This is a genomic window from Dyadobacter sp. (assembly GCF_039919315.1).
GTDB lineage: Bacteria > Bacteroidota > Bacteroidia > Cytophagales > Spirosomataceae > Dyadobacter.
On sequence record NZ_JBDSFX010000001.1, the window covers coordinates 115,344 to 304,438 of the forward strand.

161 protein-coding genes and 1 tRNA gene (1 of these 162 only partly in view) are annotated in these 189,095 nt (G+C 44.8%); 73 read left to right on the forward strand and 89 right to left on the reverse strand.

Annotated elements, in window-relative coordinates:
- A protein-coding gene (locus ABIO93_RS00560; RefSeq protein ID WP_348063490.1) for a rhomboid family intramembrane serine protease crosses the window boundary here: on the forward strand, positions 1-317 show its 3' portion. The gene continues 304 nt to the left of window position 1, outside the view; 317 of the gene's 621 nt are visible here — the last part of the coding sequence; its start codon lies beyond the left edge, outside the window; it ends in the stop codon at positions 315-317.
- Here ABIO93_RS00560 and ABIO93_RS00565 read toward each other — a convergent pair.
- Both ABIO93_RS00565 and secA read right to left on the reverse strand, forming a co-directional pair.
- Positions 309-968 (reverse strand): phosphatidylserine decarboxylase family protein, encoded by a 660-nt coding sequence (locus ABIO93_RS00565; RefSeq protein ID WP_348063491.1) that lies wholly within the window; start codon positions 966-968, stop codon positions 309-311. The genes ABIO93_RS00560 and ABIO93_RS00565 overlap by 9 nt on opposite strands.
- 204 nt (positions 969-1,172) lie before the next feature.
- The gene (gene secA, locus ABIO93_RS00570) at positions 1,173-4,517 is read right to left on the reverse strand and encodes a preprotein translocase subunit SecA (protein WP_348063492.1); all 3,345 of its coding nucleotides are present in this window, start codon (positions 4,515-4,517) and stop codon (positions 1,173-1,175) included.
- A gap of 297 nt (positions 4,518-4,814) precedes the next feature.
- Here secA and ABIO93_RS00575 point away from each other — a divergent pair, with 297 nt between their 5' ends.
- The 7 genes from ABIO93_RS00575 to bshC all read left to right on the forward strand — a co-directional run bounded on the left by ABIO93_RS00575 (position 4,815) and on the right by bshC (position 15,262).
- Positions 4,815-5,048, forward strand: coding sequence for a PspC domain-containing protein (locus ABIO93_RS00575; protein WP_348063493.1), 234 nt, complete (start codon positions 4,815-4,817; stop codon positions 5,046-5,048).
- Between the two features lie 163 nt (positions 5,049-5,211).
- Positions 5,212-6,390 carry an acetyl-CoA C-acyltransferase gene (locus ABIO93_RS00580; protein ID WP_348063647.1) on the forward strand — a complete coding sequence of 393 codons (1,179 nt, stop codon included), beginning with the start codon at positions 5,212-5,214 and terminating at the stop codon, positions 6,388-6,390.
- 106 nt (positions 6,391-6,496) lie between these two features.
- Entirely contained in the window at positions 6,497-7,504 is a 1,008-nt protein-coding gene (locus ABIO93_RS00585; RefSeq protein ID WP_348063494.1) for a glycosyltransferase family 2 protein, read from the forward strand.
- Positions 7,501-8,616, forward strand: a complete 1,116-nt coding sequence (locus ABIO93_RS00590) for a glycosyltransferase (protein WP_348063495.1) — start codon at positions 7,501-7,503, stop codon at positions 8,614-8,616. Before ABIO93_RS00585 ends, ABIO93_RS00590 begins: the two co-directional genes overlap by 4 nt.
- A 1-nt stretch (position 8,617) precedes the next feature.
- Positions 8,618-11,509: a putative Ig domain-containing protein gene (locus ABIO93_RS00595; RefSeq protein WP_348063496.1), complete on the forward strand. Its 2,892-nt coding sequence runs from the start codon at positions 8,618-8,620 to the stop codon at positions 11,507-11,509.
- A gap of 141 nt (positions 11,510-11,650) precedes the next feature.
- On the forward strand, positions 11,651-13,465 hold the full coding sequence (locus tag ABIO93_RS00600; protein WP_348063497.1) for an acyl-CoA dehydrogenase family protein: 1,815 nt from the start codon (positions 11,651-11,653) through the stop codon (positions 13,463-13,465).
- A gap of 246 nt (positions 13,466-13,711) precedes the next feature.
- A complete protein-coding gene (gene bshC, locus ABIO93_RS00605; protein ID WP_348063498.1) occupies positions 13,712-15,262 on the forward strand; it encodes a bacillithiol biosynthesis cysteine-adding enzyme BshC in 1,551 nt (516 codons plus the stop codon).
- 9 nt (positions 15,263-15,271) lie between these two features.
- On the opposite strand, the gene ABIO93_RS00610 is transcribed toward bshC, so the two are convergent.
- From ABIO93_RS00610 to ABIO93_RS00620, 3 genes are all read right to left on the reverse strand, one after another.
- A complete protein-coding gene (locus tag ABIO93_RS00610) occupies positions 15,272-16,330 on the reverse strand; it encodes a hypothetical protein (RefSeq protein WP_348063499.1) in 1,059 nt (352 codons plus the stop codon).
- Complete coding sequence (locus ABIO93_RS00615; RefSeq protein ID WP_348063500.1) at positions 16,290-16,898, reverse strand: hypothetical protein; 609 nt, start codon at positions 16,896-16,898, stop codon at positions 16,290-16,292. Before ABIO93_RS00615 ends, ABIO93_RS00610 begins: the two co-directional genes overlap by 41 nt.
- Positions 16,899-16,975: 77 nt before the next feature.
- A complete protein-coding gene (locus ABIO93_RS00620) occupies positions 16,976-17,539 on the reverse strand; it encodes a sigma-70 family RNA polymerase sigma factor (protein ID WP_348063501.1) in 564 nt (187 codons plus the stop codon).
- A 166-nt stretch (positions 17,540-17,705) separates the two neighbouring features.
- On the opposite strand from ABIO93_RS00620, the gene ABIO93_RS00625 reads away from it, so the two are divergent.
- Together ABIO93_RS00625 and ABIO93_RS00630 are read left to right on the forward strand one after the other, a co-directional pair.
- Positions 17,706-18,929 carry a 4-hydroxy-3-methylbut-2-enyl diphosphate reductase gene (locus ABIO93_RS00625; RefSeq protein ID WP_348063502.1) on the forward strand — a complete coding sequence of 408 codons (1,224 nt, stop codon included), beginning with the start codon at positions 17,706-17,708 and terminating at the stop codon, positions 18,927-18,929.
- Positions 18,930-19,131: 202 nt separating this feature from the next.
- Positions 19,132-24,588: an MG2 domain-containing protein gene (locus ABIO93_RS00630; RefSeq protein WP_348063503.1), complete on the forward strand. Its 5,457-nt coding sequence runs from the start codon at positions 19,132-19,134 to the stop codon at positions 24,586-24,588.
- 3 nt (positions 24,589-24,591) lie between these two features.
- Here ABIO93_RS00630 and ABIO93_RS00635 read toward each other — a convergent pair whose 3' ends face one another.
- Entirely contained in the window at positions 24,592-25,332 is a 741-nt protein-coding gene (locus ABIO93_RS00635; RefSeq protein WP_348063504.1) for an MIP/aquaporin family protein, read from the reverse strand.
- A 155-nt stretch (positions 25,333-25,487) separates the two neighbouring features.
- Here ABIO93_RS00635 and purB point away from each other — a divergent pair, with 155 nt between their 5' ends.
- Positions 25,488-26,843, forward strand: coding sequence for an adenylosuccinate lyase (gene purB / locus ABIO93_RS00640; protein ID WP_348063505.1), 1,356 nt, complete (start codon positions 25,488-25,490; stop codon positions 26,841-26,843).
- A 57-nt stretch (positions 26,844-26,900) separates the two neighbouring features.
- On the opposite strand, the gene ABIO93_RS00645 is transcribed toward purB, so the two are convergent.
- Complete coding sequence (locus ABIO93_RS00645; protein ID WP_348063506.1) at positions 26,901-27,122, reverse strand: helix-turn-helix transcriptional regulator; 222 nt, start codon at positions 27,120-27,122, stop codon at positions 26,901-26,903.
- Positions 27,123-27,396: 274 nt separating this feature from the next.
- On the opposite strand from ABIO93_RS00645, the gene ABIO93_RS00650 reads away from it, so the two are divergent.
- From ABIO93_RS00650 to ABIO93_RS00670, 5 genes are read left to right on the forward strand one after another with little or no spacing between them, the layout of a single operon-like run.
- A complete protein-coding gene (locus tag ABIO93_RS00650) occupies positions 27,397-27,840 on the forward strand; it encodes a carboxypeptidase-like regulatory domain-containing protein (protein ID WP_348063507.1) in 444 nt (147 codons plus the stop codon).
- Positions 27,841-27,843: 3 nt separating this feature from the next.
- Positions 27,844-28,281 carry a carboxypeptidase-like regulatory domain-containing protein gene (locus ABIO93_RS00655; protein ID WP_348063508.1) on the forward strand — a complete coding sequence of 146 codons (438 nt, stop codon included), beginning with the start codon at positions 27,844-27,846 and terminating at the stop codon, positions 28,279-28,281.
- Between the two features lie 3 nt (positions 28,282-28,284).
- Positions 28,285-28,728 (forward strand): carboxypeptidase-like regulatory domain-containing protein, encoded by a 444-nt coding sequence (locus ABIO93_RS00660; protein WP_348063509.1) that lies wholly within the window; start codon positions 28,285-28,287, stop codon positions 28,726-28,728.
- Positions 28,729-28,731: 3 nt separating this feature from the next.
- A complete protein-coding gene (locus tag ABIO93_RS00665; protein ID WP_348063510.1) occupies positions 28,732-29,175 on the forward strand; it encodes a hypothetical protein in 444 nt (147 codons plus the stop codon).
- Positions 29,176-29,230: 55 nt separating this feature from the next.
- A complete protein-coding gene (locus tag ABIO93_RS00670; RefSeq protein ID WP_348063511.1) occupies positions 29,231-32,368 on the forward strand; it encodes a T9SS type A sorting domain-containing protein in 3,138 nt (1,045 codons plus the stop codon).
- Between the two features lie 85 nt (positions 32,369-32,453).
- Here ABIO93_RS00670 and ABIO93_RS00675 read toward each other — a convergent pair whose 3' ends face one another.
- From ABIO93_RS00675 to ABIO93_RS00695, 5 genes are all read right to left on the reverse strand, one after another.
- Entirely contained in the window at positions 32,454-35,006 is a 2,553-nt protein-coding gene (locus ABIO93_RS00675) for an adenosylcobalamin-dependent ribonucleoside-diphosphate reductase (protein WP_348063512.1), read from the reverse strand.
- Positions 35,007-35,281: 275 nt separating this feature from the next.
- Positions 35,282-36,331, reverse strand: a complete 1,050-nt coding sequence (locus ABIO93_RS00680) for a ChuX/HutX family heme-like substrate-binding protein (protein ID WP_348063513.1) — start codon at positions 36,329-36,331, stop codon at positions 35,282-35,284.
- Between the two features lie 27 nt (positions 36,332-36,358).
- Positions 36,359-37,156 carry a heme ABC transporter ATP-binding protein gene (locus ABIO93_RS00685; RefSeq protein ID WP_348063514.1) on the reverse strand — a complete coding sequence of 266 codons (798 nt, stop codon included), beginning with the start codon at positions 37,154-37,156 and terminating at the stop codon, positions 36,359-36,361.
- Positions 37,153-38,265, reverse strand: coding sequence for an iron ABC transporter permease (locus tag ABIO93_RS00690; protein WP_348063515.1), 1,113 nt, complete (start codon positions 38,263-38,265; stop codon positions 37,153-37,155). The genes ABIO93_RS00685 and ABIO93_RS00690 overlap by 4 nt, the downstream gene beginning before the upstream one ends.
- Before the next feature lie 6 nt (positions 38,266-38,271).
- Entirely contained in the window at positions 38,272-39,111 is an 840-nt protein-coding gene (locus ABIO93_RS00695) for an ABC transporter substrate-binding protein (RefSeq protein WP_348063516.1), read from the reverse strand.
- A 208-nt stretch (positions 39,112-39,319) separates the two neighbouring features.
- Here ABIO93_RS00695 and dctA point away from each other — a divergent pair, with 208 nt between their 5' ends.
- The 8 genes from dctA to ABIO93_RS00735 all read left to right on the forward strand — a co-directional run bounded on the left by dctA (position 39,320) and on the right by ABIO93_RS00735 (position 47,284).
- Positions 39,320-40,591, forward strand: coding sequence for a C4-dicarboxylate transporter DctA (gene dctA, locus ABIO93_RS00700; protein WP_348063517.1), 1,272 nt, complete (start codon positions 39,320-39,322; stop codon positions 40,589-40,591).
- A 51-nt stretch (positions 40,592-40,642) separates the two neighbouring features.
- Complete coding sequence (locus tag ABIO93_RS00705; protein WP_348063518.1) at positions 40,643-40,873, forward strand: DUF433 domain-containing protein; 231 nt, start codon at positions 40,643-40,645, stop codon at positions 40,871-40,873.
- Positions 40,870-41,220 carry a DUF5615 family PIN-like protein gene (locus tag ABIO93_RS00710; protein WP_348063519.1) on the forward strand — a complete coding sequence of 117 codons (351 nt, stop codon included), beginning with the start codon at positions 40,870-40,872 and terminating at the stop codon, positions 41,218-41,220. The genes ABIO93_RS00705 and ABIO93_RS00710 overlap by 4 nt, the downstream gene beginning before the upstream one ends.
- Before the next feature lie 52 nt (positions 41,221-41,272).
- The gene (locus ABIO93_RS00715) at positions 41,273-43,006 is read left to right on the forward strand and encodes a M3 family oligoendopeptidase (protein WP_348063520.1); all 1,734 of its coding nucleotides are present in this window, start codon (positions 41,273-41,275) and stop codon (positions 43,004-43,006) included.
- Between the two features lie 77 nt (positions 43,007-43,083).
- Positions 43,084-43,335: a hypothetical protein gene (locus ABIO93_RS00720; protein ID WP_348063521.1), complete on the forward strand. Its 252-nt coding sequence runs from the start codon at positions 43,084-43,086 to the stop codon at positions 43,333-43,335.
- Between the two features lie 243 nt (positions 43,336-43,578).
- Positions 43,579-44,655: an NAD-dependent epimerase/dehydratase family protein gene (locus ABIO93_RS00725; RefSeq protein WP_348063522.1), complete on the forward strand. Its 1,077-nt coding sequence runs from the start codon at positions 43,579-43,581 to the stop codon at positions 44,653-44,655.
- Between the two features lie 58 nt (positions 44,656-44,713).
- Positions 44,714-45,661, forward strand: coding sequence for a glycosyltransferase (locus ABIO93_RS00730; RefSeq protein ID WP_348063523.1), 948 nt, complete (start codon positions 44,714-44,716; stop codon positions 45,659-45,661).
- A gap of 6 nt (positions 45,662-45,667) precedes the next feature.
- Positions 45,668-47,284 carry a hypothetical protein gene (locus ABIO93_RS00735; protein ID WP_348063524.1) on the forward strand — a complete coding sequence of 539 codons (1,617 nt, stop codon included), beginning with the start codon at positions 45,668-45,670 and terminating at the stop codon, positions 47,282-47,284.
- Here the strand turns inward: ABIO93_RS00735 and ABIO93_RS00740 are convergent.
- The 4 genes from ABIO93_RS00740 to ABIO93_RS00755 all read right to left on the reverse strand — a co-directional run bounded on the left by ABIO93_RS00740 (position 47,276) and on the right by ABIO93_RS00755 (position 52,214).
- Positions 47,276-47,719 carry an Rrf2 family transcriptional regulator gene (locus ABIO93_RS00740; RefSeq protein ID WP_348063525.1) on the reverse strand — a complete coding sequence of 148 codons (444 nt, stop codon included), beginning with the start codon at positions 47,717-47,719 and terminating at the stop codon, positions 47,276-47,278. The two genes, ABIO93_RS00735 and ABIO93_RS00740, sit on opposite strands and share 9 nt — an antisense overlap.
- A 165-nt stretch (positions 47,720-47,884) precedes the next feature.
- A complete protein-coding gene (locus tag ABIO93_RS00745; RefSeq protein ID WP_348063526.1) occupies positions 47,885-50,290 on the reverse strand; it encodes a 3-hydroxyacyl-CoA dehydrogenase/enoyl-CoA hydratase family protein in 2,406 nt (801 codons plus the stop codon).
- Between the two features lie 54 nt (positions 50,291-50,344).
- Complete coding sequence (locus ABIO93_RS00750; RefSeq protein ID WP_348063527.1) at positions 50,345-50,818, reverse strand: MarR family transcriptional regulator; 474 nt, start codon at positions 50,816-50,818, stop codon at positions 50,345-50,347.
- A gap of 136 nt (positions 50,819-50,954) precedes the next feature.
- A complete protein-coding gene (locus ABIO93_RS00755; protein WP_348063528.1) occupies positions 50,955-52,214 on the reverse strand; it encodes a TlpA disulfide reductase family protein in 1,260 nt (419 codons plus the stop codon).
- 140 nt (positions 52,215-52,354) lie between these two features.
- Between ABIO93_RS00755 and rsmH the strand changes: the two genes are divergently transcribed.
- From rsmH to mraY, 5 genes are all read left to right on the forward strand, one after another.
- The gene (rsmH, locus tag ABIO93_RS00760) at positions 52,355-53,290 is read left to right on the forward strand and encodes a 16S rRNA (cytosine(1402)-N(4))-methyltransferase RsmH (RefSeq protein ID WP_348063529.1); all 936 of its coding nucleotides are present in this window, start codon (positions 52,355-52,357) and stop codon (positions 53,288-53,290) included.
- 85 nt (positions 53,291-53,375) lie between these two features.
- Positions 53,376-53,690 carry an FtsL-like putative cell division protein gene (locus ABIO93_RS00765; protein ID WP_348063530.1) on the forward strand — a complete coding sequence of 105 codons (315 nt, stop codon included), beginning with the start codon at positions 53,376-53,378 and terminating at the stop codon, positions 53,688-53,690.
- A 66-nt stretch (positions 53,691-53,756) separates the two neighbouring features.
- Positions 53,757-55,901: a penicillin-binding protein gene (locus ABIO93_RS00770; protein WP_348063531.1), complete on the forward strand. Its 2,145-nt coding sequence runs from the start codon at positions 53,757-53,759 to the stop codon at positions 55,899-55,901.
- An 8-nt stretch (positions 55,902-55,909) separates the two neighbouring features.
- Positions 55,910-57,391 carry a UDP-N-acetylmuramoyl-L-alanyl-D-glutamate--2,6-diaminopimelate ligase gene (locus tag ABIO93_RS00775; RefSeq protein WP_348063532.1) on the forward strand — a complete coding sequence of 494 codons (1,482 nt, stop codon included), beginning with the start codon at positions 55,910-55,912 and terminating at the stop codon, positions 57,389-57,391.
- Positions 57,392-57,462: 71 nt separating this feature from the next.
- Positions 57,463-58,674 carry a phospho-N-acetylmuramoyl-pentapeptide-transferase gene (gene mraY / locus ABIO93_RS00780; RefSeq protein ID WP_348063533.1) on the forward strand — a complete coding sequence of 404 codons (1,212 nt, stop codon included), beginning with the start codon at positions 57,463-57,465 and terminating at the stop codon, positions 58,672-58,674.
- A 51-nt stretch (positions 58,675-58,725) separates the two neighbouring features.
- On the opposite strand, the gene ABIO93_RS00785 is transcribed toward mraY, so the two are convergent.
- Both ABIO93_RS00785 and aroB read right to left on the reverse strand, forming a co-directional pair.
- Positions 58,726-59,301 (reverse strand): DUF4136 domain-containing protein, encoded by a 576-nt coding sequence (locus ABIO93_RS00785; RefSeq protein ID WP_244822590.1) that lies wholly within the window; start codon positions 59,299-59,301, stop codon positions 58,726-58,728.
- 90 nt (positions 59,302-59,391) lie between these two features.
- Positions 59,392-60,426 (reverse strand): 3-dehydroquinate synthase, encoded by a 1,035-nt coding sequence (gene aroB / locus ABIO93_RS00790; protein ID WP_348063534.1) that lies wholly within the window; start codon positions 60,424-60,426, stop codon positions 59,392-59,394.
- A gap of 291 nt (positions 60,427-60,717) precedes the next feature.
- On the opposite strand from aroB, the gene ABIO93_RS00795 reads away from it, so the two are divergent.
- On the forward strand, positions 60,718-61,773 hold the full coding sequence (locus ABIO93_RS00795) for a VOC family protein (protein ID WP_348063535.1): 1,056 nt from the start codon (positions 60,718-60,720) through the stop codon (positions 61,771-61,773).
- A 44-nt stretch (positions 61,774-61,817) separates the two neighbouring features.
- On the opposite strand, the gene ABIO93_RS00800 is transcribed toward ABIO93_RS00795, so the two are convergent.
- Entirely contained in the window at positions 61,818-62,792 is a 975-nt protein-coding gene (locus tag ABIO93_RS00800) for a 1-acyl-sn-glycerol-3-phosphate acyltransferase (RefSeq protein ID WP_348063536.1), read from the reverse strand.
- Positions 62,793-62,952: 160 nt separating this feature from the next.
- Here ABIO93_RS00800 and ABIO93_RS00805 point away from each other — a divergent pair, with 160 nt between their 5' ends.
- Both ABIO93_RS00805 and ABIO93_RS00810 read left to right on the forward strand, forming a co-directional pair.
- Positions 62,953-63,993 carry a hypothetical protein gene (locus ABIO93_RS00805; RefSeq protein WP_348063537.1) on the forward strand — a complete coding sequence of 347 codons (1,041 nt, stop codon included), beginning with the start codon at positions 62,953-62,955 and terminating at the stop codon, positions 63,991-63,993.
- 45 nt (positions 63,994-64,038) lie between these two features.
- Complete coding sequence (locus ABIO93_RS00810) at positions 64,039-64,887, forward strand: TIGR01459 family HAD-type hydrolase (protein ID WP_348063538.1); 849 nt, start codon at positions 64,039-64,041, stop codon at positions 64,885-64,887.
- Between the two features lie 2 nt (positions 64,888-64,889).
- Here ABIO93_RS00810 and ABIO93_RS00815 read toward each other — a convergent pair whose 3' ends face one another.
- Positions 64,890-65,906, reverse strand: coding sequence for an N-acetylmuramoyl-L-alanine amidase (locus tag ABIO93_RS00815; RefSeq protein ID WP_348063539.1), 1,017 nt, complete (start codon positions 65,904-65,906; stop codon positions 64,890-64,892).
- A gap of 141 nt (positions 65,907-66,047) precedes the next feature.
- Here ABIO93_RS00815 and ABIO93_RS00820 point away from each other — a divergent pair, with 141 nt between their 5' ends.
- Positions 66,048-67,589, forward strand: coding sequence for a YifB family Mg chelatase-like AAA ATPase (locus tag ABIO93_RS00820; protein ID WP_348063540.1), 1,542 nt, complete (start codon positions 66,048-66,050; stop codon positions 67,587-67,589).
- Between the two features lie 20 nt (positions 67,590-67,609).
- Positions 67,610-68,002 (forward strand): hypothetical protein, encoded by a 393-nt coding sequence (locus tag ABIO93_RS00825; protein ID WP_348063541.1) that lies wholly within the window; start codon positions 67,610-67,612, stop codon positions 68,000-68,002.
- 110 nt (positions 68,003-68,112) lie between these two features.
- Here ABIO93_RS00825 and ABIO93_RS00830 read toward each other — a convergent pair whose 3' ends face one another.
- From ABIO93_RS00830 to ABIO93_RS00840, 3 genes are all read right to left on the reverse strand, one after another.
- Positions 68,113-68,925 (reverse strand): hypothetical protein, encoded by an 813-nt coding sequence (locus tag ABIO93_RS00830; protein ID WP_348063542.1) that lies wholly within the window; start codon positions 68,923-68,925, stop codon positions 68,113-68,115.
- 148 nt (positions 68,926-69,073) lie between these two features.
- The gene (locus ABIO93_RS00835; RefSeq protein WP_348063543.1) at positions 69,074-69,895 is read right to left on the reverse strand and encodes an SDR family oxidoreductase; all 822 of its coding nucleotides are present in this window, start codon (positions 69,893-69,895) and stop codon (positions 69,074-69,076) included.
- A gap of 116 nt (positions 69,896-70,011) precedes the next feature.
- Entirely contained in the window at positions 70,012-71,031 is a 1,020-nt protein-coding gene (locus ABIO93_RS00840) for an alpha/beta hydrolase (protein ID WP_348063544.1), read from the reverse strand.
- Between the two features lie 62 nt (positions 71,032-71,093).
- Between ABIO93_RS00840 and ABIO93_RS00845 the strand changes: the two genes are divergently transcribed.
- The 5 genes from ABIO93_RS00845 to ABIO93_RS00865 all read left to right on the forward strand — a co-directional run bounded on the left by ABIO93_RS00845 (position 71,094) and on the right by ABIO93_RS00865 (position 75,714).
- Positions 71,094-71,780, forward strand: coding sequence for a response regulator transcription factor (locus ABIO93_RS00845; RefSeq protein WP_348063545.1), 687 nt, complete (start codon positions 71,094-71,096; stop codon positions 71,778-71,780).
- A gap of 14 nt (positions 71,781-71,794) precedes the next feature.
- Entirely contained in the window at positions 71,795-72,775 is a 981-nt protein-coding gene (gene hemB / locus ABIO93_RS00850) for a porphobilinogen synthase (RefSeq protein WP_348063546.1), read from the forward strand.
- 159 nt (positions 72,776-72,934) lie between these two features.
- Positions 72,935-73,126: a hypothetical protein gene (locus tag ABIO93_RS00855; protein WP_348063547.1), complete on the forward strand. Its 192-nt coding sequence runs from the start codon at positions 72,935-72,937 to the stop codon at positions 73,124-73,126.
- A gap of 176 nt (positions 73,127-73,302) precedes the next feature.
- Entirely contained in the window at positions 73,303-74,154 is an 852-nt protein-coding gene (gene dinD / locus ABIO93_RS00860) for a DNA damage-inducible protein D (RefSeq protein ID WP_348063548.1), read from the forward strand.
- 39 nt (positions 74,155-74,193) lie between these two features.
- The gene (locus ABIO93_RS00865) at positions 74,194-75,714 is read left to right on the forward strand and encodes a M28 family peptidase (RefSeq protein WP_348063549.1); all 1,521 of its coding nucleotides are present in this window, start codon (positions 74,194-74,196) and stop codon (positions 75,712-75,714) included.
- Positions 75,715-75,764: 50 nt separating this feature from the next.
- Here ABIO93_RS00865 and ABIO93_RS00870 read toward each other — a convergent pair whose 3' ends face one another.
- The 5 genes from ABIO93_RS00870 to ABIO93_RS00890 all read right to left on the reverse strand — a co-directional run bounded on the left by ABIO93_RS00870 (position 75,765) and on the right by ABIO93_RS00890 (position 81,399).
- Positions 75,765-76,517 (reverse strand): hypothetical protein, encoded by a 753-nt coding sequence (locus ABIO93_RS00870; protein WP_348063550.1) that lies wholly within the window; start codon positions 76,515-76,517, stop codon positions 75,765-75,767.
- Between the two features lie 17 nt (positions 76,518-76,534).
- Positions 76,535-78,712: a DPP IV N-terminal domain-containing protein gene (locus ABIO93_RS00875; protein WP_348063551.1), complete on the reverse strand. Its 2,178-nt coding sequence runs from the start codon at positions 78,710-78,712 to the stop codon at positions 76,535-76,537.
- A 54-nt stretch (positions 78,713-78,766) separates the two neighbouring features.
- On the reverse strand, positions 78,767-78,949 hold the full coding sequence (locus tag ABIO93_RS00880) for an Arc family DNA-binding protein (RefSeq protein ID WP_348063552.1): 183 nt from the start codon (positions 78,947-78,949) through the stop codon (positions 78,767-78,769).
- A 1-nt stretch (position 78,950) separates the two neighbouring features.
- A complete protein-coding gene (locus ABIO93_RS00885) occupies positions 78,951-79,814 on the reverse strand; it encodes an SPFH domain-containing protein (RefSeq protein ID WP_348063553.1) in 864 nt (287 codons plus the stop codon).
- 136 nt (positions 79,815-79,950) lie between these two features.
- Positions 79,951-81,399, reverse strand: coding sequence for an energy transducer TonB (locus tag ABIO93_RS00890; RefSeq protein WP_348063554.1), 1,449 nt, complete (start codon positions 81,397-81,399; stop codon positions 79,951-79,953).
- A gap of 175 nt (positions 81,400-81,574) precedes the next feature.
- Between ABIO93_RS00890 and ABIO93_RS00895 the strand changes: the two genes are divergently transcribed.
- Entirely contained in the window at positions 81,575-82,444 is an 870-nt protein-coding gene (locus ABIO93_RS00895; protein ID WP_348063555.1) for a UDP-2,3-diacylglucosamine diphosphatase, read from the forward strand.
- A 1-nt stretch (position 82,445) separates the two neighbouring features.
- Positions 82,446-83,567, forward strand: a complete 1,122-nt coding sequence (locus tag ABIO93_RS00900; protein ID WP_348063556.1) for a glycosyltransferase family protein — start codon at positions 82,446-82,448, stop codon at positions 83,565-83,567.
- Between the two features lie 19 nt (positions 83,568-83,586).
- Here the strand turns inward: ABIO93_RS00900 and ABIO93_RS00905 are convergent, their stop codons facing one another.
- The 6 genes from ABIO93_RS00905 to ABIO93_RS00930 all read right to left on the reverse strand — a co-directional run bounded on the left by ABIO93_RS00905 (position 83,587) and on the right by ABIO93_RS00930 (position 89,669).
- Positions 83,587-84,054, reverse strand: coding sequence for a lipocalin family protein (locus ABIO93_RS00905; RefSeq protein WP_348063557.1), 468 nt, complete (start codon positions 84,052-84,054; stop codon positions 83,587-83,589).
- Between the two features lie 9 nt (positions 84,055-84,063).
- Entirely contained in the window at positions 84,064-84,648 is a 585-nt protein-coding gene (locus ABIO93_RS00910) for a hypothetical protein (RefSeq protein WP_348063558.1), read from the reverse strand.
- 1 nt (position 84,649) lies between these two features.
- Entirely contained in the window at positions 84,650-85,951 is a 1,302-nt protein-coding gene (locus tag ABIO93_RS00915) for a hypothetical protein (RefSeq protein WP_348063559.1), read from the reverse strand.
- A 244-nt stretch (positions 85,952-86,195) separates the two neighbouring features.
- Positions 86,196-87,434 (reverse strand): serpin family protein, encoded by a 1,239-nt coding sequence (locus tag ABIO93_RS00920; RefSeq protein WP_348063560.1) that lies wholly within the window; start codon positions 87,432-87,434, stop codon positions 86,196-86,198.
- Between the two features lie 122 nt (positions 87,435-87,556).
- The gene (locus ABIO93_RS00925; protein ID WP_348063561.1) at positions 87,557-89,131 is read right to left on the reverse strand and encodes a hypothetical protein; all 1,575 of its coding nucleotides are present in this window, start codon (positions 89,129-89,131) and stop codon (positions 87,557-87,559) included.
- Positions 89,100-89,669 carry an RNA polymerase sigma factor gene (locus ABIO93_RS00930; RefSeq protein WP_348063562.1) on the reverse strand — a complete coding sequence of 190 codons (570 nt, stop codon included), beginning with the start codon at positions 89,667-89,669 and terminating at the stop codon, positions 89,100-89,102. Before ABIO93_RS00930 ends, ABIO93_RS00925 begins: the two co-directional genes overlap by 32 nt.
- Before the next feature lie 278 nt (positions 89,670-89,947).
- On the opposite strand from ABIO93_RS00930, the gene ABIO93_RS00935 reads away from it, so the two are divergent.
- The gene (locus tag ABIO93_RS00935) at positions 89,948-90,244 is read left to right on the forward strand and encodes a muconolactone Delta-isomerase family protein (RefSeq protein WP_348063563.1); all 297 of its coding nucleotides are present in this window, start codon (positions 89,948-89,950) and stop codon (positions 90,242-90,244) included.
- 56 nt (positions 90,245-90,300) lie between these two features.
- On the opposite strand, the gene ABIO93_RS00940 is transcribed toward ABIO93_RS00935, so the two are convergent.
- Positions 90,301-90,786, reverse strand: a complete 486-nt coding sequence (locus ABIO93_RS00940; protein WP_348063564.1) for a GAF domain-containing protein — start codon at positions 90,784-90,786, stop codon at positions 90,301-90,303.
- Between the two features lie 168 nt (positions 90,787-90,954).
- Between ABIO93_RS00940 and purU the strand changes: the two genes are divergently transcribed.
- The gene (purU, locus tag ABIO93_RS00945) at positions 90,955-91,788 is read left to right on the forward strand and encodes a formyltetrahydrofolate deformylase (protein WP_348063565.1); all 834 of its coding nucleotides are present in this window, start codon (positions 90,955-90,957) and stop codon (positions 91,786-91,788) included.
- A 141-nt stretch (positions 91,789-91,929) separates the two neighbouring features.
- Here the strand turns inward: purU and ABIO93_RS00950 are convergent, their stop codons facing one another.
- The 15 genes from ABIO93_RS00950 to ABIO93_RS01020 all read right to left on the reverse strand — a co-directional run bounded on the left by ABIO93_RS00950 (position 91,930) and on the right by ABIO93_RS01020 (position 103,839).
- The gene (locus ABIO93_RS00950) at positions 91,930-93,084 is read right to left on the reverse strand and encodes a 2-isopropylmalate synthase (protein WP_348063566.1); all 1,155 of its coding nucleotides are present in this window, start codon (positions 93,082-93,084) and stop codon (positions 91,930-91,932) included.
- Positions 93,085-93,347: 263 nt separating this feature from the next.
- The gene (leuB, locus tag ABIO93_RS00955; protein WP_348063567.1) at positions 93,348-94,418 is read right to left on the reverse strand and encodes a 3-isopropylmalate dehydrogenase; all 1,071 of its coding nucleotides are present in this window, start codon (positions 94,416-94,418) and stop codon (positions 93,348-93,350) included.
- 212 nt (positions 94,419-94,630) lie between these two features.
- A complete protein-coding gene (locus ABIO93_RS00960) occupies positions 94,631-94,771 on the reverse strand; it encodes a hypothetical protein (RefSeq protein ID WP_348063568.1) in 141 nt (46 codons plus the stop codon).
- The gene (locus ABIO93_RS00965; protein WP_348063569.1) at positions 94,768-95,046 is read right to left on the reverse strand and encodes a nucleotidyltransferase domain-containing protein; all 279 of its coding nucleotides are present in this window, start codon (positions 95,044-95,046) and stop codon (positions 94,768-94,770) included. The genes ABIO93_RS00960 and ABIO93_RS00965 overlap by 4 nt, the downstream gene beginning before the upstream one ends.
- 31 nt (positions 95,047-95,077) lie before the next feature.
- The gene (locus ABIO93_RS00970; RefSeq protein ID WP_348063570.1) at positions 95,078-96,649 is read right to left on the reverse strand and encodes an alpha-isopropylmalate synthase regulatory domain-containing protein; all 1,572 of its coding nucleotides are present in this window, start codon (positions 96,647-96,649) and stop codon (positions 95,078-95,080) included.
- Between the two features lie 79 nt (positions 96,650-96,728).
- Entirely contained in the window at positions 96,729-97,325 is a 597-nt protein-coding gene (leuD, locus tag ABIO93_RS00975; protein WP_348063571.1) for a 3-isopropylmalate dehydratase small subunit, read from the reverse strand.
- A gap of 18 nt (positions 97,326-97,343) precedes the next feature.
- Complete coding sequence (gene leuC, locus ABIO93_RS00980; protein WP_348063572.1) at positions 97,344-98,747, reverse strand: 3-isopropylmalate dehydratase large subunit; 1,404 nt, start codon at positions 98,745-98,747, stop codon at positions 97,344-97,346.
- A gap of 626 nt (positions 98,748-99,373) precedes the next feature.
- The gene (locus ABIO93_RS00985; RefSeq protein ID WP_348063573.1) at positions 99,374-99,634 is read right to left on the reverse strand and encodes a hypothetical protein; all 261 of its coding nucleotides are present in this window, start codon (positions 99,632-99,634) and stop codon (positions 99,374-99,376) included.
- A 1-nt stretch (position 99,635) separates the two neighbouring features.
- Positions 99,636-99,893, reverse strand: a complete 258-nt coding sequence (locus tag ABIO93_RS00990) for a Txe/YoeB family addiction module toxin (protein ID WP_348063574.1) — start codon at positions 99,891-99,893, stop codon at positions 99,636-99,638.
- Positions 99,884-100,090: a DUF2683 family protein gene (locus ABIO93_RS00995; RefSeq protein WP_348063575.1), complete on the reverse strand. Its 207-nt coding sequence runs from the start codon at positions 100,088-100,090 to the stop codon at positions 99,884-99,886. Before ABIO93_RS00995 ends, ABIO93_RS00990 begins: the two co-directional genes overlap by 10 nt.
- A gap of 86 nt (positions 100,091-100,176) precedes the next feature.
- Complete coding sequence (locus tag ABIO93_RS01000) at positions 100,177-101,025, reverse strand: AraC family transcriptional regulator (protein WP_348063576.1); 849 nt, start codon at positions 101,023-101,025, stop codon at positions 100,177-100,179.
- Positions 101,026-101,030: 5 nt separating this feature from the next.
- Positions 101,031-101,384 carry a HepT-like ribonuclease domain-containing protein gene (locus ABIO93_RS01005; protein WP_348063577.1) on the reverse strand — a complete coding sequence of 118 codons (354 nt, stop codon included), beginning with the start codon at positions 101,382-101,384 and terminating at the stop codon, positions 101,031-101,033.
- Positions 101,365-101,760, reverse strand: a complete 396-nt coding sequence (locus tag ABIO93_RS01010) for a nucleotidyltransferase family protein (protein WP_348063578.1) — start codon at positions 101,758-101,760, stop codon at positions 101,365-101,367. The genes ABIO93_RS01005 and ABIO93_RS01010 overlap by 20 nt, the downstream gene beginning before the upstream one ends.
- Positions 101,726-102,985: a threonine ammonia-lyase gene (gene ilvA / locus ABIO93_RS01015; RefSeq protein WP_348063579.1), complete on the reverse strand. Its 1,260-nt coding sequence runs from the start codon at positions 102,983-102,985 to the stop codon at positions 101,726-101,728. The genes ABIO93_RS01010 and ilvA overlap by 35 nt, the downstream gene beginning before the upstream one ends.
- Entirely contained in the window at positions 102,982-103,839 is an 858-nt protein-coding gene (locus ABIO93_RS01020; RefSeq protein WP_348063580.1) for an AraC family transcriptional regulator, read from the reverse strand. Before ABIO93_RS01020 ends, ilvA begins: the two co-directional genes overlap by 4 nt.
- A gap of 83 nt (positions 103,840-103,922) precedes the next feature.
- On the opposite strand from ABIO93_RS01020, the gene ABIO93_RS01025 reads away from it, so the two are divergent.
- Together ABIO93_RS01025 and ABIO93_RS01030 are read left to right on the forward strand one after the other, a co-directional pair.
- Positions 103,923-104,483, forward strand: coding sequence for a short chain dehydrogenase (locus ABIO93_RS01025; RefSeq protein WP_348063581.1), 561 nt, complete (start codon positions 103,923-103,925; stop codon positions 104,481-104,483).
- 17 nt (positions 104,484-104,500) lie between these two features.
- Positions 104,501-105,013, forward strand: a complete 513-nt coding sequence (locus ABIO93_RS01030; protein ID WP_348063582.1) for a lipocalin-like domain-containing protein — start codon at positions 104,501-104,503, stop codon at positions 105,011-105,013.
- A 63-nt stretch (positions 105,014-105,076) separates the two neighbouring features.
- Here ABIO93_RS01030 and ilvC read toward each other — a convergent pair whose 3' ends face one another.
- From ilvC to ilvD, 4 genes are all read right to left on the reverse strand, one after another.
- Positions 105,077-106,123: a ketol-acid reductoisomerase gene (gene ilvC / locus ABIO93_RS01035; protein WP_244822637.1), complete on the reverse strand. Its 1,047-nt coding sequence runs from the start codon at positions 106,121-106,123 to the stop codon at positions 105,077-105,079.
- A gap of 65 nt (positions 106,124-106,188) precedes the next feature.
- Entirely contained in the window at positions 106,189-106,722 is a 534-nt protein-coding gene (gene ilvN / locus ABIO93_RS01040; protein ID WP_244822638.1) for an acetolactate synthase small subunit, read from the reverse strand.
- Between the two features lie 18 nt (positions 106,723-106,740).
- A complete protein-coding gene (gene ilvB / locus ABIO93_RS01045; protein WP_348063583.1) occupies positions 106,741-108,501 on the reverse strand; it encodes a biosynthetic-type acetolactate synthase large subunit in 1,761 nt (586 codons plus the stop codon).
- 697 nt (positions 108,502-109,198) lie between these two features.
- On the reverse strand, positions 109,199-110,884 hold the full coding sequence (gene ilvD / locus ABIO93_RS01050) for a dihydroxy-acid dehydratase (RefSeq protein WP_348063584.1): 1,686 nt from the start codon (positions 110,882-110,884) through the stop codon (positions 109,199-109,201).
- A 322-nt stretch (positions 110,885-111,206) separates the two neighbouring features.
- Between ilvD and murQ the strand changes: the two genes are divergently transcribed.
- A complete protein-coding gene (murQ, locus tag ABIO93_RS01055; protein ID WP_348063585.1) occupies positions 111,207-112,016 on the forward strand; it encodes an N-acetylmuramic acid 6-phosphate etherase in 810 nt (269 codons plus the stop codon).
- Here the strand turns inward: murQ and ABIO93_RS01060 are convergent.
- The 3 genes from ABIO93_RS01060 to ABIO93_RS01070 form a co-directional block, all read right to left on the reverse strand.
- Positions 112,013-113,023: a zinc-binding dehydrogenase gene (locus ABIO93_RS01060; protein ID WP_348063586.1), complete on the reverse strand. Its 1,011-nt coding sequence runs from the start codon at positions 113,021-113,023 to the stop codon at positions 112,013-112,015. The genes murQ and ABIO93_RS01060 overlap by 4 nt on opposite strands.
- Before the next feature lie 103 nt (positions 113,024-113,126).
- The gene (locus ABIO93_RS01065; RefSeq protein ID WP_348063587.1) at positions 113,127-113,918 is read right to left on the reverse strand and encodes an NIPSNAP family protein; all 792 of its coding nucleotides are present in this window, start codon (positions 113,916-113,918) and stop codon (positions 113,127-113,129) included.
- Positions 113,919-114,024: 106 nt separating this feature from the next.
- Complete coding sequence (locus ABIO93_RS01070) at positions 114,025-115,056, reverse strand: type IX secretion system membrane protein PorP/SprF (protein ID WP_348063588.1); 1,032 nt, start codon at positions 115,054-115,056, stop codon at positions 114,025-114,027.
- 277 nt (positions 115,057-115,333) lie between these two features.
- Between ABIO93_RS01070 and ABIO93_RS01075 the strand changes: the two genes are divergently transcribed.
- The 3 genes from ABIO93_RS01075 (at position 115,334) to ABIO93_RS01085 (ending at position 119,791) form a co-directional block, all read left to right on the forward strand.
- On the forward strand, positions 115,334-118,153 hold the full coding sequence (locus tag ABIO93_RS01075; protein ID WP_348063589.1) for a PKD domain-containing protein: 2,820 nt from the start codon (positions 115,334-115,336) through the stop codon (positions 118,151-118,153).
- A gap of 99 nt (positions 118,154-118,252) precedes the next feature.
- Positions 118,253-119,278: a Holliday junction branch migration DNA helicase RuvB gene (gene ruvB / locus ABIO93_RS01080; protein WP_348063590.1), complete on the forward strand. Its 1,026-nt coding sequence runs from the start codon at positions 118,253-118,255 to the stop codon at positions 119,276-119,278.
- A gap of 87 nt (positions 119,279-119,365) precedes the next feature.
- Positions 119,366-119,791 carry a (deoxy)nucleoside triphosphate pyrophosphohydrolase gene (locus tag ABIO93_RS01085; RefSeq protein WP_348063591.1) on the forward strand — a complete coding sequence of 142 codons (426 nt, stop codon included), beginning with the start codon at positions 119,366-119,368 and terminating at the stop codon, positions 119,789-119,791.
- Here ABIO93_RS01085 and ABIO93_RS01090 read toward each other — a convergent pair.
- The gene (locus tag ABIO93_RS01090) at positions 119,774-121,135 is read right to left on the reverse strand and encodes a dihydroorotase (protein WP_348063592.1); all 1,362 of its coding nucleotides are present in this window, start codon (positions 121,133-121,135) and stop codon (positions 119,774-119,776) included. The two genes, ABIO93_RS01085 and ABIO93_RS01090, sit on opposite strands and share 18 nt — an antisense overlap.
- A 72-nt stretch (positions 121,136-121,207) precedes the next feature.
- On the opposite strand from ABIO93_RS01090, the gene ABIO93_RS01095 reads away from it, so the two are divergent.
- Positions 121,208-121,900, forward strand: a complete 693-nt coding sequence (locus ABIO93_RS01095) for a ComF family protein (protein WP_348063593.1) — start codon at positions 121,208-121,210, stop codon at positions 121,898-121,900.
- Between the two features lie 50 nt (positions 121,901-121,950).
- Here ABIO93_RS01095 and ABIO93_RS01100 read toward each other — a convergent pair whose 3' ends face one another.
- Together ABIO93_RS01100 and mfd are read right to left on the reverse strand one after the other, a co-directional pair.
- The gene (locus ABIO93_RS01100) at positions 121,951-123,222 is read right to left on the reverse strand and encodes an SUMF1/EgtB/PvdO family nonheme iron enzyme (RefSeq protein WP_348063594.1); all 1,272 of its coding nucleotides are present in this window, start codon (positions 123,220-123,222) and stop codon (positions 121,951-121,953) included.
- Positions 123,223-123,340: 118 nt separating this feature from the next.
- Positions 123,341-126,694: a transcription-repair coupling factor gene (gene mfd / locus ABIO93_RS01105; protein ID WP_348063595.1), complete on the reverse strand. Its 3,354-nt coding sequence runs from the start codon at positions 126,692-126,694 to the stop codon at positions 123,341-123,343.
- Positions 126,695-126,904: 210 nt separating this feature from the next.
- On the opposite strand from mfd, the gene pnuC reads away from it, so the two are divergent.
- On the forward strand, positions 126,905-127,519 hold the full coding sequence (gene pnuC, locus ABIO93_RS01110; RefSeq protein ID WP_348063596.1) for a nicotinamide riboside transporter PnuC: 615 nt from the start codon (positions 126,905-126,907) through the stop codon (positions 127,517-127,519).
- Positions 127,520-127,623: 104 nt separating this feature from the next.
- Here the strand turns inward: pnuC and ABIO93_RS01115 are convergent, their stop codons facing one another.
- From ABIO93_RS01115 to ABIO93_RS01180, 14 genes are all read right to left on the reverse strand, one after another.
- Positions 127,624-128,070 (reverse strand): barstar family protein, encoded by a 447-nt coding sequence (locus tag ABIO93_RS01115; protein WP_348063597.1) that lies wholly within the window; start codon positions 128,068-128,070, stop codon positions 127,624-127,626.
- Positions 128,071-128,144: 74 nt separating this feature from the next.
- On the reverse strand, positions 128,145-129,068 hold the full coding sequence (locus tag ABIO93_RS01120; protein WP_348063598.1) for a sugar phosphate isomerase/epimerase: 924 nt from the start codon (positions 129,066-129,068) through the stop codon (positions 128,145-128,147).
- A gap of 42 nt (positions 129,069-129,110) precedes the next feature.
- Complete coding sequence (locus tag ABIO93_RS01125) at positions 129,111-130,613, reverse strand: c-type cytochrome domain-containing protein (protein ID WP_348063599.1); 1,503 nt, start codon at positions 130,611-130,613, stop codon at positions 129,111-129,113.
- A 47-nt stretch (positions 130,614-130,660) separates the two neighbouring features.
- Positions 130,661-130,981 carry an L-rhamnose mutarotase gene (gene rhaM / locus ABIO93_RS01130; protein ID WP_348063600.1) on the reverse strand — a complete coding sequence of 107 codons (321 nt, stop codon included), beginning with the start codon at positions 130,979-130,981 and terminating at the stop codon, positions 130,661-130,663.
- Between the two features lie 35 nt (positions 130,982-131,016).
- Positions 131,017-132,492 carry a DUF1501 domain-containing protein gene (locus tag ABIO93_RS01135; protein ID WP_348063601.1) on the reverse strand — a complete coding sequence of 492 codons (1,476 nt, stop codon included), beginning with the start codon at positions 132,490-132,492 and terminating at the stop codon, positions 131,017-131,019.
- A gap of 115 nt (positions 132,493-132,607) precedes the next feature.
- On the reverse strand, positions 132,608-135,358 hold the full coding sequence (locus ABIO93_RS01140; protein WP_348063602.1) for a DUF1553 domain-containing protein: 2,751 nt from the start codon (positions 135,356-135,358) through the stop codon (positions 132,608-132,610).
- 233 nt (positions 135,359-135,591) lie between these two features.
- On the reverse strand, positions 135,592-137,187 hold the full coding sequence (locus tag ABIO93_RS01145; protein ID WP_348063603.1) for a RagB/SusD family nutrient uptake outer membrane protein: 1,596 nt from the start codon (positions 137,185-137,187) through the stop codon (positions 135,592-135,594).
- A gap of 29 nt (positions 137,188-137,216) precedes the next feature.
- Positions 137,217-140,654 (reverse strand): TonB-dependent receptor, encoded by a 3,438-nt coding sequence (locus tag ABIO93_RS01150; RefSeq protein ID WP_348063604.1) that lies wholly within the window; start codon positions 140,652-140,654, stop codon positions 137,217-137,219.
- A 171-nt stretch (positions 140,655-140,825) separates the two neighbouring features.
- Positions 140,826-141,902, reverse strand: a complete 1,077-nt coding sequence (locus ABIO93_RS01155; protein ID WP_348063605.1) for a FecR family protein — start codon at positions 141,900-141,902, stop codon at positions 140,826-140,828.
- A gap of 195 nt (positions 141,903-142,097) precedes the next feature.
- A complete protein-coding gene (locus ABIO93_RS01160; RefSeq protein WP_348063606.1) occupies positions 142,098-142,682 on the reverse strand; it encodes a sigma-70 family RNA polymerase sigma factor in 585 nt (194 codons plus the stop codon).
- Positions 142,683-142,797: 115 nt separating this feature from the next.
- Positions 142,798-145,704 carry a PVC-type heme-binding CxxCH protein gene (locus ABIO93_RS01165; RefSeq protein WP_348063607.1) on the reverse strand — a complete coding sequence of 969 codons (2,907 nt, stop codon included), beginning with the start codon at positions 145,702-145,704 and terminating at the stop codon, positions 142,798-142,800.
- A gap of 60 nt (positions 145,705-145,764) precedes the next feature.
- Positions 145,765-146,634 (reverse strand): sugar phosphate isomerase/epimerase family protein, encoded by an 870-nt coding sequence (locus ABIO93_RS01170; protein ID WP_348063608.1) that lies wholly within the window; start codon positions 146,632-146,634, stop codon positions 145,765-145,767.
- A gap of 82 nt (positions 146,635-146,716) precedes the next feature.
- Positions 146,717-147,076: a YraN family protein gene (locus ABIO93_RS01175; RefSeq protein WP_348063609.1), complete on the reverse strand. Its 360-nt coding sequence runs from the start codon at positions 147,074-147,076 to the stop codon at positions 146,717-146,719.
- Between the two features lie 33 nt (positions 147,077-147,109).
- Positions 147,110-147,244: a hypothetical protein gene (locus tag ABIO93_RS01180; RefSeq protein ID WP_348063610.1), complete on the reverse strand. Its 135-nt coding sequence runs from the start codon at positions 147,242-147,244 to the stop codon at positions 147,110-147,112.
- Between the two features lie 197 nt (positions 147,245-147,441).
- Between ABIO93_RS01180 and lipB the strand changes: the two genes are divergently transcribed.
- From lipB to rnr, 4 genes are read left to right on the forward strand one after another with little or no spacing between them, the layout of a single operon-like run.
- Positions 147,442-148,155 (forward strand): lipoyl(octanoyl) transferase LipB, encoded by a 714-nt coding sequence (lipB, locus tag ABIO93_RS01185; protein WP_348063611.1) that lies wholly within the window; start codon positions 147,442-147,444, stop codon positions 148,153-148,155.
- 13 nt (positions 148,156-148,168) lie between these two features.
- Positions 148,169-148,582 carry a hypothetical protein gene (locus tag ABIO93_RS01190; RefSeq protein ID WP_348063612.1) on the forward strand — a complete coding sequence of 138 codons (414 nt, stop codon included), beginning with the start codon at positions 148,169-148,171 and terminating at the stop codon, positions 148,580-148,582.
- Between the two features lie 39 nt (positions 148,583-148,621).
- On the forward strand, positions 148,622-149,356 hold the full coding sequence (locus tag ABIO93_RS01195) for a 3'-5' exonuclease (RefSeq protein WP_348063613.1): 735 nt from the start codon (positions 148,622-148,624) through the stop codon (positions 149,354-149,356).
- Positions 149,357-149,414: 58 nt separating this feature from the next.
- Positions 149,415-151,784, forward strand: a complete 2,370-nt coding sequence (gene rnr, locus ABIO93_RS01200; protein WP_348063614.1) for a ribonuclease R — start codon at positions 149,415-149,417, stop codon at positions 151,782-151,784.
- Here rnr and ABIO93_RS01205 read toward each other — a convergent pair whose 3' ends face one another.
- Positions 151,785-152,009: a hypothetical protein gene (locus ABIO93_RS01205; RefSeq protein WP_348063615.1), complete on the reverse strand. Its 225-nt coding sequence runs from the start codon at positions 152,007-152,009 to the stop codon at positions 151,785-151,787.
- Positions 151,999-152,181, reverse strand: coding sequence for a hypothetical protein (locus ABIO93_RS01210; RefSeq protein ID WP_348063616.1), 183 nt, complete (start codon positions 152,179-152,181; stop codon positions 151,999-152,001). The genes ABIO93_RS01205 and ABIO93_RS01210 overlap by 11 nt, the downstream gene beginning before the upstream one ends.
- Positions 152,182-152,343: 162 nt before the next feature.
- On the opposite strand from ABIO93_RS01210, the gene ABIO93_RS01215 reads away from it, so the two are divergent.
- The 6 genes from ABIO93_RS01215 to ABIO93_RS01240 all read left to right on the forward strand — a co-directional run bounded on the left by ABIO93_RS01215 (position 152,344) and on the right by ABIO93_RS01240 (position 159,779).
- Positions 152,344-153,237 (forward strand): DUF1080 domain-containing protein, encoded by an 894-nt coding sequence (locus tag ABIO93_RS01215; RefSeq protein ID WP_348063617.1) that lies wholly within the window; start codon positions 152,344-152,346, stop codon positions 153,235-153,237.
- A 91-nt stretch (positions 153,238-153,328) separates the two neighbouring features.
- Positions 153,329-154,336, forward strand: coding sequence for a phytanoyl-CoA dioxygenase family protein (locus ABIO93_RS01220; protein WP_348063618.1), 1,008 nt, complete (start codon positions 153,329-153,331; stop codon positions 154,334-154,336).
- Between the two features lie 119 nt (positions 154,337-154,455).
- Entirely contained in the window at positions 154,456-156,111 is a 1,656-nt protein-coding gene (gene gldG / locus ABIO93_RS01225; protein ID WP_348063619.1) for a gliding motility-associated ABC transporter substrate-binding protein GldG, read from the forward strand.
- Between the two features lie 105 nt (positions 156,112-156,216).
- Complete coding sequence (gene dnaN / locus ABIO93_RS01230) at positions 156,217-157,341, forward strand: DNA polymerase III subunit beta (RefSeq protein ID WP_348063620.1); 1,125 nt, start codon at positions 156,217-156,219, stop codon at positions 157,339-157,341.
- Between the two features lie 189 nt (positions 157,342-157,530).
- Positions 157,531-157,905 carry a BlaI/MecI/CopY family transcriptional regulator gene (locus ABIO93_RS01235; protein WP_348063621.1) on the forward strand — a complete coding sequence of 125 codons (375 nt, stop codon included), beginning with the start codon at positions 157,531-157,533 and terminating at the stop codon, positions 157,903-157,905.
- Between the two features lie 2 nt (positions 157,906-157,907).
- The gene (locus ABIO93_RS01240) at positions 157,908-159,779 is read left to right on the forward strand and encodes a M56 family metallopeptidase (RefSeq protein WP_348063622.1); all 1,872 of its coding nucleotides are present in this window, start codon (positions 157,908-157,910) and stop codon (positions 159,777-159,779) included.
- Positions 159,780-159,830: 51 nt separating this feature from the next.
- Here ABIO93_RS01240 and ABIO93_RS01245 read toward each other — a convergent pair whose 3' ends face one another.
- The 4 genes from ABIO93_RS01245 to ABIO93_RS01260 form a co-directional block, all read right to left on the reverse strand.
- The gene (locus ABIO93_RS01245; RefSeq protein WP_348063623.1) at positions 159,831-160,895 is read right to left on the reverse strand and encodes a ferredoxin--NADP reductase; all 1,065 of its coding nucleotides are present in this window, start codon (positions 160,893-160,895) and stop codon (positions 159,831-159,833) included.
- A gap of 112 nt (positions 160,896-161,007) precedes the next feature.
- Positions 161,008-162,234, reverse strand: a complete 1,227-nt coding sequence (locus tag ABIO93_RS01250) for a pyridoxal phosphate-dependent aminotransferase (RefSeq protein ID WP_348063624.1) — start codon at positions 162,232-162,234, stop codon at positions 161,008-161,010.
- Positions 162,235-162,415: 181 nt separating this feature from the next.
- A complete protein-coding gene (locus ABIO93_RS01255; protein ID WP_348063625.1) occupies positions 162,416-163,669 on the reverse strand; it encodes a hypothetical protein in 1,254 nt (417 codons plus the stop codon).
- Between the two features lie 114 nt (positions 163,670-163,783).
- Positions 163,784-164,995, reverse strand: a complete 1,212-nt coding sequence (locus ABIO93_RS01260) for an NADP-dependent isocitrate dehydrogenase (protein WP_348063626.1) — start codon at positions 164,993-164,995, stop codon at positions 163,784-163,786.
- A 164-nt stretch (positions 164,996-165,159) separates the two neighbouring features.
- Here ABIO93_RS01260 and ABIO93_RS01265 point away from each other — a divergent pair, with 164 nt between their 5' ends.
- The 3 genes from ABIO93_RS01265 (at position 165,160) to ABIO93_RS01275 (ending at position 167,659) form a co-directional block, all read left to right on the forward strand.
- Positions 165,160-165,873, forward strand: a complete 714-nt coding sequence (locus ABIO93_RS01265) for a hypothetical protein (protein ID WP_348063627.1) — start codon at positions 165,160-165,162, stop codon at positions 165,871-165,873.
- A 2-nt stretch (positions 165,874-165,875) separates the two neighbouring features.
- The gene (locus ABIO93_RS01270) at positions 165,876-166,454 is read left to right on the forward strand and encodes a 5-formyltetrahydrofolate cyclo-ligase (protein ID WP_348063628.1); all 579 of its coding nucleotides are present in this window, start codon (positions 165,876-165,878) and stop codon (positions 166,452-166,454) included.
- Between the two features lie 194 nt (positions 166,455-166,648).
- Complete coding sequence (locus tag ABIO93_RS01275) at positions 166,649-167,659, forward strand: aspartate-semialdehyde dehydrogenase (RefSeq protein WP_348063629.1); 1,011 nt, start codon at positions 166,649-166,651, stop codon at positions 167,657-167,659.
- A 54-nt stretch (positions 167,660-167,713) separates the two neighbouring features.
- Here ABIO93_RS01275 and ABIO93_RS01280 read toward each other — a convergent pair whose 3' ends face one another.
- Positions 167,714-168,931, reverse strand: a complete 1,218-nt coding sequence (locus ABIO93_RS01280) for an NADH-quinone oxidoreductase subunit D (RefSeq protein WP_348063630.1) — start codon at positions 168,929-168,931, stop codon at positions 167,714-167,716.
- Positions 168,932-168,935: 4 nt separating this feature from the next.
- Positions 168,936-170,504 carry a family 10 glycosylhydrolase gene (locus ABIO93_RS01285; protein ID WP_348063631.1) on the reverse strand — a complete coding sequence of 523 codons (1,569 nt, stop codon included), beginning with the start codon at positions 170,502-170,504 and terminating at the stop codon, positions 168,936-168,938.
- Between the two features lie 329 nt (positions 170,505-170,833).
- Between ABIO93_RS01285 and ABIO93_RS01290 the strand changes: the two genes are divergently transcribed.
- Positions 170,834-172,648 carry a glycogen synthase gene (locus tag ABIO93_RS01290; protein ID WP_348063632.1) on the forward strand — a complete coding sequence of 605 codons (1,815 nt, stop codon included), beginning with the start codon at positions 170,834-170,836 and terminating at the stop codon, positions 172,646-172,648.
- Positions 172,649-172,769: 121 nt separating this feature from the next.
- On the opposite strand, the gene ABIO93_RS01295 is transcribed toward ABIO93_RS01290, so the two are convergent.
- Positions 172,770-172,967 (reverse strand): hypothetical protein, encoded by a 198-nt coding sequence (locus ABIO93_RS01295; RefSeq protein WP_348063633.1) that lies wholly within the window; start codon positions 172,965-172,967, stop codon positions 172,770-172,772.
- Positions 172,968-173,070: 103 nt separating this feature from the next.
- Complete coding sequence (locus ABIO93_RS01300; RefSeq protein WP_348063634.1) at positions 173,071-174,234, reverse strand: ATP-binding protein; 1,164 nt, start codon at positions 174,232-174,234, stop codon at positions 173,071-173,073.
- A gap of 207 nt (positions 174,235-174,441) precedes the next feature.
- Here ABIO93_RS01300 and prmA point away from each other — a divergent pair, with 207 nt between their 5' ends.
- From prmA to ABIO93_RS01320, 4 genes are all read left to right on the forward strand, one after another.
- Positions 174,442-175,275: a 50S ribosomal protein L11 methyltransferase gene (gene prmA / locus ABIO93_RS01305; RefSeq protein WP_348063635.1), complete on the forward strand. Its 834-nt coding sequence runs from the start codon at positions 174,442-174,444 to the stop codon at positions 175,273-175,275.
- Positions 175,276-175,306: 31 nt separating this feature from the next.
- The gene (locus tag ABIO93_RS01310; RefSeq protein ID WP_348063636.1) at positions 175,307-179,992 is read left to right on the forward strand and encodes a hypothetical protein; all 4,686 of its coding nucleotides are present in this window, start codon (positions 175,307-175,309) and stop codon (positions 179,990-179,992) included.
- A 154-nt stretch (positions 179,993-180,146) separates the two neighbouring features.
- Positions 180,147-180,806: a glycerol-3-phosphate 1-O-acyltransferase PlsY gene (gene plsY / locus ABIO93_RS01315; protein ID WP_348063637.1), complete on the forward strand. Its 660-nt coding sequence runs from the start codon at positions 180,147-180,149 to the stop codon at positions 180,804-180,806.
- Between the two features lie 106 nt (positions 180,807-180,912).
- Positions 180,913-182,274 (forward strand): dipeptidase, encoded by a 1,362-nt coding sequence (locus ABIO93_RS01320; protein ID WP_348063638.1) that lies wholly within the window; start codon positions 180,913-180,915, stop codon positions 182,272-182,274.
- 57 nt (positions 182,275-182,331) lie between these two features.
- On the opposite strand, the gene ABIO93_RS01325 is transcribed toward ABIO93_RS01320, so the two are convergent.
- Positions 182,332-183,558, reverse strand: coding sequence for a tetratricopeptide repeat protein (locus tag ABIO93_RS01325; RefSeq protein ID WP_348063639.1), 1,227 nt, complete (start codon positions 183,556-183,558; stop codon positions 182,332-182,334).
- 180 nt (positions 183,559-183,738) lie between these two features.
- On the opposite strand from ABIO93_RS01325, the gene hpt reads away from it, so the two are divergent.
- From hpt to ABIO93_RS01345, 4 genes are all read left to right on the forward strand, one after another.
- Positions 183,739-184,266 (forward strand): hypoxanthine phosphoribosyltransferase, encoded by a 528-nt coding sequence (gene hpt / locus ABIO93_RS01330; protein WP_348063640.1) that lies wholly within the window; start codon positions 183,739-183,741, stop codon positions 184,264-184,266.
- 27 nt (positions 184,267-184,293) lie between these two features.
- The gene (locus tag ABIO93_RS01335; RefSeq protein WP_348063641.1) at positions 184,294-185,694 is read left to right on the forward strand and encodes an MBL fold metallo-hydrolase; all 1,401 of its coding nucleotides are present in this window, start codon (positions 184,294-184,296) and stop codon (positions 185,692-185,694) included.
- Positions 185,695-185,789: 95 nt separating this feature from the next.
- Positions 185,790-185,873 (forward strand) — tRNA-Leu (locus ABIO93_RS01340).
- Between the two features lie 156 nt (positions 185,874-186,029).
- Entirely contained in the window at positions 186,030-186,422 is a 393-nt protein-coding gene (locus ABIO93_RS01345) for a hypothetical protein (RefSeq protein WP_348063642.1), read from the forward strand.
- Between the two features lie 233 nt (positions 186,423-186,655).
- Here ABIO93_RS01345 and ABIO93_RS01350 read toward each other — a convergent pair whose 3' ends face one another.
- The 4 genes from ABIO93_RS01350 to ABIO93_RS01365 all read right to left on the reverse strand — a co-directional run bounded on the left by ABIO93_RS01350 (position 186,656) and on the right by ABIO93_RS01365 (position 188,528).
- Positions 186,656-186,931: a hypothetical protein gene (locus ABIO93_RS01350; protein WP_348063643.1), complete on the reverse strand. Its 276-nt coding sequence runs from the start codon at positions 186,929-186,931 to the stop codon at positions 186,656-186,658.
- A gap of 484 nt (positions 186,932-187,415) precedes the next feature.
- A complete protein-coding gene (locus tag ABIO93_RS01355; RefSeq protein WP_348063644.1) occupies positions 187,416-187,703 on the reverse strand; it encodes a hypothetical protein in 288 nt (95 codons plus the stop codon).
- A 4-nt stretch (positions 187,704-187,707) separates the two neighbouring features.
- Positions 187,708-188,223: a phage virion morphogenesis protein gene (locus tag ABIO93_RS01360; protein WP_348063645.1), complete on the reverse strand. Its 516-nt coding sequence runs from the start codon at positions 188,221-188,223 to the stop codon at positions 187,708-187,710.
- 11 nt (positions 188,224-188,234) lie between these two features.
- Complete coding sequence (locus ABIO93_RS01365; RefSeq protein WP_348063646.1) at positions 188,235-188,528, reverse strand: hypothetical protein; 294 nt, start codon at positions 188,526-188,528, stop codon at positions 188,235-188,237.
- Positions 188,529-189,095: the final 567 nt, after the last annotated feature.

Below are 189,095 nucleotides of genomic sequence, written 5' to 3' on the forward strand. Positions count from 1 at the left end.
CCTTTTTAAAGCATCGCAATAACTCCAAATACAATTCTCTGGGTGCGTCGGGAGGAGTTTCTGCGGTGCTTTTCGCCGCGATACTTTATGCGCCATTGATGACCGTATCGCTCTACTTTTTCATTCAGATGCCCGGTTTCATTTTCGGTCTTCTTTTTCTGGGGTATTCGCTTTACGAAGCGAAACGCGGCACGAGCTATGTCAATCACAGCGCACACATGTACGGTGCATTGTTTGGAATGATCTTCATGGCCGTGGTGTACCCGCCCGCAGTGCCGGGCTTTTTTGAGCAGATCTTGTCCTGGCGGTTATTTTAATTCCGCCAGAACCGTTACGCTCCCTACCGTTTTGTCTTGCAAATTAACCTTGATCTCGGCATCAAGCGGGAGATAAATGTCCACCCGTGAACCGAATTTGATAAAACCCATTTCGGTGCTTTGCTCCACCTGATCTCCTTCTTTCACGTACCAGCGAATACGTCGTGCGGCTGCACCGGCAATTTGCCTGAATAAAACATCAATACCTTCTACCGTGCGGATCACAACAGTCGTGCGCTCATTGTCGGTACTGGATTTGGGATGCCAGGCAACCAGGTACAGGCCCGGGTGGTATTTAAAGTATTGAATAACGCCGCTGACCGGGTTCCAGTTGATATGTACATTGATAGGCGACATAAAAATACTGATCTGCCTGCGTGGGCCTTTAAAATATTCGCTTTCGACTACTTCTTCGATCACAACCACCTTTCCATCACAGGGCGCGACGATCTGACGGTCACTTTTATGTACCGTTCTGGTAGGAACGCGAAAAAATTGAACAATAAGCAGGAACACAATAACGCTGCCAATCAGTACCAGCCTGGGAATCCAGTATCCTTCCGGAAGGAGATAGTTTATACCTAAGTTTATCAGAATCAAGATGATGGCCGTTACAACCATGATGGTATATCCTTCTCTATGCAGCTTCATGCAGGTTAATGTTTCGTTAATGTTTGTCTCCGAAATACAAATATCGTATAAATACTGATTTCCTTTCAATGAAAAAGCCCCGCCGATCTGATTTAGAAAGGCAGGGCCCGGATATTTCTCTTCATGAATGGATAGTCATTCTTTGTCATGCGTGGTCACTTATTGTCATTGATTGTTATGACTAAACATGACGACAAATGACTTTTACTCAATGACCACACATTCCCCATTCTTCACTTCCTGCTCCACTTTTTTGAATTTCACATCCCGTAAAATCCGTCCGTCGCGGTATTGCACCGAAACTTTCTGATTTCTGTCAGCGATTTTAATGGTGCGGACAGGCTGGGTTTTAGTGGTTGATTCCATCTGGCGGGCATATTCATTAGGTCCGTCCAATTCGGTATCAAATTCTTCTTCGCGATTGGTGTGCAAAGCGGGCGCCGGTACAGGCTTGCGTACCGTCTGCTGAACGGCCGTTGCAGGCACCGCATCTTCCTGTGGAATATCTGCCTTCATCAGGAAGGATATCATATCAAAATTCACTTTGCTCAAAAAGCGTTTGAACAATTCCACGGATTCAAACTTATAGATCAGCAATGGATCTTTTTGTTCAAATACCGCATTCTGAACAGATTGTTTCAAATCATCCATTTCACGCAAATGTTCTTTCCATTCCTGGTCGATCAATGACAGTACAATGGCTTTCTCCATTTCGTGGGAGATTTCGCGTCCGTCATTATCCAGTGCCTTTTTAAGATTTACTACTACCCCAGCCTGACGGATACCATCGCTGAAAGGAATCATAATCTCAGAAATCGTCGCGCCGCGATCCGTATGAATGGAGCTCAGTACCGGAAGCGCTTTTTGCGAAATTGCGTTATTTTTATCCTGATATTGCTTTTCGGCAGCGTCATACAGTTTTTGAGAACGTTCTGCTATTTTCAGCGATCCATACTCGGCTTCGCTAAAAGGCAATTCCATTCCTAATGTCGTAATGGTTGCCAGTTCCAGCTCGGCGTAAGAACCTGCCGTAGTTACCATTTCATCGCTTACATCATATAATGTGTTGGCAATATCCACCGCCAGACGGTCTCCGAAGAGCGCGTTGCGGCGACGGGTATAAATGGCATCGCGCTGATAATTCATCACGTCATCGTATTCCAGAAGACGCTTACGCATGCCAAAGTTATTTTCCTCTACTTTTTTCTGAGCTCTTTCAATGGACTTGGTGATCATTCCGCTCTGGATCACTTCTCCCTCTTCCAGTCCCATTCTGTCCATCACCTTCGCCATACGGTCGGAACCGAACAAACGCATGAGGCTATCTTCCAATGAAACGAAGAACTGAGAAGAACCCGGATCACCCTGACGACCGGAACGTCCACGAAGCTGACGGTCAACCCGGCGGCTTTCATGTCTTTCAGTTCCTATAATCGCCAATCCGCCCGCTTTTTTCGACTCCGGCGTTAGCTTAATGTCGGTTCCCCGACCAGCCATGTTGGTGGCGATCGTTACGGTTCCCGGCTTACCGGCTTCGGCTACTACTTCTGCCTCACGCTGGTGTTGCTTGGCATTCAATACCTGGTGCTGGATTTTACGCAGGGTAAGCATCCGGCTGATAATTTCTGAGTTTTCAACCGAAGTAGTACCCACCAAAACTGGTCGACCTGCTTCTACCAACTCAACAATTTCATCAGTTACCGCATTGTATTTTTCACGTACCGAACGATACACTTTATCTTCCTGATCCTTACGGACGGCATTTACATTCGTTGGAATAGAAACTACGTCCAGTTTGTAGATTTCCCAGAACTCTCCTGCTTCTGTCTCAGCCGTACCGGTCATACCAGCCAGCTTGTGATACATACGGAAGTAATTCTGCAAAGTAACGGTCGCGTAAGTTTGTGTGGCGTCTTCTACACGCACATTTTCTTTTGCTTCAATGGCCTGGTGCAACCCGTCTGAATAACGACGGCCATCCATGATACGGCCTGTCTGCTCATCCACGATTTTCACTTTTCCGTCCATGATCACATATTCCACATCTTTTTCAAAAAGTGTGAATGCTTTCAAAAGCTGGTTAACAGTGTGGATACGGGCTGTTTTGATAGAATAGTCGCGGATTAACGCTTCCTTCTGAATAATCCTTTCCTGCTCATTTAACGAGGCGTCTTTTTCAATGACATCCAGGTCAACGGCGATATCAGGAAGAATGAAGAAATTGGTCTCGTCCGATTCCCCGGTCAGGAAGTCAATTCCTTTTTCAGTTAATTCAATGCTATTGTGACGCTCATCGATCGTAAAATACAATGGCGCGTCTGCCACCGGCATCAGCTTCTGGTTTTCAGCCAGGTATATCGATTCTGATTCCTGCATCAGCTGTTTAATCCCCGACTCACTCAGGTACTTGATCAACGGCTTGTATTTGGGCACACCGCGGTGCGCACGGAACAATGCAAGGGCCCCTTCTTTTTTATCACCGGCCGCAATTTTCTTTTTCGCGTCATTCAGAAAATCCATGGCCAGCTTTTTCTGCGCTTCTACGATCCTGGATACACGTGGCTTCAATTCGAGGTACTCCTGTTCGTCGCCGCGGGGAACCGGACCACTGATGATCAAAGGTGTACGAGCATCATCAATTAACACGGAGTCAACCTCATCCACCATCGCAAAATGATGTTTACGCTGCACCAGCTCTTCCGGCGTCCGTGACATATTGTCACGCAGGTAGTCAAAACCAAACTCGTTATTGGTACCGTACGTAAGATCAGCCTTGTATGCGTTTCTGCGGGCAATGGTATTCGGCTGGTGACGGTCGATACAATCGACACTCATACCGTGAAACTCAAAAAGCGGCGCGTTCCATTCGGCATCACGCTTGGCCAGATAGTCATTGACGGTTACAATGTGTACCCCCAATCCTGCGAGCGCATTCAGGAAAGCCGGAAGCGTTGCTACCAGCGTTTTACCTTCACCCGTTGCCATTTCAGAGATTTTTCCCTGGTGCAAAACAACCCCACCGATCAGCTGTACATCATAATGTAGCATGTTCCATTTGATAGGCTGCCCGATCACATCCCAGGTCGTGTTCCAATGCGCTTTATCGCCCTCAATGACTACATGTGACTTTCTGGATGCTACTTCTCGGTCAAAAAACGATGCAGTAACCTCTATTTTCTCGTTGTCTTTAAAACGGCGGGCCGTATCTTTTACAATGGCGAATGCTTTTGGCAGAATATCCAGGAGTACTTTTTCAAGTTCCTTATTGCGGTCCAGGTCCAGCGCATCTATTCTCTTGAAGATTGCCTCTTTGCTATCCACATTAGGCTCATCATTTGCCTGCTGCCGCAAAGACGCGATCTGATCGTCGATGGATTGAAGCTGATCTTTGATATGTTGTTTCAGGCCTTCGGACTGAGCGCGAAGTTCATCATTGGATAGGGAAGCCAATAGCACATATTCGGCATTGACTTTATCAACGTACGGGGTTAATTCTTTTAAATCCCGCTCTGATTTTGTGCCAAATAGCTTAGAAAATATTTTAAACATGATTTAATGTATGTTTTTTAACCGATCATTTAGTTCAAAAAATATTGAGCCTGCTTCCAAACGGATGTCAGATTGTCAGCAAAGCTATCATTTTCAATCTCAAAGGTAATTCATTGCCAATAGTAATACGCAACAACTTACATAATCCTAATACAGTTCTAATCTTTTTTTCTTTACCCCAGGGCACTGAATTTAACCCGTTCTCACGCAAAATAACCGTCTATAAAGATTTCAGACAACTACTGTGTAATGCATAGTACCTTTAACACATCAAAGGAAAACAAAACAGATATAGCCATGAACCACAATAGATTATTTCGCAATACAAGTAACAAAATGATTGGTGGCGTAGCCTCCGGCCTCGCAGACTACTTTCAAATTGATGTATCGATCATCCGGGTGATTTTGGTACTGGCAGTCTTCATTCCTGTCACTTTCCCCGTAACATTATTATACGTCATATTTTGGGTCGTGATGCCAGACGGCGCAAAACGCTCCAACTCCATGGAAGAAAGCCACTTTTCTTCCTAGATTTTAAAAACTCCATCAGCAAAGACTTAGTAATTGCAAACCGCCGGGAAACAGATTCCGGCGGTTTGTTGTTTTATGATTAATTGCTATTTTTACCAATGGTATGCAGGCATACTATCCTCGTGGCCTGCTTCTTTTTATTGAACACATTACGATTCGAAATATGAATGCATACATTGTAGTCGGCTACCGCACTGCTGTCGGAAAAGCTACCAGAGGTGGTTTCCGGTTTACCCGCCCGGATGATCTCGGCGCTACCGTTATCAAACATTTACTGGAAAAACTGCCCGGTCTCGACCCAACCCGCGTAGACGACGTGATCGTAGGGAATGCAGTACCCGAGGCAGAACAAGGCATGCAAATGGGCCGTTACGTGGCATTACTGGCGCTTCCTAAGAATGTATCGGGTATTACGATCAACCGATATTGCGGCTCGGGAGTGGAGGCGATCGCTATGGCTTCGGCGAAAATACATGCCGGAATGGCTGAATGTATCATTGCAGGAGGAACCGAATCTATGTCGATGGTACCGACAATGGGCTGGAAAACGGCTTTGAATTACGAAATCGCCCATACCAATCCCGATTACTACCTGAGCATGGGCCTCACAGCCGAGCAGGTAGCGAAGGACTTTAATATCAGCCGTGAAAAGCAAGATGAGTTTTCGTTTCAATCTCACCAAAAAGCGTTGCGTGCGCAAAAAGAAGGCTGGTTTTCCGATGGAATTGTGCCGGTAACAGTGAAAGAAACATACTTTGATGCTGCATCGGGCAAGAAAAAGACCCGCGAAATCGTGGTTAGTCAAGACGAAGGGCCAAGGGCTGACACAACAGTCGAAGCATTAAACAAATTGAAACCCGTGTTTGCAGCAGGCGGCTCGGTAACAGCAGGAAATTCATCCCAGACGTCCGACGGCGCTGCATTTGTGGTAGTCATGTCAGAAAAGCTGGTCAATGAGTTGAATCTTAAACCCATAGCCAAAATGCTATCCTACGCGACAGTCGGCGTGGATCCGCGAATCATGGGTATCGGCCCTGTTGCCGCCATTCCGATCGCCTTGAAACAGGCCGGATTGAACCTCAATGACATTGAACAAATAGAATTGAATGAAGCTTTCGCGGCGCAATCCTTGGCTGTTATTCAGGAACTGGGCATTAACCCGGAAATTGTGAATCCAAATGGTGGCGCTATTGCATTGGGGCATGCATTGGGATCCACAGGTGCGAGACTTTCGGTGCAGCTTTTTAACGAAATGAAACGTCGAAATCAAAAATATGGCATGGTGACAGCCTGTGTAGGAGGCGGGCAGGGCGTGGCCGGAATCTTCGAAAGGCTGAATTGACGCCGTAGGATAACAAAATCACTTATTTCAGAGTCTCCGTAGAAGAGTTGCATATCTTCCACGGAGATTCTTTATTTTTGCCCATCCAACATGCACGCCTTTTTTCATGGATGTATCCATCGTCATCATTAATTACAGAACTCCTCAGCTCATTATCAATTGCTTAAATTCAATCTATAAGTATACTTCAGGAGTAACTATTGAAGTCATAGTTGTTGACAACGATCCCAAAAATGGCGGTTCCGCCCAGGTAAGGGAGGCTTATCCGGATGTGCAATGGATCGACATGGAATTTAATGCCGGCTTTGGTATCGCCAATAACCGGGGAATGTCAGTAGCAAAAGGCAAGTATTTCCTACTCCTCAATGCCGATACCTTAGTCACAGACAATGTAATAGGAAGATGTTTCGAACGAATGAACGAGCGACAGGACATTATGGCTTGCGGTGCTTTGCAATATTACGCCGACGGTACGCCGATGCCATTTTATAAAAGCTTCAACGAGTTCCGTAAAACTTTTTTCATACTTCCCCCCAGTGGCCTGGTAGATAAGGCTATAAGCAAACTTTATCCTGAACCAAACTATGCTGATCCGGACCAGTACGACTGGCTTGTCGGTGCTTTTATTTTTGTAAGAAAGGAAGGATTTGAACAAACCGGAGGGTTCAGCAGCGACTTTTTCATGTATGGAGAAGATGTTGAATGGTCCGGGCGCCTTGGAAAGCTGGGTAAGCTCTGCTATTTTCAGGATTGCACATTTGTACATCTGGAAAACGATAATCCTTTCCGCCGTACCAATATTTCGTGGATCAACCGGTTTAGTACACAAATGCAGGTTTCCAATTTTCTATGGATACGGAAACAGTACGGCATCTTCCAGTATCTGTTACTAATACTGCATTACTTAGTGATGACACCGGTTGTATTTGTGTGGAAAATGTTTCTTAATCTTAAAAAAGACGGAAACCCATTGTCGGAGCTACGCACACAATATATATATGTACGTAAGACACGCGTGCTTTTAAAATATTTCTGGAAAACCCTATTCCTGAAAAAAGGTCTTTTTAAAATCAGACCAGATGAGAACATTGACCTGCTAACCGCCTCTGCATGAACAACGCGAAGAAAAGGATTCTTTTTTTTACCCCTTATGCCACACGGACAGGATCGGAGATGATGCTCCTGTACATTTTGAAACAAATTGACCGCTCCCGTTTTGATATAGGCATTGTAAGTTTTGCCAACGGCGAATTATTAAAGGAATTTCCCGAAGATATTCCGGTCTACATTGCTCCGCGGAAATTCAATATTTTACAAAAGATCTCTTTCCACATCGGGATCAACCCTACATTAAAATACCTCCGAAAGCTCGCGAAGGATTTTAAGGCGGATTTCTGGTATGTCAATACCACCATGATCCCCGAAACGATCGTGGTAGCGAAGGAATTTTCGATCAAAGTCATTACTCATTTTCATGAAATGCCTTTGACCTATGCTTACCTCAGCGCTCCGGATTTCAAAAGCATTGTTGATTATTCTGACTTATTGATCGGTTGTTCGCAAACTACCTGCGATGCATTGAAACATTCGGGCGGGAAGAACGTTGGCCTTTTGTATTCCTTTATCGATGGTTCAAAAGTCCAGAAAAATGATGTGCGGACCCATGAACTGAAAGAGAAGCTGGGCATACCCGACAATGCTTATGTATGGGTACTTTCGGGTATGACTTCGGAGAGAAAGGGCTTTGACATGTTACCTGAAATCGCCGAGGAACTGAATGATCCAAACGTACATCTCATTTGGGTCGGCGCGACAATCGACGATGGATTAGTGTATTATACTGAGCAACGCTGCCTGCATTCGACCTCCGCGACCAAAATTCACCTGGTTGGAAAGCAGAAAGAAGATTATTATAATTATCTTAACATGGGAAATGGATTTCTGCTCACCTCGCGTCAGGATCCCTTCCCGTTGGTGATGATTGAAGCCGCGTTGCTGGGTAAACCTATTATCTCTTTTCCGTCAGGAGGCGTTTCTGAATTCGTACAGCAGGGAATGGGATTGGTAACACAGGACCAAAGTGTAAAACAGATGGTCAATGCAATGCGAGCACTTATGAAGGGAGAGATCACCACGGACAGTTCGAAAAGCATTGAGATAGCAAGTCAATTCAATGTGGAAAATGGCTATAACGAGTGGATCAAATTAATTGACAAAAACTATTAGCATGCAAAACTCTACGTTCGCTTTTAATCTCTTAACCCGAATCCCGTTTTTAATTTTATGCTGGATATTGGTTGCTCAGCCGCTTTCAGCACAAACAGATCAAAAAACTACCGAGACTGATGCGCAAAGATATCTAGCGCTCATGTTGCTCAACCTCACCGATCCGGACAATATTGGGCCGGAACCTAGCCTGATCCGAACGGCCAATCAATACGGGCTCAATGCAGTTTACATTACCATTCCCTGGGACAAAGTCTATTACAGCTCTCCCACGGAAACTCCGAAATGGGCAAAATATGACGAGCAGATCAAAATAGCGACCGATCTGGGCATGAAAGTCGCGCTGAGGATTCACCTCGGGCGCCATAGTACGCGGATCAAAGGCTTCTGGGAGGTTTCCGACAGCCAGTTCAGTAGTACCAATAAACCATTACTGAGCGGATACCAGGATACATTCTTCGGATTTGACAACCAACCCATTGTTAATAAAGGAATTGCTTTTGTAAAAGAGACGGTCAACCGCTACAAGCATTTACAAACCAGCAATAAACTGTTATATGTATCCGTCACCAACACATCCACCCAGGAAGGCGAATACCCCGGCGGACTCATTGCCGGAGGAAATGAAAGCTCGGCGGTATACGATTATTCCAAATCCATGGAAGTCGGTTTCCGTGCATTTCTAAAAGCACATTATACCAAGATAGAACGCCTGAATTTTCTTTGGGGCACAACCTATAAAACCTTTGAAGAGCCGGGCCCGCCTTCTACTCCATGGGATCCCATCGAATCGTTCAGGCAACGATACGGTAAGGATTGGTACATTTACCGCCATCTGATGTTCAAGAAATACATGGAGCAGATGATCGATGCGGTCAAATCCATTGATCCGGCCATTAAATTCGTATCAGATTATGGCTCAGTGTTCGACAGCCAGTCCGTGAGCCGCGGAACGCTCGCTTATAAAGATCTTAATAAAAAATCCGACGGCATCAAGGTCAACGACAATCTGGCTACTCACGATCACCGTTGGTCTGTAGACATTATCAAAAGTGATGCGCCAGCCAGCTTCATCACAGCTAATGAATTGTTTGTCAGCTCCTTTTTCGACAACACAGCGCATGCAAAGCAGATTAATGAAAACTTTGAGCATGGGGCTAATGTCGTCGCTTGCGTCATTTCTGCCACCGACCAGATGTCGCGTGCTGAACCGTTTTTACGTCAGGCAGCTACCCAGTGGCTTAATCAGCCCATGAAACCGATCGTCTATTCCGATTCCGTTGGCTACCGGCTATCGGCAGCGGTTGAGAAAAAAGGAGCACTTAATGTTGCATACGATGAGTGGGCCAAAAGGGCCTATGCCGATCCCAACCATCCAAAACCTATCCGGGTGCGCTTGATAGAAGATCTGCTCACGCCGGATTACTGGAAGGACGCGTCCAACTATATGCCGTATGTTTTCAGGCCGGTACCGATGCAGATCATTCCAATCAATAAGGATTTTGCTTATAAACTTCCAATCGATACATTTTCTGACGTCGATGGTACGGTTGTCAGAATTGATGTGGGAGTACTTCCCTCGTGGCTCAGGTATGAGGGTGGCCAGCTGCGTGGAAGACCGACCGTACTCGGAGATTACCGCATTCAACTAAAAGGAATTGATGACGAAGGTGGCTCTACCGAAGCATTCTTTACGGTTCGTGTGGATACGCGCGAGAACGCAAATAAGCCGCCTACTGTTGACAGTAATTTCTCTAATCAGACGGTCGCGATCGATAAGCCTTTTTCCTATACTTTGCCAAAAGGTGCTTTTGAAGACATTGACGGTCAAATCACCAAAATAGAAGCGAGCGAACTGCCTTCCTGGCTGAAATTCACCAATGGTGTACTGAGTGGTACACCTGTCAAACTCGGCGAATACAGGATCAGCCTGAAAGCGTACGATGATCTCAATGCATTTGTAGAAACCTATTTCACAATCAAAGTCGTAGAGCCGCAATTCCTGAATGCGCCGCCTTACGCAAGCAGCACATTGCCGGTGAAATATGCGCAGATCAACATGCCGTTTAATTATATTCTGCCCGCCAACATTTTTGGTGATCCGGACGGATATATTTCGTCTATTTCAATTCAAAACCGCCCTTCCTGGCTCAATTTCGCGCTGAATGTTTTCTCGGGAACGCCAACTGAGGAAGGTAGTTACCGGCTGATCGTCAGGGCTTATGACAATGCCGGAGCATATGTGGAAGTTCCGCTGGTCCTTATTGTCGAGATTCCCAAGCTTCGTTTTGAATTGGTTAAAGGTGGTAGTAAAGTTGACCAAAGCGTAATCCGCAAGCTGGATGGCGACGATGTGATACCCTATGATTCATTGCCACCCATGTTGAACATTTACGCTTATGGAAACTTTGAATACGACCGGGTGACATTTGATTTGAATGGACCATATAGGAAGCAATCTTCGACCGCCATATTTCCGTATGCGTTGTATGAGAACGAAAAGGGTTTTGCGCCATACATTGGCCGCTATACCTTAACAGTGACCGCCGCAAAGGAGGATTCGGCGATTGTGACCAACTCCATTCAGTTCAGTATTTCGTACGGAGATATGGTCAACATTACCAAAAATATGGCTGACTGGGCTTTTTATCCAAACCCTGTCGAGAGTGTTCTCAACATCAGACTTCCGGAACAAGAGCAGGGTGATAGCCTGCAATATACGTTGATCACAGCCTCGGGGATACGTATGCCCATTCCAGAAAGTGTGATTACTACTTCCGACAATCTGTCCAATATCGATCTTTTCAAACTTGGAGTGTCGTCGGGGATTTATTTCATACGGGTAGAGAACAACGGATCTTTTCTGCAACAGTTTAGGATTTTCAAAAAATAACCCCTCTCTTTTGATACTTTTTAGAGATTTTTTTAGCCAATAGTATGCTTTCATAATACTATTTATCCTATATATTTGCGTTATAAGAATTAGTATGCGCGCATACCTTTTTAATTAATCCTGACCGTAAAAATGTCCACTATGGCCGTTGAAGAAGCTAATAAAACGTCTATTAAAGGAGGGGAATTTTTGATCAAAGAGACTCCGGCCTCCCAAATTTTCATTCCCGAAGAGTTTACGGAAGAGCAGCGTATGATTGCAGATACCTGCCGTGATTTTCTTGCGAAAGAAATATGGCCTCGCCTGGATGAAATCGACCACGCCAAAGGCCCGGAACTCATATCCCAGCTGATGGACAAAGCCGGCGAACTCGGCTTGCTCGGAACCGTGGTTCCGGAGGAGTATGGTGGTTTTGGAATGAATTTTAATACCTCTATGCTCGTCGCAGAAACTACCGGTGCCGGAAATTCCTTTTCTGTCGCATTGTCTGCACATACCGGGATCGGTACATTGCCTATTCTTTACTATGGCAACGAAGACCAAAAATCACAATACCTACCCAACTTGGCCTCCGGCGAATGGAAAGCTGCATATTGCCTGACTGAGCCAGATTCCGGCTCCGATGCAAACTCTGGCAAGACCAAAGCAAAGCTCACCGAAGACGGCAAACATTATGTCGTTAACGGTCAGAAAATGTGGATCACCAATGGAGGTTTTGCGGATATATTTATTGTTTTTGCCAAAATCGAAGAAAACGGGCAGACCGACAAAAACCTCAGCGCATTCGTCATTGAAAAGTCTTTCGGTGGCATTACGATGAATGAGCCGGAACACAAAATGGGCATCAAAGGCTCCGATACACGTCAGATTTTCTTCAATGATTGCCTGGTACCCGTCGAAAATCTGTTGTCCGAAAGAGGCAATGGGTTCAAGATCGCAGTGAACATTCTGAACATTGGCAGGATCAAACTGGCAGCAGCTGCACTGGGCGGCGCAAAAATGGTTGCCAAACAAGCCATTAACTATTCTAACGAACGCAAGCAATTCGGTACAGCCATTTCCAATTTTGGCGCGATCAAGTACAAGCTGGCCGAAATGGCAGTAGGAATGTTCGCATCGGAATCTGCGGCGTATAGGGTTGGGCAAAATATTGACGATCTCATTGCCGCCCATCAGGCAAAAGGAATGTCGGACGCCGACTCCAAATTGAAAGCATTGGAAGAGCTGGCCATAGAATGTGCCATTATGAAGGTACATAGCTCCGAGGTACTGGATTACGTGGTCGACGAAGGCGTTCAGGTTTATGGCGGAATGGGTTTTTCAGCCGATGCGCCCATGGACCGGGCATACCGCGACAGCCGGATCAACCGGATTTTTGAAGGTACCAACGAGATCAACCGTATGCTGGTGGTTGATATGCTTTTGAAGCGGGCGCTGAAAGGTCAGCTGGATCTCATGGGACCAGCTACGGCGGTCGGCAAAGAGATCCTGTCAATTCCCGATTTTAATGCTGAAGAAGATGACGTTGTGTTTGCTGCCGAGAAAAAGGTGATCAAAAACCTCAAAAAAGCAGCATTGATGATAGCCGGAGCCGCTGTTCAGAAATTTATGATGACGCTTTCCGATGAGCAGGAGATCATTATGAACATCGCCGACATGGTCATTGAAATTTACGTTGCAGAATCCGTCATTCTCCGTGTGGAAAAACGCATTGCGCTGCTGGGTGAAGAAGACAACAGTTTACAAAAAGACTTGGCGGTGGTTTATCTGAACCGGGCCGTGGAGAGGGTAAATAATGCCGGCAGGGCAGCCATTACCAGTTTTGCCGAAAGCGACGAGCTTCGGGTCATGCTGATGGGCCTCAAAAGATTCACGAAAATTGAACCCGTGAACCTAAGAGATGCGCGTCGCCGCATTGCAGATGAGCTCATTGCAAAAAATGATTATGTATTCTGATCATTGAAGATATTTCAGGCGGATAAGCAACGCAACTGAAAACCAAATAGCAATTAACGAAAGCCGGATCTATCACAAGTCCGGCTTTTTTGTGCCCTGTACAACAGGTTTTTTATTCTACTTCAAATTGCGCAATTTTGGGAAACCAAAATCGACAGATTTCACGTTAGGTAAGAAGTTGCATTTGAATTAAAATCGAAAAAAATTACGTTGGATTCTCTACTAGCTACTGAAAAACCACCTTTCATGACTCTGCATTCCGTAGATCTGCGTACCACAGGACAATTTCCTGCCCTATTGCTTGATTATCTCGATCAAAAACCTGCACTGAAAGAGTTTTACAGTACCTATCCGACACTCGAAAATGCCAGAGAGGTTATTCTGAATAAAAAGGATTTTGACCCGGAAAAGCGCAAAACGTTAGTAGATGTCCTGAACCAACAATACCGTGGGCTTCCATACCTGCCCGATTTTTCGATTTTACTGGAAGACAACACATTTACAGTAACAACCGGCCACCAGCTGAATATTTTCACGGGCCCGTTGTATATCATTTACAAGATCGTCACCACGATCAAGCTTGCCCGGGCATTGAAAGATGCTTACCCGGAATACAATTTTGTTCCGGTGTACTGGATGGCTTCAGAAGATCACGATTTTGAAGAAATAGCAACCTTCCATCTGTTTGGACAAACACACAAATGGACCGGCGAACACAAAGGCGCTGTGGGCAGGCTGAATCCAAAAGAACTTGAAAGTATTCTGAAACAGCTTCCCGACAAACCGCTTTTGTTTGCCAAAGCCTATCTGGAAAATGAGACGCTGGCCGATGCTGTTCGATGTTATATGCACGAATTGTTCGGGCAGGAAGGCCTGATTACTATCGATGCTGATCATGCGGATCTCAAACGCCACCTCCTACCGGTTATCAAGCAGGAATTGACCGGATCAGTTTCCGAAAAATTGGTTACTGAAACCACTTCCCGGCTCAATGCCCTCGGCTACCATACGCCGCTCCATGCGAGAGAAATCAACTTGTTTTACCTTGATCATAACCTCAGAGAGCGGATTGTCAAAGAAAACGATTCGTATCAGGTATTGAACACTGAACTATCTTTTTCAGAAAGCGAAATCCTTGATCTGGCAGAAAAACGGCCTGAATTATTCAGTCCGAATGTGATCCTCAGGCCGGTATATGAGGAAATTATATTGCCAAATCTTGCGTATATAGGCGGTCCGTCAGAGGTACCGTACTGGATGCAGCTGAAAGGTGTGTTTGATCATTTTGAAGTACCGTTCCCGATGCTGATGCCAAGGAATTTCGCGTTATATACCAATGGCCATCAATGTAAAAAGGCACAAAAGCTGAAAATTAATTTCCAGGACCTGTTCCTGGATGAAGTAGCCCTGCGCAAAACTTTTATTGAGCGAAATACAGAACATGTACTGGATCTGGCTGACCAAAAAGATGCATTCAATGGTATTTTTGAAGAAATCCTGAAAAAAGCTACGGCTGTCGATCAAACCATGCTGGGCGCTGTGAAAGCGGAGCATACCCGTTTGTTCAATTCATTGAAACATTTGGAAAAACGAATCGTCAGAGCCGAAGAGCGCAACCATGAGTCGGAAATAGACCAGTTGCTGGGGCTTAAAAACAAACTGTTCCCGAACGGAATCGCCCAGGAACGGTATGATAATCTGCTGAATTTCTATACGAATGATCCTGCTTTCATTCAAAAGCTTTTCAACGCATTTGATCCGCTGGATTTCAAATATAATGTCTTGTTGGAGGATTAAAAACCAGATTTAATCTTTCAATCTAACATCACCAAACTTGGAGTTGACCGTTATTTTAGTACCCGAGCCAGCGCCCACTTTGCCTTGGTACTGCTTCATTTTGTAGGATTTGTCATCTTTCCCAGGCTGCATTGAGAAGTTCACATTGCTGGACGGATAACTGAAATTACCATAGCTGACGGTAACATTGAACTGATTAGCATCCGCGGGAAGAATCACGGACGAGTATGCGGCTTGTATATCTACGTTCTCTGCTGAATTCGTCAATTCGTCAATTTTAAAATTGCCCGAGTAGTTTAGCTTAATTTTCCCCGAGCCGCGGATAATGCCAATTTTAGCGCCCGAATAATCGATATCAGCATCCAGATTAATGACATCGCCGATATTCAATTCACCAAATTTGTTACTTAATAGGATCTTCTTGGCCCAATCTAGTTTCAGGTTTGAGTACTGAAATTCCAGCTTGCCACCATCCATCTTACCAATTTTGGCACTCCCGTAACGGACGTCAATGGTGTTATCTGCATTTTCCAGGTTATTGGCCACAAAGCTGCCGTATTTGGAGTCAACGGTAAGCGGCGCGTGGAAGGAAGGAATATCGGTATTACCAAACTTATTATGGACAATGAGGGCATTCTCCTTCGGCATATAAACCGTGTAATCGATCTGAATGAAGTTCTTGTCGCCCTTTTTATTGTTCCAGCCATTATTCCCAAACCGGCCCCGGTCAATGTGCGTGATCAGGGTAATCTGGTTTTTTACACGTTTTTCTTCAATATTAACCGCTCCGAGGTATTCAGAAGCTCTATCATCTGAGGGCGCATTGGCAGTAATGATGATCTCAACCTTAATTTCTTCTTTGCTCCAAAGGTTAATTTTCACCTGGCCAAACTGATTATCGACCATCAGCAGATCATTGTTCTTGACATCAAAGACTTTGACAATATTTCTGCGCTTTTCAACAAGTCCGTTTTGTTCGGGTTCGGGATCTATAGCACTTACTACCTGGGGCAGCACGGCAAGCATGCTAAATAATAGGTGTGCTGTTATTTTCTTTATCGTTATCATTTTTCACTTTGTTAATGCGTTGCAAAATATCCAGTTGTTGGTTGAGCAGATCAACCTGCCATTGTAAATTCTGGACCATGGCTTCCAGCAATGCTTCCTGGTTAGGAGCATTGGACAAGTTGGACCGTAGGTTGCGATAACTTACTTCCAAGCTTTCCAGATCAGCAGAGAAATCTTTGTACAATTCCGGATTGTTCCGGGCTAGTTTGATGATTTCCTCTCTTTTCTGGTCAATTGCAACATTGTACTGGTTGAATTCACGGGCATAGGTAGGAACTTTAAGTGCCACGCGCGGATCACGGGTGATGCCGTATTCATTATTGAGGTAAACTAAAAACCCAATTCCAAGGGCCAGAAATACGACAGCGGCAATCCGCCAGTCAAAATAGGGACTACTCAGCCGCCTGATCTTTTTTCTGGATTTCTCCGGTACTATTGGAATCTCCTTATGCAGCTCACTCTCAATTTGGCTCCACAAAGAATCCTGCGGTAAGAAAGCATCAAGTCCATCCCTATTATCACGCACAAACCGCTCCAGACGATCTTTTTTATCAGAAGAATTTTTCATAGATTCATTAACTTGTCATGTGTAAATAATCTTTCCAAATCAGTAATTATTTAAGTAAAACATTCAAAATCAATTATTTACCTCGTAAGCATCTCCGTCAACTTCCTTTTCGCTCTCATATACTGTGTCCGGGAGGTAGTTTCGCTGATACCCAGTACTTCACCGATTTCCTCATGATCATATCCTTCAAATAAATAAAGGCTTAGAACCACGCGGTAACCATCAGGCAATTTCTGTACCGTGTTACGTACTCTCTCTACTTCAAGCGTTGTGTCGCTCTCATCTAGCCCGAAAGAATCCTCATTCCGGTCGCTATGTTCCAGCGATTCCTGAAACTCATCAATCTCCACCCATTTCACCTTCCTGCTCCTCATATGGTTGATCGCCTTGTTGACCACGATCTGTTTCAGCCAGGCACCAAACGTCGATTGCTGCCTGAACTGGTGCAAATTCGTGAACGCGTCCACAAAGGCCTCCTGCAAAGCGTCCTCTGCCTCACCCAGATGGTTCAATATCCGCATGCAAATGTTGAACATGGCTTTGGAATAATGCTTGTACAACTCGTATTGAGCTTTTCGCTCGCCGAGTTTACAACGCTCCACCAGTTCGACGTGCCGGTCGGGGTAAAATTGTGTTTTCAAGCAGAAGGTTTATATTTTGAACGTTCTGAATTAAAGACAACGGTTCATGCACCATGTTGCATCATTTGAAAAGAATTTTTTCAAAATTTGCAACCTGAACAAAGCCATACCATAGATTGTTCTTAAAAAAACCTATTTTGTCATCTGCAATCTACCGATTAAGTAAATGAAAACGTTTAACATTCCCGATTTTTACAGGAGCCGTATCATTACGCCTATCAAGGAGTTCCGTCGTAAAAATGACAAGCTGAAACGTGATTATGCGCCTACTTTGCTTGACTTCGGACCGGTTCAGTTTTTGATTGCCCGCCACTTTGGTTTCTGTTACGGAGTCGAGAATGCGATCGACATTGCTTATAAGGCCATTTCAGAAAATCCCGACAAACGGATATTTCTGCTCAGCGAAATGATCCACAATCCGGATGTAAACCGCGACCTAGTCGACCGGGGCGTGCGCTTCATTATGGATACAAAAGGAAATCAGCTGATTGCCTGGGAAGAGCTGACCACCGAAGATATTGTCATTGTTCCCGCATTCGGTACTACTGTTGAAAACCAGAATAAGCTGTCTGAACTAGGGATCAACTCCTATGTATACGACACAACCTGCCCTTTTGTGGAGAAAGTATGGAACCGGGCCGCGCAGATCGGCGAAAAGAAATACTCCATTATCGTTCACGGCAAGCCCAATCATGAGGAAACCAGGGCCACATTCTCGCATAGCAAAGAAAATGCCCCGACCATTGTCATTGAAAATATGAAACAGGCCGAAATCCTGGCGGGCTATATGACCGGTTCATTACCGGCCAATCAGTTTTTTCAGGATTTTGAAGGTCAATATTCAGACGGTTTTAACCCTGCGGAAGATTTGCAGCGAATCGGTGTGGTGAACCAGACGACCATGCTGGCTTCTGACACACAAGGCATTTCCGATTTTTTAAAAAATGTCATGATCAGACATTACAAGCTTCGCCCTGAGCAGGTGGAGGATCATTTTGCCAATACCCGCGACACACTTTGCTATGCTACCAATGATAATCAGGATGCTACCTATGCCTTACTGACCCACGAGGCTGATCTGGTGATCGTGGCAGGCGGGTATAACAGTTCCAATACTTCACATTTGGTGGAGCTTTGCGAACAGAAATTCCCTACCTACTTCATTGAATCCGTTAATAAAATTCTGGACAAGCAACTGATCAGGCATTTTAACCTGCATACTAAGGAAGAAACGGTCACAGAAGGCTACATTCCGGATAAAAAACCCGTTCGGATCATGCTTACCTGTGGTGCCTCTTGCCCCGACGCGGTCGTGGAGGGAATCCTGCTTCGGCTGCTATCGTTTTTTGATGAAGCCAAGCCAATTGAAGAAATTATGCTCGCCTTTTAAAAAGCTTCCGGGAAAGTCTGATTTTGCACCGCAGAATCATTATAGCCCTAATATTTGAAGCGATTTGATTTATAAAACTTAAATTAGTCGGATGGTTTTTTATCATAAAAAATCATCCGTTTTTTATATATCAATCTCGAAAATTTTAGCGTTAGCGTGCAAATAAAATCCGGTAAAATTTCCGGTTTTCTTCTCTCTCCCTATGAAAAAGACTTCTGCCGCCTGCATTTTAATTATCTCCTTGTTCTGTCTGTTGCTCAATGCGTGCTCCTCTCTCAATGAGGTCAGGATTGCGGGCACCAATTTCAACAGCGAGATTAGCCAGTCGCAAAACCTGGTATTTACATTTAACAAAGATCTCGTTTCCCAGGGCGACCTTAACAACTGGGATTCAACACAATATGTACAGTTTGAACCAGCTGTGCGAGGCAAATTCAAATGGACAGCTCCCAATGAACTAATCTTTTCACCCATCGCAGGTTTCAGCGCCGCCACTGCGTACAAAGCCAAACTGACTGGATTATTGACCGAAAAAGTTGAAAAGGATAAAAAATATAATGTCTCCGCAGATCCGGTTGATTTCCACACACCTTACCTGCAATTGGTTGAAACCGAAAGCTGGTGGACACTTTCCCAGGAAAGCGGACGGCAGGAAGCCCGGTTAAGATTGATTTTCAACTATCCGGTGAATGGGCAGAATCTGGCAGAAAAGCTGAAAGTTACCTTAGCAGATCAGTCATTGGATTACAAAATATTGCCCTCCGATAATGATCACGCTGTAACTGTTTCATTGACTAACACAGGCAAAGCCGATAACAACCCTATTCCTGTCAACATTACGGTAGATAAGGGTGTGAAAGTACCTAATACTGCTTATACCAGTCAGGAAGTGCTTTCTAAAACCACAAGTCTGCCTTCTCCATTACATCTGGAAATCGTTGATATCAAAACAGGATTCGAAAACAATGCGGGATATGCACGGATCATTACCACTCAGGAACTAAGCAAGGAAAGTGTTGCAAATGGATTTGCCCTTAATCCACTAGCCGACATTCAAACCGAACCGACAGAAAATGGCTTCATTCTTCGAGGTGAATTCAATGAAACCGAAACCTATAATCTACTACTTAATAAAACATTGAAAGGAGTACTCGGACCGGTACTGGAAGAGGAGACTTCACGAGATCTGTTTTTTGGTAAAATGCCTGCGGCGATTTCATTTGCGAACAAAAAAGCACTTTATATGTCCACCAAAAGCGCTAAGAACATTGGCGTGCAAATCGTGAATGTGCCAAAGGTTCAGGTCCGCATTTCTAAATTATATGCCAATAACATCCTGAACTATATCAGAAATAACCGCTGGGGGGATTATGCCTACGTCGGAGATGACTGGCAGGCCACGGGTGCTTTTCAATACAGTGATGATGCAGAAAGCAGTTTCAGCGACGTACTGGTTGACAAAACCGTGGAAACTGAAAATTTGCCCAAAAGCAAAGGAATTTCTGCCCTGAACATTGCATTACCCGACGACAACCAGCGCCGCGGCGTATATCTGGTCACCGTTAATTCAAATGACGAGGGTTACCTCTCCGCCACCAAGCTGGTTTCAATTTCTGACATTGGCCTGATTGCCAAGCAGGGCAAGGATGAAATCTGGATTTTTGCTAATTCAATCAAAACGAATGAACCCGTTTCAGACCTGGAAATAACGCTGGTTAGTTCCAACAATCAGACTGTACACACACTTACGACAGACGGACAAGGCGTGGCACATGTAGAAAAATTGGGCGAAAAAGCGCCCGGATTCAAGATCGCCATGATCACGGCCACCAGTAAGGAGGATTTCAACTATCTGGTTTTGGCGGATACCCAGGTTGAAACCTCCCGTTTTGAAGTTGACGGTCTGCGGGATAACACTTCCGGTTTCCAGGCATTCATTTATGGCCAGCGCGACATTTATCGCCCAGGTGAAACCATGCATTTCAACACGGTCATCAGAACCCAGAACTGGCAAAAGGCAAACGACATTCCCTTGAAGATCAGGGTAGTGACACCCAATGGCAGAGAATACCGGACGTGGCGGAAGACTACCAATGAACAGGGCGCGGTGGCAACAGAAATACCATTGGATGCAGCGGTACTGACGGGTACCTATATGCTGGAAGTGTATAATGCGAATGAAATCCTGCTCGCTTCCCGCGCCGTTAGCGTGGAAGAATTTATGCCCGATCGCATTAAGGTGGATCTGAGTGGGGCTGCTGCCGACTATGTCTCGGGCGGGACCGTGTCCCTCACTGCCACAGCATTGAATTTGTTCGGGCCGCCTGCTACCAACCGTACTTACGAAATGGAGTCGCAACTGAAAAGAAAAGGTTTTACCGCTCCTACATTTCCCGACTTTTCATTCGACATTCCTGCAGAAACTACATTTGAACGCGAAACCCGGCAGGGAGTTACCAACGAACAAGGACAGGCGACGGAGAAATTTGTACTCGCAGCCGGTCTCAAAGACATTGGTTTGCTGGAAGGGAAGATTTATGTGACCGTATTTGATGAAAACGGGCGCCCCGTCAACAGACTGCAACGATTTGATGTTTACACACAACCCACATTTTATGGCATACGCCTCCCGGATTTTTACGTAGGGACTAATGCTCCGCTTCCTGTTGAAATCGTGGGCGTTAATCGCAAGGGAGTTTTGCAAAGTGGTTCTTCTGCGCAGGTGGAAGTGATCAGAATTGAGTACCAGACTGTCGTTGAAAAAAAATACGAGCAACTGAGATATACTTCCAGAAAGAATGAAAAGATAGTGTATTCCAATGCGCTAAACTTGCCCGGAGGAAAAGGTACGTTTCAATACGTTCCAACGGTGTCGGGTGAGTATGAGGTACGGGTGCGACGTCCTGGCGCTGAGCACTATACGCTCTCGCGATTTTACGCTTATGGCTATGGTTACACACAATATTCTTCTTTCGAAGTAAGCAATGAAGGGCGGGTGTTGATGGAAACTGACAAGGATAAATATAAGATCGGAGAAACAGCGAAAATTTTATTCAAAACACCATTTGACGGCAGGCTACTCGTTACGGTCGAAAGGAACAATGTACTGGAACAGCACATTCTGACGACGGAGAAGAAAGCGGCAGAACTGAAACTGAGTATTAAAGAAGAACATTTACCCAATGTATTCGTCACGGCCACATTGATACGGACATTAGACGCCTCGGATATGCCATTGACGGTAGCACACGGATTTACGCCGTTAATGGTAGAAGATCCCGAACGCAAACTAGCCGTAACGATCACCGCAGTTGAGAAATCACGATCGAAAACGAAACAAACGATCAGGATTAAAACCCAGCCCAATGCGCAGATAACATTGGCGGTAGTTGACGAAGGTATTTTACAAATTAAGAATACAAAGACACCGGACATTCACGGTCATTTTTACCAAAAAAGAGCATTGGAAGTGACCAGTCACGATTTATATGCACAATTGTTCCCCGAGCTGAGCATCAGCGGAACATCCAGCTTTGGTGGTGACGGCTACGATCTGGAACGCAGAATTAATCCGCTAAGCAATGGTCGTACCGAGCTAGTTTCGTTTTGGAGCGGCATATTGACTGCGAATGGAAGCGGTGAAGCCTCTTTTGATGTGAACATTCCACAATTCAGCGGCGATCTGAGATTAATGGCCGTGGCTTATAAAGACAATGCATTTGGCTCAGCTACAAAAAATATGAAGGTGGCCGATCCTGTCGTGATCAGCGCGGGATTACCTCGCTTCCTAAGCCCGGGCGATGAACTGGTACTTCCGGTCAACATCAGTAACACCGAAAAAAGACCCGCTAATGCCACCGTTTCCTTACAACTTAGCGGCCCGTTGGCAGCAGGAACGGCGCTAACTCAAAAGATAAACATTGCAGCCGGAAAGGAAACCAGAGCAGTATTTTCGATCCGGGCATTGCAAGCCATTGGGATAGGGAAGATCATTGTGAAGGTCAATGCATTTAATGAAACATTTGTAAACCAGACAGAACTGACCATCCGCCCAGCTTCGCCGTTGTTAAAAACCAGTACCTCAGGCATGATAGCGGGAGAAAAGCAAGGCCTGATCGATCTGACCTCATCATTTATCCCCGCAACAAGCCGCAGTCAGGTAGTACTGAGCAGGTCGCCACTGGTTCAGGGAGGCGGAAAAGCACTTTCGACATTGCTGGGTTATCCTTTTGGCTGTCTGGAACAAACGGTTTCCAAAGCATTTCCTCAAATTTACTTCGCTGAGCTGGCCAAGGCTATGGCTGCGCCGGTGTACATCGTAAAAAATGGTGAAAGTGACTTCAACCCGATGACCAATGTGCAGCAGGCGATCCGCAAAGTCGAATCGCAACAAATTTTTAATGGTGGTATGGGCATGTGGCCTGGCGCGACGCAGGAGGACTGGTGGGCGACTGCCTATGCCGTTCATTTTCTGGAAGAAGCACGCAGGGCAGGATTTGAGACGAATGCAAAAACGATCAGCCGCGCATTGGATTACCTCACTACTCAAACAGGTACCACTGCAACCCGGGAGGTTGTTACCGCGAGCACAAACCCAGCGCCAGGTTTCGATGGCCAGGCTGCCGGAACGCAAATCCGTAAAACAGTTGCCCGTCGCGAGGCGATTTACTCGCTTTATGTGCTCGCTCTCAACGGCCATCCCAACCGGTCTTCCATGAATTATTACAAGCAAAACCCACATTTGCTTACCATTGATTCTAAATATTTGCTGGCAGGAGCATTTCAATTAGCTGGTGACGCCAGAAGTTTTGCTGCATTGCTACCAAAAAAATACACACTTGAAACGGGTCCGCAGTTCTACGACAACAGCTATTCGTCTCCACTGCGCAACCTTTCATTGGTACTCAATACATTATTGGAAACCGACCCCGCTAACTTACAGGTACCGGTTATGGCACGCCAACTGTCCAAAGGCATTCAATCAGCATCTTATCTGAACACCCAGGAAGCATCATTCGCTGTACTTGCTTTGGGAAAACTGGCCAAGAAAACATCCGGATCTACGGTTACGGCCACAGCGACGGTCAATGGAAAATCATTGGCCACATTCACGGGAAAGGAAGTCAAAATTTCGAAAGGAATTGTCAATCAAAAGATAGCTGTCAAAACGCAGGGTAAGGGAGATCTTTACTGGTTTGCTCAGTCGGAAGGGATGTCCGCTACCGGTACTTATGCCGAAGAAGATCAGGGTTTGAGCATCCGCAGACAGTACCTGAACCGCGATGGGACGCCAGTACAGGCATTTCATCAGAATGATTTGGTCGTGGTGAAGCTTACATTGGCTAGTACCAATGGTTTACCCATCGAAAATATTGTGGTAACAGATCTCCTCCCCTCAGGTTTTGAAATAGAAAACCCGCGCGTCACCGAGCCCCGTGACATGCCGTGGATAACCAATGCCGCAATCCCCGAATATTATGCTATCCGTGACGATCGCATTCATTTCTTCACGACAGCCGATAAACAGGAAAAATCATTCTATTACCAGGTACGGATCATTTCCAAAGGAACATTCACAGCCGGCCCAGCCGCTGCGGACGCCATGTACCAGGGCGAATACAGAAGTTACTCGGGAGGTGGAAAAATTACAGTAGAATAAAAATCAGAAGTAGAAAAAGCGCAGGATCAATCCGGCAACAATGGCTCCTGCAATGGGAGCCACCACCGGAATCCAGCCATAACCCCAGTCAGAGCTACCCTTGTTGGGTATAGGTAGGATAGCGTGGGCGATTCTCGGGCCCAGGTCGCGCACCGGATTAATGGCGTAACCAGTGGTTCCGCCCAATGATAAACCAATGCTCCAGACCAGCATGCCTACCAGGTAGGGTGCTACTCCCGAGGGAATTCCGCCTCTTTCGGGATCGGATGTACCCGCATAACCGATTGCTACTACACCGATAATCAGTAAGACGGTAGCGATAAATTCACTGATAAAATTAGGACCAGTTGTTCTCACCGCGGGATCAGTTGCGAAACATGCCAGCTTAGCACCCGGATCTTCCGTTGCCTTCCAATGTGGTAGATATTGCAGCCAGACCAATATTGCACCCAAAAAAGCCCCGATCAACTGAGCGGGAACGTAGCTGGCGATCAGGCTGTAATCCTTACGAAGCACCGCCAGACCAACTGTCACGGCAGGATTAAGATGCGCAGCGGCACTTCCAAATGCATTGGCCACAAATATTCCGATCATGACCGCAAAACCCCAGCCTGCCGTGATGACTATCCAACCGGCACTTTCGCCTTTTGTCTTTTTGAGTACTACATTGGCAACAACGCCATTGCCTAACAAAATAAGGACCATTGTTCCGACTAGTTCGCCGATAAAGGGTGAAGGCTGCATGAGTTTTGTAAAAGTCTGATTGAATGAACGAATATGCGAATAGTTTTATAAAATCTACCCCTAATCCCAAAAAGAATATTTGATGACATTTTTACCATTTTTGGACGCTGAATTCTACTAACTTTGTCTGATAATCAATTTGTGTATTGAAAATCATGTCATTAAATCAACTTACGGCTATCTCTCCCGTTGATGGTCGTTATTACAAACAAGTCTCTGAACTTTCGGCGTATTTCTCTGAATATGCGCTTATCTACTACAGAGTGTACGTTGAAATCGAATATTTCATCGCACTTTGCGAAATTCCACTGCCACAATTATCAGAGTTTGATAAGAAAAAATATGCATCACTGCGCAAGATCTATGAAGATTTCAGCGAGCAGGATGCCCTGCATATAAAGGATATTGAAAAAGTAACCAACCACGATGTTAAGGCGGTTGAATATTTTATCAAAGAACAATTCGAAAAACTGGAAATTGAGAGCTACCAGGAGTTCATTCACTTCGGGCTTACTTCTCAGGACATTAATAATACTGCCATTCCGCTTTCTCTCAAAGATGCGCTGGAACGGCAGATCAAACCATTGTTCCGTCAGGTTCTTTTTGTGTTGAAAAGAATGTCTATCGAATGGAAAAATGTGCCTATGCTGGCTTTCACGCACGGACAGCCGGCTTCACCCACACGCGTAGGAAAGGAATTTCTGGTTTTTGTAGAGCGTTTGGAACGGCAACTGGAAATGCTGGACAAAATCCCGCATTCCGCTAAATTCGGTGGAGCGACCGGTAACTTCAATGCACACCATGTTGCCTACCCGAAACAGGATTGGATGGCTTTCGGGCACCATTTTGTAGAAGGTTTGGGATTAAAAAGAAGTCGTCATACCACGCAAATCGAGCATTACGACAACCTAGCCGCGACTTTTGACTGTTTGAAAAGACTGAACACGATCCTGACCGATCTGAACCGGGATATGTGGACTTACATTTCCATGGGTTATTTCAAACAAAAGATCAAAGCGGGTGAAGTAGGTTCTTCTGCCATGCCGCATAAAGTTAATCCGATCGATTTTGAAAACTCGGAAGGAAACCTGGGGCTGGCTTCTGCATTGTTTGAACATTTTGCTGCAAAACTTCCTATTTCCCGTCTCCAACGCGACCTGACCGATTCCACTGTACTCAGAAACATCGGAGTACCATTGGCGCATTTGGCGATCGCATTGAACTCGCTTTTGAAAGGCCTTGGCAAAGTGGAGCTCAATGGAGAGATCCTGAAAGCTGAATTGGAAGAAAACTGGGCTGTGGTATCGGAAGCGATCCAGACTATCCTGCGCCGCGAAAGCTATCCAAAACCTTATGAGGCGCTGAAAGAATTGACCCGTACTAATGATAAAATAACCCACGATTCCATTTCACGTTTCATTGAAACCCTCGATGTTTCAGAAAAAATACGTGAAGAATTGCGTGAACTTTCTCCCTTTAATTATTTGGGGGTAGTAGAGGAAAATCATTGATATAAGAAAATGAGACTTTCCAGGTTTTGGAGACGGGGTCGCCTATACCTGGAAAGTTTATTCCGAATTTATCTTCTTCTGCCAGTTCTCCGGCAGCATATCGTGCAATTTTACATTACAGACTACCGAGATACTGAAATATCTATCAATCGGTATTTTGGTGAGTTCACTTTCCCATTTGTGATAGGCAGCCTGTGAGATGCCAAGCAAATTGGCCATCTGTTGTTGTGTCAAATTATTTTCAAGGCGATATCGGCGCAATAATTCTCCTGCGGACATATTTCCGGTTTGAAAGCGTACATGTATTTCATCATTTAGAGGCTTCAAACGTTGACTTCGGACAAACATAAGATTAAGATTTTGTAACTCCAAACACCCTATCTGGACAGCAAGTATCCCATGTACTAATCGCTTTACTGGTACGGTAAAGCTGCGTTTAAAATTTATAATTCAAGTAATAAAATTTCTGCTGACTTTGTAAAAGTTTATGGATAGCTCGTGTTATGCAGCGACTAGCGAAATTAAAAAAACAGGTTCTGCACTCTAATATGCAATGAAACAAAAGCCTATAATATCACATCCAAAGCCATTCAGCCCACTTTACGCTACTATCCTATTCGGCGGCCTGGCATTGCTGCTCAGTGATTGCTTCCTCAAACAGGACGGGACGACGACGATTTATGGAACGGTCACCGATCAGAATGGGCTGCCGGTGGATAGTATTTTGGTTACGTTCTCTGGGGTCCAGGACTTTAAGTACGAACAGTTAAAAGAGACCTTTTCAGATAAAAACGGTAACTATGAAATGGTTGTTGAAGTTCCTAAAAGGTATTCATCTGCATTAGGAAATATCCCCTATTCTTCCAAAAATAATCCCAAATACAAGCGAGGCTACCGAGATTTTTACAGCAAAAAAAACGGAATTAGCACTGGTAGTTGCTGCTTTGCCTCTATTGGAGAAAAAACAAAATACGATTTTCAATTAATCCCCAAATAAGCCATGAAACAATCCATAACACACTCATTTTCAAAACTTTTTAGCATTCTTTCCTCTACTATCCTTTTCGGCGGCCTGGCATTGCTGCTCAGTGATTGCTTCCTCAAACAGCACAGGACGACGATGATTTATGGAACGGTTACAGATCCGAATGGGCAGCCGGTAGATAGTATTCTGGTTATAGTACAAGGTGTCAAAGACTTCAAGTATGTAATTCAAAAAGAAACATTTAGTGACAAAAACGGTGATTATGAACTTGTCGTAGAAATGCCAAAAGAATTTTCATCCGCCGGTCTGGCTATTCCATTTGTTGGTAATCCAAAATTTACAACCAAGTATCTAGGATTCAACTTATCTAAGAATGGTATAAAAACAAGCAGCTGCTGCTCCGCCATAATCGGAGAAAAAACAAAATACGATTTTCAACTAATCCCTAAATAAGCCATGAAACAAAATCCAATGCACTCATTTTCAAAACTTTTTAGCATTCTTTCCTCTACTATCCTTTTCGGCGGCCTGGCATTGCTGCTCAGTGATTGCTTCCTGAAACAGGACAGGACGACTATTATTTATGGAACGGTCACGGATCAAAATGGGCAGCCGGTTGATAGTATTTTGGTTATAGCCGATGGTGTTCAAGGATTCAAATACGAGACACTTAAAAAAACGTATTCCGATGACGAAGGAAAATATGAAATTGTTATTGAGCCTGCTAAGAGGTATTCTGCGGTTGATACTGGAATTCCGTTCAATACTTCCGAGAATTCTAAATTCATGCGAAGTTATCTTGATTATTATTCCAAAGAGAACGGTGTCCGGACAGGTACCTGTTGTCCGGCAACTATTGGTAAGAAGACCAAATATGATTTTCAACTAATCCCCAAATAAGCCATGAAACAAAATCCAATGCACTCATTTTCAAAACTCCTTAGCATTCTTTCCTCTACTATCCTATTCGGCGGCTTGGCATTGCTGCTCAGTGATTGCTTTCTGAAACAGGATAGGACGACGACGATTTATGGAACAATTACGGATCAGAATGGGCAGCCGGTGGATAGTATCTTATTACGAGTTAGAGGGGTTACTGGCCTAAAGTATGACAAGCTAAAGGAGTTTTACTCCAATCAAAACGGGGGATATGAAATAATGCTGGATGTGCCGAAAGAGTATTCATCACTTTCAATTGCAATCCCATTTTCCAACTCCCTGAATCCAAAATTCACGAACCAATACTTAGGTCACTACGTCTTTCGAAACGATGTAAAAACCAACGACTGCTGTTATGCTGAACTAGGAGAAAAGACCAAATATGATTTTCAACTAATCCCAAAATGAGCGCCTATGAACAAAACGGCCAATCTTTTTATCACACATTAATCATCAATCTCAAATGAAACACACTTACAATTTCCGCATTACCCTCCTAACAGTTAGTATCGCCATTCTTTTTAGCCTTCCTTCATCCCTTGCCCAAACTGCTGACAATTATGAGAAACAAAAACAAGAGCAACTTTCGCGGCTGGACCTCACTGGTTTGGGAAAAATGTTACTGCTTAACAATGGCGTAATCAGTTCGCATGAAGTAGAGTCATTCCAATCGCTTTCCAAACCTGGTCATATTCCTTCACCCGAAACGGTAACAGCGGAAGAATGGCAAAATCTGTACGAACGGCTCATCGATACGGATCTTCGTCCCGCAAGCAACCGCCTGCCGGATCTTAATAAGCTCACGGAAACAGATCCGAACAAGGCAACCAAAAACAATGTGGTCCCCATCGGCATCCTGGATCTGGAAAGTATATACCTCACCGGTGAGCAGATTGCGGACAATGAGCAAAAAAAGAAAAATGGGAAAGCGGTCGATTTTCTAGCCTACGATCCCGTCAGGATCATGATGGCGTCCGTTTTACAGGAAGATGTATTTCAGGCCGATGTTTTATTCAGATTAGATCCAGGTCTTTATATCTCAAATCATGACCACCCCATTCAAAACCTGGAAATCGACTTTCATGACGGGAAAGGGTATGCTGTTTACCCGCTTTCGACACAGTTAATCCCTCATCAGTTTGCCAATATCGGCAAACACAAAATTGATCTTCGTCTAAAATCAGGGCATAACGTTTTTGTTTTTCAAACCTTAGTAAATGTATTGCAGCTGGAACGTGTCAAACCTTTTATGGAATTTGAGGTGACCGCTCCCCGTATCTGGACAGACACTTCATTAGCAAATACCGCGAATAGAGCTGCAAGAACAGCGCTGGTAGGGGGTAACATCCGGATTGTCCTGGGTTGTGACAACATTCTTAACAAACCCATCATTATTGCCGAAGGATTTGATATGGGGCAAAATGTGAATCTGGACTATCTGGAAGCGAAATACCGCGATGCGTTTGAAGATTACCTTCCGGAGGGATATGACCTGGTCCTTCTGGATTACACAGATGCTCGCGATGCGATTCAAAACAATGCACAAGTTTTAAAAGCCTTGATTCAGCAAGTAAACCAAATGAAAACCGGTAACAATCCCTCTATTGTGGTGGGCGAAAGCATGAGCGGGTTAGTAGCCCGTTGGGCGCTTCGGGAAATGGAAAATCAGGGAATTGCGCATCAGGTAAATCTAATGATCTGCTATGATACGCCTCATCAGGGAGCCAATGTGCCAGTTGGGATGACGCAACTTTACTGGGAAACTAATATTACTGTCCTAACGCAGGTCATTTTTAAGTTTCTCGCCAAAGGATGGCGGAATTACTACGAAGCATTAAATACACCGGCAGCCCAGCAAATGCTTTTGCACTGGGGAGGAAGCATCAACACCGGTGTGGGAAACAAAAGCCCGCTCTTCGATTCTTTTCGGACACAGCTTCTGGCACTTGGCAACGGCGGATACCCGCAGAGTTGCCGAAATATAGCGGTAATACACGGCAGCATGGATGCGACTGACCTCAGTGTGTTTAACCAGTATAATTATGGCAGCAGGATTTTGCTCGGCTTCACCCCCGGGTTACAGAACTTGCAGAATGCAAATATCGATGTACACACCAATCAGTTAAGTCAGAATGAATCGGTGCTTCGGTTTGCAACCTGGGGACTACTTGCATCTGCGTTGGGAGTGAATAAGAAATATAATAGTTCACTAAATGATGATTTCCTGCCGGGCGGAAGGATATTTGAGGAGGGAATTCCAAATAAACTTTTTGGAAAGAATAAAACCTATTTTCGGTTTTGCTTTGTACCTACATTTAGCTCTATTGACTATCAAGGACCGAGAAATACGCAAAATGAGCGTATGCAGCTTAATGTTTGGAATGTAAATGCAGCAATTGTGAATCGACAAACTCCTTTTGCAGCTATATACGGTCGAGCAGACGGCCTTAATTCTTCCCATGTCAATCCTGATTTTGCTACATTTGGCAATATGGGCCAAGCCGAAGACCTCCTGACAAATATCGCCGCATGCCCGGCACTTCCCATTCCTCCAGTTCCAGCCATTGCGCCGCCGTTCACGATCTGTTTTCCGTTTTATGCCAAAAGAAGCACAGAAGACAATACGGCGAACATTACCGTGTCGCTGGCTACTCCTTCCAATGGAATGTATGTGCACAATTGGACGGTATTGCCTTCCAATCAGTATTTTACGACAACCGGCGACCAGATCACCTTTCAGGCGGAAAGAGCGGACCACTATGATGTGACATGTACCCGGACCTACCCCAATCGCAAGGATATTAGCAGCACTTATACCGTTAGTGTGGAGGTTAAGGATTGCAGTCCCCAAAGTATAATTGCAGAAACCATTGTGAATGATAACTGGGAGGGTGATTTTGTGCTAACTCTTGCCAATAACGACAATGTATTTGCCCATTACTCGATTTCAGATATCTTGTATGCCGCGACGGAAAACGGTACTTTTGTACCTGCCTCTGCGCTGATTGCCCGCGGCATGTTTCAGGAGTTTGCCTCATTCTTTGCGGAAATTGATCCGCGCATTGCATTACCCGTGCATCTCGTCAGTTTTGATATTACAGCGGAAGGAAGTAAGGCCATATTGGAATGGCAAACGTCCCGGGAAATAGGCAGCGATCATTTTGAAATAGAAAAGAGTTCCGATAGCCGGGCGTGGCGAAGTATTGGGAAAGTACCCGCACACGAATACACCTCTGATCATGTCTATTATTCGTTTACAGACCCGGAACCCGTTATCGGAATGATGTACTACCGTTTGAAAATGGTTGACACGGACAGTACCTATGCTTTCAGCAAGATCCGGAATTTACAGTGGGACGATGAGGGTAATTGGGCTGTTTTTCCCAATCCGCTTACTACAGGAGAGTCCCTGAACGTCTTATCAGGAAAACGAGACGAGGTTAATACGATCAGCATTTATGACCTTAATGGAAATCTTCTGCGGGAATCCAGCGAAATTTCGAAAGGATTGATTGAAAAGGACCTGCTTCCTGGAAAATATATCGTGAAAATCAGGTTGCAGGACGGTACCGAAAAGAGCATGTCTTTTTTGAAGAAATAATTTTCGGTTTGAAAGACGGGGTCACCTAGACTTGCCAAGTTTTAAAGACGGGGTCGCCTAGACTTGGCAAGTCTTTTTCCATTCCTCACCCACACTTCGAAGAACCGCAATCTTTACAAGTCAGGCACCCTTCCTGGTACAGCAGGTTCGTAGAATTACAATTCTGACATTTCTGTTTTGCAGCCTCGGTACCATCCGGAATGTATCGTTTCAATGCACGGGCCACCCCATTTTTCCAGGTATTAATGGATTCGTCGAGTTGCAGGCTGCTGATGAGGTCAACTACTTTTTCAATCGGCATACCATGTCTTAATGTGCTGGAAATCAGCTTTGCATAGTTCCAGTATTCCGGATTGAATTTGTAGGATAACCCTTCAATAGTCGTTTTATAACCTCTCGTATTTTTATATTGAAAATCGTAACGGGAACTGCCGTCCGCTTCCCGGTTTTTAATGATCAGTCCTTCATTCACCCATCTCGGGATCAGGATACCATCCTCATCGTCGGCAAACCCAGTGAAAATTTCATAAGGTCTGCCATCGATCGTGCCAATGAAAGCGATCCATTTGTCTTTTTTATTCTGAAAACGAACGACATCAGCTTCGAGCGTTTGCGGTCTTTCTGTCGGGAAAGGTGTAGGCGCGTCAGGGTCATTCTCCTCCTTTTTCTCTGTATTGGCGATGAGTACTCCTGAGCGTGAGCCGTCCCGATATACTGTAACGCCTTTGCAACCCGCCTTCCAGGCTTCCAAATAGCATTCACCCACCAATTCCTCGGTCACATCATTCGGCATGTTGATCGTTACACTGATCGAATGGTCCACCCATTTCTGAATAGCGCCCTGCATTTTTACCTTTTTCAGGTAGTCCACATCATTAGACGTCGCTTTGTAATACGGCGATTTTTTGACGATATCATCCAGCTCCTTTTGCGAGTAATTTTTAGTCAAATCATGACCATTGATCTCCATCCATTCCTTGAAACGATGATGGAAAACAATGTATTCTTCCCAAGAATCGCCTACCTCATCCACGAAGTCCACCCGAACGTCCTTATCATTCGGATTTACTTTTCTTCTTCTTTTATAAACTGGCAGGAAAACGGGTTCAATCCCGGACGTCGTTTGTGACATCAGGCTGGTAGTACCGGTTGGCGCAATGGTCAGCAATGCGATATTTCTTCTTCCGTATTCCAGCATTTCATAATAAAGCTGGGCGTCAGCCTCCTTCAGTCTGATAATGAATGGATTTTCCTTCTCTCTTTCCGAGCTGAAAATCGCGAATGCGCCTCTTTCTTTGGCAGTGTGAACCGAACCTCTATATGCTTCCAGCGCCACAGTCTTATGAATTTCTACGGCAAATTCAGTTCCCTCATCACTTCCGTAACGCAAGCCCAGTGCCGCCAGCATATCACCTTCTGCGGTAATGCCGATACCCGTCCTTCTGCCTTCTTTTGCCTTAGTTTGAATGTTGAGCCAAAGATTACGTTCCACACGTTTAACCTCGTCATCTTCCGGATCCGCATCTATCTTATGAATGATCGCATCAATTTTTTCAAGTTCCAGATCAATGATGTCGTCCATCATGCGCTGAGCGGCTGCAATGTGTTTCTTGAACAATGTCCAGTTGAATGCTGCCTTTGCCGTAAATGGTTTGTCAACATACGAAAACAAATTAATCGCCAGCAAACGGCAAGAATCGTACGGACAAAGCGGAATCTCGCCGCAAGGGTTCGTAGAAACCGTTTGGTATCCCAGGTCAGCGTAGCAATCGGGTACAGATTCACGGATAATCGTATCCCAGAACAAGATTCCGGGCTCGGCCGACTGCCATGCATTGTGTACGATCTTTTTCCAAAGTGCCGTAGCGTCAATTTCCTTGATATGCGAAGGCGAAGTGCTGTTGATTGGGTACTGTTGTCTGTAAATGCCACCAGCATCCACAGCCCTCATAAATTCGTCGTCAATACGGACGGAAACATTGGCGCCGGTAACCTTGCCCTGCTCCATTTTGGCATCGATAAAATCCTCAGAGTCAGGGTGCCTGATCGCCACAGAAAGCATTAATGCTCCACGGCGACCGTCCTGCGCTACTTCCCGGGTCGAATTGGAAAAACGCTCCATAAAAGGCACGATACCAGTCGAAGTCAATGCTGAATTTTTGACTGGGGAACCTTTCGGACGGATGTGGGATAGGTCGTGCCCTACGCCTCCCCGTCTTTTCATAAGTTGTACCTGCTCCTGGTCAACTTTCATAATGCCTCCGTATGAATCGGAAGCGCCATTATTGCCAATTACGAAGCAGTTGGACAGAGATGCAATCTGATATGGATTACCAATCCCAGTCATCGGGCTTCCCTGCGGAATTATATATTTGAAATCCCTGATGAGGTCAAAAATTTCGTTTTCGCTGAGCGGGTTAGGGTACAATGCTTCAATGCGCGCAATTTCCTTGGCTATCCTTCTGTGCATATCATCCGGCGTGGCTTCGTAAATCGCTCCAAATGAATCTTTCAATGCATACTTATTCACCCAAACCCGGGCAGCAAGGTCATCGCCTTTAAAATATTGAAGCGAGGCCTGATACGCTTCGTCTGTGGTGTAGGTACGTTCTGATTGTGAAGATTTTATGGATTCCATTGCCTGGTGTATGTGAAGTTTTTGTTAAGGAACGAGTTTGTAAATGTAGAGATTTTATAGATTTATTGAGATTAAAATTAAAAAAGTTTACCAAAAAATATTTGTAACATACTATAAATCAAATTTTTAAATACTTTTAGATTTCAAAAAGTGTACAAATTTTTATTTTTCGGAGTATTAACGCGGAGAAACCTAAACCAAAAAAAACCGGTTCTAGTTGAAACCGGTAATTTTTAATTACTATGGCGAAATTTATCTTTAATGTGTTAAAACGCTTAGTCTGCTTTGACAACAGCACGTTCAATGAGCTGTGCCCATTCGGTTAGTTCCGGAATCCCTGGCTTGCGCTTTCCGAAAAACTGGTTGAACATTACCCCGTCTTTGTCAATCAGTTCAATACCTGTTACAATCCCGTCTGCGGTTGGTTTCCTTACTACCCAAGCCTCGTCGATGGCGTCCTCCCGTAAATGCAGGTTAAACTCGGGATCCATAATGTTAAGCCACGGGCCCATGACGAAAATCTTGCTTACCGGGCCAGTATGGATCTGAATACAATTGGGATTAGAAACAAAAACCATGATAGGCAACTGACTGGCCGCAACCGCATCGAAAACCGGTTTCATACTTTCAGGCTTGATCTGATAGGCATACCCGGCAGGCGCATGACGTAGCGCCTGTTTCCGGGACAACTTATATTTGCGAAGAAGTGTAAAAAAATCATGGGTATCCTTCAAAGCCAACCATTCAGCCTGAAAAGCAGCTACATCCAGGTCAGGAGCGGTTTCTCCCTCGGCCGCCTTTTCCGGTTTGGGGGATATGAACAAATTTAAGTTCTGGTCGGCTGCTGAATATTTTGCGACCAATGTATCGTAAGCCTCCTTATTGCTTTTTTCGGTTAAATAAATTTTATGAGCGGCTTCTCCGTAGCTGTTAAAGAATTGAAGGCTATGCCGATCACTTTCGGAAACTGCAAAACCAAATTTCCAGTCGCCCAGAAATAATCTGAGGTCAATATCTTCCCCTAGCACCAATCCAACGTGGTTATTAAAGGAAATTTTCTCATATACGCCTTTGCGTTCATGCACGACATGATCATTGCGTGTCAGCGCCATTACGTAGCCCAATGTGCCTACTTCCTTAATCAGCTCACGAAAATCTCCTTCGAGCAAGATCACGTTTTCACCTATTCCGGTGGCCAGTAATTCCGCTTCCGTCGTGTTCAGTTCTCTGGCCGCGTCACGGATCCTTGTTTTAGGATTAATGACCTTAAATTCTGCCCAGCGCTCTTTCAATTCAGTTCTATCCGGTGAAAGGGTTGATTTCATTTTATAGTTATTTTTTGAGAATGATATTTATATTTCGCTTAATGTGGCTGCTGCAACTTGCGGCACAATGATCGGGTAACTGGTGCTTTCGGGTTGAATAATCTGTACAGTTAATCCAAAAACTGCCTTAATGTGCTCTTCTGTCAGAACATCTTCTGGTCGGCCGGACGCAAATGTCTGCCCATCCTTCAACATCAGTACCCGGTCCGCATATTGCAGGGCCTGGTTCAGATCATGCACCACCGCCACCACGCCGAATCCGCGGCAAGTCATTTCCTTGGCCAGCTGAAAAGTCTCAAACTGATGCAGCAAGTCCATGCCGGTTGTTGGTTCATCGAGTAACAGGAGGCCATTTTCGGTTTCCCAGATCTGCGCCAATGTTCTTGCCAACTGTACCCGTTGCTGCTCTCCGCCGGAAAGTGTAGGGTAAAGCCTGTCTTTTAGATTTGCTATCCCTACTTTTTTCAAACATAAATCTACAACGGCCAGATCTCGCTGCTCAGGTTCGGTGTCGTAAAACGGGTACCTCCCCATCAGCACAATTTCCTGTGTTGAAAATGACAGTGAAATTGTATTTTTCTGAGCCAGTACCGCTCTTTTCTTAGCCAGTTCTTTCAGTTTATACTTTTTCAAATCCTTCCCCTGAAAAAAAACAGAGCCGGAAGCAGGTGCATGCTCAGACGAAAGCAACTTGATCAGAGTTGATTTACCCGCACCATTTGCTCCTACAATAGCCCAGAACTCGCCGGGCTGCACATCAAAACTGACTTCATGTAAAAGCCTTCTGTTTCTGACCTCAAATCCTACATTACGAACCGCTATCATATCCCCTTTCTTTTTTGCTCCCAGAGAATATAAATGAAGAAAGGAGTGCCCAGCAATGATGTCAGAATGCCTATGGGAAGCTCGGATGGAGCAGCTATCGTCCTTGAAAGCATATCTGCCAATGTGAGTACGATAGCCCCGCCCAATGCCGATCCAGCCAGCAATGTGCGGTGGCTGGGGCCGAATGCGGTCCGGATGATATGCGGCACCACCAGCCCTACGAAGCCGATCGTACCCGCTACTGCGACGGAGGCCCCAACGCCCATTGTGGCCAGGATAATGACTTTTCGTTTAAGTAACTTCATATTCACCCCCAGGCTGGCTGCCTGACTTTCGCCCAGCACCAGCAGGTTCAAGGCCTTGGCCAGGTAAGGCATAAACACTACGGAAACCGCTACAAATGGCGCCACCGCCATAACAGATGTCCAGTTGGCGCCACCCAGGCTGCCCAGGTTCCAGAATGTAATCGAACGAAGTTGTTCGTCGTCCGCGATGTAGGTCATCAGGCCGGTCATGGCCCCTACGAATGCATTAATGGCGATGCCGCAAAGCAACAAGGTCGTCACACCACCCCCATCGCCTGTGAATTTCGATAATTGATATACCAAAAAAGTAGTGACAGCTGCACCCAGAAAAGCGACAAATGATATGCCGTATACGCCTGCTACTTCATTCAAAATTCCAAAGTATTTTACATTGAGCATGATCACGAATACCGCAAACAATGATGCGCCTGAGGTTACCCCGATCAATGTCGAATCGGCAATGGGATTACGGAAAAGCCCCTGCAAAGATGCACCTGCAATACTCAGGCCTGCACCTATGAGCACACCCAAGCATACACGAGGCAGACGGATGACCCAGAATACAATGGATTTTTGCTCTTCCACCCTGGTACTCGTTATTAGCCCGACCTTGTAGGCAATGATCTCTCCCAATTCCATTACCGAAATGTGAACAGCTCCGTTGCCCGCTGAAAAAACAACGCACACCGCCAGCAGCACGCCCAATATCCAGATCATTTTACTTTTGGATGAAGGCAACTGATGCTTTTCGGAAACCTGGTTTCCCTTGCTATAATCCGGCTTGCTTGTGATTTCAGCTATCATGAAATGTTATTTTGCTTTTTGCGAAAGTTCAAGCGCTGCTTTTCCCAGCCGCGGACCAAACCCCGTCAGCAGCTGTCCGTCCATGGAAATGACTTTTTTATTCTTACCCGCATTCGTATTCGCCACACCAGGTACTTTCAGCAATCCGTCGATACCTTCCAGACTTTCCAATCCGCTTGAAAAAAGCACCAGCACGTCAGGATTGGCAGTAATGAGTGATTCTGCGGTTAGTGGTTTGAAATCACTGAAGCCCTGCGCAGCGTTTTTAAAACCGGAGAGCAGGAACATTTTGTCAGGCGAAGTGTCCGTACCTGCTACCATCAATGTGCCGGTCCCTCTTGCATAAATGAACAGCAATTTTTTCGGGCTGGCGGTAGTTGGAATTTTGGCAAGATCGGCTTGCAGGCTTTTTACCATTTTTTCTGCCTGTGCTTTGACATTGAAATAACTTCCAACTTCACGGATAAGCTTAATTGCCCCCTCCTTGGTATACTCATGTTTAAACTCAACCACCTTTTTGCCGCTACTATTCAACTGCGTGATCACAGCGGGTGACAACATGCTGTGATCCGTATAAATCACCACGTCGGGATTCAGGGCCAAAATTCCTTCGGCGGCAATGCTGCGGTTGTGTCCGATTTTCGGGATTTTGTCCAGGCTTGCGGGATATGTACTGGTTACGTCTACACCTACGAGTTGTTTTTCAAGGCCTAGCCCGACCAGGATTTCGCTTAGTGTCCCATTCGCTGAGACAATTTTCAAAGCAGCACCTGCCAATGCATGGCTACCCAAAATATGGATAGCAAAAAGGGCAACAAATACTTTAATGAACCGAAGGGTTTGCATGGATTTTTCTTTTGTAGGAAAATAACATCGGCAAATATATATTATTAATTTAGACCAAGTATAAATAGATAATAAAAATTTACATTTAGGAAGCTCAAATCCACGTTGAGGCTTTTATTATTGTAAATTCAAAAGTTGCACCACTGCTTCAAAACGACATTTTCAGAACACTCGGGTCGCATTCCTTAACCTTTACATCAGGCATACATTGAAAAAGCTACTGACCAACCTAACCTTCTGGGTGCTGACTGCTATTACTTGCGGAGCTCTTTTGGGCCATTATTTTCCTGAAAAAGGCGTGCAAATGGAAGTTCTGGGGAAGAGCTTTATTCAGGTTGTCAAGATCTTCATCAATCCGATCATTTTCCTGACCATAACGCTCGGAATCGTTGGGATGGGGGATTTGAAGAAAGTCGGGAAAGTAGGCGCAAAGGCGCTTTTGTATTTTGAGATTGTTACTACACTGGCATTGATAATCGGTGTAATCGTCGCCAACATTCTTCGACCCGGCGACGGCGTGGTGACTGGCAATCTTCAAAAAGGAGACATCTCGGTTTATGCCAATAAAGTCCACGATTTCAGCTGGTTGCAATTTTTCCTGGATAATGTCACTTTGCAGGTTTTGTTGTTCTCGCTGGTACTGGGGACGGTTCTAAGTAAATATTCGGGTAAGGATAAGGTTATTCACTGGCTGAATTTTATCTCCAAATACGTTTTCCGCGCCTTGCATCTGGTCATGATCTTCGCGCCGATCGGGGCATTCGGCGGAATGGCTTATACCATTGGTAAGTATGGTATTGATACATTGCTGCCACTCGCCAAGCTAATGGGAACGGTTTATGCGACGATGGCTATCTTCATTTTTGGTGTGCTCGGCTTCATTCTCAGGACTTACAAAATCAGTTTATGGTCGTACCTGAAATACATTCGCGAGGAATTGCTGATCGTATTGGGTACCTCCTCTTCCGAAGCTGCGCTGCCTTCCTTAATGGTCAAACTGGAACGAATGGGCTGCTCCAAACCCGTTGTAGGGCTGGTAGTACCGGCTGGCTATTCATTTAACCTGGACGGGACCACGATCTACCTTTCCATGGCGACGATTTTCCTCGCGCAGGTTTTTAATGTACACCTTACGATTGGTCAGATACTTTCATTGATCGGTATTTTAATGGTTACTTCCAAAGGCGCTGCGGGCGTTACAGGCAGTGGTTTTGTAGTACTAGCTTCTACATTGACGGCCATTAAAGTGATCCCGGTTGAAGGTCTGGCGCTGCTGCTGGGAGTCGACAGGTTCATGTCTGAGGCGCGGGCCATTACCAATTTCATCGGAAACGGAGTAGCGACCATTTGGCTCGCCAACAACGAAAAAGAATTCGATCGCGACAAAATGCACTATGCCTTCGAGAATGTGAAGGAAACAGAAAATGTGATCACGGATAATTTAACGGACCGGACACAACAAGAGCAAACCAAGTTGTAGCTCTGATAATTTTCATTATTTTTATCCAGTTTTTATCAACAACTTTCTTCAATGAAATATCAGGATTTCATCATTTCAGACCATCGCGTAATGCTGGGAAAACCGGTTATCAAAGGCACGCGTCTGACTGTGGAGATGATTCTTCGTAAACTTGGCGAAGGAGCAGAAATCGACGACTTGCTGGCTATGTACCCTCATTTAAGTAAAGAGGCGGTACAAGCGGTACTTCAATATGCTGCTGAAACCATAGCAAATGAAGAAACTCTCGAATCGGCTGCATGATTTTAGCCGATGAAAATATTGATCGCCGATTGATTAATGGCATCCGCCTCGCGGGTTTTGAAGTTCACTCCATCTACGAATCTAGTCGCGGTTCTTCTGACGAATCCATTATCGATATATCCAGAAATCCACCGCGTATTATTCTTACCGAAGACAAAGATTTTGGCGAATGGGTTTATGCACACCACATAACCGATATTAGCGTACTGTTTTTACGTTATCATTTTAAGGATACTGATGCCATCCTCAAAATCTTGTTAAAACTTCTTTCTGAACGCAAAAATGACCTATTTGGTCACTTTACGACAGTTACCATTCACAAAATTCGTCCACGACCGTTTGTATAAGTGATATACTTCTATCATTTTTAAATCGTATTTCTAATAGCATTTAATCATTATGACAACGCAGGAAACAGTACATATACCAACCCGTTCGAAAAGGGTTTTTATTGGAGAAGAATTTGATTTGAAGAAATGGGAAGACCTGGAACCGCTCTTTGAAAATCTGAAAACCCGTAAAATCAATTCTGCTGAGGACTTAAAGCAATGGTTTTCAGACCGTAGTGAAATAGAGTCTTACCTATCCGAGAACTTTGCATGGCGATACATTCGCCAGACCTGCGATACTGCGAACACGAGCCTGATCAGCGCATTGCAGTTTTTTATAGCCGAAATCCAACCGAAACTGGCCGAGTACGGAAATGCTCTTGACAAAAAAGTGGTCGATAGCCCATACCTGGACCAGCTAACAGCACCGGGGTTTGCGATCACACTTCGGAGCATGAAAAAGGCCATTGAAATTTTCCGGGATGAAAACATTCCCCTGATTACCGAAATGCAAACCGAAGAACGTCACTACGGCGCCATTGCAGGGGCGATGACGGTGACACTGGATGGCGAGGAAATGACTTTGCAAAAAGCAGCGGATCGCCTGCAATCCACGGATCGCACGATCCGGGAGGAAGCCTGGCGGGCGATAAGCGGACGGCGTTATGAAGACCATGGCAAGCTGGATGATCTATTGAACAAATTGGTCACATTGAGAAACCAGGTAGGCAAAAACGCTGGTTTCGACAATTATCGTGACTATATGTTCGCCGCAATGGGCCGCTTTGACTACACCCCCGAGGATTGCTTCAACTTTCACGGATCAGTTAAAAAAGCGGTTGTTCCGCTGCTAAATGACATGGCTTCGGGACGAAAAGATGCATTAAAAGTGGAGCAGCTTCGTCCATGGGATACCAAAGTTGATCCAAAAGGTCTGCCTCCCTTGAAACCGTTCTCGACAGGCGAAGAGCTGCTTGATAAGACGATACGCTGCTTTTCAAGGCTGGACCCATTCCTGGGCGACTGCCTGAGGATCATGAAAACCATGAAGCACCTTGACCTGGAATCGAGGAAAGGGAAGGCTCCGGGAGGGTATAACTACCCGCTGGACGAAATTGGCGTTCCTTTTATTTTCATGAATGCGACTTCTAATCTCCGCGATATGGTCACGCTCCTGCATGAGGGCGGTCACGCGGTACATTCGCTGGTAACCCGCGACCTGGCATTGAATGCATTCAAACATACGCCTTCGGAAGTGGCTGAACTGGCTTCCATGTCGATGGAACTGATCACGATGGATTTCTGGGATGAGTTTTTCGAAAATGAAAATGACCTGAAACGCGCCAAGATCCAGCACCTGGAATCGATCATTGAAACACTTCCATGGGTAGCTACCGTTGACAAATTCCAACATTGGATGTACGAAAACCCGCAGCATACACCGGAACAACGTACCGATGCATGGGTACGGATCTATGAAGAATTTACAGATACGATGATGGACTGGTCAGGCATTGAAAACTTCAAAAAGTACCTGTGGCAGCGTCAGCTTCATATCTACGAAGTACCATTCTATTACATTGAATATGGAATTGCACAGCTAGGGGCGATTGGAGTTTGGAAAAATTACCGTCAGGATCCTGCAAAGGGCCTGAAAGGCTACCTTGATGCATTGAAACTCGGCTATACAGCTACGATCGGGGATATATACCAGGCAGCCAACATCCCTTTCGATTTTTCGGAGCAGCATATCTCAGATTTAATGCAGTTTGTCCGTAATGAACTGGAAGAGTTAAAAAAATAGCATTTCATTTCACCGTAATTTGGTGGTTATGAAAATGGCGGTTATTTTTGCTGATAATACTATGAACGATCAAAGAAATGAAATTCAATAAAATAGTTGCGTTTGTTGCTTGTCTGGCTTTACTTTCTTCATGTGATTACCAAAAATACAATCACATCGAGCAGAAGGATTTGAATGTTGGAAATGAAACCGTGTACGGCGTAAGCCCCGATTCATTACCTCGCCAAATGTCTTACAAATACGAGGCAAAACCTGAATTGGATGCCCGCGTAAACGACATCAGAGCGAAATTATACGGCGGAGCGACCAGCGCGGTAGTAAAGGAATAAAGTATTTTTTGATATAGATATTGAAGATATCCCCAATCACCCGGGGATATCTTTTTTTTGAAACCATATTTATAAAGGATTGAACAATTTCAATATCGACTTATACGTATAATCCTTTTGGCTCGTACCCATTGAATAAGTGAAGTTGTGACAATTGAACATTTTTAATTTACTTTACGTATTCGAGGCATATTGAAATCATATTTTTGAGAATAACATAAGCAATTAAAAGTATACACAAACATGAATATAGCTTTGGTAACCGGCTCAGCCGGACTAATAGGAAGTGAATCGGTTGCTTTTTTGGCTGATAAATTTGATCTGGTCATTGGAGTTGATAACAACCTTCGGGAATACTTTTTCGGGGCAGATGGAAACACAGCCTGGAACAAGAGCCGGATTGAAAGTGCATATAGCAATTACAAGCATTACTCAGCCGATATTCGTGAAGTAAGCCAGCTGGAACCGATTTTCAAAGAATACGGAACCGACATCAAGCTGATCATCCATGCCGCTGCACAACCCAGCCACGACTGGGCGGCCCGTGAGCCTTTTACTGATTTCGGGGTCAATGCAGTGGGTACATTAAATATGCTTGAAATGACCCGCCTTCATACACCTGAAGCCGTGTTCATTTTCACTTCTACCAACAAAGTTTACGGCGATAATCCTAATTACCTTCCCTTGGTAGAACTAGAAACTCGCTGGGAAATTGATGAAAGCCATCCATACTTCATAAACGGGATCGACGAAAGCCATAGCATTGACCATACCAAACATTCCATCTTCGGAGCTTCCAAAGTTGCTGCGGATATTATGGTACAAGAGTATGGACGCTATTTCGGCATGAAAACGGCTGTTTTCCGCGGCGGCTGTTTGACAGGCCCAAACCACTCCGGTGCTCAGTTGCACGGATTTTTGGCTTACCTGATGAAATGTGCGATCACAGGTAATCATTATACTATTTTCGGATATAAAGGAAAGCAGGTTCGTGACAACATTCACAGCCATGACCTTGTCAATATGTTCTGGCATTTCTACCAGAACCCTCGTCCAGGTGAAGTTTACAATGCAGGCGGCGGTCGTTTTGCGAACTGCTCTATGTTGGAGGCCATCGCACTATGCGAGCAAATCACAGGAAACAAACTTTCTTATTCTTACTCGGACACAAACAGGGTGGGTGACCATATCTGGTATGTGAGCGATCTTACAAAATTCAAATCCCACTACCCTGGCTGGAACTGGGAATATGGGTTGGTAGAAACTTTAACGCAGATCCACGACGGTATCTCTTCCCGGTTAGGCGTTAAAACGGTATAAATCATTTCAGAAACCTCCGGAGTAAAGTTCACTCCGGAGGTTTTCAATCTCCTCCCCCATGCCAGAAAATTTCGTCATTATCATTCCTCAATTCAATGACTGGGAGGCACTTAACCTGCTGATACAAAAGATTAATGCGGATTTAAACACGCCGATATTAAAAAACACTACATTACTCGTTGTCGACGACTGCTCTTCCAAGCTTAGGACACAGCCATTTGCACCATTTGAAGGGAAAGAGATCAAAGTTCTGCGACTCTACCGGAACCTGGGCCATCAAAAAGCCATTGCCATCGGGCTTTCTTACGTTGCCGAACACCTTCCTACCGATAAAGTGATCGTCATGGATGCCGACGGTGAAGACGCGCCTGCCGATATCAACAAACTGGCCGCCAGATCACTGGAAGAACCTGATAAAATTATTTTTGCCGAAAGAAACAAACGTACGGAAAGCCTGTTATTCCGCTCGTTTTATGTGATCTATAAATTACTTTTCAAATTGCTTACGGGAAAAGTGATCACATTCGGTAATTTCAGTCTGATACCACAAAGTCGTTTGCAAAACCTGGTACGAGTTTCCGAAATCTGGAATAATTACCCTGGTGGCATCATCAAATCCCGCATTCCTTACGACTCAGTACTTACTAACCGCGCAACGAGGCTCGCCGGCGAGAGTAAAATGAATTTTGTATCGCTGGTACTGCACGGTTTGAGCGCCATTTCAGTCATGGTGGATACCACGGCGGTGCGGATTCTGATATTTTCAATCTTCATGTCCGGAGTAGCGATCGCATTCATATTTTTTATCGTTTTCCTGAAACTGATCGGCAATGCAACGCCAGGCTGGGCCTCGACCTTAGGCAGCACATTAATGATCCTGATGCTGCAATCCTTTCTGATTTCTCTTTTCCTAGTGTTTATGGTACTTCAATACCGTTCCCAGCAACATTTTATTCCGGCGGTGCATTACCGTGATTTTGTGGAAAAAGTAGACACCTTCAACTAAGTTGTCATGATCACGTTCGACAGTTCTCCTCCGGTATATTGGCTTCTTGGCTATTTACTGGCTGCCATTGTCGTTCTTTCCGCGAATTATAAGGCTGTTCCTACCAAAGCGTATCTTGCTCTGAGTATGCTCTTGCTGCTGGTGATGCGGCTGCCGGTTATTGTTTACAATAGGGAGCTCAATCCGGATGAGAGCCAGATGCTCAGCCACGCCATTACATTGTTTCACGACCCTGTTTACTGGCGGTCGGTGGACGGGACCACCATTGGGCCCCTTGACAACTACCTGCTCGTCATTCCCAAATTATTAGGCTTCCAGATCGACTATACCTCCGGCAGGCTTATGGGTTTCTTTTGCGCCGCCGGCTCACTCATTTTTCTGTTTTTTACATTAAAAAACTGGTTTGGAACATCGCGAGCTAAGAAAATATTTCCTGTTCCGGTGATCTTTTTGGCATTTACGCAAGAAGTTGATTTTGTACATTATTCGAGTGAGCAGCTTCCTATTTTTCTGCTGTCATTGTGTCTCTGGCTGCTTTCGTGTCTTAGTCAGCATGAAAAATCAAAATCAGCCAATGCTTATTTCGTCGGTTTCGTAGCCGGTGCCATTCCTTTTGCCAAGTTGCAGGCTGTGCCTCAGGCGATGGTACTGGTGCTGGCGGCCTGCTGGTTTTGTTACCTGGTATACCGCGATCGAAAAAACTATCGCCCATTTCTGGCGCTTATGTCCGGTGGGCTGACATTTCCAGCCATTGTTCTTCTTTGGGCCCTCGCATTTCACGTCTTCACCGACCTAATCGATTTCTATCTGCTCGGCAATGCGATTTATGCAGGCGGAAAAGGGTTTTTCTCCATTCCTACCCAGTTTGCCGCCATCTTCCGCCTGACACCTGATTTTCAGTTTTATACATGGGCGTTAATTCCTCCAATACTATTGGGCCTGATTAAGATTTTTAGCCCTTTGAGAATTAAAAGTCAAGACAACGCCATTCCATTGATCATTCTGTTTTTGGTTCTTTCCAGCATTTATGCGGTGACGAAGTCAGGTAACGATTTTATTCATTACCTCAATTTTTGCGTCGTTCCGTGGACATTGCTGGCCGCGTATGGATGGTCGAAACTGGAAAAATGGTCGTTGGTTTTCCCTGCCATTTTGCTCATCTGGTTTGCAGGATATGATGCATATTATTTTGTAAAAGAGCGAAAACTAAACGACTTCCCCTCGGTAGGCGCAAGGGACCTTTGGCAAAGTCCCGTCGTTACAGAACTCAAAAAATACAGCAAACCAACTGATTACATGGTTGTATGGGGCTGGCAATGTGTATATTATGTAGAAGCGCAGCTGAAACAGGGTACCGCCGAAAATCATTCTGAACGTTCTATTTTCGATCATGCGATGCGGAAAACCTATCGTCATCGATACCTTAAAGATATTGAAAGAACCAAGCCTGCCATTGTTCTGGATGCGGTAGGAAAGAATAGCTCCTGGGTCCAAAACAAAAAAACCCAGGGTATTGAGAGTTACCCTGAGTTATATCAATATATTCTAAAAAATTACAAGTTACTTGGCAGTTTTGACGATACTAGGCTATACGTTAGGAAAGACCGGTTACAGTTAAGATAATATGTCAGTAGCTCCCGCATTTTCAACCTGGAGAAGGTCATTCAATGTGGTTTTATCCAGTACCGCAAGGTTAGCGTCTCTCCATCTTTCCAAAACTGTGCGCAGGCTGCATGTTTCTTCGTCTTTGCAATCATCGCATCTTCCATAAAAGAACATCGAAACGCAAAGTGCTGGCGCGATAGGCCCATCGATAATCCGAAGTACTTTAGAAAAATTAACTTCCCCCGGCGGCACTCTTAATAAATATCCACCACCCTTACCTTTCTGGCTCTGCAACACGCCATTATTACGAAGATCAAGTAGAATGGCTTCCAGAAATTTTTTCGGAATTTTCTCTTTTTCCGCAATGTAAGATATCAATACGGGACCTTTTCCGTATTGTTCTGCCAAAACTTTCAAGGCCTTAAGGGCGTATTTTGCTTTTTTCGAAATCATTGTTGATCAAAAAGTACTTTTTAGGGGAATTAGTATGCGTAAAGATGAACTCGTTCCAGTAAATATTTCAGTTGATTAATTCTAAATATCGAACATTTCAACGAATATCCTATTAACTCCAGAACATAAATTGGCTAAGCAATAATTCCCTCTCTGCGGATAAGGCTAGTTACGGGGCGGTTTACCTCCATTCAATAGACCTTGCATCCTTTCCAATGTTTTCTTTTCGCCGCACAACGATAAAAATGCCTCCCGTTCCAGATCCAGCAAATATTGTTCTGTCACCGGCTGCGCATAACTCAAATCACCACCATTGATCACATAAGCTAGTTTGTTAGCAATTTTGGCATCATGGTCGGTTATATAATTCGCCAGTCGCATTTGCGCGATACCAGCCATGAGCAACGCAATACCCGTTTTACCCTGCACTTTAATATCTGCTCTTTGCTTCGGTTGCGTATATCCATTGTCCGCCAGATCAATCGCTGCCTGTTTTGCCTCGGCAATCAATCTCGACCGGCTGAGTACAATCTGATCTTTTTCCTGCAAATAATTCATTTCACGCGCGTCTTTGGCCGAAGTGGAGACTTTGGCTTGCGCAATGTTCATGAAAGCAGTCGAAAGAATGTTCAATTCCGTGTCTCCTGCCTGGTACATATCTGAGCAGCGCAAAGCCATTTCCTTGGTACCGCCGCCAGCCGGAATAATCCCCACGCCAAATTCAACCAAGCCCATATATGTTTCCGCGTGCGCCACGATCTTATCCGCATGCAGATTCAGCTCGCAGCCGCCGCCCAGCGCAAGCGTATGCGGGGCTGTGACAACAGGTATGGAAGAATATCGTGCGCGCATCATCGTTTGCTGAAACTGCGCGATCACCATATTGATCTCGTCAAACTCCTGCTCTATGGCGAACATAAACAACATCGCCAGATTAGCGCCCGCTGAAAATGCCTCAACAGATTCATTTCCAATGACTAACCCACGAAAATCCTTCTCCGCAATGCTGATCCCCTTCTGAATTCCTTCGATTACCTCAGAACCCATCGTATTCATTTTCGACTTGAATTCCAGGTTCAGGATACCGTCACCCATGTCATACAGGCTAGCTCCCGCATTTTTCCAGACAATGTTGTCGGACAAATTGCTCAGCAGGATAAAACTTTCCTGCCCAGGTACCTTTTTGTAAGATTTGGAAGGAATGTCATAGTAATGCCTTTTTCCGCCTTCCACTTTATAAAAACTAGTATTACCACCGGCAATCATATCATATACCCACGCCGCAGGTTTCAGTTCCAGGCTTTCCATTATGGTTAGCATTTCTTTCACGCCAATCGCATCCCAGGTTTCAAAAAGGCCGTATTGCCAGCCAAAGCCTGCGGTAATTGCCTGATCGATCTGGAAAATTTCGTCGGAGATTTCCGGGATACGCAATGTGGCATATCGGAATACGTCTGCGAATGTCTTTCTATAAAATTCCCCGGCTTTGTCCTTCCCCGCTACCAACACCGCAAAGCGTTTCGACACATCACTAATGGCCTTGGTTCCTTCCAATGTGGCAAATTTCACCTTTTCAGACGGCTTGTATTCCAACGTGGTAAAATCCAGCGCTAATATCACCGACTTACCCTTTTCGTCCTTGATCTTTTTGTAAAAACCCTGTCCCGTTTTGTCTCCCAGCCATTTGTTATCAAAAAGTTTTTGCATCGCGCCCGGAATAACGAATGCATCGCGCGACTCATCATTTCCCTCTCCCGCTGCATATAAGTTGTTGGCTACGTGCACAGTAGTATCCAGTCCTACTACATCAGACAGGCGATAAGTACCGGATTTAGGACGTCCTGCAACCGGCCCGGTCAGCTTATCCACCTCATCCACGCTGAGCCCCATTTCTTCCGCTACCCGAATGGTTTGGATCAATGCATATATACCCAGCCGATTGGCAATGAAGCCCGGTGTATCCTTGCAGAGAACGGTCGTTTTTCCTAAAAAAAGATCTCCGTAATGCATCAGAAAATCGATCACGGCCTGATCGGTATCGGGGGTAGGAATGATCTCCAGCAGACGCAGGTATCTTGGGGGATTAAAAAAGTGTGTCCCGCAGAAGTTCTTTTTGAAATCCTCGCTTCTCCCCTCTGCCATCAAATGGATCGGGATTCCGGAAGTATTGGAGGTTATTAATGTCCCAGGCTTTCTAAGCGCGTCTACTTTTTCGTAAATGCTTTTTTTAATGTCCAGCCGCTCTACCACGACTTCGATGATCCAGTCGTAGTTTTTAATGTCGGCCAGGTTATCGTCAAAATTGCCCAGTTTGATCCGTGAGGCAAACGAAGGGCTGTATAGCGAAGCTGGCGTGGCTTTTAATGTTTGTTGAAAAGAATCGTTCACAAGCCTGTTCCGAAAAGCTGGATGCTCAGTCGTAAGTCCTTTTGCTTTTTCAAGCTCTGAAAGCTCCCTCGGGACAATGTCGAGCAACAACACTTCCACACCAATATTGGCAAAATGGCACGCGATCCGCGATCCCATAATACCTGAACCCAGAACAGCTACTTTACGAATTGAACGATTCATTAGTTACAAAGTTTTTTGTGTGGCCGTCGGCTTTCGGCAGTCGGCTTTTAATCTTTAGAATTCCCCGTCTACCTCTCCGGGGTCTCCGGCTTTTAATTTTTGATTTTCTTCTTCTACGAGCTTGTTGATGTCTTTGATCACCTCAAAAAATGTAACCAGCTTATCCAGAGGTATTTTATCGCGGATCATGGTATTGAACGAGATCACTCCTTCACGGGCCAGCTCCCTCTTTTCTTTTCCCAGGTCGGTCAATACAATCCTGACGAAGCGCTTATCATTTTTGCTTACTTCTCTCTGAATGAGCCCCCGTTCTTCCAGCGTTTTCAGCATTCTCACCAAGCTCCTGGGTTCCATGCCCAGTAGCGGGGCTATTTTGGTGGCAGGAGTACCGTTTTCGATGTCGATATTGAGCAATACATAGCCTACGGCCATGGTGGTATCAAACCGTGCGGCATAGGCATTGTACATTCTTGAAATAGAATGCCAGGCCCATTTTATCTGGAAATCAACTGTTTTTTCCTTGCGCATGGTCTGAAAAAGCGATTTAGTGTCAGGCGTACCCCTTGTCACAAATGTAAGAAATCCCGTTAGTATTATGCAAGCATACTAATTTTACTTCAAGAAAAAACGCGCCGGTTTTTGATGCCGGCGCGTTCTCAGTTTCTTACTTTTCGTTGATCAGCTTGTCCATCAATCCATTGAAGTCGGAGACAAAATCATCGTAATATTTGCCTGTCCCCGGGCCGGAGAAGCCAGTATGGATCTCCCGCACTTTTCCTTTTTTATCAATGAAAATGGTTGTAGGATAGGACATTACCTTATTGAGCATTGGCAATGCTTTGCCGGTTGCTTCGTCAGTATTGGTTCCCGCCAAAACGATAGGATAGTCAATCCCAAATCTGGTGATCATGCGTTTGATCTTTGGGTTTGCGATTTCGGGTTTATCGGAGCGTTCAAATGCCAACCCGATCACTTCCACACCGCGACTTTTGTTTTTCTTATACCAAGGCGCTACATAGTTGGTTTCGTCCATACAGTTCGGGCACCATGAACCCATAATCTGGATGATGACAGCCTTACCCTTAAATCTCGGATTCTTCAATGACCATTGCTTGCCATTCACGTCGGGAAATGTGAAGTCAATGCTTTCAAAGCCTGGTTTCAGGAAAGTCAGTTTGGTAGCGTCCGGCAATTTTGCGGCCGGATCCAGTACTGCATTCCAGGTTTTGTAACCTTTCAGCCCGGTCCACATAGCCCCTTTCAGTCTGCCGTCGGCAACGATCGCTGCTTTGAACAACATGGCGTTGGAGCCATCGAAGGTGGATAAAAACAGGCTGTCGCCATTCACGCTGCCTGTCAGAAACCGGTAGTCGCCCGTAGGTGTCAGAAACGAGCCGGTAACATCTGTACCCTGCTGTGCAAAATTGGCAACTGCGCGTGTCGTATCGCCTGTAATTTCATTTTTGAATAATGTCGCCCATTTGCCGGCCACATTTTTACTGCTTTTAGCTTCGCCCTTTTTATAAAATTTATAATTTTCGCCGAATTTCGCTTCAAACGGTATGGAGCCCGCAACAACGCCGTTGGCAAGACGATAGTATCTTCCTTTTAGGTGGTCGCCATCCTGTTTTGCCACGATTTTGGCATCAAAAAGCTGCATCGGGATCACCAGCGAATCGTCTTGAATGTATGTAGAATCCATTTTCAACCGTTCAGTCCCATTCACGACAAAGACGCTGAACGTTTTGTTATCCGGATTTTTGGAAATATCCAGAAGCAATGGAAGCCGGTGCGTATCTCTGGCTAATGTGGCTCGCCAGATGCCGTTTTTTAATGTTGATCCGGAAGTTGTTTCAAATGAAGATGTGTAGCTGGGTAATACAATCAAAAACAACGAAGCAACAATCCAATTTATATATCTCATATCCAATTCGTTATTCTAAAAACCTCCTTGTGGTGTTAAAATTAAATCACTCCTCAACCGTGAGTCCTACGCTTGAAAATTGCTAAGTTTGTAACTGCCTCACGGCAAGAAATAGTTCCTCAGTACGTTGCTTTTAACAAATGGATCCACAAAGTACCTATCATGAACCTGTGATGTTATCCGAATGCCTGGATGGGCTTAACATTCAGCCGGGAGGCACTTACGTGGACGTCACCTTTGGCGGCGGCGGACATTCGAGGGCCATTCTCGAAAAACTGACGACAGGCAGGTTACTGGTTTTCGATCAGGATCCGGACGCGGTGGCCAATGCAGCGGAATTTAAAGACGATAAACGATTTACATTCATTGCAGCCAATTTCAGGCATATTAAAAGGTACCTGAAACTGCACAAGGCTGAAAAAGTAGATGGAGTACTGGCTGACCTTGGCGTTTCATCCCATCAGATCAACACGCCGGAAAGAGGTTTTTCAACCCGCTTTGAGGCTGATCTCGATATGCGGATGAACCCGAATGGAGAGAAAACCGCACGGGAAGTTTTGAATGTAAGGTCTACAACTGAGTTGCAGAGGATACTTGGCATGTATGGCGAGGTTACCAATGCGAAAACCGCCGCTGAAGCGATTTTTGCAGCCAGACATAATTCGCCCATTGAAACGGTGAATGACTTAAAAGGCGTTTTGATGCGCTATGCCCCCAAGCATCGTGAAAACAAGTATTTTGCGCAGGTTTTCCAGGCATTAAGAATTGAAGTAAATGATGAATTGAGCGTGTTGGAAGAATTTCTGACACAGATACCTGAGATCCTGAACCCTGGTGGACGACTGGTCGTGATGTCGTATCATTCTTTGGAAGACAGGCTGGTCAAGAATTTTATCCAAAAAGGAAAATTTGACGGCGAGGTAGAAAAGGATTTTTACGGAAATGCGATAAGGCCACTGGCCAGCGTTACAAGGAAACCTGTGGAAGCAACGCCAGAAGAAGTGGCGAGAAACCCACGGGCCAGAAGTGCAAAATTGAGGATCGCAGAAAAACCTGAGGAAGATGCCGGAAAATAAACGAAGGCCCAAACCGATTACACCAAAACCGCCCAAACGTAGGCGGGAATACCATTTATTCAATTGGCTCAATCGTTTTTTGCCTTTGGATAAAGTATTTGGTGAAAAACTTCCGGGTAAGGAGGAACGGCTTCCGGTCAAATATTTCTATTATTTTGGCTGGGTGGTGATCCTGCTCGTCGCTTACGAGCGGATCGGTTTTCAGTCTGAACAATATGTTCGTAATAGTATCAAACTTAAAAAGGAGGTCGACGATCTCCGGGCCGAGTACACGTCCATTCATGCGGAATACATGAAAAGTGGCCTGCAATCGGTCATCATTGAAAAAGTGAAACCCGACGGTTTGGAAGAAAACCTGACCCCTCCCAAAAAGATCATCATTAAGGAAGAAGAAGAATAACAGTTTCTGCTTTTATCCAAAAACGGTCAAATCATTCAATCAAGATAATTTTCTTCTAAACAGGCTATGAAGAACGATATTGAAAGCGGTCAGAATAATAAGAAAGCGCTGATCAGCCGGGCTAGAACAGTGGGCTGGCTTTTGCTTTTGCTGGGAATTATGGTGTTTACCAAATTGATACGTGTTCAATATTATGATACTTTCAAAGGAAAAACCTGGGCGGAGTATTCTGTCAAGAACGATCTGAAACTGGATACCATTCCTGCGATGCGGGGAAATATTTATTCGGCCGACAACAGGCTTCTGGCGACCTCCCTACCTTATTATTTTGTTGGTTTTGATACCAAAGTGGCTGATTCCGCTTACTTCTACAACAACATTGATCAGCTATCTTCTTTATTGGCCAAAAACTTTGGTGAAAACACTGCGTCCGGCTACCGCGCCAAGATCATGCGCTACCGGGTCAGTAAAAGCAAAAGATATCTGCGACTTAAATCCAAGCAGATCAGCCATTTGGACAGAGAAAAAATCAAACTATGGCCATTCTTTGCTAAAGACAAAAAAGGAGGCGGCGGAAAGTTTGAAACGATTTACAGACGGTACAAACCATTCAGTCCGATGGCCGACCGTACCATTGGCGGCATTGATCCCAAAAGTGGAAGAGGTTACATTGGCATTGAGGCAAGTTTTGATAAAAAACTGGAAGGAAAATCGGGTATTGGCTGGGTAGAAAAAGTGGAAGGTGGCGTTAAAATTCCGGTAGGTGACGCCCTGAACATACAACCAGAAGCCGGAAGGGACATTTACACCACGTTGGATATGAATTTCCAGGAACGGGCTGAAATGGCGCTGCGCAGAAAACTGATGGAAATGCAGGCGGATTTTGGCTCAGTAGTCGTGATGGAAATTGCAACGGGAGAAATTAAGGCGATGGCCAATCTCACGAAACGCGGCGATCAGAAATACGAAGAAGTTTTCAACTATGCCCTGGCAGGAAGCAATGACCCGGGGTCTACTTTCAAACTGGCGACCATGATGGCGCTGCTCGAAGAAACACATATGAATCCCGATCAAGTGATGGTCAATACCGGCACAGGTGCGCTCAGGTTCCGCAACCACATGATCAGGGACGCACATAGGGGAGGTTTTGGGAACATTACTGCTGCTCAGGTACTTGAAAAATCATCCAACATTGGTATCGTTCTGCTGATGCAAAAGTATTTTGCTTCAAAACCAGACAAGTACCTGCAATATCTCAAACAATTTCACTTGACTGTCCCCACCGGAATTCCAATGAAGGGTGAGAAGCCGCCATTGATCCGTGACCGGACTTCCAAGCACTGGAGTAATTATTCGCTTTATTTTATGGCGCATGGTTATGAAATGCAAATGACACCGCTGCAAACGCTGGCGCTGTACAATGCTGTTGCAAATGATGGTTACTGGGTGCGACCGATGATCGTGAAAGAAATCAGGAATGCAGAGGGTGTCGAGGATAAAATGATACCCTATGTCGAAGAAAAGCCGATTTGCTCGCCCGAAACGATCCGGAAAGTGAAGAAAATGCTTGAAGGAGTCGTAGAAAACGGTTTGGCAAAACATATTAAATCAGATCTTTATAAAATCGCGGGCAAAACCGGTACAGCACGTAAGCTGATCAACGGCGTTTACACGGAGGGCAAGAATTACACGTCTTTTGTGGGCTATTTCCCTGCTGATAAGCCCAAGTATAGCTGCATTGTCATCATTGATAATCCGAAGAGCTCAGGAGCGGATTACACGCGTTACGCCGGAAGTGTGGCGGCACCCGTGTTCAAGGAAGTAGCAGACAGGATTTATGCCTACGACGCCAGCATTCAAAAACCCGTGAAGGATTCGGTACCCGAAACTTCGCAGGACGTTAAATGGGCCGGAAGATCGTCAGAACTGAACATTATCAGCCGTGAATTAAAACTTACGCCAGCTCCGCAAGAAACCGAGTACGCTTCAGCGTCATTGTTCAAAAAAGGGAAAACGAAATGGAAATCCCAAAGCATTGGCTCCAAAGACATCCCCGATTTGCAGGGAATGGCGATGCGCGACGCATTATACATTCTGGAAAATAAGGGCTTCAAGGTTACTTTTAAAGGATCAGGCAAAGTGGTGGAACAATCGTTGCCGCCCGGATCCAATAAAGACGGTATTAAAACGATCCTATTAACATTACAGTAATTCCATTCATGGAAACCAATCAGGAGAAACATTTAAGCAGCATACTTGTCGATTTGAAGGACGCCACCATTCATGGTTCCGGTGATGTCGTGATTAAAAATATCATTTTAGATTCAAGAAAAGTGTTGCCAGGCAGCTTGTTCGTTGCATTAAGGGGAACACAAACTGATGGGCATCAATACATTACTACTGCTACCGGGCTGGGTGCTTCGGCGATTCTTTGCGAAGAACTGCCAGAAAATCCGGTAGGCGAAGTCACTTACATTCAAGTTGAAGATTCCGCAGCGGCTATGGGGCTGATTTCGGCGGCATTCTACGGGTACCCTTCCGGTAAACTGACTTTGGTGGGTGTGACGGGTACAAATGGTAAGACTTCTGTTGCTACATTTCTTTTCCAACTTTTCCGCGCATTGGGATACCGGTGTGGTTTGCTATCCACCGTCCAAAACCAGATCGAAGACGAGATCATTCCTTCTACCCACACGACCCCCGACTCGGTTGCATTGAACCAGCTGCTTTCAAAAATGCTGGCCAGCAATTGCAGCCACGTTTTTATGGAGGTAAGCTCACACTCCGTGGCCCAGCACCGCATTACCGGCTTACAATTTGCAGGAGGGATTTTCACCAACATTACCCACGACCACCTCGATTTTCACAAGACTTTTGATAATTACATCAAAGCCAAAAAAGGTTTCTTTGATCAGTTGCCGAAAACTGCTTTTGCACTTGTGAATGTCGACGACCGCCGCGGTTCAGTAATGGTTCAGAATACAAAAGCCAAAATAGAGACTTACTCGCTGCAGACGCTGGCGACATTTAAGGGCAAGATCATTTCCGACACCCTGGCCGGGATGCATATGGAGGTCAATCAGCAGGAGGTGTGGTTCAGGGTAATCGGACGCTTTAATGCTTATAACCTGCTATCTGTGTACGGAGCGGCGGTTTTACTAGGCGAAAAACCCGAAGAAGTACTGACTGAGCTGTCTAATCTCAAAAGTCCTCCGGGCAGGTTTGAACAATTCCATTCTAAGGATCACATTGTGGGCATCGTGGATTATGCGCACACGCCGGATGCATTGGAAAATGTACTGGAAACGATCACGCATTTGCGAAACGGAAATGAAAAAGTCATCACCATCGTAGGATGCGGGGGAAACAGGGACGCGGAAAAACGTCCAAAAATGGCTGCTATTGCTTGTAGATATAGTAATCAGGTGATCCTCACTTCGGATAATCCGAGATTTGAAGATCCGTTGGACATTCTGGAACAAATGAGAAAAGGTGTTCCTCCCCTGGATTACAAAAAAACCACAGTGATCGAAGACAGACGCGAAGCGATTTTCAAAGCCGGACTGGAAGCAAATCCTGAGGACATTATTCTGATTGCAGGAAAGGGTCACGAAAATTATCAGGACATACAGGGTGTAAAGCATCATTTTGACGACAAAGAAGTGCTTTTAGAAGTATTTGAAAAGCGGTATTCCAATTAAAAACCTGCCGGTCTTTTGCACAGTCTTTGAAAAGAAGCAACTTTGCAGCCGTCATCCCAATATGCCTTTACATGCTCTATTACTTATTTGATTATTTAGACAAGAATTTCAATATACCCGGTGCCGGTGTATTCCAATATATTTCATTCAGGGCGCTTGGAGCCACTGTTTTGTCATTATTTATTGCAGCCACCTACGGCAAATCCATCATTAATCTGCTAAGAAAAAAGCAAATGGGCGAGTCCATTCGTGACCTCGGCCTGGCCGGGCAGATGGAAAAAGCGGGTACTCCTACCATGGGAGGCTTTATCATTCTGGCGTCACTCCTGATACCGGTAGTACTTTTCGCCAAATTGAGCAATGTCTACATTGTTTTGCTGATCATTACAGCGCTTTGGACGGGGTTGATCGGGTTTATTGATGACTATTTGAAGAAATTCAAAAACAACAAGGACGGACTTCACGGCAGGTTCAAGATCGTGGGCCAGGTAGGATTAGGGCTTATTGTGGGATTGACGTTATCATTCAATGACAATGTCCGGATCAGGATTTACGACAAACCTTTACTGAGTTCTAATCTGGGTGAAATACAGCGGTACCGCGACATTATCCATCCTACCGTAACGACCATTCCTTTCACCAAAAACAACGAATTTGACTATAAGACTTTACTTTTCGGTCTACCAGAAGAATATACCTGGATTATCTACACCATTGTAGCCATTTTCATCATTACTGCCATTTCCAACGGAGCGAACATTACCGATGGAATCGACGGCCTCGCGGCGGGCGTGTCAGGGATCATTGCGCTTACGCTGGGCGTTTTGGCATACTTGTCGGGTAACACCAAGTTTTCGCAATACCTGAACCTGATGTACATTCCGAATTCGGGAGAGCTGGTAATTTTTTGTGCCGCATTTATCGGGGCCTGCGTCGGGTTTCTCTGGTATAATGCCTATCCTGCCCAGGTTTTTATGGGTGACACCGGAAGTTTAATGTTGGGAGGAGTTATTGCCGTAGTAGCGCTGGCGATCCGCAAAGAATGGCTAATACCCATCATGTGCGGTATTTTCATTGCTGAAAACCTATCTGTGATCGTACAAGTCAGCTATTTTAAATATACCAGACGGAGATTTGGAGAAGGCAGGCGTGTCTTATTGATGTCGCCGCTGCATCACCATTATCAAAAGAAAGGAATTCACGAATCGAAGATTGTGACCCGGTTCTGGATTGTGGGGATTATTCTTGCAATTCTTACGCTTGCTACATTAAAACTGAGGTAGTTAAATTTAGAAAGACTTGGTAGGTTTTGAAAACCTGCCAAGTCTCGCTAATTATCTTCCAACCGCTTCGCTATATCTCCTCGGATCGTAGCCTTTCGCAAAAAGTGGGTACTGGTCAAAAATACGTCTTACCACGCTTCGATAGTGGTTATTAGAACTTTCGACACCTTTGAAGATACCTGAGGCGTATCCTCTCCACACCACTTGATCACTTTCAGCGTCGATTAAAGAAACAATGAGCGTTCCTTTGTCCAGGGCATATTTGATGGGCTCATATCTGAAACCTTCATTCTCCGTATCTACCCAGTTTTTGATTACCGGCTGCATATAGCCCTGGTATCTGAGGTTATCATAGAAAATACCGTAATTAACCAGCAGCGTAGGTTTTTCAGCGGTAAGCTTGTAACCCCTTACCTGCATCTGGCGACGGATCGCTTCGTAAATCTCTGTACAAAGATTATTGGTATCTCTCTCACATTCCAGAAACGTATAGGAAGAGTAATCTTTAAAGTTAGTTTCGTAACTATAATCGTGCTCCACAAACACTTTTCGACCACTAGAGCACCCCGCAATTACAATTACCAGTAGTAAAACGGAATAAGTTAAAATAGACCTCAGCATAAGCATTTAATTTGTCAGGTTGTGAAAATATATATCGAGAATGTATTGAATACTCATTGACTCAACCAATAGCTTATGCCCAGATGTCCACTAAAACTATCCCAAATAGTAGGCTATTGATTTACGCATTTCAGAAGCAGAAATTACTACGTCATAAGCACATTGCCCTGCTCCTGTCAGCAATGAAAACCGCACTTCTTTTCCCTTATTTTTCTTGTCCTGGCGAGTCAGCGCGATGATTTGCTCTACATCCTCAGGTTTTATATTCACTTTGCCATAAGTGGCGAACAAAAATTCTTCAATGCTGGTCAGCGTCTCCTGGTCGATCATCTTTCGTTCAAAAGACAGATAACTTTCCATGATCATACCCACTGCAATGGCTTCTCCGTGGTACAATCGTTGATTCGCTGCTTTGTTCAAAAAAAAGGTTTCCACTGCATGTCCGAGCGTATGCCCGAAGTTGAGGATCTTTCTCAAACCTTTTTCCGTCGGGTCCTGATCTACAACTTGCTGTTTGATCTTCACCGAATGGGCAATCAGATCCTGCCAGTTTTGTCTTTCAAAATCCTTCTGCCTGATCTCATCCCACTTTACCGCGTCTGCTATCAGACAATGCTTGATAATTTCTGCAAAACCTGAGCGAATTTCTCTTTCGGGTAATGTCTTCAAAAATACCGGATCAATTAAAACACTTTTCGGAATATTGAAAACACCTAAATGATTCTTAAACCCTTGAAAATCAATTCCTAGTTTACCTCCTACACTTGCATCCACCTGCGAAAGCAATGTCGTCGGCACCTGTATAAAATCTACGCCACGCTTGTAAACTGCTGCACAAAACCCGCCCATATCACCAATCACGCCTCCACCAATGTTGATAACCAACGCATGCCGGTCCAATTCGTCATTTGTCATAGCTTCCCAGATTTTTTCGCAGGTCGCTAATGTCTTATGCGCCTCACCACCGGGAACGGTAACTATGCTATGCTTTGGCAAAAATGTCTTCAAAATGGGATAACAGTGCCTTTTTGTATTGTTATCCGCTATCACAATTACTTTCGAATACTGCGACGAACTTAGAAATTCCGGTACGCTTTCGCTTATCGGTGCAATAACTACTGACTGATTCATTCTTACTTTAATTGAGACAGGCTCATCACATGTACGATGAGTGCATCCAAATGGATGCGTTGAATTTCAGCTTTTTAAAATAATATTCTGGAAATCCCATTTAAAGATAGGAATTATTATGTTTATCAAATAATCAATTAGGTTTTGTATCCCAAGAAATTTTCGCAAACAGTACATTTTTCTTGAATCCTACCAACAGATGTCTGGTTTGCATTTTATTTCGTAAAATTGCCGACTATTTAAAATCTGGTTTACAGATATCCGTCCTTCATTTAATTATAATCTCAACGAATGAGTACTCCGCTGATTTCAGGAATTCAACAAGTAGGAATTGGTGTTCAAAATGTACCCGACGCGTGGAAATGGTACCGTCAGGTGCTGGGTTTTGATGTACCGGTATTTGATGAAAAAGCGGAAGCTCCGCTGATGACGCCTTATACCGGCGGCAAAGTTCAGCAAAGACACGCCGTTCTGGCGCTCAATATGGCTGGTGGCGGGGGTCTGGAAATATGGTCATTTACAAGCCGTACTTCGCAACCTGCTAATTTCAAGACGGAGCCGGGTGACCTCGGTATCAATGCAATCCGTTTTAAAGCGCCTGATGTTCAAAAGGCACACGCCTGGATCAAAAGCAAATCCAAAGAAGCGGTTGGACCTTTGGTAGCATTACCGGAAGGGGAAGGCTTTTGGGGAAATGATCCTTACGGAAATACATTTCAGATCACGAGCGACAACTCCTGGTTTCAGAAAACCGGCAGCGCAGTTGGTGGGGTAGCGGGCGTCATGGTAGGCGTTTCTGACATTGATAAATCGGTCGTTTTTTATAAAAATCTTTTGCAGCCGCTGGAAGTGGTTTACGACAAAACCGGCGTTTTTGAGGATCTGCCGGCATCTATCCCAGGTCAGCGTTTCAGAAGATTGCTACTGCGCAAGAGTTTCACACCCGACGGTGCATTCAGCCGCTTGCTGGGGGACATTCAGATCGAGCTGATCCAGGCATTGGACAGAACGCCTAAAAAAATATTTGAAAATCGTTTCTGGGGAGATTGCGGCTACATCCATTTGTGTTTCGACACACTGGATATGGTTGCATTAAAAACCAAATTGCAAGCTCAGGGCTACCCATTCACCATTGACAGCGAAAGTTCATTCGGTATGGAGTCTGCGGCAGGACGATTTGCCTATCTGGAAGATCCTGACGGCACATTAATAGAATTAGTGGAAACGCATAAGCTTCCCATTTTGAAAAAGATCGGCTGGTTCCTCGATATTCAGAAAAGAAAACATCAGCGACCTCTACCTGACTGGATGCTGAAACTAATGGGATTGAGTAGAGTAAAAGATTGAAAGAGAGCGAGACTTGCCAAGTCTGTGAGACTTGGTAAGTCTTGTTATCTATACTGCGCCCCCACCCAGGCCAGCAAAGGCAAAGCGAAGAATAACCCTAATCCTGCTTGCCAACCCGCAAACACACCTAAGATAACCGCAAGCAATATTACTACTACCGGGTACAGATATATTAGCAATCCAAATAGTACCGAATCATAAAAAACTGTCCTACCCGTCAGTTTAGCAGCTTTCTTAACAAAAAATGAATACACCGGCTGGTGGATCAAGCGGCCGATCGAACCGATCGTTTTTAGAACCGGATTACTTCTCTCCGGAACACCTCCAAGGAAAGCATTCAATCGCTCTTTTTTTTCCGTTTGAGGTAAATCCTCCGGTATCGTCAGAATTTCATTGTTCATTCTCGTATCTAGGATCTCATTGAATTCCCGAAGCCATTTTTCGTATTCTAATGGACTTGTCTGAATGTCTTCGGGGCCAATTTCAGTTCCAAAACGCAACGAAACGCGTTTTCCCGGACCGCGAAAATGTTCATAGTTGACGCCGGTAGGAACAACTCTCATGCTTTTCAGCGGGTCGTCGCCGTGCCAGATTTTGTAAGCCATACGCGCAGTACCTTTCCCCAGCGGCCTCAATCGCCATTCATTCACACAAATCCCCTCTGAAAATACGACTACGACATCCCCTTTTTTCAATGCATCGTGGCTTTGCTGAGCAGTAACATCATGATTTTTAACATACTGCCGCCCTTCCGATCCCCTGAATACCGGGATGAGGTTAATCAGCCGAAGCCAGAAAGCAACCGCGGGCTTTTTAAAAACATCGCCACGCGTTAAAGTATGAATGGGTCGCTGCATGACAGAACCAATGATCAATGCATCGAAAAATGAATCAGGGTGATTGGAGGCCAGCATGAGCGGCGCGCCCTTAGGAAGTTTGTTGAAATTGCTAACACTAAGCTTTTTTAGGTAAATAGGCAGTGCGAGACGGATCAGAAAACGTGAGAAGTAGTAAAACAAAATCTGAAAGGTAAGTTTTTACAAAATTATGCGATTATTTTTTTATTCCGGCAGTCGTGGTACGGTATTACGCTACTCCGAAGTTGCTACCTTTGACATTCTGTGAATTTCCTCAGGGAGCTTAACATCAACTTGCTGCAAGGCCTAATGCACATCAGTAATGCGCTTAAAAGATTATCCGGAAATTATCCGCCAAGCCTGGGCAGGTTTTGATAATTCCATCGGAGTGAAATTTGTGGAGGATATCAGTGCCAAAGTGTCTACCAATCACGTATTTAGGGTCACGCTGGACAATGATGATAAGGTCGTTGCCAAGCTTTCCTATTTCGGCAAGTATGAACATTTCAAAGAGGACCACCGGATCATACAAACGCTGTCCAACAACATGTTGTACCCGTTTGAAAATGTGCTCGCCAAGTCTCTTGTAAAAAATAATCAGGTCTATACTTACCGTTACCAGGAAGATTTTGTGGATACCTGGGTGGTATTCTACAATCCGATCAGGGCCATGAACCGCCTTCCTAAACGGCTTAATGAGGATCAGATCAGGCAACTTGGTAAAGAAGCAGCCAAATTTCACCAGGCTTGCTTCCGAGCAGGAAAATCTATCCCGAAGTCTTCCAAAAATCTTCGCACGGACATTCAGCACTTGCTGGATATTCTGGAAACTGATACTGGCCAGTACGAGCATCGCGGTTTCATTAACATCCTGAAAAGGCAATGCGATATCTTCATGAAAAATATCCAGCGGCTTAATGTCAGCTCCTTTGACCTCATGCCTGTGTTTGTGGACTGGAATATTGGTAATTTTTCTATGACCGACGACATGAAATTGTTTTCAAGATGGGATTACGACTGGTTTCGGGTTTCTTCCAGGGTGATGGATTTCTATTTTTTTAGTCGGGTTTGTTCCAATGTCGGTGATCGTACCGTGTTCAGCTACCTCATGGGCCCGCTGATGGAGGATCGTTTTATGATTTTTCTTCAGGAGTACCACAAGGTATATCCATTGACGGAAAGAGAAGTCCGGTTTATGAAAGAGGCATACCGCTTCTTCATTTTGAACTATGTGATCAAATACGGTAAATATTTCTTCCACCGATCTTACTGCACAAAACTGCAAAAAGAGGCATACGAGCTTTATTTCCCTTCTATTGACGGTTTTGACGAAGAAAAAATCCTGAGAATACTGAACATTTAGGGAATTACCTTTCAGTTCCTTTTTTTACTCCATGACACCATTACTATGATCCTCGACAATTTTAAATCTGTAATATCTAAATACGATGTGATTTTCTTTGATGCCTTTGGCGTTCTGAAAACCTATAATGGCCTCATACCCGGAATAGAGAACACATTTGCATATCTGAGAGAAACACAAAAGGATTTTTATGTCGTGACCAATGACGCTTCCAGAAGTCCCGAGCAACTGGCTGAAAGTTATGAAAAGTTAGGTATTTACGACGTCACGCCCGACCGTATCATTTCGTCGGGCATGCTGGCCAGGGAATATCTGGATTTGAAAGTGAGAAAAGGGATCGTCGCATATCTTGGGACAGATAATTCGGCACATTACATTGAAACATCGGACATTAAGACATTGTCAATCAAAGAATTGAACCTGAATGATGTAAGTGAGGTGAATGCGCTGGTATTTCTCGACGACGAGGGTTTTGACTGGAATACGGATTTGACCAAAACCCTTAACCTCCTTCGTAAGCGCAATATTCCGGTGATCGTCGCTAATACCGACAAGACCTACCCAGCTTCCAAGAGCCGTTTGTCCATTGCGGTAGGTGCATTGGCCAAAATGATCGAAGATACTATCGGCAGGCAGTTTATCCGCTTCGGGAAGCCTGATCCTCAAATGTTTATATTTGCTTACCAGCACATTAAAAACTATCCAAATGTCGATAAAAGGGACATTCTGATGGTTGGTGACACATTACATACTGATATCCTGGGCGGGAACAAATTCGGCCTGGATACTGCATTGGTTTTAACTGGAAATACCCAGGCGGAAGATGCAGAAGTGCGGATCCGGGCAACCGGGATTATCCCTACCTACATTTGCGTTTCGGCAGTTGTGGAGTAGGCTTAAAGAGACTTACCAAGTCTTGAAGACTTGGTAAGTCTAGTATTATAGTACTCTCTCACCCGCTGTGCTTCCTGCTCTGCTTCTTTCGACTTCCCGCGAACTTTGAGGATCCTGGCACGATTCGCGTGACATTTGGCTGCAACATAGGAATCTGGAAATGAGCGGGCCGAACTCGTGAAAAGGTCATACGCCTGCGACAACGAAGTCGTATCCTTCATTGACAACAATGTCTGTGCCTGCTCAAAGTCTTGCTTCCAACGTTTGGCTATCGGTGTCATACGTTCAGCCTCCTGAAATACTTTGAAAGGAGGAATTACGGGAACTACACTATTTTTAGCAGCAATTTTTGCAACCGCTTTTGAGAAAAACGCTTCGATTGCTTCGGTATAAGCCAGCGCCTCTTTACCGTTATGCTCTTCATTTTTCAATTTTTGCTCTTCTGTCGCATTTGTAAAAAACGATGCTTCTGCCAGCACGCCCGGAATTCCGTAGGTATTACGCAAAACCGAAGCACCTGCATCGGCAAAAATGGTAAAATCGGACACTAGTGAGACCGGCGCATTGCGCTGGTGCAGATGCTTTAACAAACCAGTTGCCAGTTTCTTTCCAAAATCCACGCTGGCGACATTCTCCGAGGCATTACCATGAAAATAAATGATCGGAAAATTAACTGATGAATCCGCAGTCGCATTGTGATGGATCGAAACAAACAGGTCTGCTTTGTTTTCAACAGCCAGTTTGGCCCTGTCAGGAAGAGATACTACCTTATCCTCCGTCCTGGTGATCAGCACTTTGGCACCTTTTTCTTCCAGCATTTTTTGAAGCATCAGCCCTACCCGCAGATTAATCCATTCCTCCCGCTCACCCGAAGGCCCTACCCTGTAACTATCCGTCAGCGCTGTACCTCCGTGCCCGGGATCTATACAAATGGTTTTTCCACTTAAAGTGCTCCCCGTTTTTTGGGCATAACTTTGCAGGGTTAGCAAGAAAAAAAGAAGCGAAAACAGATTTTTCATAGGTTGACATTGTCAATTTGATGATAAAATAGGGATCATTCCGCGGATCGGCAAGCAATCTTATTTTAATAACTTGTTTCTCCGATTTCCTGCTATTTTTGCCAGATCTTACTAGTACTTATTACTCATAACACACACAAAATGTTAGCTAAAACTTACGGAAGTGCCGTCTTCGGCGTGGATGCCACTGTGATTACCGTTGAAGTAAATGTCGGACAGGGACTTGGTTTTTTCATGGTTGGTCTTGCCGACAGTGCGGTAAAAGAAAGCCAGCAACGCGTAGAAGCCTCCCTCAAATACTTCGGCTACAAAATGCCCCGGCAAAAGCTGGTCGTCAACCTGGCGCCTGCCGACATTCGCAAAGAAGGCTCGGCCTACGACTTACCCATTGCGCTGTGCACGCTTCTTTCCTCCGAACAAATTACCCCTGAACGTAACCTCGAAGATTACATTATCATGGGAGAACTATCGCTGGATGGTATTCTCAGGCCTATCAAAGGTGTGCTGCCCATTGCGATTGAAGCGCGTAAGCAGGGGTTCAAAGGTTTTGTACTGCCTGCTGAAAACGCACATGAAGCTGCGATTGTCAACAATATTGATGTGATACCGGTAGAAACGCTTACCGACGCCATTGCTTTTTTTGAAGGCAAGCTGGCCATTGAACCTCTGACGATCGATACCCGTGATATATTCTTCACTTCCCAAAATGAGTACGACGCTGATTTTGAGCATGTGCAGGGGCAGGAAAATATAAAGCGTGCGCTGGAAATAACCGCCGCCGGCGGGCATAATGCTATCATGATCGGCCCGCCTGGTTCAGGAAAAACGATGTTGGCTAAACGCATTCCCAGCATACTTCCACCACTGAGCTTGCCCGAAGCATTGGAGACAACCAAGATCCATTCGGTAGCTGGGAAATTAGGCAAAAAGGCCACTCTCGTTTCCAGAAGACCGTTTCGCTCTCCACACCATTCCATTAGCGATGTTGCTTTGGTAGGTGGTGGCAGTTATCCACAACCCGGAGAAATTTCGCTGGCACATAATGGGGTACTTTTTTTGGATGAGCTTCCCGAGTTCAAAAGATCTGTATTAGAAGTGATGCGTCAACCATTGGAAGAACGAAAAGTGACCATTTCGAGGGCAAAAATGGCCGTAGAATTTCCATCCAATTTCATGCTGATTGCCAGTATGAACCCGTGCCCGTGCGGCTACTACAATCATCCCGAGAAAAACTGCGTTTGCGGACCGGGCGTCGTGCAAAAGTACCTCAACAAAATCAGCGGCCCCCTACTAGATCGCATTGACCTTCACGTCGAAGTAACGCCCGTTTCCTTTGACCAGATCGCCTCGACCCGAAAATCTGAAAGCAGCGAACAGATCCGGGAGCGGGTTATTCAGGCCAGAAAACGCCAAACGGAGCGGTTCAAAGACAAAAAGGAAATCTATTCCAATGCCATGATGCCGCCGGAAATGGTGAAAGAGATTTGCGTGATCGAAGAAGTGGGAAAAGCTTTGTTGCGTAAAGCAATGGAGCGACTAGGCCTCTCAGCGCGTGCCTATGACCGCATTTTGAAAGTTTCCAGAACAATAGCAGACCTGGCCGGAAGTGATGATATTAAAGTTGAACATTTGGCAGAAGCGATCCAATATCGCAGCCTCGATAGAGAAAATTGGGCTGGGTAAGATACCATACAACTAAAAAAATGACACATACTTACAAACAATTAAGAGATGGTGCAATTGCTAGCCTTCTCGAACAACCAGACATTCATTTAATTATTGATCGCATTAATAATGTTTTGCGAGAGGAACGGCTTATGCTTCCTAACTTTTACATTAATAATTTAAAAAGAGAAAAGAGTGAGTTCATCAATGGCTCTTTTGAGCCCCTTCTATCATTCCCCTTAGAGGACGAAGTCTGCTTATTACTGGGAAAATTACTGAATGAGTTCGTAAACGAAAATCCGGTGGGTTTCCTTGTATTTAATTCAACGATTATCAGGCCCATAAAATTGAAGAATACTGGATCATTGATCCTGAAAAGCAAACTTTGGAACAATATCATCTCCAAAACAGTGAGTATGTTCTGGTTTTAAATGCGGCTTATGGAGATGTTCAGAGTTTCGTTTTGGACGGCTTTCAAATTCCAATTGCGGCTATTTTTAACGAAGCCGATAATTTAAAAACAATCCAAAACTTCTGATCCCTAAAGTTCTTCTATACTAACACCTCCCAGTTCCTGAAATAACGTCTGCCAGTAATGGGTGATATGCGGGTTGTTTTCTTTGGTGGAGGCTGTGGGTTCGAATGGAGAAACAATCGTAACCTGTGGCGATCCAATCGTATATTTATCCAGCTTTTTAATATCTGCTTTGGCCTCTTGTTCCGCCTGAGAATCGTCTTTGGGCGGGTTAATGTGAAAATCTCTCCTGTCTGAACCTTTTACACTTTCGATCATATCACTGAAATAGTAAACCTTCACCTGCGAACCAGTCTCGCCTGCTTTGGCAATAACCGGCAAACTGGCCCAGATGTCGGTTGAGAGATTAGAAGCTCCCGTATTTTGCTGATTTAACTTGGCTAAAAGCTGCCGCAAATAAATGCTCTTTTCCTTTTGCAATGACAACTGGAATGCAGTTTCGATACCCTCCATATCCGTTGCATTAGCACCGGCAACATTATCTTTTTCACTTCTGACAGCTAGCGACAATGCTCTGGCCTTGGAGGTGTTTTCATGGATAAAATATACTTCCAGTTTATCTCCCTTATTTTTCATGTTATTTTCAACAATGTCAGTCAGTGCTTGGCGGTACTTTTCATTGACATAGTTTTTATCCACGTGCACGCTTTGCGTTTTATCCATAAAAACCAAGGTAAAAACCGGCGCTTCGGCAACGCTCTTTGTCGTTTCTTTCTCGTCTCCGCACGACGCGAGCGCGAGTAACATTCCGGATAGCAGCACCAATTTTCGATGCAGCAAACTTTTTCTGAAAAGGGGGTGATTTCTCTGAGGATTCATAGATTGAAATTATTTAGCGAAACTAATTGGTTCACAAATATCACACAACGCCAAACGGACGTACGGTAGAAATATTTTAATAAAAAAAGAAAATCCCTTCAAAACACATGCCTTGAAGGGATTTTTGTCTTAATATTTATTTCCGAACCTATTTGTTTTGCTGTTGGATCATTTCAACCAATTCCTCCGAAATACCTGTTGAAGAATAGCCGCCGTCGTGATACAGGTTTTGCATTGTCACGAAACGGGTGAGGTCCGAGAACAATGTGATCGCATAATTCGCGCAGTCGTCCGCCGTAGCGTTGCCCAGCGGGCTCATTTTTTGAGCAAATTCGTAAAATGCATCAAATCCTTCTATCCCTGATCCTGCTTTCGTTTTGGTTGGCGACTGGGAAATGGTGTTAACCCTTACATTTTTCGCTTTTCCATAACGATAGCCATAGCTGCGGGCAATGCTTTCCAGCAATGCTTTTGCCTCAGCCATATCGCTATAAAAAGAGTAGGTACGCTGAGCAGCAATGTAGGATAATGCCACAACCGATCCCCAATCATTGATAGCATCCAGCTTCTCCCCTACCTGCAAAAATTTGTGCAATGATAGCGCGGAAATATCAAGTCCTTTCTGAAACCATTCGTAGTTAAGGTCGCCATAAGCCTTGCCTTTACGCACATTGACAGACATACCGATGGAGTGCAGGACGAAGTCGATCTTACCACCCAAAATCTCCACTGACTGGGTATACAGATTTTCAATATCTTCAACAGAAGTAGCGTCGGCAGGAATGATCTGAGCGTCGCACTGTTTAGCCAATTCATGGATTGCACCCATTCTCATGGCGATAGGGGCGTTAGTCAATGTGAATATAGCACCTTCTTCTTTTGCCTTTAACGCTACTTTCCAGGCGATCGAGTTTTCGTCCAATGCCCCTGAGATAATTCCTCTTTTTCCTTTTAATAAACCGTAAGCCATGTTTTCCTTTTTATTGTAGATTAATTAGGATCTGTCCGTTTAGGGCGGCAAAGTAAAGCATTTTTAGCGGGTTAAACCAGATTCCCAGCCCGATCCGAAATTTGCCGACTACCTTTTCAAGGTTGCAAAACGAGTTTTTCTACTGGTTTCAAATGAAGCTTTTCCTGAAAAAACTGGTCTGTTGCGTCATAAACACCTTTTACATCTTTGGAGCGCAACCTGGACCCGATCACATGATCGCCACTTTCAGGAAACGCTTTTTCAACTTTTAACTCGTCCGGCGTTCCCAGCAATGGAAACATATCCTGAATGGCTTTCACCGAAACGACTTTATCTTGCTCCTTTTCATTTTTATAATAATATCCAACAAAAATCGGTTGCTTGATCTGTGCAAAAACCTCCGGACGTGAGATCGCATCCATCATTTGTTGCAATGTCACCAATCCATTGGTATGGTAACCTTGCAGCCAGAAATTTGCACGTTCCGGTATAGAATCTTTTGACACATTATGGTCTCCGATCACATTATGCAGGATTTGCTTCCCCCACGGGCCGGTGATCAATTTCAGTGTCGAATTAGCCACTTTGATGCACGGTGAATAAAGCACTACTCCCTTAATCTCCGGATGCGTCGCTGCGAGGTAAACCGTAAGAAGACCTCCCGCAGAAGTTCCGATGACAATTACACTATCCCCGATCGCTTTTCCAATGGCCAAAGCTCTTTTTGCTCCTGCCATAAAGTTAGCCGGGGTAAGATCATCCAAAGCATTGGTGTCGGCGATACCGGCATCGTGCATACGCGACAGGTATAAATTAGCTCCGTACCTTTTTGCAAGATCCTTATGTATCGGATCACCCTCCGCCCAGCTGGCCCCGAATCCGTGAATGTAGACAATGCTGTAAGGCGTCTTTTGCTTTTTGGAGCTGTCGGCCCAAACAATGCGTGCCTCATTATCTGGTTTGAGATAGGGGGTGGCGTTTTCAAGTTTGTTGACCTCCTCTTCCAGTTTCGGCAAGTCAGACGTGATCGTTGGTAAAACTGGCGTAAGCTTTGCTTCCGGAACTTTTGGTCCGACAAAGTATACAATGCCCAGTATTACGAATAACGCAACGATCCATACAATGAATTTTAACATTTTTTATGAGTTAAGAAGGTTTATCAATACTATCTTGCAAACATATTTAATTATCCGTTCCAATGCCCAATCTTTTACTAGTAGAGGATGATGCCAATCTTGGATCTTTACTTCAGGAATATCTGATAGATAAAGGCTTCCCTACCGACCTTGCTACTGATGGGCAGAAAGGATGGCAGTCTTTTGTTGATAAAACTTACGATCTCTGCATATTCGATGTGATGATGCCGAAGAAAGATGGTTTTTCACTAGCCAAAGAAGTCAGAATGAGTGGACGCGATGTGCCCATTATTTTTCTGACTGCCAAATCAATGAAGGAAGACACTATGCAGGGTTTCAGGGTAGGTGCCGACGATTACGTAACCAAGCCTTTTGACCGCGAAGAGTTGCTGCTCCGCATTGAAGCCATCCTCCGAAGATACAAAAAACAACCAGACGCTCCCGAAGAAGCTAAGGTTTTTCAGGTAGGTCAATTTATTTTCGATTACAGTCACCAGCAATTGACGACCAATGATAAATCCGCCAGGCTTACCAGCAAGGAATCCGAGCTGCTCCGACTTTTCTGCCAAAATCTTAATCAGCCTATTAGCCGTAGCTTTGCGCTCAAAACCATCTGGGGCGACGATTCGTATTTCAATGCAAGAAGTATGGACGTTTACATTACCAAATTGCGAAAATATTTAAGAGAAGACCCATCCATTCAGATCATGAACCTACACGGAGAAGGTTTTAAGTTGATGGTTGGGTAAAATAGGAAATCAAAATGATCAATTTATCCCGTCGTCCGCGACGCAATAGAAAGTCCTCTGCCATAAGAGATCTTGTACAGGAAACTACACTGCAGGTCTCCGATTTGATATACCCCATGTTCGTTGTGGATGGCACAGGCCAAAAAAGTGAGGTGAAATCCATGCCAGGCATATACCGCTATTCGCTGGATAACCTGCTGGAAGAACTGAAAGAAGTGTCCGATCTGGGCATTCGCGCGATCGATCTTTTTCCAAATTATTCGGAAAGCAAAAAAGATAAGTTTGCCTCGGAAAGCTATCACGAAAACACTTTCTATCTCAGGGCCATTACCGCCATTAAGGAGCAGTTTCCTGAGCTTGTGATCATGACTGACGTCGCTATGGACCCTTACAGTTCCGACGGCCATGACGGATTGGTGGAACACGGCAAGATATTAAACGATGCCACGCTGGAAATTCTCGGTAATATGTCGCTGGCACAAGCAAAAGCAGGCGCTGACATACTCGGACCGAGCGATATGATGGATGGCCGTGTGGGCTACATCCGCAAGCACCTTGACGCTCACGGCTTCACTGATGTGAGCATTATGTCCTATTCTGCCAAATACGCCAGCGCTTTTTACGGTCCGTTCCGTGATGCATTGGAATCGGCACCAAAATTTGGTGACAAAAAGACTTACCAGATGAATCCCGCGAACAAACGTGAGGCTTTACTCGAAGCACAGCTGGATTTTGAAGAAGGCGCTGACATGCTGATGGTAAAGCCTGCGCTATCCTACCTTGACATTATCCGCCTTTTAGACGAAAATTTCGACATACCCATCGCCGCCTATAATGTTTCCGGTGAATACGCTATGATCAAAGCCGCTGCGCAAAACGGCTGGCTGGATGGTGATCGTGCTATGATGGAGGTACTCACGAGCATTAGAAGAGCTGGCGCAAAATGTATTTTGACATACTTTGCGAAAGAGGCTGCTGTGATTTTGAATGGGTAATGAATTCAAATTCTCTTCAATTTGATATGGCAGGGTTTTCGGATTCTGCCTTATTTTTTGCTTTTTAGGTATATTATAGAAGGAATCGTTTCTTTGCCAGAAGAATAAAATTGGATTCACCATATGACCGTTTCCGAACTCATAAAACATCTAACCGTTATGCCTCAAGACGCTATCGTAGTGACGGAAGGTTACGAAGATGGCTTTGATATCATCAGAAAGGTTTCGTTGATGAAAGTCGAAGAAAATCCAGAAAAGCGATGGTGGGTGGGGAAATATATTGATAGCGAAAAAGCAGAAGCTGTGGAAGTAGTGTTTCTGAATGCAGAAACCAAAGCAGAAAAGATATGAGCTACAAACTCAAAAACGTTAGTTGTATTTGATACTAACTCGCTGCGAAGGGTAGATTCCGAAGAAGTAATGCTAATTGAATTTACATCAAAAATAAGGTTGAGAACCAAACGATAACCCCAAATACGAAACACACTATTGCCGAAACTTATGCCAGGTAAAATCCAGATAGAAGCATGAAAACAGAACAGATACAAAACCTCCTCCTACAATTCGAAAATGCTTGTTACAATTTTCACGGAGTTGAATGCTGGAGTGCGCGTGAACTTCAGGAAATATTGGGTTATACGAAATGGGATAATTTTGTTAAGGTTATCAGCAAAGCCAAGGTAGCTTGCGAAACCAGCGAAGTAAAGGTGTCCGATCATTTTGCCGATACCGGCAAAATGATCGGGCTCGCTAAAGGAGCCCAGCGGGAGATTGAAGATGTGGCACTTACACGTTACGCCTGTTATCTTATTGCTCAAAACGGCGATGCCTCCAAACCTGCTATTGCCTTTGCCCAGACCTATTTCGCTGTCCAAACCCGTAAGCATGAAATTATAGAGCAACGCTTGCTGGACGTTGCCCGGGTTACAGCGAGGGAGAAGCTATCCAAATCTGAGAAAAAGCTATCAGGCATTATTTACGAAAGAGGCGTGGATGATAAAAGTTTTGCCATCATTCGTTCTCGGGGCGATAAGGCGTTATTTGGTGGGTTTTCTACTCAGGATATGAAACGAAAATTGCTTGTTCCGGATGGAAAACCATTAGCCGACTTTTTGCCTACACTTACAATCAAAGCGAAGGATTTTGCAACAGAACTCACCAGCCACAATGTTGTGGAAAAAGATTTAAAGGGGGAATTATTGATATCCAAAGAGCATGTGGACAATAATTTGGCAATAAGAAAAATGCTCCGTGAAAGAGGCGTAAAGCCGGAAGCGCTTCCGGCAGCCGAGGATGTCACAAAACTCAGACGCAAACTGGAAAGTGATGAAAAAAAGGTAGTAAAAGAGGCTCAAAAACCGTCACTCAATAAAAAATGAACATCATCACTTAAAATGAGAACTATAAAACCTTTCACTATGAAAAAAATATCTCTTCTATTCCTTTCTTGTGGGTTATTGCTGGCCGCGCCCACATTCTCCCAAAAGAAAACCACAACCCTCCCCGAATTCCAGATCAAAAAGTCGGAGACGGAGGCCCATATGCGGTTTTTGGCTGCGGATGAATTGCTTGGGCGGCGTACTGGTGAGCAAGGCAACTTTGTTGCGGCCAGGTATATCGCTGAGCAATTCCGAAAATTGGGCGTGGTACCCGTTCCCGGCGCTGCTGCTGGTACATCTTCGTATTTTCAGAATGTGCCTTTTGAAAAAATGGGTTACAATGGTGCCGGACAAATTACTGCCGATGCTGAAATCATGAAAAGCGGAGAAGCTTGGATTTTGATGAACGGGGACGCCGTTGACTTGAAAGCGCCGATTGTTTACGCTAGTTTCGGTCTTGAAAATGCTTCCAAAAATTGGGACGACTACAAAGGTCTCGACGTGAAAGACAAAATTGTACTCGTAGAAAGCGGTACACCTGACACGCAGACACCGTCAGAAATCATTGCTACCTCGATCGAGAAACGAAAAATAGCAATGAACAAAGGAGCAATAGCCGTCATAGAGCTGTTCAATGCGCCTATCCCCTGGAATATCGTGAGCCGGAACTTTGCAGGAGAGAAAATCTCACTCGCAGAGAGCAACAAAACTAAATCCATTCCGCACGCCTGGGTAAATGGAAAGGAAGCGAAATATGCACGTGCTTTGCGTGCTGTGAAAGAAGTGGAATTTAAAACGGCCGGACGGAAATCACAGCTGGTCAACAGCTATAATGTGGCCGGGTACATTCAGGGAACCGATCCGAAGCTGAAAGAGGAGTATGTTTTGCTGACGGCACATTACGATCATGTGGGTGTGGGCAAGCAGGGTGGTCAGGCATTCACGCCTGAGGACAGTATTTTTAATGGCGCGCGGGACAATGCATTTGGCACCGTTGCCTTATTGACCGCGGCAGAGGCTCTATCTAAAAATCCTCCAAAACGTTCGATCTTGATCGTTGCGCTGACAGGCGAAGAAGTTGGACTGTTGGGAAGTAAATACTATGCTGCTCATCCACTACTGCCTTTGAACAAATGTATTTTTAATATAAATTCCGATGGTGCCGGTTATAATGACACGACCATTGTGTCGGTAATGGGCCTGGAAAGAACAGGAGCAAGGGTTGAAATTGAAGCAGCTAGCAAGGCTTTCGGCCTGGGCGTATTTGCGGATCCTTCTCCGGAACAAGGCTTGTTCGACAGGTCGGATAATGTAAGTTTTGCAAAGGAAGGAATTCCCGCTCCTACATTCACGCCGGGTTTTAAGGAATTCACTGGCGATATCATGAAATATTACCACCAGGTGTCAGATAATCCGGAAACGATTGACTTTAATTACCTGCTGAAATTCAGCCAGGCTTATACTTATGCTACCAGGTTGATCGCTGATCGTAAAGTGGCGCCGCAATGGTCTGCGGGAGACAAATACGAGCCCGCCGCTAAGAAACTGTACGGTAAATAAAAGCCTTTTAGTAAAGAGCGCTAGTTGATTAACTCAGCCAGCGCTCTTTTTTATTTCAAACCATTGTAAAACTTGAATAACCTCACGACGTCATCCTCGTTTTTGAAGTTTACATTCTTCTCTTTCAAATAAGCCTCCACATCCTTTTGCTTTTCATTCATGAAAGCCAGCATGCTTTTCTTACTTAAAGTCGCTTTCTCCGCGGTTCCCTTAGAGACTACATAATAATCGCTTCCCTGACGAACGACGGTGTTTTTCTCGCCGGTAGCAAATCCGGGATTGTAGTTCGGCTTTGTAATTTTTGGATAAAAATATTCAATCAGCGACAAATCCCCCTGTACCAGCACTTTTGCAAAGCCTCTCAGTGGCTTTTCAGATTTAAATGTTGCGACATTGACATACATTTTTGGATTAGTACCCAGGTTTGTCGTAAAATTTTTCAACTGACCGCCTTTGATCACACGAATGTCATTTTTGCTTTTGTCCGCCAGCACTTCCAGCTCATCATTCAATGTGTTGTACCGAATTTGAATGCCGGTCAGGCTATCCGAATTCCAGCCACCCAGTTGTGGCACAATCGAAGTAAATTTCACTTTCCCTTCCTGCCACACCGAATCAATGTAAAACTCTCCGATAACATTCGGCATATCGGTAGGCGAAGTCCAGAATACGTCCGATTTCAAGGCATTAAGGCCTCTTCCGCTATTAATTCCAACTTTGGTACCCTCAGAAACCTGCGCAAATGCAGCCGAAGAGTTGATGATGAAGGTTAGTAAATAGCCTATGGTGTGCTTCCTTTTCATGTTGATTACTTACCAAATCACTTTCCTCCCGGAGGGCAATTCTTTTTCAAATAGTCCGTAAATAATGTCTTTAAATGCAGCGAAGTGCCTTCTCCTTCATAAATCCCGTGAGAGCGGTTTGGATAAGGCATAAACTGGAACGTCTTATTATTCTTGATCAGCTCGTTAACAAGCATCTCGGCATTCTGATAATGCACATTGTCATCGCCGGTACCGTGAATGTAAAGTAAATTTCCGCGCAGGTTTTTAGCATGCGTGATCGGAGATCCTTTTATAAAATCTTCCCGATTTTCCTGCGGAATGCCCATGTAGCGCTCCTGATAAACATTGTCGTAAGTCAAAAGGTTGGTCACAGCTGCCACTGCTATCCCGGTTTTGAAATGCTCGGGATATTGAAACAGCAAATTCAATGTAGAAGAACCACCGCCACTCCATCCGTGCACCGCCACGCGACTGGTATCAATGAATGGATATTGCTTAAACATAGCCGTTGCAGCACCATCCATGTCCTTGATATTGATGGTCCCGATTTTCTTATAAATCGCTTTTCGCCAAGCACTTCCTTTCGGTGAAGGTGTACCCCTGTTATCCATAGACGCATATATATACCCGTCGTCAGCCATACTTCCGGCGTACAAACGGTTGCGTCCGGTTCCATACACATCTTTCACGGTAGTATTCGCAGCTTCGCCATATACGGTAAAGACAATTGGATATTTCTTAGCCGGGTCAAAGTTAGTTGGCTTCACCATCCATGCGTCTACCTCAACACCTTCGGCTGTTTTCATTTTAAAAAATTCAATATTGGTCCTGGACGAATTAATTTTAGCAGCCGAATTTGCGATTGAATTTCCAGGATCCAATGCGGTGTGTTTCGGTAAAGCTATCCATTCTCCCAATGGAGCAGTTCTGGCATTGGAAAAGCTGTGCTGTGCAAACTTTGCTGCTGGTGAAATCTCATAGGCGTGCGTACCTGCCTGATCTGCCGGAGTCAGCCGCTCTGCTTTTCCTTTACCATCTAATGACACTTTATACAAATAACTCTGAGTTGCATTATCCGGTGAAGCCATGAAATAGTAAGCATTGTTCTTTTCATCGATTCTTACCGGATTAATCATATCGAAATTACCAATGGTAATAAGCGTCTCTTTTTTGCCGTCACGACTCACACGATAAGTATGTCGCCAACCGTCCTTTTCGCTTACCCACAAAAATTCCTTCCCATTGTTGATCCAGTCCCAGCCCATTGGATCATCTTCCCAACGGCTTTTAATATCGATCCAGGCTGCGTCTTTTTCGGTATAAAATGGTTTGGCGCTACCGTCTTTGGTGTTGATATATAATAAAGTGCTTTCGTTTTGCTTGCGGTTCAGTTGCTGAACGACCAGTTCATCAGGCATTCCCGACCATTCCATTCTTGGCAAATACGTGTTCTGCGGATCCCCCGGAATGTTCATCCATTTGGTTTGGGCTGTCGACACATCCACCACCCCTATTTTATAGGGGGAAGGTGTTTCGCCTACTTTGGGATATTCCACCGGCACATTGAATGAATAAATTGAATCCGTAGTATTGATCATCAGGAAGTTACGAATCTTTCTAGCATCCAGCTGCCAGTATGCTACGGACTTGCTGTCGTCGCTCCACCGGAAACCATCCCGGCAGTCAAACTCTTCTTCGTAAACCCAGTCGAATGTACCATTGATAACCCGATCGGTACCATCGTTGGTCAATTGCTTGATCTCTCCGCTTTGCAAATCCTCGGCATATACATTGTGCTGACTCACATATCCGACTTTTTTACCGTCAGGGGAAAGCTTTGCGAACATCAGGGACGAAGCCGGAAGCCCTTTCCCTAACTTCTTCAATGTTTTTGAAGCCATATCAAATACCCAATAGTCGCCACGCGTCTCGTAGCGCCAAACCCTTTTCGTATTGGTATATATCAGCACTTTGTCACCTTCATTACTGATCGTATAGCTTCTCACGGCCAACGGTGTATCGCCATTTTTGAGCTGTGCATTTGAAACAAGGACTTTTTCCTGCATGGATGGCAGCGATATTTCTACAATACCATCATCTCCCAAGTCGCGATAACCGCTTCCGTCGGGTAACCATTGAAATGTATTGGGGATTTGGGCAAAAAGTTGAACTGAAAAAAATGTGAGGAACAATGTCCTTATTATGTGCTTCATCGGAGCTCTAAAAATTAGTACGACAACTATAATAACACAATTTTAACATATAAATTATTCTTTTACATCTTCCGGACCAGTTCCTTTCACTTTTGAACGTTTTTGTTTCTTCAAAGCCTCACTAAGCAAAAATTCTATCTGACCGTTCAAACTACGAAAATCCTGCTGTGCCCAGGCTTCTAACGCTTTGAGCACATCAGGATTGATTCTTAAAACAAATGGTTTCTTCTCTGCCATATCAGGGATACAAAGTTCCGGCGTTTAAAACTGGCGTGACAGACTTCTCTCCGCACAATACTACCAACAGATTACACACCATGGCCGCTTTACGTTCCTCGTCCAGATTTACAATTCCCTTATCCGACAGCATTGCCAAGGCCATATCCACCATACCAACTGCTCCATTCACAATCTGGCGACGTGCCGCCACAACCGCCGAGGCTTGCTGCCGCTGCAACATTGCCCCTGCAATTTCCGGCGCATAGGCCAGGTGACTAATACGCGATTCCAGCACATCTACTCCGGCGCGGCTAAGTCGTTCCGTCAATTCTGCTTCCAGCATTTCGTTGATCTTACCGCTTCCATCGCGCAATGTCACCTCATGAATTTCCAGTTCCTCAGCCTCCATCGTATCATAAGCATATATTCCAGCAAGGTGCCTTACTGCCGCTTCCGACTGAATTTCCACATATTTGATGTAATCATCCACCTCGAAAGAAGCTTTGGCAGTATCTCCTACACGCCATACCACCACCGCAGCGATCTCGATAGGGTTACCCAGCTTGTCATTCACTTTCAGTTTCTGACCATTCAGGTTACGGGCCCGAAGACTCATTTTTTTCCTGCGAAACAATGGGTTCACCCAGCGAAGACCGCTTTGCTTCATAGTACCCATATAATCTCCGAAAAACGTAGTTACTACTGCTTCATTCGGGTTAATGACAGTGAGTCCGATCAAAATAATGAAGCCTGTGACGGAAATAATAATTCCGGTAATAGGGCTGCCGGTTGTCACTACATAAATGACTCCGCTAAACAGCAAGATCAGGCCTATTGCGAAAAGGAAATACCCTGACATCGAACGTAATTCTTTCTCATTCATAGCTTTAATTGTGATAGTAAAATGATATCACAATATTATCAAATCAAAATCATATTCCGGTTAAAATTATGGATAAAAAAATCCCGGAGCTTTTGATCGGCTCCGGGATTGGATAAATGGTGTATGCAGTTGAAATTCAGTTGAGCTGGAAGTTAATCGGGACCGTATATCTCACACTAAATGTCTTTCCACGAATGGAACCCGGTTCCCACAAGCCGTTCATTTTCTTAACAACACGGAGCGCCTCGTCGTCAATGCCAAATCCTACTCCGCTCTCCACCTTGTATTCGCCCATGGTTCCGTCTTCGCGCACGACAAAAGAAAGTTTCACCCTCCCTGTTACCCCGCGCCTGGCAGCATCCTCGGGATACCGGATATTGGTACCCAGGAACTTATAGAATTCCTTGATACCTCCTTTGAACTGCGGATTAATGTGCGCCTGTGTGTAGTTTCGTTTCTCTCCGTCGTAATACGATACTCCTTCCTTCAAAACACCCATGTTGTAAGTTTCCTGATAGAGCAATGTACTGTCTGACCATTTTCCCTCCCATTTGCCATTTTTGGCCCCTGCCGCAATTCGGCCCTGCTCGATTACTAATCTACGACCAAAAGTTTCTTCCGTCGACCACCAATAGCCGTCGCCGTCTTTGACACGTTGAACTCCGTTACGATCCCAGGCATTGACATAAATGGGTTCTACAAATTCATTCTGCTTGCTGACGGGTGTTTCAATCACGCTTTTGATCTGCCCGTTTTCAAACCATGTCAGTTCCGAACGCAGGGAATCCGAAAACAGCCGCAGTACGCGTACCATGCCATTGAGATCGTATTCCTTATTTAATGATGCCTTGTTATTCAGCTCATATTCGGTATAGGAAAGCAGCGTGCCATTCATTTGAAAAATAGCTTCGGAGGAGTGGCTCGCCAGGTTTCTGTCCCGCGCCGAAATCCAGTAAGCTTTCACGGAATCGGCCACGCTTCCTACATAGCCCGTCTTGTGCCATATTTCTTTCTTTTCAAAATTAGCCTTCCCAATTTCCTTCCATTTCCCACCCTTCATCTGCTCATAAACCACATCGGCTCTAATGTAACCATGATCGTCAACCGGCAAAATACTGCGGTACTCGTATTTTTTGGGGTCAGCAACGGGATTGTATTTTTGGTCGAAATAATCCACCAATGCTGATCTGGAACTGTCATAGGATGTTTTCGCCTTGGTCCGGAATGTCATAGGATAATGTACATACTGTCGCACCTTTTCACCTTTGATGGTAGCTGGCTTCCATGCTTTAAACAAACTCATCACGCGAACCGCTTCCTCGTTGCATAATGTATCAATCCCTTTGGTGACCTCTATCTGACTCATACTTCCATCCGTTTCCACCAAGCCTTTGAGATAAACACGTCCATTGAGTCCTTTGATCGCACTCTTGAATGGTATTTGAAGATTCGAAGAAATAAACTGGTTCAGGTGGATTAAACCTCCTGCGGGCTCAGCCTGCTTTTCAACTTCGTGCGGGAGATAAGTATTTTGGCCAAAAACAGTAGTACAGCAGAGAATAAGCAATAGGAAAAATCCTTTCATGAGTGGTAAGTTGATTTAAACAAATATAAAAAATGTATCCATTCTTCTTTATTAACTCATAGTTACTATTTATTAACTACCATGCTTTTTTGTAGAACTAGTTTTTAGTTAAAACTTAACCTACTGATAACCTGCCAGTAACATCCAGGTAATATAAAATGAGAAAATTTGTAACATGGGAGATACAACTCACTTTCGGACAATCATTATTTCTGATTTGCACCTCGGCGCGGGTGGATCAAAGGCAGAAGAAGTCACCAATTTTTTGAAAAGCTATTCCTGCAAAAAGCTTATTCTGAATGGCGACATCATCGACGCCTGGCAACTCAAAAAATATGGGGTCTGGAAACGTAAACACACTATGTTTTTCAAAAGGGTGTTAAAGATGATCGAGGAGAATAAAACCAAGGTCATTTACATTCGGGGAAATCACGATGATTTCCTGGACCAGATCATTCCGTTGCGGCTAGGTAAACACTTCCAGATCCGTAAAGATTATATCCTCAATTCAGGTTCACAGCGTTTTTACGTGACTCACGGCGACGTATTCGACTCCATTACCACACATTTGAAATGGCTGGCGTACCTCGGTGATATGGGTTATACATTTTTACTTTGGGTCAATAAATTTTACAACAAATACCGCGAATGGAGAGGATTATCCTACTATTCACTATCCCAGCGCATCAAGCAGTCAGTAAAGATGGCGGTGAACTACATGACTGATTTCGAAGAAAAACTGACCGAACTCGCACGCTCACGCAATTGTGACGGTGTCATTTGCGGACACATTCACCATCCCGCTATCCGGGAAATTGATGGCATTATGTATATGAATTCTGGTGATTGGGTGGAAACGCTCAGCGCATTGGTGGAAGATTTCGACGGTAACTGGAGTCTGTTGTACTACGATCAGCAAAACATTGTCCCTATGCCGGAAACCAAAGTGGCTGTCGACAAACCTGTTGTTGAAAAATTCCCAACTGTCGAAAAACAAGTGGCTTTCACTGGATTTTCGACTGGGCGAAACCAACGCTACCTATAATATGAAGATCCTTTTTTTGGTACAGGGAGAAGGCCGCGGCCATTTGACCCAGGCTATTTCAATGGGTCAGATCCTGCGTTCGCGCGGGCATGAGATTGTGGCCGCTATGGTCGGTACTTCACCGGGCCGCCAGGTTCCCGCATTTTTTGATGAACAGATCTTAGCTCCGGTACTGCATTTTGACGCTCCGAATATCGTTTACAATGCGCAGGGCGGCGGAATGAACCTGAAACGAACGCTTTACACGCATCTTTCCAACTTACCGAAATATTTAAAAAGCCTCGGTAAGATCCATCAATCCATTCAGGATATCAGGCCCGACTTGATCATCAGCTTCTACGACACTTTTGGTGGCTTATACAACCTCGTTTACAGGTCGAGCATACCTATGGTTTGCATAGCGCACCAGTACCTGCTCATGCATCCCAAATTTGTATTTCCAAAAAACAGCCTGATCAACCGGCTATTGCTCAATCTCAATTCCAAATCAACATCCTGGTTTGCAGCCAAGCGGCTGGCGCTCTCATTTCGTGAAATTCCGTCCAGACCAGATCTTAAAATCACGGTAGTTCCGCCGCTTCTACGGAAAGAAATTGTACAGCTCTTACCCACCCGCGGGAATTTCTTTTTGGTGTACATGACCCACCACAGCCTCAGCCGCCAGGTCATTGACTGGCATATGGCTCATCCGGAAGTGGTACTTCATTGCTTTTGGGATAATGTTGATGTTTCTGATGAATTTGCATTTGACGAAACGCTGACTTTCCATCGGATCAACAGCCGGAAATATCTGGATATGCTGGCAACTTGTGGCGCACTGGTCACTACGGCTGGTTTTGAGTCAGTTTGTGAGGCTATGTACCTTGGAAAGCCAGTTATGATGGTTCCGGTGCCCAATCATTTTGAGCAGGAATGCAATGCGATCGATGGTGTGATTTCAGGAGCCGGCGTTACTTCCAAATCCTTCGATCTTTCCATTTTGCTTGATTATCTTCCCAAGCACATTGATCAATCGCAGAAATTCAGAAATTGGTATCTCTCGGGTGAGGACACGTTTGTCAAAGAAATTCAGGCGTTTGACAAACAGGCTTCCGTTAACCCAAAGGTAAAATCGGAAGCCTGATCATTTCAGTTGCTATATGCTACTTTTGCGTCTTTTTAAATACTAACCTCTCAGTAGCATTCGGGAAGGTAAGTATGAACCGGTTTTCCGAAACTTGGAAATTAGCGGTCGCATTCGAATTGAGCCACGCTTTACTGCTCCACCCCGGCTCTCCTACTTTTGTCCCTCCAAATCCCGTGATCTTCACTGAGCATCCGCCTGCCAAAGTATAGTTACCGCTAATGTCATTGACGAACGTATGACCGGCTATGGTCCCCTCTTTTCCGTCATCCTTAAAGGTAAATACCACCCCTTTTCCATCAGGTTCAGGATCTTTATCCTCCGCGCCAGTGGAAATGTTTTGATAACTTTCCAGCCGCCAGGTTCCGGTTAAGCTGGATTTTTCGCTACATGGAGGCATTACACAGCAATCTTCCTGGTCACCACATTCAAAGGCTGTCAGGCCGAAAAAGGCGATGATTGCGATATACGAGGCTAATTTTTTCATGGCTAATAATTAAAAACTTATTCCTAATCTGATCGCTAAACGATTGTAAACTCTCTCTTCCGAACGCTCAGTTTGGTCCCAAAGCGGTGGCTTGTCGATGTCCGCTTCTTGTCTTTTGTAAGTAAATGCCAGGGTTACCGCAGTAGCTCCGGGCTTGCCAATCCGCATACCAATTCCCGGGTTGACCATTAAACCTCCTTTGGTATTAAATCCTTCTGCGTCGTCATGAAACCAGGCAAAAGCGTAACCTATGTCAGCTGTACCGTATATTTTGACATTACCCTTTTTCGTCAGGTCGTAACGTAATCCGGCAGCAACCGGGTTGAGAAGGGCCGCTTTGTACCAATCCATTCCAATGGTTACTCCCGTCGACAAACGTCTGGTTAGCTGAACCCCATTGAATGTCTGTATGGTCATGCTGAGCCTGTTATCTACTTGCTCCTGGTTTCCGTTATAAAGGTTAGGGTACTTTACACGCCCAAACAACCCGCCAAATTCGGTATGATTGACATAATGCTTTACAAACGGATCCTGCGCTCTGAGTACATTTGTCATCAACAACATGCCACAGAGAAAGTATAATGATTTTCTCATGCTATATGGTGGTTTTGCCTACAGGTATCTTGCTCAGTAATTTCAGGTCGAGCGGGTTCGACGAATCGTATTGATAGAAACCATCTTTACCGATTAGTAACAATGTTTTCCCAAGCGAAATCACGTCATAAGCATCCATATTTTTAAAATGCGCCAGTAAGTGCTGATCTATCGCAAATTTGTCTTTTACATCAAACACTTTAAGACCATTTTCGCCTTCGCATAGATATAATGTAGGGAAATCAATGCTTAATCCATGCGGATTCTGCATTTGGTAGCTTTTGATCAGTTGCGGCGCTGCCGGGTTACTCACATCCACCAGATCCAATTGATTTTGTGTTCCTGCGCACGCGGTACCTGTACGCAACGTTACGTAGGCAATGTCGCCCTGCACGACTACAGGATCGCAGGCACGGCCGTGCTGGAATGTTGAAAGTTGCTTAGGGGCGGCTGGATTACTGTTGTCATAAATGAACATTCCGGTTGAAGAACCAATGAAAAGCTTGTTCTCGTAAGGGAATATAGTTTCAATCCCCCAACCTACATTAACGGTTGCAAAATCGACGGGTTTGGAAGGAGTTGCAATGTTGAACAAATGAAGATCATTCTGTCCAACGGTATATAGAAAGTTATGATGCAATGCGAAACGGGCCATAGAACCTGCCTGGCCGCTGCTTCCGCCGGATGATTGTGGCGACGCAGAAGACGCTGAACTGCTCAAAAATGCGCGGTCGGCCAAAGCCCAGGCACCACCCCACCAAAAATTCGGAGAGATATTTTCTTCGCAGTTAACGGTGACGGTTTCTGTCACATACTCCACATTCTGATCATTAATGGCACCCACGGATTCATTCAAAGACCAGCTGCCACCATCAAACAAACCAAATTTGAAGACATTTTTGATCCTTTCCACTTCTTTCGGCTTGGTAGGATCGGCTATATCCAATGCTACCAGATCAGAGAAACTATCGGCATAGAGTATATTATCGCGAACGGCAATGTCACCATTACCGGGGATTTTTATAAAAGAGACAAATTTCGGGCTGGAAGGATTGCTATTATCGATGACATGAATCCCCTCCTTTATTTCATTGACAAAAAGGTAACTACCCTTGATGTACATTTTCCCAGGTCGTTCGAGGGCGCGCGGAGCTTCCGATTTGACCTGCGTGCGAAGTTCCATGAGAGAGCGGGTAACATTGCTGAAACGTCGGGTAACCCTGGTTTCTTTACATTGGTCATTGCACGACCAGAAGGCAGTAGTCGCAAAAAGAAGAAGTAAATGTAAAAGTTTGGTTTTCATAGCATTAAGAGGTTAGAGACTTGTTATTATTACATTCCGACTTGGCATATTTATGACACCGTTTAATAATAATTGGTTGGAACATAAAACAAAATCGTCCGAAAGCAAAGCCTCCGGACGATAACGCACCCCGAAAATGCCGTAACTAACGGCATTTTTTATTTTTGATTTCTTAATGGCTAATAGATAAACTGACGCGGTCAGCTTGACGCGGTCAGCCTGACGCGGTCAGCTATTCTGGTATTTACTTGCTGTCCGGGTTTTTGATTCTTCCCATAAACAAAATCGTGTTGGACGTGTTTTCACTGATCATCAGTGCAAACGGTCTGTCGCAGATGTACCTGGGCTCCTCCGCGCCTACCGAAGTAAGACCAATCCCGATGGTCGTTACGGCTGCGGCCTCAGTGCCCTGCTCGTCGATACCCAGGTATGCATCCTGTTTTACAAAATCGACGAATAAATCTGCTGTTTTATTGATTTTACCAAGCTGGGCGGCATTTGTAAACACTTTCTCTATGCCCATTTTTGCCAAAGTCTTGTTCAGTTTTCCGGAATAGTCGAGCTTAAAGCGTGGGAGACCTACCGTTACCACTGCTTGCTTCAGGCCGGTCGATTGCAACTCATTCCATTGTGATGCCGTCAGTTCTTTCAATACCTGGTCTATTGTATTTTGTCCTTTGGGTATTAACAGTGTCATATTAAACTGACCATTTGCATAGGGTAACCTCACTGCACTATACTTGGCCGCGTTGGAGACGTTGAAGTCAGACTTCGCGTACATCATTTTAACCGTTTTATCAGCGCCGCTTTCCAGCTTGAATGATGCATCCAGCGTCTTTTTGCTATCAAACTGCGTTTTCCAGTCGCCTTTGAAGTACAGCGCGTTCAGCAGGAACATCACCTGCTCGGCGCTGATCTCGTCAATTACCTTGGTGATTTTCCCTTTGGTTTTATCACTGGCCCATTGGTTGATCTTATCCTTGGCCGCATTATCAAAAGGAAGCCCGGTAATTTCTGCATCGAAATCATTTTTCAACACACTTTGAAAATCCGATTCAACCTGAAAACCGCTCTTGTACCAAACTGAATTGGCTAGCCCCAGGCTTACTTTCGAATCGGCAACCGGCAAGTCATTGATCAGCGTCTTGTAAGCATTATTCAGATCTGAAATCGAGATGCCTTCCATCTTCAACGTTTTCAGGATCTCCTGAGCGGTTTCATCTTCAGCCCCGTTTAACAACATTCCCAAAGCCATGTGTAAGCTTAGCGGCGACACAAACAGGTTATCGCCCGTAGGTTGGGTTTCCTGCAAAGTGTGAAGAAAATCAAAAGCAAAGGCAGTGGTCCCTTCTGAAACACCTGTTGGAATGCTGACCGGATTAACCTCAACATCTGGCTCAACGTTACTATCATTGGTACAGCCGAAAAACAGGCCCGCCGACAGAATAGGTACAATGAAGGATTGTTTAAGAATTTTATTCATGGCTAATAAATGTTAGAGCATTCTTTCGGGACAAGATTGTAAAGACTACTTGTTCCCTCAAATAAATCTACATTAGTTAGATTCAAAAAGCCGTCCGATGGTTGGAAGCCTTTTATATTATTTCAAAAAGAATATCGCACGCCCCACGCGACTCCATATAGGTAAGGATGAGATTCGAGACTTTGATTTGACCTGAAACCGGAAGTAACGGCTTTTTGATATGAGCCAGTCAAGCTTGCCTTCCATTTTGATGAAAGTCTGTAATTAAATCTCAACCCGGTAGTAGCAGACCAGTTGGTAGTCCTGTAAATTTCATCATCGGCCGTCGTGGTAATGATCTCTCCCGATGCAGATTCCAGTTCATTGGTCAAAAAGAAATTAGCCGACATCCCGCCCAGAACTGAATAACTGAGCTTTTTATCCGGATTGATCGTAAATCCTGCCTGAACCGGCAATTGCAAATATTGATAGTTGTTACTTACTTTCTTGGCCACATCAATGTAAAGTGCTCCATTATTGACAAAATCCGCACTTTTATCTCCAAAATTAGAACCAGGACTTGCTGCCAAACCTGCCAACGCATCCTCCAACACATTAGAAGACTTGCTGTTATAGGCGCTCAGCACATAACCACCACCGATATAATCAGAATTTCCTTTCAAATAACTCACTCCCAGTTCGACGGACCAATGCTTAGAAAGCCGCATTCCGCCTTGTGTTTGCACAGCGTAAGAAACGCCCGATTCACTTGATCCCGAAACGGATTTTTTATTCGATACCGTTTGATTGGCGAATGCGAGCGGAGCTTCTTTTAATTTCAGATCCGGGTTAAATGATGCTGGCATCAGATTCAACCCTGCCCAATATTCTTTCTGTTTGGACAGTTTAACCGGCTCTTCCGATTTAACGTCGGGGCGGAAGAATACGTAACGCTTTTGAACGTGTACCGCCAAATCACTGTAAGGCAGCGCCGTCAGAGATTCAGCAGAGATACTTGTCTCTTGCGCCACTTTGGCTGGCACATTCTCATTGGATGCAATTTGCGCCTGATTTTCAACAACTTGAATTGCCGCAGGAGTTAATGCTTTTTGTTCTACGAATGGTTTATCAGAAACTTTAACATTACCCCTTGCTGACTTGGTCACAGCAAAATTTTCCTCCGCAGTTACCGCAAGAGGTGCATTTACAACATGCCCTTTTGACTTAGCAGCTCTGCTATTTGCGTTCTCAGACTTGCCTTGATGTGCGATTTCTACTTTTGACTTCGTTATCTTATTTTCCTCAGTCTCATTTCCAGTAGAATTCTTTGCAAGTCCGGTAGAGTTCTCAGCAAGTTGGGAATCCTCCGAAATTACTTCCGGGGCTTCGATTTCAGTTTTTGGCAAAACCTGCTTTTCGGTCGCAGGCTTTTTAGCTTCATGAGTAGTCGCAATACCTGTATTGATCGGATCATTTTTAACGTCCGAACTATTATACCAGATTCCTCCACCGACCATTAAAATTGCCGCAATAGAGGCTGCTGCGTACCAAATTTTGCCAGACTGCCACCAAAGTGGAAGTACCAACCCTTTTTTGTTACCTTCATCAAGGCGCGCCTCTATTCCCTCCCAAACGGATTGAGGAGGTGCCTCAGAGGCTTCCTGCAAAGCCTTTCGCCACTGATCTTCAAAATTGTTTATTTCGGACGGATCCATCATCAAATCTTTTTTCCTTGTTCAATTTTTGTTGAAGTATACTCCTTGCACGCGAATATTGCGACTTCGAAGTTCCTTCGGAAATGCCCAACTTTTGAGCGATTTCATTGTGCTGAAAACCTTCAATTGCATACAAATTGAAGATCGTCTGACAGCCCGGTGGCAATTCCTGGATCAGTTCCAGCAACTGCTGCATCTGAAAATTGCCGAGCGTAATCTCTTTGTCGGCAATTCCATTATGATGGATATCAATATCATCCAGGTCTTTCCAATATTTTTGTTGCCTCAAATGATTCAACGCTGTATTTACTACAACAGAACGCAACCAATACTCTAATGGGCTATCGTTCCTGAAAGAATCTATATTTTCATATATTTTGATAAACGCATCTTGTAAAACATCTTCGGCATCTGTACGGTTTTTCGTGTATCTGAGGCATATAGCGAACAACTTACCCCCAAAAACATCATAAAGTTGCTTTTGGGCGATGCGGTTGCGCTGCTTACAGCCTTTCACCAATTCCTGTTCGTTAAAGGTCATCCGAAGTTTAGGGGTGCTTCGTTCGGTTTAGTATTAAATTTCAGCACCGCTATCCCAAAGATAAGTGAATACTGCCTGGCCAAGCACCGGACCGGAATCCTGGGCGCTATAATTCGTATTAAGTACGACACGTTCATGATCGCAATGGTTGGAAAATGTCTAAAGGTTTTATTAAATATTTAGTACATTACTTGCAGGAACTAATCAGTGGTACATATCCTTTTATTACAAGTAATGTAAAATGTAAGGTATTTTTGAACACCTAACTTCTATCGCCCATGAGCCAATATATGGTTGAAATACAGCTTCCGGCTGTCATGTCGGAAGATTTCACAGCGAAAATACCTGCTCAGAGAAAAAAGATTAACGAATTAATGGAACAGGGCCGACTGATGTCTTATGCCTTGTCCGATGATTACGCAAAGCTCTGGTGCGTGGTTAGAGCTGAAAGTGAATTTGAAGTAATGTCACTTGTCTCGGAGTTTCCTTTAATTGATTACATGGATCCCAAGATTTCAAAGCTGATGTTTAATAACGTTGTTGCCCTGAGGTTACCAATGTTTTCACTGAACTGATAAATAACCCTATTTTTGAACCTCACTAATATGTGTTAGTGGGGTTTTTTATTGGTCTATAATTTCCTTTCAATCAGTTTTAGGATCTTTTTGAGACCAATCGCATCGGCCTCGCCAAAATCATCCAGGCGATCGCTATCCACGTCCAATACCATCGCAACTGTGCCATTTCTGTTAAAAACAGGCAGTACAATTTCTGATTTGGATGCCGAACTACATGCAATGTGGCCTGGGAACTGCTCTACATCCGGTACTATAATGGTTTCCCGCCGGGTATAACTCGCTCCGCAAACTCCTTTATGAAACGGAATTCTGGTACAGGCGATCGGTCCTTGAAAAGGCCCAAGTACCAGCTGGCCTTCCTTTACAATATAAAATCCTACCCAAAAAAATCCGAAAGCTTCTTTGAGTGCGGCGGCCACATTCGCAAGATTGGCTGTCAGGTCACTTTCTGTTTCAACTAATGATTGAATTTGTGGAAACAGCACCTCGTACAATGTACCTCGATCTGTATCGGCTGGTATTAATAGTTCTTCTGCCATTTTAATCTTTCTATATTGACATTTGAAACACCAATGCCCTCGGAATAGTTACATATTAGTCTAAAAACAATATAGACTTTAAATACTATCCGTAAAATGCTCCGACTGAGTATATTTGGTGTCTGGTAACATTCGATTTTCAATTGTCATTTCCAAGATTGCTTTTTAATGATCCAAAGACATATTTTACTCATGGACGGCCCCGATCATAAGGGTCTGATTTACCTGGTTACCAAGATAATTTTCGCTCATAATCAAAATATTATCAGTAATGACGAATATGTAAGCCCGTCCAAATACTTCTTCATGCGGACGGAATTTGAAGGTGAGGCGGATATTACGGAATTATTGCAATCACTCCAAGCTGAGCTCCCTGCCGGACTTAACCTTAGAATTAATCCTAAAAAAGGTAAGGATATCGTTTTACTGGTCACTAAAGAGCATCATTGCCTCGGCGAGTTGCTGATTCGATATGCATTTAATGAATTAGATGCGACTATATTGGCCGTTATCAGCAATTACAACACTTTACAGCCATTGGTGGGAAAATTCGGGATACCTTTTCACTTCATTTCACATGAAAACAAAACCCGTGAAGAACATGAAGAGACGATTTTGAGAACATTGGATGTGTACCAGCCGGAATATCTGGTACTAGCCAAATATATGCGCATCATCACACCGGAATTTGTCGACCATTTCCCAAACAAGATCATTAATATACATCATTCATTTCTTCCTGCATTTATCGGGGCAAACCCTTACCGGCAAGCTTACGAAAGAGGGGTGAAAATCATTGGTGCCACGGCTCATTTTGTAAATAATGACCTAGACGAAGGTCCTATCATTGCGCAGGATGTAAAATCAGTGGATCACAAACAGACTGCATCTGATATGGCAACGCTGGGAAAGGATACGGAAAAAGCAGTTTTGTCGAAGGCCTTGAAGCTCGTTTTTAACGATCGCGTGTTCATTCACAACAACAGGACGATTATTCTTTAGGCAAGAAAAAAACCCTTAGTCAGAATCACCGAGGGCTTTTTGCAATCTGATGGATGTTATTGAATATGTAATGTTACAAAAAAATCTTTAAAACATCAAATTCAGATTCAGGGGGTTAACTAATTCTAATGATATTCTAATTCAGACCGGAATCGCCGTCCTGGCAAGGTCAACAAGATCCGCATCGTTCACTTCTTTCTTCAAATCCGCAACTTCCAGGAACCTCGTGTAAAGTTCATCCAAAGCTGGTTTATCAAAGCTGAATCCTAAAAGTTCCAGGCGGTGTTTCAGTGCATGACGTCCACTTCTGGCCGTCAAAACGATGTCTGATTTATCGACACCCACATCATGCGGGTTCATAATCTCGTAATTCAACGTATTTTTCAGGAAGCCATCCTGATGTATTCCTGATGAATGTGCGAATGCATTACGACCCACAATGGCTTTGTTAGCCTGAACCGGCATACGCATCATTTTAGAAACAAGCTGGCTGGTGGGGTATATAAACTGAGTATTGACGCCTGTTTCCAGACCCAGCTCTTTGTGAACCTGAAGTGCCATTACCACTTCTTCCAACGAAGTATTTCCTGCGCGCTCTCCAATGCCATTTATCGTCACTTCTACCTGACGTGCCCCCTGGTTGATACCCGCAATTGAGTTAGCAGTTGCCAAACCAAGGTCGTTATGGCAGTGAATAGAAATGACGGCTTTATGTATATTGGAAACGTTCTCAAATATATACTTGATCTTTCCGCCATATTCGTCGGGCAAGCAATAACCCGTAGTATCCGGAATGTTCACCACCGTTGCACCTGCACCAATAACGGCTTCAACTAATTGGGCAAGAAATACAAGATCGGCACGACCTGCATCTTCGCAATAAAACTCAACGTCTTCAACCTTGGACTTGGCATATTTAGTAGCCGAAATAGCCCTTTCAATGATCTTTTCGCGGGTCGTATTGAACTTGTGCTGAATATGAATATCCGAAGATCCGATACCTGTGTGAATGCGTCCTCTCTGGGCATATTGTAGGGCATTTGCTGCTGCATCTATATCCCCCTGAACGGCACGTGACAATGCACAAATAATAGGCTCGCGCACTGCTTTTGAAATCTCAACCACTGACCGGAAGTCACCAGGACTTGACACTGGAAAACCGGCCTCAATGATATCTACCCCTAGTTTTTCGAGTTGCTTGGCTACAACAATCTTTTCTTCCGTGGTCAATTGGCTTCCAGGGACCTGCTCGCCGTCTCGTAAAGTTGTGTCGAAGATTTGAACTCGATTACTCATTGGTGGGTATTAAAATTTTTAATGGACACGAATTTAATAATTTTCAAACAATATAAAACCCTTTCCGGATTAGAGAAAGGGTTTGGAACGAATCAAAACATAACCTTTCCCGTAGTTACGGAATTAATAGAATATGAAGATTTAGGTTTCTATCGAGTGCGTTCATTGTATGTTTGCGAAAATTCGCTGGCCGCGAGTTTCTTCTGCAAAGAAAACATAAGTTTTGCTTTCAACAAATATAATTTGGCAAAACTTGCTGTAAATTATATTCTTTTTAAAAGTTCAATACCAGCAGCTTGCGTGTTCAGGATCAGTTCAGCAGGAGTGGTCGCATCGGCAATATCCCTGGTTCTGAAACCATCTTTCAACAATTTGTCAACTGCCGAAATAATCGCATCCGATTCTTCTTTCAGACCAAATGATATATCGAGGAGCAACGCAGCTGAAAGTACTGATGCTAACGGGTTTGCAATTCCTTTTCCGGTGATGTCGTGTGCTGATCCGTGGATCGGTTCGTACACGCCGGTACTGTCTCCAACTGACGCCGAAGCAAGCATACCCATTGAACCCGCTATCTGACTTGCCTCATCCGTCAGAATATCTCCAAACAAATTGGCAGTTACAACCACATCAAAGCGGCGTGGATCCTTGATCAGCATCATTGCTGCAGAATCCACAAACTGGTGTTCAACTTCGATATCAGGATATTCAGGAGCAAGCGCCTGGATCACTTCCCGCCACAGACGGCTGGTTTCCAAAACATTAGCCTTGTCCACAGAACATAGTTTTTTACTACGGGTACGCGCTGCTTCAAAAGCCCGGCGGCCGATGCGCTCCACTTCGTACCTGCTGTATTCGGCAATGTCGTAAGCTGTATTATTATCATTTTTCCGCCCTTTCTCTCCAAAGTAGATGTCACCCGTCAACTCGCGGAAGAAAAGGATATCGGAACCTTTCAGAATCTCAGGTTTGATAGAGGATGCTCCTAGCAATTCGTCAAACAACTTGATAGGACGCAAATTGGCATACAATCCCAGCTCTTTACGCATTTTGAGCAACCCTTGTTCCGGGCGTACTTTCGCAGTCGGATCATTATCGTATTTTGGATGACCCACTGCTCCGAAAAGGATTGCATCCGATGCTCGCATCTTAGCAAGTGTTTCATCAGGAAGAGGGTTACCAGTTGCTTCAATCGCAACGTGGCCCATTAATGCTTCGTCGTAGCTAAATTCGTGGCCGAATTTCTCAGCAATTTTAATCAACACATTCTTTCCAACCTCAGTTACTTCTTGTCCGATTCCGTCTCCCGGAACGATTAGGATATTTTTCTTCATTAAGTGGTTTTGATTGATAATCAGTAATTAATTTTTTTGATTTTCGCTAGCAGAAGAGGCAAGTCTTCAAGTATAGTAGAGAAAACGGCATTGGGGGATATTCCAAAATATTCGTGAATCAATTTTGTTACGCATTAGTTTCATTAATCTCCATTCAATTTCAGGATGTGCTAGCTTAAAGTCCTCAGAAATTTTCGTTGAAGCCTCACCGATTATTTCAAATCTTCGATAGACAGCGTCTTGCAACAAGAGACTTCCTCAAAATCCTTTTCTGACTTTCCGTTTACATAATCAGTAATAATTTCAATAGAATCGATAATGTCCTGAATGTAAACCCGATCGTCCCGCTTCATATTAACTCAACAAGATTTTCAAAAACATGTTTACTAATCGATGATTTGATAGCCCTAAATTCTACCAAGTCAATTTTTCGTTGACATATCGCCTGCAATTCATCTTCAATTCGGAGAATGTCAAACATAGTCAGACCATTTGCATCAATTAACAGATCTATATCGCTTTGGTCATTTTCCTCATTTCTTGCAAATGATCCAAAAACAGCCGCTCTTGTGACGTTCTTTTGCAGAAGATAGCTTCTAAGGCTTTGATACAATTGTGGCTTATCCATTTGACAAGAGTTTATCCCAAATTAATTACTACTACAAAGCATTAACCAATGGAAGTTCAGGTCTGAGCTCAACACTGTCTGGAATGCCAATCAGGTTGAGCATTTTTTGAGTCGCCATTATAGCGGAAACTGTCTGATCGGAGTCCAGGCCACGGGTTTTCACGTCCTTGCCATTGATCTCCCAGGTAATAATAGTTTCGCAAAGAGCATCCGTTTTTCCACCAGGCGGAATCCGGACAGCATAATCCGTAAGCATTGGTACGCTGATCCCTTTCAGACAATATATCTTTTTGAGCGCATTCATAAAGGCATCGTATTGACCATCGCCCTGCGCACTTTCTTCAATCACCTCGTCCCCAAACTTGATCTGCAAAGTCGCCGACGGTTTCAGGTTCTTGGAATGAGTCAGTACATAGTTCACGATCACTACCTTTTCCTCAATGGCATTGCTCGCCAAAACATCCGAAATGATGTAAGGAAGGTCTTCCGGCGTCACCGCCTCTTTTCTGTCGCCCAGCTCAATGATCCGCTGCGTAACCTTTTTGAGGTCTGAATCAGTGAGCGTTATTCCCAGATCCCGCAGATTGTTCTCAATATTGGCTTTTCCTGATGTTTTCCCCAAAGCATACAGACGTTGCCTCCCAAACCTTTCGGGCATTAACTTGCTGAAATAGAGATTATTCTTCTTATCGCCATCTGCATGAATCCCAGCCGTTTGTGTAAAGACACTCTCGCCAACGATAGGCTTGTTGGAAGGAATTCGGATCCCTGAAAATGTCTCTACCAACTTACTAACCGAATAAAGAGACCTTTCATTGACAGAGGTTTTAAACTCCGGCATGAGATCATTCAAAACAGCGATTGTACTCGCCAGAGGTGCATTTCCGGTCCTTTCTCCCATCCCGTTTACGGTAAGGTGTAGCCCGTGAGCACCTGCGCGTAAGGCTTCCATCACATTCGCTACACTCAGATCGTAATCATTGTGTGCATGAAATTCGAAGTGATGATTCGGATACCTGTCAACTATGGCTTTCACAAATGTGTACGATTCCGAGGGCGTCAGTATACCCAATGTATCAGGAAGAAGAATTCTCTTCACTGGCTGAGTAACCAGAAAATCCAGGGACGCGAAAACGTATTCCGGAGAATTCCGCATTCCATTGCTCCAGTCTTCCAGGTAAACATTACAATCGATCCCGTGAGACTCGGCCAGTTCGATAACAGTCCGAATATCCTCAAAATGCTCTTTGGGGGATTTCTTTAATTGGTGTGTCAAGTGATTTAAAGAACCTTTTGTCAAAAGATTCATCACTTTCGCTCCAGATTCCAGCATCCAGTTGATAGACGAGTCTCCATCGACAAACGTGAGAACTTCAATTTTGTCTAAAAATCCATGCAATTTCGCCCAATCCGTAATTTTTTTAACCGCCTGAAATTCCCCCTCCGACACTCTGGCTGAAGCGATTTCAATGCGATCAACTTTTACTTCCTGAAGAAGGATCTGGGCAATTGTCAATTTTTCTGACGCAGAAAACGACACTCCGCTGGTTTGTTCACCATCCCGAAGCGTCGTATCCATGATTTCAATGTAGCGACTAGTCATATGCGCGGCTGTCGGCTTTCAGCAATCGGCTGTCGGCTATCATCCACTGATAGCCGACAGCCGATTGCCGATTACCTAATTAGTAAATTCTCTCGACTTCAAACTCTTTAATCTCACCCTTCATGGCCTGCAGATAGTCGATATCATCGAATCCATTGATCATGTTATGCTTTTTGTAACCATTGATATCGAATGACTCCGATTCGCCTGAGCCGAGGATACTAATGGTCTGCGTTTCAAGATTTACCTCAAACTCTGCATTAGGATCTGCCTCGATAGCAAGGAAAATTTTGTCCAGGAACTCAGGACTTACCTGAACTGGCAAAATGCCGATATTCAATGAGTTACCTTTGAAAATATCCGCAAAGAAGCTGGAAACTACGCAACGGAAACCATAATCGTATATCGCCCATGCAGCGTGTTCACGGCTTGAACCGCTTCCAAAGTTGCGACCGCCAACCAGGATTTTCCCTGAATAAATCGGATTGTTCAGTACGAAATCCTGCTTCGGAGTATCATCTCCATTATAACGCCAGTCGCGAAAAAGGTTATCTCCAAAACCTTCCCGCTTAGTCGCTTTAAGAAAACGCGCCGGGATAATCTGGTCTGTATCAACGTTTTCAATCGGCAAAGGAACTGCCGTACTTTTCAAAACTGTGAATTTATCGTAAGCCATTTTATTGTCGAATTAAGATTAAAGAAGTTCTCTCGGGTCCGTCACCACTCCTGTCACCGCTGCAGCAGCTGCTACCAGCGGACTAGCCAGAAGCGTACGGGCACCAGGGCCCTGACGACCCTCGAAATTGCGGTTTGAGGTACTTACAGCATATTTTCCCGCCGGAATCTTATCATCATTCATGGCAAGACATGCTGAGCAGCCCGGTTGGCGAAGCTCAAATCCAGCCTCAATCAAGATATCCAGAATGCCTTCTTCTTTAATCTGTGCTTCAACAATATGTGAACCCGGAACAACCCAGGCCGTCACGTTATCCGCTTTTTTGCGACCTTTTACGATCGACGCGAATGCACGGAAGTCTTCAATGCGCCCGTTTGTGCAGCTACCAATAAAAACGTAATCGATTTTCTTGCCTAACATGGATTCATTCTCATGAAAACCCATGTAGTTCAGCGATTTATCATAAGTTGATTTACCGCCCTCAACCTGATCCGAAGTAGGGATCGATTTTGAGATTCCCTGGCCCATTCCCGGGTTGGTACCGTAGGTGATCATCGGTTCAATGTCGGCAGCATCAAAATGGTACTCTTTATCAAACGTAGCTCCTTCGTCGGTTTTAAGCGTTTTCCAATAAGCCAGCGCCTGATCCCATTTCTCTCCTTTTGGAGCCTGCTCACGGCCGTTGATATATGCAAATGTAGTTTCGTCCGGCGCAATCATACCACCACGCGCACCCATTTCGATACTCATATTACAAACCGTCATACGGCCTTCCATACTCATTTTTTCAAAAACGTCCCCGGCGTATTCTACAAAATACCCTGTGGCACCAGCCGTGGTCAGTTTTGAAATAATATATAAGGTAACATCCTTTGGCGTAACGGCTTTGCCCAATTTGCCCGTCACATTTACACGCATTTTCTTAGGCTTAGGCTGCATAATGCATTGCGAAGAAAGCACCATTTCAACCTCAGAAGTACCAATTCCAAATGCGATCGCACCAAAAGCACCGTGTGTAGAAGTATGTGAATCACCACAAACGATGGTCATTCCAGGAAGCGTAATACCGTTTTCAGGTCCTACTACGTGCACAATTCCGTTTCTGGCATGACCCAGGCCCCAATGCGAAATTCCGTATTTCAATGAGTTGGTTTCCAGCGCTTTCAGCTGATTCGCAGAAAGAGGATCGGCAACGGGAAGGTGTTGATTAATAGTAGGAGTGTTATGATCCGCTGTGGCGAATGTGCGCTCAGGATACATGACACCAATGTTTCTGCTCTCGAGTCCGAGAAAAGCGACCGGGCTGGTTACTTCGTGTATAAAATGCCGGTCAATAAAGAACACATCGGGACCATCAGCGATCTTACGGACAACGTGTGCGTCCCACACTTTGTCGAAAAGGGTACTAGCTTGATTACTCATTTTTTATATATTAAAATTTCGCCTCTTCAATACTGGCCTTAAAGAATCATTCAGATTACTAACTGCTTCTTTAAAGGAGCATTGAGAATACAAATTACCACAAATTCAAGCGAATAAGTATAACGGAAAAGGCTCAAAAAATAGTGATTTTGGTTTGGAGGCAACGGTTGGGCGAAAATTGGTATTTGCGGGGTTGGTGCTAGTTAAATTCTTTTCAAAGAATTTTTCAATTCATTGTCTAACAGACCATACTCTTCTGAGGTCAAATGATTACAATTTTCAGCCTTTAGTCTCTGATCTTCTCCGCTAATCTCATGGGAAAAGTCTATATTAACGAAGGATTTCAATTCTTGTAACAAGACAAGGGATTGTTTAAGGTTATCCAGTTTGAAGCTTATAATTTGTTGAAAACCTTCACCAATATTAAAGCTTTGCTTTCCCTTCTGAATAAATTGAAATTGATTGCAAAAAGCAATAAGGTTTCTTATCTCGGATTCTCTTTCTAAGTATCCTATTGAAATTCTGGCCCCAACCCCCGGATTAGGCAAATCGGTGACATGGTTATATCCATAGACATCTAACCACAGTTTTTTGATAATACCAAGAATTTGTAGCTTTTGAGAATCTTATTCTAAGATAAGTTGATTAAGAGCCTGAAAATTAATGCTTTTTTCTTGCAGGTCGTGAGATGCCTGTTGTTTTTGGTAAGCTCTGTAAACAAAATAGATAGTTATTGCTCCAATGTATGGGGCGAGGACACCAGCGATGATGTCTCCAAACGACGCAGCATCCTCTATAGGAATTTTGACCGCTTTTAGAACGAAGTGAATAATTAAAATCCCGGAAAAGTAAATTAAGGTGATTACGGCCAATTTTTCTTTTCTCATCTCAATAATGCCCTTTCAAAGAATGAATAAAAATCTTTCCTTCTTTCACCTCATAAACTAAACGATGCTCCTGATCCATCCTTCTTGACCATAGGCCAGAAAGTTCATGTTTAAGCATCTCTGGCTTACCAATGCCGTCGAAAGGTGTTTGTTGTACAGATTGGATTAATAGAAGTATCTTTTTGAGAATAGATTTATTACCTGATTTAACCCAAAAATCCAGATGTTCTTTGGCCTTAGGCGTGTAAATTATTTGCATAGACCTTCCAGTTCCTCGAGAGTCATTGGAATCCCCTTTCCATCTTTTAAATCTTGTTTCCCCTTTGCAATCATTGCAACGAACTCAGGGTCATAGGGTTTTTCTTGTGTTTCAAAAGACATTTTCAATGCCTTAGCAACAGCTTTTAGGGCATCTAACTTTTCCTGACTGTCAGAACGAAATATCAGCGTTTCCATGAATTTCCGATTTTTTGAATGTATAAAGTTAAGATTTTCTTCTTATTTCTTTACATCAACGCGTTGCAATCAACCTGAATGTTTCCTCACCCTTGCCTCTTAGGCGTCAGGCCGAACTTCTCTTTATACGTCTTAATAAAATGGGAAACGCTTTCGTAACCGATCTCTGTACTGATTTCTGAGACATTTTTAGTACTGTTCCGCAATAGAAAGTCAGCGTAGTCCAGCCGCTTGTTTTTCAGCCATGATGCGGGAGAAGTGTTGAATTCATCCTGGAAATCTCTTTTGAATGCGGAAAGGCTACGTCCAGAAAGCCGGGCCAGCTCATTCATTGTCAATGGTTTGAGATAGTAGCTGTTCATTAAAAATGATAAATCTACTTTTTCGCCTTTATACAGACTATATAAAATCGCCCTAAGCTGCCGCGAATTGTCCAGTTCCAGCAAATGCAGAAGCAGTTCCTGAAATTTCAACCGGAGAAAATGGTTTTTTAATTCTGTCCTGGACCGGAAGTAGGGAAATACAGACTGTATGAATTTCTCAAAGTTATCATCCGATTTCAGTATCAGGATCGGATTTTCAAGAATGGTGGTGCCTTCCTGCGGATCAAAAAGTTCGGGATGTAGACCCACGAATTCTTTTAACAGCTTCTCGTCAAAAAAGAAGACAAGACTTTTGTAAGACTCATTAATGGACTCTGACATTAAATAAAACCCCCTCTGAATGAAGAGAATGTCCCCTTTTTCAACATGTACTTCTTGTGTCGGGCTGGTAAATTTCTTTTCCCCCTCCAAAACAACAATCACTGCATGTTCCTCGAAAAATACATCATATTTCGACGGATACACTTCGTTGCGGTAAGCAACAAAAGTCATATCCTGAATCTTTAAAGACTCAAATTCCTGGGAACTGATATCGGAAGGGACGCGTAACAAATGAATTACAACAAGTTAGTTTCTTCCTGTTCAACAATCTGATCGATCCAATTATTGGCAAGGGGAACAATGTTTTGAATAACATCCCAAACAACTTGATAGTCAACCTGAAAATACTGATGGATCAGAACGTCTCGTAAACCCGTCATTCCGCGCCAATCTACCTCATTATATTTGTAGCGAATTTCGTCTGGAACTTTCTTATCAGCCTCGCCAATTATTTCCAGACTCCTTATATACGCGCGGTTGATTAAATCATCATCCAGAAATTTCTCAAAAGTAACGTCTTTTGAGTGATTCACGAGAAAATGAAGTTCTTGCTGGATATGCTTTAAAAAATCAATCTGTGAAGGTGACATATTCGATATCCTTTTTTGCTTCGCGCTGGACAAAAGAAGCCATCCCTTCCCAAGTCAACAAGTCGACCTTTTTTTGTAATAATTCTTCTAACAAATCTGCCAGATTCAACAAATTACGATATGTTTTCATACCGGATTTAAATTCCACAACAAGATCAATATCACTTGTTTCTCTCTGTTCACCGCGTGCAAAGGAGCCAAACAGCCCAAGCCTCTCCGCTCCCAATTGTTGAATCGCAGCCTTTTGAGTCTGAATCAAATCAAGTACTTGTTGCTTGTTCCTAACCATGGCAATGGAAAAAGGATAAAAAATTGTTTTTACAAGATAAGAATTATCGAAATCAAACCATAAATTGAAACAAATCCGGCTGATCATTCAGGTATTCATAGACTATCCGGTTATCATTCATACGTTCAATGAGCGGGGCAAAATCTTCGCGGTTCTTTAATTCGATCCCTACTAATGCAGGCCCTTGTTCGCGGTTGGTCTTTTTAACATACTCAAACCTTGCGATGTCATCATTCGGGCCGAGTACATTCAAAAACTCCCGGAAAGCCCCGGACCTTTGCGGAAAACGAATGATGAAATAATGCTTCAATCCTTCATAAAGCAACGACCGCTCCTTGATCTCCTCAGTTCGGGTAATGTCATTATTACCTCCGCTGATCAGCGCGACCACATTCTTTCCTTTTATTTCCTCTTTGATCAAATCCAATGCTGCCACGGTAAGCGCGCCAGCTGGTTCTGCTACGATCGCTTCTTCGTTGTACAATTGCAAAATAGACGAACAAACTTTCCCTTCCGGAACAAGCAGAATTTTGTCCAGGCTCTTACTGCAAATTTCAAATGTAATGTCTCCGGCACGCCGCACTGCTGCTCCATCCACAAACTTATCAATGTGATCCAGCGTAACAACATGCCCTTCCGCGATCGATTTTTGCATGGTCGGCGACCCTTCCGGCTCTACTCCGATCAAATTTGTTTTGGGTGAAAGTTGCTTGAAAACCGTAGAAATCCCCGACGCTAATCCACCGCCCCCGATCGCCATTAAGAGGTAATCAATCTTAAAGTCAGCGTCCTTGAAAATTTCCAACCCAACCGTTCCCTGACCTTCAATTACCTGCAAATCATCAAAAGGATGTACAAAAATAGCATGGGTACTATCACGATATTCCATGGAAGCGTGGTAGGCATCGTCATAAGTATCGCCCACCAAATGAATTTCTATCCATTCCTGCCCAAAAAGCCTTACTTGCTTTACTTTCTGTGCTGGCGTGGTCGTTGGCATAAAAATCGCACCTTTTACTTCCATTTTCCTGCATGCATAGGCGACTCCCTGCGCATGGTTACCCGCACTTGCGCACACCACTCCCACCGCGAGATCCTCTGCGCTCAGGCTAGCCATTTTGTTGTACGCACCGCGGATTTTATAGGAGCGAACAGTTTGTAAATCCTCTCTTTTCAAATAGATATTAGCCTGATACTGCTCGGATAAATGTGCATTGTAAAAAATAGGGGTATGATTTATAATGCCCCTCAGACGCTCGGCAGCCAGGAAAATATTGTCGAGTGTAGGAGCGGTTTGCGGTAATGCCGTCATGATTTAGTAATGTTTTGGAGCTGTATCTTTCTGAATTCGGACGGGTTAATGCCTTTGTATTTTCTGAATAGTCGGTTCAAATGGCTCTCATCCGTGAAATTAAGTTCATACACAATTTCATTGATTCGCATATCACTATGCAAAAGTCTGGTTTCGACCATTCTTAGTTTATAATTGATAATATATTGCTTCAAAGTTTCGCCTGTCTGTTTCTTGAAATATTTCCCAAGATAGGCGTGCGAAATGCCCAAATGCGCTCCAATTACATCAATTTTTAAATTTTCAGGATTAAAAATATTCTCCTGAATGTAATGCAGAATGTCGAGTACCGGCTCTCCTGTTGTTTCTTTGATATTTTTCGGCAGCTTCAATGCAATGTTTCGCGCCACAACCAGGATAATCGTATTCACGATCTGTTCTGTTATTTTGGAATGGTATAGTTGCCGGTTATTATCCTCCTGCATAATACTTTCTACCAGCGACGCGATCAACGGTTTGTCGATCCGGTTCTTCAATATGCACCCCGGCCTGTGGCTCGCATTGTGCAAAATAAAATCCATTTGCTGGCCCCAATCCGTTTCCCGCCTCTCTTTAATGTATGAACTGTTGAAACTCAGAAAAAAGAATTGGGAAGCATTACTAATGTCGAACGAATAGGTATCCTGAGGCGTGATCAAAAACAAATTCCCCTTCCTGTAATTGAACCGGTGATTGTTGAGATATTGTATCCCCGTACCCTCCACAATGTAGATCAACAGGAAATAATTGTGCTGATAAGTACGCTTTGGAAAAATGGACAACTGTCTGAATTCAAATTCAAAAGGCTGGTGTAAAACATTTTTGGCCTGTGACATGAAAGTACAGAATTAGTGATTTTTTGTACAAAAGTAACGATTCAGTATTTGTATAATTTTGCCTTGATCAAAAATCTTTACGCATGAAAATCTTAGTCATAGGAGCCAGCGGCATGATTGGCCGCATTTTACTACCCGCATTGCAAAAAAAGCATGAAGTCATCACAGCCGGACGGCATAGCGGCGATATCAGGGTTGACATTTCCTCTTTTGCCTCCATCGAAAATCTCTTTAAAGAAGTGAAAGAGCTGGATGCAGTAGTTTGCGTAGCCGGAACTACATTTTCGGGACCTATTCAAAACGTCACCGGAGAATATCTGATCTCAGGCGTTCAAAATAAGGTACTCGGCCAAGCAGGCCTGGCTATTGTCGGACAGCATTACCTGAATAACGGCGGCTCATTTACGCTCACTTCGGGCAAATTGGGAGAACAACCTGCTCCTCAAAATACGGTGAAAGCCCTGGCCAATGGTGCACTCAACAGTTTCGTCGTAGCCGCAGCAATGGATCTGGATAGAGGCATCAGGATCAACGCCGTGAGTCCGGGACTAGTTTCAACCATTCCTCCGCAGGAAGTGCTGAATGCCTATCTCCACAGCATTGAAGGTCCCGCTTCCGGGGAAATTATTAAACTTGGCTACTAAACATCTCAATGATATCAATGATGAAAACACTTGCGTTTCTTTTCTTGTTAATCACAACTATTTACCAAAGCAATGGACAAACCCCATCCGGCAAATCACACACAACCAACCCATTAGAAGGCATTTGGTCGTTGGTAGCCGTAGAAAATACCAATCCTGATGGTACCAAGACATTTCCTTATGGGCAAAGTCCCGTCGGTATGCTGGTACTGGATGATCACGATTACGCTATTCAGATTTTAAAAGCTGTTCGTCCGAAAGTCGCTGCCAATGATAAAAACAAAGCGACGCCCGAGGAAAACGCTGCGCTTGTACAGGGGAACAACTCCCATTTTGGAACTTACTCCCTCAACGAATCAAAGCAGTTGATTACTTTTCACGTTGATCACGCCTTTTATCCAAATTGGGAAGGTACAATTCAGGAAAGAACGTATACGCTTTCAGACAACCGACTTTCTTATGTCGTCACGAACACGACCAATGGAGGAGCAGTCACGGCAGTTGTGATTTGGGAAAAGAAAAAACCTTAGCCTACCAAACGAAAAATCCCGGAAGCACAAACCTCCGGGATCTTGAAATAGCAATTATACTGATTAGCTACGTTCTGGACGAAGGCCACGAACCGTAGAACCTGCCTGCCACATTTCTGAGTCACGCAATTCAGCCAATTCAACTTCGAGTTTCACACGGTAGTCAGGTTGTGAATTACGTGTAATAGAGATTGTAGCTTGCTCGCCGCTTTTTACAGAGTTGTAAAGTTGTTCGAAGACAGGCTTTGTAGCATCACGGAAAGGTTTCCACCAGTCAAGCGCACCACGCTGAGCAGTCGTTGAGCAGTTAGCATACATCCAGTCCATTCCATTTTCAGCTACTAATGGCATCAATGATTGGGTCAATTCTTCAACTGTTTCGTTGAATGCTTCTGATGGAGTGTGTCCGTTTGAACGAAGCACCTCATACTGAGCAGCAAAAATTCCCTGGATAGCACCCATCAAAGTTCCGCGCTCGCCAGTAAGGTCAGACGTTACTTCACGGTAGAAATCGGTTTCGAACAAATATCCTGAACCAACACCGATACCCATAGCAATACACTTCTCACGTGCTTTGCCAGTTGCATCCTGGAACACCGCGAAAGAAGAGTTCAAGCCTTTTCCTTCAACGAACAAGCGGCGAAGTGATGTTCCTGAACCTTTTGGAGCAACCAGGTACACATCCACATCCGCAGGAGGAATGATACCAGTCTGATCTTTATAAGTTACACCGAAACCATGTGAGAAATACAATGATTTTCCGGGAGTAAGGTTCGCTTTTACAGTCGGCCACAATTCAATCTGAGCAGCATCCGAAAGCAGGTAGCAAATGATCGTTCCTTTTGCCAATGCTTCTTCCAGTTCGAAAAGTGTTTCGCCTGGTACCCAACCGTCAGCAACGGCTTTGTCCCATGACTTACCACCTTTACGTTGACCAACGATTACATTAAAACCGTTGTCGCGCATGTTCAAGCTTTGGCCTGGGCCTTGTACGCCGTAACCAATTACAGCTATGGTTTCATTAGAAAGTACTTCACGTGCCTTTTCAAGAGGAAATTCTTCACGGGTTACTACTTCTTCTTCGACCCCGCCGAAATTTAATTTTGCCATTGATTATTGATTGGATTATTGATTTACTACGAATTAAAAAACAATACTACTTAAAAGTTGATTGACTATTGATAATACTCCCATTCCGCTTCCGGAAGATAATCTACCAGCGTTTGAGGCGATTTGCTTACCGCTACCCTTCCTGATCTCACAAATTCCAGGATTTCATGCGGTTTGATGTAGTCAAAGAATTCAAAAATCTCTTCTTCCGTACCTGTCTTCTGAATGATCACATAAGTAAGGTGCCAGTAAACGACCCACGCCTTGTACACTTTGTTAATCGTTTCAATGTCGAGCGGTTTGGCGCCTATCGGCGTCGAAATTTTGAACATTGCAATTTCGTTGTACACGATATCGTCATTGAGATATCCAAAAACAGCCAGTACCTCGATCACTTTACGGATCTGGCGCACCAGTTTCTCCACAGCCTCACGGGATTCATGATGAATGACGATCGTAAAGCGTGATATACCCTTACGTTCTGTCTCAGAAACTGTTAAGCTGTCAATGTTGATCCGTCTGCGGGTAAAAATCGTTGTGATCTTATTCAGAATACCAATGGTATTTTCAGTAAAGACACAGATGGTGTATGATGTCATAATTTTATGAGTGTCTGATTATTCAAGTCTGATATCCGCCACACAAGCTCCGGTTGGAACCATCGGGAAAACGTTTTCTTCTTTTTCCACCAATACTTCCAGCAAATACGGCTTGTCGGAAGCGAGCATTGTGTCCAATGAATCGTTCAGGTTTTCACGTGCCGAGCAAGTGTGTCCGTCGATACCAAAGCCCTTGGCAATCGTGATAAAATCAGGATTTTGAAGCTCTACAAACGAATAGCGTTTCTGATGGAACAGCTGCTGCCACTGACGCACCATTCCGAGGAAGTTGTTATTCAGGATAATGATCTTAACTGGCAACCCGCTTTGTGCAATGGTTCCTAGCTCCTGAATGGTCATCTGAAAACAACCGTCACCGATGATAGCCACTACTTCACGGTCTGGCGCTCCTACTTTGGCCCCGAATGAAGCCGGTAAAGCATAACCCATGGTACCTAACCCGCCGGAAGTGATGAAAGAATTCGCCTTTTTGAACTGATAGTACCGTGCCGTCATCATCTGGTGCTGACCTACATCGGCAACTATGATGGCTTCACCTTTTGTTTTATTCGAAAGCGTACGGATCACCTCCGCCATTTTGATTTTCTCGGTAGTAGGTGCCAGTTCAGGTTGCGTGATCTTCTCATCCTCAATCACATCAAACTTTTTGAACTCCGCTCTCCACGCTTCGTGATTGTTTTCCTTCACCAATGGAAGCAACATTTCCAAAGCTATTTTCGCATCTCCCACCACCGGTGCCTCTGCTTTTACGATTTTATCAATTTCAGCCGGGTCAATTTCAATGTGTACAACCCTCGCTTGCTTCGCATAGCGGCTCAAATCTCCCGTCACACGATCATCAAAACGCATTCCAACTGCAATAATGACATCACATTGGTTGGTCAGCACATTGGTACCATAGTTCCCGTGCATTCCCAGCCAGCCCACATAATTTGGGTGATCGACGGAAACGGACGAAAGTCCCAACAATGTAGAAGCAGCAGGAATATCTGTTTTTTCAATGAATTTGATCAGTTCCGCCTCAGCCTGAGCAATCTGAACTCCGTGACCGAAAAACAGGAACGGGCGTTTCGCCTGGTTGATCAATTTGGCAGCAGCAGCTACCTGATCTTCCTTTGGGGCCAGACGTGGGTGATAGCTAATCAGTTTTTCACATTTCTTGTGAACAAATGGCTTAGTCATCAACTTCTGTTGCGCATCCTTGGTAATATCGATCAGTACCGGTCCCGGACGGCCTGATTTGGCTATATAAAATGCCTTGGCAATAATTTCAGGAACTTCGTCAGCATTCGTGATCTGGTAATTCCATTTAGTAATAGGAATGGTAATGCCCATCACATCAGTTTCCTGGAATGCATCCGTTCCCAGCAAATGCGAAGCTACCTGCCCAACGATACAAACCATTGGTGTAGAGTCGATAATAGCGTCTGCGATGCCTGTCACCAGGTTGGTCGCGCCCGGTCCTGATGTTACCAGACATACTCCTGGCTCGCCGGTGATGCGCGCAAAACCCTCCGCAGCGTGTGCAGCACCTTGCTCATGACGCACCAGAATGTGATTGACCTGATCCTGATAATCATAAATGGCATCGTAAACCGGCATGATCGCGCCGCCCGGATAACCAAAAATAGTTTCAACACCTTCTGCGATCAGTGACTGGATCAGCGCATGAGAACCATTGATCAGTTCCGGCTTTGCTACTGCAACCGTCGGCTCAACAGCCTGCATTATTTGTGTTTGATTTTCATTAAATTCCATGACTCCTTATTTTATTTAGTCGGATGAATTTTCAAGATTTTCAATGTCATTTATGTCTCTTGGTCTTCCCGCAGCCTTTTTTGCGGTTATCAAATCATTATAATGTATCAATCTGATTTTTAAACCCTCGACAACTTGATCGGATGCATTTTGGTCGGCATATTCAAATTCCAAACCTTTTAGTTTCGTGATAATGTCAATGGACACCGGCACTCTTCCAAATTAGACATCGAAGTTAGGGCTTGACAAAAAATTAGCTTCCGTCATATCAAAAATCGGCATGCCAAATCTTTTAAAGGCCCTTGCGATTTTTGAATAGTTTTCCTTCGTTTTTCTAACCCAGATGTCCATGTCGCCAGTGGTCCTGGATTAGCCGTGAAGGATAACCGAATAGCCCCCAACTAGTATATATTCAACTTCACATTCGTTTAACGATTTTAAAAAATCCTGAAAATCGTCGTTAAAAATATTTGCCATTACAAAGCATGTTTCCTCATCGCAAAAGCCGTCCTATCCATTTTTAGCGGATTATTTACATCAAACTGAAAAGCCACACTATTCAAATAATTAGCCGCCAACAATCTCTCTTTCGCTGTTTTAGGCTGATTTCGAGAATAGTACCTTTCGGTTTCCTGATGCGTACCTGCGTGGAAAGCAGTCCTGTCAAGTTTAAACTCACTTTTCATAGTTTAACTAGTTACGCCTCGTCAGTCACACAACCTTCGCTGGCTGACTTCACGGTGCGGATATATCTTCCTAACATTCCTTTTGTGAAAAGTGGCTCTGGCTGAACCCATTGGGCCTTACGTGCTGCCATTTCTTCGTCAGAAATATGCAATGTCAGCTGGCGTGTATTCGCATCGATTGTAATGCGGTCGCCGTCTTTCACCAAAGCGATTGGTCCGCCGTCAAATGATTCCGGTGTAATGTGCCCCACTACGAAACCATGAGTTCCTCCTGAAAAACGACCATCCGTGATCAATGCGATTTTGTCTCCCAATCCCGCACCCATTACCGCAGAAGTAGGTTTCAGCATTTCCGACATTCCCGGCCCGCCTTTTGGTCCTGAATTGCGGATTACCACCACATGTCCCGCCTTGATCTCTCCCTTGGAAAGCATGGTAATAATTTCCGACTCGTGCTCACAAACCTTCGCCTCTCCATCAAAAGTCATCCCTTCCTTACCCGTGATTTTCGCCACAGCACCGTTTGGCGTCAGGTTACCATACATAATCTGGATGTGCCCGCTCGATTTGATCGGTGTTTCCAGAGGCAGAACCATCTTTTGGTTTTCAAAATTGAGATCCGGTGCTTCAGCAAGGTCTTCTGCCAAAGTGCGGCCGGTTACCGTCACACATTCACCATGAATCAAGCCTTTGGAATACAGGTACTTCATCACAGCCGGAACACCGCCGATACCCAGCAGATCTTCCATATAATACTTTCCGCTTGGTTTCAGATCCGCAATGAAAGGGACACGGTCAGAAACTTCCTGAATGTCATCCAATGTCAGTGAAAGGCCCGCCGAACGTGCGATCGCCAGGAAATGCAATGCCGCGTTGGTAGAGCCTCCTAATGCCATAACTACCGTCAAAGCATTTTCAAGAGACTTTTTAGTAATGATGTCTTTTGGGGTAATGTTCAGTTCCAGCAATTTTTTCATTGCCGCGCCGATCTTCTTGCATTCCTCCTGCTTGCCTTCGTGCGTAGCAGGGTAAGAGCTGCTGAAAGGCAGGCTCAATCCCATTGCCTCGATAGAAGCCGCCATGGTGTTGGCAGTGTACATACCGCCGCAAGCTCCCTGACCAGGAATTGAATTTTGTATAACTCCTTTGAAATCTTCGTCTGAAATGTTGTTAGCAAACTTTTTACCAAGCGCTTCAAATGCAGACACGATATCCAGTTTTTGTCCTTTATAATGTCCCGAACGGATCGTGCCACCATAAACCATGATAGCCGGACGGTCCAGACGAGCCATTGCCATCACAGCGCCAGGCATATTTTTATCACAACCTACTACTGCGATTACACCGTCATACCACTGAGCAGAAACAACCGTTTCAATGGAATCAGCGATGATATCGCGGCTTGGCAACGAATAACGCATTCCATCGTTTCCGTTGGTCATACCATCAGAAACGCCGATAGTGTTAAATATCAAACCAATCATGTCATTAGCAGTAACTCCCTGTTTCACATATACAGAAAGACCATTTAAATGCATGTTACAAGGATTTCCCTCATAACCTGTGCTGGCAATACCGATCTGCGGCTTTGCCATGTCTTCTTCCTTTAATCCGATACCGTAAAGCATAGCTTGTGCGGCCGGATTAGTAACTTCCTGGGTAAGGGTTTTTGAAAATCTGTTCAGTTCTGTTGCCATTGGTGAATATGTTGTAAATAAAAACACCTCATTCAGTGCGGTGAGTGAGGTGCCAGGTATATGCTATCATCCCACTCACGCAGAAGGCGTGACAAGAATCAGGGTCGGGGCAATGAGATGTGAATACATTTAGCGTAACAATTACATTTAGCGAAATTTCGCTCATTTCGTATTGATGTTACAAATTAGCAGGCTATCTTTTTATTTTCCAAACATTAACAGCTTTTTTTGACAATATTCTACGATTAATGCCAAATTTAACATTGGTTGAGTACCATATACGGAAAACAATTACTTTTGAATTTCAAAAATCACCATTCAAATGCTTACCACCGAATCGTCTTCCAACTATCATGATCTTGAAAAAATGAGTGTTCAGGACATTTTGACTTCTATCAACAATGAAGATCAGACCATTCCGAGTGCTGTTCAAAGATCCATTCCGCAAATAGAAGCCCTCGTTGAACAGATTGTCCCGCGTATGAAAAAGGGAGGCCGTCTTTTCTATATCGGCGCCGGTACCAGCGGAAGATTAGGAGTAGTAGACGCATCAGAATGCCCGCCAACATTCGGCGTACCTTTTGATCTAGTAGTAGGTATTATTGCAGGAGGAGATACTGCCATCAGAAAAGCAGTTGAAAATGCGGAAGACGACTGGAACCAGGCATGGATCGATTTGAAGCCCTACCAACCGACCGAAAATGATACATTGATCGGCATCGCTGCATCAGGCAGAACACCTTATGTGATCGGTGGGTTAAATGAAGCCCAAAATGCTGGGTTGTTAACAGGCTGTGTAGTTTGCAACGACGGCTCACCAGTAGCCAAAGCAGCTGCATTTCCGGTAGAAGTAGTGGTAGGCCCTGAATTCCTGACTGGTAGCACGAGAATGAAGTCCGGTACTGCTCAAAAACTGGTATTGAACATGATCTCCACCGCAGTCATGATCCGGCTGGGTAAAGTGAAAGGCAATAAAATGGTAGATATGCAGCTTACCAATGAAAAACTGGTTGACCGTGCATTGCGAATGATCATCGACGAGCTTAATATCTCTCCTGACGAAGCTGAGTCGCTCCTGGAAGAGCACGGCAGCGTTCGCGGAGCCATTGAAGCAGCCAGAAAGCAGGGCTAGATTTTTAAGACAATTTTACCAAACTGCTGTCCCGAATCCATGTAACGCAATGCATCCTCGGCCTGATCGAGCGGGTACACTTTGTCGATTATGGGGACAATCTTTTTTTCGTCAACGAATTGAACCATAGCATTGAACTCCGACTCGGTTCCCATGGTACTGCCATAGATATTCAGTTGCTTGAAAAACACTTTGGCCGGCACAATGTCTGTAATGTTGCCGGTACCGCCGCCATAGAAGCAGATTCTTGCCCCGGGAGCCGCAATGTCCATTAATCTGGCAAAACCTGAACCACCGGCACTATCTATAATGACATTGAAATAACCAATTTTCGGGCCACGCGCCTTCACGAGCAGGTCGCGGTACCACGTCGGGATCTTGTAATTGATCCCGCCTTTGGCACCCATTTCAATCGCCTTTTGTATTTTCTGATCCGAACCGGACGTTACCCACACCTCCGCGCCTGCTGCAATCGCAAACTGGATCACAAACAATGCAACTCCTCCACCCGCGCCGGTTACCAGCACTTTATCTTTCGCCGTGAACCTGCATCGCGTCATTAAGGATCTCCACCCCGTCAATGCGCCTAGTGGTAGTGTTGCAGCCTGCTCGAATGACAAATGCTTAGGTTTTTCGGCCAGGTACCTTGCTTCTGTTTTTACAAATTCCGCAAATGTACCATTGTCGGGAAGTCCGAGAATTTTATGATCGTCGCCGTAAAAATCCGGGTTATCGCCCCAATTTTGAGATGGATTAATAATCACCTCTTTGCCAATCCACTGCACGTCAACACCCTCACCGACTTCCGTTACTATCCCTGCACCATCCGACCCCGGAATAATAGGCGTCGTGATCTTTGGATAAAGGCCTTTTTGAATCCAAACGTCACGGTGATTCAGCGAAGCCGCTTTAAGTTGTACTAATACTTCTCCGGCCGCCACTTTTGGCTTTTCGGACTCTTCTATTACCAATGGTTCATGGAGATTTTTTAGTACAGCGGCTTTCATAGGATGTTGGTTTTAAAATAAAAAATGGTGGAACCGGCATTGTCCCTTCGAACTTCAACCGAACTTTCCACCATTTGAAATTCACTAATTCCTTCTGTGATACTTAAATATCAGAATACTCGGTTGGGAAAAGGAAGAAGCTGGTATTTTTTGAAACATTGTTCTGATACTCAGGATTCACCTTCAATTTATTCCATTCTGCATCATCACTAAAAGATTTCCAATGTGCGTCGCGGGAAGCTTTATCCGCGAATGTGGTCATGTACATCAGGTTAGGCATGTGGCTACCCACGATCACTTCCCCATAAAACACGGCATTGAATCCAAGGCGTACAAATAATGGTACCTCTCCGCCTACATTGAACATTTTCACCTTATTCTGGTAAATCTTTTCCGTATGTCCTTCATAGCTACGCAATTCATAAACGCGCTGATTTTTAGGACCGTCCAGTTTTGGTTTTTCATGTACCGGCATTTCGGTGAAAGCCTGCAAAACGATCGATTCAAACCTTGCGTAAGGCGGAGTTTTGTAGTTGGCATCGATATAATCCGTCCCGGCAGACTTGAATGCAGCATCCTTATCCAGCGTCTTCGGCAACGTCAACAACTGATCGAGTGATTTGATTGGCGTGAAAACATAGATCAGTTTTCCGGCTGCCGCAGTGTCGGTAGCAACAGGCTTGAAAACACCCACATTCTTGATCCCTGCGCGGTGAGCGGCAGGGATATAGGCATCTTTCAGAAAATTTTCGACTCTGGTTTCCTGTTCCGCATTTTTCAGGTGGTATATCTTAATTTCATAAAACTCCCTTTTTGGAGGAGCAGCGACAGCACTCAAAGTAATCATAGATAGCATCAATGCAACGAGTACATTGAGTTTGGAATGTTTGGTCATGGTGATTGGCAAATATTAAATTTGGATTGTTAGTTAAAAAAAGACGATCGTTGATCTTGTTTACCCTAATACCCATTCAATATTTAATGCTGCTGCCGGCGAAGTCCTAGAACTTAGGACAAGAAAGCTGTTTTTTGCTGCTCTTGCTACGCTTTGGCTTGGGTTCCAAAGGTGCAAAAATGTAGGAAAGAGAAATCTCATGCGCGCCGCCGCTACCCACTCCTAATGTGGAGATAGTGAGGTCATAGCTGTAACCAATGGAGAATTTATCCTGGCGAAAACCTGCGAGAAAGACCAGGGATTCGTGGTTATTAATGTTCTGCGCATATTTCTTGAAAGGAATACCGCGGTACCAGGCCCCTAAAACAAGTGGTTCAATGGTTGCGTACAATCCTGCGTCAAACTGATCGTATTTTCCCTGTTTTCTGTACATAATCGCAGGAGAAATCGTTTTTTCTTTATCAATTTCATCTCCAAGAAAAGTGTATCCGGCAAATGGAATGCGCAAACCTGCCTGCAAACTGGCTTTTACCGGAAGCCGCGCTTCCGACAATGAAGAGAATGCCTGGTTGGGGCGGTTCAAATGGTGAGCCGAAACTCCGGCCCAGTACCAGTCGGAATAAAGCATCGCTCCCGCGCCGAAATCTGCATAAAACACGTTGGGCCCTCCTTTTGCAAAAGGATCCTCCGAAGGCACTCCCGTAAGCCCGCCATTATTATACTGGTCGCCGAATGTAAGTCCGAAATAATCCAGTGTCCGTGAAGCGAAACCACCCTGAATACCTAACCTCAGCGACGTAACCTCGTTCATCTGAATCTGATAAGAGTATTGCAATGCAAAATCTGTTGATTTCAGATTCCCCAGGCCCTGGCTATCCATGGTTACCAGCACGCCCAGACCGCTATTGAAATTGGACAAAAATAAATCAGCCCCAATAGAAGTTGTCACAAAATTAGCCGACAGTGATGGCCACTGGTTGCGATAATTGATGGTTGCCCGCGGTGCCAATGCTCCTCCTGCCAGTGCAGGATTAAGGTACAGGGGATTCGCATAGAACTGGGAAAACTGAGGATCCTGGCTCCAACCTTTAAGGCAGGACAGTGTCAATATAAAAAGGAGAAGTAGACGCTTGATCATATATTTAACTTGTTGCTGCTCTTTAAATAGCAGCGCGATTTCAGGCTGAAAAAAATAACAGGATTAATTTCACAAAATATCTTCAAATTGCGTATTAATATTCAAAATAGACTGCTTTTACCGACATTACCTCACAAAATTTTAACATTTTATTTTCGTTAGTATTGTCGGGTGATCTGATATTAATTGTGGTGGCCGGGGGTGTTTGAACAAGTAACGAAACATGGGGCGATTTTATAATAAGTACCAACAAATATTTTATACATTTTTCTTTCTTATGCTGTTGTCAACAGCGTATGTAAAGGCACAAGGCTTCGTGGTAGATGGACAATGTATGCAAAATCCAGATTGCGAAGCTGACTCTACTACATTCAGAGATACGCTGAGCACTGCAATTGCGTGGCAATGGAGTTTCGGCGAAGGTGGAGCAACAGATACGCGGCGAATTGCGCAGCATTCGTACATGGCGCCAGGTGCATACAATGTTACATTGGTACGGACGATCCGAGGAGGCGCGCAGCAGACCGTTTCTCAGGTTGTTCAAATCGGCGAATTACCTCCCGCATTTCAGGAATGGAAGACCGATACAACCATTTGCCCGGGCGATACACTCATTCTCGATCCATATCCACAAGGCGCTCCTGAAGGGGCAAGGTATGTGTGGTATCCGAAAGGAGATACGACCCAGACATTGAATGTAGATAGTTCAGGTTGCTACTCGGTAGAGGTAATATTGCCCAATGGCTGTAAAATTCAGGACCGGATCAATGTCAAGATCTGTATGGAGCCTTCCAATCAGGAGGGTGCCAAATGGTTTTTCGGTGGCAATGCAGGACTTGATTTTTCAAACAGTCCGCCCACTCCCATCACAGACGGCAAGCTGAATACCCCGGAAGGGACGTCATCCATTGCCAATTCGAAGGGACAGCTGCTTTTTTACTCCGACGGTATAACGGTATGGAACAAGAATGGGGACGTCATGCCCTGTTTCGCGCCGGGGAATTGCGCCCCGTTGAAAGGAAGCCCGAATTCCACGCAATCCGTCCTCATTGTGCCCCAACCAACCTGTAAAGGCTGCGAATACCTGTTCAATGTATTTACAACTTCGGATATCAATGGTGAAAAACTGTTAACCGTCAGTGTCGTTGACATGCGGAGAAACAATGGATTGGGGGCGATTGTTGAACAAAACACAACATTGCAGCAGCCTACCACCGAGCGTATAGTGTCCGCACGTAATGATCGTGACAGCACATACTGGGTTATTTCACACGATTACGGAACCAATAAATTCCGCATTTTCCATGCTACCACCGGCGGATTAGTCGAATCCAGTGCTCCCGAAATCGGATTGGCGCATGATAGCCTCGGAAAAGCGGAAGGCTATATGAAATTTTCTTCGCCGGACACCACTACCGGACAGCGAAGGCTGGCCGTAATCGTACCCGGACCTCCTCGAAACTACGTCGATCTTTTCTTTTTCAATGATTCAACGGGCACACTGACTCATGACAAAACTGTTGATCTTGGCCCAGCGCCTCCTGTTGCCTATGGGATTGAATTTTCGCCCAGCGGGGAGAAAATGTACATTTCCTTCACCGGTGAAAATGGCACCAATTCCTATCTGAAACAATACGACCTGACATTACCCGATAGTCTACTGACGGAAACCGCCATTATCATCGACAGTTCGGCCACCAGAAAGTTCGGGGCATTACAATTTGCGCCCGATGGCAAGATTTACATGGCTATTGAAGGTAGTGATTACCTGGCCGTCATTGGAGAACCAGAGGGAAATTCCCTTACTGGTGTTGATTATGAGCGAGATGGCGTGAATCTGGGCGGCAAAAAGAGCCAGCTGGGGCTTCCTAACATGGTTCAGGATTTCACTCAGGAATCGTCTGGTCCAGGGTTTGAGGCGGATGGATTTTGTACCAACGAACCTACCAATTTTACGGCCAGCCCCATTTGCGACCCCATTGAAGATAGTTACCAGTGGGATTTTCTCGGTGACGGCAGCTTTACCGCGCCTTCCAAAGAAACAAAAGCTACCTACACGTATACGAAACCAGGCACCTATATGGTACGCATGCGTGCGACCAACAAATGCAAGGACACGACCGTTATTCAGGAGGTAACCATTTACGAAACACCTCCCCAAATCAGCCTGGGTGCCGACAAAGATACCTGCGGTGCATACGTTCCGCTGGATATGAAGGTAGAGGCAGAAGTGTACGCCTGGATTCACCGCGGAAGAGTAGTAGGTCGTCAGAAAACCTACCGCGCTGTGGCTACCGGCCGTTACATAGCCGTGGCTTTCAACGGTCCTCAGGGAGAATGTTTTTCTGCCGATACGATCGAGATCACATTACGAAGACCACCTGCATTCACCATAGGGCCTGATACTACCCTCTGCCGCGATAGTTCTATCGTACTAAGAGTGCAAAGCGACAGGTGGATCGAGTACAACTGGAGTACGGGCGAAAAAACAAGAGAAGTGACCATTGGACAGCCTGGCACCTACATTATCACTGTAAAAGACAGAAACGACTGCTTCAATGCGGATACTATTCAGGTTGGAGAGCTGCCTTCACCGATACTCAATCTTGCGCCTGAAAATGTAATATGCCTTCCAGATGGCCAGTCAGTGATATTGGACGCGAATGGGCAGGGGCCGCTTTCCTATCTGTGGCCGGCGTCCGGTGATACTACCCGTACCATTACCGTAGATAAAGAAGGCCAGTATATAGTCCGGGCAACCAACAAGGAAGGCTGCGTGACGGAGCAGGTAACCGAAGTCATAGACAAATGTGAACCGCGGTTCTTCATTCCCGATGCATTTACACCCGACGGGGAAGGTCATAATGAGATTTTGGAAATTTTTGGGGCCTATTATACCAATTTCTCAATCCGCATTTACAATCGCTGGGGAGAGGTTATTTACGCTACAACTAACCTCGAAGCACGCTGGGATGGCACCTATAAAGGATTAAAAGTACAGCCAGGCGCTTATCCATATGTCCTTTCCTTCGAGAGTCTCTACTATCCCGAACGTGCCCCGATTGTGAAGCGCGGCTCCGTGATGGTGATCAGATAATCCTTCTTTTTGCAGATTAAAACGATTATTTTTGATTAAATAAAATTTTCAGTCGCTGCTGACCGGCAGCGGCTGTTATAACTGCCTATCCAATCCACTATGCGCCAGGATTATCTGTCCGGAGATAAAGAAAACCAATCCAATACTGAAAAAGAGATCGAACGCGCATTGCGTCCGCTGACCTTTGATGACTTCACCGGACAGGATAAAATACTCGAAAACCTCAAAATTTTCGTTCAGGCAGCGCGCCAGCGGGGTGATGCGCTGGATCACGTCCTGCTACACGGCCCTCCGGGTTTGGGAAAAACCACATTATCGAATATCGTTGCCAATGAACTCGGTGCTGGCATTAAAATCACATCCGGGCCAGTGCTGGATAAGCCCAGTGATCTGGCAGGGTTACTTACTAATTTGCAGGAACACGACGTCCTTTTTATTGACGAGATCCATCGTCTCAATCCCATCGTGGAAGAGTACCTGTATTCCGCCATGGAGGATTACAAAATTGACATCATGCTCGACAGCGGCCCCAATGCCAGAAGCATTCAGATCGGTCTTAATCCGTTCACGCTCATTGGCGCGACGACCCGGGCGGGAATGCTTACGTCACCCTTGCGCGCAAGGTTTGGGATCAACGCGAGGCTGGAATATTATGACGCCCAGCTACTTACTTCTATTTTAAAACGTTCGGCGGCCATTCTCGGCACGCCGCTGGAAGATGACGCTGCCTATGAGATTGCGCGGCGCAGCCGCGGAACACCCCGAATCGCCAACAACCTGCTCCGCCGCACCCGTGATTTTGCACAGGTAAAAGGCACTGGTAAAGTAACTGTAGCCATTGCTGAAATGGCCCTGAAAGCATTGGACGTGGATCAGAACGGGCTGGATGAAATGGATAATCGCATTCTCAGTACCATTATCAATAAATTCAAAGGCGGCCCGGTCGGCTTGTCGACCATCGCAACGGCCTGTGGCGAGGAGGCTGAAACGATCGAGGAAGTCTACGAGCCGTTTTTGATTCAGGAAGGCTATATGAAAAGGACATCTCGCGGTCGCGAGGTGACCGAAAAAGCATTCAAACATCTTGGCGTGATACCCCGCCGCCGATCAGACGAGCTGTTTTGACATTTGTATTTTTAAGAAGTTTTAACAATTAAATGCAAATACAAGATAGAAATAGTAACTTTGCGGTAAATTACCGTAACCGCCTCTATGATTGAAGTTCTGGTTTCCGAAAAGTTGGTAGTGAGAGTGCCTTGTGCTGTGATCGAACATAATGGAAAAGTACTGGCAGGACAACGTAGTGCAGCATTATCCTTCCCTTTGCAATGGGAATTTCCCGGTGGAAAACTGGAAAAAGGAGAGACTGATGAGCAAGCGCTTTTCCGCGAGATCATGGAAGAGCTCAATGTCGAAATCGAAATTATCCACAAGCTTCCTGTAACAAGCAAAGACCAGGGCTGGCGGGAAATTATTCTGGTACCATTCATCTGCCGGCTAACTACCCTCGACATTACCCTCACCGAGCACGAGCAGATCCTTTGGCTCGATCCCGAAGAACTTCCTACCCTTGACTGGACCGAAGCAGATCTGAATGTGATCCAGAACTACTACGATTACCTATCGGTTAAAAAGTAGCCGTTTTCCTTTGACCTCTTCATTGAATTTCCCGTTTTCATACACCAGGTTTCCAGACACGAAAGTATGCGTAATTTGGGAATGAAAATCCGTCTCTTCGAAAGGCGACCAACCGCATTTGGAATAAAGGCCCGATGATTGAACATGTGTAACCGCGTTCACATCCACCAGGATCAGATCCGCCCAATAACCTTCACGAATATATCCCCTGTCGCTGATCTGAAAACAGTCAGCCACCGCGTGGCTCATCTTTTCAACAACCCTCTCCAGCGAAATCTTGCCCTCTCGGCTCAGTTCCAGCATGACATTCAGCGTATGTTGTACCAGCGGCAATCCTGACGGAGCTTGCCAGTATGGCTGGGCTTTCTCTTCAATGGTATGCGGCGCATGATCCGTAGCAATCACGTCAATTCGGTTATCCAGTACTGCCTGTAAAATCGCCTCCTTGTGATGTGGCGCTTTAATCGCAGGATTACATTTGATTTTGTTACCCAATGTATGGTAATCCTCCGCATCGAACCACAAATGATGCACGCATGCCTCGGCCGTCACCAGCTTGGGTTTCCCATCAGCAAGTAAAATTTGCCCGTTACTACGGTTTCCTACTTCAAACAAATGAACTTCATCACCGGTTGAAATGTGCAAAATATGTAGTCTGGTGCCGTGCTTATGCGCCAGAGAGCTTGCGAATGACGAAGAAGTAAGGCAAGCTTCTTCATTTCGGATCAATGCATGAATGTTATAAGGCACATTCTCTCCGTATTTCTCTTTGAAAAAAGCCATACGCTGCTTCACAGTCGGCTCGTCTTCGCAATGTGTCGCGATAATGCAGGGTGCATTGGCAAATATTTTTTCCAAAACCTCCGGCGCATCCACCAGCATATTGCCTGTTGATGAACCCATAAAAATCTTGATTCCGCAAACCTCCGCGGGGTTGGTACGCATTACTTCCTCATAATTATCATTGGAAGCACCCATGAAAAATGAGTAGTTGGCCAACGAAGTATCCGAGCCTATCTGGTATTTATCGGCCAGTAATTCCTGGGTCAGTGCATTGGGAACAGTATTCGGCATTTCCATAAAAGAAGTTACCCCGCCTGCTACCGCTGCTTTGGATTCTGTATAAATATTGGCCTTGTAAGTTAGCCCCGGTTCGCGGAAATGTACCTGATCATCAATCACTCCCGGCATCAGGTATTGTCCTTTGGCATCAATTATCCTATCCGCCTGCTCATGCTGTAAATCTTTTCCGATTCTTTTAATGTGACCATTTTCAATTAATACGTCCAATTCCTGAACCTTATTTTCATTTACTAAGAGTGCATTAACGATCAGCGTTGCCATGTCCGGATAAGTAATTTATGTCGTGCAAAGGTATTCAGTCGCTTGGAAATTCACTCATTGAACACTGTAAAAATGAACCTGAAAAGTATCTTAAAGGATTTTATTGATCTGATATTCCCTCGATGCTGCGAAGGCTGCGATATGTCGTTGGCAGGAAACGAAGAAACATTGTGCACCACCTGTCGCATTACGTTACCCAGAATCGGCGTCAACAGCCTCAGCAGCGAGGTGATGCAATACAAATTCATCAACGTGCAGCAAGTCGTTTCCACGCATTCATTTTTACTTTTTACCAAAAAAGGAAAAGTGCAGAAGCTCCTGCACGCGTTGAAATACAAAGGTTGCAAAGAGGTAGGCATCCTGCTGGGCGTTATGTTTGGACAGGAAATGCTTGCTAGCGGCAGTCTTCCCGACGCAGCCCTGATCATTAGTGTTCCGCTACATCGTAAAAAGAAGAAAATCCGTGGCTACAATCAAAGCGATCTGCTCGCAGAAGGATTTTCCAAAGCGACCGGTATTCCATGGACAGGAACTGTACTTGAAAGGGTTAGATACACCGACACGCAAACCGGGAAAAGCAAACACGAGCGAAGGGAAAATGTGAAGGGCGTATTCGTCATCAAAGAGCCCGTTCAACAACAAAGCATCATCATCATCGACGACGTACTCACTACCGGCGCCACGTTGGAAGAATGTGCGGAGACATTATTAAATGCAGGTTGCAAGCAAATTTACATTCTCACCATTGCACTGGCGAGGCATTAAAACAAAAGAACCGCTACCCGGAAGAGCAGCGGTTCTTTAAAAAAGTAATGTTATTCTTTGTGGCTACCGGTAGCGATCATGGCGCAACGGAAACCTACCATTGCAGTCGCTGAATCTTGATCCATGTAGCGACGCGTTCCTGGGGATAGCCAGTAAGCAACATCTGACCATGAACCGCCTTTATAAACTCTCAGTTTATCATCCACCAAAGAGTTACTGTTTTTAGTATCGTAGTTTTTGGATTCATCCTGGTATCCATCGCGACGGAATGAGTTAAGGTCGTTCACATCACTGTTGGATAGCGGACGGTACACGTCATATACCCATTCGCTCACGTTTCCAGCCATGTCATACAGACCATTATCGTTGGCAGGATATGAGCGGATTTCCTGCGTAATAATCGCTCCGTCATTGGATTTACCTGCTATACCTGCGTAGTCACCAGGACCACGTTTGAAGTTTGCCAGCATAGTTCCCTGCTTCTTGCCACGTGGCTGACGCATTGTTGAACCATCCCATGGATAAATTCTCGAATTAGCTTGGTTTTCGTCCGAATACTGTGTTCCAATCATCGCCATAGCAGCATATTCAAATTCCGCTTCTGTTGGCAGACGGTAAGGAGGCATTACGTAGCCGCTTTCAATTCTAAGTTGCGGTGCAGGACCAGCTGCTTCTGCTGTTGCCACTGCTGCTTCGTTGGCTGCTTTTTTCTTCTTGCCGAATGAAAATCCTTTTTTCTTCTTGCCACCTGCTGCTGCGGCTCCGGCTGTATTGTTAGCCTGGCTTACGGCGGCAGTACGCCATGCACAGTAGTCATTCGCCTGAACCCACGACACACCCACAACTGGGTACAGACGGAAACCAGGGTGACGCAAATACATCGTCACGTAAGAATCATTGAATGATAATTCGTTGAACCAAACGTTGGTATCAGGTAAAGCTTTGGCGTAAAATTCCTCAGATGAATCTCTTTGAACTGCGTTTAAGTATTCAAGATAGTGAACGTTGGCCACCTCAGTCTGATCCATATAGAATGACTGAATGGAAACTGTTCGCTTTGGATTATCCCTTCTGCTCATGACATCTTCTTCCAAAGATCCCATCGTAAAACGCCCTCCTTCAATATAAACAAGGTCTGGACCAGCAGGAAGTGCTTTATATTGTTTCACTTCAAAACCATCTTTGCCGTTGTAGGCCAAGCCCGTTTTAGAACTTGTTTTACCTGGTTTTAAGCTGGTAGGCCTCTTGTTTTTACTACATGAAGTAGCCGCTAATAACACAATCAAAATCAACGCGATCGACCGGGTACCCATCTTTTGCATGCAAATCATTGCTTTAAAGTGACTTAAGTGTTTGGTATTTTATAGTATGCGAAACCGCAAATGTATGAAATCAATCGAAATTAATTACAAAATCAATGATCTGATCTTTTTAACCGGGTTACTTCCCCCCGGACATCTCAACTAAAAGGTTTCGCGCCTGGTCAATGTTTTTGACATCTTCGCAGATCAGCATCAATTTACCCTTTTGATCTTTTAAAGCAATTTGCTTCGGGTGTTTTTTAATGTAGTCAATCACCAGCCCGAACTTTGCCGACTGAAAGAATTCATCGTTCTGCGAAGTAACGAAGTAGCCTTTCATTGTATTGCTTTTCAAAGTTAATTTTTCAAAGTGCAAAAGCTCTGCCTGCCAGCGTAAACGCACCGTTTTCAATAAATCCTGAACCTCTGGCGGCACTGGGCCGAAACGGTCGAGTATCTCCTGCTCAAACTTCGCAAGCTCATCTTCCGTCCCGATATTGTCAAGGCGGGTATATAACGACAATCTTTCTGAAATATTTTTGACATAATCGTCCGGGATCAAAGTAGCATAATCCGTTTCGATCTGACAGTCGGGAACCAGGTTCTTCGGAAGGCCTAAGGCGCCGGCAAACAAGTCTTTAAACTCATTATTTTTCAATTCCTGTACCGCCTCATCCAGCATTTTGTGATACAGTTCATAACCTAAATCATTCACAAAACCACTCTGCTCAGCCCCTAGTAAATTCCCTGCGCCACGAATGTCCAGGTCACGCATAGCGACCTTGAAACCATCACCCAGTTCTGAAAACTCTTCCAATGTCTGCAAGCGCTTACGGGAATCACTCGCCAGCGTAGAAACTGACGGCGTAAGCAGGTAGCAAAATGCTTTCCTGTTCGACCGCCCTACCCGGCCGCGCATCTGGTGCAAATCGGACAACCCAAACATGTGGGCCGAATTAATAATGATCGTATTCGCATTCGCAATGTCGATACCCGATTCAATGATGTTCGTCGAGACCAGTACGTCATACTCGCCTTCAATGAACGCAACCATCACTTTTTCGAGCTTATCGCCATCCATTTGCCCATGCGCCACACCGATCCTTATGTCCGGAACCAACCTTAATATAATGTTAGCAATGGATTCAATGTCATTAACCCGGTTATGGACGAAGAAAACCTGTCCGCCGCGCTGTACCTCAAAACTGACCGCATCACGGATAAATTCTTCACTGAATGTCCGCACTTCCGTCGTGACCGGCTGGCGGTTAGGCGGCGGAGTCGCAATTACTGAGAGATCCCTTGCACCCATTAATGAAAAATGTAACGTTCTCGGGATCGGTGTCGCGGTTAATGTCAGTACGTCCACATTCACACGCATTTCTTTCAAACGGTCTTTTGCTTTTACTCCAAATTTCTGCTCTTCATCCACAATCAGCAGTCCCAGGTCTTTGAATTTTACATCTTTATTCAAAATACGGTGGGTACCGATCAGGATATCAATTTTGCCTTCCTCGGCTTGTCTGAGTGTATCCTTAATTTCTTTCGTTGATTTAAACCGGTTGATATATCCCACTTTCGCCGGAAAATCACCCAGTCGGTCGCTGAATGTTTTGAAATGCTGCATAGCCAAAATCGTGGTAGGAACCAGGACAGCCACCTGTTTGCTGTCACAAACTGCCTTGAACGCAGCCCGAATCGCAATCTCAGTTTTTCCAAAGCCCACATCCCCACACACCAGACGGTCCATTGGATGCGCTTTTTCCATATCCTCCTTCACACTGGCCGTAGCAGTAGCCTGGTCAGGCGTGTCTTCATATAAAAAGGACGATTCCAGCTCGGCCTGCATATAATTGTCCGGTGAAAATGGAAATCCATGCGCCTGCCGGCGTTGCGCGTAAAGTGCGATTAGCTCATGCGCAATGTCTTTCAGCTGCTTCTTAACCTTGGACTTCTTGTTTTCCCATTCGCTCGAACCCAGCTTGCTCATAGCAGGCGGCGTACCTTCCTTACCCGTATATTTTGCGATTTTGTGCAGATTATGCACACTCACATATAAAAGGTCATTGTCGCGGTAAATCAGCCGGATCGCTTCCTGCTCCTTGCCATTCACATCCTTCCGCTCCATTCCTGCAAATCGCCCGATACCGTAATCCACGTGGGTCACGAAGTCGCCTGGCTGTAAAGATTTGAGTTCTTTCAGCGTAATCGCCTTCGATTTACTGAATTTCTCCTTCAAACGATATTTATGAAACCGGGCGAAGATCTGGTGATCAGTGTAGCAGGCAATCTTCATGTTATCATCCACAAATCCTTCCCGCAGCGAAATGTGCATGGGCCTGAACTTGACGAATGGATCCAGGTCTTCAAAGATCCTTTCCAGCCTGTCGAGCTGCTTGGGTTGCTCGGCTACAATGATATTGACATAACCTTTCGACTGATTTTCCGACAAATCGTCGAGTAACCTTTTAAAATCCTTATTGAATGATGGCTGTGGCTTTGAAGAGTACGGAAGCTTGCTTTCCGTTTTGAAATAGGTTTTTTTACCAAATTCAACGGTCTTGAATTTCTTAACCTGCGTCAAAAACCCTCTGCGCGTTTCAAAAAGATCCTGCGGATTTGAAACGATCTGAATCCCGCCGCCTGTCACTTCTTCTAATGCTTTTTCGGCTTTTTCAAAACAATTTTCAATCACTTCCAGCGTCAGTTCTACATCTTTAAACCACAATGTAGTTTCGGGAGAAAAGAAATTCAGAAATGACTCACGGGTTTCGTGTGAAAGTTTTTGCTGAATGTCCGGCACAATGTTGATCTGCTTGGCCGTTTCAATCGATAATTGTGTATCAGGATCAAAGGACCGGATACTTTCTACTTCATCTCCAAAGAGTTCTATACGAAAAGGATGCTCGCTGGCGAATGAAAAAACGTCTAGAATGCCGCCCCGTACCGAAAATTGCCCCGCTTCAAATACAAAATCCGTGATCTCAAATCCATAGCTATTGAGAAATTCCGTCAGAAACGACGGATCGAGTTTTTCACCCACCTTCACCGAAAATGTGTTGGCTTTCAGCGACCGTTTGTTGATCACTTTTTCAAACATTGCCTCGGGATAGGTGACAATTTGAATCGGCGTAGCTCGTCCTGCACTGAGCTTATTGAGGATTTCGCCGCGCATCAGCACATTGGCATTATCAACCTCCTCGTAATGGTAGGGCCTTTTATAGGATGTCGGATAAAAAAGCACTTCCGTTTTACCGATCAGGTTTTGCAGGTCATTTTGAAAATAGGCTGCTTCCTCCCGGTCACTCAGCACGTACACAGCCGGACCTTTTTTCCGCTGCTGAATTGCCGCACTGACCACCGCATCAAGGCTTCCTACCAATCCTTTGATCTGAACGTGCGCCGCTTCCGGTTCATTGGAGGCTATTTGGTTCACCAGGACATCCAGGTAACTATCGCCTCCGTACAGTGTTAATAAGTCTTTAACTTCCAATTAATATCGATGATGATGCGGCCAAGTCCGCAGTGAATGTAAACGCAAAAAGCCGTTGCGGGAAATTACCCCGACCGGCAAAAAAGATAACAACAGTTTTTATGATTTCGTTGCTGTCATTGTTCTACTGCAAAAATAGCCCTAAATGAACGAGTGCGCAAAAATCCGGTTTATCATTTTACTTTTACCTGTATTAAGATTTTGTTACTGATGATCGACTGGCTCAATCAATCCATTTCCCTCGCTGGGCTGCTAACTACTCCTCTTGAAATCCTGGGCTTCCTGACCGGGGCGATATGTGTGTATCTCAACACGCGTCAGAATGTGTTGGGCTGGTTTTTCGGGATCATCAATGCAGTATTGTATGCTGCGGTTTTCTGGCAGGTGAGGCTTTACGCCGATATGGGTTTGCAGGGATATTATTTTCTGACCAGCATTTACGGCTGGTGGTTGTGGAAATTCGGTGGCCAAACGCACGACGGCGTCAAAGTAACATTCACACCCGCTAAACTATATCCGGTATTTGCGCTGATTTTTGTCGTAGTAACCATTTCCTGGGGCTTTTTGCTCGGCCGCTTTACCAATGCAAGCCTTACCTATGCAGATTCCGCATTAACCATTGCAAGCCTGATCGGCCAGTGGATGATGGCTAGAAAATACCTCGAAAACTGGATTATCTGGATCGTAGCAGATGCCTGCTATGTAGTCATGTATTTTTACAAAGACCTGCATCTCACCGCCATTTTATATGCAGTGTTCCTCGTGTTGGCAGGAATTGGGTATGTGCAGTGGCGTAGGGATGTTGTCAGGAGTAGTCGTTTGTAGTCAGGTATGGTCATTTGTCGTCATGAACGGTGTACTAAAAAAAATGACAATACTTGACAGTCTGACCATCAATGACTATTCCTGACTCCTAGTATTGACGATTCTCAATCCAGCGTATCAAACGGAATTTCCTGATCTTCCAGTAAAGAACGGATGCGCTCCGAATCCTGAAATACGATCTGCAATTCCTTTTTTGCTATGCCTTCCTCTTCCTCGTCCAGCCACTTCCAGTCCTCGGCAGTAGCGTCGAAGATATCGATCACCGAAAGGATTTTTTCTTCTGATTTTTCTTTCGACAACCATTCCGACGATTGATCAATGTAGATGATCACTTTTTGTTCTTCGATCCATTCCAGATCGTTCAACATTTCGTCCAATGCGTCCAGGTTTTTGCCCGAATAGTCAGGGAAGTTCATGGCGGTAGCAATCTGCTCGTGAAAGTCCTTGATCGACGTCGATTTTTTGCCGTCGACAAATGCGATAAATGCGCCCAGAAAAGTTTTGCGGACGTTGGATTCCGCTTTGGCGAGCAGGAAGTGTGTGTTTTTCATACGTTCGTTTGGTTTTAAACAACGCTGCAAGTTATGAAAAAATACAGGTTCAAACCCACCCTAGCCTCCCCGATTTACTTCAAATATCTCTTTCTTAACAATTGCATCATATGTACATTAATCGCCCATTGGTCAGCGAGCGGCTGATGTGTGAAGGGAACTGTGGGCAAATAATTAGGCGGCCCAAACTCCGTCAGTACAGTAAGCGTCTCACCGCTTTTAACTTTTTGCTCGACTACCACGTCCCACCAGGCCAGATGTGCTTTCACGGCCGCCTCCCATTCCGGGGCGCGAGGATCATTTACCTGCGGGCCTTCTTCGTGGCCTATGCGAGAGTGAATGTGGCCTACGCGTGACAATGCCAGTTTTACCGTTTCCTCCTGATCCTGCAGCAAGCTTTCATGTACATTACACCAATGCGAAATGTCCAGTGTTAACCTCAGCTCAGGATTTCTTTCAATAAAATTTCTGGCAATATGTGCAGCGAAAAGCATTCGACCGCGATGTGTTTCATGGTAAATGGGTATGCCGGTTTTAACAGATGCCTCGGTAGTATGGTCAATGAATGCTTTGTTTTGTTCGTAGGTGAAAAAATCCTTCCCGCTATGGCAATTGATATACAAAGGCTTTTGTACGAACTCCGTCGTAGCTGCATTGATCTGCTTTTTAAATGCCTCTAAATGAGTCTTGTAATCCCTTTCGCCCGAGCCGCACAGAATTCCGACCTGCAAATCATATTTTTTCAACGCGTCAAAAAGCTCCTTCTGTTTTTCCTTTGATCCAGGCCACCACATTTCAGTACCATCATATCCCTCCTTCTTAATGGCCGCGCAAAAAACATCGGTCGTACCAGGGAAACCCCAGTTGGTACCCAATACTTTCAATGACAATTTATTTTCAAACTGAAACGGAGCCTCTGCTGAACTTGCGGCAGCGTCCAGGCCAGCAACAACTCCTGCGGTCGTAATAGCAGTATTTATAAAATTCCGACGGTTCATTGATTTGATATTCTGAAATTGAAAATTATAAAAAGGAGCAGGCTAGGGCTTTTTGACAGGTACGTTCGCAGCAGTAGCGGTAGTATCCCCCGCTTTTAAAAACTGAGCGACTTCTGCCTCACTAAATCCATTTACCACCAAAAGTCCGGGATACTGTTTGGTCACCTGGCTCACCGCAGTATCGGTAACGGCCGACTCCCACACATACACCGAACGAAGTTCTTTCATACCGGCAATGCTTTTCAGTCCGGCGTCCCCCACTTTGGTATCCACTACATTCAAATAACCGAGGTAGGGAAGATTTTTAAGCTCTGCAATGCCTTTATCCGTCACTATGGTGTGTTCCAGGTGCAGTTTATTGAGGTTTTTAAATTTGGCAATGTCCTTCAAAGCCGCATCCGTCACCTTCGTACCACCTAATTTCAGCCAGGTAATCTGTTCCGAAACCGGTGCCAGTAGCGCCATTTCTTTGTCTCCGAAAGCAGGCGCATTCACCGCACTCACTTCCAGTAAATTCTGGTCCTGGGATAATGCATTGACGATCAGGCCTGCTTTCCGCAATGCCTGAATGTTCTTTTCATCCGCTGGTGGCACTTTCAAACTGAATACCGCCGACTCAGGTTTCTTGGATGAACCCGAAGCCCCGCCCTTACCTAGTGACGCCAATGCAGGTTTCACTTCCTCTGACACTTTCAGATCCGCTACTTTTTTATCTGACGGAGCACCCTGATCGATCCACCAGGCTAATAATGTGATTTGATCTGTCGTCAGCTGCGGTTTACCTTTCGGCGGCATATGGTCGTCATCGCGCTCTTCGAGCAGGCAACGTTTGATCATATCACTTTCTGCGCTTTTGCCCGATACAAAAGCAGGCCCTCCTTCGCCGCCTTTAACCAGCAAGGCCAATTCGTCCATCCGGAGATCGCCCTTCTTTTTGCTCGCATTGTGACATTGCACGCAACGTGCTTCCAGTATCGGCTGCACAACGTCTTTGTATACCAGTGCCTGCTCTACATTGGCAATAGGTTTAATTTCGGTGGTTTTTTCTTCCAGAGGAGACATTCCAGCGAGGCTGCGGAAGGGTTCGGGCGTGTACTGCGTGAGGTAACCTGCGCCGTGCGTGAGTGAGCCGCCATCGTGGCCAGCGCTCATCGTAAGCAACACAGCAATACCAAATGCGGGTAGATAGGCGACTTTGCCAAAAGGAATAAGCTTCCCTACCCTGTCCGACTTTACCAGCCATGCTACCCAGGCAAATGCGGCCACACCAATGCCCTTCCACATATGGTCGCCCAGCAATTCCTCGTCATACCCGCCCCCGAGCGAGAGCAAGTAGCCCGCTATACATGCGAATGTTGCACTGATAGCCGACCAGAAAAGTATAAATACAACGGTCGTTTCATTAACATTGATCTTACCGCTTCTCCTGCCAATTTCGAGCAATGCAGCGATCAGCAAAAATCCAATGGGAAAATGGACCAATGCAGGATGGAATCTTCCGATGAAAAGTGCCCACGATGAAGCCTGTAAAAGTGGGTAGAGCATGAAGGGTCAGGGTTTAGGATATTATAAATTGAATGTGGTAATCGTGTTTATAATCTGAAAACTTCCGGGCATTGTAACGCAACGGGCGAGTTATCTGCATTCACGTCCATAATGTCGGCCATGTGGTCCCACCATTTTTTCATGATCGGCAATCCCGCGAGACTGGCTGTCTGCTCATTACCTGCGAGTTTTTGAAAAGCAAACAAGGCCAATGTTTTTTCGTCAAGAAAAATATAATATTCTTTAATGCCCGCATCGATCAAAAGCTGCGATAACTCCGGCCAGATCTCATCGTGCCGTTTTTTGTATTCTGCTTCAAATCCCGGTTTAAGCTGCATCCGGAATGCTTTTACTAAGTCCTGGTCCATTGTTTGGTATAATTCGACAAAAAATAAATGTTTGATCAGGCAATGACATCTTTAACAACCTTGCCCTCTGTATCGGTTAACCGGAAGTTCCTGCCCTGGAACGGGTAGGTGAATTTCTCATGATCAAAACCCATCAGGTTCAGGATCGTCGCTTGCAAATCATGCACGTGAACCCTATCTTTCACGCCATAGTAACCCAATTCGTCGGTTTCACCATGACTATGTCCTCTTTTCACGCCGCCACCCGCCATCCACATCGTGAAAGCATCCAAATGGTGATCCCGGCCCATAAATGGCATGACCAGCCCATTCCTGTTTTCCTGCATCGGCGTCCTGCCGAATTCTGCGCCCCAAATGATCAGCGTTTCTTCCAAGAGCCCACGCATTTTCAAATCTTTGATCAATGCAGCAATCGGCTGATCCGACTCACGGCATTTCTGGCGCAGACCGCCTTCCACATTATGGTCTTTCGAAGTACCGTGTCCATCCCAGCCCCAGTCAAAAAGCTGTACAAAACGCACATCATTTTCAACTAGTTTTCTTGCTAAAAGGCAGTTCATAGCGAATGTTCCCTCACCCGGCTTCACGCCGTACATATCCAATATAAACTGAGGCTCTTTGGAGACATCCATTACTTCGGGCACCGACATCTGCATTCGAAAAGCCATTTCATACTGGCTGATGCGCGTTAATATTTCCGGGTCCTTTACGTCCTCGTAAGTCTGGCGATTTATCTCATTAATGGCCTCAATGGTCTGTTTACGCATATCGCGGTTCATCCCGCTCGGGTCGCTCACATACAGAACCGGATCCCCGCCCGTACGGCATTGCACCCCCTGGTATACCGAAGGCAAAAAGCCGCTTCCATAAACACTTTTCCCCGCATCAGGCTGCTGCCCTCCCGATGCCAATACAATAAACCCAGGCAAATTCTGGTTTTCAGAACCCAGCCCATACACCGACCAAGCTCCCAGACTAGGCCGACCCAGCCGCGCACTTCCCGTATGCATCAGCAGCTGCGCAGGTGCGTGGTTGAACTGGTCGGTATGCATGGCTTTCATGAACGTGATCTCGTCCGCAACAGTTTGCAAATAAGGCACATAGTCCGACATCCACGCGCCTGACTGGCCATATTGGGCGAATTTCCCCTGCGGCCCCAGCATTTTAGGTACGCCCTGAATAAATGCGAATTTTTTCCCTTCCAAAAACTCCGCCGGGCAATCCTGACCGTGGTACTTCACCAGCTCCGGCTTGTAATCGAACAACTCCAGCTGCGATGGCGCGCCAGCCATGTGAATGTAGATCACGCGCTTGGCTTTGGGGGCAAACTGCGGGATCTTGGCGGCCGCGGCATGATCAGCAATACTGGTCCCTGCACTGGAACTGCCGCAAGAGCCCAGTAAGGAACCTAGTCCCAAGGCTCCCAACCCAAATCCTGCCGATTGCAGAAAGTGCCTCCGGGTTTGCCGGTGCAAATCTGCATATTGAAGTTCCTTTTGTAGCTTTTCCATTTGTCTTTTTCTAGGTCTGCTGCATCTATAGCCCCAGGCTTAAGCCTGGGGTTTGGGGATTCGATTCGGGATCCGGCCCCCTTGCCTCGCTGCCCCCAAAGGCTAAAGCCTTGGGTTACTCCTTGGTTACGACGTTGTCGAGGTTTAGCATGATGTTGGCGGAGATCGTTAGGGCGGCTAGCTCTGGCGATCTTTCTTTGCCGTAAGCGAGGATGCTGTCTGCGTCTACTGGTTTTTTCCGGTAGGCGTTCAGTGCATCGTTATATACTTTTACCAGCACATTCAGGTTCTTTTTTTCGATGGGCTGGAATGTCAGCATCCGATATCCTTCGGTTAATTGTTGCTCAGGGGTTTTTCCTCGTTTTTGCATTTTCGTTGCCAGTTTTTCCGCCGCTTCCAGGTACACAGGGTCATTCAATGTAACCAATGCCTGCAAAGGTGTATTGGTCAGTATTCTCCTGGATTGACAAAACTCGCGGCTAGGTGCATCGAATGTGACCATTGATGGATACGGTGCCGTGCGTTTCCAGTAGGTGTAAACGCCTCGTCGGTACCGATCTTCTCCCTCGCTCAGTACCCATTTTTCACCGCTGTACGGCGATTGCCATATCTTGTCAGGCTGGGGCGGCATGACGCCCGGGCCGTACATTTTGTTGGAAATCAATCCACTACACGCGAGCGCCTGGTCCCTTACCTGCTCAGCGCTCAGCCTTACCCGCGGACCACGAGAGATGTAGACATTGTAGGGGTCTTTTTCGAGTTTGTCATGATCGGTTTTGGAACTCTGCCGGTAGGTAGCCGACATGACTATGGTTTTGAGTAGCTTTTTGACGCTCCAATGATCGGTCTCGATAAAATCCGCTGCCAGCCAGTCCAGTAGTTCAGGGTGGCTTGGTTCTGCGCCCTGCGAGCCGAAATCCTCTACCGTTTCTACAATTCCTTTCCCAAAAAGCTGCTCCCAGAAACGGTTTACCACCACTCTCCCGGTCAATGCATTATCGCGGCTGACGATCCATTTGGCCAGGCCGAGGCGATCACGGGAATATCCTTTGGGCATCGGCGCCAGCAGTTTAGGGACATCTGCTTTCACCTCGGCCCCTTTTACCATCCAGTTTCCTCTCACAAAAACATTAGTCTTTCTCGCAAAATCACCTTTTCCCTCCCAGATCACCGGCATACTTTCCGTTGGTCGCGTTAGTACCGTGGCATAATCAGCGACAATTTGTTCATAACCTGGCTGGCCTGCGCCCGGTATTCCTTTTTGGAAAGAAGCCCAGGTAATCCGCAGCCATTCGGTAGGCGTTTTCGGGCTGTTCAATGATAAATAAATGTCGTGCTTCCCTGTGGTCTGGCTAACCGGCGCAATAACGACGGTATCGCGCATCGGAAGCTTAATCGTGGACAGTACAGGCCCGTCCAGTTTGTCCAGATGCAATGTCAATATCGCATTCTCGGCTTTGGTAGATACATTCATCAACACATTATCCACACCTGTGAGGTTAACTTGCGGAATGCGTGCATTGCCCTTGTCTTTGACACCATAGTAAGAAATCAGCAGCACGGTAGATTCGTCGCCTTTCACAAAATTATGTGCATTGATCTTCGGTTCGATCACCTTCATGAACTTCGTCTTGGCTTCAAGCTCAGCTGGATTGTACTTTTTAATCCAACCTTTGACCCGCTCCACCCGCGCCGAATCCTCCCCTTTATAGAATCTCAATTTCGGCCATTCGTCCCACACATCCTCGTCACGGGAGTTGTTAAAAAACGCCGCATACTTGTAATAATCTTCGTGCGGGATCGGATCATACGGATGGCTGTGGCATTGAACGCAACCGAATGTAGTGCCCTGCCAAACTTCCCAAGTTGTGTTCACGCGATCGATCAAAGCAGCGGTACGAAACTCTTCGTCGTCAGTTCCGCCTTCATTGTTTGTCATCGTATTGCGGTGAAAACCAGTGGCTATCATGTTTTCTTCCTTCGGAAAACCATCCTGTGCCGCTGGCAGCAAATCTCCCGCCAACTGTTCGATCGTAAACTGGTCGAAAGGCTTATCATCATTGAATGATTTCACTACATAATCGCGGTACCGCCACATGGTGCGGCCGCCATCGCTTTCGTAACCTTTGGTATCAACATAGCGGGCAAGGTCCATCCACATCGACGTCCATCTTTCACCATAGGAAGGGGATTTGAGAAGCCGATCCACTACTTTTTCGTAGGCGTCCTCAGATTGATCTTGCTCAAAGTCGCTTACCTGCTTTTCGGTCGGAGGCAATCCTGTCAGGTCGAGGCTCACCCGGCGAATCAATGTAGCCCTGTCTGCTTCGGGCGAAACAGACATTCCTTTATTTTTTAATTTGGCCAATATGAAATGATCCACTTCATTCCTGGCCCATTTTTTATCTCCAATGTTGAGCAGGCCAAACAGGTTACTAATGTTGCTTAGAGAAGGTACTTCCGGTCTTTCTATTTGCTTGTAAGACCAATGCTTTTCCCACTCGGCACCTTCATTGATCCATTTTTTTAATGTACTGATATCGTTTTCACTCAGCGGCGTGCCGTTCTTTGGCATACGCTCTTCCGGGTCATCGCTCAATATCCTCTTGATCATCTCGCTTGCATCCGCATCACCGCGCACAACAGGAATCTTGCCGGATTTGCCCGGTTCGAGCATCTCATGTTCGAACAAGAAGCTTACGTCGCCTGCTTTTTTCACTCCCCCGTGACAGCCCATGCAGTGCTTGTTCAGGATCGGTTTTACTTCTGTGTTGTAATCTGTTTTCGAATCAAAAAAACCCGAAAGGAAAAAAGAAAACAGCAGCACGGTTAACCCGATAACACCCAGTACTATACCTTTTACCATTGCCTGGTGAAGAATTAATATTTTTAAAACAAGTACCTGTTAAATAATGTAAAAGACGCTCCCCCGAAAAAATTACCCTTTGCAATTTTACTTCATAACCTTCGGAATATGTATGGACAAAAGAACTTTTTTGATGAACAAAAACGAGAAAACCCCGGGAATTTATCTCCCCGGGGTTTTTTCGTTCATTTACTCAGATCCCTGATCCAGTCAGGTGATGTCAATGTTGAATACTAATTCCAACCATTTGCAATATCCTTCGCTACATTCGGATTATAGTTTTTCTCTACGTCCGGAATAGGTAGCAAGACGTTTTTATCCAGGAAAGGCTGCTTGCCGTCACCAGGTTCAGCTGCACGCTGACTGTTAATTGTCTGCTTGGCAATTCCCCACCTGATCAGGTCAAAATAGCGGCTTTGTTCTCCGCAAAGCTCAATTTGTCTTTCACGAATAAGCAGGTTCGTAGCAGCAGCCTGAGCGCCGAGGGTGGTATAAGCCACCGCGCCTGACCTTTTTCTCACCTGGTTGATCAGCGCCAAAGGTTCCTCACCCGTTTTGCCTTGTTGAATGTACGATTCCGCCAGCATTAACAATATATCGGCATACCTGATAACCTGTCCATTGATCGAGCTTTGAGGTCCGCCGTATGACGCCACTTCATTATAGTACTGGTATTTTTTCCATACAAAATAACCCTGCGGATCGTCTGCTTTGAATGGAAAAGCGATTTTCCCGCCTTCACATTTCTGGCAATACTCGGTATCTCCGCCACTTTCTTTGTTTCCGTAAAAAGTAAACTTCGCCCGCGGATCCACATAAGCTGCACCAGTGGAGGGATTCGGGTATTGAAATGCTTTTACAGTCGTAGTCGGCACATACACATTGAACCAATCTTTGAAACCATATTCCTGCGCACGGTCCGAGTGACTGGCTTTTCCACCCCAGGTTTCCTGTCCGCCGAATACATAGTACTGGTTACCAATGCCCCAGTCGGTCCATTTCGCATTCATGATCTGAAAAATGTTTTCCGGACTGCTCTGGTTAGTCGAGCTGAACAGGTTCTCGTACGAAGGATCGAGCGAGTAGGTATATGGCGCAGCCGTAAGTTGGGCCAATGTAGTCTGAGCCTGTGCCCATTTCTTTTGGTATAAATACGTTTTTCCCAGCAATGCAATCGCTGCACCTTTGGTCGCGCGGCCAAGGCCAGTTGCAGCATCGTAGGTTACCGGAAGATCGGCAGCGGCTAGGGTAAGGTCATTTTCAATAAAGCTCCATAATGCTTCCGCAGAAGAGCGGGTAGGATAGTTGTTAGCCACCGTACTGTCATAGGCTGTGATCAATGGTGCCTTTCCCCACAGATTTACAATGTTGAAATAGGCATACGAACGCAAAAATCTGGCTTCTGCAATGAACTGTTTCGCTTTTTGCTGATCGGCAGCGACAGTAGGCTGCCACACACTCGCCCTGTCAATAACCACATTGGAGCGTAGTACCATCCTGTATAAGCTATTCCAAAGCTGCCCGATCTGTGCCTGGCTGGTACCGAACGAGTAGTCGGCGAGCTGGGCCATATCTCCCTGTAAGTTTGTGGTCTTTTTGGCCTCATGACCCAACAGGTCGAAAATAAAGTAGTACTCTCTCGACCACAGCCCATTGTGCAGTAAGGTGGCATACGTCGCGATCACAGCCTGGTTCAAACCGTCGCTCGAAGTAAAATAGGTAGAAAAATCGTAGGCGCTCTGGCTTTTCAGGTCCAGTTTCGATTCGTCGCAGGCGATGATATTGATCGCTGCGATTAATGCGGCAAAATATATTATTATCCTTTTCATATTTCTTTCTGATAAGTTTATTCCAATGATTAAAACCCTAATTGTAAGCCTGCAATCAATGTTCTCGGCTGCGGCAATTGCTGTCTGTCGTCAATACCGCGAGAGAAAATGTAGCTTCCGCCATTTTGCGTGCTTACTTCTGGATCATATCCTTTGTATTTGGTAACTGTCAGCAGGTTTTGTGCTGCTACATAAATCCGGATACCACTGAATACTTTGCCGCCTCCAATGCTGCTGACAATGCTCTGGGGCAGTTTGTAACCCAGGGTAATGTTCCTTAACCTCAAATAGCTACCGTTTTCCAGCCACCAGTCGGATGGGCGCAGGTTACCGTCGCCGGTAGCGCTCTGGCCTGCTCTTGGAAGAGAAGCCACATCGCCCGGTTTTCTCCATCTATTCAGGATTTCGGTCGAAGCATTGTGGCCAGTAGATTCATTGTCGGTCACGAATTTGAATGCATTGAGCAATTTCAACCCTGAGACGCCGGATACCACCACATTCAGATCAAAGTTTTGGAAGGTAACACCTCCATTGAACCCGTAAACGATTTTAGGGATCGGGTTACCAAGGATTTTCTGGTCCGTGGCAGTGACTTTACCATCACCATCGATGTCTTTGAAAATAAAATCCCCAGGTAGTAGCCCTGACTGATATTTGGTCGTCGCGTCACCACTTTGTTCCGCTGCTTTCGCATTCAATGCATCTACTTCCGCCTGATCTTTCGCTACATGATCCAGGGTATAGCCATAAAATGACCCAATCGCCGAACCTGCTGCCGTGTAAGTGAATGTCGGCAAGTTACTGAACGAACCCGCCTGTATCGGTGCTGCGAACTCGCTTCCCAATGAGTTCACTACGTTCTTATTATAGGCCAGATTGGCACTGATATGATAGCCCAGTCCGCCGCTCGTCGCATCGCGATAGCCAACAGAGAACTCCACTCCTTTGTTTTGTGCGCTGGCCGCATTCGCGTATTTGCTCGGCTGCCCACCGCTACCCGAAGCTCCCGTGCTTCCCGAAACGGGCACACTTACGAGCAAACCGCTACTTTTTCTGTTGTACCAGTCTATTGTTAAGGTTAGTTTATTTCTTAGGAAAGCAAGATCAATACCAATGTCAGTCTGATCGGTTGACTCCCATTTAATGTTCGGGTTAGCCAATGTATTGATGGTAGTTCCGGGATTGAATCCTTCGTTTGTTCCCAGCGAGTACACCAGGTTTCCGTTCGGGCTACCACTGTAAGTGAGTACCGATGTTACACCCGTGGTGGGAATGGTGTTGTTTCCGGTCCTTCCCAGGCCGATCCGCAGTTTTCCATCGGTTACGAATGGCAGGTTACTTTTGATAAACTCCTCATCCACAAACCGCCAGGCAAGACCCAGTCCGTAAAAGTTACCAAACCTGTTGTTGGCGCCAAAGTTGGACGCACCGTCGCGGCGAAAGCTTCCTGATAAAATGTATTTGTTATCGAATGTATAACCCAACCTCGCGAAATAAGAGATCACCGACGAACGGGCATAGCCATAAGAACTTCCCGTTACCGCCTGAGACTGTGCTACGCTGATATTCTGAATGTTGTTGTTCGGAATGTTGGTACCCGTCGCATTCAGGCCGGAAGAATTGCCCGGATCGAGATAACTGTTACCAACTGTGGCTGAAACGCTGTGGTTTCCAAACACGTGGTTGTATGAAAAGTAATTCTCAAGTGTATAAAACGAGTAATTGTTGTATCCCAATGTGGCTTGCTGCGGATTGGTGAGGTTGTTTCCTGCGGTATAGGCATATTGGTAGCTATTGGTTTTCCCTCCCCCAATTTCTGCTGAAAGTTGCGTTCTGAACCGCAGGCCGGCAATAATATCTACCTCTGCAAATACCTGCGGGAAAAACACGAAACCTTTGTTAACAGGGTGGTTCAGGTTGATCGCCGCCAGCGGGTTGTTACCATTACTAAAATCGTCAACATTGGTCGTATTGGAATAACCTCCCGGAACATTCGCATCGAAAATCGGCTTGTAAGGTGCGAAATATACCGCATCCGAAATGCTGGCCACCTGGCCGTCGTCTTTCGTATGACGGATGTTCAGGCTTTGTCCCAAATGGAACCTACCCAATGTTTCGTCCAGACTGAACCGCGCATTGATCCGGCTATTCGTAAAGTTTTTGACAATGGCCTGCTGTTTGATGTAGCCTAATGAAAAATTATAAGCCACTTTCTCGCTTCCTCCGCTGATATTCACATCATTTTGAGAAACCAATGCTGAGCGGAAAATCTCATTCTGCCAGTTGGTACGGTCCTGCGTCACATCCGGCGTATTGAATTTCGCGGGGAGTACTGAATTGGTAGTCGAAGCGAAATCCCTTAACAGGTCAATGTATTGCGAAGCATTCAGCAGATCCAGCTTTTTCCAGGCATTGGCCACGCCCCATTGCGTATTGAAATTGATTTTCGGGGCACCTGCTTTCCCTCTGCGGGTAGTAATGATCACCACCCCATTGGCAGCTGCCGAACCGTAGATCGCCGTGGATGAGGCATCTTTCAGGATGGTAATGTTTTCAATGTCCTGCGTCGCCAATGTGTTGAACATCGTTTTGCTTCCCTGGATACCGTCGATCACGTACAATGGATCGACACCGGTAAATGAACCCGTTCCGCGGATCAGGATCTGAGCGTCGGAACCCGGGGTACCATTGGACTGCAACACCTGAACACCCGCCGACTTACCGATCAGCAACTGTGAAGGGTTAGTAGCGGTCGTAGAACCTGCATCTTTGGCAGAAACAATGTCTACCGAGCCTACCACGTCCTTTTTACGCGAAGTACCGTAACCGATTACAACCACTTCATTCAATGATTTATCGTCCGGCACCAAACTGACGACCAGATTAGTCCTGTCGCCAACTGCCAATTCCTGAGATTTATATCCTACAAAACTGAAAACCAGCACCGCTGCTTTGTCAGTTACTTCCAATTCGAAAGCCCCGTCGGCGTTGGTCAGCGTGCCTTGCTGAGTGCCTTTTAAGCGAACACTGACACCCGGAAGTCCCTCCCCCTTTTCGTCATTTACCTTACCGTCCACACGGATAGCCGCGTAGCTTTTATCCTCCCAAAGTACGTCAGACTGCTCTCTTGGCACATTCGCTTTTTTTGAAGTAAGCAATATTCTGCCCGATGGCGTTACCTGATAGGAAATTTCCAATGGGGTCAGCAATGAATTCAATGTTGCTGAAAGTTTCTGGTTCGAGGCATGAATGACCACCGCACGGCTCGCCCGGATCGCTTTATGGCTGTACGCAAATTTCACGTCTGCTTTTGCTTCAATTTGGCTAAGAACTGCCCTGAGCTCGGTGTTATCAGCATGCAACGTAACATTACGTTCCAAAATCTCCTGTGCTTTCCCGTCGTGAGCCGCATACGTGAAGCCTCCGAAAGCGATAGAAAAGACAATTTGGGTTAATGAAATTCTCATGAGCAGATAGAGTGAGGCTCGATTTTTTTGGTATCGATTTTTTTTCATAGTTTAGAACGGTTTTTTTATAAAAAACTAAATTGATTTTCTCCCTCTCATATCTTGGAGGATCGTGAGCAGAAAGGAGATTCTTAATGGCCGGCAGTGTTCCACCACTGCCGGTTTTTGCATTTATTTCGTGTCACATCCTTCTCCGTCGATCAGGATGCGGGTGCCTTTTACTTCATAAGTAGCCATGTTTGATTTACATATCAGGTCCAGCTTGTCGTACAGCGACATGTCTGACACGTCCCCGGTGAATGAACATTTTTCGAGGTGATCGCTGGATAGTACAATTTCAATACCGTATTCATTTTGCAGCTGTACCATGATGTCAGGCAGTGACTCATTGTTATATACCACTTTCGGCGCTACCGTTGCCGCTGCAATGGCGACGGGCTTTTCTACCAGGCTGGTCATGAGGTGGCCGCTTTCTGTAAAGTAGGTAACACGCTGATTTGGAGTCAGTACCACACCGTTGTTAGGCTTGTGCGACTTACCGGAAGGTTCCTTGGTCACAGTCGTGTGAATGTTTTCAAAAACAGATACTTTCCCTGTAACCACTTCTACTTCTACTGCATTATCGCCAGCCTTGGTAATGATCCGGAAACTGGTACCTAATACTTTGGTCACGAGATTACCGCTGAAAACCGAGAACGGCCGGTGTGGGTCCTTAGTTACTTTGAAAAAAGCATTACCTGTCAGCTGTACCTCCCTTTTGTCTCCGGGAAATTTATCCGGGTAAATGATGCGGCTGCCAGGGCATAGTTCAATGACACTATGATCGTCCAGGGTGATAATTTTAGCCTCTTTGGTCTTGTTTTCAGTTGTGATCAATCGACCGGTACTAATCTTCACCAGGATCGGCTCTGTATTCGCTAATGGCCGTATAGCGTCTTTTTTGTTAAAAAACAGCAAAAAAGACAGGGTCAAGATCACCGCCGCAGCCACACCTGAGTAGAACACCGATGAAAACCGCCACGAAGAATCAAGCGGAACCGGTTCTTCCACAAACCGTGGCTCCATGACTTCCTCCCGGATATTGTTCAGCAACTTATTTTCCAATGCGAGCCGATCATCGTCAGTAAGAGCGATCGAAGAATCCGCATTCAGGCTTTCATACCATTTGTGAATTTTTTCAATTTCTTCCTCTGTACAGTTGCCCTGTCGGTATCGTAAGAGTAATGTTTGTAAATCTTTTGTATTCATCAATGAAAGGGCTAGGGTGATAGGATAGGCGACAGAATCAAAGACGTCGTTCTGAATGATAAGCCGATTATTTCAATCAATGCCCTAAATCATTTTAAATTTTCTTCGAAAGATTATATGAATGCTGCGAAAAAGCACCCATGTTCTTTGAATAATAATAGGGAAGTTACAGAGGCAAAAAAGGCAGGCCGGAGGTCAGGAATGGAAAAAAGTAAGCAGAGCCAGCAGTGAAATCAGCGATTCTTTGAGGTAAGAACGCATCGATTTGGTGGCTTTGGTCAGATGGTACTCAACCGCCTTTTCGGATAAATGCATGTGTCCGGCAATTTGGGATACCGTCCAGTTTTCCATGCGGCTCAGCCTGAAAACCTCTTTGGATTTTTCGGGCAGCGTGTCCAGGCCTTTGTCTATGTTTTCAACCAGCTCGTTGAAAGCAATGGTATTTTCGGTATTGGTTTCTTCAAACTTGGTGAAGGCCTGGTAGTAACTCAGGTAGGCATTCTGCGGACCGTAAGCCCGGATGTAGTCAATAACTTCGTAGCGGACGGCCGAAAATAAGTAGTAGTCGAGCGAAATGATCTTCACGCTTTCCCGCTCTTTCCATAGTCTGGTGAAAATATCCTGAATGAGTTCCTCAGCGACTTCGCGGTGCTGAAGTTTCCGGTACGCTACCACAAACATGCGGTACCAGTATTCTTTGTAGATCGTGGTAAAGGCTTGCTCATCGCCACTGCGCAGGGCTTCTATCAGATTTCGATCGGATAATCGCTTGCTTTCCAACTTCTTCTATGCCTGAAAAGGTGTCAAATTAACATTTGTTCAAAGTTATATTAATTAATGCAATACTTCTATTTCAAACCTTTTATTTAATTGGAATTTAACCACCGGATTTCTTTCATTTAAAATTCAGAAGATAGCCCGTGAGGTCGGCCAGATCCTGCTCGTTCAAGCCGAGCGCGGTAGGCTCAGGCATCAGGGACGACGGCATTTTTTCCCTGCTTTTGATTTGATCTGCTTTAATAGTATGCTGCTGTCCCGCCGCATCCTTGATCACTACATTCGCACCGTCGCTCTGCAAAAACCCGAAGTAACTTTCTCCCTTTTTTGTGACGATCGTGTAGCTTTCATAACCAAAAACCATACTGGCCGAAGGATTGACAATCGCATCCAGCAGGCCCGCTTTGTCAAACTTTTTATGGATTAATGTCAGATCAGGGCCAATTTCGGCTCCATTGGTGCCGTGTTTGTGACAGGCGGCGCAATTGGTATCAAACAGTTTTTCACCTTTGGAAGGATCAGCATTCATTCTTGCTATAAAATCGGTTTTCAAAACTTTTCCATTTCTTGGGAAAAACTGACTGGCCACTACACGAACATTCTGGTCAGGGTTTTTGAAAATAATCTCGCTGACGGCTTTGGCAATCGTGTCGGGTAATTGCCCCTGCACACGCATATCCACCAGCATATTGCCGCCGTCGATATCAGCCGCCATTTTTCGGCCATTACCGATCCGCTCACCCATTGGCTGGTTTTTGTCAGCAACTTTTTCCCTCAGTACCAGCATTTTCTTGTAAGCCGGTGTGATGACGACCGCATTCTCTTTCTCCCAATTCAACAGGTCAGCCCAGTCATTGGATTTCCTGTAATTCAGCCACCAGGAAGCCTGCGACGCCACATCCGGCAATGTCGATTTGGACAATGCTACCATTGCTTCGGCTGCTTTTTTGTCTTTTATAAAACCAATGGTGGTTAATGCTTTTCGCCGTTCTGCAACCGCCACTTTTCCCGATCCGGCCCTCGTTTTCAAATCATTAATAGCTTGAACCGGATGAAGCCTCCACACCAGATTTGCATGTTGCGGTTTCCAATACTCGGGATCTGCTTTGAATGTTTCGCGCACATTGGCATAAACCTTCGCTTCTTTTCCATCCGCCGCAGTACCAATCGCTTCCAGCATCCATGGATCTTTTCCGTCGTAGTTTTTAATGAGCTTTGAAATGATGGAATATGATTTCCCAAAATCAATGTCACGCAATGCAATGCCTACTTCGCGCCGAACGGCCGGGTCAGCGTCACCAGCCATTTGATCCAGATAGGCCCTCGCTCCATTCAGTGCTTTCAGTGCACGGAAAGCCGTTAAGCGATGCGATTCGTCTGCGGACAGTAGCAGTTTCTCCACCTCTCCTTTGCCTTTTTCGCCCAGCTGTGAAAGCAACCATATCGCCCTGGCCTGATGGAAAGGGTTTTCTGCCGTCAGTAATTTTTTTACTTCCTCGATTGCTGGTTCGCCTTTTTTTCTCAATCCTTCAAAACCCAGCGCACGCACATTCACCGCCGGATTTTTCAATGCTTCTATTAACCCGCTTGTCGATGTGAGATCGAATGTTGGCATTGTCAGTTTTTTGCCTTTCGGGGTAATGCGGTAAATTCTTCCGTAGCCTTTTTTATCTTTCATGGCATGTCCGCCAACAACCGGATCGTACCAGTCGGCGATGTACAACGCACCGTCGGGACCCACGGCCACATCGGACGGACGAAACCATTTCCGGTAATCATTGTCCGTTTCATACCATTCATAGCGTTCTGATGCCTGCGGAAAAGAGCTGATCAAATCCCTGCGTTTCAGTGCAAAACCGGCGCCCTGCTTTTCAGGTTTGTAAGCAAAAATCACATTCCGACCGGCTTCGCAGCTTAGTAATGTACCTCTATAATTTTTTCCCAAAGCATCTCCTTCATAATAAACGATACCGGTCGGCGAGCCAGCGCCAGTGTTATCTCCCGCGGGCATTACGCCAGGATCTTCCTGATGCCAATGTGTGGTGAAAATGTCCTGTCCAGGTCGGCGGTCTGCCTGCCAGTAGCGTGTTCCATCCGCCGAAAAGTAGCCTGCGTTGCCATTTTCCTGCAAAAAGGAAACCCGGCATGTGATCACCTGATCGTCATTATCATTCTGCCACATGTTGCCGTAGCTATCGAGGCATACTTCATAACTATTCCTGAAGTTATGGCCGAGTACCTTCAAGCCCGTCCCGTCCGGGTTGATACGCAACGCCAGCCCGCCTACCCACACACGCCCATCGTCAGACTTCTGATTTCCTTGATTCGATTTGTTGTAAGGCGTTCCACCTGTGTACAAGCTTCCGCTTCTGAGTGTCCAGCCACTTTTATCCGTCACATTGTGCGGCCCAGCGTTGCCAGTATTGAAATAATAACGGCCATCCGGCCCCGTAACCAATGAATGCAATGAATGGTCATGGTCGAATCCGCCGAAACCGGTGAGCAGTACTTCGCGGCTATTGGGCTTGTCGTCACCATCGGAATCCGTGTAAACAATGAGATTAGGCGCGCAGGAAACGATAATTTTGTTCCCGATCACCGCTATGCCCAGCGGCGCTGTCAGTAAGGTATCTTCAATAAATACTTTCGACGATTCCGCTTTTCCGTCGCCGTCCCGGTCTTCCAGGATCATTACCCGGTCGCCTTTTTGTTTGTGGCTAAGTCTTTCCGCTGGTTTCGTGTTGAAATCCCGATAATTAACCGCTTCCGTGATCCATACCCTGCCTTTTGCATCAATGTCCATATTGGTTGGATTAAAAAACATTGGGGCTTCTGCCCAGAGCGTTGCTTCCAGGTCGTCTGGTAGATATAGTTTTGAGGAGTCTTCGATGGAAATGGGTGGGGTGTCGGACTGTTTTGTAAGGTTCGGTTTTGGGTTGATGAAAGTCACGCTGAAAAGTGACAGCAGTACGATGCTTCCGAATATGAAGCTGGATTTGGATGGAATTGTTGGATTGAAAGTCATCGACTTGCCGGGTTTTTAGTAAGACTTGGTAAGTCTTGAAGACTTGCCAAGTCTCTGTGCCTATTTAAAAGAAAATAATCCTTCGAGATACTTCCTGTTTTGCTGATAGCATTCAATGATATCGGCGCCTTTCGGAGTGGCGCCTTCGATCTGCATCCAGCCCTGGTAGTCAATGTCTCTCACCATTTTGGCGATTTTAGGCCAGTCGAGCGTGCCTTCTCCGAGCCGCTGGCCGTTTTCTTTCATGTGGAGCTCGCATATCAGGTCTTTTCCGATCATTGGAATCTCCTTGAAAATGTCATTGCCCGCATCGACGGCATTAAGGAAGTCGTAATACACTTTCACGGCTTTGGAACCCACGCTGTTAATGATGTCCAGATGTTCCTGTGCAGTCAGGTACGATTCAATTCCTAATGTGATACCTTGCTTTTCAGCGTGAGGAGCTACTTTTTTCAATCGTTCTATCACTGCTTTTTTGCCTTTTTCGTCATTCCGCAGATCCCCGTCGGAAAAGAAAGCCAGCAAAATCACTTTGACATGCAATGCTTTGGCGGCATCTACACTGTTCCAAACCCATTCTTCGGTCTTCGGCTCCGACTTGTAAGGAACGCGATTGAGTTCGCCGATCGCCAGGCTGGAAACTTTCACACTGGTACGTGCCGAAGCCTCGCGGATGGATTGCAATGTGGCAGGAACGGATAACCCTGCATGATTTTGGCTGGTATTATAACTGACCTGAATGCCCTGCAAACCGATTTCTTTGGCACGATCGAAAGCCTCGGGATTGAGGCTTTTGCCGACTGACCAGTCACAGGCACCCAATTGCAACTTGGGAGCGGGCTTGAAAAGCAAACCGGAAGATGAGGCAGCCGTCAGTAGAATTGACTTTTTGATCATCTCCCGACGGTTCATCGCCAGGCTTTCCTTCATGATTTATCGGGTTTAGAAGCTTGATGTTTACTCTTTAAGTATGTAAACAAAACGATTCTACTTATCCGTAAATCCGTAGTAATCACTTGCTAAACGCATCTTCAATGTGGCGGATCTCTGTCTTGCCATTGGTGAAAAGCAAAATAGAGATAATGTCGAACCGGACATCGAAATGCCAATCTTTGTCATAGATGTAATTTTCAGCTGCCCGCATCACCAGCCCGGCTTTGGTTGCATTGACAAATTCCTCAGGCATCCCGTATTGAATTCCGCTTCTGGTTTTTACCTCTACAAAAATAAGCATTTTGCCTTTTTTGACGATCAGGTCAATTTCGGCGTGCCTATTCCGGTAATTTTTCTCGATTATTTCAAATCCATTTTGGATCAAAAAGGCCGCAGCCTGTGCCTCTCCCCAATGTCCAGTATCGTTGTGTGTAGCCATTCGAACATTTTTAGAAAACTTAGGGAAGCTCCTCTAATAACTAAATATCGCTTCTGCATCCCGGGCTTGTAGTGCTCCCTTTTTGATTTGATGCATTTGTCCTACTGCTTCCTTCATATCATCCAGTACTTTGACCTGGAAAGGTGATAGAGGCTTTGTTACTTTCATGATTTTCTATGTGAATTAGTTAAAGAGAACATTTCAGCCATTAATTCGTGTTATCCTTGCAGGAACTTTAAACTCGTCCGTTAAAGTGATTCCGAATAATTGCTGAATTTTCAATGGATAATCATTAGACGTAAGTTGTCTGGAAAAGTCACGAAATCTTTTTAAAACGTAAAATACATTTTTCATTTCAAACATAAATGAACACCCTCATCAATAAACAGGTGCAATTTCAGGATCTGGGACTGATTGATTATCAGGAGGCATGGGACTATCAGGAGAAGATTTTTGCTGAAACGCTTGCTATTAAAACTGGTAACCGCGGCCTTGATCCGGAACATCAAAAGTTGACGCCTAATTTTCTGATTTTTTGTCAGCACCCACACGTTTATACTTTGGGGAAAAGCGGAAAACCTTCTCATTTGCTTTTGCCTGAGGATGAACTGGCGGCAAAGCAGGCTAAATATTACAAAATCAACCGCGGCGGCGACATTACCTACCACGGGCCCGGCCAAATCGTAGGCTACCCGATACTGGACCTCGATAACTTCTTCACGGACATTCATTTATATATGAGGATGCTGGAAGAAGCGATCATACTCACACTAGCCGACTACGGCATGCTCGCAGGTCGTATCAAAGGCCTGACCGGCGTGTGGCTGGATTTTGAAGAACAAATCAATCCGAGAAAAATATGTGCGCTGGGTGTAAAAGCCAGCCGCTGGGTTACTATGCATGGTTTTGCCCTGAATGTCAACACGGATCTTGCTTATTTTGGTAACATTGTTCCCTGCGGTATTGAGGACAAAGCGGTAACGTCAATGGCAAAGGAAGCGGGCCGCGAGTTGGATATTCAGGAAGTTTCGGATAAATTAAAGTATCATTTGGCAGCATTGTTCCAAATGGAATTGTAAGTAGTAAGATTCAATGAAAAAGGATATCATATTTCACCCCGTGAAGGGGATACAGGTTGCAATTGTACGTAGTGGCAATGAACCGGACAGCGAGGAATGGAATGTAGTCGTCATCAACCGGAATGATGAGCCAATTACCAATGTATTTGTAACGTCCAAAGGATACGGTAATAGTGAGTCAGGGACGAATTCGGAGCAGCGTACTTCTACATTAAGGCACTTTTTTGCGGAGATCAGCCCAGGCGGGCATGCCGTGGTTGAACCGATTATGCCGGACGTTTTTCATCTCAATAATGAATTCTGGGTAAGCTATTTCATTGGAAAACAGATATACGATAAAAAGTTTATCTTCGTGCCCGACAGCATAGTCGACGCGCATTTGACTCTTATTGAACCGCTGGGGTTGAAGGGAGTTTTGCATGAATGACTGGTTAGGTCAAATCACACTAATAAACTATCACACACAATGACTGATGAATTTCGAAAACGTGCCAGGAACTTTCTGCTTCTGGACATTGAAACCGTAGCTGCATTTGACTCTTATGATAAGCTTCCCGAACGAATGCAGAAGCTTTGGGACAAAAAAGCGGTTAGTCTGAAAAGAGGGGACGATTCGCTGACTAATGCGGAATATTTTTACGATCGAGGCGCCATTTATTCCGAATTTGGCAAGATCGTCTGCATTGCATTCGGAGGTTTTTACTGGAACGAAGCTGACGAAATTGCATTCAAGGTCAGCAGTTTTTCAGGCGACGACGAAGTGCAGTTATTGAATCAGTTTAAAGCATTAATAGAAAAATATCCTGCCGACCAACTCGTACTTTGCGCCCATAACGGCAAGGAGTTTGACTTTCCCTTCCTTTGCCGGAGAATGCTTATCCACGGCATTGAAATTCCAAAAGCTTTACAGATTACTGGCAAAAAACCATGGGAAATCCTGCATCAGGACACAATGGATTTGTGGAAGTTTGGTGATTACAAGAGTTATACTTCGCTCGATCTGCTGGCTGCGGTTTTTGATATTCCCGGCAGTAAAATTGAAATGAGCGGGGACCAGGTAACAAGGGTTTACTGGGAGGAAAATGATCTCCCGAAAATTTCCCGATATTGCAGAGAGGATGTTGTGGTACTGGCACAGCTTTATCTGCGATTACATTGCTTTCCAACAGTGAAAGCAGAAAATATAGTCAGGGTCGAGTAAATAAAGACCTGACAAATTCAGCTTCGCAGCATTGCGGAGCATTTTATACAATAGAATAATGAAAGACAAGAAAATTAAAAACAAGGCTGAAAGAGAAAACAAGGAGGCAAAATCTCCTCATACGATTGTTTCCTATATCGATAACCTGAAAGCCGACATTGCTGCTTTCTTCGACCTGAACAGCGAACACACTTTTCGCCCGTTCGATGTACACGACCATTTTGGCGTGCAGGACAAAAAAGTGCGTCATCTGATCAACGAAATCATTCACGAACTGGAAGAAGCAGGAACGCTTACCTATCACCAGAACGGGACTTACCAGGCCGGACCTAACAAGCCGGTTAATAAGGGCCTGACCGGTCGTGTAGATCGCGTCAATAAATCCTTTGCCTTTGTCATCATTGAAGGCAGGGAAGATGATATATATGTAGAATCTGAATTGCTGAACGGAGCCTGGGACGGTGACATTGTTAGCATTCAGGCTTTGACGAAAAATAGCCGCGGATCGCGAAATGGTCGTGATTCAGGTAAAAACCGCGTTGAAGGACGCGTTAGTGACATTGTGGAGCGCTCTAATGCGGATATAGTAGGAATTATTGAGGTAAATCCGCGGCACGCCGTCGTTCAGCCGGATAACAAAAAGCTTTTTGACCCCATCTTCCTGGAACCGGAAGAAATTAAAGGTGCACAGCACGGCGATAAGGTGATTGTGAAAGTAACACAATGGCCGACGCGCAGAAGTCAGGCAGAAGGCGAAATCGTTGAGGTACTTGGAAAAGCAGGAAATAACGATGTGGAAATGCATGCTATCCTCGCGGAATTTGGCCTGCCTTATCATTTTCCCGAGAATGTGGAAGCGGAAGCACAGAAAATTCCGGACAAAATTTTGAAAAAGGAGATTGCAAAACGAAAGGATATTCGTGACATCCTGACGTTTACCATTGATCCGGTGGACGCCAAGGATTTTGATGATGCCCTTTCAGTTAAATATCTGGAAGAAGGAAATGTTGAAGTTGGTATACACATTGCCGACGTGTCACATTACGTTTTGCCGGGTACTGAGTTGGAAAAAGAAGCTTACAGACGGGCGACATCAGTATACCTGGTGGACAGAACTGTACCAATGCTTCCTGAAAAATTGTCCAATAACCTTTGCTCACTTCGCCCAAATGAAGATAAACTCGCATTTTCTGCGATTTTTGAAATGGATCCACAAGGAAAAGTTTTGAAACAATGGTTTGGACGTACCGTTATCCATTCCGACCGCCGGTATTCTTACGAAGAGGCTCAGGGCGTTCTGGATTCGGGAGAAGGAGATTTTCCCGGTGAACTTCAAACGCTAAATAAACTAGCCAAGATTTTAAGAAAAGACCGTTTCAAAAATGGTGCGATCAATTTCGATACCCCGGAAGTACGTTTCCGGCTGGATAAAGATGGTACTCCGCTGGGCATTTACCAGAAGGAACGCCACGATTCCAATAAGCTGATTGAGGAATTCATGCTTTTGGCCAATAAAAGAGTAGCGGAATATGTGTACTCATTGTCCAGAGGCGAGGTGAAAAACACCATGGTATACAGGATTCATGAAGCACCAGATCCCGACAGACTCAAAACCTTCGCCACATTTGTAGCGAAGCTCGGACACAAGCTTGACATTGACGAGGAAAACAAAATTGCCAAGTCGATGAACAACATGCTGGCCGAAGTAGAAGGTAAGCCAGAGCAAAATCTCATTGAATCACTAGCTGTGAGAACGATGGCGAAAGCGCGGTATAGTGTTGAAGATCTCGGCCACTTTGGCTTGGCTTTCAAACGCTACTCACATTTCACATCCCCCATTCGCCGCTACCCTGACGTGATGGCGCACAGACTGTTACAACATTACCTGGACGGCGGTGCTAATGTGGATAAGGAAGTTTACGAAGCTGCTTCGAAGCATTCATCTGAACGGGAAAGGCTTGCAGCTGAGGCTGAACGCGCTTCGATCAAATACAAGCAGGTCGAGTTCATGAGTATGATGGACCCGGATCAGGAATTTGATGGTATCGTTACGGGTGTTACTGAGTTCGGGATTTTCGTGGAAATCACTGAAACTGCGTCAGAAGGCCTAATTCGGATGACCGACCTTGGCGACGATTATTATGAACTAGAAAAGGAAAACTACCGGATCGTTGGCCAGCGGACTAAGAAAATTTATACGTTTGGTGATACCGTGAAGGTAAAAGTGAAGGATACCAATTTGGCCCGAAGAAGTATGGATCTTTATCTGGCTGGAACAGTTCCTTCGCCAAGCCGCGACAATAATAGCAGGGATTCCAACCGAAAATCACGCGATACAAAACCTCGTGAATCACGTTCCTCGGGCAGGAGCCGCAAACCGGCTGGTGCGTCTTCATCTTCTCCGAAGCCTAAGAGAAGGAGGAGGTAGCTAAACTGTTAATTGTGCTTTTACTTTTAAATGCAGCTTATCCACATGCTCTGAAAGTAAAAGCACTCCTTTTAGCCATTGTTGCTCGATTATTTCGGGAGCAATATCCGCATTTTCGATTGCTAGTTCATGCCAAAATTTTGCTTTTTCCTCGTCCGTTTCCAGCAAAGAATATCTGTGGTAGGCCGCATGGAAAAACTCCGGTATAATAGATTCAATTTTCATAACCTAAGACTAAATTTATATGATTTATCCGATCAAGCACGGCATCAAGGTGAACTTCCATTTCTCTTGCAGTCATGCTTCGTATTTCGTGACCAAAATCTACGTAAAAATCTAAAAGCATTTTCAAATTAATCAACTCTTCTTCAAGAGCATTCCGCTCCTCAGCAGACATATTGTTAATATTAGTGCGTGTATTTATTAATCAAGATCTGCCAATTTGTGTTCATTACCAAATCCAATTATCAGACGGCAGGAAATTGTCAATAATGTTATTCTTAAACTGTCAATTAGAATTTGTGGGGTTGACACTTTACTTCATAACAAATAGAAAATCATGCTCAAAGCTTACAAACTCCTCTACATATTTCTCCTGGCTCCACTGACGTGCGCCGCCCAGAAAAACGCCGACAAAGAAGAATGGCAATCATTATTCAATGGAAAGGACCTGACAGGCTGGGACATTAAAATTGCAGGCCATAAGGTGAATGACAATTATAAAAACACATTCATTGTGGAGGATAACATGATCCGTGTGAATTACAAAGAGTACGACCGTTTCACAACAGAATATGGCCATATGTACTACAACAAGCCATTTTCACATTATAAAATCCGTCTGCAATATCGGTTTACGGGCAATCAAGTTCCTGGTGGCGCTTCCTGGAATGTAAGAAACAGCGGTATTATGCTTCACTCCCAATCTGCCGCCAGTCTGGGCATTGATCAGGACTTCCCTATTTCGCTGGAAATGCAGTACCTCGGCGGGCTCAATGCTGGTGAGCGCACAACAGGCAACCTCTGCACACCTGGTACCATTGTTGATATTGATGGCAAACTGGCTGAGGCACATTGCATTAATTCGTCCTCCAAAACATATAACGGTGACCAATGGGTTACTGCAGAAGCGATTGTTCTCGGTGATTCCATTGTATATCATATGATTGAAGGTGATACTGTTCTGGTATTTACCAATCCCAAAGTAGGTGGTGGATATGTAGGAAAAACCCATACTTTCAAAGATGGTAAGGTAGGTGATGAGGCCGAGTGGATCAAAAAAGACAATACGCCCCTGGGTAGCGGGTACATTGCTCTACAGGCCGAAAGTCACCCGATCGATTTCAGGAATATTGAGCTTCTGAACCTTAAAGGCTGCATGAATCCAAAAGCCTCAAACTATAAATCATACTATCAGGTGGCTGATAACACTACCTGTACGTTTAATAAGTAATTATCAGACACATAAGTGTATTGATCAGGAGGGTTTGCCAATTGTGTTATATTTGAGTATGTTGTCCAAACTCTAATTTTCTATACACCTTATGAGTATTTTACAGCGCATCAAACGCAAATCAGAAGTACTGAAAGACAAATACTTCCCACTCAAAGAATTCGATGCAGCAACACTCCCCTGGATAGACAAGCCTAATCCTGACATTGCCGGATTTCTGAAAAAAAATCCTCCCAGGTATGATGTGCCTTACGACATGGCCGACAAGCTGAGAAACTGGGAGCAAAATGGCTATGTAGTGCTTGAAAAAATTATCCCTGAGGAAATGATCGATAAATTCTGGGGCGATTTTCAGGAGTTAGTCAATCATCCTGACAAGTATGACCTGTCGGTGCGGATAGATCTGGATGAGTTCAAACCTAATCAGGAAAGGAACATTAAGGAGTTTCCCAAAAAGGCTTTGCAGGGTAAGTATGTGAAGATCAATGACTTTCACAATTCTTCGGTGGCAGGCAAAAAACTGATGACGCACCCATACATTACCTCATTCCTTGAAGCCATATTCAACCAGAAGGTGGTGGTGATGCAGAGTTTGGTGTTTATGTACGGAAGTCAGCAACCCTCCCACCAGGATTATCCCTGGGTTACCGCCAAAATCCCGAGCCATTTGGCAGCCGCCTGGATTGCTTTGGAAGACATTAAAATTGATTCCGGCCCATTATACTATTACATTGGTTCGCACCGGATGCCCAAGTTCAATTTCGGAAGCGGCATTTTATTCAAACCTGACTCTACCAAAAGCCCGCTTGAATTCGCGGATTACCTTGATACAAAAGGCAAGGAGCTACATTATCCAAAAGAAACGTTACTAATCAAAAAAGGCGACGTACTGATCTGGCACGCTGCATTGGCACATGGAGGCTCCATGATTACCAATCCGGAACAAACCAGAAAATCGTTCGTTTGCCATTATTCTACCGAACAGGCGCTTCCTTTTCATCGTAACTTTCCGGCACAAGTTCCTGTCAAACAAGACTATAACGGGATAGCAATCTATAACAATCCCATTTTCCCGCAATCAGAAGATGTGTTGAAGTAACGATTAATAGTCAATTGATTTTTGGTTTTTATATTTTTGCAAAAAAATGGACGTTAATGCTGTCAAACAGAATCGTCCATTTTTTTGTTTTTTTAATCTCCTGAGGTTTCCGATGCTCAATGAAAAATAACTTTCTCCGGTTTATACTGCTTATCGTCGTTTTGGCCGGAGTCAACTGGTTGGCTTCATTCCTTTTCGTCAGACTAGATCTCACGGAGGACAAACGTTACAGTATTTCCGATGCCACCAGGCAGCTTCTGAGCGAATTAGACAAAGACATCATCGTTAATGTATATCTGAGTGGAGAATTTCCTGCTGGATTTGAACGTCTGGAAAATGCGACCCGCGAAACACTGGAAGAATTCAAAACCTATGCAAATGGTCATCTGACCGTCAACTATTCCGACCCCTCGGCAGCCGCGAGTGAAGAACAAAGGCAAAAACAGTATGTCAATCTGGTAGACAGAGGTTTGACGCCTACCAATATCTTTGACAATGAAAACGGGAAGCGTACTGAGAAAATAATATTCCCCGGAGCCATCGTTCAGGCGGATACTTTGTCAGTACCTGTTCAGCTACTCAAAGGAAACAAGGCCAATACTCCGGAAGAGCAGCTCAACCAATCTTATGAAGGTGTGGAGTTTGAAATTGCGTCCGCTATTCGGTTGTTGAACAATCAGCAGCGGAAAAAAGTCGGGCTGGTAGTGAGCCATACCAAGATTTCACCGGCCAGACTAAGCGATCTCATTGCCACCATTCAGCAGAATTATGACGTTTTCCTGGACATGAACAATCCCGCATCTTATGAAGGATTGGATGCATTGCTTGTTTTAAAGCCTGACAGTGCCTTTTCGGACGATGATAAATTCAAATTAGATCAATATGTAGTAGGTGGCGGAAAAGCGATTTTCTTCGTTGACGGGGCCAAAGTAGATAGCGTAAGCCTGGACGGAAGCTATGCCCAGCCACTCGATCTGAATGTCAACGATCTGTTTTTCAAATGGGGTGCGCGGGTCAATACTAATCTGGTCAAAGACTACCTCGACTGCGCAGAAATTTTGCTGAATGTAGGCAATGTAGGCGATAACCCGGAAATCAGACCGGTGCCATGGCGGTTTTTTCCGTTGCTTAATAATTTCGGCCCACATATCATTACCAGGAACCTAAATCCCGTATATACCCGGTTTCTGAGCACTATCGATACGGTTGGCGGCGCACAGGCAATTTATAAAACACCGTTGCTGATGACCTCGCCTTATACTCAGGTTTTGAATGCACCCGCGCTGGTAGGTTACAATGAGGCTCGCAAACAACCGCAGCAAGCCGAATACAACGGCGGGATCAAATTGAGCGGCGTATTGCTCGAAGGGTCATTTACTTCTTTATTTCAAAACAGGATTTTACCAGGTGATCCGCGATCAGCCAAATTTAAAGCAAGCGGAAGCGGAGGAAAAGTGATCATTTGCTCGGACGGCGACATTGTCGTCAACGATTATGATTATAAAAGGAATGCGCCTTTACCGCTAGGTTATGACCGGGTTACAAAACGAACATTCGGAAACAAAGACTTTGTGATGCATGCGCTTGATTACATGACTGATGCGAACGGTTTGATCAACGCCCGAAATAAACAGATTGCAATCCGTCCATTGGACAAAATCCAGATTCAGGAAAAAAGGAAGTTCTGGCAATCCATCAATTTATTGCTCCCTATCGCATTGATCGGAATTTTTGGTGCATTAAGATTCTATTTTAGAGCCCGAAAATTCGCGTAGAGGAGGCTGCTTCGTCGGTAATTTTTTATACTTTTGTTCCCTACAAAATGATTTTGGGAATCCGTCATTTATAAATTTATCATCTAAACACTTACATCAAGAATTATGAAGTTTGTCGTTTCGTCATCAGTTCTACTCAAACAGCTGTCTGCTATAAACGGTGTCGTTTCAACGAACCCAATTGTGCCAATTCTTGAGAATTTCCTGTTAGCACTCGAAGGAAATTCTTTAACTGTTACTGCATCTGACCTGCAAACGGTAATGATCACGGAAATTGAAGTGGAATCGTCCGAAAAAGGCGCCATTGCAATTCCTGCGAAATTGTTACTCGATACGCTCCGGGGACTTCCTGAGCAACCTATTACTTTACAGGTTAACAGTGAAACTTTCGGTACCGAGATCATTTCGGACAATGGACGCTACAAGCTTTCCGGTGAGAATCCGATTGATTTCCCTAAAACACCTGCAGTAAATCGTGGCCAGTCTGTTGACTTTTCATCCTCTTCATTAGGATCGGCCATTGCCAACACGCTTTTCGCGACCAGTACCGACGACCTTCGTCCTGCAATGACAGGGGTTTTTGTTCAAATGGGAACCGAGAATGCAACATTCGTTGCAACTGACGGTCACCGTTTGGTTCGCTATCGCCGTACAGACATTAAATCTGATGTAGACACCTCCATGATCATTCAGCGTAAAGCGTTGAATCTTCTGAAATCATGTCTCCCATCAGACGATGTTCCGGTTAAGGCCGAGTTTACATCATCCAATGCATTTTTCAGTTTTGGAAACATCCGCATGATCTGCCGCCTGATCGACGAACGTTTCCCGGATTATGAGAATGCCATCCCAACCAATAACCAGAATACGCTGACGATTAACAGAATGGAAATTCTGAGTTCGTTAAGACGGATATCTATTTACTCTAACCGTACCACCCACCAGGTGAGGTTGAAGATGTCGTTGAATGATTTGGTTATTTCAGCAGAAGATCTTGACTATTCCAACGAGGCCAATGAGCGCCTGATGTGCGAATACAATGGTGACGATATGGAAATAGGGTTCAATGCCAAGTTCCTGATCGAAGTGTTGGGTAACCTGTCAAGCAAGACCATTACTTTCGAACTTTCTGCACCGAACCGTGCTGGATTGATCATTCCTGTGGATCAGGAAGAAAATGAAGATATCCTGATGCTGGTGATGCCAGTAATGCTCAATACCTACGTATAGGCAAATACTATTTATTAAAACGAAAAAATCCCGCTGGTGTCAGCAGGATTTTTTCGTTTTAATGCCCTATATACCAAGTATTTAACAAATTTTAACACCTTATTACGAAAAAAATCGTAGTTAGCACTTGCAACTACGATTTTTTTCGTAGACATTTGATACGAAGATTATCGTACTAAGAAACAAGCCATGTATATCAAACCCACCGACTCTGAACTTGAAATCCTGAACTACTTGTGGCAAGCCGGCCCAAGTACGGTTCGTTCGGTTCACGACGCTCTTTCTGCTACCAAAGATGTTGGTTATACCACCACTTTGAAGCTTATGCAGATCATGCATGATAAAGGATTACTCTACCGAACCGAGCAGGGACGCTCGCACATTTACGTAGCCCTTCTTGGCAAAGAGGAAACGCAGCAAAATCTTTTGGGAAAATTAGTTAATACTGTTTTCCAGGGCTCAGCCGCTCAAATGGTCATGCAGGCGCTGGGGAATCATTCCACGTCGAAGGAAGAATTAGATGAAATTCGTGAGTTATTAAACAACCTGGAAAATAATCGTTAGCCATGCAAATTATCTCCAACCTACTTTCCGATTCAGTTGTGTCCGCGTTTGGCTGGACATTGATCCATTCGCTGTGGCAAGGCACCTTGCTCATGGTTTTGTCAGTCGCGACATTCTATTTGCTGCGTAACTACTCGGCCAATCTCCGGTACGCGGCTGGCGTGGCATTGCTTTCACTACAAGTGATCGCGTCGGTGATTACTTTCTTTTATTATCACGTAAAATCGTCATCCAATGCTCAATTGGGCAAGCAGTTAATATCATACAGCGCAAGAAAAGCTCCGGTTGTTTTTAATCCTGCTAATTATGAGCTTCCGGTTTCATTTAAAATACAAATGTGGCTATCCACACATTTGTACGAACTGGTTGTTTGCTGGCTAATTGGCGCCGCATTTTTACTGCTAAGGTTTGTTGCTGGCTGGATTTTTACGGAAAGGCTGCGTTTTAATGCGCATGTGGTAATGGACAAAGAATGGCGGGCAAGATTTGGAGTGATCACAGCGAAAATGAATATTTCCAAATCGATAGAATTCCGTGAAACTGCCAAAATACTGACTCCGATGGTAATTGGCGCCTTCAGTCCTGTTGTACTGATTCCGATCGGCTTGCTTTCCGGATTTTCAACGGCTCAGGTAGAAGCGATTCTTGCACACGAGCTCGCGCACATTCGCAGAAATGATTATCTCATCAATATGCTTCAATCATTTGTGGAAGTACTATTCTTTTTTCATCCTGCAATGTGGTGGCTCTCCGACCGCATCCGAGCGGAGCGCGAACATTGCTGCGACGACATTGCTCTGGCAGTTTGTGGCGATAAAATGTCTTTGGCACATGCATTGGTCAAAGTCGCTGAATGGCAAACCGCTCCCCGAATGGCGATGGCATTTGCTTCGAAACGACCATTATTGCTTCAAAGAGTTCAGAGAGTTTTAGGATTGACGCCCAAACCTTCCAGAACTTTTGGCAGCCTGCCTATGATGTTATTTGCCTTGACGTTCGTAATTGGGCTTTCTGTTTATGCTGTTGCTCAGAAAACGGAGAAATCCAAAGAGAAGAAATCAACGAAACAGGTCAGCGCGAAGCGCAAAGAGGTTGTTACCCATGTGAATGTGGAACACGAGGTTTCGGAAGTGGCAGAAATTGAGCCGGTTGCCGAAATAGATGTAGAAACTGACTTTGAGGTTCAAATCGATGGCTTGTCTGAAACTCGTTTTGACAATAGTGATTCATTAAATAAAAAAATGAATGAGATCCATAAGAGAATGCAGGCCTTGCAGACTGAAATGGAACCGTTGAATCAGCGCATGGAAGAGATTAATCTTGAAATGGAAAAGCAGCGGTTTGACGTTGAACGCTATCAGCGGGAACTTGAAAAAATTGAATGGAAAAAGGAAGGCGCAAGAGAGCTACGGCAAGATCTGATGGAAAAACGGTCAACGCTTCTTGAACAATCTAAATCCAGTCAATCCAAAACAAGTGAATCAGAGTTAGACAAGCAATTAGCTGATTTTGAGCAGCAAATCAAAGTACAGGAAGAATCCATTTCACAACTAAACGCTCAAATTGCATCTTCTCGAAAAGAAGCATTCAAAGCAGAAGAACCTATTCGGAAATTGGACTCAGAAATCCGGGAGATTCAGGAAAAGATAGAAGAAATAAATGCAAAGATCGGCGTTGAAACGCTTGGCTTTGAAAGAATGGAAGGGAGTCCGAGAGTACGGGTTGCCCGTATGCCCCGCGGAACCAGATCAATTCGCGCATATGGAATTCCGCTGGCACCGCCCGCACCGGAAGCGGTTCGTGCCCGTCCCGCAAAACCAGCAAAAGTACCGGTGGCTCCTACTCCGCCACCTCCCCCACCTAAAAAATTATAAAAGAAAACGGGCGATGAATTGATCATCGCCCGTTTTCTTTTGTTTCTAATGTTATTCAACTTCTATAATGACGTCGTCGCTCATGGGGTGCGTCACGCAGGTTAGAATAAATCCTTCATCTAATTCCGCCTGTGAAAGTGCATCCTCTTCATCCATATGCACTTTCCCGGAAACACATCTACCCAGGCAAGCCGTACACATACCGGCCTGGCACGAGTATGGAAGATCGATATCCATATTCAATGCTGCTTCCAGAACCGTTTCATGCGGTTTTATCGGGAGCTTGTATTCTGTTCCTTCGTAAAACAGTGTTATCTCTCTGGTTTTCAATGTATCATCCTCTTCCATGGTCACCTCGCCCGGCTGGGCAGCAGTAGCAGTCAAGAAGCTTTCCTTGCGAATTTTACTATCAGGCACAGCCAGAATAGATAATGCCAGGTGCGCTTCCTCCATCATATCTTCCGGACCGCAGGTAAAGTATTCAGCGTCTTTTACATTCAAAGTTGGAAGCCCTTCTATTATTTTCAAAATATGAGATTTGTTCAATCTCCCCTTTTGACCTTCCCATTCCTCCGACGGCTGACTCAATGTATGAACGACCTTCAATCGCTCGCCATATTTAGCTTCAAGCGCAGCTATTTTGTTTTTGAAAATAATGCTTTCCTCACTACGGCTTCCGTAAAGAAGAAAAACTTCACTTTCCGCTTCAACCATTAAAATAGATTTCAAAATGGAAAACAATGGCGTAATGCCACTTCCTGCCCCGATAAACACAACTTGCCTGGTTTGGTCGTCAGCCTGTTTCGGAAAAAATGCACCGGCGGGTTCCATCGTTTCCAGCACATCCCCTTCCTTGATAGTATCCAAAAGCAGGTTAGAAGCATAGCCTCCCGGGACACGTTTGATCGTAATAGCCAGCGAAACGTCCGTGTAAGGCGAGCTGGACATTGAATAAGACCGACGAATTTTTTTGTCATCGACCGGCAACAGTAAAGTCAGAAACTGGCCTGGCCGATAAGCCACTACTTCATTAAGCGGATGCCAGAAATGTATGGTAGAAGCCTCTTCGGTCTCTTTTTCTATTTCCTTTACTTTTAAAAAATAGTATTTACTCATTGGGTTGTAGCTCTTAGCTCCTGGCTATTAGCTTTTAGTGCGAATGATGGGTGTATGGAATACAAAAGCCTCACAGGTAACACCTATGAGGCTTTTATGATTTCAATTTTTGTTATTTTAAAGTTGCTACTGCATCCTTAATGCGTTGTACCGCTTCCACCAGCGCTTCATCGGCGGCTGCGGTTGAGATACGGATGCAGTCAGGCGCCCCGAATCCGGAGCCGGCAACTGTGGATACAAATGAATTGTTCAGCAACCAGTTTGCAAAGTCATCCGAACCATTGATGGTAGTTGTTCCGTCCGATTTTCCGAAATAGTAACTTACATCAGGAAATGCGTAAAACGCTCCCTGGGGCATATTTACTTTGAATCCAGGAATCTCTCTCAGCAAACCGACAACCAAGTCACGACGACGCTGATATGCTTTTGCCATTTCTATGGAAGGCTCCATTGTTCCGTTGAACGCGGCGGTTGCTGCTTTCTGAGCGATAGAGTTGGTTCCGGAAGTAACCTGGCCCTGCAATTTTTCAACACCGTCAGCGATCCATTTGCTGGCTGCGATAAAACCGATTCGCCAGCCTGTCATTGCGTAACCTTTCGCTACACCGTTCACAGTAATCACGCGGTCTTTCAGCGCAGGAATAGATCCGATACTGAAATGGCCTTCTTCCGTGAAATTGATATATTCATAAATCTCGTCGGCCAAAACATAAATGTCATCATGTTTTTCAAGTACCGCCGCGATTTCTCTTAGTTCCTGTTCAGAATATACGGCACCGGTTGGATTGTTCGGAGACGCGTACATGACGATTTTGGTGCGAGGCGTAATCGCTGCTTCCAATTGGGCCGCTGTTACTTTGAAATCATTATCAAAAGCACCATCCACAATCACAGATTTACCTTCTGCCAGTTTGACCATTTCGGAATAACTAACCCAGTAAGGAGCAAAAATGACAACTTCGTCTCCTGGATTGATCAATACCTGGATCACGTTGGCCAATGAATGCTTGGCACCGGTCGAAACCACGATATTTTCAGGTTTCCAATCTATATTATTGTCGCGCTTTAACTTATCAGCAATAGCCTTTCGCAGATCAGGATAACCTGCTACCGGTGAATAACCATGAAAACCATCGTCAATGGCCTTCTTAGCAGCCTCGCAAATGTGTGCGGGCGTCTTGAAGTCCGGCTCTCCCACGCTCAGACTGATTACTTTGTGGCCTTGGGCGGCCAATTCACGAGCCATTTTGGTCATCGCCAGCGTCGAAGATTCTTCGAGGGCATTGATGCGGTCGGCTAACCGTGCTCCCACCTGGGTTTGCTCTGCTACTGCGGACATTGCAAAAAATAATTTAGTTAAAGAAGGTACTGCTATCTGTATCAACAAATTGCCCGCAAAGGTACGTGTTTTTTAGAAGTTGCATTGTGTAATGCGAAGAAAGATTTGTGAAAAGTTGCTGTTGGTTATTGAACGCAACTATGTTTAATCAAGGGAATTTCTTTTCAATGCCCTATATAAGTTAAAACACCTCCCCCAAATTCACAAACAACCCCCTCGACCCATCCATCCCAAAACCATAATCAATCGCAATATTAGCCCCCGATGTTTTATTAACCTTGATTCTGATTCCAAAGCCGCCAGCTGGTGATACTTTTTTGAAATTCTTTGAAGGCCAGTCGGAAACGCTTTGGGCATTTGCAAATAATACTCCGCCGAACAGCCCGTTTTTTGTCAATGCAAAACGGTACTCGGATTCGAAATAGAGGAGATTGGTGCTCCTGAATCGTCCTTGGATGTAGCCGCGCCCAATATTATTGGAAGGATCCCACCCTGTACTCGGCAAATCCAGGTAGGGCGGTTTCCCCCCGACAGTCAGCCAGTTATAATTCCAAAATGCCAGTGTATTCTGGCTTCCCCGCGGTAAGTTGAAGTATTTTCTGATATCGACCACAAGGGATTGCCAGTTGTTTGTACTTCCCAGCGTCTTCATATTTGCCCTGAGCTGTACATTGGTATATAAGCCTTTCAAAGGATTGATCGAATTCGTCCTGCTATCATAGGAAATAATGGCCGCCGGCCCGGTAGAAGAAGATTTCTGGCCCAATCCATACTTCTCAATGTCTTCATTTTTGTTTTCGGGATCCAATTCCTGCGTTATATCCCAGCGTTTATCAAAGAAAAAGCCAGCTCCGACAAAAAATGACTTCCCAATTCTTTTCAGTAATGATTGATGCAAGCGGAGGTGTTTGTATTCCAGCCCGACGGCTTCCTTCAATTTCGTATCAGGTCCCAGGCCGTACGTATCTTGCGGATACTTGAAAAAGCGCCAATCGACGATAAAATTGTAGTTATTATTCCTCGTCCAGATGTTTGCCTGCACCGGAATGGTCATTTGCTTGTATTGCGAGTAAATGAAATTGGTCGTAATACTGGAAATGTTGGTCGTCTTTGGATTACTGGTGTAGAACGCTGTGTTCACATTGATCGAGCCCGTCAACCCGGATGACAGCGTGTATCCAATTGCCGGTACCACCGAAAATATTGGTTTCCCCGACCTTATTTTGGTAACCCGAACCGACGAATCCGACTTATCCTTGCTTTTCCACCTTCGGAAAATGTCGACAATATCTTTCTGTACTACTTTCTGAGTCGAATCGCTTCCTGAAAGCGTATCCTGAACGCATCCGCCCGGTCTCATCGCAATGGCTGAATGGGGGCTGACAACTGCTGTCAGTAGTGTGAAAAGAATTAGGATGTAGCTTGCCTTCGTCAATGTTCAGATTTTAATTAGCAGGTTTTTAGAAATATATATTAAAATGATACCCGCAACAAAAAAAGCCACCGGTTTCACGAGGAAACGGTGGCTTTTTACTAACATTTATGATTATTATGCCAATGCAGCTTTCAAATTCGTGTCAATAGCTTCAAGGAATTCCTCAGTGTATAGGTAATGATCGCCGTGTTTCACGTCATTGCCATAAATACCAACAGCCAAATCCTTTGTCATTTGGCCACTTTCCACAGTTTCGATACACACTTTTTCAAGCGCAAGACAGAAATCGATCAATGGTTGGTTATCATCCAACTTACCGCGGAATGCCAAACCACGTGTCCATGCAAAGATAGATGCGATCGGGTTCGTAGAAGTTGGTTTTCCTTTTTGGTGCTCGCGGTAGTGACGTGTCACTGTTCCGTGCGCTGCTTCTGCTTCCATCGTTTTGCCGTCAGGCGTAACCAAAACAGAAGTCATCAAACCCAATGAACCGAAACCTTGGGCTACGGTATCAGACTGAACGTCACCGTCGTAGTTTTTACAAGCCCAAACAAAGTTACCATTCCATTTCAGTGCAGAAGCAACCATGTCATCGATCAATCGATGCTCATAATGAACTTTACCTACATACTCCTGCTCGTAAACTTCCTGGAAAATATCCTTGAAACGACCGTCGTATTTTTTAAGAATTGTATTTTTAGTCGAAAGGTACAAAGGCCATCCTTTGCCCAAAGCCACATTGAAACAAGCATGTGCAAATCCACGGATTGACTCGTCGATGTTGTACATTCCCATTGCGACACCAGGACCTTTGAACTGATATACTTCATGCTCAATGATTTGTCCATCTTCTCCTTCAAACTTGATGGTCAACTTTCCTTTGCCCGGAACAACGAAATCTGTTGCTTTATACTGATCTCCAAAAGCGTGACGTCCAACGATGATAGGAGCCGTCCAGTTGGTTACCAAGCGAGGCACATTGCTCATTACGATGGGCTCACGGAACACGGTACCGTCCAAAATATTACGGATTGTTCCGTTCGGAGATTTCCACATTTGTTTCAGATTGAATTCTGTTACGCGGTCTTCATCCGGAGTAATAGTGGCACATTTGATACCCACGCCGTACTCTCTGATCGCATTAGCAGCATCGATAGTAACCTGGTCATTGGTTTCATCGCGGTACTCCACACCTAAGTCGTAATACTTGATATCTACATCCAGATATGGTAAAATAAGTTTTTCTTTGATAAACTTCCAGATAATCCTGGTCATTTCGTCCCCGTCAAGTTCCACTACGGGATTGGCAACTTTAATTTTGCTCATGTCTTATTTCTATACAATAGTTAAAGATTTTGAAATCAGCCGTGAAAGTACAAACAATAGCGTAAAAAGGCGAAAAAAGGAGAACATTGTTGATTCCTTCACACGATGTTTCAGATACTGGCACAAATGTTTGCGTGTCCTTATTCACACTAAAGAACAAGATCATGAAAGCCGCAACTAAGTATCTAAGTCTGTTCATCTTACCTTCATTATTTTTCTACTCCTGCCGCACCGTTTATGCCCCAAATGCCGTCAATGTCCCTCTTTTGCAGGAAAAGGGTGAGTTCAAAGCAACCATTGCAACAAACAATGTACAACTCGCCACTGCCGTGACGGACCATGTTGGAGTGATGGTAAACGGCTATCTCAATGCTTACACAAGTGACGACAAAGCATTTAAGAACAACGGGAAAGGTGCCGAAATCGGGATTGGCTATTTTGGCCATACGGATCAAAGAATTACCTATGAAACTTATGGAGGTGTGGGGTTATATAATGTTAGAATAAAAGAAGAAAATAACACTAAAACATTTGATACTGATGCAGTTAAGTATTTTGTACAACCTGCTGTCGGCTGGGTCAACCAGTATTTCGAAGTCGCATTTAGTCCGCGGCTGACTGTGGTGAAATATGCTTCGCCAGACATTGCGGGGTACACCATTCCGGAGCAAACTGCGAATTATTTCAACATTATTGATCAAAAAGCGCATGCTTTTCTGGAACCGACCATTACAGTCCGTGGAGGCTACCGGTTTGTCAAGATACAGGCACAATTTGGGCGTTCATTCAAGCTTTCTAAGAATGACATTAACTTCGATGACGGAATTGGAAGCGTTGGTCTAATTTTCGATATTGCCCGCTGGTACAAAACAGATTAATAATGGACAAAGCTTCATTGCGAAAGGATTTTCTAAGCAAAAGAATAAATCTCACGCAGGACGAAGCTTCTGTTAAAAACGATCTCATTGTAAAAAATCTGCTGCAAAGTCTCGAACTGCTAACTTTTGAAACAGTCCATATTTTCCTTCCTCAATTGGACAAAAACGAAATTGATACCTGGAAAATCATAGAGCAACTTCGCATTTCATTCCCGGATGTAAGCATTGCTATTCCCTATGTAATTCCAGGTAGCAGGGAAATGGAACATTATCTTCTTGATTCCGAAACTGTCCTAATCCCTAACCAATGGAAAATTCCAGAGCCTGATCCATTGTCTTCTATTATGATTAGTCCTGAAAAAATCGATGTGATCCTGGTACCATTGCTGGCATTCGATTTGAAAGGCTTCCGGGTAGGTTACGGCGGAGGTTATTATGATCGTTTTTTAGTTCAATGTCGCCCTGATGCAGTCAGGATTGGTCTTTCTTATTTCAGCCCGGTTGAAGAGATTGGAGACATCGATTCGTATGACGTACCGTTACATTGCTGCGTTACAGCCGACCAAACTTATCTATTCTGAGCTTTTGGCTTGCTTATTTACTTTGATGAGTTCCCACGGATTCTGTGTTGAATGCTGAATTTAAATGCATTAAAAACCGAAAATCACGATTCATTCTAAATTTCCTCGTAAATTTGCGGCACTTTTGGCGTATAGGAAACCTGTTTAGCCACGGAGTAAATTATATTTTATCCATTTTTAATCTCAATGCAAGAATGAAAATCGCAGTAGTAGGCGCTACCGGTTTGGTAGGCGGCGAAATCCTCAAAGTGCTCGAAGAGCGTAATTTCCCGGTGACGGAATTATTAGCCGTTGCATCTGAAAGATCTGTTGGTAAGGAAATTACATTCAAAGGTAAACAGATAAAGGTGATCGGATTTGAGGAAGCGATTGCAGCTAAGCCTGACATAGCGATATTTTCGGCAGGCGGCAGTACTTCATTGGAGCTCGCTCCACGATTCGCAGAGGCTGGCATTACGGTAATCGACAACTCGTCGGCATGGAGAATGGATCCAACCAAGAAATTGGTTGTACCGGAAATCAATGCAGGAGAATTGACCAGAGAAGATAAAATCATTGCAAATCCAAACTGCTCTACTATTCAAATGGTGGTGGTTTTGAATCCTTTGCATAAAAAATATAAAATCAAACGTGTGGTAGTGTCCACTTACCAGTCTGTAACCGGAACTGGTAAGGCTGCGGTAGATCAGCTTTTCTCAGAACGCGCTGGTGACCATAGCAAAGGGAAAGTATACCCACACCAGATTGACCTGAATGTGTTGCCTCATATTGATGTGTTCCTGGATAATGGGTACACCAAAGAGGAAATGAAAATGACTAACGAAACGAAGAAAATTATGGGCGACGACAGCATTGCTGTTACCGCTACTACGGTTCGTATCCCAACCATCGGAGGTCATTCAGAAGCAGTTAACATTGAATTCGAGCATGAATTTGACCTGGACGAAGTTCGTCAGATTTTGAGCGAATCAGAGGGTGTGATCTTGCAGGACGATCCTAAAAATGCACTTTACCCAATGCCATTGACGGCACATGGTAAGGACGAAACATTTGTAGGCCGTATCCGTCGCGATGAGTCTCAGCCTAAAACATTGAACTTATGGATCGTAGCTGATAACCTGCGTAAAGGTGCTGCTACCAACACTGTTCAGATCGCTGAATTTCTTGCAAAACACGATCTAGTAGGCGTTGCCGAAGAAGCATAGGCCTGAAAAAGTCTTTGTATAACAGAAAAAGCCGCTTCGATGCGGCTTTTTCTGTTATCGGTCTACCTCGCCCATTACCACATCAATAGAACCAATAATGGCCACCAGATCCGCCAGTAATGATCCTTTTGACATTTCTCCAATCACGGAAAGGTTATTAAACGAACATGCACGCGCTTTGCATCGTACAGGAATATCAGACCGACCGTCGGTACGGAAGTAAAAACCCAGCTCCCCTTTCGGGTTTTCAGCTCTCACATAAAAGTCCATCGCTTTGGGGCGGATTTTTTTCGGAACAATGGCTTGCGGGTCAAAATCACGGGTGCGCTTATAATCTCCGGTAAGCTGTACCAGACTTTGTTCGATCATTTTCACCGATTCCCAGCACTCTACCACACGAACCCAGGTACGGTCCCAGCAATCGCCGACGGTTCCCATTTTTCCCTCGCCGATGGGTACTTCAAATTCCAGTTCGGGATAAACAGAATAGCCGTCTACTTTTCTGAGATCGTAACGCAAGCCAGAACCACGCAGCATTGGCCCTGTGCAGCCGTAGTTGATCGCGACAGGTAATGGCAACACGCCCACATTAGCGGTACGCTGGATAAATATTTTATTTTCCACCACAAGCTGCTGTAATTCAACCAGTTTGGGTTTCAAATATTGAACAAATTCAAGGCATCGCTCTTCGAATCCGACGGGAAGATCATAAAATAACCCTCCTATCCAAATATAATTGTAAAGCATTCGGGCCCCGCAAGTCCATTCAAGCAGCCGCAAAATTTGTTCGCGGTCACGCATCATCCATAAAAACGGTGTGTAAGCACCGATATCCATGGCATAAGTGCCCAGTGCCACAAAGTGAGAAGCCAGCCGGTTCAGTTCCGCCACTACGACCCGGATATATTCAATGCGTTTTGGAATGTCATTCTCAATACCAAGCATTCGCTCAACACCCATCACATACGCATGCTCCGAATTCATCGCTGCCACATAGTCCATGCGGTCTACATAGGGTATGATCTGATTGAATGGTAGTGATTCAGCGTGCTTTTCGAAACACCGGTGCAGGTACCCGACGTGCGGTACTACATCCACCACTACTTCCCCGTCCGTCACTACTTCCAGGCGCAAAACTCCGTGAGTAGAAGGATGTTGTGGCCCCATATTTAAAATCATTTCCTCGGTACGAAGACTTTCGGAGTTATATTTTGTCGGAACCGAAACGGTTAGATATTCAGGTTTGTATTCGTATTGTATAGAATTGCTCATCGCTCTAAAATCTGACTAGCTTCTGATCATGAACCTCTACTTTCAATGGTCCGATGGGCCTTCCTTCGTTATGCAGACGATCTACGGCTGTCACATAGTAGACATAGCGTTTGCCGGATTCGGCGCTCATATCCACGAACTGCTCCCCTTCATAACACATTCCAATGATGCGTCGCGGATCATGCGCAGTTGCTTTTTCATCAGGAGGAAAACGGTAAATGACATAGTACCATGCCCGATCTCCATCTGCGGCAGCGTCAGGTTTATCCCAGGTCAATTCAATGCCTTTTGACAAAAGCGTCGCTTTCAAACTACGCGGAGAAAGCGGTGGAATACGATCTTTCCAGGGCATGGTCGGAACCAGAGCCGGGTACTTGAAAAAATCCCGCCGAAGCGAATCTACAAAACCCAGACTGTTTCCCCGCAATGACCTTGAACTGAAAAAGATAGCTCCGTCGGTCTCATTTTCCCTGAAATACCGGACCTGATTGGGAATTTCCGCTGGGTTGGACCAATGCGTGTCTTTGTCTTTATACCCGACCCGATATGCGCCCATACCTATATATAAATGCCGGTCATAGTTGTTTTCTGTCCACCAATCGACCAGATTCTTGTATGGCACTCGCCCAAAACCAGAAGAAAAATAAACCTGAGGCGCGATATAGTCAACCCATCCTTCCTTCACCCATTTCCGGCTGTCGGCAAAAAGATCATCATAAGAAGCCAGCGCTCCGAAAGTTTTCGAACCTTCTGCATCCCGGTCTTTATTTCTCCAAACCCCAAACGGACTGATACCAAATTTCAATTTCGGCTTGGTAGCTTCCAGCGCATCGTGAATTTGTTTGACCAGCAAATCTACATTGTGTCTCCGCCAATCTGCCTTATTGGTGTAGCCGTCGCTATATTTTCTGAATGTTGCCTCGTCCTGTATCACCTGACCGGGTGCTGCGTACGGATAAAAATAATCATCAAAGTGAATGCCGTCGATATCATAATTCTTGGCCACATTGACGGTCATTTCGGTAATAAACTTGCGGACTTCTGGAATTCCAAAATCAAACAATTTATATCCGTCGTAAGTCAGAATCCATTCGGGATGGAGCTTACTAATGTTCTCAGAAGAAATACTGGTGGAAGACTTATGGACCAGCCTGTTCAGGTTTAGCCAGGCGTGAAATTCCAGGCCGCGTTTGTGAGCCTCTTCGATCATAAAATCCAGGGGGTCCCACATTGGATCTGGCTTCCTGCCCTGCCGGCCGGTAAGCCACTCTGACCAGGGCTCAGGACTTTTGGCATAAAATGCGTCGCCCGCCGCACGTACCTGCACGAAGACTGCATTCATTCCAACTCTTTTATGGAAATCCAGAAGTGCAGAAAACTCTTCCTGCTGTTCTTCTGGTTCAAGATTTTTACTGCTAGGCCAATCGATATTATCAACAGTAGCTATCCAAACCGCTCTGAATTCTCTTTTTGGAGGAAAAATATTTTCAGTTTCCGCAGATTGGGCAATGCAGCTTTCCATTAAAAACATGATGAGTGTAAAGGAAAGCGCAACTATTTTAATTTTTTTCACTATCTAACCAATGCAAAATGTTAATCCAACCAAAGTAACGTAATTTGGAACAAAGTTAGCCGAGAACACACTTAAATTCATGGGGAGAGGCTTTGATTTGCCCTTCTGAATGATTTTACGGATTCTGACAGCTTTCTTGTCTTTGTCATATTTCGACGCCTGAAAAGTGGCCTGTGCTTTCAGAAACGGCAAAGAAACAAAAGGCCGATTGTTGTAATTCTGAATAATTTTTCTGCATATTTATTGTGTAATTACAAGGATTTTTGTGACTTAAAGGAAACACCACTCTTTGCAAATGCAGCTAGTAACGTTTAAACCTGTATCCCGTATTGGAACCATTTGTCAAAACCACTAAGAAAAACGTCCTGTTTGAAATTGCATGGGAGGTTTGTAATCAAGTTGGAGGAATTTATACTGTTATAAGGACAAAGGTGCCGGCAATGGTTGAAAAGTGGGATGAGAACTACTTTTTACTTGGCCCTTATTTCGAAAAAAAAGCGTCATCCGAATTTGAAATAATCACTGACCTCGACGATTCTCCGGCAGGTCGTGTCGTGAAAAGAATGCGCGAAATGGGTTATACCCTTTTTTACGGTTACTGGTTGGTAACAGGTAAGCCGCGTGTAGTATTGTTTGAACTAGACAGCATTGCTCCGCAACTGGACACGATCAAGTTTAACCTGTGGGAACGCAGCCGTATTCCTACTATCAATGTTGAGCCTCTCGTCAACCAGACGCTTTGTTTTGGGGAACTGGTGCGCATTTTCCTGAAAGAATATGCGGAAGAAAATTCCAAGCGGGAAGAAATTTACGCACAATTTCACGAATGGATGGCCAGCAGCGGTCTGCCCGATCTCAAACGCGAAAATGTAAAAATCGCCACGACTTTCACCACCCACGCCACCATGCTGGGCAGGTACCTTGCACAAAATGTATCTGGATTTTATAATAAGCTGCCCTTTTTTGACTGGGAGCAGGAAGCCAAAAATTATGGTATCCTGGCACAATGTTCGGTTGAAAGGCAAGCCGCGCTGAGCGCGCATGTACTGACCACAGTGAGTGACGTCACGGCGCGGGAGTGTGAAGTTTTCCTCGGCAGAATGCCAGATCTCGTGACGCCAAACGGCTTGAACGTGGTTCGTTTTCAGGCGGTGCACGAATTCCAGAATCTGCATTTAAAGCATAAAGAGCGCATTCATGAGTTTGTGCTGGGCCACTTTTTCCCAAGCTACTCATTCGATCTTGACAAAACGCTTTACTTCTTCACTTCGGGCCGATATGAGTACAGCAACAAGGGCTACGACCTTACATTGGAAGCACTGGCGAGGCTGAACTGGAAAATGGTGCAGGCAGGAATGGATATGACCGTGGTGATGTTCATTGTGACCAAGCAGCCCTATTATTCAGTCAATCCTGATGTTTTACAATCCAGGGCCGTTTTGAATGAGTTGCAGGAAACCTGTACAGCTATTGAAAAGGAAGTGGGGGAAAAGCTTTTCCTGGCTACCGCTTCCGGCGGCGACCACAAAATGCCTGATCTTAATAATTTCGTCGATGAATATTGGCGGTTGAGATTGAGAAGAACCATTCAGAGCTGGAAAACGGATAAGCTCCCTGCATTTGTAACGCACGATTTGAAAGAAGAGGACGGCATTACGGAATTCTGTAAAAGGGCTAATCTGGTCAATAATGAGCGTGACCGGGTAAAAATCGTTTACCACCCTGATTTTATATCTTCTACCAACCCGCTTTTTGGGTTGGATTACGGCCAATTTGTACGGGGCTGCCATTTGGGCGTTTTCCCAAGTTATTACGAACCATGGGGTTACACGCCTCTAGAATGCGTAGTAAGGGGCGTACCAACCGTCACCAGCGATTTGTCGGGCTTTGGAGATTACATTATGCAGATTATGCGGGATTATGAAAACCGCGGTATCTACGTAATCAACAGAAAAACTCAAACATTCTCGCAAGCAGCTGACCAATTGGCTGATATCCTTTTCAAATTCGTAAAAATGCAGCGCCGCGACCGTATTATGCAGCGTAACCGCGTCGAAAACATTTCCGATGTCTTCGACTGGATGAACCTGCGTTCTTACTATGATACTGCGCATGATTTGGCGGCGAAGAGGAGGAAACCGTAGGTAGAGAAATCTTATATTGATAATAATAAGCCCCTTGAATTCAATGATTCAAGGGACTTATTATTTTGTAACCTACGCTTCAATCAATTGGATCAATCCCTTGTATAGGATGAAATTTGCATCAGCTGAAATTATTGGGAATGTGATAGCCTTTGTCTACAAGGCTTCCCAATACGACGCCTTTGCTTTTGAGTGTCGCGTTTGCTTGCTTCCCTTCATCCATAAATAAAACCACAACTTCTGACTTTTTAATGGCTGGGGGAGTTTCAACAAAGGTTAAAACTCCATTTTCATAAATACCTTTAACAGCCGTGTACATGACTTTTGTTTTAAACGGTTTACTCAAATTTAGCGATTTTCATTATTAAGATGTATCACACCACCTTAGTCTAAACATCTTAACCTATCTAAGAGTAATTCATTTACAGCAAATTCTTCAAATGATCTGCCACAGTAGCGATACTGCAGACTGTTGCATTTTCTCTTAAATTAAAATCTTCCGCCGAAGGTGTCACAATCAAAAGCAAAGGATTTTCTAAATCTTGTTGTGCGACACTATTTCCTCTGCTAAGTACTGGGCTGTTGGTATATTTTATCTCAATCGCAACTTTAACAGATGTCCCTTTAATTAAAATGAGATCAAGTTCTGCTCCGTCCTGGGTCCTGTAAAAATAAGGCCGGACATCAAAAGGAAGGTTCGCGATGATTTGTTGAATAACGTATCCTTCCCATGAATTTCCTAAAATTATGTTCCCCGCTAAATCTTCTGAATTTGCGATACCAGCCAGGGAATGTAGCATTCCGGAATCACGGATATATATCTTTGGTGTTTTGACAAGGCGCTTGCTCACATTTACATGCCAGGGCAATAACCGCCGGACCAGGAATGCATTTTCCAAATAATCGAGGTACGTTTGAACGGTTGGTACTGTCATTTTTAACGAATTTGCCAATTGTGAGACGTTCAGTAGGCCTCCATGCACGCTCACAAGCATGTTTAGTAAAAGTCTTACATTGTTTGGATTCCCGGGCAACCCTAATAGCGGCAGGTCTCTTTCAATGTAAGTATTAATAAAATCACTCATTTTTCTGAATGAAGATTTATCAGAGGCCGCTTGTAACATCGCAGGATATCCTCCTCGCAACCAATGCATTGAATAGGTTATTTTGCCGCGCACTTCATCAAATTGGAGAGGATGAAGTTCCAGATAGGAAATACGCCCTGCCAAAGTTTCTGAACTATTTTTTAGCAAATCAGGCGATGCTGAGCCAAGCAGAAGAAATCGACCGGGTTCCCGCTGACGGTCTATCAACGAGCGCATCAATGGAAACAGAGATGGCATACGTTGAATTTCATCAAGGATAATCATGCTTCCACGCCTTTCATCCAGATACAATTCGGCATCTTGTAGACGCGCGAGATCCGCATTGGATTCCAGATCCAGGTAAATGGAAGGCTTTTCAAAGCTTTTTTGCAGATTTTTTACTAATGTTGTTTTCCCAACCTGACGTGGACCAACCAATGCAACAGCCGGATTATCTAAAATCTGCTCAAATAGCTCTTTCTCAATGATTCTATCATACATATGGTGTAAATTAATCCCGTAAATTTAAAATTTAATTTTAAAATACCGGTATTAATATTTGAATTTGTCTGATATTTTGAATAAAACCTCACCCAATCATACATTCTTAGTACCTTTTAGAGCTTTCAACAAACTGCCAACGTTTTAACATAGAAATCAAGGGCTGGTCTACGAAGCCAATAATTAATTTCAAATTATTATTAACCAATGAATTACATCGAAGTAGATTTAAAAGTTGATCCGGAATTTTCGGAAATATTGATGGCGGAGCTGGGAGAGGCTGGTTTTGAATCATTTGTGGAGACTGATGAAGGCTTGCTCGCATACATTCAAGAAGCTGATTTTGATGAAGATAATCTGAATGAAATCACTACCAAATACCAGGATTTGGCGACAATAGCGGCAACCTGGAAATCGTTAGAAAGGAGAAATTGGAACGAGGAGTGGGAAAAAAGTTACGAACCAATTGAAGTTGGCGACCAGATCCGGGTAAGAGCAACATTCCACGAACCAGATCCTGCATTCAAATATGACCTGCTGATCCAGCCCAAAATGTCTTTTGGTACCGGACATCATGAAACTACCTGGCTCGTTATGAATGAGCAACTTAGCCTTCCGCATGAAGGTTTGTCGGTGATGGATGTGGGTTGCGGGACTGGTATACTGGCTGTGTTGGCTTCCAAACTCGGCGCCGCAAACCTGCTCGGTTTTGACATTGATGAATGGGCGGTTGAAAATACCCGCGAGAATTTCGCGATGAACAATCTGTCGGCAACGGCAGACGTATTTCAGGGAACAATTACGGAGGTACCTGCCGGCCAAATTTTCGGTGGGATACTGGCGAACATTAACCGCAACATATTATTAAGTGAAATACCCAAATATGTGCAGCACCTAAGCCAGGGCGGCTGGCTGGTTACAAGTGGCTTTTACGAAACTGACCAGGCTGATATTGAGCAATGTTCCGCAGAAAGTGGCCTGAAAAAATTAAGATCAAATACTCGAAATCAATGGGCAACCGTTGTATTTGAAAAGCTTTAATACCGGCTGCATTATTAAAAGCCAATAACCCATGAAAATCATTCGCTTTGCGCTAATACTTTACCTGCTGACGCTTATTGGGGAAACTGCATCCGCCCAGAATCTAAAACTTTCGGACGAACCGGGGCAATTTATGGTGCAGTTCCGTAAACTCATGGAAGGCAGCCGTAATCCACAATATATCCGGGCGGCAGCTCAAATGGATAGTATCTGGATGTCAGCGATCAGCGCTCCCCAGCAAGCGAAATTCATTGGTATCATCAAAACGCAGGTAGCAAAAGGACAAAAAGCAGGGCCTGTGCTGTTTCTTCTGACCAAGAATACACATTCTTTTGCCAAACAGTCCCCCGAAAACCTCGATGGCTTTTTGAACCTCGCAGCGATTTCCGGCGAGAAATACGATGGAAAATCTTTGCAGAAAGTACTCGAAACAGTCAGGAGCCTGCACGAAACCAATAAACTTTACGCTGCCAATTATAACTCCCTATACCTGCTCAGTGGTACCTATCAATACCGGTTTGATACTACCAATGCAGTCGCAGCTAACGCAGAAGCTAATGTAGCGGCGGGTAATGACAGCTGGAACACGCCGATAGACTCCAATTTTGTGATCACTCCAAAATCCAATCCATTGCCCATCATCGCAGGCGCACTGCTCGATCTGCAAAATGCCACTTTTGCCATGGTAACCGCCGGGGATTCAGTGGTGTTTGGTCCGGCGAATGGAAGCGTGTCTCTGAAAGATGGGATTTTTGTTGGTAAAAACGGGAAATTTAACTGGCAAGCAGCCGACGATTCGACCATTTACGCGGATCTGGATAGTTATTCCTTCAATATTTCCCAGCCGAAACTCGTCGCCGAAAATGTCACTTTGCACGACGAGCGACAGCTTGCAGCTCCTATTAAAGGCACATTGGAGTATCGTGGTGTCAAAAAAATCAAGGGCCAGCCTGTTCCTTACCCTCGTTTTGTTTCCAATACCATTGATGCAAAATTGAAGGAAAACAGAAAAAACATCGACTATAAAGGTGGTTTTGCATTGATCGGGACTAAAATGTATAGTTCCTCTCTCAGCGACTTACCTTCTACCATCAAGGTGAAATACAAGGACCAGCTAGCATTCAAGGTGCTTTCCAAAAAGTTTGTCCTGGAAGATTCTGTGATTTCATCGTCATTTACAACTTATTCGATGCCGTTGGGTGCCGATTCGCTTTACCACCCCGGTGTTACATTTAAATACAATGATGACGAAGGTCTGGTGAAACTTGGTCGTGTAGACAAGACCGACTACGCTCCGCTGCCTTACAAGGATTCGTATCATAAAATGAACATCTGGTCGCAGGCGATGCGCTGGCGGTTTCCTACGCTCAAAGTGGAATTCCTGCGCATTGATGGTAAGCAGGTGGTTCCGGTCAGCCTGGAGTCTTATGATTATTTCAAAAAGGAGCGTTTCAAGGACATTAGCAAGGAATATGGTTTCCAGCCTCTTATTATGGCTGCGAATTACACCCAAACTCAGAAAAAATCTGCATTTCTTCCTGACGAGCTGGCAAAGCAATTTAAACAGAATCCTACCATTATCAGGAATGCGTTACAGCGGCTGACGTTGGCGGAATATTTTGTTTATAACAAACAAACGGACGAATATGCGCTGAGCAAAAAGGGCGTATTGTATGTATTGGCTAATCTGGACAAGGCGGATTATGACAATTTCCAGGTCGCGTCGCAGTATGCAGCTAACGAGGAAGTGGCTAATGCTACCATTTATTTGCCTGATACTTTGCTTACTGTTTTGGGCGTAGGAAGGTTTCTCGTGAGCGATTCCCTGAAAATATTTGCGGTTCCGTCTGATAAAAAACTGGTTATCGGGAAAAATAGGAGTTTTACTTTAAATGGACAAATGGTAGCGTCCAACTATCAATTCCGCGGACAGAACATCAAATTTGACTACAACCAGTTCTTTGTCAATGTTGCTCCATCTGACTCCATCACATTTACACCTAGGGAAAAATTTGCAAAAGGTCAGAAAGGCGAAGTCGGCGGGCACGTTAAGTATGACAAGGGAGGTACATTCTATTTGAGTGATCCCAAGAATAAATCCGGTCTGCAAAAAGGCGTCAAGAAATCGCCGCGCCTGGTCGTTGAAGATGGTATGACGGTGTTTTTCGACCAGCCTGAGAGAGGTACCGTACTTTATCCACGCGAAGTGTTTTTCAAAATCCCAAAGATTGATATGGGTGGATTGGATGAGCGCGATGTGATTTTCGAAGGAAATTTCAATTCGAATGGTATCATCCCTCCTATCCAGACGATTTTGAAAAGTATGCCCGACAATTCGCTCGGATTTGAATACAAGCCACCCGTTACCGATATGAAGCTTTACGGCGGAAAAGCGCTCGCAAAGTTCACGGATACATTAACGATGGACAACAGCGGCTTGCATTCAAAAGCCATTTTAAAATATCTGTCGGCGTCGATGACCGCCAAGAATGTGCTGCTTACCTCCGATTCACTCATGGCGTCGGGTGATGTAGCGAGTATTAAGGAAGCGACGATCGGAAAAGGATATTTCCCCGGAGTTGAGCTGAAAGATTATGCCTTGAAATGGTATCCCAATGCTGATAGCATGTTTATCAACACACAGGGCAAGTCGTTTTCATTCTATAAAGGCACTACCAGTCTCGAAGGTAGCCTTTTGCTGCGTTCGACGGGTTTGTATGGAAATGGTAAACTGAAAAGGCCTGATTCTGAGTTGTCTTCTCCTGATATCAAATTCAATAAAGACGGTTTTCTGGCCAATCGTTCATCTTTTGCGATCAATAGTGGCGATTTGAAAGCTGCTAAGAAGCTACTGACTGGTAATAATGTCAACATTGATTTCAATTTCAAAACCGGAATTGCCAACTTTCTGACGGATGAAACGGGTTTTGGAAGTGATTCATCCGGGATGCAAATTCCGACGGCTTCTTACCAGACATTGATAGGCAGCGCCAAATGGGATATGACCAAAAAGACCATTCTGATGAAAGGTTTTGGTGAAACTTCGTCCTACACTTCCATGGATCCGGATCAGGAAGGTCTTACTTTCAATGGCTCCGAGGCGATTTATGACATTGATAAAGTGACACTAAACATCAAAGGCGTACCTTTTATCCAAACCGCCGACGTTAAAATTATTCCCGACGGCGGCATGGTCAGTGTCGATAGTAAAGGGAAGATCAGCCCGTTGAAAAAGGCACGCATTGAAATTGATACATTAAAAACCTCACACCGCATGCGTGATGCCGACATTCGCATCACCTCGCGTAACCACTTCGAAGGCTCGGCTACTTACCAGTACATTACGGCGAGAAAAGATACATTCAACATCAAAATGCAGAATTTTGAACTGGTTGAAATGGGTGCGACCGGTGAAGGAAAGCGGTCCCGTAACGATAACAAAGCACCTTTTACCGCAAAATATTACACCACTGCCCGTGCGGACATTAAGGAAACAGAAAACCTGATCCTCTCGCCACGCATTCAATATAAAGGCGGTATTAACCTCATTGCGTACGAACCGTCATTGCAGCTGGACGGCTTTGTCAAACCTATTATCAAGTTCCGCAAGGATTTCCAGAGCTCGTGGATCGTTTATAAGGAATCGCCCGGCGAATCGATTGCGATCAAAATCAATAAAGACCTTAAAAACGAACACGAGATACCGCTTTCCGTAGGTCTACATTACAATGAGACACGAGGAATGTATATGAGTTTCCTTTCACCGAAGGAATCCGATGGGGACGAAGACATTTATCAGGCGCAAGGTGCGCTCAATTATGATGAGGATACCAAAGCTTTCAGAGTAAACCCGCCGCCGGGGGCCGACGGACTGATCGATGAAGCCAATGCGCTCCGGTTCGATGATAAAACGGGACTCGCTACTTTTTCAGGGCCATTCAAACTTACAGCTGCAGACTGGCTGCAGACCGTAGGAACAGCGGAAGTGCAAGTGGATAGCGCCAAATTTGGATTCAATACAATGTTATTGATGAAATTGCCCGCGCTCGAACCGATAGCACAACCGATGGTAGCCAAAATCGTAGAAACAAATCTGGAAGAGCAGAATAGTACCGCCGCCGATGATGATGCAGACCAGCTGAACCAAAAATTATCAGCGCTGATAGGGCCAAAAGCTACCGATGCTTACATTAAGTTGACCGCAGCGGGCTATAAGCCACTTTTTGACGCTTCGCCTGTGTTGGATGTTCCAATGCTTTTATCGAATGTAAATCTGCGCTGGTCGGCGCCGCATAATGCCTATTATTCGCAAGGACCGATTGGAGTAGGACATTTTGGCCGCAACAATGTGAATGCTCAAATGGACGGCGTACTGGAAATCCGACGGGGCGTGGAAGGCGACGAATTCAGTCTTTATCTACAAGCTTCCCCTGACATTTGGTACTACATTGACTACAAACAAGGCGAACTAGGCGTCGTTTCTTCGCAGGTTGATTTTAATGATCAGATTACCGCCAAGTCTAAAAATGTGAAGTCCAAAGACATGACTTTGGTGGGCATTGGAACGGAAGAAAAGGATTTATTTGTTAACCGTTTCGATGATTTCTATCAGCCAGCACTCAAAAAAGCAAAGCTTGTAAAGGCTACCAAGAAAAAAACCGTTTCTACCCCTGCAGAAGAAAAAAAGAAAAAAGCAGAACCTGCCGAAGGATTCTAAAACCAAACAGTCTATTCGCAATACTTTCTACCATTATTTGAAAATTTGCATGCAGAGCCGTACTTTTGCATCACATTTGCTTGTAAAATCCTTCAACTATCGTATTTTTGAAAAAAGCTTTTTGTAATTTTATTTTATCTTTGAATAGTACAAAATGAATGTTACCTTATTAATAGTTACGATTGTTGCTGCTTATTTGCTCGGATCCATCCCAAGTTCAGTTTGGTATGGTATCGGTTATTTTGGAATTGATGTGAGAAAGCATGGCAGCGGAAACGCAGGTGCCACCAATACATTCAGGGTTTTAGGAAAACGCGCCGGTACGGTCGTGATGCTGATCGACGTGCTCAAAGGATGGACAGCAACTTGCCTTGCATCCATGTTATTTTATATGAACACAATCGGCGAAACCGAACTGCTGATGTACAAAATCATTTTCGGCATCATCGCCATCATCGGCCACATTTTCCCGGTGTTTGTTAATTTCAAAGGCGGAAAGGGAATTGCTACATTGTTGGGTATGGTACTAGCCATTCACCCTGAGCTTGCTTCCGTTTGCATTACTATTTTTATTCTGACACTACTTGCTTCTCAATACGTTTCATTGAGTTCTATTCTTTCCACGCTTGCATTTCCGGTACTTTCATGGGTAGGCGTTTTCGGGCATCCCGAGCCGTTATTGATCGTTTTTGGATTTACTATGTTTGTGCTGGTCGTTTTTACACACCAAAAGAACATTGTCCGCCTGTGGAATGGGAATGAAAGCCGGGTTGATATTTTTGGAAAACAAAAAACCGGCAACCGTCATTCCTGAAAAGAATATTCACGAAATACCAACCCCTGAGGCAAGACCTTAGGGGTTATTTTTTTATATTGAACGCCATTTAAACAAGTTATTCCGATCAACCACATCAGAGGCGATGCTTAATTATATAGAAAAAAACCGCGACCGGTTTCTCAATGAATTACTCGATCTGCTCAGGATACCTTCCGTGAGCGCTGACTCGAAGTTCAAAAATGATATGCTCAAAGCGGCTGAATATGTCCGTGACCGGATTTCAGAGGCAGGAGCAGATCGCGCTGAAATTTATGAAACCGCCGGTCATCCCGTGGTTTATGGTGAAAAGATTATTGACGCTGCGCTTCCTACTGTGCTCATTTACGGACATTACGATGTGCAGCCGGCCGACCCGTACGAACTCTGGAATTCTCCTCCATTTGAGCCCGTCATTAAAAACGAGCGGATCTATGCAAGGGGTTCTTGTGATGACAAAGGCCAGTTTTATATGCATATAAAAGCTTTGGAAACAATGCTGGCTACCGATTCGCTGACTTGTAATGTCAAAATCATGATCGAGGGCGAGGAAGAGATTGGTTCTTCACATTTGGGAGCATTCGTGCAGGAACACCGCGAAATGCTGAAATGTGATACGATCCTGATTTCCGATACCAGTATCATTGCCAACGATGTGCCTTCCATTGAAACAGGTTTGCGTGGTCTGACTTATGTTGAAGTAGAGGTAGTAGGCGCCAATCGCGACCTGCATTCAGGGGTTTACGGCGGCGGAGTTGCCAATCCTATCAATGTATTATGTGAAATGATTGCTTCATTGAAAGATGAAAAAGGTCACATTACCATTCCCGGATTTTATGATAAAGTCGAAAATCTGACCACCGAACAACGCGATGCATTGAATGCAGCTCCTTTCGATCTGGAAGAATACAAAAAAGATTTGGGCATAGACGACATTCTCGGCGAGGACGGTTACTCGACTATCGAAAGAACTTCGGTTAGACCAACACTCGATGTGAATGGAATTTGGGGCGGCTACATTGGCGAAGGCGCGAAAACGGTGTTGCCATCCAAAGCCAGCGCCAAAATATCCATGCGGCTCGTACCTGACCAGACAGATGACGAAATCTGTGAATTGTTCACAAAGCATTTCGAGTCTATCGCGCCCGCTTCGGTGAAAGTGAAAGTGGTTCCGCATCATGGCGGGTTGCCATACGTCACGCCTACCGATTCATTGGAATATAAAGCTGCTGAAATGGCGATGGAAGAATCATTTGGCAAAAAACCAATCCCGACACGTGGCGGAGGAAGTATTCCTATTGTTGCGCTTTTTGAACAGGAATTAGGTTGCAAAAGTATCCTGATGGGCTTCGGACTGGACATTGACGCTTTACATTCACCCAATGAAAGCTATGGTCTCTTCAATTATTACAAAGGCATTGAAACCATTCCGTTGTTTTTCAAGCATTATGCGGAATTGAAGAAATAAAAAAAGACTTGCCAAGTCTAGGCGACCCCATCTCCAAGACTTGGTAAGTCTTACTTTCTACCTCTTCCTCCGCTGCTCGCGTTTCATTTTCTTCAAATTGGCAATAGCCGATTTTGCTTCCTTATCCTGACTGGATTTTTTATCTGCCTTGTCGTCTGCCAGTTTATAGTAGCGCAGCGCCTCATCATAATCTTTCTTGACCTCGGCAATCTTGCCCAATCCAATGAGAGAAGAAATATAATATCCCGCATTCAGCGAGTTGGTCTGGGTTGAAAAATCTATCGCCTTCTGGTAGTACTGGCTCGCCAGCTCATAATTCCGGTGATAGTTCATATTATAGTACGCCAGCACATAAGCCGCATTACGGCCACTCACACCCTCGTATCCCGGCATTCCCTGGCCGATTTTATCAATAATGTTCTGCGCGGCCTTTTCAGCTTCGCCCATTTTGCCTGTTACAAAGGCGGTCCTGCAAAAATATCTTTCGAAATAAGGATTGTCAGGATACGTCTGCCACATATACTTGGCCATTTCATAGGCTTTGCTATGTTCATTTTCCATACTGTAAATCTGCAATAGAAAGTACCTCGCTTCTACCCTTGTGTAAAAAGCATTGTTCCCCACTTTTTCGAGCTGCTGTTCACCTAGTTTTTTATTGCCTTTTGGAAAAAGCGCCAGGATTGGTTTTAGGATCGGATACTCTTTGGGAACCCATTCAGCATAGTAGTTATAAAGACCGTCGCCAAAAAGCAGCTCGGGTGTCAGGTCGCCATTACCTTTGCATTGTTCAAAATATTTGAGCGATCTCTTTCCTGCAAATGCCGCTTTTGTCCAGCTTTCACGTTCCGCATACAGCCGCCCTTTGAATGCATACGCCGCCGCGAGGAAAAATGCAGGTTCTACTTTGTTCTTTTCATTATCATACAATTCCTCCGCCAGATTGATCGTAGAATCCATTTGCGCCAGGAATGCTTTATCGTGTGATTCGTTTTCAGTATTTGGCACAATCTTCCACCATTCGGCCAATCCCATCAGGAAATGAGGCATAGGATGTTTGGGATACCGGTATTTGAGCCACCGGAATTCCGCATCGGCTTCTGCGAACTTATAATTGTAAAGCATATTAATCGCCTCAGTCGACTCGATTTGTACACTCGGATTTTTGAGGATCATATCGTAATTCTTGTCCAGATCCGCAGAAGAATACAATTGAGCCGAGGCAGAATGAATGGTTAATACAGTTAAGCAGCAGAATGTTATGGTGTTAATTACTAGACTTTTCATATTAGGGGTAAAATCTGTCCTATTTAACGCCGGATTTATATTTTACGTTTGTCATCAGCCGGGTTTTTGAAAAAAGAGTTAATATTGATCCTCAGAGTATTTGGTAATTCTGATAGCTATTAATATTTTATCAAATCTTGCGTTGAATACGATCGTTGATAAAGAAATGACACCTCAAATATGATCAACATTCTGGATAAAACGTTTGTCCCATTTATTTCTCGGGACACGATAGAAAACCGGATCGCAGAAATGGCGGCTTTGATCAGCAAAGACTATGAAGGCAGCTGCCCGCTTTTTGTCGTGGTTTTGAACGGCGCTTTTCTTTTTGCCAGTGAATTGGTTAAAAAAATCCCTCTCTCCTGCGAAATTACATTTATCCGACTTTCATCCTACGCGCAAACCGAATCGACGGGAACAGTTAGACAAATTATAGGTATGGAGGAAACCTTGACGGACCGCGATGTAATCATTATCGAAGACATTGTAGATACCGGGCTGACGATGACACAATTGTTAAAACAAATTGAAGAATTTGCTCCCAAATCCATAGAAATAGCCACATTACTGCACAAGCCAGAGGCGCTCAAAACGCCATTAGAAATGCGGTACGTGGGTTTTGAGATTGAAAACAAATTTGTAGTCGGTTACGGGCTCGATTATGATGGTATTGGGCGTAACCTCGATTCATTATACGTTCTGGCCTGATCAAAGTACAATAACTCAACCATTTATATGCACATACAATTTTTTGGTGCCGCAAGAACTGTTACCGGAAGCAAGCATTTGATCACAACCGAAAAGGGGACGAAAATACTTTTGGACTGTGGGCTGTTTCAGGGAATTCAAACCGACGAATTTAACCAGAGCTTCGGTTTTAAACCTTCCGAGGTTGATTATCTGGTTCTTTCTCACGCCCATATTGATCATTCGGGGCTGATTCCGAGATTAGTAAAAAAAGGATTTAATGGCCCCATTTATTGTACGGCCGCGACGGCAGACCTATGCAGAGTAATGTTGCTTGACAGTGCGCACATTCAGGAACAGGATCTTGAACGGATCAACAAGCGTCGCCGGAAACAGGGACGACCATTGTTGGAAGAATTGTATGATTCCGAAGACGCGACCCGTGCATTAAGTTTGCTCAAAACTGTAAAGTATGGTCAGATGTTTCACCTGGGCGCCGATAATGAAGTTGCAGTGGTGTTGACGGATGCAGCACATTTGCTGGGAAGTGCTGCGGTTCATTTGAGCATCCCTAATAAAGGTACAGTCACGCAACTCACTTTTACAGGAGATATCGGCCGGCCGGATGACCGTATTTTAAGGAAGCCTGATGTTTTTCCGCAGGCCGATGTGATCATCTGCGAGTCAACTTACGGCGATAGGCTGCATGAAAAAGAAATTGACATGCACGCACATTTGTTGAAAATCGTGCAGGAAACTTGTGTAGAGCGCCGCGGAAAACTCATTATTCCTGCATTCGCCATTGACCGCACCCAGGAGCTTATCTATGCATTGGACCAGCTGTCGAGCTCAGGAAAACTGCCTCAGATCCCCGTTTACATCGATAGTCCACTGGCGATCAAGGCGACGGGAATTATGAAGGAGCATGACGAATGTTTCAATCCCGAAATATTGGAATACATTGAAAAAGACGGTGATGCGTTTGCATTTCCGTACCTCCATTACATTTCGGATGTAGAACAATCCATCGCGCTGAATGAAAAAGCAGAGCCTTGCATTATTATCTCAGCATCTGGAATGGCCGAGGCAGGCCGGATCAAGCATCATATCAAAAACAATATTGGCGACGAAAAATCGACGATTCTGTTGGTGGGATACGCTTCTGCGAACACATTGGCAGGCGCATTGAAACGCGGCGATCAGCATGTGAATATTTTCGGGGAGCAATTCGAAGTAAAGTGTCAGGTAGCGACCATGGATTCATTTTCGGGACACGGCGACTACAATGAAATGCTGGCATTCCTTTCCTGCCAAACGCCTTCAAGAGTGAAAAAGGTATTTCTGGTCCACGGAGAATATGAAACGCAGGTTTCATTTAAATTGAAGCTGGAAAAAGCAGGATTTCAAAACGTGCACATTCCTGCCTTGTACGAAAATGTAGAAATTTAAGAAAATCAGACTTTCCAGGTTTTGAAAACCTGGAAAGTCTTGCAAAGGCTTGGAAAGTCCAAAACAAAGTCACATTTTTGCGCACCGATTTTTAGGCCGAAGTGGTGAAATTGGTAGACACGCACGTTTCAGAGGCGTGTGGGGGTTGCCCTGTGTGGGTTCGAGTCCCATCTTCGGCACAATTACTCAACCTCAACTAGCTATATATCAGCAAGTTGAGGTTTTTTATTTCCTGCCGTTGGACGGATTATTGGACGGATAAAAATAAAAAGTCTTTTTTATACCCAAATTCGCTATTTCTTAAAGTGAAATTTCAACCCTTTTCATAATCCTGTATGAACGACAATACGAACACTCCTCAACAAACAAACATTGTCAGTTTTAATGATGTAATGACACTAATTTCTTCTTTCAAACAGGAGTCCGATAAAATGGAAATTGAAATGGAGCGTTTACGGATTGATTCTGACAACCAAAAGGAAAAAAATAGACTCGAATTTGAAAAGATTAGGTTAGAAGCTGAGGAAAAAACCGAACTTAAAAACAAAATATATGGAGGAACCTTTGTTGTTGCGGCCTTAGGTCTTTACACAGTTTTACTATGGCATGGTAAGGCTTCGGAGGGATTTGGCGTATTAATAACAACAGTAGTAACCTCTTCACTTGCCGGGGTTTTCAAAGGTCTAATTGGCAAGAAACGCAAAAAGGAAGAAGCTGAGGAAGAATAAAGCCATAACAACAAAAAGCCCGACAATTACCGCCGGGCTTTCGCTTTAATTATTGTGCATCAAATACATTTTACCACTCATTAGGGCAAGTACGCCGCCTTGCCGCTCTATCAATTCCCTCAACTTCTGGTACTTTTTAAAGTAGTGCTCCTCCCCCTCCAAATACCCCTGTATATCGTCCTCTAAGTCCTCTATTTTTAGCCTTGCTTCATAATAGAGTTTACGGTAATCTTTCATAACTCCCGCACCTCCTTTCCAGCCTGCAACGCCTCCACGTTCTCAAAAAACTCTACCAAATCTCGGAAAGTCCAAAATTCATCCAACAGGTTTGCGCTTTTGTCTCCATTGTGGTTACTTTCAACGTACCGGGAAAATAGCCCCCAAAGATCACGTTTCCATTGGAACCCTGTTTGTTTTTCCAGCATGTTAACAACTAATTGCCCGTAAGATTCCTTACTGACAACAACAGAAGCACCGCCCGGAGGCCGCGATTTTTCATTCGTTTCCATAAATTATTGATTTTAGGATAATAAAAAGCCCTGTCTAAGGTGTCCTAACGCTCAATAATAAGCGTTTCGGGGGCTTTCGCCATCCCGCACCATAACAGGGCATAACTTTTGAATATCGTAGCATAATTTTATTGATTTATAGGAATCCAAATGTTCAAAAACCATGATCACAAAAGCAAGGGAAACTTTCATGAAATTTATTAACCGTATCCAGAACGCAAAAAAGCGGCCATAAAGACCGCCCCCCTTTACATATTCCCCTAAAACTTCGCTATCCCTTAAAATTCCCTGTACACGCCCCGATTGTAAACAATTGCCTCAACAGTAAGCCGCGATAGAAAGAATTGGTTTGATAACTGGCCTACCACTACATCTGCACGTAGGCCGGTTTTATATAGCTTTTCAAACTCGCTCCTGATCTTTGAATTACGAACGGCCAAAATGTTCCTTTGATCAAATTTCGGCATAATAGATACTTGACGTTTTAGTTATTTGGGCATCTTTTCCATACGTGTTCACCGGAACTTGCAAAAAGTTCTTGATCTCTTTCATCTTGTGAAAATGGTATTAGGGTTCTCAATACCTCCTCAAAGTCCACAAAATCTGCATCCGCTACCGTCCATTTTATTTGTGTAAAAGCCATTCGGCCAGCATTGAGGTAAATTGCACTGGAAACTCCCAAATCTAGCCCCTCTTTTGCCTTCTTTTCAAGTTGACATAACAAGGCTCTAATTTCTGCTTTAAAATCCTCCCTTTCATTATGTTGCCTCATCTTGCTATTTGTTAAAAATTTTGTCCAACCCCTTTTCAATGTCCTTAAAAATCTGCTCCTCCATCTTTTTACTTTTGCCCATATACTGACGCTTAGGGATTACAGTATGCACATTTCTCGTATGCTCTTTTACCGGCCTCCCCTTTCGCGTATGCGCCTTAACCGTTTGGCTCCCAGATATAACACCTCCCTCATTGTGTATCTTAGCATACGGCTTGTTAGAACCAAATGTTACGGACTGATCATTGAAGTCTGCGCTCCAATCGCCTATATCATCGGCCAATTGCCCCGATCTGGTTAAAATCGGGGCTGAATCACCGTTTTTCTTTGCCTTTGCCCGTCTGCTAGAAGGCTTAATATCATCCCATTTTTCTAAGTTCTCATCAATGAACCCTTCTTGCCCTCGTTGGAAGCTTTGTTTAAAATGGTTTTTCGCCCTTGTTCCAATAATCCTTACGGCTTCATTATGCATGAATGCCGATACATCGTCTGCAAGTTTTATCATTTCTTTCGGTGACATATTATTTTTATTTATTGTGATGCGATAATTTTTACCTCCACGGCCTTCAAATAGTTAAACACAGTGCTTTTGCTCACCCCGATCATTTGAGCGATTGCAGCGCACGAAAAGCCGCGTTCCCGTAACTCCTTTGCCCGTTGAGGAAGGGAAACCGGGTTAGCCTTTGCCTTCCATTCATCTATCTGGCTGTAACGCTCTACCGTCCGTGGTGACAAATCCAATATCTTGCCGATCTCTGAAAATGTCAGCCCCTTAACGTGATAGTTAAAAGCCCGCTCTCTGATTGTTTTTGTTTTCTTTGCCATATCCTGCGTAATTTTTAGTAGTCTGACGACCGGTTAAACTTAAATTTCACTTGTTTACAATTACCCCCTGCGTACCATGCCTTTTGCAGAACAGCGTATTTTTTAGATATTTTTTGTATCAAAAAACCGATACCCCTAGTACCTGAAATACTGCGGTCGTACGCTACATATTGGCTTTTTTTGGCCTAAAACGCCTTGCTTTGCGTGAATTTGGCTATTTATCGACTCAAAAACAGTCATTTACCTAATACCAAAGCGTACTTTTTGTGCTGCTTTTGGACACCTTTGCCCAAGTCTCGAAAAACTGTAATCTGGCTTTAAGTTCTTGGCACTTTCCGTATAACTTTCAGGTGCTAAACCAATTGCACGATTTTAAACGGCGTTTAAATGCCATTTAACCGGATTGGTTATTGAAACCGGCCAATTTTCGGAGGTATTCCCGCGCCTCACTGTAAATGAGAACATCCGGGGCGGTACTTTCGCCCGGAACTTCTGGCACTGATTTGACGGAAACAACCCTATCTAGCCACTCCCTCGACGGGTTTACCTCTGATGCGTGGATGGTGT

Bases quoted from the DNA above. Each gene is read 5' to 3' on its own strand.
- ABIO93_RS00565 (WP_348063491.1), bottom strand. From the start codon at position 968: ATGAAGCTGCATAGAGAAGGATATACCATCATGGTTGTAACGGCCATC.
- secA (WP_348063492.1), bottom strand. From the start codon at position 4,517: ATGTTTAAAATATTTTCTAAGCTATTTGGCACAAAATCAGAGCGGGAT.
- ABIO93_RS00575 (WP_348063493.1), top strand. From the start codon at position 4,815: ATGAACCACAATAGATTATTTCGCAATACAAGTAACAAAATGATTGGT.
- ABIO93_RS00580 (WP_348063647.1), top strand. From the start codon at position 5,212: ATGAATGCATACATTGTAGTCGGCTACCGCACTGCTGTCGGAAAAGCT.
- ABIO93_RS00585 (WP_348063494.1), top strand. From the start codon at position 6,497: ATGGATGTATCCATCGTCATCATTAATTACAGAACTCCTCAGCTCATT.
- ABIO93_RS00590 (WP_348063495.1), top strand. From the start codon at position 7,501: ATGAACAACGCGAAGAAAAGGATTCTTTTTTTTACCCCTTATGCCACA.
- ABIO93_RS00595 (WP_348063496.1), top strand. From the start codon at position 8,618: ATGCAAAACTCTACGTTCGCTTTTAATCTCTTAACCCGAATCCCGTTT.
- ABIO93_RS00600 (WP_348063497.1), top strand. From the start codon at position 11,651: ATGGCCGTTGAAGAAGCTAATAAAACGTCTATTAAAGGAGGGGAATTT.
- bshC (WP_348063498.1), top strand. From the start codon at position 13,712: ATGACTCTGCATTCCGTAGATCTGCGTACCACAGGACAATTTCCTGCC.
- ABIO93_RS00610 (WP_348063499.1), bottom strand. From the start codon at position 16,330: ATGATAACGATAAAGAAAATAACAGCACACCTATTATTTAGCATGCTT.
- ABIO93_RS00615 (WP_348063500.1), bottom strand. From the start codon at position 16,898: ATGAAAAATTCTTCTGATAAAAAAGATCGTCTGGAGCGGTTTGTGCGT.
- ABIO93_RS00625 (WP_348063502.1), top strand. From the start codon at position 17,706: ATGAAAACGTTTAACATTCCCGATTTTTACAGGAGCCGTATCATTACG.
- ABIO93_RS00630 (WP_348063503.1), top strand. From the start codon at position 19,132: ATGAAAAAGACTTCTGCCGCCTGCATTTTAATTATCTCCTTGTTCTGT.
- ABIO93_RS00635 (WP_348063504.1), bottom strand. From the start codon at position 25,332: ATGCAGCCTTCACCCTTTATCGGCGAACTAGTCGGAACAATGGTCCTT.
- purB (WP_348063505.1), top strand. From the start codon at position 25,488: ATGTCATTAAATCAACTTACGGCTATCTCTCCCGTTGATGGTCGTTAT.
- ABIO93_RS00645 (WP_348063506.1), bottom strand. From the start codon at position 27,122: ATGTCCGCAGGAGAATTATTGCGCCGATATCGCCTTGAAAATAATTTG.
- ABIO93_RS00650 (WP_348063507.1), top strand. From the start codon at position 27,397: ATGAAACAAAAGCCTATAATATCACATCCAAAGCCATTCAGCCCACTT.
- ABIO93_RS00655 (WP_348063508.1), top strand. From the start codon at position 27,844: ATGAAACAATCCATAACACACTCATTTTCAAAACTTTTTAGCATTCTT.
- ABIO93_RS00660 (WP_348063509.1), top strand. From the start codon at position 28,285: ATGAAACAAAATCCAATGCACTCATTTTCAAAACTTTTTAGCATTCTT.
- ABIO93_RS00665 (WP_348063510.1), top strand. From the start codon at position 28,732: ATGAAACAAAATCCAATGCACTCATTTTCAAAACTCCTTAGCATTCTT.
- ABIO93_RS00670 (WP_348063511.1), top strand. From the start codon at position 29,231: ATGAAACACACTTACAATTTCCGCATTACCCTCCTAACAGTTAGTATC.
- ABIO93_RS00675 (WP_348063512.1), bottom strand. From the start codon at position 35,006: ATGGAATCCATAAAATCTTCACAATCAGAACGTACCTACACCACAGAC.
- ABIO93_RS00680 (WP_348063513.1), bottom strand. From the start codon at position 36,331: ATGAAATCAACCCTTTCACCGGATAGAACTGAATTGAAAGAGCGCTGG.
- ABIO93_RS00685 (WP_348063514.1), bottom strand. From the start codon at position 37,156: ATGATAGCGGTTCGTAATGTAGGATTTGAGGTCAGAAACAGAAGGCTT.
- ABIO93_RS00690 (WP_348063515.1), bottom strand. From the start codon at position 38,265: ATGATAGCTGAAATCACAAGCAAGCCGGATTATAGCAAGGGAAACCAG.
- ABIO93_RS00695 (WP_348063516.1), bottom strand. From the start codon at position 39,111: ATGCAAACCCTTCGGTTCATTAAAGTATTTGTTGCCCTTTTTGCTATC.
- ABIO93_RS00705 (WP_348063518.1), top strand. From the start codon at position 40,643: ATGAAATATCAGGATTTCATCATTTCAGACCATCGCGTAATGCTGGGA.
- ABIO93_RS00710 (WP_348063519.1), top strand. From the start codon at position 40,870: ATGATTTTAGCCGATGAAAATATTGATCGCCGATTGATTAATGGCATC.
- ABIO93_RS00715 (WP_348063520.1), top strand. From the start codon at position 41,273: ATGACAACGCAGGAAACAGTACATATACCAACCCGTTCGAAAAGGGTT.
- ABIO93_RS00720 (WP_348063521.1), top strand. From the start codon at position 43,084: ATGAAATTCAATAAAATAGTTGCGTTTGTTGCTTGTCTGGCTTTACTT.
- ABIO93_RS00725 (WP_348063522.1), top strand. From the start codon at position 43,579: ATGAATATAGCTTTGGTAACCGGCTCAGCCGGACTAATAGGAAGTGAA.
- ABIO93_RS00730 (WP_348063523.1), top strand. From the start codon at position 44,714: ATGCCAGAAAATTTCGTCATTATCATTCCTCAATTCAATGACTGGGAG.
- ABIO93_RS00735 (WP_348063524.1), top strand. From the start codon at position 45,668: ATGATCACGTTCGACAGTTCTCCTCCGGTATATTGGCTTCTTGGCTAT.
- ABIO93_RS00740 (WP_348063525.1), bottom strand. From the start codon at position 47,719: ATGATTTCGAAAAAAGCAAAATACGCCCTTAAGGCCTTGAAAGTTTTG.
- ABIO93_RS00745 (WP_348063526.1), bottom strand. From the start codon at position 50,290: ATGAATCGTTCAATTCGTAAAGTAGCTGTTCTGGGTTCAGGTATTATG.
- ABIO93_RS00750 (WP_348063527.1), bottom strand. From the start codon at position 50,818: ATGCGCAAGGAAAAAACAGTTGATTTCCAGATAAAATGGGCCTGGCAT.
- ABIO93_RS00755 (WP_348063528.1), bottom strand. From the start codon at position 52,214: ATGAGATATATAAATTGGATTGTTGCTTCGTTGTTTTTGATTGTATTA.
- rsmH (WP_348063529.1), top strand. From the start codon at position 52,355: ATGGATCCACAAAGTACCTATCATGAACCTGTGATGTTATCCGAATGC.
- ABIO93_RS00770 (WP_348063531.1), top strand. From the start codon at position 53,757: ATGAAGAACGATATTGAAAGCGGTCAGAATAATAAGAAAGCGCTGATC.
- ABIO93_RS00775 (WP_348063532.1), top strand. From the start codon at position 55,910: ATGGAAACCAATCAGGAGAAACATTTAAGCAGCATACTTGTCGATTTG.
- mraY (WP_348063533.1), top strand. From the start codon at position 57,463: ATGCTCTATTACTTATTTGATTATTTAGACAAGAATTTCAATATACCC.
- ABIO93_RS00785 (WP_244822590.1), bottom strand. From the start codon at position 59,301: ATGCTTATGCTGAGGTCTATTTTAACTTATTCCGTTTTACTACTGGTA.
- aroB (WP_348063534.1), bottom strand. From the start codon at position 60,426: ATGAATCAGTCAGTAGTTATTGCACCGATAAGCGAAAGCGTACCGGAA.
- ABIO93_RS00795 (WP_348063535.1), top strand. From the start codon at position 60,718: ATGAGTACTCCGCTGATTTCAGGAATTCAACAAGTAGGAATTGGTGTT.
- ABIO93_RS00805 (WP_348063537.1), top strand. From the start codon at position 62,953: ATGCGCTTAAAAGATTATCCGGAAATTATCCGCCAAGCCTGGGCAGGT.
- ABIO93_RS00810 (WP_348063538.1), top strand. From the start codon at position 64,039: ATGATCCTCGACAATTTTAAATCTGTAATATCTAAATACGATGTGATT.
- ABIO93_RS00815 (WP_348063539.1), bottom strand. From the start codon at position 65,906: ATGAAAAATCTGTTTTCGCTTCTTTTTTTCTTGCTAACCCTGCAAAGT.
- ABIO93_RS00820 (WP_348063540.1), top strand. From the start codon at position 66,048: ATGTTAGCTAAAACTTACGGAAGTGCCGTCTTCGGCGTGGATGCCACT.
- ABIO93_RS00825 (WP_348063541.1), top strand. From the start codon at position 67,610: ATGACACATACTTACAAACAATTAAGAGATGGTGCAATTGCTAGCCTT.
- ABIO93_RS00830 (WP_348063542.1), bottom strand. From the start codon at position 68,925: ATGAATCCTCAGAGAAATCACCCCCTTTTCAGAAAAAGTTTGCTGCAT.
- ABIO93_RS00835 (WP_348063543.1), bottom strand. From the start codon at position 69,895: ATGGCTTACGGTTTATTAAAAGGAAAAAGAGGAATTATCTCAGGGGCA.
- ABIO93_RS00840 (WP_348063544.1), bottom strand. From the start codon at position 71,031: ATGTTAAAATTCATTGTATGGATCGTTGCGTTATTCGTAATACTGGGC.
- ABIO93_RS00845 (WP_348063545.1), top strand. From the start codon at position 71,094: ATGCCCAATCTTTTACTAGTAGAGGATGATGCCAATCTTGGATCTTTA.
- hemB (WP_348063546.1), top strand. From the start codon at position 71,795: ATGATCAATTTATCCCGTCGTCCGCGACGCAATAGAAAGTCCTCTGCC.
- ABIO93_RS00855 (WP_348063547.1), top strand. From the start codon at position 72,935: ATGCCTCAAGACGCTATCGTAGTGACGGAAGGTTACGAAGATGGCTTT.
- dinD (WP_348063548.1), top strand. From the start codon at position 73,303: ATGAAAACAGAACAGATACAAAACCTCCTCCTACAATTCGAAAATGCT.
- ABIO93_RS00865 (WP_348063549.1), top strand. From the start codon at position 74,194: ATGAAAAAAATATCTCTTCTATTCCTTTCTTGTGGGTTATTGCTGGCC.
- ABIO93_RS00870 (WP_348063550.1), bottom strand. From the start codon at position 76,517: ATGAAAAGGAAGCACACCATAGGCTATTTACTAACCTTCATCATCAAC.
- ABIO93_RS00875 (WP_348063551.1), bottom strand. From the start codon at position 78,712: ATGAAGCACATAATAAGGACATTGTTCCTCACATTTTTTTCAGTTCAA.
- ABIO93_RS00880 (WP_348063552.1), bottom strand. From the start codon at position 78,949: ATGGCAGAGAAGAAACCATTTGTTTTAAGAATCAATCCTGATGTGCTC.
- ABIO93_RS00885 (WP_348063553.1), bottom strand. From the start codon at position 79,814: ATGAATGAGAAAGAATTACGTTCGATGTCAGGGTATTTCCTTTTCGCA.
- ABIO93_RS00890 (WP_348063554.1), bottom strand. From the start codon at position 81,399: ATGAAAGGATTTTTCCTATTGCTTATTCTCTGCTGTACTACTGTTTTT.
- ABIO93_RS00895 (WP_348063555.1), top strand. From the start codon at position 81,575: ATGGGAGATACAACTCACTTTCGGACAATCATTATTTCTGATTTGCAC.
- ABIO93_RS00900 (WP_348063556.1), top strand. From the start codon at position 82,446: ATGAAGATCCTTTTTTTGGTACAGGGAGAAGGCCGCGGCCATTTGACC.
- ABIO93_RS00905 (WP_348063557.1), bottom strand. From the start codon at position 84,054: ATGAAAAAATTAGCCTCGTATATCGCAATCATCGCCTTTTTCGGCCTG.
- ABIO93_RS00910 (WP_348063558.1), bottom strand. From the start codon at position 84,648: ATGAGAAAATCATTATACTTTCTCTGTGGCATGTTGTTGATGACAAAT.
- ABIO93_RS00915 (WP_348063559.1), bottom strand. From the start codon at position 85,951: ATGAAAACCAAACTTTTACATTTACTTCTTCTTTTTGCGACTACTGCC.
- ABIO93_RS00920 (WP_348063560.1), bottom strand. From the start codon at position 87,434: ATGAATAAAATTCTTAAACAATCCTTCATTGTACCTATTCTGTCGGCG.
- ABIO93_RS00925 (WP_348063561.1), bottom strand. From the start codon at position 89,131: ATGATGGATCCGTCCGAAATAAACAATTTTGAAGATCAGTGGCGAAAG.
- ABIO93_RS00930 (WP_348063562.1), bottom strand. From the start codon at position 89,669: ATGACCTTTAACGAACAGGAATTGGTGAAAGGCTGTAAGCAGCGCAAC.
- ABIO93_RS00935 (WP_348063563.1), top strand. From the start codon at position 89,948: ATGAGCCAATATATGGTTGAAATACAGCTTCCGGCTGTCATGTCGGAA.
- ABIO93_RS00940 (WP_348063564.1), bottom strand. From the start codon at position 90,786: ATGGCAGAAGAACTATTAATACCAGCCGATACAGATCGAGGTACATTG.
- purU (WP_348063565.1), top strand. From the start codon at position 90,955: ATGATCCAAAGACATATTTTACTCATGGACGGCCCCGATCATAAGGGT.
- ABIO93_RS00950 (WP_348063566.1), bottom strand. From the start codon at position 93,084: ATGAGTAATCGAGTTCAAATCTTCGACACAACTTTACGAGACGGCGAG.
- leuB (WP_348063567.1), bottom strand. From the start codon at position 94,418: ATGAAGAAAAATATCCTAATCGTTCCGGGAGACGGAATCGGACAAGAA.
- ABIO93_RS00960 (WP_348063568.1), bottom strand. From the start codon at position 94,771: ATGAAGCGGGACGATCGGGTTTACATTCAGGACATTATCGATTCTATT.
- ABIO93_RS00965 (WP_348063569.1), bottom strand. From the start codon at position 95,046: ATGGATAAGCCACAATTGTATCAAAGCCTTAGAAGCTATCTTCTGCAA.
- ABIO93_RS00970 (WP_348063570.1), bottom strand. From the start codon at position 96,649: ATGACTAGTCGCTACATTGAAATCATGGATACGACGCTTCGGGATGGT.
- leuD (WP_348063571.1), bottom strand. From the start codon at position 97,325: ATGGCTTACGATAAATTCACAGTTTTGAAAAGTACGGCAGTTCCTTTG.
- leuC (WP_348063572.1), bottom strand. From the start codon at position 98,747: ATGAGTAATCAAGCTAGTACCCTTTTCGACAAAGTGTGGGACGCACAC.
- ABIO93_RS00985 (WP_348063573.1), bottom strand. From the start codon at position 99,634: ATGAGAAAAGAAAAATTGGCCGTAATCACCTTAATTTACTTTTCCGGG.
- ABIO93_RS00990 (WP_348063574.1), bottom strand. From the start codon at position 99,893: ATGCAAATAATTTACACGCCTAAGGCCAAAGAACATCTGGATTTTTGG.
- ABIO93_RS00995 (WP_348063575.1), bottom strand. From the start codon at position 100,090: ATGGAAACGCTGATATTTCGTTCTGACAGTCAGGAAAAGTTAGATGCC.
- ABIO93_RS01005 (WP_348063577.1), bottom strand. From the start codon at position 101,384: ATGTCACCTTCACAGATTGATTTTTTAAAGCATATCCAGCAAGAACTT.
- ABIO93_RS01010 (WP_348063578.1), bottom strand. From the start codon at position 101,760: ATGATCAGCCGGATTTGTTTCAATTTATGGTTTGATTTCGATAATTCT.
- ilvA (WP_348063579.1), bottom strand. From the start codon at position 102,985: ATGACGGCATTACCGCAAACCGCTCCTACACTCGACAATATTTTCCTG.
- ABIO93_RS01020 (WP_348063580.1), bottom strand. From the start codon at position 103,839: ATGTCACAGGCCAAAAATGTTTTACACCAGCCTTTTGAATTTGAATTC.
- ABIO93_RS01025 (WP_348063581.1), top strand. From the start codon at position 103,923: ATGAAAATCTTAGTCATAGGAGCCAGCGGCATGATTGGCCGCATTTTA.
- ABIO93_RS01030 (WP_348063582.1), top strand. From the start codon at position 104,501: ATGATGAAAACACTTGCGTTTCTTTTCTTGTTAATCACAACTATTTAC.
- ilvC (WP_244822637.1), bottom strand. From the start codon at position 106,123: ATGGCAAAATTAAATTTCGGCGGGGTCGAAGAAGAAGTAGTAACCCGT.
- ilvN (WP_244822638.1), bottom strand. From the start codon at position 106,722: ATGACATCATACACCATCTGTGTCTTTACTGAAAATACCATTGGTATT.
- ilvB (WP_348063583.1), bottom strand. From the start codon at position 108,501: ATGGAATTTAATGAAAATCAAACACAAATAATGCAGGCTGTTGAGCCG.
- ilvD (WP_348063584.1), bottom strand. From the start codon at position 110,884: ATGGCAACAGAACTGAACAGATTTTCAAAAACCCTTACCCAGGAAGTT.
- murQ (WP_348063585.1), top strand. From the start codon at position 111,207: ATGCTTACCACCGAATCGTCTTCCAACTATCATGATCTTGAAAAAATG.
- ABIO93_RS01060 (WP_348063586.1), bottom strand. From the start codon at position 113,023: ATGAAAGCCGCTGTACTAAAAAATCTCCATGAACCATTGGTAATAGAA.
- ABIO93_RS01065 (WP_348063587.1), bottom strand. From the start codon at position 113,918: ATGACCAAACATTCCAAACTCAATGTACTCGTTGCATTGATGCTATCT.
- ABIO93_RS01070 (WP_348063588.1), bottom strand. From the start codon at position 115,056: ATGATCAAGCGTCTACTTCTCCTTTTTATATTGACACTGTCCTGCCTT.
- ABIO93_RS01075 (WP_348063589.1), top strand. From the start codon at position 115,334: ATGCTGTTGTCAACAGCGTATGTAAAGGCACAAGGCTTCGTGGTAGAT.
- ruvB (WP_348063590.1), top strand. From the start codon at position 118,253: ATGCGCCAGGATTATCTGTCCGGAGATAAAGAAAACCAATCCAATACT.
- ABIO93_RS01085 (WP_348063591.1), top strand. From the start codon at position 119,366: ATGATTGAAGTTCTGGTTTCCGAAAAGTTGGTAGTGAGAGTGCCTTGT.
- ABIO93_RS01090 (WP_348063592.1), bottom strand. From the start codon at position 121,135: ATGGCAACGCTGATCGTTAATGCACTCTTAGTAAATGAAAATAAGGTT.
- ABIO93_RS01095 (WP_348063593.1), top strand. From the start codon at position 121,208: ATGAACCTGAAAAGTATCTTAAAGGATTTTATTGATCTGATATTCCCT.
- ABIO93_RS01100 (WP_348063594.1), bottom strand. From the start codon at position 123,222: ATGCAAAAGATGGGTACCCGGTCGATCGCGTTGATTTTGATTGTGTTA.
- pnuC (WP_348063596.1), top strand. From the start codon at position 126,905: ATGATCGACTGGCTCAATCAATCCATTTCCCTCGCTGGGCTGCTAACT.
- ABIO93_RS01115 (WP_348063597.1), bottom strand. From the start codon at position 128,070: ATGAAAAACACACACTTCCTGCTCGCCAAAGCGGAATCCAACGTCCGC.
- ABIO93_RS01120 (WP_348063598.1), bottom strand. From the start codon at position 129,068: ATGAACCGTCGGAATTTTATAAATACTGCTATTACGACCGCAGGAGTT.
- ABIO93_RS01125 (WP_348063599.1), bottom strand. From the start codon at position 130,613: ATGCTCTACCCACTTTTACAGGCTTCATCGTGGGCACTTTTCATCGGA.
- rhaM (WP_348063600.1), bottom strand. From the start codon at position 130,981: ATGGACCAGGACTTAGTAAAAGCATTCCGGATGCAGCTTAAACCGGGA.
- ABIO93_RS01135 (WP_348063601.1), bottom strand. From the start codon at position 132,492: ATGGAAAAGCTACAAAAGGAACTTCAATATGCAGATTTGCACCGGCAA.
- ABIO93_RS01140 (WP_348063602.1), bottom strand. From the start codon at position 135,358: ATGGTAAAAGGTATAGTACTGGGTGTTATCGGGTTAACCGTGCTGCTG.
- ABIO93_RS01145 (WP_348063603.1), bottom strand. From the start codon at position 137,187: ATGAAAAGGATAATAATATATTTTGCCGCATTAATCGCAGCGATCAAT.
- ABIO93_RS01150 (WP_348063604.1), bottom strand. From the start codon at position 140,654: ATGAGAATTTCATTAACCCAAATTGTCTTTTCTATCGCTTTCGGAGGC.
- ABIO93_RS01155 (WP_348063605.1), bottom strand. From the start codon at position 141,902: ATGAATACAAAAGATTTACAAACATTACTCTTACGATACCGACAGGGC.
- ABIO93_RS01165 (WP_348063607.1), bottom strand. From the start codon at position 145,704: ATGACTTTCAATCCAACAATTCCATCCAAATCCAGCTTCATATTCGGA.
- ABIO93_RS01170 (WP_348063608.1), bottom strand. From the start codon at position 146,634: ATGAAGGAAAGCCTGGCGATGAACCGTCGGGAGATGATCAAAAAGTCA.
- ABIO93_RS01175 (WP_348063609.1), bottom strand. From the start codon at position 147,076: ATGGCTACACACAACGATACTGGACATTGGGGAGAGGCACAGGCTGCG.
- ABIO93_RS01180 (WP_348063610.1), bottom strand. From the start codon at position 147,244: ATGAAAGTAACAAAGCCTCTATCACCTTTCCAGGTCAAAGTACTGGAT.
- lipB (WP_348063611.1), top strand. From the start codon at position 147,442: ATGAACACCCTCATCAATAAACAGGTGCAATTTCAGGATCTGGGACTG.
- ABIO93_RS01190 (WP_348063612.1), top strand. From the start codon at position 148,169: ATGAAAAAGGATATCATATTTCACCCCGTGAAGGGGATACAGGTTGCA.
- ABIO93_RS01195 (WP_348063613.1), top strand. From the start codon at position 148,622: ATGACTGATGAATTTCGAAAACGTGCCAGGAACTTTCTGCTTCTGGAC.
- rnr (WP_348063614.1), top strand. From the start codon at position 149,415: ATGAAAGACAAGAAAATTAAAAACAAGGCTGAAAGAGAAAACAAGGAG.
- ABIO93_RS01205 (WP_348063615.1), bottom strand. From the start codon at position 152,009: ATGAAAATTGAATCTATTATACCGGAGTTTTTCCATGCGGCCTACCAC.
- ABIO93_RS01210 (WP_348063616.1), bottom strand. From the start codon at position 152,181: ATGTCTGCTGAGGAGCGGAATGCTCTTGAAGAAGAGTTGATTAATTTG.
- ABIO93_RS01215 (WP_348063617.1), top strand. From the start codon at position 152,344: ATGCTCAAAGCTTACAAACTCCTCTACATATTTCTCCTGGCTCCACTG.
- ABIO93_RS01220 (WP_348063618.1), top strand. From the start codon at position 153,329: ATGAGTATTTTACAGCGCATCAAACGCAAATCAGAAGTACTGAAAGAC.
- gldG (WP_348063619.1), top strand. From the start codon at position 154,456: ATGAAAAATAACTTTCTCCGGTTTATACTGCTTATCGTCGTTTTGGCC.
- dnaN (WP_348063620.1), top strand. From the start codon at position 156,217: ATGAAGTTTGTCGTTTCGTCATCAGTTCTACTCAAACAGCTGTCTGCT.
- ABIO93_RS01235 (WP_348063621.1), top strand. From the start codon at position 157,531: ATGTATATCAAACCCACCGACTCTGAACTTGAAATCCTGAACTACTTG.
- ABIO93_RS01240 (WP_348063622.1), top strand. From the start codon at position 157,908: ATGCAAATTATCTCCAACCTACTTTCCGATTCAGTTGTGTCCGCGTTT.
- ABIO93_RS01245 (WP_348063623.1), bottom strand. From the start codon at position 160,895: ATGAGTAAATACTATTTTTTAAAAGTAAAGGAAATAGAAAAAGAGACC.
- ABIO93_RS01250 (WP_348063624.1), bottom strand. From the start codon at position 162,234: ATGTCCGCAGTAGCAGAGCAAACCCAGGTGGGAGCACGGTTAGCCGAC.
- ABIO93_RS01260 (WP_348063626.1), bottom strand. From the start codon at position 164,995: ATGAGCAAAATTAAAGTTGCCAATCCCGTAGTGGAACTTGACGGGGAC.
- ABIO93_RS01265 (WP_348063627.1), top strand. From the start codon at position 165,160: ATGAAAGCCGCAACTAAGTATCTAAGTCTGTTCATCTTACCTTCATTA.
- ABIO93_RS01270 (WP_348063628.1), top strand. From the start codon at position 165,876: ATGGACAAAGCTTCATTGCGAAAGGATTTTCTAAGCAAAAGAATAAAT.
- ABIO93_RS01275 (WP_348063629.1), top strand. From the start codon at position 166,649: ATGAAAATCGCAGTAGTAGGCGCTACCGGTTTGGTAGGCGGCGAAATC.
- ABIO93_RS01280 (WP_348063630.1), bottom strand. From the start codon at position 168,931: ATGAGCAATTCTATACAATACGAATACAAACCTGAATATCTAACCGTT.
- ABIO93_RS01295 (WP_348063633.1), bottom strand. From the start codon at position 172,967: ATGTACACGGCTGTTAAAGGTATTTATGAAAATGGAGTTTTAACCTTT.
- ABIO93_RS01300 (WP_348063634.1), bottom strand. From the start codon at position 174,234: ATGTATGATAGAATCATTGAGAAAGAGCTATTTGAGCAGATTTTAGAT.
- prmA (WP_348063635.1), top strand. From the start codon at position 174,442: ATGAATTACATCGAAGTAGATTTAAAAGTTGATCCGGAATTTTCGGAA.
- ABIO93_RS01310 (WP_348063636.1), top strand. From the start codon at position 175,307: ATGAAAATCATTCGCTTTGCGCTAATACTTTACCTGCTGACGCTTATT.
- plsY (WP_348063637.1), top strand. From the start codon at position 180,147: ATGAATGTTACCTTATTAATAGTTACGATTGTTGCTGCTTATTTGCTC.
- ABIO93_RS01320 (WP_348063638.1), top strand. From the start codon at position 180,913: ATGCTTAATTATATAGAAAAAAACCGCGACCGGTTTCTCAATGAATTA.
- ABIO93_RS01325 (WP_348063639.1), bottom strand. From the start codon at position 183,558: ATGAAAAGTCTAGTAATTAACACCATAACATTCTGCTGCTTAACTGTA.
- hpt (WP_348063640.1), top strand. From the start codon at position 183,739: ATGATCAACATTCTGGATAAAACGTTTGTCCCATTTATTTCTCGGGAC.
- ABIO93_RS01335 (WP_348063641.1), top strand. From the start codon at position 184,294: ATGCACATACAATTTTTTGGTGCCGCAAGAACTGTTACCGGAAGCAAG.
- ABIO93_RS01345 (WP_348063642.1), top strand. From the start codon at position 186,030: ATGAACGACAATACGAACACTCCTCAACAAACAAACATTGTCAGTTTT.
- ABIO93_RS01350 (WP_348063643.1), bottom strand. From the start codon at position 186,931: ATGGAAACGAATGAAAAATCGCGGCCTCCGGGCGGTGCTTCTGTTGTT.
- ABIO93_RS01355 (WP_348063644.1), bottom strand. From the start codon at position 187,703: ATGAGGCAACATAATGAAAGGGAGGATTTTAAAGCAGAAATTAGAGCC.
- ABIO93_RS01360 (WP_348063645.1), bottom strand. From the start codon at position 188,223: ATGTCACCGAAAGAAATGATAAAACTTGCAGACGATGTATCGGCATTC.
- ABIO93_RS01365 (WP_348063646.1), bottom strand. From the start codon at position 188,528: ATGGCAAAGAAAACAAAAACAATCAGAGAGCGGGCTTTTAACTATCAC.